A 230686-nucleotide genomic window follows, 5' to 3' on the forward strand; every position below is an offset into this window, starting at 1 on the left:
GGGCAGGAATATTAAAGATAGCTGCCGTCTCAAATAAGGACATACCGTTTTCAATCATAAAGTTTAGTACGTCTAGTTTAAATTGTTGTGTGTAATTTGTACATCGTTTTAGAAAAGCTTCCAGACCATTCTGTTTATATTGGTTTACCCAATTCAAAATGATTGTGTCACTTATACCGAGCGATCTACCCATTTCTCGATAACTTTCATTTCCGTTCAAATAACGTAGAACGATTTGTATTTTTTCATCAGCTGTAAATTTAGCCATAGAAAAACTGCACCCCCAATTGTTAGGCTGTGTCTAACAATTGGGGTGCAGTTCAAAAACTGCTCTCTTTTTATTTGTTATTGAACTTTCTTTTTCCAAACACCTAGCGTAACAGCCGAGACAATTGTTCCAATTAATATAGAGAAAATATATAGTAACGGTTTATTTACTAACGCTATTACAAATAATCCACCATGCGGTGCCGGTAATGTAATTTGGAATAACATAGATAACGCACCTGCAATACTTGAACCAACAACACAACTTACGATTACTCGAACCGGATCTGCAGCTGCAAACGGAATCGCACCTTCTGTAATGAACGACGCTCCCATAATATAATTTGTTAAACCAGATTTACGTTCCGCTTCTGTAAACTTTGATTTAAAGAATGTAGTTGCGAATGCAATCGCAAGTGGTGGTACCATCCCACCAGCCATAACTGCTGAGTGCACTCCAAAATTCTGCGCTTCTATTGCAGCAATACCAAACGTAAATGCCGCTTTATTAATTGGCCCCCCCATATCAATTGCCATCATACCACCTAAAATAAGACCTAGTAATATAGCATTCGTACCGTTTAAACCATTTAACCACCCTGTCAACATTTCATTTAATGCTACTACAGGCGGAATTACTACTTTTTGCATTACAACTCCTGTAATCAATAATCCAAAGACTGGATATAACAATACAGGTTTAATTCCTTCTAATTGTACTGGTAGTCCTGAAAATAATCTTTTCAACCCTAAAACAACATATCCAGCTAAGAAACCAGCAATTAATCCACCTAAAAATCCAGCATTCGCATTCGCCGCTAAAAATCCACCTACAACACCAGGCATAAAACCAGGACGATCAGCAATAGAACTTGCAATAAATCCAGCTAAAATTGGTACAAGGAATAAAAACGCACCTGTTTTTCCTCCACCAATTGACATGAACAATTCAGCTAAAGGACCTTCCGCCTTTATACCACCAAACGAAAACGCTAGCGCTATTAAAATCCCGCCACCAACAACGAATGGAAGCATATTACTTACACCGCTCATTAAATGCTTATAAATTCCTAATCCTTTTTCTCCCTCAATACTTTCTGATTTCCCGTCCTCTTTTACACCTTTAAAGATTGGTGCATCTTGTTTGACAGCTCGCTTAAGCAGATTTTCCGTTTTTCGAATCCCATCAGCAACTGGCACTTGAATGACATGTTTACCAGCAAAACGATTCATTTCTACTTGTTTATCCGCCGCAACAATAATAGCTGTTGCACGTTCAATATCCTCTTTCGTTAAACCGTTTTTAATACCTGTTGATCCGTTTGTTTCAACTTTAATCGCTATTCCTAACTCTGTCGCTTTTGCTTTTAAGCTATCCGCTGCCATATATGTGTGAGCGATTCCAGTTGGACAAGCTGTAACAGCAAGTACGTACGGTTCATTTCCTTCTGGTTTTGCGACTTCAATCTCTTCTTCTTTTTCATTCTCTTTTTCATCAAATAGTTGAAGAAGCTCACTTTCATCCTTTGCTTCTAATAGTTGCTTGCGAAATCCTTCATCCATTAATAATGTCGATAAACGAGACAACGTTTCTAAATGAGTATTATTCGCTCCTTCACTTGCAGCAATCATAAAGAATAAGTGTGCTGGCTGTCCGTCAAGCGACTCATAGTTGATACCGCTTACACTTCTACCAAAACAAATCGATGGTTGTTTAACAGCCTTTGTCTTCGCATGAGGTATTGCAATACCTTCCCCTATTCCAGTCGTACTTTGGGCCTCCCGCTTTAAAATAGCTTCTTTAAATTCCGTTTTACTATTTAAACGATTTGCCCCGTTTAATTTCTCAACTAATTCATCTATGACAGCTTCTTTATTTGAAGCTGTCAAATCCATAATGACTGTATCCCTTTTTAATAGTTCTGTAATTTTCATATGTTGCTTCCCCCTATCGCTTAGCTACAATTACTTGCGACAATAATTCTTCTACTTTTTCCTTCTTACATAAATCAGCTGAAAATGCTGTTGCACTCCCTGTTGCAACGCCGTATTGAAATGCCTTTTCAATATCTTTTGTCTGTTCATATTTGCCTACAAACCCTGCAACAAGAGAATCCCCGGCCCCAACTGAATTAATTACAACACCTTTTGGAACAGTCGCTTCATATATACCTTCTGCCGTAAATAATAAAGCTCCCTCTCCAGCCATCGATACGATAACGTGTTTTACACCTTGTTCAATTAATTTTCTTCCATAAGGTAAAACGTCCTCTACTGTTGAAAGCTCCACTCCAAACAACTCACCAAGTTCATGGTGGTTTGGCTTAATTAAAAATGGCTTATTTTTAATTACATGTTGCAGTGCACTTCCACTTGCATCTACTACTACACGAATACCTTTTTCAGCTCCAAACGCAGCAATTGATTCGTAAAAGGTACTTGGAATAGAAACTGGTACACTCCCAGCAAGTACAACACAATCTCCAGGTTGCATACTCTCAATTTTTTTCATTAACTGTTCGAACTGCTCTTTTGTTACAATAGGACCTTGGCCATTTAATTCTGTTTCTTCTTCCCCTTTTATTTTCACATTAATGCGAGTATCTTCATCTACTTGGACGAAGTTTGTTGTTACACCTTCCGTCTGTAATACCTCTTTAATAAATTGACCAGTAAATCCACCAGTAAATCCAAGTGCTATATTTTTAACACCTAAACGCTGAAGAACACGAGAAACATTAATTCCTTTTCCTCCAGGAAACTTCATATCTTTTTCCGCTCGATTTATTGTTCCTAAATCAAAGGAAGAAACTTGCACTACATAATCAATAGATGGGTTTAAAGTAACTGTATAGATCATTGTTTATCAGCCTCAATTACATTGGTTTGTTGTTTATATTTTTCTAAATCAATTTCTAAATGGTTTGTAATAATATTTGCATCTTCAACATTTGCAATTTTCGCAAACGCAACTTCTGAAAACTTACTTTCATCAATTAAGAAATATCCTTCGTTTGCTAATGTTAATGCCATTTGTTTTAAGAGCGCTTCTTCTGGATCTGGCGTTGTAAAGCCAAGCTGTTCATGTACACCATTTGCACCTAAAAAACATTTATCAAAACGATACTTCTGCATACTTTCCTGTGCCATAGCACCGATTAAAGCTTTCGTCCTACTCTTCATCATTCCGCCTAGTAAATACGCACGAATATTATTTTCAACTAAAGCTTCAATATGCATAAGTCCATTCGTAACGACAGTAACATCTTTATTTATTAAAAATGGAATCATTTCAAATGTTGTACTTCCTGCATCTAAATAAATACAATCACCTTGTTCAATAACGCTAGCCGCATACTTAGCAATTTGTTGTTTTATTTGAATGTTTTTGGATGATTTTTCGACCATCGTTGGTTCTTGCCCTTTTCCTGTTAAAACAGCGGCACCACCATGAACTCTTTTTAATAACCTTTGCTTTTCCAATTGTGCTAAATCACGGCGAATTGTCGACTCAGAGCTTTCTGTTCTTTCAACTAATTGCTGTAATTTTACAACTTTCTGTTCTTTTACAAGTTGCAATATCATTTGATGACGTTCAGGAGTTAACATTTTATTCACCTCTTCTTTGATTACAGTATAATGAAAACGGTCACAAAAATCAACCATAAACAATCAAAAATAATCAAAAACATCCACAAACATTTATAAACAGCAAAAAAAGAAACCTATTCGATCAAACAATCAAATAGATTTCTTTTCTAGATTCACTTATAAAGAAGCTTTATATATACTTAAAACATCATCTTTATTTAATTTTTTAAAGTTACCAAATTCACCATACGCCATCGCTTTATCCGCCATTAAATCAATTTCATTTTCTCCAATAGCGTAATCAGATAATGTTACTGGCGCCTCAATTGAAGTCCAAAATTGACGTAACGCCTGAATTCCTTCTAACGCAATTTCTCGATCAGTCTTTCCATCTGTTTCTACATTGAATACTCGAATAGCAAACTGTTTAAAACGACTTACATTTCCCTCTACAACATGCTTCATCCAGTTCGGGAATAAAATCGCAAGGCCACCCCCGTGTGGTATATCATGAACAGCAGAAACTGCATGCTCAATATTATGAGTCGCCCAATCTCCTTTTACTCCCATTGCTAAAATGCCGTTTAACGCCATAGTACCACAATATAAAATAGTTTCTCTATGCTCATAATTTTCTAAATCACTTAAAAGCTTAGGAGCTGTCTCAATTACTGTTTTTAAAACAGCTTCACAATAACGATCTTGTAGTTCTGTATTCGTTCCATGATGGAAATATTGTTCTAATACGTGCGACATAATATCTACCATACCGTAAATTGTTTGATCTTTCGGTACAGAAGTAGTATGAACTGGATCTAAAATCGAAAACTGCGGGAAAGTAACCGGGCTACCCCATCCATACTTTTCATTCGTTTCCCAGTTTGTAATTACCGAGCCTGCATTCATTTCAGATCCTGTTGCTGCAAGAGTAAGTACAGTACCAAATGGTAATGCCTCATTAGCAAATGTTTTTTTCGTTACAATATCCCATACATCTCCATCGTACTTACTACCAGCTGCAATTGCCTTCGTACAGTCGATTACACTTCCTCCACCAACTGCTAAAATAAATTCAACACCATTCTCTTTACAAATTTGAATCCCTTTCTTTACAGTTGATACACGTGGATTCGGTTCAACACCTGTTAATTCAAATACTTCTGCATTAATATCCTTTAAAATAGAAATTACATTATCATAAATACCGTTTCTTTTAATGCTGCCTCCCCCGTATACGAGAAGAACTTTTTTACCGAACTGTGGAATTTCAGTTTTTAACTGTTCTAATTGACCTTTACCGAAAATAAGTTTCGTTGGATTACGAAATACAAAATTTTGCATATTTCTTTACCATCCCTTCTATATAAAAAGCAACTATACTTTTGTATACCATATTTTTTTCATTTCACAAAAATATTTGCCTAATAAAAAAATCCCAGCCTACAGGCTGAGATTTTTTTATTGGTAATAAGGTGAGATCATTAAGTAAACAATAACACCAGATAAACTTACATATAACCAAATCGGCATCGTCCAACGTACAATTTTACGGTGACGTGTTAATTGATTTGTAAAACCAAATACAAGCGCAAACAATGCAAGTGGTACGATAATTGCTGCTAGGATAATATGTGTAATTAAAATGATGAAATACACATATTTAATGAATCCTTCTCCGCCAAAATGTGTTGCCGGTGCTAAGTAATGATACGATAAATACGACACACAAAATAGTAAAGTTGTCGTAAATGCTGCAAGGATAAAACCACGATGCATTTTCACATTCTTTTTAATAATAGAGAATAACGCTGCTAATAAAAATACGAACGTAAAGCTATTAAAAATCGCGTTTAACATTGGTAAAATCGTTACATCAAAATGTACTTCTCCTTCATAGCCAACAGGTCCAAAGAACAAAAATAAAATAATCGCATTTACAATTACAGAAAGCGTTATCACAATAGGAGCATAGCTTTTCTGATTTGTTGATTGATCCACCAAAATGGTCACTCCCTCTTCCTTCAAGTATGTATACATAACCTCACTATTTTAACATATTATTCACAGTGTAAATGTGACAATAGTTTGACACAGCAAGACCAGACAAAGAAAAAAATCCTTCTTAATAAAACTTCTTAAGAAGGATTTTATCGCTTTATTATTCAAATAGCAATGCGATTAGTTTTTGTTAAAAAATGTATCGCTATATGCTTGAAAAATTTCAGACACTTGATATCCCATTAATGAAATTGCTGTTAATGAAAAGAAACCAATCATAAGAAATCGAAACCACATATAAATCTCCTCCTTGTATTTAGCTTAAAAAACATTCGCTATATTACAAGTTGAGTGGCACTCTTCATCGTCACTTTCCTTTTTCCTTACAATTGCTGTAATAAATCGAATCATAAAGAAAACTACAAAAGGAAATTGTTCGTAATTCACATTGGCATAGTTTAGCAACGGCTCGCGCTGCACATCGAACGGAGATGAGAAGGAATAGAACATACCTTGCTCTTCCATATATACAATTACAATTTTCATGCAAAATACGATTCCTAGAAACGAAACAATATCTTGCCATTCTGTCGTATATAACAGGTTATACAGCTCTAATACGTACTCTTCCATCATCATCCCCCCTTCCTTTTTTACCATTTTGCTCGCCTTCGTATAAAAAGTCAAGAAAAAAGTTTATATTCACTATGACAATAGTAATTACTTGTTTCTATGATTATATATGATTCTTTTATAGCAATGATTGGGTGTAACTCTCTTCGAAAATAAGAAAATTAGAATCGAACAGATTCCTCATTCTTACTTTTAGGATGCAAAACTGTGATATTTTTATTTCTATTAAAAATAAAATAAGAAAGTATGATAAGAACAGTAACAAACATTGTTAAAAATGCTTGTGAACGTAAAGTATCAATTGCGAACATCGCAACTAAAACTGCTATAATAGCAGCAATTGTAACATACGTTACATACGGAAAAAGCCACATTTTCACTTTCAAATTTTGTTGTTCTACTTTCCCCATTTTTTTACGCATCTTTAAATGCGAAACTGCAATAACGAGATAAACTAGTAACGCAATCCCGCCAGATGCATTCACTAAAAACAAAAAGACTTTATCTGGAGAAATGTAACTAAACACAACTCCAATATAAGCGAAGAAAGTTCCAAATAAAACCGCTCGAACGGGAACACCACTACTGTTCAATTTTAAAAATGACTTTGGAGCATCTCCTCTTTCTGCCATTGAAAAAAGCATTCTTGAATTTGTATATAAGCCTGAATTTAAGCAAGAAAGTACAGCTGTTAAAACGATAAAATTCATAATTTGTGCTGCCGCTGGTATTCCTATATGTTCAAGTACAGCTACAAATGGACTTTTTAATATGTTTGCTGAATTCCATGGCAGTAGCGTAACAACTACCGCTATAGACCCAATAAAAAATACAAGAATACGCCAAATCACACTGTTTGTTGCTGTTTTTACTGCTTTTACAGGTTCTGCAGATTCACCTGCGGCTACTGCTACAATCTCTGATCCCATAAATGAAAATATAACAACAGTAATTCCAAGCAGGACCGAACTTATACCGTTTGGCATAAATCCACCTTGTCCAATTAAATTCGAAGTGCCGGGTGCTTCTGTTCCTGGAACAAATCCTAAAATAACAGCAAGACCTAGACAAAGGAACAAAACAATACTTATTACTTTAATAAAAGAAAACCAATATTCAAACTCTCCAAATGATTTCACCGAAAAAACGTTCGTCAGCGTTAATAAAATTGTTAATATTAAACTTAATAACCAAAGCGGTATTTGTGGAATCCAATATTGGATAATACCAGCACCTGCTGTGGCTTCTATTGCAATAACAATTACCCAAAAAAACCAGTATAACCAGCCTATTGTATAACCCGCCCAAGGACCAATCGCTTCTCTTGCATACGTTGCAAATGAACCACTTGTCGGATTAACAGCTGCCATTTCTCCTAGCATTCTCATGACGAAAATGACTAGAAGTCCTGCTAATGCATATGAAACGATAGAACCTGGTCCTGCCGAATGTACAACTGCACCACTTCCAACAAACAAACCAGCCCCTATTACGCCGCCAATTGAAATCATTGTAATGTGGCGTATTTTGAGATCTTTCTTTAGATTTTTATCCAAATCTTGTACATCCCCTTCCAAACTAAATTTTGAAACTTATGTAAGAGTACTGTGCGAAAGATTTTGTTCTATACGTTAAAATATATCAAAATATTCTGAATTTAACAATTACAATTCAACCTTCTTCAAAAATTATTACATTAGGTTTAAACTTTCCCATACACAATTGTTGAGAAAATTATAGTCCCCTTACAAAAGAAAGAATTTTCAGATATTATTAAATAAACAAGATTATACATCTAGACAACTTTTTGTATAGGAGTGTTGATATGTTAAACAAGTTCAAATTTTTTTGTTGTATTTTAGTAATGTTCTTACTTCTACCGCTATCCCCTTTCCAAGCACAAGCAGCAAACAATTTAGGTTCAAAATTACTCGTTGGATATTGGCATAACTTTGATAACGGTACTGGCATTATTAAATTAAAAGACGTTTCACCAAAATGGGATGTAATCAATGTATCTTTTGGTGAAACTGGTGGTGATCGTTCCACTGTTGAATTTTCTCCTGTGTATGGTACAGATGCAGACTTCAAATCAGATATTTCTTATTTAAAAAGTAAAGGAAAGAAAGTAGTTCTTTCAATAGGTGGACAAAATGGAGTCGTTTTACTTCCTGACAATGCCGCTAAGGATCGTTTTATTAATTCCATACAGTCTCTAATCGATAAATACGGTTTTGATGGAATAGATATTGACCTTGAATCAGGTATTTACTTAAACGGAAATGATACTAATTTCAAAAATCCAACTACTCCCCAAATCGTAAATCTTATATCAGCTATTCGAACAATCTCAGATCATTATGGTCCAGATTTTCTATTAAGCATGGCTCCTGAAACAGCTTATGTTCAAGGCGGTTATAGCGCATATGGAAGCATATGGGGTGCATATTTACCAATTATTTACGGAATGAAAGATAAACTAACATACATTCATGTTCAACACTACAACGCTGGTAGCGGGATTGGAATGGACGGTAATAACTACAATCAAGGTACTGCAGACTACGAGGTCGCTATGGCAGATATGCTCTTACATGGTTTTCCTGTAGGTGGTAATGCAAATAACATTTTCCCAGCTCTTCGTTCAGATCAAGTCATGATTGGGCTTCCAGCAGCACCAGCGGCAGCTCCAAGTGGTGGATACATTTCGCCAACTGAAATGAAAAAAGCTTTAAATTATATCATTAAAGGAGTTCCGTTCGGAGGAAAGTATAAACTTTCTAACCAGAGTGGCTATCCTGCATTCCGCGGCCTAATGTCTTGGTCTATTAATTGGGATGCAAAAAACAACTTCGAATTCTCAAATAACTATAGAACATATTTTGATGGTCTTTCCTTGCAAAAATAACAAAGTAAAACTATAATTAGCCCCCATCAATCGGACATTTATGGGCAATCAATGCAGGATAAAAACAACAATAGGACCCTTTATAGGTCCTATTGTTGTTTTTTATTTATGAAAATTACTTTGTCACATCTAAAGTTTTAAGAAACTGTTTTCCATCGCCCAACATCGCACGTTCCTCCGAATCATATTGTTAAATATTCTAGTCACTCTTTTGCTTCAACACAAAAACTGAAAGTTCAGGTACACTACAAAATCTAACAGGCATCCTAGTAGTCCCAATACCACGATTTACATATAAATATAACTGCTTACTCTTCCCCTCCACTTCATACATACCTTCAACATAACTCTCAGCTAGTTTGGTAGTAATTAACGGACCTACAAAAGGGATTTGGACTTGTCCTCCGTGACTATGTCCTGACAGTTGAAGATCAACTGGGTAACGATTTATTTTGGTTACAACATCCGGCTCATGTACTAATAACATGTTGAAATCATTTTGTTTCAAGTTTTTTAAAGTTGAATCTATTTTCGGCTTCCCTAATAGAAAATCATCCAAACCTGATATTGTAATATATTTGCCGTTTTCCACTTTAATTTTCTGCACTTCATTTACTAATACAGAAAAACCAGCTTCCTCCATATATTTTTTGTAAAATAAACTACCGCCCCCGCCCCTATCATGATTCCCAAACACAGCATATTTCCCTAAGGGAGCATAAATTTTCTGCAAAATAGCCTTCGCTCCCTCTCTTTCTGCACTATAAGAACCAAATTTATCTATTAAATCTCCGGTAAAAACTACTATATCTGGATGTAATTCATTCATCTTCTCCACCAAATGTTCAAGTTGCTTCAATGTAAACTCTGGCCCTAAATGTACATCTGAAAACTGTAATATTTTTTTATTATTAAATTCTTTAGGAATTGCAGAAGCTTCTATTTCATTCCATGTAACTGTTACTAGTTTTCGTTCTATTTCTGTCGCATAATAATACAAACTTACTAGTATCATTAATATACTTATAAAACTAATAATAAATATCTTTACGATTGATTTTTTTCGTTCTTTTTTTACATGATTCGTATTCATGTTTTCACCTCTAGAAACACTTTAAATCCTTATTGTTACATTAATGTGACAACATGAACAATGTTATTAATATGTAATTTCCTCCCTATTCACTTTGACAATTTTATACAGAAGTCATACCATATTTTTATAATACATATATTTTCGAATCTTTTTCTATTCATTCCATCATTTTATTACGGAGGGGTTATTCATGTCTGTATTTACACCAGAAGAAATTACGGAACTTGCTGCGAATTCCGGAAGGAAAAAAGCTCATTTATCATTACTCCCTATGCTAATTCTCGGTTTTTTTGGCGGTGCTTTTATCGCATTAGGGTATTTACTCGATATTCATGTTATTGGAACAATGCCAAAATATTGGGGATCATTTACTAGTTTTCTAGGCGCTGCTGTATTCCCTATCGGTCTTATTCTCGTTATTCTTGCAGGCGGTGAACTAGTAACTGGTAACATGATGACAGTTTCTATGGCTTGGCTTCAAAAGAAAATTACTTTATTTCATTTCATACGAAATTTAGTTATTGTTACGTTTAGCAATTTCATAGGGGCTGTATTTGTAGCCTACTTTTTCGGCCATATCGTTGGCTTAACTGAAGGAGCTTTTTTAGCGAAAACTATTTCTATCGCTCAAGCGAAACTACAAGATACACCATTGCAAGCATTTATTTCTGCAATCGGATGTAATTGGCTCGTTTGTTTAGCTGTTTGGCTCAGTATGGGAAGTAAAGAATTTATCGGAAAGATTATCGGTATTTGGTTCCCAGTTATGACTTTTGTTGCAATTGGATTTCAACACGTTGTAGCAAATATGTTTGTCATCCCAGCCGCAATTTTTGCCGGTCATTTCACTTGGGCTGAATATTTTCCAAACTTTATTTTTGTTTTCTTTGGAAATTTAGTAGGAGGTATGTTATTTGTAGCACTACCTTACTTCATATCTTATAATAAGAAACTATCTTCTTATCAAGAGAAGACTGAAATGAAGAACAAATCTCTGTCGGCTTAAATAGAATGTCTATAAAGAACCCTAAAAATATTACAAATTTCATTTTTTTTGCGAATATATGTACGTACACTTGTTCTCGAATGTTTTATACGTTATAATAACAACTTAAATAGCATTATTTACATATGAGGTGAAAAACATGAACAAAACAGAATTAATTAAAAACGTAGCACAAAATGCTGAGATTTCTCAAAAAGAAGCTACTGTAGTTGTACAAACTGTAGTAGAATCAATCACTAACACTTTAGCTGCTGGTGAAAAAGTACAACTTATCGGATTCGGTACATTCGAAGTTCGCGAAAGAGCTGCTCGTACAGGCCGTAACCCACAAACTGGTGAAGAAATGCAAATCGCAGCTTCTAAAGTACCTGCTTTCAAAGCTGGTAAAGAACTAAAAGAAGCTGTAAAATAATGAAAAATATCCTTCTCATTTATGAGAAGGATATTTTTTCATAACATAATTAATAAAAATCTGACCATTATGCTGTTTCTTTTGTTCTTTTATGCAAATAAAATCTTTACTTTCAAAAAAAGGTTTTGCGGTAATGCTCGCCTCTGTATATATCTCCCTATGTCCCAAGTTCACTGCTTCTTTTTCTAACTTCTGTAGTATGTATGAAGCGACTCTTTTCCCTTGATAATCTTTATGCGTAAATAAACGATCTACGTAACGATCATCGTTATAATCCCCAAACCCCACAATCATACCTTTATGATCCGCTACATAGCTAATATTCTTTTCTAAAGACTGTAACCAATTTTCTCTATCTAGTCGCTCCGGTGCCCACGCCTGTAGCTGTAACTCATTATAATCTTTTGCATTAACCGTATGAACTGTTTCATAGAACAATTGTAATACTTGATCTAAATCTTTTTTCTGGAATGTTCTAATTATAATATCTTTTAACATATATAAGTCTCCTTACCAAACTACCTCTTAACTTTTCTACTACATACGATTCTATATTTCTGCTTTATTATATCGTTTTAATTTCTATACGAACAAAAAAACAATACTTATTCAAGTATTGTTTTTTAATTCTATTCAATTACTTAATGTAGCTTTTTAAGGTTTTAATTTAACTCTTTGTAATCGTAATGCATTTAATACAACGGATACAGAACTAAATGCCATCGCTGCTCCAGCAACCCAAGGGGCTAAGAAACCTAATGCCGCAATTGGAATTCCTAACGCGTTATAAGCTAATGCCCAGAATAAATTTTGTTTAATATTTCTTATCGTCATTTTACTCATAAATATCGCATCAGCAATACTATTTAAGTCACCGCGGATTAACGTTATATCCGCTGCTTCCATCGCTACATCCGTTCCCGTTCCAATTGCCATACCAATGTTCGCTGTAGCAAGAGCAGGAGCATCATTTATCCCGTCTCCAACCATCGCTACTTTCTTACCATTTGCTTGCAGTTTTTTCACTTCTTCTGCTTTTCCTTCTGGCAATACTTCTGCAATTACGTGATCAATACCAACTTGCTTTGCAATTGCCTGAGCAGTTTGTGTATTATCTCCTGTAATCATCACAACGTCTAGACCCATTTTTTTCAGTCTTGCGATAGCTGCTTTTGAAGTATCTTTCACAGTATCTGCAACGGCAACTATACCAGCATATTCTTTATCGATTGCAATAAGCATTGCTGTTTTTCCTTCTCGTTCTAGCGCTTCCATTGATTTAGAAACTTCTTCAATATCAATATTGAATTTCTTCATTAATCGACGTGTACCAATTAATAAGTGTTTTCCTTCTACAACTGATTCGATACCAAATCCCGGAATCGCTTCAAACGTTTCTGAACTTTGGATATCAATTTTCTTTTCTTTAATTCCTTCTACAATCGCTTCTGCAAGCGGATGTTCAGAATTTCTTTCTGCTGCCCCTACTAATCTAAGCAGTTCATTTTCATTGAATCCATCTGCTACAATTACATCTGTTAATACCGGCTTCCCATTTGTCACTGTACCCGTTTTATCTAGAATAACCGTATCTAATCGGTGCGTTGCTTCTAAATGCTCTCCACCTTTAAATAAAATACCATACTCAGCCGATCTTCCTGATCCTGCCATAATAGATGTAGGCGTTGCAAGACCTAATGCACATGGACAAGCAATAACAAGTACTGCTATCATTTTCTCAAGTGCTCCGCCAAAATCACCAGGTGTAACAAATATCATCCATACTGCAAATGTGATAATCGCAATCACAACTACAACCGGTACGAAAATACCTGAAATTTGATCTGCTACCCTTTGAATAGGAGCTTTTGAACCTTGTGCCTCTTCTACTACTTTAATAATTTGAGCTAATGCAGTATCTCTTCCTACCTTAGTTGCTTTCACTTTTAAAAATCCATTTTTATTTATTGTCGAACCTATTACTACATCCCCAATTGACTTATCAACAGGAATACTTTCACCCGTTAACATCGATTCATCAATTGCTGACTTTCCTTCTACAATCTCACCATCTACTGGTATTTTTTCACCAGGCTTTACATAGACGATATCACCAGCTACTACTTCTTCAATCAAAATTTTTATTTCTGTTCCATCTCGCACAACTGTAGCTGTCTTCGCTTGTAAACCCATCAATTTTTTAATTGCTTCTGATGAGCGCCCTTTTGCTTTCGCTTCAAATAATTTACCTAAAATAATTAATGTAATAAGTACCGCACTCGTTTCAAAATATAAATCTGTCATATGTTCCGAAGAACCAATAGATTGAATACTTAAATATACACTATAGAAGTACGCGGCCGACGTTCCAAGCGCCACGAGAACGTCCATATTAGCACTTTTATTGCGTAACGCTTTATAAGCCCCAACATAAAACTGTCCACCAATGATAAATTGAACAGGAGTTGCAAGTGCTAGTTGCACCCAAGGGTTCATTAACATATCCGGTAAATAAATAAATGACGTAAATGAGAAATGACTAACCATTGCCCACAATAATGGGAAAGATAAAATAAACGAAATAATAAACTTCTTCTTTTGTCTTTCAATTTCTTGTAATCGATGATCAGTTGATGCATCTTGATCATCTGGTTTCACTTCTAATTTATATCCTAGCTTCGTAATCGCGCTCTTCATTTCATTTACATTAACTTCATCAGGGTTAAAGTCTACTGTGGCTGATTCTAAAGCAAAATTTACTGTCGCCTTGTTCACACCATCTAACTTATTTAAACGCTTTTCAACTCTATTTGCACATGCTGCACATGTCATTCCTGAAACAGTAAATTCAGCTTTATCACTTACAATTCCATATCCTAATGATTCAACTTTTTCTTTAAATTGTTGCGGATTTGTTTTAGTTGGATCGTACATTATTTTTGTTTTTTCAAGCGCAAAATTTACATTTGCCTCATGAACACCTTCTACTTTTTTTAGACCTTTTTCAATTCTATTTGCACATGCCGCACATGTCATTCCTGATATTTGAAGATTGGCCTCTTTTTTTTCATTCATGTCTCTCACCTCTATATACCCTTATGAGGTATAATGATTAGCAAAATAAATCGTACTTCATTTAAAGTACGATTTATTTTCATATCTAAAAATAATTATTGAACATCGTATCCTTGATCTTCGATTACAGCAACGATATCTTTTAATGTGACAGCAGACGAGTCGATAGTAACTTCAACAGTTCCTTCTGCTAATTGAACCTTCACTTGTTCAACACCGTTTAGCTCTTTCACACTGCTTTCGATAGCATTTACACAATGTCCACAAGACATACCTTCAACCTGTAATGTTAACTGTTCCATTTAAAATCCTCCTCTTGTTTATTCATTGTTTGTTAATCACAATTACATCTTACCATACCCCCCTAAGGTAATCAATGGTTTTGTATCATGATTTTTCAATTATTTTCTAAAAGTTTATTTTACACACACTTTTTCACTACAATACACCCAAATCCAATATGAGGGTAAACAAAAAAACAAGCCAGTTAAATACTAGCTTGTTTTTACGCTTTTGAAAAACGTTCAAATACTGTCATTAATTCTTCAATTGCTTCGTCACCATTTCCATTTTTAATAGCTCCTGAAACACAATGACTCGTATGATTTTTGAGAACGCCCATTCCTACTTTTTTCATCGCTGCATTAATCGCTGAAATTTGCACTAAAATATCTACGCAATAACGATCATTTTCAATCATGTTTTGAATACCGCGGACCTGTCCTTCAATTCTCTTTAATCTATTTATAATCTGTTCTTTTTCTTTTTCTGATCTATGTGTTACTGCTTCATGCTCTTTATGATCCATATTATCACCTTCTTAAAGTTTCTCTTCATCCAATAAAACAATTGTTTTTTATGAGTATACCAATTATAGCATTAAATATCTACGCATGATACCCCATAAGAGTATATTTACACTTTATGATTATTCTTAACAACGCATTAGCTTCTTAATCTCAATTTTCAGTATACCCTTTCCTTTTTGTCAAAAAATCATTATATCTCTCATCAAAATTCAATAAAGTGAAACAAGAATAAGCGGGGATTACCCGCCCCCGCTTATTCTTCGTCTATAATGTTTTAATTTAAATTTTCAGATATTTAACCCGAGAATTTTTTCTTTCCATATATAATTATTGCTGATCACATACTTTTGTATCATTCACTACTGAAGTTCCTTCAACGGTTACCGTATGAAAACAGTCATTTACTCGAACTGTCACAACATTATCTTGCCGATCAATGATATGATATTCATTAAAATTTTTATTTAGAGCACTGCGAATTTGTTCTCCTTCATAAATTGGAATGCCATGTGATAGAACCCAAATAAGTCCAGCGATAGCAAGAATTGTTTTCATACGATCTACCTCCTTGGGAATATAGTGAACTTTTCATCCATGGTTTTTCAGCTCTACGAATCCTGATTGTAATAAACCAAGCCTTTTGGAAATAAGTTCATTTCGTCTATTTTATGTTTATGCTAATTGTGACCGAATTGTGACAACTTTTTGTCTCTTTAGACGAAAAGTTGAAACAAAACTTTCGAAAAGGACAATTCTACACATTAAAAAAGGTTATGGAATGTTTCATCCATAACCTTTTTTCCTATACGTAACTAATAAACCTCAATCCTTTACTTAAAGACGTCGGCACAACAGATGCATGATTCTCCCCTTCAGCTTCATAAAACTTAAATTTAAGTTTATCGTGGTTTACTTGGAGAAGGCGCTCTGATAATTCATTTGCACCTACAACCATATGCTCTCGTTCAAGTGATCCAACTGTAAGGAACACTCCTGTTTCAAACTTAGCATTGTTTAATTCAATTATAAGGTTCTCTTCTTTTTCAAGAACGGATTTATTATTCCACCATATAGATGGACTACTAATAAAATAATTTTGAAAAGCATTCAAGTTTGTAAATAGTATATGCAAAGCGAATAGGCCACCTAAAGAATGCCCAAATAAAGTTTGCTTACCTTTATCAATCTCAAAATTCTTTTCAATTTGTGGTTTCAGTTCTTCTTCAATAAAAGTAAAGAAATTATGTGCTCCTCCTGTTTTAGGCCACGGTTTACCGTCTGGTTTTAAAGGGGCATCTTTTGAAATTACGCTAGGCGTAAAATCATAGCACCTTTCTTCCCCTGAAAATGCGCCTTCAATTGGATAACCCACTCCTACTATAATAGCTGGTGAAACACCGGTTTTTTCCGCTCTTACTGATTGTATTTTAACTGCTTCATGAAATGTTTGAAAAAAGGCATTGCCATCTAATACGTAAATGACAGGATATCCTGAATCCGGTGCTGGTTGCTTCGGCTTTGAAATATGAATTTGATATTCCTTACCTTCTAATTTTGAATACATTTTCCACTGCTCTGTATTAGATGTTATAATCTGCTGTTTTTCAACTGTAGTATTCACCCTATCCCCCCCTTTTTAACTTGTTACATATATTTCGATTTTTTCTTCTTGAGATACAACGCTATCATAACCGAAACAAACAGGAGCCCCGTTATACGGATCAATCATGACACGCGCATCAATATGAAATACTTCTTTTAACACTTCATTTGTAATGATTTCTTCTGGGCTACCAGTTGTAACAATTTCGCCTTCCTTCATTGCAATAATTTCATCTGAAAACCTTGATGCATGGTTAATATCATGTAATACCATAACAACCGTACAATTATGTTCTTTATTTAACTTCTCCACAATTTGTAATACATCTAATTGATGAGACATATCAAGGTATGTAGTTGGCTCATCTAATAGCAACACTTCTGTCTCTTGTGCTAATGCCATCGCTAGCCATACCTTTTGTCTTTGACCACCTGATAAATTTGCAATTTGTCTCGTTCGAAATTCAGAAGTTTTCGTTATATCTAATGCCCAATCAATCATTTCTTTATCTTTTGTCGTTAACTTATTTACGTTATTTCGATGTGGATAGCGTCCATAAGAAATTAATTCTTCCACTTTAAGCTCACCTGGTGCAATTGGAGTTTGCGGGAGTAAAGCTAACTGCTTCGCAATTTCTTTCGTTGGAATTGTATGTAAATCCTGTCCTTGCAAATATATTTTACCGCTTTTTTGTTTTAAAATTCTTCCCATTGTTTTTAACAATGTCGATTTACCGCAACCGTTTGGACCTATAATTGTCGTTACTTTTCCTTCTTGTATTTCCACATTTAAATCGCGAAACACTGTAAGCTTTTCATAACTTGTTTCTAAATTTTTTGCACTTAAAATACTCACTTTTATTCCTCCTCTTACGCTTTCGCCTTATAAAGTAAATATAAGAAATACGGTACACCGACAATAGAAATAACGATTCCCACTGGTAGCTCTACAGGTGTAAAAACTGTTTTCGCAATAAAGTCTGAAGCAATTACAAGAAACATTCCGATTACGCCGCACGTAGGAATTATATACTTATGTTGAATACCGACAAGCCTTTTCGCTATATGCGGTGCCATTAAGCCAATAAAACCGATACTCCCTGAAACAGCAACACATGCGCTCACAAGCCCGATACTACTTAATAGTAAAATCGATTTCTCTCTTTCTACTGAAACACCTAAACTTGTAATACTCGTTTCTTCCAATTGAAATAAATCTAATAAATAAGCTTTCTTTTGTATAAGCGGAATTAAGATAATAAGCCATGGTAACATAGCCACAATATACTTCCAGTTTGCACTATATATGCTTCCAGACACCCACACTGCGGCCATTTCAAAATCAGTTGACTTCATTTTGAGTGATAAGTACATAGAAAAGGCTCCAAATCCTGATCCAATTGCAATCCCTGTTAATAAAAGTCGCTGCGAATCTAATTTACCGTTTTTCCAAGAAAACAGATAAATGATGATAGCTGCACCTAATCCGCCTACTAAACCAAACATTGGCATCATCATAATAGAAACCCAGTCTGTGCTTTTTAATTGCCCTTGAAAGAAAAACATAAAAATGACAATCGCTGTTCCTGCTCCGGCATTTACGCCTAAAATACCTGGGTCCGCCAACCCATTTCTCGTAATCCCTTGAATAACGGCACCCGCAACACCAAGGCCTAATCCTACTAATCCAGCAATTACGATGCGCGGAAGGCGAAACTCAAAAATAACTAAATCATGTTCTGGTACTGGATCAATTCTAAACAGTGTTTTAAATACATCTGTAATCGTAATGTCGAACGTACCATTTGTTAAACTAATATAAATAGCACATAGTATTAAAAATATAATAATCCCCATCGTCATTCCGAAACGTTGACTTGAACTTTTAAGCATGTCTCTCTCCTCCTCTAGTACGGATTAAATAAAGGAAGAAAGGAATTCCAATTAAAGAGGTAACGACTCCAATAGGTGTTTCAAATGGATAGTTTACAAATCTACTCAAAACGTCACATAACGCTAAGAAAACGCCACCAATAACACCTGCACATGGCAAAATCCACTTATAATCTACCCCAATTATAAAGCGCGTAATGTGCGGAATAATTAAACCTACAAAACCAACTTTCCCCACTAAAGCAACTGCTGTTCCTGTTAAGAAAATTACCGATAAAATTGCCATCGCTTTAACTAGTTTTGTACGTTGCCCTAAATTAATAGAAACCTCTTCGCCTAATGAAAGAATGGTAATAGATTTTGATATTAACAATGCTAAAATTATTCCAATTATCCCAAACGGTATCGTGATTTTAATGATATTGGGATCTACTTGATCTAACTTTGCATTAAACCAAAAACTAACATTTTGAGAAATTTGGAAATACGAAGCCATTGCAGCCGATACACTACTTAAAAATGTTCCAATAACTGTTCCTATAATCGCTAACCTAACTGGTGATAAGCCATTTTGAAGGAGCGAACCAAAACCAAACACGATACCGGCTCCTAGTGCAGAACCAATCATTGAACATACAACCATACCAATTGATGACATTCCCGGAAGAAAAATCATGCTAAGTGTAATAACAAAGGCAGCGCCATCCGTCACACCCATAATAGAAGGGGATGCAAGATAGTTTCTTGTCATCCCCTGCATAAGTGCTCCTGATATGGCTAGAAATGCTCCGACTAAAAGAGCTGCAACTACCCTTGGTAAACGTGAAGTAATAATAATATTATGATTTACATCGCTTGAATCAAAATGAAATAATGCGTTCCACACTGTTTCAGCGTCAATACTTTTTGCCCCATACAAAATCGAAAGTATAATTGTAAATAAGATGAGTATGGGTGCTATACATAATATAGTTACTGGTACTGCATTTGTTTTCTGCATATCATTCAACGCACCTTACTTATTGTATTATTTAGATAAATTTTTCACGACTTCTTTTAAGAATGCTGTTTTACTCCAAGCTGTACCACCTTGTGCCATTGGATCTACAACATTTACAAATACTTTCTTTTCCTTCGCAGCATTCATACTTTGCCAAATTGGATTACTTTCAATTTCTTCTAACACTTTCGGGTTTTTATTTTCACTTGCCTCATATTGTAAGAAAATATAATCTGGGTTAAGTTCAGCAAGTTTTTCAAATGAAATTTTCTCTTGTGCTTTTACAGTTTTCAATTGTTCTGGAGCAGTTAGTCCAAGATCTTTATAAATTACAGGATTGAAGTATACTCCTTCTGGATATAGGAATAATTCGTTTGCTCTTAGTCTTATGACAAGTACTTTTTTATCTTTTAACTTATCTCCTAGTTTTGCTTTTGCTTTTTCAGCGTCCGAATTGTAATCCTTAATAATTTTTTCGGCTTTATCTTTTTTACCAGTTAATTCTCCCATTAACTTTAAGTTATCTTCCCAATTTGTTGAAACGTGTGATACCGGGAATGTAGGAGCTACTTTCGTAAACTTTTCAGCTGTTTCTGCTGGGAATTTCGTACTCGATGTAATAACATCTGGTTTTAATTGTAGTAATGTTTCGAAATTGGGTTGCATTTTCTCACCAACAGATTTAGCACCTTCTAACTCTTTTTCAAGATATTTTGGTAATTTACCACCTACAGTAATGGCACCAACTGGTTTAATTCCAAGTACTGCCGCATCTTCCATTGACTCTAAACTAGCTGTCGCAATTTTATCTACTTTTGCTGGCACTGTATACTCTTTACCTAAATATGTGATTTTTCGTTTTTCATCTTTTTTCGTTTCCGTAGCTTTTGTCTGTTGTTTTTGCTCGCCTGAAGTTTTATCCGCACTATTACATGCCGCTAAACCTACACTTAAAACTGTAACCATCCCTAAAGTAAATAATTTCTTGTTCATCTTTATATGTCTCCTCTCGAATTTTCAAACTATATTCTCAATAAAATTTAACTATATGAACCTTGTCCCATATATATATTTCATTAGATTAATAATTTTATCCAGAACTCATTCCCGTTCACTTCCCCTAGACTATAATTCTTTTACGCCTTCATCACTTGATAATCATTTTCACTGATAATGATTATCGTTACTAAGTATATATTTAATATGAAATTATTTCAAGAATGATTTGAAAAATTTTAACAAACTGAATTAAAAAAAGAAGTATCTCCCTAATATTAGGGAGATACTTCTTTTTTTTTAGAAATTTATATGTAATTCAACTGGACAATGGTCTGACCCCATTACTTCACTATTAATTTTCGCTTCTGTTATTTGGTCTTTCATTCTTTCCGAAACAACAAAATAATCTAAACGCCATCCGATATTTTTCGCTCTCGCGCCCATACGATACGACCACCACGAGTATGCACCTTCTTGATTAGGATAAAGGTAACGATATGTATCAATAAATCCTTCTTCTAAAATACATGAAAATTTCTCTCGTTCCTCATCAGAGAATCCAGGATTTTCACGATTACTTTTCGGATTTTTCAAATCGATTTCTTTATGAGCAACATTTAAGTCTCCACAAAAAATAACTGGTTTCTTCTCATCTAATCGTTTGATATAGGACCTGAAATCATCTTCCCATTTCATTCTGTAATCTAATCGTTCTAATCCACGTTTTGAATTTGGTGTATATAACGTTATCATGTAAAAATCTTCGAATTCTAAAGTAATAAGTCGCCCTTCTTGATCATGCTCTTCAATGCCTAAACCATATGTAACTGAAAGCGGTTCTTTTTTCGAAAAAATAGCAGTTCCTGAATATCCTTTTTTCACAGCATAATTCCAGTATGTATAATATCCCTCTAAATTTAAATCAATTTGCCCTTCTTGTAATTTAATCTCTTGTAGACAAAATATGTCAGCACTTGATTCCTCAAGATATTCCAAAAATCCACCTTTTGCGATAACAGCTCGCAAACCATTTACATTCCATGAAATTAACTTCATTTATAGTCCTCCTCTTGATGTTTATTTCCAAATTTCATGCTATCACAAAATAGAAAACAATCATATTTTCACCTTTGTAATCTTGCTCTTACATTTATGAATACATACATACGCACTTTATTCAGGTTATACTAATTTCAGAGGTGATGTTCTATGCACAATGAAGGAGTTACATTAACAAATGAGTATTGGCAAGCAATTATTCATAATGATTCTTCCTATGATAGCAAATTCTTTTATGCTGTGAAATCAACTGGAATCTTTTGCAGACCATCATGCAAATCAAGAATACCGAATAGAAACAATGTACGAATTTTTCATCATGCAGAGCAAGCATTAAGTGAGAACTTTCGCCCGTGCAAACGTTGTAAGCCAAATGGGATCACTTTACCTAATGAAGAGTGGGTAGAACAAATTAAAGACTATATCGAAAAGCATTATGACGAATCCTTAACTCTCGACATGCTTGCGGAAATGTGTCACGGTAGCCCTTTTCATTTACAACGTACTTTCAAAAGAATAATAGGGTTAACTCCTATAGAATATATACAACAATTCAGGGTTCTTAAAGCAACCGAATACCTTTTACACACAAATCAATCTATTAAAGAAATTAGTACTGCTGTCGGGATAGAAAACCCAGAGTATTTCGCAACTTTATTTAAAAAGAAAACCGGATTTACTCCTACTGAATATCGAAAAAAGAACGAAATGAAAGAGGGATACGATAATGAATTCCTACAAAAATAATTATATATATTGGACGCTACTTACACATAAAAATTGGCGATTTCATATTGCTGCAACTGAAAATGGACTATGTTTCATTGGATCACAAGACGAAAACTTTGAAGAATTAAATATATGGGCTAGAAAAAAACTGCCCCAACATATATTGACCCATAGTCCAGGTTACTTGCAAATATATACGCAAGAAGTTATCGAGTATTTAGAAAACAAGCGAGAAACTTTTACATTTCCTATCGATGCTTATGGAACTAATTTTCAATTATCTGTTTGGAATATGGTACGTGAAATTCCTTATGGAAAGACATATTCTTATACAGAAATTGCTGAAAGAATTCAAAAACCTAAAGCTGTGCGCGCCGTTGCTTCTGCTATTGCTGCTAACCCTCTTCTTATTACCATTCCTTGTCACCGCGTTATTGGGAAGAATGGGAAACTAACCGGATTTAGGGGTGGATTAGAAATGAAGAAAAAATTGCTTACATTAGAAAAGTTGCAGGTGGAATTCATATGACAGCAGAATATAATAGCGCATTATCTATAGCAGTTCCAAAAGAATTTTGTTTCCAAGAAAATTTACGTTATCTATCACGCTCTAACAATGAATGTATGTTCCATATTGAAGATAACAAAATTTATAAAGTTATCCCTGTTCAAGATGTAAATCCTTTAGTTGAAATTAGTGTGAATACAGATGGGAATATTCAAATACGTTGTTTAGAAGAACCATATACATCTGAAAAATCGATACGTGAAGCTGTAGTTAACTATGTAAAAGAATGGTTTGATTTAACTACTGATTTAGCCCCATTTTATACATTAGCTAAACATGATTTACTCCTTCAAGGACCAATTGAACAATATTATGGCCTTCGTACTTTAGGCATTCCAGACTTATTTGAGGCACTTTCCTGGGGAATTATCGGTCAACAAATTAACCTAACATATGCTTATACACTAAAAAGGAGATTAGTTGAGCAATTTGGAAGTTATGTAGAATGGGACGGTAGAAAACATTGGATATTCCCATCACCTGAAACAATTGCAAATCTACATGTAGAAAATCTTCAACAATTAAAAATGACGACTAGAAAATGTGAATATTTAATCGGTATTGCGAAGCTTATTACAGAGAGAAAATTATCAAAAGAGGATTTACTGCAAACACAAGATGTAAAGGTTGCTGAGAAACAATTAACTGCTATCCATGGTATAGGACCATGGACTGCCAACTATGTTTTAATGCGTTGTTTAAGATTTCCTTCGGCTTTTCCAATTGATGATGTTGGTCTGCATAATGCAATTAAATTTATAACAGGTTCCGAAAATAAACCGACAAAAAATGAAATAAAAGATTTCGCGGCAAACTGGGCTAATTGGGAGTCTTATGCGACTTTTTATTTGTGGCGAGTACTATATTAAAAGAACCAAGTAGCACATTCGTACTACTTGGTTCTTTTTTAAGCTTGCTCCTCAAAACGTCTTGCAATTTCCACAATAACTTGAACGGCTTTTTCCATAGTATCTACCGAAACATACTCAAATTTACCGTGATAGTTTTCACCACCAGTGAAAATATTCGGCGTCGGTAATCCCATATATGATAATTGTGATCCATCTGTGCCTCCGCGAATCGGATGAATATTTGGTTCAATGTCTAAACTTTTCATTGCTTCATATGCAATATCAACAATTTCTCTTACCGGTTCAATTTTTTCAAGCATGTTATAGTATTGATCATTCATTTCTAAAACGACTGCATCTTCGCCATATTTTTCTTGCATAGTCTTCACAATATTTTTAACGTTATTTTTACGTGCCTCAAAATTTTCACGATCAAAGTCTCGAATAATATAATATGCTTTACTTTGCTCAACATCACCATTTAAAGAAAGTAAATGATAGAATCCTTCATAGCCTTCTGTATATTCTGGCGCATCTTCTACTGGTAAATACCCATTAAACTCCATAGCAAGTTTAGTAGCATTGCGCATTTTATTTTTTGCTGTTCCAGGATGTGTATTCGTTCCGTTAAACGTTAACTTAGCACCTGCAGCATTAAAACTTTCATACTCTAAACCACCTAATGGACCTCCATCCATCGTATAAGCGAATGATGCACCAAACGCTTCTACATCAAAATGCGCTGGCCCACGACCAATTTCTTCATCCGGTGTAAATGCTACTCTTATTTTCCCGTGCTTAATTTGTGGATTATGTATTAAATGGTTCATTGCAACCATAATTTCTGTAAGACCAGCTTTATCATCTGCTCCTAGAAGTGTTGTACCATCAGTTGTAATAATGGTATGTCCTTTATATGATGGTAATTCCGGGAACTGCTCTGGTGTTAACACAACATTTAGCTCTTCATTTAACGTAATTGCATTACCATCAAAATTTTCATGAATTTGTGGTTTGACGTTTTTCCCTGTAAAGTCTGTTGCCGTATCTAAATGGGCTAAAAATCCGATTACAGGAACATCCTTGTCCGTATTAGCTGGAAGTGTTGCCATTACATAGCCATTATCATCCATCGTTACTTCTGTTAAACCAATTTCTTTTAGCTCTTCCACTAATAACTTACCAAACTCAATTTGTCCTGGTGTTGTTGGTACTGTATGACTTTCTTCATTTGATTGCGTATCAATTTTTACATATCTCGTAAATCTTTCAATAAGTTCTTGTTTCAAGTTCATTCACTCCCTTTTATGTTCCTCCCTCCATTATAATCCTTAAAACGAAATATTTTAACTTTTTTGACTGTGAAGATGTATATTTCATTTACATTGTTAACACTTTTACATAACAAAAAGAAAATTAGTGAACATATTTAAAGTACAGCTTAATACAAATAAATTCACCCTATTTACGACTCTCATCGCAAATAGGGTGTTTCTGTTTTTATCTCGCAATTTAAGAATATATACTACTCATTTACAATAAAAGTATATACATCATCATAAATACAGCCATTTACTTTAATCACATACTTCCCAGGTTTATTAAAACTAATTGTGTATTTATTTAACTGAATTGCTTCTTTATCTCCAGAAAGAATATCAATGCTTCTGCCACTTAATACATACAATTCATTTAGATTCATCGTTACATCAATTGTATTGAAATTTTCTACTTTCACTTGCTGTGCTTCCGCAACGCTTACACTTGGTTCTAAAAACAGTAATCCACTTAATCCAATCGTCCCCGCTAAAGCAACTCCCGCAAACTTTTTAATCTGTTTCATTACAATGACCTCCTTATAGATTTTACGTAAAGGCAATGTCCTCCCTTACACCACAAAGCCTATATGTAATGAAATGAAAAGTAAACGGGGACTGTAAGACAAAATTCTACATCTTTTTCTCCTATTGAATATAAATCCAACGTTTGGAATTTTGACACATTTAAAATTGTTTCCCTAAACCAATTTCTCCATAATTTATTCAAAGACTGAATAATTACTTATTTATTTAACATTCTAACAATAGTTGATAAAGATGCTTTCTATTCAAAAAAAGACTTTGCTATAAAAGTAACTTTTACAACAAAATCCATGCAACTAATTTTATTCAGCTTTCCATAATCTCTCTACATTCATTAATTGTTCTTCTTTAAATTCCATCTTATATATATCCGGTTTTGACGTATTCATTAAAAATTCAAAACCATATTGTTTATCAAAATAGTTCATCATTAATGTCATGACAAGCCCATGTGTACCAATTACAATTTTGCATCCTCGAAAATCCATTAAGATTTCTTTTAATACTTTCACTACTCTTCTCTGGCAATCTGCATATGACTCTCCTTCCGTTCGTGCAAAGTCCGGATTAGAGAACATCTTCTGTACAAGTGGATACACCTCTTTGTCTGATATAACCTGATCCTCACTTGAAAACATACACTCTTTAAGATTTTCATATACTACTATTTCTTTTTCATGGAAATTAGCTGACTCCTCTATCGTTAGCATAGCCCGATTATAAGGACTGGAAATAAAAGTATCAATCCTCTCCGCTTTTAATATGTCAGTTACTCTACGGGCATCCATATGTCCCCTCTCAGTTAATCCACGCATTCTTTCATTTCCTTCTAGTTTTGGTGATTCACCATGTCTAACCATATAAATATATGTGCTCATAATTTCTCCTTAAAATTTTTTATAAAGTGAAACTTTAATCAGCCCTCACTAATCGGGCTGCCCGGCAAATAGCAAGATAAGTTAATAAATCACGTTCATTTATCCCATTTCAACACTTAGGGGTAATACTAAAATACTTTATAAACTGTGCTGATTTGTTCGTCTAATCCATTCTCCTACTAAACTCTCAAATAATTCAGGCTGCTCAATTTGCAAATTATGCCCTGCCATATCTAACACTGCTAATGTTGCCCTTGGATATTCTTCAATAATTTCTATAATATTTTGATAACCTACTGATATATCTTGTCTTCCAGTCAGTAAAAGAACGGGATTTTCATATTTTTCATGCTGAAAATCCATAGTAAGAGAGTAATTCTTTTGCAACCTTTCAATAAATTCATAATTAGCAACATCTAACCCAGGCTTAATTTCTTCTTTAAATCGCTTATATGTATATTCATTTGCTATTACAGCTAACTCACAAAACTCCTCTCTTTCTGTGGAAGTGAGCGTATTTAAAAATTCCTCATCTTGTACAATTACCTGTTTATCTGGAAGAATCCTTTTTTCTGGCTCCGCTACAACAACAGGACATACTAATAGTAATCCGCTAACTCTCTCAAACATCTTTGCAAGTATACCTTTGGCTAAATAGCCTCCATATGATTCTCCTACCAATAAAAATTTTTCAGTAGAAATGATTTCCTCAATAAATGTGATAAGCACTTCTACTATACGATCTGAACTATTTATCCAATTTGGAGCATTCGATTTTCCCATTCCAGGTAAATCAATATATATTCGCTTATAACCTTCATATTTCTGAAATACTGATTCCATACATTTCATCATTAACCTATGGTCAGGGGCGCAGCCATGTATGATAATGACCGGTTTACCCTCTCCCACAATTTCATAGTATATTTCTGCATCTTTAATTCGATATATCATAAAAAAGCCTCCCTATTTAGTGGCAATACTATTCCACTCTGTAAGAATACACGTTCTTATTTTATATCTTTTCTCAATATTTTCACAAATATTAATATTCAGATTAAAAATAAAAAGCTCACCAAAAAAAGATACTCATCATTTTATATGCAATTTTGCATCTCCACTTACAAATCACTAAAAAAACTTTACAATTCAAAGGATGACTAAATATACAATTTCTATTTAAAGTCTTGATACAGTCTATACTATCAACCGCAATATTTTTTCAACCTTAAGAATACTTACACTCTTTAACACTTTCCTTATAAACATGATTTTTATAAGGAAATCTGATACAATTCTTAAATAATATTATTATGTATAGATATAACGAACATAGTGCATAATTAAAGAAGGTGATTTCATTGAAATTAAATAAAAATTTACAATTATGTATATTAATCGGAACATTAATATGCTATTCAATCTATTTTATGTTTTTCTATCTGTTCCCTACTCATTTTTCAAATTCAGATGTACGCTTCGCTTCACTTGTCGTTGAAGCCATTACATTTGTATCACTGATTTACTCTATATACTCTAAAAAAGTCAGTTCAAATCCGTTTTGGATATGTATTACAATAGCAATTGGTAGTTTTTTATTAGGGAAAATAGTATATACATATCAAGATAGCTTCTTCGAAATTCCAATACATCGTTTTACGGTTTCAGATGTATTTTACATGTTTTTTCTATTTTTCTGTCTTATCGCTTTCTGCTATAAAATCTTAAAGGAATGCAATAAATGGGAAAAAGCGTTCTTTATTTGTGATATATGCATAGTGCTTACTTCCATATTTACATTAGAATGGTATTTATTTAATCAACCAAATTTAAATATATTCGCTCTTTCACTAGGAGATGTTTTCCTTTCATTTTTATACCCAATTGCAGATTTATTATTTCTACTGCTAGGTGTTAGTCTCTTTTTCCGTCCAACAATTTTTAATTCCAAACGGAAAATTTATATCTTTATTTTTGTATTAATAAGTTCTGCAACTTTTAACTATATTTATTTTTACTTAAATAACCACTTATCAACTGAAACGATAATATTATTACGTCTTTTATATAGAATACCTATATTACTTATTGCAATAGCTGGCTCTATTTCAGAAGATCATAATAGCCATAGAAATTATTTCCTTGTAAACCCTATAATAGGAAAAAAAGCTTTAGTTGTATTTCCCTATCTTGCTGTTGCAATACTAATCGGGTTTACATTAAAAGAACAAACATCATCTTCAACTCTCATTACAGGAAATTGTATTACTTTTATTTTCGTACTCATTCGTCATTCTATCGTACGTATGCAAAACAATTCCTTAACAAAACGTTTGCAGGCATTTAATGCCCAACTAGAAGAAAAAGTTACTTTACGGACTTCTGATTTAGTTCATAAATCAGAGGCTCTTTCTCAAAAACAACAAAAATTCAAATCATTATATGAATATCATCCTGACCCTATTTTCACCATTGATTTAAATGGAATATTCTTAAATGTAAATAAGGCTGGGAGTGTACTACTTGGAGCACCAACAGATGAGTTACTCGGTGAAACTTGTTTTTCGATTATTTTAGATGAAGATAAGCATAAGCTAGCATTGGCGTTAGAGAAAGTGAAACAACAAGAATCGGCATCCTTACAACTTAGTTCTCAATATAAAGATGGCTTTACTTATTTTTTATACGTTACAATCATTCCTATTATAATAGACGGACAAATTTCAGGAAGCTATATTATGGTGAAAGATATTACTGCACTAAAAAAACAGCAAGAAGAAATAAAATATTTAGCATTCCATGACACTGTAACGAAAATTGGTAACCGTGCCTTTTTCCATAAGAAATTAAAGAGAGTTATAAAAAATGCTGAAATAACAGAAAGCGAGTTTGCATTATTATATTTAGATTTAGATCGCTTTAAAGCAATTAACGATACACTTGGACATTCATCAGGAGACTACATATTAGAAGAAGTAGCAAAGCGCTTCCAATCATGTCTTCCATCACATACTCATCTTTCAAGAATCGGTGGCGATGAATTTACAATCATAATTGAAAACTATACTGACGAAGATTACTTATTCCAATTATGTAACCAATTATTTAAATGCATGAAAAAGTCATTTATCATACATGAGCATAAATTAACTTTATCACTGAGTATCGGCATCGCTATTTATCCACATTCCGGAATCGATACCGCTACACTTCTGAAAAACGCTAATGTTGCAATGTATGATGCAAAAGCAAAAGAACTTAACTCTGTATCTATTTATGACGATGTAATCGCTAAAAAAATTGAAAGACGATTGCGATTAGAAAAAGATTTACCAAACGCACTACAAAATGAAGAATTGTTCCTTTTGTATCAACCTCAAGTTGATAGTGAATCTAATAAAATTATCGGTGCAGAAGCTTTAATTAGGTGGAATCATCCTGAATTAGGTATTATTTCTCCATACGAGTTTATTCCGATTGCAGAAGAAACACTACAAATTATTTCAATAGGTAAATGGACATTAGAGCAGGCTTGTAAACAAATGAAACGTTGGCACGCACTCGGATATTCACATTTAAAAATAGGTGTAAATTTATCTGCTAAAGAATTTGAACAAGAGGATTTTGTAAAATCTATTTCTTCTACTTTAACAAATACAGGTTTACCAGCAAGCTCTCTTGATCTTGAATTAACAGAGCGAATTGCAATGATGGATGAGCGAGAAACATTGATAAAACTGCGTACACTAAAAAGTTTAGGGATTCACATTTCTATCGACGATTTTGGTACAGGTTATTCTTCGCTAGCCTACTTACCTTTGTATCCAATTGATACGTTAAAAATCCCGAGAGAATTTATTACAATGTCTGAAACATGTGATGATGGAATGGAAATTATTAAAACGATCATCACATTAGCAAATACATTAGGAATGTCTGTCATTGCTGAAGGTGTAGAAACGAAAGAGCACGTAAATTTCCTTCAAAAAAATAAATGTCAGTTTATTCAAGGTTATTATTACAGTAAACCTATTCATATTCATGCATTTACTGAGCTATTAGAAAACGGCATTCACCCATAGTACATAACTAATTAGAACAAATATAGCAAAAAGGAAAGAAGATACCTTCTTTCCTTTTGTTTTTCTATTTACATTTCTATTACTTCACCACTTCATTTATTATATCTATTATTTGATGAATTCCCTCATCATTTGTTTTCTTATATCCATTCATGTTTTGAATATATTTCTCCTTATTTGTATACAACTTATTTACTGCATGTATAAATGTATTCGTACTTACTCTGTCTTGGAGTATAACTTCCGCATATCCTTGCCGTGAAAAATATTCAGCATTTAAAACTTGATCTCCCCTACTGGAACTGTTAGTTAACGGGATCAGCAACATCGGTTTCTTCAAAAATAACAATTCAGAAATAGCAGTAGAACCCGCTCTAGAAACTACAACACTTGCCATATTTAGTATATGCGGCAACTCGTCGCCTATATATTCAAATTGCATATATCCCTCCATGCCAATAGATGGGTCTACCTTCCCTTTACCACATATATGAATAATATTAAAGTTTAATAGTATTGTATCTAAACATTCCCTTACCATATCATTTATCCACTTAGCACCTTGACTCCCACCCATAATTAATAATACTGGTTTATCTTGCTGAAATTCACAATATCTTCTTCCTCGTAATACGTTACCCTTCTCAATTTCTACCCTTACAATTGGTCCTACATAAACCTTCTTCTCATTACTTACATTTTCTCCTGTCTGAGGAAATGTTGTGCATAGCTTTGTAGCAAAAGGTAATGCTATTTTATTGGCAAGCCCTAATGTGCTATCTGGTTCACGTATAATTATAGGCACACGATTTAACCATGCTCCTATAGCTACAGGAACTGAAACAAATCCTCCTGCTGAAAAGATAACGTCAGGCTTTGTTTTCTTAATTAAATTATAACTTTGTAAACAACCGCGTATAATTTTAAAAGGATCTTTAAAATTATCCCAATCCCAATATCTCCTAAGCTTTCCCGTTGAAACACTATTGTATTTAACATTTTGCACTAATGATTTTTCAATTCCATTTTTGGATCCAATATACTCGACTCTCCAGCCTTTCTCTATAAATTTAGGAATTAATACAATATTAATCATAACGTGTCCGGCTGTACCGCCCCCAGTAAAAAGAATCGTTTTGCTCATAACTTATACCCACCTTTATTATTAAAAATCTAGCTTTCTCTTTACCTTTTAAATGTAAATAAACTTATTATTTTTTATATAAATCTTTAACTCCACCTCTATATCTTGTAAAAGATCGTTAATGAGTTCATAAAAATCATTTCCATACTCACTACACTCGTATTGAGCAAAGATTTGAATCACATATCTAGTTTCCGTCTCTAATGCTGACTTTATTCGATTAACCCTTTTTTCTTCTACATACGCTTGATATTTATGTATTGCCTCATAAATAAGCAATACATGCGCTTCTTCATCTCTCCAGTCCAGCGTATCAACAATTGAAAGAAATAGCGTATTTTGATTATCTATTACTTCATAACCATTCATATATTTCTTACACCCTTTTTTGTTTTTCATTGCATGCAGATGTCACTACACTTCGCATACTCAAGTACATCTTTTAATGATTGATGAAATTCAATTTCTGGGATCCAACCTAAATTTTTTATTTCCTCTGTTGCTAAACTCTCATTTGAGTCGCTCCCACTTTTCTCTGTTTCCTCTATAAAAAAATTTAGCTGTGTTAATTCTTTATATTGTTCTAGTACATCTAATAAAGATCGTTTTACTCCTGATCCGATATTATATTGTTTTCCACTTATTCCATCTCGTAATAACACATGATACGCTTTGACCGCATCACGTACATCTAGAAAATCTCTACTATCTTTCAAACTGTTTACTTCGATAATAGCCTTACTTCTACCTGATTCTATATCTATTATTTTCTTTGCGAGAATCGAACAAATACCATTCGATACCCCTGGACCAATTAAGTTTGAGGGCTTTGCAATGATAATATTTGAATCCATTAATCCTCCCCAAGCCTCTGCAATAATGACTTGCATCGTTTTACTTAAACTATATGGATTTGAAATTTTCATTTCGTTCATACTATCTGCTTGCAAAGCAGATCCTATAACTAATGTTCTACAATGCGAGGCTTCTTGCTTAATTGCTTCTAATAAATATAACGTTCCTATTACATTAATCTCTATATACTCAAGAGCAGCTGTCCAAGATTCTATAACCGAATTCCTTCCCGCTAAATGCAATACGTAGTCTGGCTTTATTTGTTTCATTACCTTCATTACTTCGCTCTTATTAGTTAAATTACACGTAATACCATTTCTAATTTTTTCTCTATGTGCACGATTTTGAAACATAGGAATTACATGAAAGCCCTGCTCTAAAAAATAGTGGCAAGCATGGCGGCCTGTGAAACCATTTGCACCAGTTATTAAAAGGCTCGCATTTTTTTTCATCGCAAAAACCCTCCTTTTAATAGCATTTGTTTCACCTCATGTTTTGCAAGTAAATCTTGTTGAGAACTAAAACTCTTCACATCCACTAGCGGATAGCTAGAATAATATTCTTGAAGTCCTTCGATAGGAATCGTCGGTAGTACCACAAAATAATTTTGATCAAAACTTATACTTGTTTTACTCTCTACCTCAGATAGAAGCATTTCACTTAATTTTTCACCCGGTCTTATCCCTACCTCTTTCACCTTAATATTTTCTTTTTTTGAATCTTCAATTAATATTTCCGCTAAATCTGTTATTTTACATGCCGGCATTTTCATAACAAAGATTTCCCCGCCTCTACCTTGATATACGGCTTTAAATAACAATCCAACAGCATCTTCAACTGTTAAGAAAAATCTAGTCATATTCGCATCGGTAATCCCTACTTCTGAAGATCTTTTAATTTGTTGTTTAAAAAGCGGTACTACACTTCCACTCGTTCCTAAAACATTTCCACCACGAACACAAATGAATTTTGTTTTCTTCGTTTGTATATTCGCATGAACCATTAATTTTTCACCAATTGCTTTTGTCATCCCATACGTATTTGATGGATCAGCTGCTTTATCCGTTGAAACATATATAACTTTTTCAACTTGCATCTGTGTAGAGGCTTCAATTACATTTTGCGTACCATGTATGTTAGTTTTTATAGCTTCATAAGGATAATACTCACATACTGGAACGTGTTTTAAAGCTGCAAGATGGAATACATAATGTACACCTTGGCATGCATAGACTAGTTGATCTTTATCACGAATATCTCCAATAATAAATTTTAGCCTATGATCATTTATAAACTGTTGCTGCATTTCAAACTGAACCGTTTCATTTCTTGAAAAAACTCTAATTTCTTTCGGTGATTTTTCTAATAGTTGTTTTATAAGTTCATGCCCCCACGAACCTGTACCACCAGTAATTAAAATTATTTTATTTAACATTCCTTTTCCTCCTACGAAACATCTCAATTTAAATAATATTTATTGAATTATTTTCAATTGATTCAAATCATAATCGTCGTTTGTTACATTTAATTGACAAAATAAAAAAACAGAAACTATTAAACTTAGTTTCTGTTTTTCATTTCACCTCACAACAGTAAGATTTTCCATACTGTTTGCATGATAAATAAATTCCTTGTAAAAAAACACCGCTCATTTATTTCTTATACTCGTAATAAAATAAATAGAATGATTCATAGCCAATAATCATGTTTAAATTTATGAAAAAGGGAGGTAACGGAATGGACCGAAGCAATTCAAATCATACATATAACGGACCTTCCAAAGCACTGCCTCTCTCCCTATTCGACGTAAAAAATGAATTAAAACAAAAAAGCAAACTTATTCCTTCTGATACCATGTATAAATTAACGAAAGAAGAGCAACTCATCATCAACAAAATAAAAATACAAACAGAACAGCTAAATAAAAATAATGTTACAAGAACACGCGCATACTACCAATTTTACATTCAATATCCAGAAATACATTGGGCACTGCTTGGACATATGGTATCACGTAACGGCGGTTGGAATATGACTGATTTAAAGGGGGATTTATATACGAGAATTTTATCAGAGAAAGATCAATTCATATTTTTTTCTTTTTTAGAAAAAGGGAATTGGCTTATTTTCCAAGATGTATACCCTCAATTTTTACTTTACGAACAAAGTGTAAAGAGATCACAAAAGTTATTTCACCTTCTCCCTCACCTAAATGTTTCTACATTTATGGAAACGATGTGGCACCATTTTTGGAAAACAGGTAACAAAAAAACTTTAGCGATTGCCACTATTATTAATGAACAAAACTACTTAGAAAAAAGAGTGATTCAAAATGTACAATTTAAAAAGACTGTACTAAATAGTATTGGATTTAAACTCTTTGATTTCTTTCAGTTTAATCATATTCTTTTCCCATTCTACGAAAATGATAAGAAACAAAAAGTATTACTATTTGGTGATACAATGAAACATTTCACTTCCTTACATGAACGGATATTAATTGGAAAAAGATTGTACTCATTATTATTTCGAGATACACATGTTTTATCTCAAATAATAAGCTGGGCTCAACACCATCCACATACAGGATCAAGGAAAGATTACTGGCCCCATTTATTTTCAAGTGTAAATGAATCTTTTTCCCGTGAGTTTTATAAGCGCCGAATAAAGAAATGCCAGTTACGAAATGGCGCTTATCGCATATACAGCCCTGCACTCATCTATGCATGGCGAGATATGAAGCATGAAGAAGTTGACAGTGAAGATTGGTTTACCGATTGGCAAGTTGTAAATTACTTAGTTGATAAGGAGGAAAATATAAATGGACAAATTACAGAAGACTACTGCAAAACACTCGAAAAAATTGAACTCGCCATTCTCGCAAAGAAAAATGTCCTCCTCCGAGAAGAAGAATGAGTTTCTAGCATTAGTAGTTACAATCTTTCTCTCTTCTATTATTGGAACTTGCTTAGATGCCTTTTTTGTTCATAAACAAATATATTCCTTTCCGGCTAGGCCCTTCTCATCCACATTTTCGGTTAATATAGCTTTTACATTGTTCGTACTGCCGATTTTAACAGTTATCTTTATACACATTTCAAAAAAATTATCTAACGTTTCTAGAATTTTATTTATTATTTCAATCGGTATTTGTGCTAGCCTTTTTGAACAGATTGCTGAAAGTTTAGGTTTATTTGTACATAACGCGAATTGGAACCATACATATTCTTTATTTGGTTATATGATTTTTCATTCTTTTATTTGGAACGTATATAATTGGATAAAAAAATAAAGAGACCATTATAGGTCCCTTCTTAAGCATACTCTTCCGTTATTGCTAATGGTGCCAATGTTTGAAGGCTTTTAGAGCGTAAACGATAGGCAACGACTTTCTTCTTATATTGCTTAATGACATCAACATGTTCTTCATAGCTATATAGCGAAAATCTAATCTCTTTATTCCCTTTCTTCGTATCAATGACTATGGGTGTCCCTTCTCCGTGCGGCGGGAAATAATGTTTATCTAAAAACAAAGCCTCATTAAATTCATGAATAACTTGTAGTTTCATTTCTCCCTCTATATTTTTTCCATCTATCGATATAGAAGTATTTTCCGCCTCAAGCTTTTGATGCAATTCAAATTTACTAATAATTGATTCCACAACAGAAGTGGGCATGCTAGAAACTAATACTTTAATAGCTCCAAAAACAAATAATGTAACTATAAACCATGTTGTCATTGTTATCATCTCCATTACATTTAAAAAATAAATTTCGTTCCATACGGTATTAGTATACTAATGAGTATTCCAGTTACAATCATCGTTACCGAACCGATTGTCGCCTCTTTCTCGCCTTCCTTCACGAGACGGCTCACACCGATAATATGTGATGCACAGCCCATTCCAACTCCTTTTCCAATCGTACTTGTTATACTGAAAAACTTAAGTACTGTTGGTCCGATCATAGCGCCTGTTATTCCTGCAACAACTACAAAACTAGAAGTCATAGATGGAATACCACCAATTTGATCCGCTAATGATAGGGCAATAGGCATCGTTGCTAACTGTGGTAAAGTAGTTAATATAAGTTCCTTATCTATATTTAAAATTCCGCCAATCACTACATTCATACTCGTTACAGCCACTATACCTATCACTACTCCAATAAGTATCGATAAAAAATTTTTCATAAGTATCTTTCGCTCTTTAAATAGAGGTATGGCTAATGCTACAATTGCAGGGCTCAATAAGCTTGAAAGAATGTCTCCTCCATTTTCCCTATACTCATGATGAGAAATACCAAAAATGAAAAATAAACAAATCATAATTGCCGTAACTGTTAACACCGGTAACGTAAATGCAAACGTAAATTTTTTATATAGCTTTGTCGCCAAGAAATAAATTGCTACAGTAATAATAATTAAGACCATTTGAATCGTGCACCTTGTCGATTTTATTTTTTTGTTGTTATTAATAATTGACTTATATACCCTGAAACAATCAAAGTTACTACAGTACTTGCAACTACTAAAAGGAATATAATACTCTCCTTACTGAAAAGAAAAGACCCGTATTCCATGAGCCCTGTTGTCGAAGGGATTAAAAATAACGGTAAAAATACGATTAACTTTTCCGCACCTAACTCAAACCATTTTAACGGTAAAACGCGAGTGGAAAGGAGCAGGAACAGTATTAACATCCCTATTAAACTTCCTGGCATTGATAGATGGAATACTCCTTGAATCCACGTACCCACTAGGCTAAATACATATAGCACGCCTACTTGAAGTAAAAGCGTCACGTACTTCATTTCTTTCCCTCATTTCACTATCACACATCCATATTATGAAATCTCATTTAGCGTGTCGGCAAACCGTTTAATTCCAAGTTGAATTTGTTCTATATTCGCTCTACCAAACGTAAATCGTATATATTCATTTTTCGAACCTAAAACACTGCCCGGAACAAATGCGACACCATTCTGTATAGATTCACCTAATAAGTGATATTCATCAAACTTTCCTTTCACTTTACACCATACATGTATTCCACCCTCTGGCACGAAACATTCAACTCGGTCTCCCAATGTTCCTTCAAGCTCTGCAATTAATACATCTCTTCTTTGCTTCAATTGTCCACGAAGTATCGTAATATGTTTATGGAAATCCTTTGATTCTAAAAATTGATTTGCTACCCACTGCGTAAATACACTATGGCCAAAATCAACTTGTTGCTTTGCATCTGCTAAACGCTCAATTACACGTGTAGGACCAATTATCCATCCAATACGTAATCCTGATGCAACAATTTTTGATAATGAACTTATATAAAGAACATTTCCATTTTGGTCCATTGATTTTAATGTCGGGTTCACTTCTCCATTAAAAGAGATTAAACTATACGGATCATCTTCTACAATTGGTATACCGAACTCAGAAGACAGTTCTAAAATTTTTTTACGTCTCGCTAATGAAAGCACAGTCCCCGTCGGATTCTGATAATCTGGATTCAAAAACACCATACGAATGCGATGCTTTTTGTGCAAATCGATTAAGTCATCTGGATTCATTCCATGCTCATCAACAGGTAAATGAAATATGTTTAAACCGGCCGATTTAAACATTGGAAGCGAAAAACAATACGAAGGATCTTCAATCGCTATCGCATCGCCAGGTTTTAATAAACATTGAACGATAAGATTAAGCGCCTGTTGTGCTCCTGACGTAATAAGAATAGAGCTTGAATCTGCTTCAATTTGTTTATATTGCTGAACATGTGCTGCAATTGTTTTTCTCAACATCTCATTTCCAAGTGGATGATCATAACCGAGGTTTTCCATAAATGTTTTCTCCGACAAAATTGTTCGAAATCTATCACTTGGAATTAATTCTGGTGACAGTTCACCGCTTGCTAAATTAATTAAATCATCTTTTTGTGTTTCCGTTCGAATTTGTTGAACGAGTGGTACGTTAGGTAAGAACGATCCATCCTCCACGTACCTACCCCAGTTCGGTATTCGTTTATGTGAGACACCCCATATGTCTGTATTGACCCGTGTTCCGCTTCCCTTTTGCCGTTCTACTACTCCAAGTGATTTTAATTCTTCATACGCAGCTACTATTGTACTCCGGTTCACCTGTAATTCCTTTGCTAACATACGCTCAGAAGGTAACTTACTATCAGAAGGAAATTCACCTGAAGAAATGCCTCTTTCAATATAATCCGCAATTTGTTTATATACAGGTGTCTTATCTGCACGATTTGGTTTCCATTCCATCTAGTTTCCTCCTTTCAAAACGAACTATCCTCATTTTTTACTAACAGTATTCACCGTAAAAATAGTATTAATTAGTCACATTTTCTTATCCGTAAATGGATATATCCAAAATGGTTCTCTTTCTGATTACTCAATAGCTTCTGAAATTCCAACTTCATACTCTCATTTCAGTTCTTTTACAAACTATTAAATCATTACCACGTACCATGTTACCCCGGCCAGTAGAACAAAAAGAAGAAGAATATAGATTGCAGATAAGTTTTTCACATTTCTTTTTGTAGACTTACCGTAATTCTCCTCCACGTTTCTTGCAACTAGTACAGTCCCAAATAGCGATACAATTACAATAATAACGACTAGGGAAATTGCAAAACTCATTGTCTTTTCACCTCTCTAAGACCCATCTATTTTAATTAAAGAACTTACATAAAAACCTTCCTCTTTAAAACGTCGATAACATACTACCTTTCTTCTCTTATCATAATAGATGTTTACAAAAAGCGGACCAACCACTTTCATATTTTTTTGCTCATCCACTTAAAAAATAAAAAGCAACTGATCACTTAGGACCAGTTGCTTTTTTCACACGATAATTTTTCATTTAAAATTAATTCGATTTAAAAGTTTCGCCTTTTCATAATGAAACATCGACTGAGATAACTCAAAAATTGTTCTATTTACAAGATACACTGTATTTTCAATAAGAAGCGCCGGATCACCTTCATTTAATTCTAAAAGCTGTGCATTTTCTTTATTTACTTTTTCACAACTAATAACTTTATCAGCAAAACCAATATTTAATCGTAAATCTTCAATGAAATAACTGTATACAGAGCTTAATGCTATTTCTTCGTTCAAATATGGAATAATATCCTTTTTGAAATAACTTACTTCAATAGAGAATGGTTTAGCATCTACAATTCTTAAGCGCTTCAAAAAATACAACCTAGTTCCAGCTTCGCATTGCATCCGCTTTGCTATCTCTTCGTCCGCATCTATTACTTCCAGCTCTAACACTTTCGTTTCAATATTTTGTGAAACAAGATTTTTCGTTAATCCACGTAAACTTCCTAAATTAATGTAATCTGTTACAGAAGTTTCGCGTAAAAACATGCCACTACCTTGCACTTGAAAAATATAACCTCTATTCACAAGCTGACTAATTACTTTACGTATCGTATTACGGCTTACTTCAAATCGATTCATCAACGCTTCTTCTGTAGGTAGTTTTTTCGTTTCATTAAAAAGCCCATCTCGAATGTTTTGCTCTAACACATCTGCAATTTGTTTATACTTTGCACTCATACACTTTCTCCTAAAATACGCTTTTATCTGTTATAACTCTTCCCCTCTCGTTTCGACCACACGTTTATACCAATGAAACGAAAGTTTCTTCTTACGTTTTAAGTTATCATTATGATCGACAAAAATAAAGCCATATTGCTTTTTATATCCATTTAACCAACTTAAAAGATCAATCACTGACCATGCATAATAACCTTTTAAGTTAATTCCCTCTTCAATTGCACGCTTCATTACTTTTAAATGCGCTTCAATAAATTTAATTCTCGGAACATCTACAATTTCTCCGTCAATGATTGGATCTTCATCACCAAGTCCATTTTCCGTTACATACATCTTTATGTCACCGTAACGCGCTTTCAACATATGCAATCCCTCTAAGAAACCTTCGGGAGATATTTCCCATCCCCATTTTGTATATGTTTTATCATCCATTTTAACTGTTCGATAAAAACCATCAAAAGAAGGGTTACCTGGAGCAAGCGTTGAGTTTTCTCGAGAATGTTCCTCACTCTTTATATCCATATCGTATCTTTCTACTCGTATTGGTTGATAATAATTCAAGCCAATAAAATCATTTTCTTCTGCATTTTGTTTAATGATTTCTAATTCTTCAACCGTCCAATTAGGAGTCCATCCTTTTTCCTTTAATTGTTGTACAACATAAGACGGATACTCGCCTTTTAAAATTGGATCATAATACCAATACGTTTCATATTCATTCGCATGATTTGCTGCTTGTATATTTTCTTTTTGATCATCCACACTATAAGCTGGTAAGAAAACATGTGTAATCCCAATCTCACCATATTGTTTCAGCTGCTTGTACACCGCAACTGTTTTCGCGTGTGCATAAAATACATAATGAGTCGCTTGAAAATACTTTGGAACATCATTTTGTATTCCTGGTGGATGTGCACCTTTTAAATAACCTAATCCACAAAACATTACGGTCTCATTAAAAGTAATCCAATGCTTAACTCTGTCACCAAATGCCTTAAAACAAGTTTCTGCATATTTTACGAAAGCCTCTGCTGTTCTTTTATTCGTCCATCCACCATCTTTTTCTAACGGTAATGGTAAATCCCAATGATATAAAGTGACAAACGGCACAATCCCGTATTTTAAACATTCATCAATTAAGTTGTTATAAAATTCAATCCCTTTTTCATTTACCTTTCCATCTCCAGTCGGCAATATTCTCGCCCAAGAAATAGAAAAACGATACGATTCTAATCCCATCTCAGCCATTAAGCGAACATCTTCCTTATATCGATGATAATGATCAACAGCTACATCACCATTTGTTCCATTGTATGTTTTGCCAGGAATTTTTGAAAACTCGTCCCAATTCGTAACACCTTTTCCATCTTCATTCCATGCACCTTCTACTTGATAAGAAGCTGAAGCAGCTCCGAATAAAAAATCATGTGGAAACTTCATAGTATATACCTCCATTTCATTACAACAAATCAAATTCGATCATACATATAAAATTTATAGGTACAAATTTTATATGTATGATTATATCTTATGTTTTTATTTTTTTCTATTATAAAAGTACAATTTATATTGTTGGTTATTGGAAAAGAAATAAGAAGCGATATATTTTATCGCTTCTCACTCTCATCATCTTTATTCTTTTATTAATGACTTATTCGCTCTTATAACTTCTTGATACAATAATGGTGACCACTTTTCATTTATGTAGTCTTGAATTACCCAGCCTACTCTCGCAGGATTCTTTTGTTTTATATGGTTTGCAATTTCAGGATTTATATAAGAGGCATAGTAATATGGACTATTCCATGCTGTACCACCAGAAGACAAGCTTGTAAAATTTATATATAGATGATTTAAATCCTCGCTATTGTTCATCGTTTCATTCATTGTATCTTTAATAGATTTTACTTTCTCATCATAACTCACTTTATATTTATCTTGTACTGTTACATTTACATTTTGATTTACAGTTGTGGTAAACGTCTCATTATCTGGCCAATAAAAATTATTATATCCTCCAGATTCATTACTACCACTATATCTTTTTAGTAGTACAATTTTCCCACGAGCATCTCCAAGTTTTATATTTCCTTCTGTTTTTAAAAAGATAGGATCAACAAAATAATTTTTTTCAAACGTACTACTAAATGAATCTTCTGCCCCTTTCATATCCTCATACTCTTTTTTTAAAGACATAATAATCGTTTCACTCGGGTTATCTCTTAAAAATTGTTTCGCTTCGTTTATGAATTCATGCAGTGTTACATAAAGATATAATGGCCCATGATGAAGAACTATCGTATTATCATCTGTTAAACGTCCTCTTATATCAAAAATGCGAGCTCCATGGTCCATTTGATAGCGAAAATCATATTCTTGCGTCATTCCCCATACTTGCTTAATCGGATTTTGCAACTTGAACGTCCCACTATCGTGTGTTCCTGGAATTGAAATTCGTGCTAACGGGATATTATCAGGTATAGGTTGCATCCATTTCGACCAATTTTCAAGCTCATTAACAGAGCTAGCTGCAACTACTTGCTTATCATGTAAAGCAAATACAAATGTGATAAATATTGTACTACATATGAATAATTTCAAAATTAACTTCTTATTGCTCATTATTATCCCTCTCTTTTTCTGTTTTTATATCAAACTTATTGAATATAATATAAGCTAGTTCAGAAAAAATAAATAACATTTCATCAATATGAAATATTGCATAGAAGTAAAGTTAAAAAATCATTCACATATACTAAATTAGAAAAATTTAAAGGAACTTCATCTGAAGTTCCTTTTACTTATTTTATGTTCAATACGTATGAACCATCTGTATTCTCATATTTATAGACGTATAAATAATATTTACCTGGCTTTGCATTATAAGTTCCTTTAACTACATTGCCTTCATTTTCACCATATGCTACATAGTTATTTAAATCTGATTCATGATGAAGTACCCATGTCATTCCGATATTTTGTTCATTTAGTAGAGAAATATTAATATTTTCCGGCGAGTCAATTTGGAAAGTAAATACATCTACTCTATCACTATTATGTAGCATTCCTTTCACCGGTGTATGAAAGTTAACTTTATTTGCCTGTCTAGGCTCATTATTTGGTTCATTTTCTGTTACTTGTAATTCATTCCCACCGTTTGGTTTTCTTTGTTCATAGCCTAAGTTTACTAGTATAGACTTCAAATCTGGTAAAACACCCATTTTATCTGCATATGGATCTTTAGATTTTGTTCCTGTGCTCTGGTTGCTTAATATTGCTCTTAGTTCACTAGGTCTATATGGTTGTCCTAAATTTTCTTTAGCAATGCTTTGTACTAAAGTCGCTGCCCCAGCAATAATTGGCGAGGCACTAGATGTTCCGCTAAAGCTTGAAGTATATAGATTTACAGCACTTCTACTTTGTTCAGCTGTAGTTGTATCTACATTTTCTCCCCATCCGTACACATCAATACGGCTTCCATAATTCGAAAACCACATACGTTCATGAGGGAAAGATGAAGAGCCAGCGCCTACCATAATTGCACCCGAATCTTTAAAATCTTTACTATTACGATTTAAGACTTGCTTACCTTTTCTATCTTTGAACTGGTCTAAATCATTCCACCCATTTGCTCCAGCCTCTATAATTACAATCCCTTTATCTGTACCAGCACGAATTGCATCAAAAATATCTGGTTGTACTTCAACAGGTAAATATTTATCACCATATCCATCAAAGGATGCTTGCGCCTCTAATAATAAAACATCCCCAGCTTCTAACTGATTTACAGCGCTTAATATTGCATCAGCCGTATTATACTGTCCGTTATCTCTTATTTGAGAGATAACCTTTGCTTTCGCTTTTGGCGCAATCCCAATATTCCCGACTTCATTGTCCTCAGAGGATACAATTCCTAGTACAGACGTCCCATGACCGACATGCTGATCTATATTTCTTCCAGACATTAATTCAATATTTTGATGTAATAAATCCTCATGATTTAATAGCCATCCGTATTCCATATCAACAAAAGTAATACCATTTCCATTACCGCCTTGAATTCCCCAGGCGAAAGGCGCATTAATACCGTATGGGGCTGCTTCAAGATAACCTTGTTTTTTAAATCTAGGATTGTTATTAGGATTAAGAGCTACACTTGATGATTGCACTTCAGGTGGCATTATTTTCTCTTGTTTCTTCATATACGCATCTTCTATTAAAGAAGATGCCTTTAACTTATCTACTATTTCTTCTTCATACCCACTATTTTGATTTTGAAGAATATAGTAGTTTAATAGACTTGTAGATACATGATTAGGTGCTTTCACTTCAAGGTTTTGTATTTGTTCCGGGCTTACAGATGTGAATAAACGAGTAAATGTTACATCTGGATATTCTGTCAAAAGATCTTTTATTATTTTATCATTCGTTTGAGATTGTATTTGTTTTTCAATACCATCTTCATATGGCAAATCCAAATCCGCTTTAAATTTTACAATGATTTGCTTATCTGTTTCTTGTTCTATCCCTAATTTACTCTGCTGTTCTATAGAATCAGCATATACACTATTGATAGTGCCTCCTGTTCCTAAAAGTGTTGTAATGATTACAGTTGACGCACACATTTTTTGAAATATTTTCATTACATCAATCCTCCTATTAATAATTATTAATCATTATATTAATCTATAATGATTAATTCTATAACGTATTCCCTTTCTACTAAATAGATTATAGTAATCAGAAATATGAACTTCAATGTATTTTCATATGCAATATTTCATATTCTGACTCTACACTAAACGAATATGAAACTTATAGTGATTATTTATTTTATATGTGCTAATATACTTACATTAATATATTACGCATATACACATTTCAAACTACATTACTTAATCGTTTCACCTTAATTTTTTCTTAGGAGGATTTACAATGAAATTACTAAAAATAAAACATATAATTCCTTTATCTGCGGCCGCAATTACATTCGTATGTAGTCAAAGTACAGCTGAAGCTTCTACCATTCATACAGTAAAAAAGAACGATACACTTTGGGGCATTAGTAAACAATACGGAGTTTCAATACAATCCATTAAACAGGCTAATAATAAAGGAAACGATAAAACCTTTATTGGCGAACAGTTACATATTCCAGGGTCCGTGAAATCAAATGAAATCACTGTTCCTCAAAATGCCAAGCCTGCGAACATTTCTGAACAAATTATTTATCAAGTACAACCGGGAGATTCATTAGAAACGATAGCAAAGCGTTACAATGTCACTGTCCAATCTATAAAACAAATGAACAATACAGTCGGAAACAAGCTTTATACAGGACAACATTTAAAAATCAACTCAAGTATTTCACAAAAAGAAAAAGACTTAATGGCACGCTTAGTTACCGCTGAAGCAGGTGGCGAATCCTATAAAGGAAAAGTAGCAGTAGCCAAAGTTATACTAAATCGTGTAAATGCAAAAGGTTTTCCAAATACAATAACAGGCGTTATTTATGAACCTATTAAATACGGATATGCATTTACTCCTGTTACAGATGGAAGAATTAATCAACCTGCAAGTGCAGAAGCAAAAATGGCTGTAGAAGAGGCTATCTCCACAAATGGAGTAGATTCAGACTGGATTTATTTCTACAATCCAAAAACATCAACGGACAAGTGGATTACGACACGTCAAACAGTAGCAGTAATTGGTAATCATGTTTTTGCTAAATAAGATTTAAAATCATTAACAGACCTCTTCACTTAAAAGGTCTGTTTTTTTCTATGTAAGATGTTATTAATCATATGACATAGTTATTTTTTAAACTGTTTCTTCTTTCAAATAAAAATTTTTGTATTTACTCCACCACTCGTAGAAATTAATAAAGCATCAAGTTCAAAAACTCCCACTTTATTAATAAAAGCTATTTCTTAACTTCATAAAATTGTTATACACTAGAAAAATAAAAAACAAACTATTCGTTAGCAGGTGGAAGAATATGTATGATGTTACGATTATCGGCGCTGGAGTAAGTAGCATTTTTATGGCTTATTCACTAGCTAAAAGTAACAAAAAAGTTTTAATTCTTGATAAAGGTAAAGCGCTAGAAGATCGCCATTGTCCTTTAGACGAAGGAAAAGTGTGTAATTGTACTACATGTGATAAATATTTCGGGTTTGGTGGTTTAGGCAAATCTGAAGGGAAATTTAATTATACAAACGGATTTGGCGGAGAACTTGAGAAAAAAGTCGGTAAAGAGGGTTTTTTACAACTCATGGCTGAAGTAGATGAAATTCTATGTCAGTTTGGTGGAAGTTCGGTTTCAAAATATTCTACTGAAAATTCAAGTCTCACTAAGAGAGCTGAAGCGTGTGGTTTACAAATGCTAACAACAGAAGTAAGACATCTTGGTACTACACTTTCCAGTAACATTTTTCAGCAGCTCTATGAATTTTTACTGACGAAAATAAAGATTCAATTTCATATAGATGTACAACATATTCTGAAACAGGAAGATCATTTTACAATAGATACAAATCAAGGAACAGTTCAAACTAAGCAACTAGTATTTGCAACTGGGCGCTCTGGGGCCGATTGGTTAAAAGAAATGTGCAGTTCCCTAAATATTTCTCAGGAGCAAACACGTGTAGATTTAGGAATTAGAGTAGAAATGAAAGAACATCAATTACGTTCTATATTAAAAGATACTTTTGAAACAAAACTTTCTTATCAAGGTGAGCATTTCACAGCAACTACTTACTGTATGAATCCAAAAGGACGCATCATTCGAAAGTACGAAGAAGGTTTAGTTATGCCTGACGGTCAAAATTTTCGAGAGCAAGGAACTGGCACTTCTAATTTAAATTTCACTTTATTTATTCCTAGCTATTTTCCAACTCTCAAAGAAGCAAATGTATACGCAAGTTCAATTATTAAAGGCATTAACCAAGGACGAGATCGGATTGTTATACAGCGCTTAGAGGACTTACTAAAGAAACAACCTACGGCGGAAAACAGCATGGAACATAGCCGTATACAGCCTACACTACAGGGGGATTATGGAGATTTGAATCAAGAAATTCCTCAATTATATATTGAAGGGCTCAAAGAATTTTTATTACGTTTAGAACAATTTATACAAGAACCTATTGATCAACATACTTTACTATATGGAATTGATGGAAAGTTCTATGCTCCTACGATAAAAATTAATAATCATTTTGAAACTAGTATACATGGGCTATTTTTAATTGGAGATTGTTCAGGCGTTACGCATTCATTATCTCAAGCAGCTGCAAGTGGTCTGTATGTTGGAAAGTACTTATCTGACATTTAATTTCTATCATTAAAATGTCAGTCAAATATTTTCAATTTCAAAACACTTTACTTACATATAGTAAAATTATATTAATAAACCCCCTATCCTTCCCTGCTAATAATTAACCGACAAAAAATCGGGATTTTACAAAATACATATGTAATATAACTGTATATTTAAAACGATTGACATTCAATTCTAATAAATTGAATGTCAACAGTTTTAAAAGTCTCTATCCATTTTCACTTTTATTTGTTCGATATTTTGTAACATCATCATAGTGTTTAATATGGTAGGATGTCTATAAGTCAATTTCACTACAACTATGACTTGTTCTGCCCGTTTCTCAAAAAGAGTTATATTTATGCTACTACGCTTTAAAAATCCCCATTGTATATATATGAATACTTCAAATTATTCCCTTTAGAAAACAAAGTCTAAATGGTTCATTACACTCTAATAGTTATAAAAACATAATATATAACTTTAGTTAAATAAATTATATAAAGAAGGTGTAAAAATGAAGAACAAAATAAATTTACAAATGCAAAATATAAGTTTTGTTATAATAATGGCTTTAGCGGTATGGTTAAAAACATATCTTATTACGCGATTCAGTTTTGATTTAAAAATCGAGTCTTCAACGCAAGAGCTCATTTTGTTTATTAGCCCTCTAGCCGCATCATTAGCATTTGTTGGATTAGCATTATTTGCAACTGGTGAAAAGCGAAATTATATAGCGCTCTGTATTAATTTCTTATTAACAATCGTGCTTGTTGGAAATGTAATGTTCTATGATTTTTATAGTGATTTCGTTACATTACCAGTACTTGGACAAACCTCAAACTTCGGCCAATTAGGCGGCAGTATTATAGAAATATTAAACTACAAAATTATACTCGCATTCGTAGACATTGTTTTCTTCTTTATTTTATTAAAAAAGAAATCATTGGTCTTTAAAACAGAACGTGTAACTCATTCTACGCGCTTGTTATACTTTCTTTTAACGATTGGTGTATTCTTTGCGAATCTACATCTTGCAGAAAAAGAGCGCCCTGAATTATTAACAAGATCATTCGACCGAGTCATGCTTGTCAAAAATTTAGGCTTATATACTCACCAAGTATATGACTTAACACTGCAAGTAAAAGCTGGGTCACAAAAAGCACTTGCTGATAGTAGTAAATTACAAGAAACTGAAAACTACGTAAAAGCAAATCAAAGCGAGCCAAACCCTAATATGTTTGGTGCAGCGAAAGGAAAAAACGTAATTGTCGTCACTCTTGAATCCTTGCAGACCTTCTTAATAGGCGCATCAGTGAACGGGCAAGAAGTTACACCATTCCTAAATGAATTCATAAATGAAAGTTATTACTTTGATAACTTTTTCCATCAAACTGGTCAAGGGAAAACATCTGATTCTGAATTTCTAATCGATACGTCGTTGTATCCATTAAATCGAGGAGCTGTATTCTTTACACACGGTAACAATGATTATACTGCAACTCCAGAAATTTTACGTCAGCAAGGTTATTTCACTTCTGTATTTCATGCGAATAACGCAACATTTTGGAATCGTAATATCATGTACTCTGCTCTTGGTTATGATCGTTACTATAATGAGCTTGATTACAAAATTACACCAGAAACAAATTTAAATTGGGGATTAAAAGATATCGAATACTTTGATCAATCAGTAGATATATTAAAAACTGTTAATCAACCATTCTATGCTCGTTTCCTTACTTTAACAAACCATTATCCATTTACGTATGATGAAGATACAAAATTCATTGAACCATACAACTCTGGTAATGGCGTATTTGATCGTTACATCGTAACAGCACGTTACTTAGACGAATCAATTAAAAAATTTATTGAGCGTTTAAAAGCTGAGGGAATGTATGATGATTCTATTATTGTTTTATATGGTGATCATTATGGCATTTCTGAAAAACATAATCGTGCAATGGCACAGTTTTTAGAAAAAGATCAAATAACAGAATTTGATACTCTGAATTTACAACGTACACCTTTATATATTCATATGCCTGGCCAAACAGAAGGTGAAACGATTTCAAAGCCTACAGGACAAATTGATATAAAACCTACTATTCTAAATTTACTTGGGATTGATACTACGAATGATATCCGTTTTGGCCATGATATGTTTTCAGATGAATATACTGGCTTTGTTGTTTTACGTGATGGTAGCTTCGTTACAGATAAGTATGCATACAAAAACAACACTTTCTACGACCGTATAACAGGTGAAATTGTAGATTTACCAAAAAAAGAAGCTCAAACCCTCATTAAACGTGCACAAAATGAATTACGAATGTCTGACAAAATTATTGAAGGCGATTTATTACGTTTCTCAGAAAGTAATAAAATTAAAACTGGCGAAGTACAAACTAAAATTAAAGAAACAGAAAAATAATCTATATGAAAAAGGAGCAACTTATTACAGTTGCTCCTTTTTACTTTCTTATAACACATCAGATTTTTTATTCTACGCTTGTTTCTAAAACTACATCCGCAAAAGTATTATCATCACCTATATTTAAAATCACTTCACATTGACGCAATCTCAATTCAAAGAGCATGATAGAATCGTGATAGATTTCAGGATTTGATTTCATCTTATGTAATATCTCTTGTTTTTCTTGTATTTCTAAATGCGTGTTTTCTACAGCTTGCTTTAAGGAGTTAAATGGATTCCTAAAGAATATATTAATATCTCGCTCTTGTGTGTTTTCAAACAGCTCAAATTGCAAGAAAAATTTCTTCATAATAGAAGCCGTTACTTCAGTATAATCTTCATTTTCTACATACTGTTTGTATTTGTTATATAGCATAGATTTATTTTTAGGAAGAACTCCAAACAATTTACCGGCACTTTTCAGTAAAAATTGTGCTGGCGTAAATCGACGTAAAATATTTACTTCATCCATTTGTATTCTAGTCGTCATCCTGTCAGTATCTCTGCGCCAGTCATCAAGCACTTTAAAGTCACATTCTAACTGTATTCTATTTTCTCCAAATAGTGAATTAAGCCCTTCACTAAGTTCTTCTAAATACGTTTGACTTTGAAGAAGCTCATTATTAGAAGTTGCAATCCAATTTTGCATAGAAAGAGCCAGATTAGGTAACACAGTTTGTTCTAAATATTTATGCACTCTTTCATTCATTGCTTTATTTAGTTCCGTATCCATGTGCCCGAAATCACTTTCTTCACTAATTAAATTAGAACAGCTCTTTAATATCTTCGGAATATTTTCAGTAAGATCATTTGTAATTTCAGTCTTCATTGAACGATATGATTGTGTAATGAAATGAATTTTTTCCCTCTCAAATGTAGTAAGGTTATTAATGCTACCGTTTAGTTTCACTAGCATATCTTCATTCCAATTAATAGCATCCACCAGATTATTTTCTTTCTCAACACGTTTATCCAAAAGATATGTAATTGTTTTTCGAATGAAAAATAATAACTTTTCAGTACGTTCTGCATCGATATTTTTATGATTAAAGTTAAAATGAATAAACTCAGTTAAATCATTTAATTGTTGACTACTTGTATATAACGAGGAATAAGGGAAAATTCTCGCATACGGGAAATATGTGTTTATTCTCGTTGCCGTATCATGTAATACCCTTTTCACTTCTGCTTCACTGTAAATGTTATCGATTTTATTTAATAAGAAATGAATTTGTAAATTTGGCGTATGTTCTTGAATACTTAATAGAATGTCACGTTCTTTATCAGTAAAAGGTGAATCCGCATTCAATACGAACAGTAATTCATCTACAGAATTTAAATATTCAAATATCTCATCTCTAGTGTCGTTATTCCTATTAAAGCCAGGTGTCACTACAAATGTAAGTTTATTTTCATTTAAAAATCTGCATGGTAATTTAAATTCAACACACGCTCTATCTCTATATGTTTGATGGTGCTGAGACATCATATTATGGTAATCAGAGACATCTTCCGTTGTTGTAATTGCTGAGTCTGTTATAGCGTTTATTTCTATATGAGCATCATTTTTTAAAACTACTACATTTGAAATTGATTTTTCTAATATATTTTCTCCTAATATAGAGTTAATAAATGTAGTTTTTCCGTTCCCTGAAGTTCCCGTTACTAAAATACGATTTGTTCTTAAATCTGCGAGCTCGTCAACTAACCATTTAAATCGGTGACCTATTTCTATATTCTGCTTTTGTGCCCACTGTGTAATAGATTCAAAAAGGTGTAAGCTGTACTCTAAGCCATTTACATGATTAATAGAATGTGACAGTAAGTTTTCCGCATGTTCTATATTTGCTGAATCTATTTTGGAAGGGAAAATCTCATCCCATGCCAATACAGCTGCAGATGGAAATACAGCATAAGATGGATTGACTACCTTTAACCAATTTGCTAACAGATTTGGTATGATATCGTTTAATTGTCTAAGCGTATATTGACCTTGAATTAATGCAAAGTACGTTTCTTCGTAAAGAGCAGAAACTTTGTTCCATATATCGGACGAATGTATTTCAATATGTAAGAAAAATTCATTTATTGTGTTAAGCCACAATAAGTAATTTTTTTCATTTTTATAACTGTTCCAGAGTGATGAAACCATTTGCGTAAATTGTACTTGATCTACATTATTTAATGTAGCTAATGCATCATAAAAATAGTCTGGTGAAATATGTTTAGTAAACCCTTTATCGATATATCCTTTTAACACCTCAAACCAAGGATACGATTCTATGCGAATTAACTCATTCACAGCAAGCTCTACTGCACTATCAAAATCTTGCTGTTCCTCATAAAAGGAACGGGCAATTTTTGTGACATTCGGATAATCAGGATTTAAAGAAACTGCTTCTTTAATAACACCGAAAGCTGAGTCAAAATTATTTTGCTCAATGTAAAGAGAAAGTAATTGTAGTCTAATTTCGGTCATCAATATTTTATTATCAGTAGTAATAGAAGTATAAATATTTTCAGCAAATGATAACTGATTCAGTTCGAAATAAGCATCCGCAATATTTTTTTGTGCCCATGGTGCTAATTCATTACTAACCTTCTCCCATTTAAAAATAGCTGCTTCAAAATCTTGATGACGATAATAAAATTCACCTTGTGCAAAACGAATATAAGACCCATCAGAAATCTCATTTTTTTCTTCGTTTACATAAGCTTGTCCAAGTACGTCAAGAGTTGGTTTTGTTTCATTCTCCATTAGGAATGTTTCATAATACATCTTTTTTATTAATTGTTTTTCTAATCTCATCTTTTCCCCCACTATATCTTGAAAATACATTTTTAAGATATGTCAATACTTTTTGTATGTATGCTTTTTATCTTAACAAAGAATATCTTTTGGAAAATTTCATTTTCCTTTCATTTTTCAAGTTAGATTGAATTTTTATGAGAAAAGTTTCAGTTTTTTTTCAATTACCTTTCAGTTATGAAACAGCATTAAATGTTCCTAATAACCTAATAACACTATAATATTCCACATTATATTATCAAGAAAACCCCATATAAACCATATTATAAAAACAATCTATATTGAATTTATATACATAATTAACTGTGCTGTCAAACGAAAAAAACAACAATAGGAGCCAACAGCTATTCATACCATTTCTTTCTCAAATTGTTTTCCTTTAAAATGTTTCAGTAGTTATGTAATTAAATTCCATTAACCTATATAAATAACTAGTCCAAAAAATATCTATATGCATATCATGTTATAGTAAAGAATTTAGGAGATCCTAAAAGGAGGCATTTTCATGTTTGAAGATAAATCTAAAATAAATTACCCATATGAATTTACTGAAACTACAACAGTTCCTCTAAAGAACCCCATTGATAAAAAATTCAAGAACGGCACAGGTACACATAACTTCCCAATTAAGAAGCACTATAAAGAGCAAGTTCTATACACTGAAAAAATTAATAATAATAAAAATAAGTAATTGTATAGATCCTTATGACAATTAGCTAAATAAGAAGCAACATTCAACCATGCATAGTTATTTAGTTAGTAATGATACAATTCATGCACATTTTAAAAAGTGCTGTATACAGCGCTTTTTTATACATAGATAAATTTAAGTTAACACAACCAAGAAATAAACTGTAAAATTACTCCACCATATTCTCGTTTAACTATTAAATCTACATATGAAAAGGGAGCAACAGTAAATGTTGCTCCCTTTTGAAATATAATTTATTCACTCTACATAACCCTCTTAAACATCTTCTCCAACTCATAAGTAGAATGATGCACAAGAATCGGTCTTCCGTGTGGGCATGTGTATGGGTTTGTTGTTGTACGTAATTCTTCCAGTAAGGCAAATATTTGATCGTTCGTTAAATATTGATTCGCTTTAATGGATGCTTTACAGCTCATCATGATGGCTGCTTCTTCACGTAACTTTTTAATATCCACTTTTTTTAGTTTGACAACTTGCTCCATCATTTCATCGATAATTTCTGTTTCTTGTCCTTTCGGGAACCATGTTGGATGCGAGCGGACGATAAAGGATTGATGGCCGAATTGTTCTAAAAATAGCCCAACTTTTTTTAGTTCTTCTAACTGTTCTTCGACACGTAAAAATTCAGTAAGAGATAGATCAATACGGTACGGTACAAGTAACTCTTGTACTTCTTGCGCTACCCTTCCTACTTTATCACGGAAGTATTCATAATTAATACGTTCCTGCGCGGCATGCTGGTCAATCATATATAAGCCTTTATCATTTTGAGCGAAAATATATGTTCCATGCATTTGTCCAATTGGATAAAGCGGTGGTAAGTCATTCCCGTTCATTTCAATCTCTTTTATTTCCCGAACTTCTTCTTCTAATTCCTCTAGTTCAAAATCCTCTTCATTACTGTCCCACGATTTCTCTTCTTGAATTGGTTCTTCGATTATCGGTTTAGTGGATGGTTGCCAACTTTGTTCTTCTCTTATGAGCGACTGTGGTGGTTGCCATTCTTGTTTCGGCGGTTGCCACAGTTGTGGTGGCTGTTTCACAGCCTGCGGTTCTTCTTGTTTTGCATCCATGCCAGTTGGTAAAACAATGTCCGGCATAGATGGTTCTTTCGGCTTCGCATGCTCAAACTGGAACTGTTCTTGCACACTTTCGTCTTTTTCTTTTTTCTTCGTTGTTACGCCTGCATCTGGAATGAGCTGTATTTTTTTAAATGCAGCTTGCAATGTTTCTTCGATCAGCTTTAGCAATTCTTGTTCTTTACTAAAACGAACCTCTAACTTCGCTGGATGTACGTTAACGTCAACTAGCATTGGATCCATTTCAATCGATAAGAAGCCAATTGGATACCGGCCAACTGGCAGTAATGTATGGTAGCCTTGCTGAATTGCTTTCATTAGTACAAAGTTTCGAACGTAACGACCATTTACGATCGTTGACATATAATTACGAGATGCTCTCGTTACTTCTGGTAATGTTACATAGCCTTTAATTGTAAAGTCTAAAGATTCAGCTTCAATTGGAACAAGCTTCTTCGCAACTTGAATACTGTAAATCGATGCAAGTACTTGTCTTACATCACCGTTACCTGATGTATGAAGCAATTTCTTTTCATTATGAAACAGTTTTAACGATACTTCTGGATGTGACATTGCAATACGATACACGATATCTGTAATATTCCCGAGCTCCGTATGAATGGTTTTCATATATTTAAGACGCGCTGGTGTATTAAAGAATAAGTTTTGTACTGTAATATCTGTTCCTTTTCGGCTCGCAGTCTTCTCTTGCTTTATAATGTCTCCACCTTTAATTATGAGGTGTGTACCAGGCGCATCACCTGTGCTAGTAATTAATTCTAATTCACTAACAGAGGCAATACTCGGCAATGCCTCACCGCGGAAACCGAGTGTTCTTATGCGAAACAGATCGTTTTCATCTTTAATTTTACTCGTCGCATGGCGTTCAAAAGCGACGATACAGTCTTCTTCTGCAATACCATCACCGTTATCAATGATACGAATTTTCGATAACCCAGCTTCTTCTAAGTGGATTTCAATAGATGTACTATTCGCATCGATAGAATTTTCCACAAGTTCTTTTACGACTGAAGCAGGGCGCTCTACTACTTCCCCTGCCGCAATTAAGTTAGAGAGTTGGTCATCGAGTTTGCGAATTTTCCCCATCTACTTACTCATCCTTTCTTTAACTTTTTCTGTAAGCGATACAATTCGTTCATCGCTTCTAAAGGTGTCATATCAAGTAAATCGATTTTTTTAATTTGCGCCAATACTGCTGTTTCTTTTTGATCTAGCAGAGATTTGTCTTGTTTCTTCGAAGACTGTTCTCCTCCAAAGAAAGATAGTTGCGATTCTTCTTCAGTCTCTACTTTCGTTTCCTGTATTTCTGCTATTTCCTCTTTTACAACTACAGGTTCTGGAGCAGCTTCTTGTACTTTCACTTCTACTCGTTTTGGAATAATAATTTCTTCCTGTCCTTCTAGCTGTGCTAACACTTCTTTCGCGCGGGCGATTAAGCTATCTGGAAGCTCTGCAAGTTGCGCAACGTGAATTCCGTAACTTTTATCTGCTGCCCCGTCTTGAATTTTATGAAGGAATACTACTTTTCCATTCTCTTCAATTGCTGAAACGTGTAGATTTTTCAGTTGATCTAAACTCTCTTCTAACACCGTTAATTCGTGATAATGCGTAGAGAATAACGTTTTTGCACCAATTTGGTCATGAATATGTTCAATGATAGCTTGTGCAAGTGCCATACCATCATAGGTAGATGTACCGCGTCCAATTTCATCGAATAAAATTAAACTTCTTTCTGATGCGTTTGCAATTGCATTTTTCGCTTCTAACATTTCGACCATAAATGTACTTTGACCTGATATTAAATCATCCGCTGCACCAATTCTCGTAAAGATTTGATCAAATACAGGTAATACTGCTTCTGTTGCTGGTACGAAACAACCGATTTGCGACATAACAGTTACAAGTGCTAATTGTCTCATATACGTACTTTTACCAGACATGTTCGGTCCTGTAATTAAAAAGACATCCATCTTCTCTGGCATAATACAATCATTCGGTACATACAATTTCCCGTTCAATACTTTTTCAACGACAGGATGACGACCATCTTTAATAAAGATTTCACGCTTCGTTGTTAGTACAGGTTTTACAAACTGTTCTTCTTCACTAACTGTCGCAAAACTTTGCAGTACGTCTAATTCACTAATTACTTTTGCTAAATGTTGTAATTTCGGAATAAATACTTTTACTTCTTCACGAAGCGCTGTAAATAAATCGTATTCTAGTTGTACAATTTTTTCTTCTGCTTCTAAAATTAACGTTTCTTTTTCTTTCAGTTCATCTGTAATGAAACGTTCAGCATTAGCAAGCGTCTGTTTACGTTCATAGCGACCTTCTGGAAGTGCTGCAAGATTCGCTTTCGTTACTTCAATGTAGTAACCGAAAATACGGTTGTATCCGATTTTTAACGATTTAATTCCAGTAATATCACGTTCTCTTTTTTCAAGCTCAGCAATCCACGTTTTCCCGTTTTTACTCACGTAACGATATTGATCAAGCTTGTCATTATAACCATCTTTAATAATATCTCCATCTTTAATTGAAAGCGGTGGGTTTTCTTGAATACTTCTTCCTAGTAATTCTGTTAAGCTTTCACATGGATCTGCACCTTGAATTAATCTCGATGCATAAGCGTTATCTAACAAACTAATTGCTTCTAAAATAGCTGGCACTTGAAGTAATGAACGTCTTAATTGTAATAAGTCTCTTGCATTTACGTTACCAAATGCAACTTTTCCTGCTAAGCGTTCTAAATCATATACTTCTTTTAACTTTTCTTTTAAATCTTCACGTAAGAAGTAATCATTTACAAACGTTTCAACCATTTCTAAACGCTCTTCAATTCTTTCTTTCTGTATAAGTGGACGTTCCATCCACTGTTTTAACATACGACCACCCATAGCTGTTTTCGTCTTGTCCAATAACCATAATAGTGATCCTGTTTTTTCTTTCGTCCGAAGTGTTTCTGTCAGTTCTAAGTTTCGCTTTGAATGTACATCAATTTTCATAAATTGATTCGTATAATAAATTTCTACTGGTTGCAAATGATCTAAAGAACGTTTTTGCGTTCTTATTACATAGTTAAATAAACGTCCAACTGCTTTAATTAATTTTGCTTGTGAAACATTTTTCACAAGATGTTCTAATCCTTCCGGAATTGCCGTTGCATCTTCATACGAAATCGTCATTTTCAATGTTTCAGTTAACTTGTTTAGTTCATCTTTAGAAAATGAAGAATCAACAACAATTTCTTTCGAACCAGTTGCATACACTTCTAATAAAATATCTTCTACTGAACCAGTCAGTAACGTTACTGTATTTTGTCCAGTCGTTAAGTCGTTACAAGCTAATGCATATGATCCATCTTCAAAATGTGTTAATGCGGCTAAGAAGTTGTTTTCTTTCTCATCAATTGTACGCCCTTCCATCATCGTTCCTGGCGTAATTAATTGTACTACTTCACGACGTACTACACCTTTAGCTGTTTTCGGATCTTCTACTTGCTCACAAACAGCTACTTTATATCCTTTTTCAACAAGTTGTTCAATATAGTTTTTAGCCGCATGATATGGTACACCGCACATTGGTATACGTTCACTACTACCACCATCTCGGCTCGTTAATGTAATTTCAAGTTCATGGGCTGCTTTAACAGCATCCTCAAAGAACATTTCATAAAAATCGCCTAAGCGAAAAAATAAAAAGGCATCTTGATAATCTGCCTTAACCTTTAAATATTGCTGTATCATAGGCGTATATTGAGTCATACTTTTCCTCCATAATTCTTACATGATAATCTATTTTCATATATGTCGCATTTCACGGACACTCTTATCTCCTATTTCAGGAGTCTTTCTTCATTATAACATATTTCATAAAGAATCATGTTCATTCAGCGCCACTTATGTAAAGTAAAAAGCTAGGAAGAACTTCTCCCTAGCTTTCTATTACTCTTCTTCTGCATCAACGATAAAGTTCGGATCTAATTCTTCAAATTCATCATCAGCAATTTGGAAATCATCATCTGATTCTACGCAGCCTTCAGGATTTACACTTACACAAATTTTCGTTTCTCCAACTACTTCTGTTACAAATTCACGTTCTACAGTTACAACAATTTTATTACCATTTGGTGATACAAGTGCTTCTAAACAATTTGGCGGCTGAATAACACGAGCAATAATTTCTAAATCGTCACCAGAAAAGTTTTTATCACGATAACCAATACTTACTTCGTCCGTGTAGTTCACACGTTCTGTTACAACTTCAGTCTTTGTATTTCCATCAAATGAATACCAAGTGTTCACATCATAGAAACCTTCAATTTCCACATGTTTTCCATTCTTTCTTGCTTCGTACGAGTGGTTAATTACCCAGCACCCTAAAATACTTGTTGGCTCATTATTCGATTCACATGTATGCGTTGACTTTGTATACTTACGTCCTTTTCCAACCACTGCTTTTGTAATAATCTCTCTAAATTCGGACATTCGTAACCCTCCTCAATCACTATTCACTTAATCATATGCGTGACAATAGCGGAATGTGTCATTCTTTTTTTTGAGAAGACCTTACGTTTAATCCACAAAAAAAGAGATGTCAATATGACATCTCTTTAACAACCACAATTTCCTTTTTTACTTTCTACTGCTGCGCCAGTTTCACCCTTTAGTACATCGCCACCAGTTGAAATTAATATTTCATCTGTTACGTTGTTAGAAATTGTACTAGCAACTAACTGTAATAAGTCATTTACGTATGTTTGTGAAGATTTAAATTGTTGTACGACTGGAATGCTGTCTAACTTATCTTGCAATGCATCAATTTCAGCTTCTACCTTTTTTAAAGCTTCCCATTTCCCGTAATGTTGCAAGTTTACTGCTTGTTTTTGCAGTGCTTTAATTTCATCGATTGCGCGCTTTACATTTTCATTTTTATGAATTTGCGCCTCTGCTTTCTTAAAAAAATCAACTTCTTCTGTTTCAGAAATCATTTTTGCTAATTCTTTCGCTTGTTCAACAATGTCATCTTTCGAATATACTTTCATCTATTATTTCACCTCAATCGGCTCTTCAACTAATTCCCCGTTAAGAGACCAAGTTTTTGCTTCCGTTATTTTTACTTTCACAAGCTGACCAATTAAAGATTTTGAAGCGACGAAGTTTACAAGTTTATTCGTACGAGTATAACCTGCAAGTACTTCCGGATTATTTTTACTTTCCCCATCAACTAACACTTCTACAATTTGACCTTTGTAACGACTATTCTTTTCAATTGCCAACGTATTTACTAGTGTATTTAAGCGTTGAAGACGTTCTTTCTTTACTTCCATCGGTACATTATCTTTCATTTTTGCAGCTGGTGTACCTTCGCGAGGAGAGTAAATGAATGTAAAGGCAGTATCAAACCCTACTTCACGATATAACGACATCGTTTCTTCAAATTGCTCATCTGTTTCATTTGGAAAACCAACGATAATATCTGTTGTTAATACTGCATCTGGAATTGCTTCTTTAATTTTTCTTACAAGTTCTAAATAATGCTCACGCGAATATTTACGTGCCATAATTTTCAGCATATCCGTACTTCCAGATTGAACTGGTAAATGGATATGTTCTACTAGGTTGCCACCTTTGCCAAGCACTTCAATTAAGTGATCATCGAAATCACGTGGATGGCTCGTTGTAAAACGAATACGGGCAATATCAACTTTACGAAGTTCGTCCATTAAATCGCCGAGACCGTATTCTATATCTTCAAAGTCTTTACCATATGCATTTACGTTTTGACCAAGTAAAGTAATTTCTTTATAACCATTTGCAGCTAAATGACGAATCTCTTGGATAATATCTTCTGGACGTCTACTTCGCTCTTTTCCGCGTGTATACGGTACAATACAATACGTACAGAATTTATCACAGCCATACATAATATTTACCCAAGCTTTAATATCACCACGACGTACTTTCGGAAGGTTTTCAATTACGTCACCTTCTTTTGACCATACTTCAACTACCGTCTCTTTCGAGAACATCGCATCTTTTAGAATGTACGGTAATCTATGAATATTATGCGTTCCAAATACCATATCTACATGCTGATTTTTTTGCATAATTTTATTTACAACAGATTCCTCTTGAGACATACAACCACATACACCAATTAAAAGGTCTGGATTTCTTCGTTTGAGTGACTTTAAATGGCCTAGCTCACCAAACACCTTATTTTCAGCATTTTCACGAATTGCACAAGTGTTTAATAAAACTACATCTGCATCCTCAGTTGAAAAAGTTGGTTCATATCCAAGTGCGGTGAAAATGCCTGCCATTACTTCCGTATCATGCTCATTCATTTGACAACCATATGTACGAATATAGAACTTTCTTCCTGTACCAAAATTGCGAAACTCTTCAGGTAAGCCAAAATCCCGTTCAATTTTAACTTCTTCTTTCCCGCGCTTTTTCGCATCCTTTAAGGAAGGTGGTTGATATACACTTTCAAAGTATTTACTATAATCTTTCTCTTCTTTTTTCGTAGAGGAATTTGCTTGTTGACTTGCTAATCGTTGTTGCTCGTTCATCGGTAATCTCCTTTCACCCTTAACTATACATACTCTATAGTCCATTTTAATGCGCCTAGACTCACCTCAAAAATGGTTAGATAGCTTGAGAGATAACTTGTCCTTTGAAACTTGAGTAATCAATCTAATCATTCATAAGAATGAAGTCTTCCCCACGCAAATAGACATTCCCTTTTTATCATTTCTTGTTGTCCTACCAAAAAGCATATTGCTTTATCCCTATAAACATTACCATAGTATGATGTATTTCGCCAATTTTAACAATAAAGAGGCCCTTTATTATCTTACATTTCATAAGCAATGAACTTGCCATTTTCATACAACGATTTATATATTATTTTATCATTCTGAATTTTCTAAGTAAATAAGACTACCCTATATTTTTGTACATAAAAAAAGGTTACCAAATCGGCAACCTCCTCTTCTTACATTACATAAATTCAGCAACAAGCTCATCAAACATTTTCTGATCCATATTTAAATCAGATTTCACTAAAGGCTCTTCACTATAGCCTTTAACAAGTTCTTGATATGATGGTTGCTTAGTATTTTGATAAATTAACCCTGTTACTAAACCGTTATTTTCCATTAAAGTTTGCATAGCCATCATGCGATTAGATGGATCATATCCCTCTACTGTGCTTAGTTTCGTTAAATTCTCTTTAAACCAATCGTAAGTATTCACTTTATTGTAAGTAACACATGGGCTAAATACGTTAATTAATGAAAATCCTTTATGGTTAATACCAGCTTCAATAATTTGTGTTAATTCTTTTAAATCACTCGAAAAGCTTTGCGCCACAAATGTCGCACCAGCTGTTAAGGCCATTTCCATTACATTTAGTGATGGTTCAATTGAACCTTGTGGTGTGCTTTTCGTTTTAAATCCAGCTTCACTACGTGGTGAAGTTTGCCCTTTTGTTAATCCGTAAATTTGGTTATCCATTACGATGTACGTAATGTCGATATTACGACGAATAGAATGGATTGTATGACCCATACCAATCGCAAATCCATCACCGTCACCACCTGAAGCGATAACTGTTAAATCACGATTTGCCATTTTCACACCTTGCGCAATTGGAAGGGCACGACCATGAATACTATGCACACCATATGAATTAATATAACCTGAAATACGGCCTGAACAGCCGATACCAGAAATAACAGCAAGTTCATCTGGATTTAGGCCAACGTTAGCTGCCGCACGTTGAATTGCAGCTTGCACTGAGAAGTCTCCGCAACCTGGGCACCAGTTTGGCTTTACACTGTTACGAAAGTCCTTAAATGTTGCCATTTAATACAACCCCTTTTTTGCATTCGTTGTAAATCTCTTTCGGCAAGAATGGGTTTCCATCATATTTTAAAAGACTAGAAATTTTCTCACCATTACCAAGATTCATTTTCATAATGTTAGCAAGCTGACCTGTTGCATTGTTTTCTACTACTACAACACGCTTCGCCTTTTTCACAAGTGGATCGATTTCAGCTGTTGGGAACGGGTGAATTAAACGCACATGAGCATGGTTTACTTTCATACCCTCTTGTTCTAAACGCGTCATTGCCTCTTCGATCGCACCACGAGTTGAGTTAAATCCAACAAGCAATACGTCTGCTTCTTCATGCTTAACATTTTTATAAACAGGGGTATTAAACTTCAAGTTCTCCATTTTACGGAAACGTTTGTCCATTTGATCTTTACGGTTTATTGCTGATTCCGATGGTTTTCCAGTTTCATCATGTTCTACACCTGTAACATGGTGAACACCATTTTTCATACCAGGTAAAACACGTGGTGAAACGCCGTCTTCTGTTACTTCATAACGCTTGAAGTATGCTTTATTTTCACGTTCTGGTAATTCTACTTCTAAATCAAGCTTACCACGACGAATTTCCACTTTATCTAATTTAAGTGGTTCTACTGTTTGTTTTCCTAAAGAAAGCTGTAAATCTGTTAAGAAAATAACAGGAACTTGATATTCTTCAGATAAGTTAAATGCTTCTACAATGTCATAGAAAGCTTCTTCAACTGTACTTGGCGCCATTACGATTTTTGGAATTTCACCATGCGTACCGTAAATCATCGCCATTAAGTCAGACTGTTCTTGCTTAGTTGGTAATCCTGTACTTGGGCCGCCACGTTGTGTATCAACAATTACTAATGGAGTTTCTGTAATACCTGCTAAACCGATTGCTTCCATCATTAATGAAAGACCTGGACCAGCAGATGCCGTTAATGTACGAACACCAGCATAGTTTGCACCGATTGCCATTGTACAAGCTGCGATTTCATCCTCAGTTTGGATTACTGTTCCGCCGACTTTCGGTAATTTTTTAATTAAGTATTCCATAATTTCTGATGCAGGTGTGATTGGGTATGCTGACATAAAACGAGCACCACCAGCTACCGCACCAAATGCGATTGCATCGTTCCCAATCATAAACATGCGTTTTTTACCATCAGCTTTTTCAAGCTGCATCATGTTTACTTTCTCACCTAGTAATTCTTTCATATATTGAGAGCCACGTTTAATTGCGTCCATATTCTTTTGAACGACTTGCTCTCCTTTACGACCAAAGATTTCTTCAACAACATCTAAATAAGCTGTTTCATCTAATCCTAATACTGCACTTGATGCTCCAACAGCAACCATGTTTTTCATTAATGATGTGCCTAATTCTGAAGCAATATCTGTAAACGGTATCACATATAGATTTACATCTGTATTGTCAGGTATTGTTGGATTAAATTTCGCATCCGCAACTACAATTCCACCTGGACGTAGTTCGTGGAAATTAAAATCAATTGTTTCTTGGTCAAAAGCAATTAAAATATCTAAATCATCTGAGATCGCTCGTACTTCTGTTGTACTTACACGAATTTTATTATTTGTATGGCCGCCTTTTATACGTGATGAGAAGTGGCGGTAACCGTATAGGTAATATCCTAATCGGTTTAATGCAATACAGAAGATTTCTCCTGTACTTTCAATTCCTTCACCTTGTTGGCCTCCAACTTTCCATGAAAGTTGACTAATCATCTCCTACACCCCTTTTGGCTGCATTCATTGTAGTGTATTTTTTTACAGTAATAGTTTAGCATTTTTTATGCAAATAAACTACAACGGACGCAAATTATGCCTCTTCTGATTTCCCTGAATCTTTAGTATAAAGCTATTTTGTTTTTCATTCTAGTATTAGGTCTTAAAAAAAGCAATAAAATCAAATGAATTAATTTTAATTTTTCTGAATTTTAAACCAAAACTTAAAAACTCATATGTTCTACAAAATTATCATATAAAAATCGTTCTACAGTAGATGCAGCATAGTGTTTACAAAGCTCATTCATTACATTTTCATAATCTCGATAAACTGATACATTTACAACTGTTTCTAAAATCCCATCAAAATCTGAACCAAATCCTATATTGTACTCTCCACCTAATGAACAAATATATTCGATATGTCTTACTATATCTGTTATATTTGCTTCATTTTCATTCGTTAGAAACTGCGGTACAAAAGTGACACCGATCATGCCATTTTTCTTTATAAGAGCTTTAAGTTGTTCATCGTTTAAATTACGTGGGTGCTCGCAAAGTTTCATACAATTTGAGTGGGAAGCAATAGGATTTTTTGCAATCTCTATAACATCCCAAAAACTTCTTTCATTCAGATGAGACACATCAGTCCATACATGTAGCGCATTCAGTTCTTGTACAACCTGTTTACCAAAATTCGTTAAACCCGCCCCACGTGTCTCTAGCGCACCATCAGCTAAGAGATTGGCATAATTCCATGTTAGTCCAAAAGAACGTACTCCTAGGCGATACAACAACCGTAATTTCATTGCTTCTTTTCCAATTGCTTCGCATCCTTCTAGTGTTAATATCGCTCCAACCTCGTCCTGTTTTAACATGTTAATATCATCTTTTGTCTGAATAAACTTTACACCTGGTAGGGATAAAATTTCATTATAAAAAATATCTACCATTTGTAATGCTGCTTCAAATCGGTTTTCATATGCCACTGTTTCTGGTACATATATAGCAAAACATTGTATACTTCCTTTTCTTCTCTTTAACTGTTCAAATGTAATATGTAATTGTGAATCATCGTTAAAATTCCTTTTCCCTTGTGCACTCCATAACTGAAGAAGCACGTCACAATGAGCATCAAAAATTTTCATTTTCATTCCTCCATTATAAAAACAACCTGTTTGCATACTGCAAACAGGTTGTTTAAAACTTAACGAGGTTCTACAATTAATTTTATTGCTGTACGCTCTTCGCCATCAATCATAATATCTGTAAACGCTGGGATACAAATCAGGTCCAAACCACTAGGCGCTACAAATCCTCTTGCGATTGCTACTGCCTTTACCGCTTGGTTCAATGCACCTGCACCAATAGCTTGAATTTCTGCTGTTCCGCGTTCGCGAATAACACCTGCAAGTGCACCAGCTACAGAATTAGGGACCGACGTTGCTTTAACTTTTAATATTTCCATTCCGCGTTTCCTCCTCGTTTCTTTAAAAAGTATTAGCAATTATTTCACTTTAACTTATATTCACGAGGAATGGCGCGTATTCCTGCTAAATTTTCGTAATTTTTCTAAAAAATTAAAATATAATAACTTATCTAAAATTTAACGGGAATTTACTCAAAAAATGGTTGATCGTCATTAATTAAAATACGTTCAATTTTCTTTGCTTTTCCTGTATTTGGATCCACATCAATTAACACTGCACTTAATTGCGTTCTACCATTTGTTACTTCAAATCGTACTGGTAAGTTTGTTAAAAACTTCTTCAATACTGCTTCTCTATCCATACCTAATATTCCATCATACGGCCCTGTCATTCCAACATCTGTAATGTATGCCGTTCCGCTTGGTAAAATACGGTTATCTGCTGTAGGGACATGCGTATGCGTACCTACTACTGCTGTAGCACGTCCATCTACATACCAACCTAGCGCTTGTTTTTCACTTGTAGTTTCCGCATGGAAGTCAACAAAGATAATATTCGTACGTTTTTTCGCAATATTAATTAATTCATCCACTTTACGGAATGGACAATCAATCGGAGGAAGGAAAGTACGTCCTTGTAAGTTAATAACTGCAACTTCTGTTCCATTACAGTTCACAAAGATAAGTCCTTTTCCTGGAGTTCCTTCTGGGAAGTTAGCTGGTCTTGCAAGATATTTTGCATCATCGATGAATTCAAATACTTCACGATTATCCCAAGCGTGGTTTCCAAGTGTAACTGCTTGCGCCCCACATTCTAAAAAGTTTCGATATATTTTTTCTGTAATCCCACGGCCACCTGCTGCGTTTTCTCCATTAATGATTGTTACTGTAGGTGTATATTTTTTCTTTAATGCCGGTACGTATTGTTGAATCATACCTCTACCAGGAGATCCTACTACATCCCCAACAAATAATATTCTCATATGTCTTACCCTTTCTATGTACTGCATTTTTTATTGCTATAGCATCAAGTAAATTCCTTATAATATGTTTATTATAAGTTTGTTTCACTTTTATACTATATAACTAACTGTCTTTATTTTATCCAATTCCAACACAAAAAAATAAAGTGGTGTTTCACCACTTTATTTTGCGTATTCCACTGCACGTGTTTCACGAATAACAGTTACTTTAATATGTCCTGGGTAATCCAGTTCATTTTCAATACGTTTTCGGATATCACGAGCTAAACGATGAGCTTCTAAGTCATCGATTGTATCTGGTTTTACCAAAATACGAACTTCACGTCCTGCTTGAATTGCAAATGACTTTTCAACGCCTTCATAAGACTCTGAAATCTCTTCTAACTTTTCAAGACGACGAATATAGTTTTCAAGTGTTTCACTACGAGCTCCCGGTCTTGCAGCTGATAAAGCATCTGCTGCTGCAACTAAAACTGCAATGATAGAAGTTGGTTCTGTGTCACCATGGTGAGATGCGATACTGTTTATAACTACAGGATGCTCTTTATATTTCGTTGCAAGTTCAACACCAATTTCAACGTGGCTTCCTTCTACTTCATGGTCAATCGCTTTTCCGATATCATGTAATAGACCTGCACGTCTTGCTAGTTTTTCATCCTCGCCAAGCTCTGCCGCCATAAGTCCAGTTAAATATGCAACTTCCATAGAGTGTTTTAAGACGTTTTGACCATAACTTGTACGGTATTTTAAACGACCTAAAATTTTAATTAAATCTGGATGTAATCCATGAACACCCACTTCAAACGTTGTTTGCTCTCCGACTTCGCGAATATACTCGTCCACTTCACGTCTTGATTTTTCGACCATCTCTTCAATACGCGCTGGGTGAATACGTCCGTCCTGTACTAGTTTATCAAGAGCGATACGAGCTGTTTCACGACGAATTGGGTCGAATCCAGAAAGGATTACTGCCTCTGGTGTATCATCGATAATTAAGTCAATACCCGTTAACGTTTCTAACGTACGAATATTACGACCTTCACGCCCGATAATACGTCCCTTCATTTCGTCATTTGGAAGATTTACAACCGAAACGGTTGTTTCAGCAACATGATCAGCTGCACATCTTTGCATTGCAAGAGATAAAATCTCTTTTGCTTTCTTATCCGCTTCTTCTTTCGCGCGAACTTCACTTTCTTTTACCATAACAGCGATTTCATGAGAAACTTCACTTTCTACTTTACCAAGAATAATTGCTTTCGCTTGTTCGCGTGTCAGATTGGAAATGCGCTCTAATTCTGTTTGTTGCTTTTGAACTAACTCTCCCACTTTGCTTTCCAACTCTTCAATCTGTTGTTGTCTCGCTACAAGAGATTCCTCTTTCTTCTCTAACTGTTGCTCGCGTTTATCGAGCGTTTCGTCTTTACGATCAAGGTTCTCTTCTTTTTGCATTAAACGATTTTCTTGTTTTTGTAATTCGCTTCTACGGTCACGAATTTCTAATTCAGCTTCTGTACGAAGTGTATGAATTTCATCCTTTGCTTCTAAAAGCGCTTCTTTCTTAAGTGCTTCAGCATCACGATTCGCTTCGTCTAAAATACGTCTCGCTTCATTAGCCGCACCATTAATCTTCGCTTCAGCAATAGACTTTCGAACAAAAAAGCCAACAACTGCACCGACTGTTGCAAGCAAAATGGAGATGAGTATCCAAACTGTACTCGTCATGATTTCACCTCCCCTTGCTATGAATGAAAAAAGACTGTCGGCATGTACATTGAATTACAACATACAGCAAAGACCGTCGTCCCGCTTTTTTAAGGGACTTTCTTCATTTCACAATTAAAATGTCATATTATTATTTCGGTAAGATTTAAACCTTACTCCGAATATTACTTCTCTTCTTGAGAAGAGTATATTGTATATAAGAAAAAATATACATTCTCATTGTATCTATCGTAATTTTCATTGTCAAGCGTTGTCTACTTTTACTTTCTTTGCCTTCAGCCTTGAATGTGACCTAAATTTTAAAAGTAAGGAGCCTACTATACTGGAAAACCTTAGTAATTCCCATTTCTTTTACTTAAAAATATTTATATATCCCTCTTTACACAACGCATTTGAAGTAAAAAAATATTTTTTATCTATAGTATTATGCTCCTTAATAGTAGATAAAAAAATAAAAGACACGAGGCCGTGTCTTTTATTTTTTTAATCAAGAAGAGTTGAATCTTCTGCGCCCTCAGCACCAGAATCTTCACTAATTCCGTGATGCTCACGAATAAAGAAAGCAATTTCTTCTCTTAAATCTGTATTTTCTTTTAAGAACTGCTTCGAATTTTCACGACCTTGTCCTAGGCGTTCTTCATTATAAGAATACCAAGCACCGCTCTTTTGAACGATATCAAGCTCAGAAGCCATATCCAAGATTTCACCTTCTCTTGAAATACCTTCTCCGTACATAATATCAACTTCAGCAACACGGAATGGTGGTGCTACTTTATTTTTCACTACTTTTACTTTTGTTTTATTACCAACGATGTCGTTACCTTGCTTTAATTGCTCCGCACGACGCACTTCAAGACGAACAGTTGAATAGAATTTCAACGCACGACCACCTGGAGTTGTTTCTGGGTTTCCGAACATAACCCCAACTTTTTCACGAATTTGGTTAATAAAGATTGCAATTGTTTTTGATTTGTTGATTGCTCCTGAAAGCTTACGAAGTGCTTGTGACATTAAACGCGCTTGTAAACCTACGTGTGAGTCACCCATGTCGCCTTCAATCTCTGCTTTCGGTACAAGAGCTGCTACAGAGTCAATTACGATAATGTCAACCGCACCACTTCGTACAAGTGCTTCCGCGATTTCTAATCCTTGCTCCCCTGTATCAGGCTGTGATAATAGTAATTCATCTATGTTAACGCCTAATTTTTGTGCATATACAGGATCCATTGCGTGCTCCGCATCGATGAATGCTGCTTGTCCACCTTGACGTTGTACTTCTGCAATTGCATGTAATGAAACTGTCGTTTTACCTGAACTTTCAGGTCCGTAAATTTCGATAATACGGCCACGTGGATATCCGCCTACCCCTAGTGCCACATCAAGTGCTAAAGAACCACTAGAAACCGTAGAAACTCTACGCTCCGCTTGTTCTCCTAATTTCATAATTGAACCTTTACCGAATTGCTTCTCTATTTGTTTTAACGCCATATCTAACGCTGCTTGACGATCACTCATTCAAAATTCCTCCTTAACTGAATTGCTAATCTTATTATACCTATTTTCAATTCAATTTGCCAACAAAAATCGAACATTTATTCGATTTTTTTATTTTCTATCAAATAATATCTAAATTTAACCGTAAAAAAACTAGAAGAAACTTATATCTCTTCTAGCTTTTTATATAAATGATAAAATCCATATTTTGCTGTTCGTTCTCTAATTTGTTGACGACTTCCGCTTAAATTAAGAGGAAAGACTACAGTTGGTTCATCCTTAATCGAAAGCCCAACAAATACTGTTCCTGGTTCTTTCTGTTCTGAAGCATCTGGCCCTGCTACCCCAGTGAAACTAATTCCAATATCCGCTTTTAGTACATCCTTAACATTTTCAGCAAGATAACGAGCACATTCTTTACTAACTGCACCATCAGTATGCAACACTTCTTCAGGCACACGTAAAACATATTGCTTCACATCATTATGATAACAAATGACACCGCCTTTAAACACAGAAGAAACACCAGCGTTTTCAGTTACTTGATTTCCAAAAAGACCACCTGTTAAACTTTCTGCACACGCTAAAGTTAACCCTTTTCTCTTCAATAACTCGATTGCCTTATAATGCAAAAATTCTTGGTCATATCCGTAGAAAAATTCTCCTACTCTTTCTAAAATCAAATCTTCCACATGTTGAATTAGTTTCTCCGCTTCGCTAACATTTTGATGCTTAGCGGTTAAACGTAATGTCACTTCTCCATCATTTGCTAACGGGGCAATTGTTGGGTTTGTTTGTCCATCAATTAAATCTTGAACTTTCACCTCTAATTGGGACTCCCCAATGCCGAAGAAACGAAGCACACGAGAATAAATGTTTTCTCCTGTTGTAAAATTACGTAAAAAAGGCTCTACGTAACTTACATACATTGGTTTCATTTCTTTTGGCGGCCCTGGTAATAAAATATAAACTTTTCCGTTCTTATTTACCCCCATACCCGGCGCCATACCGTGGTCATTTGCAAATACTGTTGCTCCATTTAAAACGAGCGCTTGCTTTTTATTATTCTCCGTAAATTCACGGCCTGTACGCTTAAAGTAATTACTTATTAAGGCTAATGCCTTTTCATCATACACAAGCTCTTCATCTAAACTAGCAGCTATCGTTTCTTTCGTTAAATCATCTTTTGTCGGTCCTAATCCGCCTGTAAAAATAAGTATATCAGCACGTTCTTCCGCAGCTTCAATCGCCTTTTGCAATCGCTTATTATTATCACCAACAACAGTATGATAGTACACGTTAATTCCGATTGAAGCTAACTTTTCAGATAAAAACTGGGCATTTGTATTTGCAATTTGTCCAAGTAATAATTCAGTTCCAACCGCAATAATCTCAGCATTCATCCCAATTCCCCCATAAACTTCTATTTTGAGTTTACAAAAGCAGCTCTATTTTTCCAGAAATAATCCCATCCTGAAATAACAGTAAAGATTAATGCAATCCATATGAAGATATCCGCAACTGGAATATGGATTAAATTTAAAGGTACATCGTGTAATAAATATGCTGCAATCGCAATAATTTGTGTCCATGTCTTAATTTTTCCTAGCTGGTTTGCTGCAACTACTTCCCCTGTTCCAGCAAGTACAAGACGTAAACCAGTTACCGCAAACTCACGACTGATAATTACAATAACAATCCAAGCCGGTACATATTGCATCTCTACCAATGTAATAAGTGCTGCCGAAACAAGTAATTTATCAGCTAACGGGTCAAGAAACTTCCCTAAATTCGTTACAAGATTATATTTTCTTGCGTAATGTCCATCAATCCAATCTGTAGCTGAAGCAATGATAAAGATAAGTGCCCCCACTAAATGTTGAATCGGTAAATCAACATCACCAATTTTGTATGAACCCCAATCAAAGGGTGCTAACATAATTACCATAAAAATTGGAATTAAGAAGATTCTAGATATTGTAATTTTATTTGGTAAATTCACAGCTATTCCTCCATCATATCAAAAACATTTGTTCATCGAAAAAAAGTCATCGAAGCGATGACTGTTATTGTGCAGGTTGCTCTATCCCTTGGTTTTTTATCACCAATCTTTGGTGAAGTTCTTTTTCTGGATCCAATGGATAAGCGACCACTTGGCCATTCAGTTTAACTTCAACATTCGTTGCATTTCCAATATTAAGTCGCACTTCTTTTAATGTTGATACATCACGTTTTTCTATTTGGCCCTCTTGTACTGTAGCGTTTAGAATCACATTCCCAGCATCATCTTTAACATCTACATAACTCGCACCTTTACCCGATAATTCCAGTTCTAATGTTTTATTATTATGAATTTCCAAAGTAGATACCTTTCCAGTTGTTCCAACTACTTTCACTTCTTGCTGTCCAGTTGGTTGTGCTGGTTGCTCCTCTTTCTTTGGTTCTTCTTTCTTTGGTTCCTCTTTTTTTGGCTCTTCCGCTTTCACTTCATCTTTCTTCGTATCTAACGGAGAATCTTTCGCTTTTTGAACTTCAATTTTCTCACTTTGAGCACTCGGAACTTTTTCATCATCTTTTCCAGTTAACGCTTGAAACACAAACCAGATTACCACTCCAACTGCGATTACTAACAGCGCAACTAAGATTTTCGGCATGTGATCTGCAATTGGCCATGATGAAGATTTTTGCATTGTTTCTTGTGTTTTTTGTCCCGTTGATACTTGTGGAACTTCACGCTTTTCAGATTGTGGTATCGTACTCTGATGTTCTACGAGCAGTTCCTCTCCATTTAATCCAACCGCATCTGCGTATTGTTTAATGAATGCACGCGCATAAAAAGCTCCTGGCAATACATCATAATTGCCTTCTTCAATTGCCACTAAATGGCGTTTTTGAATTTTTGTAATCTCATGCAGCTGATCAATAGACAAGCCTTTCGCTTCTCTTGCTTCTTTCAGCTTTTGTCCCAATTCCGTCACTACTAACACCTCAATATTTCTTTAAAAGTCAAACATAGAGAAATTATTTTGCGTACCTTGCTCAATTTCATCTACTAAATTATATTGAATTTCTTCATCATAATCGTTACGCAACTCGATAATATAATCAAAATCATCCAATGTGTATTCTGACTGACTCACAAATACATCAGGATGTTCCACAACTTTCGTTGCAGGCAATCTCATAATTTCACGAACGAGCTGCCAATGTCTTTCGTTAGCACGCTTCGTTGACACAATTCCATCTAGGATGAAAATATTGTCATCGCTATACTCATCTTCAATTAATTGACTACGAACAGTTTGCTTAATAAGAGTAGATGATACAAATAACCACCTTTTATTTGCACAAACACTTGCAGCAACAATGGATTCTGTTTTTCCGACACGAGGCATTCCGCGTATCCCAATTAGTTTATGGCCTTCTTTTTTCATAATTTCTGCCATAAAGTCTACAAGTAAGCCTAATTCATCACGCACAAATCGAAATGTTTTCTTATCATCTGCATCTCGTTGTATGTACCTACCATGTCTAACCGCTAGCTTATCTCTTAGCTTGGGCGGACGATATTTCGTTACCGTTATGTTATCCATCGTATTTAAAATTGATTCAAGTCTAGAGATTTGCTCTTGATTATCACACATAAGAAGTAACCCACGTCGTGCATTATCTACACCATTAATTGTGACAATATTAATGCCGAGCATACCGATTAACGAAGAAACGTCACCAAGCAAGCCAGGTCGGTTTTTATGTATTTCATATTCAAAATACCATTCAATCATCCAAGATCACTCCCCTTGCTTACTTTACACCTACGTACTATATTATATGATTTCACCTTAATAGGGAAGCTAAATGTATAATCTACCCTGTGTAATTATTATACAAAAAAAGTAGAGAGGAGAATCTCCTCTCTACTTTTACTTATGTTGTACGAACTTAACCATTAAATTTGCAATTGTATGTTGCTCCTGTTCATCAGCAACTTTCCAAAGCTCAGCTAATAATTTCTCTTGGTCATTGCGTCCTTCTACCTCATTAGCAAGATAGTCGCCAACACGAAACGCCATATCTGATACCGCACCGCCATCTAAACCTTTGTCTTGCGCTTGCTCTAAACGTTCTCCTAAAAAGCTCTTCCACTGATCAAAATTATCTAATACTGACATAATTAAGCACCTCACTATTGAGTAATAAAATCATCCTTAATTTGTGCAACTATTCATTTTTTATGTAAGAATTTTTTAGCAGTGCCAACCGCCATTCACTCCGATAATTTGTCCAGTTATGTAAGACGCTCCTGGTGATACGAGGAATGAAACTGTTTTCGCTACTTCTTCTGGTAATCCTATTCTACCTAATGGTATATCTTCAGCAATTCCCATTTTATCTTCTTCAGAAAAAACACTTAACATTTCCGTTTCAATTGCTCCTGGTGCTACTGCATTCACACGTAATCCACTTAAAGAAACTTCTTTCGCTAAAGCTTTCACATATGAATTTTGTGCCCCTTTTACCATTGAATAAAGCACTTCACAAGAAGCCCCTATTTGTCCCCATATAGATGAAACAATTACAATATTACCTCTTCTTCTCCCGATCATAGGCGGAAGTGCCATAGAAAGTAATTTATATACGTTCTTCACTTGAAGTTCTACCATATAATCCAATTCATCGTTTGTTACATCTGTTACTAGTCCAAAAATACTCTTCCCAGCTGCGTATACAATAACATCAATAGGATGTTCAATTTGTCCCCACAATTGCTCTGCTCCATCACTAGAAGCTAAATTCGCTTGAACAGGGATAACTTCTCCCCATGCCTTCTGCAATTCCAATACCTTTTCTTCACTGTTATTGTAATGAACATAAACTGTATATCCATCTTGAATTAATTGTTTCGAAATAGCAGAGCCAATTCCTCCGCTCCCTCCAGTTACTAACGCATACTTTTTCATAAAGTCCCTCTCTTATCTCTACAAGTTCAATTTTCACATAACTAAATAATACCCTCATCTTACAATTTTTCAATGATAAGATGAGGGTATCTTTTTAATTTTATTTTTTCGGTAACACCTGACAAATACTCATTTTGTCTTCTGATAACAATAATTTCGCTACTTCTTGTAAGTCTTGAACGGTTAGTCCTTCTAATACAGTCAATGCGTCAAATAGGCTAGATTCATTAAACGCGTATCGTGTAAATTGATTTGCAATATATTCTGGTGAATTCAACGAGCGTAAAAAACCACCAATTTTCTTTTTCTTCACTCGTTCTAATGCCGCCGCATCTAATTGATCATAATCTGTTTTTAATAAAATATCTTTTAAACGATTTGCCAATTCATCAGGTTGTTTCGTATCACCGCCAACCATTGCAAAACCGAAGTTATTTTCTTCTGTATAGTCATACGAGAATGAATCATCAATAAGCCCTTCATTATATAAAGTTTCGTAATGAACAGAACTTTTCCCAAATAAATAATCTAAGAGTAACGTAAGCGCAATTTCTTGTTTTAAAAGCGCTTGCCCCTTTTCCTTTAAATTAGTCGCTTTAATACCAACTAAACATTTCGGTGTTTGCACAGGCATTGAAATAATTTTTTTCTTTTCATTTACCTCATTTGGTTCTTCTTCAAATGAACGCACAATTTCTGGCTGGTTTTTATAATCTTTTTTCGCTTGATTTTCACGTACTAAATCCATTGTTTTCTCTGGATCAATTGCACCCACAACAAATAATAACATATTGCTCGGATGATAAAATGTTTCATAACATTCATACAATAAATCTTTCGTAATTTTACTAATAGATTCGATTGTCCCTGCAATATCAATTTTAATTGGGTGTTTTACAAACAAGCTATCAATTAACCCGAAGTACAAACGCCAATCTGGGTTATCTTGATACATTTGAATTTCTTGCCCAATTATCCCCTTCTCTTTTTCAACCGTTTTTTCAGAGAAATAAGGCTCTTGCACGAAGTTTAGCAATGTATTTAAATTTTGTTCTACGTTTGAAGTACATGAAAAAAGGTAAGCTGTTCGTGTAAAGGATGTAAAAGCATTTGCCGATGCTCCTTGTTTACTAAACAATTGGAAAGCATCGTGATCTTCTTTTTCAAATAATTTATGCTCAAGAAAATGTGCAATTCCATCAGGCACACGAATCATTTCTTCTTTCCCTAATGGTACAAATGTATTATCTACAGAACCATATTTCGTCGTAAACGTCGCAAATGTTTTATTAAATCCTTGTTTCGGTAAAACATATACATCTAATCCATTAGGAAGTTTTTCATAATAGAGTGTTTCTTTTAATTGCTCATAAACAATTTTCTCCATTTACTCTCCCTCCGTTCCTTGTAAAAAGTAAATTGTGTCTAGTTCAATATTTTTAGCAACTTTTACAATTTCTTCTTTCGTCACACTTTCTATACCTGTAAGCCATTCTTCAACTGGACGTGTACGATCTGAAATAATACCATGATATAGCATTTCTACAAAGCCACGTGGTGTATCAATTGCCTCTAATATTTGATTTTGGATGACACTTTTTGTTTGATGTATTTCTTCTTCAGAAAACTCTCCGTTTTGCATCGCAAGCATTTGTTCTTTAATAATCTCAACTGCTTTTTCATAATTTTTCGCTTCGATTCCTGACATAACAAATAATAAACCTTTATGACTTTCAAAGCGCGATGCTGCATAGTACGCTAAACTATTTTTTTCACGCACATTTACGAATAACTTCGAATGAGAAAAGCCACCAAACAATCCATTGAACAATTGCAATGCAAAATAATCTTCATCTTTATATGTGACAAATGTACGATAACCGATGTGTAATTTACTTTGTTTTAATTCTTGTTTTTCAACAACTTCTTTTTCTTCATTATTTCGTCTATGAAGGAGTACATTTCTTTCTCTCACTGGACGAGTTGAAATAGAAAAATACTTACTTACAAGATCAACGGCGTTTTCTGAAATATCACCAATAATATATAGATCCATTTCATCTTCCGCTAACACCTTTTGATAATATTGATACAAACTTTCATTTGTAATAGACATAACACTCTCTTTTTTTCCATTTGCACTTAAACGATACGGTTCTACTTTGCACATTTCTTCAATTAAACGCTCGTTTGCATAACGCATTTTATCATCATAAGTAGCTTCAATTCTCTGTAACAGTGCTCTTTTTTCACTTTCTACGATAGAAGATAGGAAACCGTTCCCCTCCGTTGCTGGATGTAACACAATATCTGACAACATAGAAAGCGCTTTTTCAAATAACGGTGGTGCATCATGTAAATAAACTTCATTTGCAATGTCTACATAAATGGAGATAATATGGTCTTCCCCTTTTTTACTTACATCTACCGCTAAAGAAGATCCGTATAATTCTTCTAAATATTGACGAAGACGAATTACAGAAGGTAATTTTTCTGTCGCACTTTGCAATACGTATGGCAATAGGGCACGCTCTGTCACCGTCTCCTCATTTAAAGGCGCTTTAAAACGAAATACAAAGGTATTCGTTTTATATTTATCAGTCGGAATAATATGTACGCGCAAACCACCTAACTCATGTAGTTGTTGTTCCATTAGTTTCATTTATAGCCCTCCTTTACGTATATAGGAATATTCCTCTTCAATATACAGTTTTTAGAAATAAAAAATCAACTTTTCTCCCTTATTATGCTTACATATGATTCTTTCTAAAAACTTTAATATGTAAGGAACATAGTAAAATTCCGTATTAAATATATTCTATGTAAAAAAGCCCACACTAATGTGCGAGCTTTTTTATACTTATAAAATACTTATCGTTTTCCTTTTTCATAAGGAGTTCCTAAAGCTTTCGGAGCTTCAGAACGACCTACAAAACCAACAAGCGCTAATATTGTGAATATATATGGTAATATCGTTAATAAAACACTTGGAATTTGATCTAATACAGGGATTGTTCCGCCCGTTACACTTAGAGATTGCGCAAAACCAAAGAATAGAGCTGCACCTAGTGCGCCTAGTGGATTCCACTTTCCAAAAATCATAGCAGCTAAAGCTAAGAAACCTTGTCCTGTAATAGTTGCCCCTGAGAAGTTATTAGAAATTGACATTGCAAAAATCGCTCCACCAATTCCAGCAAACACTCCTGAAATACAGACTCCAATATAGCGCATTTTATATACGTTAATCCCCATCGTATCCGCTGCCATTGGGTGTTCACCAACAGCACGTAGACGAAGACCGAACGGTGTTTTATAAATAACATACCAAACAACGAATGCTAAAATAATGGCAATATATGACGTTATTGGTACGTTCGAGAAAAATATTTTCCCTAAAACCGGAATATCCGAAAGGCCTGGAATATCAATCTTTTCAATACGATACTGAATAAAGTCAGTCTGCCCTTTATCAAAAATCTTCTTAATTGCAAATACTGTTAAACCAAGAGATAAGAAGTTAATGGCTACACCACTTACAACTTGATCTGCTCGGAATGTAATAGAAGCTACCGCATGAAGTAATGCAAATAATCCACTACCAATTGCCGCAAATAGTAACGCAATCCACGGAGTCATCGTTCCCCAAGTATCACCCATTAATAAGTTTGTAACGACTCCAATAAATGCACCAAATAGCATTAGTCCTTCTAATCCGATGTTTACAACACCCGATCGTTCACTAAATACACCACCTAGTGCTGTGAAAATGATAGGTGCCGATGTATATAACGTACCCGTCACAAGAATGGCTAATATATCTAAAAAGCTCATTTATTTCCCCTCCTTGCTCATGCGTGTAAGCGCCCATCTTAACACATAACTACATGCAACAAAGAAGATGATACATGCAATAATTACATTAATAAGCTCTGACGGTACATCTGCCTCAAAGTTCATTTGAGGGGAAGCACTTTTCAAACCACCAAATAATAAAGCTGAAAGGATTATACCAAACGGATTATTCCCTCCAAGTAATGCTACGGCAATCCCATCAAATCCTACTCCTGTAAACGAAGACATCGCTGTCATACTCTGGAATGTCCCTAATCCTTCCATCGCTCCACCAATCCCCGCAAATGCACCAGCAATTGTCATGGAGAATACTACATTACGAGAAACTTTCATACCTGCATATTGAGAAGCATGCTGATTAAATCCTACTGACTTTAATTCGTAACCTAAAGTTGTTCGATCTAATAAGAACCACATTAAAATAGCGATTAAAATTGCTACAATAATTCCCCAGTGTAGACGTGAACCATCAGTAATAGAAGCAAGCCAGTCTGAAGATAGTGACGCACTCTCTTTAATATCATACGTTTTGTCATTACCCGCATGTAAGAAACGCTTAATGATGTCATACGTTACATACAAAGCGATATAGTTCATCATAATAGTTACAATAACTTCATTCACTTGAAACTTCCCTTTTAAATATCCCGGAATGAAGCCCCAAATTCCGCCCACCAATGCTGCAAATAAAATAGATAATGGAATATGAAGGAAAGCTGGTAGTGAGACTGCATAACCGAACCAAACCGCTGCAAGCCAACCAACTAACAATTGACCCTCTACCCCGATATTAAATAAACCTGTACGAAATGCAAACGCCACCGATAAGCCAGCAAGAATAAGCGGTATCATTGTACGAAGCGTTTCACCAATCGCACTTGCGCTGCCGAACATTCCTGTCCAAAGTGCACTATAACCAACAATTGGATCATAGCCACTAACTAGCATTACAATCGCTCCTACAAGTAAGCCGAAAATAACGGATAGTACTGGGACTAAAATATTTATCGTTCGTTCTGTTAAAAGCTTTTTAGCCATTTGTACCCACCTGCTCCTTCTTTGTTCCTCCAGCCATTAACAATCCAAGCTGTTGTTCATTCGTTTCTTTCGCATCAACTATTGCTACAATTTCCCCTTCATAAATAACAGCAATTCGATCGCTAACATTTAAGATTTCATCTAATTCTAATGATAAAAGTAATACACCTTTTCCTTTATCCCTTTGCTCTATTAATCTCTTATGAATAAATTCAATTGCTCCTACATCTAAACCACGTGTTGGCTGTGCCGCAATTAATAAATCTGGATTTCGGTCTACTTCACGTGCAATAATTGCTTTTTGTTGATTCCCCCCAGATAGAGCGCGTGCTAACGTTTGCTCACTAGGTGTACGCACATCAAACTGTTCAATAAGAGCCTTTGCTTTTTCTGTAATTTTGCTGAAATTTAAAATCCCTTTCTTTGAAAATGGATTTTTATAATACGTTTGCAGAACTATATTATCTCTAACAGAAAAATCAAGAACGAGTCCGTGTTTATGACGATCTTCTGGAATATGACCAATTCCTTCTTCTGTTATTCTTCTAACAGGCCAATTTGTTATTTCTTTTCCTTTAATTGCAATAGAACCTGACTCAACTTTTCGTAAACCAGTAATTGCTTCTATTAATTCACTTTGTCCGTTTCCATCAATCCCTGCAATCCCAACAATTTCCCCCGCACGAACAGTTAAGTCAAGGCCTTTTACAGCAGGTAGTTGACGTGCATCGTGAACAACAAGGTTTGCAATTGAAAGTACCTCTTCTTTTGGCTTCGCGTCTATTTTTTCTGTTTTAAAATTCACTTGACGTCCGACCATTAATTCTGCAAGTTTATTTTCATCCGTATTTGCAACGTCAACCGTTCCAATCCCTTTTCCTTTACGAATAATCGTACAACGATCGCAAACTTCCATAATTTCTTTCAACTTATGTGTAATAAGAACAATAGATTTTCCTTCTTGCACAAGCTTTTTCATAATTTGAATTAGCTCATGAATTTCTTGCGGTGTTAACACAGCTGTTGGTTCATCAAATATTAAAATTTCTGCACCGCGGTAAAGAGTTTTCAAAATCTCAACACGCTGCTGCATACCAACTGAAATATCCTGTATTTTCGCATATGGATCTACAGATAAACCGTATTGTTCAGACAGTTTTTGAATTTCTTTAGCAGCTTCCTCAACAGCAATTTTCCCTTTTTTCTTCGGTTCATTTCCGAGAATAATATTCTCTGTAACTGTAAAATTATGAACAAGCATAAAGTGTTGATGGACCATTCCAATACCAAGGTCATTTGCTATATTCGGATTTGTGATTTTTACAGGTTTACCTTTAATTTTAATTTCACCCTGCTCTGGTTGGTACAAACCAAATAGTACATTCATCAATGTGGATTTCCCTGCACCATTTTCTCCAAGTAAAGCATGTATCTCACCCTGCTTTACTTGCAGCGTAATATCATCATTCGCTACAATGCCTGGGAATACTTTCGTAATGTTATTCATCTCAATTACGTATTCCATTGTGTTCCTCCTTTTAACAGGGAACATTCCCTATTACACTATTAACTTATTAAGCAATTCGGAAGTTTTATACATACAAAGGTTAGTTCTATGAACTAACCTTTGCTATTTCTCTATTTATTTTTTTAGAGAAGCTTCATATTCTTTATACTCTTTATCTGTAGCTGGCACTTTAATTTCACCGGCTGTAATTTTCTTTTCAAGCTCTTCTACTTTTGTTAAAATTTCAGGGTTAACTTTTTTCACGTTATCAGTTGTTTTTGAAATACCAATACCGTCATCTTTTAAGCCAAACTCTTCAATTTTCCCGCCTTTTAAATTCCCATCTTTTGCTTCTTTAGCTACTTTTTCTACTGCTACATCAACACGTTTAATCATTGAAGTTAATGTTACATTTTCAGGCATACCTTCTTGATGTTGGTCACGGTCAACACCGATTACCCAAACATTTTCACCTTTTTTCTTACGGTTTTTCGCTTCTGTGAACACACCGTTACCTGTACCACCAGCAGCATGATAAATTACGTCTACGCCTTGACCATACATTGCTGAAGCAAGAACTGTACCTTTTTCAGGCTTATCGAATGCTTCTGCATATTCAGATACGATTTCAATGTTTGGATTTACTGCCTTTGCACCAGCTTTAAATCCATTTTCAAATTTACTAATTAAATCACTTTTCATTCCACCAACAAATCCTACTTTATTCGATTTTGTTGACATAGCTGCTACCGCACCTACAAGGAATGATCCTTCATGATCTTTAAACGTAATGCTCGTTACGTTCGGTGCATCTACAACAGTATCTACGATTGCAAATTGTTGTTTTGAAGATTCTTTTGCTACTTCTTTAATTGCACCTTCTAATTTATAACCAATTCCGAATGTTAAATCATATTTATCTTTTGAGAATTTTTTTAAATTCGGAATATAATCAGCTTCTTTTTCAGACTGAAGGTAACGATAATTTGTCTTTTCTTTTAAACCATTATCTTTACCAAACTTTTGTAACCCTTCCCAAGAAGATTGGTTAAATGACTTATCATCAACGCCCCCAACATCCGTTACGAGACCAACCTTGAAGTCTTTATTGTCTTTCGTGTCTTTCTTGTCACTGCTCGCCTTATCCGAGTTACCACATGCACCTAAAACTGTACTTGCTGCTAAAGTTAATGATAATAAAAGGCCTGCTTTTTTCTTCATACTAGAAACCCCTCCAAAAATGATATATATTTATTTATTCTTACGCTGCTGTTCCTTACTTCTTGCTGTCACCTCCCTAAAAAGGAATTTACCTACATACGCTTTCTTAATACGTGGAAGCTAAATTTATCAGCTCTAAAGTAATTGATAGAATATAAGATTGGCTCATCATTTTGATCATAGTGCATTTGTTTTAATACAAGCAGTGCTGTTTCAGGCTCACATTCTAAAATTGGTGAGATTTTAGGGTGATAGCCAATTGGCTCAATGTGAGCAACCGCATATGTTATGCGCTTATGCGTGTTATTATGTATCACCGTTAATAATGATTCCTCATTGTAACCCGATAAGTCTGGCAATATTTCTTTTGCAAGTTTATCGATACAATACACAACAGGTTCCCCATCTGCTGTACGCACGCGTTCAATCATCACTGCATTAAAACCATCTTCACTATTAAACTTCTCTTTTTCCTCTTCTGTTAAAGTTGTAGTAGATGATGATAAAAAGATTGTTCCTGGTGTTTTCCCCACACTAGAAATCATATCTGTAATACTAGAAAGTTGTTCTATTCCAGAAGAAAATAATGGCTTTGCATTTACAAATGTCCCTACACCATGTCTACGAATGACAACATTTTCTTCTTCTAAAATACGCAACGCTTCCCTTAAAGTCGCTCTACTTACGCCAAGTTCTTTCGCTAAATCAAACTCTGATGGTAACTTTTGTCGTTCTTTATAAGCGCCATCTTTAATTTTTTCTTTGATGTGATCAATCACCCGTAGATATAGGTGACGACTATCAGATTTTACTGACATAAGACTCCCCCGCATTTCAATTATTCGACCTCTGATGTAAGACTTCTTTTCTCTTTTTTCAACTTACAACATAGTACAAATGACTAAACACCAAAATAAGTGCAATTGTCGAATAAATAATAATAATTTTTTAAAATAAAATTTTCACTCTTTATTGCATAAAAAAAACTTTGCACCATAAACATTCCTCATTTCGAGAAAAAGTTCGGCACAAAGATCCTTTACATCCTTTGTTACACACTTTTCCCCTCATAGTCTAGCAATTCATGGTTGCCAGGTAGAAACTTATGGACCTTATCTCCAAGATTATATGAGGCAGTGATTCTTTTCGAAGTAATCTTACCACTTGCTCTCATACGTGTCAACAAAATCTAACATTTTTCTGCATTAAATATCGAACATTTACATAAAACATACTCAAAGTATTCGTATTCTAAAGGGCACCCCTAAATGTAAGCCCTTTCTTTATCGCTGAGTATAGTATATAACAAAAACACTATATAAAAAAGCCTAATTGTAAAAACAATTAGGCTTTTTTTAAGAACTTTTTTCTTGTACATCACTAATGAGTACTTCTCTCGGTTTACTCCCTTCATACGGACCTACTACACCATTCATTTCCATTGCATCAATTAGGCGAGCAGCTCGCGTATAACCTACTCTAAACCTACGTTGTAACATAGAAACAGATGCTGTTTGCATTTCCACTACAAGTTGAACCGCTTCATCATATAATTCATCTTCTACTTCCTGCTTCGTATCAGGAACATCTTGCGGAATCATATCTTCTTGATATTGTGCTTTTTGCTGTCCAATAACATATTCTACAACTCTCTCAACTTCATCATCTGATAAAAATGCGCCTTGTACACGTACAGGTTTCGATGCACCAATTGGTATAAACAGCATGTCTCCACGACCTAGTAGCTTCTCTGCACCACCACCGTCAAGAATTGTACGAGAATCTGTTTGAGAAGATACAGCGAATGCAATACGTGACGGAATATTCGCTTTAATAACTCCCGTAATTACATCAACTGATGGGCGTTGCGTTGCAATAATTAAATGAATACCGGCAGCACGAGCCATTTGCGCTAGACGCATAATCGCATCCTCTACATCCGACGAAGCAACCATCATTAAATCTGCTAACTCGTCCACAATTACGACAATATAAGGTAATTCCGGTTGTTTCGCTTCTGACTGATTATTATGCTCTTTTATATAATCATTATATCCTTCAATATTTCGCGTGCCACTATGAGCAAATAACTCATAACGGCGCTCCATTTCACTCACAACTTTTTTCAATGCTTGCGATGCCTTTTTCGGATCCGTTACAACTGGTGTTAACAAATGAGGCACACCGTTATATACATTTAACTCTACCATTTTCGGATCAATCATCATTAATTTTACTTCATGTGGTTTTGCACGCATTAAAATACTAACAATAATACCGTTAATACATACACTTTTCCCGCTACCTGTCGCACCTGCCACTAGCAAATGGGGCATTTTATTTAAGCGGGCTAATACAGCTTCACCTGTAATATCTCGTCCAAGACCTATTAACAACTTCTCTTCCGGATGATTGTTAGCTTTAGAATCAAGAACTTCTCTAAGCGTTACCATGGAGACTTCTGAGTTCGGAACTTCAATTCCTACAGCTGATTTCCCGGGAATAGGCGCTTCAATACGAATGTCCTTTGCAGCTAAAGCAAGGGCTAAATCATCACTTAAACCGACGATTTTGCTTACCTTTACTCCCATATCAGGATACACTTCATATTTTGTAACTGCAGGACCTCTATGTACTTTTGTTACTTTCGCTTTCACTCCGAAACTTTGGAAAGTACGTTCTAATTTACGAGCATTCTCATAAATTTCCGCATTTTCATTTGTAACTTGCTTATTCTTTGGAAATTTCAATATATCAAGCGCAGGAAGCTTGTAATCTTTATTTTCTACATTTGAAAATTGCATAGGAGGTGCTTGCGCTTCACTCTCTAACGATTCAACAATTTTTTCTCCACGCTTTTTCTTTGGTTCTTCAATTGGCGGAGTCTCTTCAATAAACGGTGAAGTGATCAACTCTTCTTGCTCTACTTCGATTCGTTTATCCTCTTCTTCATTTACAGGATAATTCTCAGTGAAATTCGAAATAATCGGAGGATCAATTGAGATTTCTTCCATCGGCTCAATAATTTCTTCTTGTTCTGCAGCACGTTTGCTTCTTGTGCTTCTTGTTGTTTTTTTCTTTTCTGTTTGTTCAGCCGTTCTTTTGGCTCTCCAATCTTTATAATCCCCTTGCATCACTTGAAACTGACTTCTAAGAATTCTACCAACTGGAGCTAACACTTCTCCAATATGCTTATTTGTTATACAAAGTATACCGAGAATAACTAGAATAATACCAATGATATAAGCTCCTACTTCGTCAAATAAGAAGTAACATGTTGCGAACATAAGCGCACCAAACATACCACCACCTAAATGAACGCTATCTGGCCCCTTTTTCATTTCAAGAAAGAAGTTATCTTTCGTACTCACAATAACAGAAGTATTTTGCACTGCTCCATCTTTTGTAAGAAGGTTAAATAATGTAATATGACTAAACATTAATATCGCCAATACAATTAAATAAAATCCAATTAATCGTTTATTTAAAAGGTTCGGCCATCCGCGTTTTATAACAAAGGAAACCGATAAAGCTATTACACCTAACACACCAATTATGTACCACTCACCAAAGAAGAAGCGAAAAAATAACACAAACGATTTCCCTACAACGCCTAGCTGTAAAATCGTAATGATTGAAAGTGCAAAAAGAGTTAAACCGACGATTTCATAATACAAAGTTGGCTTTATCGTACGTCTTGCCTTTGCCTTCGTCCCTCTTTGCTTTTGTTTTGCCATCTCTTCACCTCGTGTTCTACATATAAGTAAAGCTCCCTTCAAAACGCTCTATTTATATGTCTGTTTTCTCTATTTTTCTGGTCTTTATATCTTCTATTTTTACACTTCTTGTAAAATGCTAAATAAACAGAAGAAAGCAGCCTACTCATGGCTGCTCAACCGTCTTGTTTTTTATATTATACCATAGCTTCTAAACAAAATCCTTCTTTTTGCTAAAAGGTTATTTTCTGACCGGGCTCAAACTCTAAATAGTGAAGTGGGTCCGTACTTAGCACACGTACAATAGAATAACATCCATGTTCCTCTTCAGAAACCATTAATTCCACACCATTTATATTTACAACTTTTTGACTTTCACATTGTGAATAATCGACCGGATACACAAGTTGCTCTGGCATAATTGTATATAAAATCATTGTAGCATTGTCCCTTCTGTACTATCTTCCGCACGAACATCTATTAATTCGTTTAATTTTCGAATCGCATTTCCAATACCGCCGACATCATCTATAAGACCGTACTTTACTGCATCCCCACCAATTACATTCGTCCCAATATCTCGCGTTAAATTTCCTTTCGCAAACATAAGCTCTTTAAAACGATCTTCTGTTACTTTCGAGTGCTTCGTCACAAAACGAATGACTCTTTCTTGCATCTTATCCAAATACTCAAATGTTTGTGGCACACCTATGACAAGACCTGTTAAACGAATTGGATGAATTGTCATCGTCGCAGTTTCCGCAATAAACGAATAGTCAGTAGAAACAGCAATCGGTACACCGATGGAATGTCCCCCACCTAAAACTAGAGATACTGTTGGTTTTGAAAGTGAAGCTACCATTTCAGAAATTGCTAGCCCAGCTTCAACGTCACCTCCAACTGTATTTAATATTAAAAGCAAACCTTCAATTTTCGGATTTTGTTCAATCGCAACAATTTGCGGAATGATATGCTCATATTTTGTTGTTTTATTTTGCGGTGGTAATTGAACATGACCTTCCACTTGTCCGATAATCGTTAAACAATGAATACGTGATTCATTCATCTGTGGTACATTTGTCTGTCCAAGCTGTTGAATTTTTTCAACTATTGAAGCCTCTTTTCCAGCTTCTTTTGGCTCAGTTTCTTTTTCTTCATTTGTATATCGATCACGTTCTGTCATTTCGCATCCCCTTTCACTCGTATATAACTATTATTTCTTAAGTTATAAATTTCATTCGATAGGGTTAAAAAGAAAAAAGATCACCCATAAGGGTGATCTTTTTATACTTCCATAATAATCGGTAAAATCATAGGTTTTCTCTTTGTCTCTTCGTACAAGAACTGTCCTAATAATTCACGAATATTTTGTTTTAACATTGACCATTCAATTGAATATTCTTTAATTGACTGCTCAACAATCATACGTACAATCTCTGTAGATCGTTCAATTAACGCTTCTGATTCACGAACATATACGAAACCACGTGAAATGATTTCTGGGCCAGAGATAATTTTCTTTTCATCTTTACCAAGCGTTACAACAACTACTAGTATTCCATCTTGAGATAACATCTTTCTATCTCGAAGAACGATATTACCAACGTCACCTACACCTAATCCATCAATTAAAACATTACCAGCTTGTACTTTACCGACTAAGTTTGCTTCATCGTCACCAAAAGCAATTACATCGCCTTTTTCTACGATAAAGATATTTTCTCTTGTAATACCTACATCTTCAGCTAAATATGCATGTGCTTTTTGCATACGGAACTCACCATGTACGGGTACAAAGTACTTTGGTTTCATTAAATTTAACATTAATTTTAATTCTTCTTGGCTACCGTGACCTGACACGTGAACTTTTCGTTCGCCGTAATAAACAACTTCAGCTCCAGCTCTAAATAACAAATCAATAATTTTTGATACAGATATTTCATTACCCGGAATTGGCGAAGCAGCAATGATAACAGTATCACCTTTACGAATTGAAATTTGTTTATGCGCTTGTTTTGCCATTCTAGATAGAGCAGCCATCGGTTCACCTTGACTACCTGTCGTTAAAATAGCTACCTTTTTCTCTGGGAAGTTGTCTACTTCTTGTAATGAAATAACCATACCTTCTGGAATATCTAAATAACCAAGACGTCTTGCAATGTCTACTACTTTCACCATACTACGTCCTACTACTGCTACTTTTCGCCCTGTTTCAGCAGCTGCATCAAATACTTGTTGAATACGATGTACATTCGATGCAAATGAAGCAACGATAATGCGACCTTCTGCGCCGTAGAACACTTTAGAGATTTCTACACCAACTTCTTTTTCTGAACCTGTATAGCCTGGGCGCTCTGCGTTTGTACTATCAGATAATAAGCAAAGTACGCCTTCATTTCCGATTTGTGCCATTTTACCAAGGTCTGCTCCACTATTTCCAATTGGAGTTTGATCGAATTTAAAGTCTCCCGTATATACGACTGCACCTTTTGATGTATGGAAACAAACGCCAACAGAATCCGGAATACTATGTGTCGTTCCGAAGAATGACACCGTTGTAGTGTTAAATTCTACTGTTGAATTTGAATCGATTGTTTTTAGGTCTACACGGCCTAACATGCCCGCTTCACCAAGTTTTTCTTGTATAAGTCCTACTGTTAATTTCGTTGCATAGACTGGAATAGATAATTTACGAAGTACATACACAATTCCACCAATATGATCTTCATGACCGTGAGTAATAAATAAACCTTTTACTCGCTCTTGATTTTCCACTAAATATGTAATATCAGGAATAACGATATCAATTCCAAACATTTCATCTCCCGGGAACATTAACCCTGCATCTACGATAAAGATTTCAGAATCAATTTCAACACAGTACATGTTTTTCCCGATTTCACCTACTCCACCAAGAGCAAATACTTTAACAGACTCATTCTCTTTTCTCTTCATGTTGTTGCCTGGTTTAAAAATCTTGCAAACACTGATTTCACTAAAATTGCAGAGACACCAGGGGAAACTCTACAACCACCATATTTTCACCGTCCAAGACGAATGTCCTTACCGTTATGCGATATCATGTCCTTGTTTATTTTTTAAACCAGGTTTCACCTCTCTTTCATTATATAAATCAAATATCTTATTCGATATGATATGAAAATTTAATTAAATTATAATTTTTCCCAATTTTGCTAAGCATACCCGTACTAAGCTACTTAGCCATATTATACCTGATACAAGAAATAGAACACAAGTTAAATCGTGCGAAAGAAAGAGGAAAAGAACGGAATGACAACAAAAGTATCGAACGTATTTCCTTTATATTTACTCCGATTTTATACTCCATATTATTTTGAAGAACTAGCCATACATACGCTAAATTCATTTCATAATAGGGAGTTTCAAGATTTATTTTTCTAGAATCCAACAAAAACACTTACAAAATGGAGTTTTTTTATGAATTACGTCACATTTGAGGGGATTTCTCTAAAAACAGACACCGTAGTTTATTACGTTTATGCCATAATATCTATCACTTTTTGACTCAGTTAAAGGGGTACGATTATTTTCTTATACACATAATGAAGAAGCGATTAATATTCTTATAAGAACACGTATAAGTAAGAAAAAGAGGAAAAGATTTGCATATAATAAAAAATGACCTAGTTCTACACTAGGTCATTTTTTATTAACGAGGGATAGATTGCATTACAGATTGTAACGTTACTCTTTCTTCTTCTGTTAATGGAAGAAGTGGCAAACGTACAGAACCTACATCTAATCCAACCATTTGTAACGCTGTTTTTACTGGAGTTGGACTTGGCGCCATAAATAATGAATCAGTTACTCTTACAAGTAATTGATGTAATTTTTGCGCCTTCTTAAATTCTCCTGCTTGAAATGCTGTAATCATTTCTTGCATTTCGTTTCCGATAACATGAGAGGCTACCGAAACGATACCTTTCGCTCCAACTGCCATAGCTGGTAACGTTAAACCGTCATCACCGCTGTATACCGCAAAGTCGTCCGCTGTTTTTTCAATGATTTCTGTCATTGTTAACACATCGCCGCCGGCATCTTTAATAGCAACAATGTTTTCTATTTCTGATAAACGAACAACTGTATCAACGGAGATTTGTACAATAGATCGTCCTGGAACGTTATATAGCATAACCGGAAGCGGCGTGCTTTCAGCAATTGCTTTAAAATGCTGATACATTCCTTCTTGACTCGGTTTGTTATAATACGGTGCTACTAGCATTACTGCATCCACACCAACTTCTGTTGCCTTTTTAGTTAAGTCAATAGAAGCATGCGTATTATTGCTACCTGTTCCAGCGATTACGGGCACTCTTTTATCGACAACAGATACGACATGGCGATATAACGCTACTTTCTCTTCTGAAGTTAATGTAGGAGATTCTCCTGTCGTTCCTCCTACCACGATTGCTGTTGTACCGTTATCAATTAAATAATTTACCAATTTCGTTGTCTTTGCAAAATCGATATTCCCGTTTATATCAAACGGTGTTACCATCGCGGTTGCAATTGTCCCAAAATCTATCATGGTCTCACTCCTTATTGTTCCAGTTGCTTTTCTTTTGAAAGCTCAAACGCACTATGTAATGCATTTACAGCCTCCACTAAATCAGTTTCTTTTACAAGAACCCAAATTGTTGTATGACTATCTGCCGATTGCAGGATTTGAATACCTTTTTCCGCTAAAGCTGTAACGATTTTCGCAGTAACCCCTGGGTATCCTGCCATTCCAGCCCCAACGATAGATACTTTCGCACAATGTTCTGTCACAATTGGCTCATATCCGAGGTTCTGTAATAATTTAACTGCATGACTTGATACATTATCACTCACCGTATATGCTACGCCAGTAGGTGAAATATTAATTAAATCAACACTTATTCCTTCGTTCGCCATCTCTTTAAACACATGTTGTTGCAAATCATATGCCGTTTCTTTTGCAAGCACTTTAATTTGCGTTACGTTTGATACGTGGGCAATGCCTGTAACAGGACGTTCTTCTACATCACGACCTCTTGTAGCACCGTCATATGCTGAAATAAGCGTACCTTCACTATCAGAATACGTAGAACGTACACGAAGTGGCACTTTTGCATGCATCGCAATTTCAACTGCACGTGGATGAACGACTTTCGCACCTTGATAAGCCATGTTACAAATTTCGTTATACGTTACAGTTTGAAGATGACGTGCATCTTTTACAATACGAGGATCCGCAGTCATAACACCTTCTACATCAGTGAATATATCGATGTATTCAGCATGAAGTGCAACACCTAATGCTGAAGCTGAAGTATCACTACCTCCGCGTCCAAGTGTTGTCGTATCACCTTTTTTCGTTTGTCCCTGGAATCCTGTAACGACGATTACATCTACATTTTCTAACTCTTCATGTATACGATCGCAATTCATTTCAATAATCTTTGCATTCGTAAAGTCATCATTCGTTACAAAACCAGCTTGTGCACCATTTAATGCTGCTGCTTTTATACCGTTCTCATTCAACATATTAGAGAAAACAATTGCAGAGATTAACTCTCCACACGATAATAATAAATCTTGCTCACGCTTAGAAATAGTAGATTCCTCTTGATTTACAAGACTTAATAACGTATCCGTTGCATATGGTTCACCTTTACGGCCCATAGCAGATACGACAGTAACTACTTTATAACCAGCAGCTAATGATTTTTTTATATGATGAAGCGCATGCTTACGTCCATTGTCATCACGTACTGATGTGCCACCAAATTTTTGAACAATTATTTTCATATTTTGCACCTTCTCTTAGCCGTTTACACTAATTGTAATTTTACTAAGCGCTCTGCAATTTGAACAGAATTCCATGCAGCGCCTTTTAATAAGTTATCAGATACGACCCAAAGATGGAATCCTTTATCGTTATTTAAATCTTTACGGATTCTTCCAACGAATACTTCGTTTTTACCTACTGCAGTAGCTGGCATTGGATATAACTGCTCTTCTGGATTATCTTGTAGAACAATACCTTCCGCATTTGCAAGTAAGCTCTTTAATTCTGCTACTGTTACGCCTTCTTTTTCTACTTCGATGTAAACAGACTCAGAGTGTCCTGATACAACTGGTAAACGTACACATGTTGCCGCTACTTCTAATTCAGGCATATGCATAATTTTTTTCGTTTCGTTAATCATTTTCATTTCTTCAAACGTAAATCCATTATCTTGGAATTTATCAATCTGTGGAATCGCATTAAAAGCAATTGGGAAATGCTTCTTATCACCTGATACAGGAAGAACATTTGCCTTAACTTCTTCGCCATTTAAGATTGCTTGTGATTGTTCATGCAGTTCTTCAATAGCTGCCGCACCAGCACCTGATACAGCTTGATATGTGGAAACGATTACTCGTTTTAAACCATATTGCTGACGAACTGGCTCAAGAGCTACTACCATTTGAATTGTAGAACAGTTTGGATTTGCAATAATACCATTATGTTCTTTTAAGTCGTTTTCATTTACTTCAGGTACAACAAGTGGCACGTTTTCTGTCATACGGAATGCACTTGTATTATCAACAACAATCGCACCGCGTTTTGCTGCTTCTGGCGCTAATTGTTTCGATACAGATCCACCAGCACTAAATAGTGCAATATCTACTCCTTCAAAGCTTTCAGGAGTTGCCTCTTGAACTGTAAATTCTTCGCCTTTAAATACAAGTTTCTTACCTGCAGATCGTTTAGATGAAAGTAACGTTAATTTCCCGATTGGAAATTCTCGTTTCTCTAAAGTATTTAACATTTGTTCACCAACTGCGCCGGTTGCTCCAACTACAGCGACATGAAAAGTTTTTTGCTTTTCCATCACTATGCCCCTTTCTAGATACCAATCCTTCTATAACTTAGAATCAGAAGGAGTATACAATACCCCTTCTAATCTTAATAACGTTAATTTTATCATATTCTACAGTAAGAATGATGGTTTCATCAAAAATTGTCCGTTTTTTTTCGTTTTTTAATTCATATATCTGAATTTTTCTACGACCACCGGTTGCAATTGCTTCCCTTGCAGCGCTTCTAATACTGTATCTTCCAGTAACTCCATACGAGCTACCATTGAGTTCGGTTTTTTCTCTGGCGCATCTTGACCGAATGGGACGAAGTAGATGTTTTTTGTTGCCATTAGGCGCATGAGATTTACCCCATTTAATCCTAAAGCATCATTCGTCGAAACCGCCAATACGACAGGCTTGCCATTTCTTAGCGTCGCTTTTGCTGCCATTAGTACTGGAGAATCTGTCATTGCATTTGCAAATTTACTCATAGAATTTCCTGTTAAAGGAGCGATTACCATGCAGTCTAATGGAATTTTAGGTCCAAGTGGCTCTGCTCCAACAATTGAATTAATTGCTTTAAAACCTGTTATTTCTTCAATCTTCTTAATCCACTCTGCTCCTTCTCCAAATCTAGTATTTGTTGATTGAACAGTGTATGAAACAACAGGACGTACTTCTGCTCCTTCAGCAATTAATTTTTCTAAGTGCGGCATAACTTCCTCATACGTACAATGTGAACCTGTAAATCCGAAACCAATTCGTTTCCCCTTCAAACTCATTTCTTTTCCTCCTCCTTTGCGATTGCATCTGCTGCTAATAACTGAGAAAGAACATTTGCTAAGATTTGCCCAGCCGTTTTTGGGGCAACAATACCTGGTAATCCAGGTGCTAGCAATGCTTTGACTCCTCTTTTTTCTGCATATCTAAAGTCGGTACCGCCTGGTTTAGAAGCTAAATCAATCACTAACGTATGAGCTGGCATTTTTGCAATAACATTCGCTGTTACAACGAGGTGTGGAATCGTATTAATTACAATATCGATATTTCCTACTTCTTTCTCTATGTCTTGCATATGAAAAGGAGAAAACATCATTTCTGTAATACGTGCAATATGTTCAGATCGTCTTGCTCCAACTTTGACATGGGCTCCTAATGATTGAAATGCTCTCGCAACACTCATTCCTGTTCTACCAAATCCTAGAACCATTACATTGGACCCATGAATTGTATAGTCGGTATGTTGAATTACCATCATTAATGTACCTTCTACCGTTGGAATAGAATTGTATATTGCTACATCATCACGATCAAATAATTTAACAAGTTTTCGGTTCGTAGTAGATACGAGATTTTCCAAGTAAGGTGTACCAATACCTGAATATATAGTAAAGTGTTCTGGTGTATTTTCAATTTGTTCTTTCGTTATTGAAACTTTTTCATTTGAAAAAATAGTATCTACTTCTCCTTTGGCATTTGTACCGGCAACCGGCAAAATAATTGCGTCTACAGAAGTGAAATCTAAATTTTGTATACTTTCTTTTGCTGCCCCTGTGAAACCATGATCTAACTGATCAAAACCTATCAAAGAAAGTTTCGCATCCAATTCAACTAGCTTACGAATTACTTCTAGCTGCCTTGCATCTCCTCCTATGACAGCAATATGCATCTCAGTCAACATTCCCTAATTCACCTTCTTTTTCTGTCATTTATAAGAAAAGTGCCTACTTTTTCTTTTTCCTCCACATCATATGTAATGTACGAGTTTATGGTGATTGAAAATCCAAATGCACATATGATTTATCAGGTTTCTATGTAGATACAAAAAAAGATGACCAAAATGGCCATCCTTCACTCCGAATTTGAACGATCTATACTATCACAAAGAAGCATATCGTGTCCGACTTTCTTTATTTGACTCCATGCCACCCTTACTTCTTGTGGTTCCTTTTTAAAACCTCCCCACTTCCCTACAGGTATTATAAGTGTTTGTATTTGCCCGTCTTTCTCATTAATCTCTAAATCCATATAACCTAAGACTCCCATTTTTTCCGCTTTTTCTATATCTACAACCTCTTTACCACTTAATTCACTTAATCGCATACACACTCCACTCCCCTACTGAATTTTTCATTTGCATTGTCTATAATTAGTACCTATTCTATATGTATAAAAAAAATAACCTTCTCTCATTTAAAAAGAGAGAAGGTTATTTTTTATACATCGTAAAAATTGATTATAGTTTTATTCCTTTTGGAAGTTTTCCGTCTGGACTAATAAGTGCCGCAGAGAACTCGTCAGTAAACATATTGCGAATTAATCCGTCCACATTTTCTTTTGTTACAGTGTTTACACTTTCAATAATCTCATCAAGTGAACGATGTTTACGAAGAAGCAATTCATTTTTACCGTTACGGCTCATACGGCTATTTGTACTTTCTAAACTTAACATTAAGTTTCCTTTTAATTGCTCTTTACTATTCATAAGCTCTTTTTCTGTAATACCTGTATTTTTCAATGTCTCTAATGTTTCTTGCATTGTTTCATACAATGTATCTAATTGTTGGCTACCTGTTCCACCGTAAAGTGTTAACATGCCTGTATCTTCATAAGAAGAGTGGTAAGAAAATACTGAGTAAGCTAATCCACGTTGCTCACGTACTTCTTGGAATAAACGGCTACTCATGCTACCGCCTAAAACATTATTTAATACAATTAAGTTATAAATATCTTCGTGTCCCATTTGTAAGCCTTTATATCCTAGACATAAATGAGCTTGTTCCGTTTCTTTTTTACGGGCTACCTTATTGAAATGGAAAATTGGGCTATGTACTTGTTCACGGTTTGTTGTTCCTTCATAACTACCGAAATATTGCTCCACTGTTTGTAAAAATGCTTCATCAATATTTCCTGCGATTGATACAACTACATTTTCAGGTGTGTAATGATCTTTTATATATTGACGTAACGTATCACCTGTAAACGTATTAAGCGTTTCTTCTGTTCCTAAAATAGGATATCCAAGTGGATGCGTTTCATATGTTGCTTTCGTTAACATATCATGCACAATATCATCTGGAGCATCTTCGTACATTTTAATTTCTTCACATACGACATTCTTCTCTTTTTTCAGTTCTTCCTCATCAAATGTTGAATTAAAGAACATGTCTGCTAAAACATCTAAAGCATATTTAGCATGCTCATCTAATACTTTTGCATAGTAACATGTATATTCTTTTGAAGTAAATGCATTCACTTGACCACCAATGCTATCAAATGATTCTGCAATCTCTCGTGCACTACGTGTTTCTGTCCCTTTAAAGAACATATGCTCTAAAAAGTGAGAAATCCCGTTATTTTTTTCATTTTCATTTCTTGATCCCGCATGGATCCAAATACCAATCGCAACCGATCTTACAGTTGGTATATTCTCCATAACTATTCTTACACCATTTTTACAAGTATATTTTTTAATCAAAAACTTTCCTCCTACTGCCAGTTTCTCTAAATAAGTGCTATTATTTAATGATAACAAGTTTAAGGATGAATGTCATGCAAATGTATTTAATCCACACGTTTTTCATCCAGTAATTCTGTTATATTCCCCACTTTATATCCTTGTTCCTTCAATTTTTTAATCATTGTATCTAATGCTTCTGCCGTTGACGAAGTAGGATGCATTAATACGATAGCACCTGGGTGTATTTTTCTCATTACTCTCTGCAATAGTACATCTGGCTCAGGTCGCTTCCAGTCGATTGTATCGACAGTCCACATAATCGTTCCCATTTGGAAATCATCAGCGATTTTCACGACTTCATCCCGAAAACTTCCACTCGGCGGGGCAAACCATCTTACTTTTTGATTCGTTACTACTTCTATCATTCGATTTGTTTTTTGTAACTGCTCTCGTATTTCATCAGACGATAGCGTTTTCATATTAGGGTGCGTATAAGAATGATTTCCGACTTCTTGATTTGCATCGACAATCATTTTTGCAAATCGTAAATTTTCTTTCACCCAACGTCCTTCTAAAAAGAAAGTGGCCTTCACATCATGCTTTTTCAATATCTCTAATATGCGAGGCAAATACTCATTTCCCCATGCCACATTTATTGTTAATCCTACCATTTTTTTATTTGGATGGCCTCTATAAATTGGAGCGGGTGATAAATCTTCTAAATGAACACTCGGTGAGACTTCTTTGAATTCAAGATATTTTTGATCAAATTCCTTTAGCTTCTTCATGTTATTATACGATGCTTCAATATCCACTTGTCTTCCATTATATCCAGGTGTTGCCTTCCATATTTTATCAATCATCGCATTTTGAGGTGCAATCTCATACTTTTTTGCATGCTTTTGAATTTCTTCATGCAAGTTATCTTGTGCAAAAACAGAATAAGAGCCTAAACTGACATATAAAGAAAATATACATATGTATGCCAATATACGAACTTTCATATAAACCCTCCCAAATTAACTATATAAAAACATTTTCTTCTTATCTTTGTTAATTTGAGCGTTATAATGAAAACTATACCTATGCTGACATAAAAATATATATAAATCATATTTTTACATAACAAAAAAAGCCAGTTAAACTGGCTTTTACTTATTGCTGCTCTTGTTTGTTTTCTTCTTTAGCAGCTTCTTTTTCTTGCTCTTCTTTTAGCAATACTTTTCTAGATAGATTTACGCGACCTTGCTTGTCAATCTCGATAACTTTAACTGTAATTACATCACCGATTTTTACAACGTCTTCTACTTTACCTACACGCTCAAGTGCAAGTTCAGAAATATGAACTAATCCATCTTTACCGCTGAATAATTCAACGAAAGCACCGAATTTCTCAACACGTTTCACTTTTCCTTCGTAGATTTCACCTACTTGTACTTCGCGAACGATATCTTCGATAATTTTCTTAGCTTTGTCGTTCATTTCTTGGTTTATTGAAGAAATGAATACTGTGCCATCTTGCTCGATGTCAATTTTAACGCCAGTTTCTTCAATAATTTTATTGATTTGTTTACCGCTCGGTCCGATAACGTCACGGATTTTATCTGGATTAATTGTCATTGTAATAATCTTTGGAGCGTACGCTGATAATTCAGTGCGTGGCTCTGGAATAACAGATAACATATGATTTAGAATGTGCACACGACCAACTTTCGCTTGTTGTAATGCCTCTTCTAAAATTTCACGAGATAGACCATCGATTTTAATGTCCATTTGTAGTGCAGTTACACCTTGTGCTGTACCTGCTACTTTAAAGTCCATATCACCTAAATGATCTTCCATACCTTGAATATCAGATAAAATTGTGTAATGCTCACCAGTTTTAACTAGACCCATTGCAATACCTGCAACTGGAGCTTTAAGTGGAACACCAGCATCCATCATTGCTAAAGTACTACCACAAATACTTGCTTGTGAAGTAGAACCATTTGATTCTAAAACTTCAGATACAAGACGTACTGTGTATGGGAAATCTTTTTCAGATGGAATTACAGGCTCAAGTGCGCGTTCTCCTAGTGCACCGTGACCGATTTCACGACGACCTGGTCCACGCATTGGTCTTGTTTCACCAACACTAAATGATGGGAAATTGTAATGGTGCATAAAGCGTTTTGATTCTTCTACACCAAGACCATCTAAAATTTGCACATCGCCTAATGCACCTAATGTACAAATACTTAATGCTTGTGTTTGTCCACGAGTGAACAAACCAGAACCGTGTGTACGAGATAAAATACCAACCTCTGATGCTAATGGACGGATTTCGTCACCTTTACGGCCATCTGGACGGATTTTTTCAACTGTAATAAGACGACGTACTTCTTCTTTTACAATTTTATATAAAATCTCATTTACTTGTCCTAATGTATCAGCGTCAGCTTCCTGCGCTTCGTAATGCTCAATAACACGCTTTTTCACTTCGTTAATGGCATCTTCACGTGCATGTTTCTCATGTACTTGAATTGCTGAATGCATATCTTCTTCAGCCATTTCACGTACAGCTTGGTTAAGATCAGCGTCAACTTCATAAAGTTTCACTTCTGATTTCTCTTTACCTACAGCTTGTACAATCTCTTCTTGGAATGCAATTAGACGTTTAATTTCGTCATGACCAAACATAATTGCTTCTAACATTGTTTCTTCAGGTACTTGATCTGCTCCTGCTTCAACCATGTTAATCGCATCTTTCGTACCAGCTACAACTAAGTGAATATCACTTTGTTCTTGCTGTTCTACTGTTGGGTTAATAACGAATTCGCCATTAATACGGCCAACTGTCGCACCAGCGATTGGACCTTCAAATGGAATATCTGAAATCGATAACGCTAATGAAGAACCAAGCATAGCTGCCATTTCAGAAGAACAATCTTGATCAACACTCATTACAATGCTGACAACTTGTACTTCGTTACGGAAGCCATCTGCGAATAGCGGACGAATTGGACGGTCGATTAAACGACTTGCCAAAATTGCTTTTTCACTTGGACGACCTTCACGCTTAATAAAACCGCCAGGAATTTTTCCGACTGCATATAAACGCTCTTCATAGTTTACTGTAAGTGGGAAGAAATCTACATTTTTTGCTTCTTTTGATGCAGTTGCTGTAGATAGAACCGCTGTATCGCCATATCTTACTAATACTGCTCCGTTCGCTTGTTTTGCAAGCTGACCAGTTTCAACTGTTAGCTGGCGACCAGCTAAATCTATCGAGAAGACTTGCTTTTCTTGACTCATTTAAGTACCCCTCTCAATTTAAAGTATTCAATTCTTCTATGTAAATGGATAGTATATCACAATATTCTACCTCTAGTATTGCCTAAAATTAAGTAAGCTATAAAGCGTAGAAGATATATTTTTACCTAACAAAAAAGCGGGAATATTCCCGCTTCTTTGACTATCGACGTAAGCCAAGCTTTGTGATTAATTCACGGTAACGTGTGATATCGCTATTACGAAGGTAAGTTAGTAAGTTACGACGTTTACCAACCATCTTTAATAGACCACGACGTGAATGATGATCTTTCTTGTGAGTACGTAAGTGCTCGTTTAGAGTGTTAATTTGCTCCGTTAGGACAGCAATTTGAACCTCTGGAGAACCAGTATCAGTCTCATGAGTTCTAAATTGTGCAATGATTTCATTTTTACGTTCTTGTGTTAAAGCCATCCTATTTCACCTCCTATTAATTAAACCCCCAATTACCTAGCAAGCGTCGGTGAGTCGCAATGCCAAGCAATGGTTGTCATAAAGTACATAACATAGAATACTACTTTTCATTTGAAAAAGCAAGTATATTCTTTTCGCTCATAAAATATTCTTGTGCTGTTTTCTTATCTTTTGCGATTTGTTCAACTAACTCATCAATACCGTTGAATTTCTTTTCTGCTCTTATACGCATATGCCACTCTACTGTAACATTTTGATCGTATATATCTTTGTTAAATTCAAATAAGTGCACTTCAATTGATAATTGACGCTCATCTTCTTTAAAAGTCGGTTTATATCCAATATTACATACACCATCGTACCATTCATCGTGAACTTTTAATCTCACTGCATAAACACCTACAGGTGGCAATAAATACTCATCACTTAAACCTACATTAGCTGTCGGGAAACCAATTTGACGCCCACGTTTGTCGCCGTGTATAACTGTTCCCGCTACAGTATAGGCTCTACCTAAAATAGATGGAATTTGCTCCATTTCGCCATTTCGAATTAACTTTCGTAATGCTGTAGAACTTACTTTCTCTTCTTGAAATTCAACTTTTTCAATCACAGTCTGTGTAAACTCCCCTCTTGCATGAAATGGTAAAGTCTCCATCTTTCCTTTTCCTAAACGTCCATATGAATAATCAAACCCTGCTACTACATGCTTTACATTTAAACCAATAATATAATCATCTACAAATTGTTGCGGTAATAACCCTGCAAATGATTCATCAAATTTAATCACATATAATATATCGATTCCTAAGCTTTCGACTATTTTTTCTTTATCACGCATTGGTGTAATATACTCCACATGCGCATCCTTTTTCCCTAAAACAACAGATGGATGAGGATGAAATGTCATAACTGCACTTTTATATCCTCGTTCGTCCGCTATTTTTTTCGCAGTTCGAATTACACATTGATGTCCTAAATGAATGCCATCAAAAAATCCTAATGCCATTACAGTAGGTGGTAATTCTAATTTATTTTGTTCATGTGGATGAGTTAAATGAATAAGTTTCACGCTTGAATTCACCTTTTTCTGTAATAATCCTTCCAATAATTCATTATAGCTTTAGTTCTTGATTATTCACAAGTACTTTCATCGGCTTTAACATGCCAGGATGTTTCGGATGATGTTCATAAATTGCTAAGCAACGATCATTTTTATCAAACACTGTAATAAATGGTGCTGTTATTTCTAATTCATTCTTTAAGAACATACCATTCTTTATTTTCTCTGCTTGCTTTTCATCTACAACCATTTTTGGAAACTTACTTAATGCTTCATCAATTGAAATGAAGATAGACTCTACTGTTCCATTTTGCACGTTTTCTTCAATTTCTTCAAATGATATGCAATCTTCTAATAAAAATTCACCAGATGCCGTTCTTACAAGGTGAGACATATGTGATGGGAAACCAAGTTTCTCCCCGATCATTACAGCTAACGTTCTTACATATGTTCCTTTACTACACGTTACACGGAAACGGAATGAAATATTTTCTCCTTCAAAAACTTCACGATCATCAAGTAATACGAATTCATGAATTGTAATTGTACGAACTGGACGTTCCACCTCTTGTCCTGCTCTTGCATATTCATATAATTTTTTCCCGTTTACTTTTACAGCCGAGAACATTGGTGGCATTTGTTCAATCGTGCCTGTTAATTCCGCAAGGACTTTCTCTACTTCCATACGAGTAATAGTACGATCTACATTTTTCGTTTCAACAACCTCACCAGAAGCGTCTTCAGTTGTCGTTGAAAACCCTAATGTTACTTCACCTTCATATGTTTTCGTTTCACTTGTTAAAAATTGTGCAATTTTCGTTGCTCTTCCAACGCAAATTGGTAATACTCCTGTTACATCTGGATCTAATGTTCCCGTATGACCAATTCTCTTTTCTCGCAATATCTTTCTTAATTTAAATACACAATCATGTGATGTCATGCCTTTTGGCTTATGTAATAATACTACACCTTCCATATATGTTCACCTCATCATAATTCTTTCGTATTAAATATCCAAAACTTATTTTGCATTGAAAAAATGGATAGACAAATGTCTATCCATTATTCTTCACGTTTACCGTCTTTATTAATTTCATGTAAAAGTGTATCAATTCGATGACCATATCCGATAGACTCATCAAACTCAAAGGTAATTTCCGGTGTTTTACGAAGACGAATACGTTGGCCAATTTCTGAACGAATAAAGCCTTTTGCCTTCGCTAAACCTTTTAAAGTATTTTCTTTCTGTTCTTCGTCACCTAAAACAGAAATATATACTTTAGCAATTTGTAAATCACCACTCACTTGTACATCTGTTACTGTAACAAATCCAATACGTGGGTCTTTAATTTTACGACTGATAATATCGCCTAATTCTTTTTTCATTTGCTCGCCCACACGGTTCGCACGTAATTTCATAACTCTTCACCTCATTCAATACCATTCCAAATGTGTTATTGTACGTTCAATTTCAGGAAATGAATCGATGTACTCAAGTACACGATTCATTTCTTTTTCACAGATAACACGATTTGAGGATACGGAAACAATTGCAATTTCTGTACGTTGCCATACATCTTGGTGCCCAACTTCAGAAACAGCTACATTATAGCGCTGTTTCACACGAGTTAACACACGTTGTAAAATTGCACGTTTCTCTTTTAAAGAATGCACATCGTAAATCATACACTCGAATGAGAGTGAAGCGATAATCATCGCTTCACTTCTTCCATAATGTACGCTTCAATGATGTCCCCTTCTTTAAGATCATTATATCTCTCAATTGTAATACCACACTCATAGTTTTGTGCAACTTCTTTTACGTCGTCTTTGAAACGTTTTAACGTATCAAGTTGTCCTTCGAAAATTACTACGCCGTCACGGATAATACGTACGCCACTATCACGCGTAATTTTACCGTCTGTTACATAACAACCTGCGATTGTTCCAACTTTTGTTACTTTAAACGTTTGACGAACTTCTGCTTGACCGATTACTTTTTCTTCGAATTCTGGATCAAGCATACCTTGCATCGCTGCTTCAATCTCTTCGATTACTTTATAAATAATACGGTGTAAACGAATATCAACGTTCTCTAATTCAGCTGTACGCTTCGCGTTCACATCTGGACGTACGTTAAATCCAATTACAATTGCATTAGATGCAGAAGCTAAAATGATATCAGATTCTGTAATCGCACCTACACCAGTGTGAATGATTTTAACTTTTACGCCTTCAACATCAATTTTACGAAGTGATGCTGCCATCGCTTCAACAGAACCTTGTACGTCTGCTTTTACGATTAAGTTAATTTCTTTTACATCGCCCTCTTGGATTTGTTGGAATAAATCTTCAAGGCTTAATTTAGATTTCTCACCACGTTGTGCAACTAACGCTTCTTGTGCACGTGATTCACCAATTTGACGAGCTTTCTTCTCATCAGCGAATGCCATGAAACGATCTCCAGCCTGTGGTACTTCGTTTAAACCAGTAATTTCAACAGGAGTTGATGGACCAGCAACTTTTACACGACGACCAATATCACTTACCATTGCACGAACACGTCCGAATGAAGTTCCAACAACGATTGGATCTCCAACTCGAAGCGTACCGTTTTGAACAAGTAATGTCGCGATAGTTCCTTTACCTTTATCAAGCTGTGCTTCGATTACTGTACCAGTTGCATAGCGGTTTGGATTTGCTTTGTATTCTTCTACTTCACTTACAAGAAGGATCATTTCTAGTAAGTTGTCAATGCCTTCGCCTTGAATTGCAGAAATTGGTACGAAAATAGTATCTCCGCCCCAAGCTTCTGGAACTAATTCATATTCTGTTAGTTCTTGCATTACGCGATCAGGGTTTGCAGCTGGTTTATCCATTTTATTCACAGCAACAATAATTGGTACTCCTGCTGCCTTCGCATGGTTAATTGCTTCAACCGTTTGTGGCATAACACCGTCATCCGCTGCAACAACAAGGATTGTAATATCCGTTACTTGTGCACCACGAGCACGCATCGTTGTAAATGCTGCGTGACCAGGTGTATCTAAGAATGTAATCTTCTTATCGTTTACTTCAACTTGATATGCACCGATATGCTGAGTAATTCCACCCGCTTCGCCTGCAGTTACTTTTGAGTTACGAATAGAATCCAGTAATGTTGTTTTACCGTGGTCAACGTGTCCCATGATTGTAACTACAGCTGGACGTTCTTTTAAGTTCTCTTCATCATCTTGCTCATCAATGAATGTTTCAAACTCAGTCTCGCTCACAATTACTTCTTCTTCTACTTCAATACCGTAGTCGTTAGCAATTAACTCAATTGTATCTTTATCCAAGTCTTGGTTAATTGTTGCCATAATTCCAAGCATGAAGAGCTTCTTAATAATTTCAGATGGCTCTTTGCTTAATTTTTTAGCAAGATCTCCTACTGTAAGGCTTCCAGAGAAAGTAATTTTATCTGGTGTTTCTACAATTTGAGTTTGTTGTCTACCAGCAAAGTTCTCTTGACGTTTGTCTTCGTTTCCTTTGCCTTTTTTCTTTTTCTTATTGCTGTTCTTTTTACTGCGAACAACTTTTTCTTCTACTTCAAACTCATCTGCAACAGAAGGTTTTTCAGTTTGATATTCATTATCTAATTTATTTACTACTTCATCGTCTAACATTGTCATATGATTCGAAACCTCGATATTCATTTCTTTTAGTTTTGTCATAAGATCTTTACTTGAGATATTATGTTTTTTTGCATATTCATGCACTCGAATTTTACTCATACCTTCACCCCCGGTAATTTGTATCGAGCATGCTACGCAGCTTTTTCGCAAAGCCTTCATCTAACACAGCTACAACGACTCGCTCATCTCTCCCAATCGCATGCCCTAATTGTTGTCGATTTTCGACCTTTCTCATTGGTACGTTGTAGTACGTAGTTTTATCTGTGATGCGTTTTGTAGTATTTACTGACGCATCTTCAGATAGCAATACAAGTTTTGCTTTGCCACTTCGTACTTCTTTTAAAACGAGTTCTTCACCCGAAATAATTTTCCGAGCCCGGTTTGCTAGTCCTAAAAACGATTTCCAATCGGACACTTATTTCGACTCCTTCTCAACAAGCTCAAGAAGCTCTTCATATAAAGAACCGTCGATTTTCGCTTTTAGATGATGTTCCAAAACATTTTTCTTTTGAGCTTGAAGAATGCTCTCCTTGTCCTTCGACAAGTAAGCACCTCGTCCTGATTTTTTCCCAGTTAAATCAATGGACACTTCTCCCTCTTTGGAACGAACAATGCGAACGAGCTCTCGTTTTGATTTCATTTCTTGCGTTGCAACACATTTTCGTAACGGAACTTTTCGATTGCTCATACTCATCACCTCTATTCGATTTCGTCTTCCACTGAATCGAATCCAAATGCGATTACGCTATCTTCTTCTGTTACAATACCAAGTTGTTTCGCATCAGACTCACTCTTAATGTCAATTTTCCAGCCTGTTAATTTAGCTGCAAGACGTGCATTTTGTCCACGCTTACCGATAGCTAATGATAGCTGGTGGTCTGGAACAACTACTGTTGTCGCTTTTTCTTCTTCATCTACAAGTACTTTAACAACTTGTGATGGGCTTAATGCATTTGCAACATATTCAACTGGATCATTTGACCAGCGAACGATGTCAATTTTTTCACCTTTTAATTCGTCTACAATGCGTTGTACACGTTGCCCTTTTGGTCCTACACAAGAACCAACTGGATCAACATCAGTGTTCTCTGCATATACAGAGATCTTAGAGCGATCGCCAGCTTCACGTGCTACAGAACGAATTTCTACAGTTCCATCATAGATTTCAGGAACTTCCATTTCGAATAAACGTTTTAAAAGACCAGGATGTGTACGTGATACGTAAATTTGTGGTCCTTTTGTCGTTTTTTCTACTTTCGTAATGAATACGCGAATACGATCATGTGGCTTGTATTGCTCATTAGGCATTTGCTCACTTACAGGTAATAAAGCTTCTACTTTTCCTAAGCTTACATAGATGAAACGAGCATCTTGACGTTGTACAATACCTACCATAATATCTTCTTCACGATCACTAAACTCAGAGTAAATAACACCGCGCTCTGCTTCACGCACTCGTTGTGTTACAACTTGTTTTGCAGTTTGTGCTGCAATACGACCAAAGTCTTTTGGTGTTACTTCAATTTCTAGTACGTCACCATCTTGGTAGTTTGGATTAATTTGTCTTGCTTCCTCTACAGAAATTTCAAGACGTGGATCAAACACATTGTCTACTACGTCTTTACGTGCTAAAACTTGAATTGTTCCCACTTCTGGGTTAAAGCTCACACGAACGTTTTGTGCTTGATTAAAATTGCGCTTATAAGCAGAGATTAAAGCTGCTTCAATCGCATCAATAATAATGTCTTTGCTAATGCCTTTTTCAGATTCTAATACGAGCAAAGCATCTAATAACTCAGTGCTCATGAAGATCCCCCTTCTAACTAAAACGTAACAGCAAGTCGCGCATTTGCGACTTTATCCATCGAAATTTGGATTTCTTTTTTACGTGTTTTAATTGTTAATAATAATGTTATTGTTGTACCATCGTAAGAAAGCAGTTTTCCTTCAAACATCTTTTCACCATCAATCGGCTCATATGTTTTAATTGCCACTTGTTTTCCTACCGCTTGCTGGAAGTCTTTTTCTTTCTTTAATGGGCGTTCCGCTCCAGGAGATGATACATCCAAAAAGTAAAGATGAGGAATTGGATCCTCTTTATCTAAAGCTTCGCTTAAACGTTCACTTACCGCACCGCATTCTTCAATGTCGACTCCCTTTTCAGAATCGATGAATACGCGTAAGAACCAGTCTTGTCCTTCTTTCACATACTCTACATCTACAAGTTCAAGATTTAACTCTTCAACGATCGGCTGCGCAAATGCTTCTACAACTTCTGTGACTTTCTTATCCATAAACAGCCTCCTTCCTGCCGTCATGTACCATTTAAAAGAAGAAGACCCCGCCAATTTAAAAACGGTCTATCTTATTCTTTCTCGTTAGCTAACAAAAGCCCCTGCTGTTCAGCAGGGATTATCTGTCTTAGTATTACCAAATTTAAGAAGTAAAACTTGTAACAAAATATGTATATACGACAGAAATCTTTTACCTATCTACGTAGATAAAACATAGATAGTAACACGAAAGAGTGGGTTTCCCCACTCTTTTCTTTACACAATATACATGACATGGTTATCTCGGTTAATAGTATATCATAGGAAATGTTGATTTGCAAAGACTTTTCCTACCTACTAGAACAGTGATAACTGGTTTTGATCTGGTAAGTCTCCTAAACAACCTTGGCTATCTAAATACTCAATAATTGTTTTCGAAACCTTACTTCGCTGTTGCAAGTCTTCTTTTGATAAGAAGTCTCCATTTTTACGTGCTTCTACAATACTTAAAGCTGCGTTTGTGCCAAGACCAGGTACTGCATTAAATGGAGGGATTAATGTATCTCCATCAATAATAAATTCTGTTGCATGTGAGCGGTATAAATCCACCTTTTGGAATGAGTATCCACGCTCACACATTTCAAGTGTCATTTCTAGTACCGTTAATAAACTCTTCTCTTTCGGCGCAGCATCGAGTCCCTTTTGAGCAATTTCATCAATTCTTGCACGTATAGATGCTGAACCTTTCGCCATTGCCTCTACATCAAAATCATCTGCACGAACTGTAAAATATGCGGCATAGAATAACAGTGCAAAATGTACTTTAAAGTATGCGATACGTACAGCCATAAGTACGTAAGCAGCCGCATGGGCTTTAGGGAACATGTATTTAATCTTCTTACATGAATCAATATACCAACCTGGTACATTATTATTTTTCATGTCTTCTTCCCATTCTTCCGGTACACCTTTACCTTTACGAACCGACTCCATGATTTTGAAGGCTAATGATGGATCTAGACCTTGATAGATTAAATATACCATGATGTCATCACGACAACCGATAACTTCGCTCAGCGTACATGTACCGTTATAAATTAACTCGTTTGCATTACCAAGCCATACGTCGGTACCATGTGATAGTCCAGAAATTTGGACTAACTCTGAGAATGTCGTCGGTTTTGTCTCTTCTAACATCTGTCTTACGAATTTTGTACCAAACTCTGGTATACCAAGTGTACCTGTTTTACAGTTAATTTGTTCTTCCGTTACCCCTAACGATTCTGGACCAGAGAAAATTTTCATTACTTCTGGATCATCCGTTGGGATTGTTTTCGGATCAATACCACTTAAATCTTGTAACATACGAATAACGGTCGGATCATCGTGTCCTAGTATATCAAGTTTCAATAAATTATCATGAATCGAGTGGAAATCAAAATGCGTTGTTCTCCATTCAGCACCAATTGAATCAGCTGGATACTGTATTGGTGAGAAATCAAAGATATCCATGTAATCTGGCACAACGATAATACCGCCTGGATGCTGTCCTGTTGTACGTTTTACACCGGTACACCCTGCTACTAAGCGATCAATCTCTGCATTTCGAATCGTTAAGTTATGATCATTTGCATAACCTTTTACATATCCGTAAGCAGTTTTTTCCGCAACTGTACCAATCGTTCCTGCACGATATACATAGTCTTCACCGAACAGTACTTTCGTATAGTTATGGGCACGTGGTTGGTATTCCCCGGAGAAGTTCAAATCGATATCGGGTACCTTATCTCCTTTAAATCCAAGGAATGTTTCGAACGGAATGTCATGTCCATCTTTTACATATGGAATATTACAAGCAGGACATTCTTTATCTGGTAAGTCAAAACCAGAGCCTACAGAACCATCATTAAAGAATTCTGATTGCTTACACTTCGGACATACATAGTGTGGTGGTAATGGGTTTACTTCTGTAATTTCCATCATCGTTGCAACAAATGATGATCCTACCGATCCACGCGAACCTACTAGATATCCGTCTACTAACGATTTTTTCACAAGCTTATGTGAAATTAAATAAATTACGGCGAATCCATGCCCAATAATACTTTTTAATTCTTTTTCTAAACGTGCTTCTACAATTTCCGGTAGCTCTTCACCATAAATGCTACGCGCCATTTTATAACTCATATCACGCGTTTCATCATCAGCACCTTCAATTTTCGGTGTGTATAAATCGTCTTTTACTGGATGCACATCACCAATTAATGACGCAATCTTTTGTGTATTTGTTACAACAACTTCTTTCGCTTTATCTTCACCTAAGAATGAAAAACATTCTAACATTTCATCAGTTGTACGGAAATGTACTGGCGGTAATGAATGTCGATTTAACGGATTGGCTCCGCCCTGCGAACTGACTAAAATTTTACGATACATTGCATCCTCAGGGTCTAAATAATGCACGTTTCCTGTAGCAACAACTGGTTTATCTAACGTCTCACCTAGTTTTACTAAGTTAGAAATAATTGTTTTTAATTGACCTTCGTCTCGAACAAGTTCACGTTCTACTAAATGACGCAACACCTCTGGAGGCATTACTTCAATGTAATCATAGAACTGGGCAATTTCTTCTACCTCTTCAGGTGCCTTTTGCATCATTGCCTCGAAAACTTCACCTTTATCACAAGCCGTTCCTACTAAAATTCCTTCACGGTATTTTTTTAATAGTGACCTCGGCACACGTGGTACACGGTAAAAGTAATTAAGGTGAGAATATGAAACAAGTTTATATAAATTTTTCAATCCAACATCTGATGTGGCAAGTAACGTCATATGACTTGGACGGCCACGCTTATACGCATCCCCTTGTCCCATGCTATCATTTAATTGATCGTGATATTCAAATCCCTTTTCAATTACGTCTTTCAACATTTTCACAAGTAAATATCCCGTCGCTTCTGTATCATAAATCGCACGGTGATGTTGTGTTAATTCAATATCAAGTTTTTTACACATCGTATTTAATCGATGATTTTTCATTTCTGGGAATAAGAATCGTGCAAGTTCTAACGTATCAATAACGGGGTTATTCGTTTTTTCTAGTCCAGCCTTTTTAAAACCTACGTTAATAAAGCCCATATCAAAGCTCGCGTTATGGGCAACAAGTGTATGGTCGCCCATCCATTCCTCAAACTTTTTAAACACTTCGTCCACTTCAGGTGCATCAGTTAACATATCATCTGTAATACCTGTTAATTCAATGATCGTCGCCGATAATGGTTGATGCGGATTTGCAAAAGATTCAAAGCGGTCAATAATTTCGCCACCCTTTACTTTTACAGCAGCCAACTCAATAACTGTATCGTATACAGCTGATAAACCTGTCGTCTCAACGTCGAAAACAACATACGTTTCCTCTGCAAGTAAACGATGCGCTTCGTTATATGCTATCGGTACACCATCATTAACTAAATTTGCTTCTACACCATATATAACTTTAACTCCAGCCTTCTTCCCCGCAGAATACGCCTCTGGGAAAGACTGAGCCACGGCATGGTCTGTAACCGCAATAGCCTCATGTCCCCATTTACCAGCTTGAGCAACAAGCTTAGAAACTGGAGTGACAGCGTCCATTTGACTCATCGGAGTATGGAGATGCAGCTCTACTCGTTTTTCGCCTTCTGGTGCTTTATCTTTACGAGACGGTCCTGTGATTTCATTAATATCATTTGCAATCATTACTAAATCTCGAACGAATGTATCGTTTTGAACAGAACCACGCGCTTTCACCCACATTCCTTTTTTCAAGGATTGCAGCATTGGAATATCTTCTTTGTCACGCGAGAACATTTTGATCATAATAGAATCCGTATAATCCGTTATTTTTAAAGTTAATAACGTACGTCCACTACGAAGCTCTTTTGTTTCTACATGGAAGACATATCCTTGAACCGTTTTTCTTCTTTCTTCATCTTGAATTTCTCGCATCGGTGTAATCTCTTCATCTGGCTTAATAAGATACCCGAGTGTAATCGGTCCTTCATACACAACGCTGCTTTCTTCAGCTTGCTTCTTCGCCATTTCTTCCATAGCTTGTATAACACGCTCGCGGTCTTCTTGCTGCGTTTGTTCACGAAACTTTTGCATTTCTTCTGTATTTTGCTGTATATGTGTGTCTAACTGAAAACGCGGGAATCCAAAAACTTCGTATTGATCCCCTACTGGTTTCGCAACGTTTTTCTTTAAAGCAGTAGACTCCAACTCGTTATTCACATTTATTAGCAACTTCACTCCATTCACCTGTGGAAGCTGCTTCTTTAAGTATGCGAACATAGGTGAAAATGTAATTCGTTCCGTACAAAGCGGCCAATACGCCCTCACTTCTTCTTCTGTAAATTGTTTATTCTCTGTTTCTAATGCAAATGTTGTTCTTGCAATATGAGAAAATGATTGCTTAAGCTTTGTTTCTAGCAATTCATATAATTCTGTAGGCAAAATACGTGGCACTTGTAAATCAAAATGCCAACTTTTATTCGCTTTATCAATAACGAGCCTTTCAATACCACCGCCTTGTAAATATTGATTTATAAGGTCGTCTGGTATTTGCAACTGCTGGAGCAAAATTTGAAATCGCTCTTGTTGTTCATTTGTTAAAGACATAAGCACTCTCCTTCCATTTGCTATTATAAATTGAAACGTACCACAAAGAAAGATTTCTCACCTCTTCTTTTACAAAATACGTTTACAAAGAAAGAGAAGGTACCCCATTACGAGGTACCTCTTCTTATTTTAAAATATTTGCAATATATGTTTGAAGTTCTTCTACTTTTACTTCTTCAGACTCACCTGTAGCACGTACTTTCACTTCTACAATACCTTCGTCTGCTTTTTTACCAACTGTAACACGAACTGGAAGACCGAATAAATCTGCATCTGCAAATTTAACACCTGCACGTTCTGCACGATCGTCTAATAACACTTCATAGCCTTGTTCTTGTAATGAGTTGTAGATATTTTCACCCATTTCACGTTGTGCATCCGATTTCATATTTACTGGAATTACATGCACATGGAACGGTGCTACAGCTTTTGGCCAAACTAAGCCGTTCTCATCGTTAAACTGCTCTGCAATTGCTGCCACTGTACGAGATACCCCGATACCGTAACAACCCATAATAAGTGGTTGTGTTTTTCCGTTTTCATCCAGGAATGTTGCGTTCATTGCTTCACTATAACGAGTTCCTAATTTGAATACATGACCAACTTCAATTCCGCGTGCAAAAAGAATTGTTCCGTTTCCATCTGGAGATTGGTCTCCTTCTTGGATGAAGCGTAAATCTGTATATTGACTTACTTTAAAGTCACGTTCTGGATTTACATTTACATAATGGAATCCTTCTTCATTCGCTCCTGAACATCCGTTAACAATTGATGCTACAGCATGATCAGCAATAATTTCGATATCACCTGTTACATTAATCGGTCCTAATGAACCAACTTCACAATTTAATAATGCTTTTACTTCTTCATGAGAAGCAAGCTCAACAACTGAAGCGCCGTATACATTTTTCACTTTCACATCGTTTACTTCGTGATCACCACGAACAAGTACCACTACTAATTTCTCATCTACTTTAAACACCATAGACTTAATGCACTTGTCAGCTTCGATGTTTAAGAATGCAGATACTTCTTCAATTGCTTTTTGGTCTGGTGTTGCTACTTTTTCAAGTGCTTTTTCTGCTTCGTCACTCTTCGTATACGTAGCTACAACAGGAGCCATTTCGATGTTTGCTGCATAATCAGATGTGTCAGAGTATGCAATTGTATCTTCACCAACATCAGATAATACCATAAATTCATGTGTATCTTTTCCGCCCATTGCTCCAGAATCAGCAATAACTGCACGGAAATTCAAGCCACAGCGAGCAAAAATGTTAGAGTATGCTTTATATAAACGATCGTATACTTCATCTAAGCTCTCTTGTGTAGCATGGAAAGAGTATGCATCTTTCATTAGAAACTCTCTTCCACGTAATAAGCCGAAACGAGGTCTTTGCTCATCACGGAATTTTGTTTGAATTTGGTATAATGTTAACGGTAATTTTTTATATGATTTCACTTCATCACGCACAAGATCCGTAATTACTTCCTCATGTGTCGCTCCTAATGCGAATTCACGAGCATTACGATCTTTCATACGCATTAATTCAGATCCGTAAGAATACCAACGACCTGATTCTTGCCATAATTCCGCAGCTTGCATAGCTGGCATTAATAATTCTACAGCTCCTGCGCGCTCCATTTCTTCTCGAACGATACGTTCTACTTTGTGTAATACTTTTAATCCAAATGGTAGAAAGCTATAAATACCAGAAGCATTTTGACGCATAAAACCTGCACGAAGTAATAGCTGATGACTCTTAATTTCAGCATCAGCTGGAACTTCACGTAATGTAGGACTGAATACCATACTTTGTTTCATTTATTTGCACCTCTTCATTTTACTCTTACACGCAGTAAAACCCCTCACCTCGAGTTAGGTGAGGGATTTTATTCTACGAGCTCTATTTCATTATAAGTTTCACTTTATTTTACAAGAAAAACTTACGAATGTCATTCCAAGTTACAACTAACATAAGTAACATTAATAATGCAAAACCAATAAAGTGAACCATTCCTTCTTTTTGGCGATCAATTGGTTTCCCTCGTAACGCTTCAATTAAGAAGAAGAATAAACGGCCACCATCTAAAGCAGGAACTGGTAATAAATTAAATAAACCAAGATTAATGCTTAGAACTGCAGCTAAACTTAGTACACGCGTAAACCCATAATCTACAACTTGATCTGTTAGATTATAAATTCCTACTGGACCTGATAACTCATTAATAGAAAATTGACCAGTTACTAATTTAACAAGAGATTCAAAAATTAGTTTCGTCCATTGGTACGTTTGTTCAAATCCTGATTTAATAGAACCCATTACTGTTTTCTCTACAGGAGAATACACACCGATTCTACCAACTTCGTCTTTTCCTTCTTTATCGAGTGTTGGCGTTACTTTCACATTAAACTGTTCATTATCACGCTTTACTTGTAACGTAATTTCTTTATTTGGGTTTTCACGTACAATAGTAACAACATCTTTCCATGTACTTGTGTTTTTCCCATCAATAGCTTGAATTGTATCATTCTCTTTCAATCCAGCTTGCTGTGCTGCACTGTTATCCATCACTTTTCCAACCATTGGTTTGTCAACAGGAACCCCTTGTACAAATCCAAGAATCACAAAAATAACAAATGCTAAAATGAAGTTCATTGCAGGACCCGCAAAGATTGTTAAAGCGCGTTGCCCTAGTTTTTTCGAGCCAAATTGTCTATTATACGGAGCAATTTGAATTTCTTCCCCCGCAGTAATAATACGAGCCTTTTCATTCACTCGGAATGTTTGAAGCTCTTCCTCGTACTCTTCATAGCCCGAAATTGTTAAATTATGCTCCAAATCAGCTTGTTCGACTTCAATAACACGAACATTTGAATACTTTTCATATCCATCAAAAACTAATTTTACAACTTCGTCTTTTTCATTTAATACAAGGCCAACCTTTTTCCCAGGCTTTAACTCAACTGTGTCCGCATCCTCGCCGGCCATTCTTACATAGCCACCAAGGGGCAGTAATCGAATCGTATACACCGTTTCATTCTTTTCAAATGAGAATATTTTCGGACCAAAACCAATCGCAAACTCGCGGCATAAAATACCTGCTCTTTTTGCGAAATATAGATGCCCTAGCTCATGGAAAAATACGAGTGCACCGAAAATTAATATAAAGGCAATCGCTGTATTCAATTCCATAACCACCTTTGCTAAATTTGTTCCATCACAAACCGTCTTGTGGCCGCATCAATTTCCAAAATTTCCTCTAAGCTCGGTCGTGCAATGACATTGTGATGGTTCATTGCTTTTTCAATGAGATCTTCCACTGTTAAGAAACCAATTCTCTTTTGTAAAAAGGCTTCAACCGCTACTTCATTCGCTGCGTTCATTACAGCTGGCATACTTCCACCTGCTTTTCCAGCTTCATACGCAAAACGTAAACAACGGAATCGTTCTTGGTCCATTTTCTCAAAATGCAACGTCCCTATTTCCCATAAGTTTAACTGTTTTGTGTCTGAAAGAGGCAATCTATCAGGATATGTAAGTGCGTATTGAATTGGTACTCGCATATCAGGTGAACCAAGCTGCGCCATTACACTACGATCTTCAAATTCAACCATAGAATGGATAATACTTTCTTTATGTAAAACAACATCGATTTGCTCATAAGGGATACCAAAAAGCCAATGTGCTTCAATTACTTCTAGTCCCTTATTCATCATTGTAGCAGAATCAATTGTAATTTTCGAACCCATTGACCAGTTTGGATGTCGAAGCGCATCTTCTACGGTCACATGATGCAATTCATCCCTCGTTTTATCACGGAAACTTCCACCAGAAGCCGTTATAATAAGACGAGAAATTCTTTTTTCATTTTCACCATTCAAGCACTGAAAAATAGCCGAATGTTCACTATCTACTGGAAGTAACGAAACATTATGTTTTCGTGCTGCTTCCATTACAAGATGTCCTGCAGTTACTAACGTTTCTTTATTTGCAATTCCAATTGTTTTTTTCGCCTCAATTGCACGAAGTGTTGGTAACAACCCTACGCTACCTACAACAGCATTTACTACAATCTCCGCATCTGGATGTAATGCTACTTCTAAAAGTCCTTCACTACCATATACAATTTTTGTATTACCAGAAACAGATTGTAATTTTAAAACATCTTCCTCTCTTTGCACAGAGACGATTTGCGGAGAAAATTCTTGAATTACCTTTACTGCGTAGTCAATATTTTTCCCTACAGAAAAAGCAACGAGACGGAATTGGTCTGGGTGCGAGCGTAATACATCTAAAGTTTGTGTACCAATTGATCCGCTTGCACCTAATAAACTAATGTTTTTCATGACTCCAACCCCTCGTTCATTTATTAATTGTATTGTAATAAGAAGTAGAGAATTGGTAAAACGAATAACCAACTATCTGTTCGGTCTAATATACCACCATGCCCAGGTAAAATTGTACCTGAATCCTTTACGCCATAATGACGTTTAAAAGCAGATTGTACTAAATCACCAATTTGTCCAAAAATAGAAATGATAATTGTCAGCACAATTAAAATTACTACATTCGATTCGACTGGGAAGAACACGTTGTAAACAAGTGCCACAATAATTCCACAAACGATACCGCCTAATGAACCTTCAATCGTTTTATTCGGACTAATTTCTGGCCACAATTTTCTCTTGCCCAATGCTTTTCCTACGAAATATGCGCCTGAATCAGTAGCCCATATAACAAATAATGCGCAAAATACATATTTAATTCCTAATATTCTCGTTTCATTTAAATATAAGAATCCCATTGCCACATATGTCGTTGCCATCAGTAAAAATGAAGCATTATCAAAAGTAAATGTATTCTTAGAAAGGACTGTATATGATAAAAGTAATAAAACAATCACAAATGTGATTTCCAATTTACCTAATCCAATCCATGTAAACAGTTCTGATGCACTACTTGGAATTAAAAGAATCCACAATAATACTGCAGCTAAAACTGTCGGTACTGAAATAAGCGTAAGCTTATTCATACGAATTAATTCATATAAACCTATAGAAGCAAGTGCATACACTAAAACCGTAAAAGGCACGCCACCGTATATTACGATGGGAATGAATAGCGCGGCAGCAACCACTCCAGTAATAATTCTCTGTTTCACTACCAAACCCTCTCTTTCTACACGCCTCCGAATCTGCGCCCTCTATGTTGAAAGTCAGTAATCGCATTTAGCAAATGTTCTTCTTTGAAGTCTGGCCAATACACGTCTGTAAACCAAAACTCCGAATATGCAATTTGCCATAACATGAAATTACTAATACGTAGCTCTCCGCTTGTTCGGATTAACAACTCTGGATCAGGTAAAGAACTCGTCATTAAGTAGGAGGAAAGCATTTCTTCACTTACCTCTTCAGAACGAATTTTTCCTTCCTCATTATCTTTCATCATATGTTGCACAGCAGAAACGATTTCATCTCGACTTCCATAGTTTAACGCGAAATTAAGAATTAATCCCGTATTCTCTTTCGTATCTTCCATGGCTTTCTCCATCGCTCTGCGTGTATGCGTAGGAAGACGATCTTTTTGCCCTATTACTCGGACTTGTACGTTTTCTTCAATCAATTCTGGTAAAAATGTACCTAGAAATTCTTCTGGAAGCTTCATTAAATAATCAACTTCCTTTTTCGGTCTTTTCCAGTTCTCAGTTGAAAAAGCATAGAGAGTTAACACTTTCACATTAAGTTTACTTGCAAATTTTGTAATTTTCTTTACAACTTGCATACCTTCATGATGTCCCGCAATACGAGGCATTGCTCTCCTCTTTGCCCATCTTCCATTCCCATCCATAATGATGGCAATATGTTCTGGGATATATCCTTTTTTCACTTCTTCAACGAGATGATCAAACGATGTGTCCTTTTTACCTTTAAAAAAAGGAAAGTTTTTAAACATCATTCATACCCTCCAGCAAGCAGACGTATGCCTAAAAGTGTAAAAAGACCCCCTTAAGAAGAGGGTCATATTTGCGAAGTTATCGCTATTACACTTCCATGATTTCTTTTTCTTTGTTTTTTGCGATTTCGTCAACTTTTGCAATATATTTATCTGTTTCTTTTTGGATATCTTCAGTATATCCTCTTAAATCATCTTCTGTAATCTCGCCAGCTTTTTCAAGCTTCTTAAGATCATCATTTCCGTCACGACGTACGTTACGAACAGCAACTTTTGCTTCTTCAGCATATTTTTTCACAACTTTTACAAGATCACGACGACGCTCTTCTGTTAGTGCAGGGAATGCAATACGAATTACAGTTCCATCATTAGAAGGGTTTAAGCCTAAATCTGCTTTTAAAATTGCTTTTTCAATATCACCGATAGAAGTTTTATCATAAGGTTGAATTACTAGTAAACGCGCTTCTGGAACTGTAATGTTCGCTAATTGCACAACTGGTGTTGGTGCACCATAGTAATCAACTTGTACCTTATCTAATACAGACGCGTTTGCACGACCAGCACGAACTGTTGCTAATTCACGAGAATAAGCAGCAACTGCTTTTTCCATTTTTTCATTTGAAGACTTCAATACTTGTTGTCCCATATTTATTTCCCCCTTACCACTGTTCCGATATTTTCGCCTAAAACGGCACGTTTAATATTACCTTTTTCCATAACTGAGAATACAATTAGTGGAATATCATTATCCATACATAGAGAAGAAGCTGTAGAATCCATTACACCTAAACCTTCTTTTAATACATCTAAGTAAGTAAGCGTTTCGTATTTTGTAGCTGTTGGATCAATAGATGGATCCGCATTATATACACCATCTACATTGTTTTTCGCCATTAAAATTACATCTGCTTCAATTTCTGCCGCACGTAATGCTGCTGTTGTATCTGTAGAGAAGTATGGATTACCTGTACCTGCTGCAAAAATAACAACACGTTTTTTCTCTAAGTGACGAACTGCTTTACGACGAATGTAAGGTTCTGCAACTTGACGCATCTCAATTGAAGTTTGTACACGAGTTTGAATTCCGATATTCTCCAAGCTATCTTGAAGAGCTAATGAATTCATAACTGTCGCTAACATGCCCATGTAATCTGCCCCTGCACGATCCATGCCCATTTCACTTCCAATTTTTCCACGCCAAATGTTACCGCCACCAACAACAACAGCAACCTCTACATCAAGTTCTGCAATTTCTTTTACTTGTTCCGCAACTGACTTAATAACAGTTGGGTTAATTCCAAATCCTTGCTCTCCAGCTAAAGCTTCTCCACTTAGCTTTAAAACGACACGATTATATTTCGGTTTACTCATAATGAACCTCCAATTGCTTACATCTTTATTTTAAAAAAGGGAACACAATGTGTTCCCTAATCTGTATTAGTTACTACCTTTTACTTGGTTCATTACTTCTTCAGCAAAGTTGTCTTCGCGTTTTTCGATACCTTCACCAACAGCGTAGCGAACGAATCCTTTTAATGTTCCGCCTTTAGACTCAACGAACTGACGAACTTTCATATCAGGGTTTTTAACGAATGCTTGGTCAAGTAAGCAAATCTCTTCGAAGAATTTGCCTAGACGGCCTTCAACCATTTTCGCAACGATTTTCTCAGGCTTGCCTTCGTTTAATGCTTGTTGTGTTAATACTTGACGCTCATGCTCAACTTCTTCAGCTGTTACAGCATCGCGGTCGATGTATTTAGGGTTAACTGCAGCGATGTGCATTGCAACATCTTTAGCAGCAGCTTCATCAGTAGAACCTTCAAGAACTGTTAATACACCAATGCGTCCACCCATGTGTAGGTAAGCGCCGAATGCATCTGCATCAGTTTTTGATACGATTTCGAAACGACGAAGTGTAAGTTTTTCACCAATTTTAGCGATTGCTTCGTTGATGTGCTCTTCAACTTTTTTACCGTTTTCCATTGTTTGAGCCATAGCTTCTTCAACGTTAGCTGGTTTGTTAGTTAATAAGTGAGCAGCTAATTCTTTAATTAGTGTTTGGAAACCTTCGTTTTTCGCAACGAAATCAGTTTCAGAGTTTAATTCTAAGATTAAAGCGTCGTTACCGTTTGTTTCGATGAAAGTTAAACCTTCAGCAGCAATGCGGTCTGCTTTTTTAGCAGCTTTCGCAATACCTTTTTCACGTAAGAAGTCAATTGCCTTCTCCATGTCGCCATTAGTTTCTGTTAAAGCTTTTTTGCAGTCCATCATACCTGCGCCAGTTTTTTCACGTAATTCTTTTACCATTTGAGCAGTGATTGCCATACTTTTCATCCTCCTAAAATATGTATTTATACCTTTTATAAAGGTGTTTATACCTTAAAAAAGGTGATAAAAGGCCGAACCCCTTATCACCTTTCCAACTTTGTTACGCAGTAACAGTTTCTTCACCTTGTTTTGCTTCAAGGATCGCGTCTGCCATTTTAGATGTAAGAAGTTTTACAGCACGAATTGCATCATCGTTTGCTGGGATAACGTGATCGATTTCGTCTGGATCACAGTTTGTATCAACGATACCGATGATTGGAATGTGTAATTTGCGTGCTTCAGCAACTGCAATACGCTCTTTACGAGGGTCTACTACGAATAATGCACTTGGAAGACCTTTCATATCTTTAATACCGCCTAAGAATTTCTCAAGACGCTCTAACTCTTTTTTAAGTTGAACAACTTCTTTCTTAGGAAGTACTTCGAAAGTACCATCTTCTTGCATTCTTTCGATGTCTTTAAGACGCTTGATACGCTTTTGGATTGTTTGGAAGTTTGTTAAAGTTCCACCTAACCAACGTTGGTTAACGAAGTACATACCAGCACGAGTTGCTTCTTCTTTAATAGCTTCTTGTGCTTGTTTTTTAGTACCTACGAATAAGATGTCTCCGCCTTCAGCAGCGATGTCGCGCATCGTTCTGTAAGCTTCCTCAACTTTTTTCACAGTTTTTTGTAAGTCGATGATGTAGATACCGTTACGCTCTGTGAAAATGTAACGCTTCATTTTTGGGTTCCAACGACGAGTTTGATGTCCGAAATGAACACCAGCTTCAAGCAATTGCTTCATAGAAATTACTGACATAATATAGTTCCTCCTAAATGGTTTTTGATATCCTCCGTTTACTTCATCTCTAAGCGAAACTACAAACGTAGCACCAACACTTAAATCAGTAAACGTGTGTACTTTGTACTGACACCACTGCTTACTATATCATACTGAAATATTACAATCAAGTCGAAAATGCGAACAATGTAAAACTTTCTTTGTTCATACTCGAATTCTAGTATTACCAACCTTCTTTTCTTTTAAGCAAAAAAGTAAATACAATTAATAGTTTTCCCAGAAAACACGCTTATGACACTTTTCACAAGCATCTTCTATCCATTGCAAAAAAAAACTCTCCTCAATTGAGGAGAGTTTTTTATAAATTAGTTTGTTTTTAATTTAGCAAGTTCTTGTAGAAACTTGTCGTTTAGCACTTTAATGTATGTTCCTTTCATACCTAAAGAGCGAGACTCAATAACACCAGCACTTTCTAATTTACGTAGTGCATTTACGATTACAGAGCGAGTAATTCCTACGCGATCAGCAATTTTACTTGCAACAAGTAAACCTTCTGTTCCATTTAATTCTTCGAAGATATGCTCAATTGCTTCTAACTCACTGTAAGATAATGAGCTGATTGCCATTTGAACAACAGCTTTACTACGCGCTTCCTCTTCGATTTCTTCTGCTTTTTCACGTAAGATTTCCATACCTACAACAGTTGAGCTGTACTCAGCAAGGATTAAATCATCATCTAAGAACTCTTGACCAAGACGAGCTAATACTAATGTACCTAGACGCTCACCGCCACCAACGATTGGTACGATTGTAGTTAAACCTTGACCGAATAATTCTCTGTTTTCTACTGGGAATGCTGTGTAAGCACTGTTCACATCTAAGTTTGAAGATGTTTCTGTAATGTTGAATAAGCTTTGTGTATATTCTTCTGGGAATTGACGTTCTGCAAGCATTTGCTTCATGCGTTCGTTTTCGATTTGTTGGTGAATTGCATAACCTAGTAATTTACCACGACGGCTAACTACGAATACGTTTGCTTCGATTACTTCACACATTGTGTCAGACATTTCTCTAAAGTTTACAGGCTTCCCTGCTGCGCTCTGTAATAACGCATTTAATTTTCTCGTTTTTGCTAATAATTCCATTTCAAAAGTTCCTCCTACATGTTACTCACATATTTTTTCATCACTTGGAAACTAGGGCGAGTCACCTGATGACACTATTACAAAATAAACTGGCTCACATCTTTATTTTTAGCAATTGTTGCTAATTTCTCCTCAACGTATTGAGGTGTTATCGTTATTTTCTCTAACGTAATTTCAGATGCTTCAAACGATAAATCTTCAAGGAGCTTCTCCATAATCGTATGAAGTCTTCTTGCTCCAATATTATCTGTATCCTGATTAACTTGATAAGCAATCTCAGCAATCTTACGAATAGCTTCGTCTGAAAATTCAATTTCTATACCTTCAGTCGCTAATAATGCCATATATTGTTTAATTAACGCATTGTCAGGCTCGATTAATATTTTAACAAAATCGTCTGTCGATAATTTTGTTAATTCTACTCGAATCGGAAATCTCCCTTGCAATTCCGGAATTAAATCCGACGGTTTAGACATATGGAACGCTCCAGCTGCAACGAATAAAATATAATCCGTTTTTACTGATCCGTATTTTGTCGCAACATTCGATCCTTCTACAATTGGCAGAATGTCACGTTGCACACCTTCACGTGATACATCTACGCTATTCGACTGCTTACCAGCAATTTTGTCAATTTCATCGATAAAAATAATCCCGAGCTGTTCAGCACGATAAACAGCCTCTTGTGTAACTTCATCCATATCAATTAAGCGCTGTGCCTCTTCATTTGTCAAGAGTTTTCTTGCTTCTTTTACAGAAAGTTTACGTTTTTTCGTTTTTTTCGGCATAAAACTTCCTAGCGCATCTTGGAAATTCATTCCCATTTGTTCCATGCCAGTTCCTTGTAACATATCAAACATAGAAGACTGTTGTTCAGTCACTTCAATCGATACAATTTCTTCTTCAAGAAGCCCTGCAGCAAGCTTTCTCTCCACATCTTGACGTTTCTTTTCGATTTCAACATCTTCTTGTGTATCAGACGTTTGATTCGAATTTTGAGCGCCTCCAAAAAGCATCTCTAATGGATTTTTGAATCCAGATTGCTTCTCCGGACTCGGCACTAAAATTTCAACAAGACGTTGATTCGCTTGCTCTTCTGCTTTATCTTGAACTTTCACTACCATTTCTTCTTTTACGATACGAACCGATGTTTCCACCAAGTCACGTACCATCGACTCTACATCTCTACCCACATATCCAACTTCTGTGAATTTTGTAGCCTCAACCTTAATAAAAGGTGCTCCAACGAGTTTCGCCATTCGTCGTGCTACCTCTGTTTTCCCAACACCTGTCGGTCCAATCATTAAAATATTTTTAGGTGCAATTTCGTCACGTAAATTTTCAGCTAATTTACTGCGGCGATATCGATTTCTCAACGCTACAGCAACCGCTTTCTTTGCGTCTTTTTGACCGATGATGTATTGATCTAATTTTTCCACAATTTGGCGCGGAGTAAAATGTAAATGCATATAAAATGCCTCCCTTACGATTCTACAATTCTTCAACAATTATGTTGTGATTCGTATAAACACAAATATCGCCAGCAATCTCTAAACTCGCTTTCGCAATTTGCTTCGCTGTTAAGTGTTCACTTGCATATTGCTTTAAAGCACGACCTGCAGAAAGTGCATAATTCCCACCAGATCCAATTGCTAAAATACCATCATCCGGTTCAATCACTTCTCCTGTACCTGAAACAAGGAGCATAGTTGTTTTATCCATGACAATGAGCATCGCTTCTAGCTGACGTAACATTTTATCGCCACGCCATTGTTTTGCCATTTCAACAGCAGCACGCTGCAAGTTGCCATTATACTCTTCTAATTTCCCTTCAAACATTTCAAAAAGAGTAAATGCGTCAGCAACTGATCCTGCGAAACCAGCTAAAACTTTACCTTGGAAAAGTTTACGAACTTTACGAGCTGTATGTTTCATTACAACAGCATTTCCCATTGTCACTTGGCCATCTCCAGCCATTGCACATTCTCCATTATGATGAACTGCAAATATCGTTGTAGCGTGGAAATTTCCCATAGAAAAAACTCCTTTATTTGTTTTTATAGCTTTTAAAGCAATTTATGCCCGCGGGTGATGCTTCATGTAAACAGAACGCAATCTTTCTTTAGAGACATGCGTATAAATTTGTGTCGTCGACAAATTTTCATGGCCTAATAGCTCCTGTACAGTACGTAAATCCGCCCCTTCATCTAGCATATGTGTAGCAAATGTATGCCTTAACATATGGGGACTTATCCGCATTGTCAGCGAAGCCTTTTTAATGAGTTCATTTAAAACATAACGAACCCCACGACTTGTTAGCGGTGTACCTTTCGCATTTAAAAATACCATATGAGAATCTTCGTCAGTCTTATTAACTAACTGTTTTCTCCCATTCTCTATATAAGTAATTAAAGAATCTTGCGCATAGCTTCCGAACGGAATATACCTTTGTTTTTTTCCTTTTCCCATTACTAAAATTGTTCCCACCGCAAAGTCAATATCGGTAAGTTGTAAATTGACACATTCACTCACACGGATCCCAGTCGCATACATCAACTCTAATAAAGCTTGATTCCTTTGACCTAATGGCGTTTCCGTGTCAGAAACTTCAAATAATTCCTCTAACTCTTCAGCATATAAAAACTTTGGGATTGACAATTCTTTTTTGGGGAGTGACGCAAGTGCAAACGGATTATCCTTTCGATAACCTTCACGCATCAAAAAACGATATAAACTTCGTAAGCTTGATACTTTTCTTGCGACAGATTTACGGGCTAACTTTTCATCGTGCAACGTCGTTAAGTACAAACGAACATCCGCGTATGTAACGTCTAAAAAAGAGGATATGCCTTCTCGTTCCATAAATTGCACAAAATGTTCTAAATCATTTTGATAACTTGCAATTGTATATTTTGAATAATTTCTTTCAATTTGTAAATATCCAACGAATAATTGTAACAATTTCTTCACATTCACACAACTCACCTCAATAAAGGCTACTAAATCGTATCACAACTTAGTAGCCTTTGCAAGAAATTTAACTAAATATTTACAAAATTTCGAATCGTTTCTAAAGCGCGTGCTGCGTACGCTTCATTTCGTTCTGCTTTCTTTTTAATCTTCTTCTCTAACGGTGCAAATAGACCGAAGTTCGCATTCATCGGCTGGAAGTTTTTAGCGTTCGTTGCCGTAATGTAATTTGCCATGCTACCCATCGCAGTTACTGGCGGTAATACAACTGGCTCTTCACCTTGCACAAGACGCGCAGCATTAATTCCTGCTAATAATCCTGATGCTGCTGATTCAACATATCCCTCTACTCCAGTCATTTGACCAGCGAAGAATAAATCATCACGTTGTTTATATTGATATGTTGGACGAAGCAAATTAGGTGAATTAATAAACGTATTACGATGCATTACACCATAACGTACAATCTCTGCATTTTCCAATCCCGGAATTAACTGTAGTACTTCTTTTTGCGGTCCCCACTTTAAATGAGTTTGGAAACCTACGATATTGTATAAAGTTCCCGCTGCATCATCTTGACGTAACTGAACAACAGCATATGGCGTTTTCCCTGTTTTGGGATCTTCCAATCCAACAGGTTTCATAGGTCCAAATACTAACGTCTGTCTCCCTCTACTTGCCATAACTTCTACTGGCATACAACCTTCAAAGAAAATTTCTTTTTCAAACTCTTTTAAAGGCACTGTCTCAGCAGCAATTAGAGCCTCATAAAAACGATCAAACTCTTCTTCTGTCATTGGGCAATTTAAATATGCAGCTTCACCTTTGTCATAACGCGATTTTAAATACACTTTATTCATGTCAATGCTGTCTTTTTCTACGATTGGGGCTGCAGCATCATAGAAGTAGAAATAATCTTCTCCTGTTAATTCTTTCAATTTTGCAGAAAGATCAGGAGATGTTAATGGACCTGTAGCAATAATTGTCGGTCCCTCTGGAATATCTGTAATTTCTTCATTCATTACAGTTACATTTGGATGGTTCTTTACGTATTCTGTTACTTTAGCTGCGAACTCATGACGATCTACAGCTAAAGCACCTCCAGCTGGTACAGAGCACTCATCCGCCGCACGAATAATTACAGAATCCATTAAGCGCATTTCCTCTTTAATAACTCCAACTGCATTTGTTAAAGTGTTTGCACGAAGTGAGTTACTACATACTAATTCAGCGAATTTATCTGTGTGATGAGCTGGCGTTTGCCTTACCGGTCTCATTTCATATAATCTAACTTGGACACCACGTTTTGCAATTTGGTAAGCTGCTTCACTTCCTGCAAGACCTGCGCCAATGACGTTTACTACTTGTGTTGTCATTTATATCACCTTTCCTTTTCTTCCCGAAAAAAATGTGAGCAGTTACGCTCACATTTGTTGTTCTTCTTCATAATCGCACGAAATACATTGTACTTGCACGCCTTTTTTCAACTTTTTCTCTACAAGCATGCCTTCGCACTTCGGACACTTACGACCAATTGGCTTATCCCAAGATACAAAGTCGCATTCCGGATACGTACCGCACCCATAGAAAAGACGTTTCTTTTTATTACTACGGCGTTCAATAATTTGACCCTTATCACACTTTGGACAAGTAACACCGATTTCTTTCACAATCGGCTTTGTATTACGACAATCTGGGAAATTCGAGCAAGCCATAAATTTCCCGTATTTACCCATTTTAAAGACCATTGGGTGATTACATAATTCACAATCTTCCCCAGCTGGTTCATCTTTAATTTCCACTTCACGCATTTCTTTTTCCGCTTTTTCTAAACGCGGTTCAAAACCTACGTAGAAATCATCAACAATTTTTACCCAATTCGCATTTCCTTCTTCTACTTCATCAAGGCTTTGCTCCATATTGGCAGTAAATTCAATGTTAATAATTTCTGGGAAAAACTCTAAAATAAGTTCAATTACTATTTCACCAAGTTCAGTCGGAACGAAGCGTTTATTATCCAAACCTACATACCCACGCTTTTGAATTGTTTCAAGTGTAGGTACATATGTTGACGGTCTTCCAATTCCAAGTTCTTCAAGTGTTCTTACTAGGCGAGCCTCTGTATAGCGCGGAGGAGGTTGTGTAAAATGTTGCTTTGGTTCTAAATCCTTTGAAAATACAGTTTCCCCTACTTCTAAAGGTGGCAACATCTTATCCTTTTCTTCAGCACCATCATCTTTTGACTCTACATACACTTTCATAAATCCTGGGAACTTTACAACCGATCCACTTGCACGGAACTGAACATTGTTATTAATGAGTCTCGCTGTCACAGTATCCATTATAGCAGACGCCATTTGACTTGCAACAAATCGCTCCCAAATCAATTTATATAATCGAAGTTGATCACGACCTAAGAAACTTTTTAGTTCCTCTGGCTTTCTCATTACTGAAGTAGGACGAATTGCCTCATGCGCATCTTGTGCATTTGACTTTTTCGTTTCTTTCTTCTTTTCTGTTCCTATGTATTCCGTACCATACGCTTCAGTGATGTAAGTACGAGCCTCTGTTTGAGCTGTTTCTGAGATACGTGTTGAATCAGTTCTCATATACGTAATAAGACCTACAGTTCCTTGTTTTCCAAGATCTATCCCTTCATACAATTGCTGTGCAAGCATCATTGTTTTCTTTGCTCGCATGTTTAACTTACGTGCTGCTTCTTGTTGCAAGGAAGATGTTGTAAACGGTAATGCAGGATTACGTTTTCGCTCTTTGCGCGTTACATTTTCAACTGAAAACGCATTGTCTTTCATCTGTTCAATTATTTCATTCACTTGCGTTTCATTTGTTAATTGAACTTTTTCACCATCTACACCGTAAAAGCTTGCTTCAAATGTGTCTTTTCCTTTTACAAATTCTGTTTTAATTGTCCAGAATTCTTCAGGTTCAAAGTTTTGAATTTCCCTTTCACGCTCGATGATTAAACGAACTGCTACAGATTGTACACGCCCTGCACTTAATCCTTTTTTTACTTTCTTCCATAATAAAGGACTAATATTGTAACCAACAAGACGATCAAGTATACGTCTTGCTTGTTGTGCATCCACTAAATCCATATTAATTGCACGAGGATGTTTAAATGATTCTTTGATTGCATCTTTCGTAATCTCATTAAACACAACCCGACAATCTGATTCAACGTCCACATTTAACGTATTCGCTAAATGCCAAGCAATCGCTTCCCCTTCACGGTCTGGATCGGCCGCGAGATAGACTTTCTTTGCTTTTTTCGCCGCTGATTTTAAATCTTTTAAGACGGGACCTTTACCACGAATGGTAATATACTTCGGGGTGAAGTTGTTCTTTACTTCTATCCCCATTTGACTTTTTGGCAAATCGCGAACATGTCCCATAGACGCGACAACTTTGTATTTTTTCCCTAAATATTTCTCAATGGTCTTCGCCTTAGAAGGCGACTCCACGATTACGAGGTAATCTGACATGCTAGTGCCTCCTTAAGAGGTGGATTCAAGTCTTCATTAATCTTATTGATTTCTCTTGTTTTTGTCAATCAAGAATGAATATACCATACAGTGCCAATCTACCATTTGTCAATAATTGTTTAATAAAAACATAAAAATATAAGGTTAATTTAAAATCTCTTCCAAGATATCTTCTGCATTTCTTACTAGTTTTGCTCCTTGCTGAATAAGATGATTCGTTCCCGATGCCCCCTCTACAAATATAGGTCCAGGAAGCGCAAACACCTCTCTATTTTGCTCTAACGCAAGGTCTGCAGTAATAAGTGTTCCACTTCTCGATTTCGCTTCTACAACTAAAACACCTTTACTTATACCACTAATAATCCGGTTCCTTTTTGGAAAATACCATTTTTTCGGTGCATAGTGCGGCGGATACTCTGTCAATAACAATATATATTCCTTCCACATTTCATATAAATGTCTATTTTCTTTCGGGTACATAAAAGACAATCCATGCCCTAATATCGCAATAGTCGGGCAATGATGCCTTACTGTAATCTCATGAGACATTGTATCTATCCCTTTTGCAAACCCACTGACAATAAGCCACTCTCTTTCTAATAAAGGGTGTAAAATAAACTTCAAACTCTCATAACCATATAATGATGGTTCTCTCGTTCCAACAACTGCTAATTTATTTACTTTATTCAGGAAATCTTTCTCTCCTTTTCCATATAAAACGAAGGGAGGGTCTTGTATTTCACGTAATAATTGCGGATAATCTTCATCCCATATCGTTATATAAAAAATACGATTTCTCTCTAAATAAGATATATATTGCGGAAGATTTGAATTTTGAAGAAATTTTACTAGTTCTGAAGATTTTTTCGAGGATATTCCAGTGTAGTGTTCCATTTGTTTTTCGTTAAAATTATATATGTTCTTTAATTCTGGATCGACATATAGTAGCCTCTCCATCGCTTTCCAATAATCTGCTAGCAAGTAATGAACATGTAATAATCTCTCTCTTGTCATCTTGATTCTCCTTACCCATAATTTTTATTATGTAAACAGAAAAAAGTGTAAAAAGACACCCTCAAGTAAGAAGGTGTCTTTCAACAGATTAATAGTTTTTACAAGTCTCAAATAAACCTTTTTCTTTTAAAACAGAGATTAGCGTTTCTCCCATAACTGCTGGAGTTTCAGCTACTTTAATGCCACAAGCTTCCATTGTTTTAATCTTTTCAGCAGCAGTTCCTTTACCGCCAGAAATGATTGCACCAGCATGGCCCATACGTTTGCCAGCAGGCGCTGTTTGACCACCAATGAAGCCTACGACAGGTTTTGTCATATTAGCTTTTACCCATTCAGCTGCCTCTTCTTCTGCTGTACCGCCGATTTCACCAATCATAATTACAGCATGTGTTTCTTCATCTTCATTAAATGCTTTTAACGCATCAATAAAGTCTGTACCGTTAACAGGGTCTCCGCCGATACCTACAGCAGTAGATTGGCCAATACCTTCTTGTGTTAACTGATGTACAGCTTCATAAGTTAATGTACCAGAGCGAGATACGATACCAACATGACCTTTTTTATGAATATATCCTGGCATAATACCAATCTTACATTCATCTGGTGTGATTACACCTGGGCAGTTTGGTCCAAGTAAACGTGTATGTTTACCCGCCATATATCTCTTTACGTTTACCATATCTAATACAGGAATCCCTTCAGTAATACATACTACTAAATCAATTTCTGCATCAACAGCTTCCATAATTGCATCTGCCGCAAAAGCGGGTGGAACGTATACAACTGAAGCGTTTGCGCCTGTTGCTTTCACTGCATCTTCTACTGTATCAAATACTGGTACACCTTCAATATCAGTGCCGCCCTTACCTGGTGTTACACCACCGACAATTTTCGTACCGTATTCAATCATTTGTTTTGTATGGAATAAACCTTGAGAACCTGTAATACCTTGAACAATAACTTTTGTATCTTTATTAACTAATACGCTCATTTTTCTCCCCCGCTTTCTATTAGCCCACTAGTGAAACAATTTTTTGTGCACCGTCTGCCATAGATTCTGCTGCAACAATATTTAAGCCAGACTCATTTAAAATTTTCTTACCTAGTTCTACGTTTGTGCCTTCAAGACGTACAACTAAAGGTAACTCAAGACCTACTTGTTTCGTTGCTTCAATAACACCTTCTGCAATAACATCACACTTCATAATGCCACCAAAAATGTTAACGAAGATACCTTTTACATTTTTGTCAGAAAGGATAATTTTGAATGCTTCTGTAACTTTTTCTGCAGTTGCACCGCCACCAACATCTAAGAAGTTAGCTGGGTCACCGTGGTAATGTTTAATGATATCCATTGTAGCCATCGCTAAACCTGCACCATTAACCATACAACCGATATTTCCATCTAAAGGAATGTAGTTTAAGTCGTATTTTGAAGCTTCAATTTCTTTTGAATCCTCTTCATCAAGATCACGAAGCTCTAAAATGTCTTTATGGCGATATAACGCATTAGAATCAAAGTTTAATTTTGCATCTAATGCCATAACTTTACCTTCGCCTGTTGTAACAAGTGGGTTAATCTCAGCGATAGAGCAATCTTTTTCGATAAACGCACGATATAAGCCCATCATAAACTTCACAGCTTGTCCTACAAGCTCTTTTGGAATATTGATGTTAAATGCAATTCGGCGCGCTTGGAAACCTTGCAAGCCTACTGCTGGATCAATATATTCTTTAAAGATTTTTTCAGGTGTTTTTTCTGCTACTTCTTCAATTTCTGTTCCGCCTTCTTCAGACGCCATTAAAACAACTTGAGAAGTTGCACGATCTAAAACTAGACCTACATAATATTCTTTTTTAATATCGCAACCTTCTTCGATAAGTAAGCGTTTTACTTCCTTACCTTCAGGACCTGTTTGATGTGTCACAAGTGTAGTTCCTAAAATGCTTTCTGCATATGTACGAACTTCATCTAAATTTTTCGCAACTTTTACTCCGCCAGCTTTGCCGCGTCCACCAGCGTGAATTTGTGCTTTCACTACACATACATCTGTTCCTAATTCTTTCGCTGCTTCTACAGCTTCTTCTACTGTAAACGCAACCTTCCCGTTCGGAACGCTAACCCCATAGCTTCTAAGGACTGCCTTACCTTGGTACTCATGGATATTCATGGTCCCATCCTCCCCTGTTTTCCTGTTTTACTCGAAAAGTTTTTTAATGTTTAAAAAACATTACATTGCCATTGTATAAGATGATTGGCACGCTGTCTACAATAAAGTGTCAGAAAACTGAAATCGCTTTATTCTTTTTCGAAAATAGTAATGTTTATATGCCAAAATAAAAAAATAAGCTGTATATTTACAGCTTATTTTTGAATCATATCTTTAATTGGTGCGAATGACTTGCGGTGTTCATCTAGTACTCCATGCACTTCAATTGCCTCTAAATGTTGCTTTGTGCCATATCCCATATGTTGCTCAAATCCATATTCAGGATACTTCTCTCCCAGTTCTTTCATCATACGATCTCTCGTTACTTTTGCTATAATGGATGCTGCTGAAATCGAAACACTTTTCGCATCACCTTTAATAATTGATGTTTGCGGAATTGGTGTAGGAAGCTTCATCGCATCAATTAATAAATGTTGAGGTGTACAAGATAAATTTGCAACTGCATCTAACATCGCTTGTTTCGTTGCTTGGTAAATATTAATGTCATCAATAACTTGCGGTGATACAATTCCTACTCCAATTGCAATTGCTTGTACTTTTATTTCATCATAAAAACGCTCACGTTTCGCTTCACTCAACTTTTTCGAGTCATTTAACCCTGGAATATAAAAATCCTCAGGAAGAACGACAGCTGCCGTCACAACAGGCCCAGCCAATGGCCCGCGCCCTACTTCATCAATACCCGCGATATATGTGACCCCTTTTTCACGCAAAGCATTTTCATACTTGGACATTTCAAAAAACTTCTCTTTTTCTTTCTGTTCTAACTCTTTTTGTTTATACCACTTCAAAACGAGCTTTTGAACACCTTTTCGATCATCTTTCATTAACAGTTGAAAGCGATCATCTTCTTCATTCATAATTTCTTTCAATACATTTTCCGCTTCTTTTATCGTCATAGTTTGCATTTATACAAGCTCCTTTTTAAACATATCCAAAAAGAAAAGACGCACAAACGCACGTCTTATACTTCTTCTATTTTTTCCACATCTTCCACTTGCTCTCCAAACTCTTCCGGTGTTTCAAACGTCATTTTTCCAAGTTTGCCACCACGAAGCTCACGAAGCACAAGCTCAGATGTCTTATCATAATCAATCATTCCGCCGCCCATTAAGCAGCCTCTATTTTTTCCAATTGCATCGAATAATTCCACAATATCTTCTGGAATCTCATTTAAATTATAGCGTTCTTTCAAGCGTTCTGGATAATGTTTCTCCATAAAACGTAATGCGTAAACAGCTACATCTTGTAAATTTAAAATTGAATCTTTAATTGCACCCGTTGTCGCTAAACGAAGACCCACTAATTGATCTTCAAATTTAGGCCACAGAATACCTGGTGTATCTAACAATTCCATTTCCTTCCCAACTTTAATCCATTGTTGAGCTGTTGTCACACCTGGACGATCTCCTGTTTTAGCAATATTTTTCTTTGCCAATTTATTAATCAATGTAGATTTACCAACATTTGGTATACCTACAATTAATGCACGAATCGCTCTCGGTCTAATACCTTTTGCAACCATTTTATCAAATTTTTCTTTAACAAGCACTTTACAAGCTGCTGCAATTTCCTTCATACCTTGTCCAGCTTGCGCGTTAATCGAAATTGCCATATGGCCTTTTTCTTTAAAATATGCGATCCATTGTTTTGTTAAACGATCATCCGCCATATCCGCTTTATTTAAAACAACAAGCCTTGGCTTATGTGTAATGATTTCATCAATCATTGGGTTTCGAGATGATAATGGTAATCGAGCATCTACAAGTTCAATTACAACATCAATTAATTTTAATTTCTCCGTTACTTGGCGTCTAGCCTTCGCCATATGCCCTGGAAACCATTGAATTACCATGTTGCCACCTTCTTTTTCATTTATTTCACAATACGTGCGTCTTCTAACGGCCAATATAACATATTAGCTTTACCAATTACTTGATCCATTGAAATCGTACCGATTGAACGGCTATCTTTACTAAAACGACGATTATCACCTAAAACAAATAATTGATCTTTTGGAACGGTTTTCTTGCCTGTCATTTCTTCAAGATTAAAATCATATGTAAGCGGTCCGTCAGCAATTTGCTTTTTCTGCTTGTCTAAATACGGCTCCTCATAAGCCTTTCCGTTAACATACAGTTTATCATTACGATACTCTATTTCATCGCCTGGCAGGCCTATAATGCGCTTAATGTAATCTTTATCTTCTGTTGCTCGAAATACGATAATATCAAAGCGTTTTGGATCTCCAATGTGATAACCAATTTTATTCACAATCATTCGATCACGATCATGTAAAGTAGGTGCCATCGATACCCCGTCTACGAGAATTGGCGCAAAGAAAAACTGTCTAATAACACCAGCTAATACAACAGCAATCAAAATTGCCTTAATCCATTCCCAAAGTGAACTCTTCTCTTTTTTCATGCATTTCCCCTCCACGGTTATGTAAACTGCTCGTATTATACCAAAATTTCATATAGATTGGAAAAAGGGAGCTTGTGCATTTACAAGCTCCCATACATGTCTTATCGAATTTCTTTAATACGTGCTTTTTTACCGCGAAGGTTACGTAAGTAGTATAACTTAGCACGACGTACTTTACCACGGCGAAGTACTTCGATTTTCGCGATTCTTGGCGTGTGAACTGGGAATGTACGCTCAACACCTACACCGTAAGAAATCTTACGAACTGTGAATGTTTCACTGATTCCGCCACCACGACGTTTAATTACAACACCTTCGAAAAGCTGAATTCTTTCACGAGTTCCCTCAACAACTTTTACGTGTACACGTAAAGTGTCACCAGGACGGAATGAAGGAAGGTCAGTTTTTAATTGGCCTTTTGTAATTTCTGCGATTAATTGTTGCATATTAAATTCTCTCCTTTAAACAGATGCTCTTATAAAGTCTTAATAAATTACAGCGGAACATCGTTAATACGGCTACTGATTTCAGTAGCACAAATGTTATAATAGCATATTACTAGGCCTGTTGCAATAGCAAATATATGAAGTTATTACTGCTCTCGCTTTATTTCCTCAAGCCATTTTTTCTCTTGTTTAGATAACTCTCTCTCATCTAACAAATCCGGTCTACGCGTATACGTTCGACGCAAAGATTCCTTATGTCGCCATTCATCAATGTTTTTATGATTCCCTGACATTAATACATCCGGTACCTTCATACCACGAAAATCAGCCGGACGTGTATAATGAGGATGCTCTAATAAACCTGTACTAAACGAATCCTCTACTTGTGAAGCATGATTTCCTAGCACACCTGGCAAGAGACGTACAACACTATCAGTAATAACCATAGAGGCTAATTCTCCGCCCGTTAATACATAGTCACCAATAGAAATCTCATCCGTTACGAGATGCTCACGAATTCGTTCGTCATACCCTTCATAATGCCCGCATACGAAGATCAAATGTTCTTCCCCTGCAAGCTCTTCCGCTTTCTTCTGCGTAAATCTTTCGCCCTGCGGACACATTAAGACAACTCTAGGCTTACGCTCTGTCTCTTTCGTCAAATCTTCTACAGCATCAAAAATAGGCTGAGGAGTAAGCACCATACCAGCTCCTCCGCCGTAAGGATAATCGTCTACACTATTATGCTTACTTGTTGTATAATCACGAAAGTTAACAACACGAAGGTTTACCGCTTCTTTTTCTTGTGCCTTCTTTAATATAGAAGATCCAAATACACCGGTAAACATGTCTGGGAACAACGTTAAAATATCAATTTTCATTATAGCAGCCCTTCCATTACATGAATGGTTACTAATTTATTTTCAATATTAACTTGAAGTACAACGTCATCGATATAAGGAATTAAGAGATCTTGACCCTTCGGGCGTTTAATTACCCAAACATCATTTGCACCAGGAGATAGAATCTCTTTGATTGTCCCTAGCGCTTCTCCTTCTTCCGTTACAACACTGCAACCAATAATTTCATGATAGTAGTATTCACCTTCAGCAAGTTCACCTAACTGCTCTTCTGGTACTTTTATTAAAGAACCTTTAAACTTCTCTACTTCATCTACATTGTTATATCCTTCAAATGTTAATAAATCGAATGTCTTATGTTGGCGATGAGAAGTTACCTTCACCGGAAGGTAGTCTGTGCCTTTCTCATTCGATATGTATAACGTGTTTCCTACTTTATATCGCTCTTCTGGAAAATCAGTACGAGAAATAACACGGATTTCTCCTCTTACGCCATGAGTATTTACAATTTTCCCTACATTAAACCATTTTGTCATAAATAGTATGTCACCCCTGGTTTCTATATAAATTAAGCATCTCCATTTCACAGATGGAACATGCACTCTCTATTTAAATGTTAAAAAAGGGAGAGGAATAACTCCTCGCCCTTTTTTACGTTTATTGAATTTCCAGTGTTACTTTTTCATCATTATGATGTCCCACTGAATACAAGAGCATTCGAATCGCTTTCGCAACTCTCCCTTGCTTTCCAATGACTTTTCCAACATCCTCAGGATGTACAGTTAATCGATACTTTATCTCTCCGTTGCAAAGTTCCTGTGTAACTTTTACATCTTCAGGATAATCGACAAGAGGCTTGACAATCGTCTCGACTAACTTCTTCATAGTCATTGCCTCAATTACTTACCTTGTTTAGATAAGTGGAATTTCTCCATGATACCTTGGTTAGAGAATAAGTTACGAACTGTATCAGATGGTTTAGCACCATTTCCTAACCATTTTAATGCTGCTTCTTCGTTGATCTTAACTTCAGCTGGTTGAGCAACTGGATTGTAAGTTCCGATTTCCTCAATGAAACGTCCGTCACGAGGAGAACGAGAATCTGCAACAACTACACGATAGAAAGGAGTTTTTTTAGCTCCCATACGTTTTAAACGAATTTTAACTGCCATTTATAAAGCACCTCCGAATTTATTTCACACAGATAATTATATTAGCAAAAAGACTATTGCTTTGTAAAGTATTTTTTCTTAACAGAGCCATCTTTTTTTCCTTACATGAATGGAAACTTCAATCCACCTAGTCCTTTTTTCTTACCTTTTTGCATTCCCGTCATCGTCTTCATCATTTTTTTCATGTCATCGAATTGTTTAATTAGACGATTGATTTCTTGTACAGTTGTACCGCTACCTTTGGCAATGCGCTTTTTGCGACTAGCATTGATTCTTTCCGGTTGTTCTCGTTCTAATTTAGTCATAGAACGAATAATTGCCTCAATATGCCCAATTTGTTTTTCATCAACTTGTGCATTTTTCAGCCCTTTAATTTTATTTGCACCAGGAAGCATTCCTAACAATTCATCAAGCGGCCCAAGTTGACGCACTTGTCCAAGTTGTTCTAGGAAATCGTCAAGCGTAAACGAAAGCGTACGCATTTTTTGCTCAAGTTCTTTCGCTTTCTCTTCATCAACTGTAGCTTGCGCTTTTTCAATCAATGTTAAGACATCGCCCATCCCTAAAATACGGGATGCCATACGCTCTGGATGGAACGCTTCAATTGCATCTAGTTTTTCACCCATACCAGCAAATTTAATCGGCGTGTTTGTTACAGCCTTAATAGATAATGCAGCACCACCGCGCGTATCACCATCTAATTTCGTTAATACAACACCTGTTAAACCTAACTGTTCATGGAAACTTTGCGCAACATTTACCGCGTCTTGTCCCGTCATCGCATCGACAACAAGGAAAATTTCATCCGGTTTCGCAACTTCTTTAACTTTCGCTAATTCATCCATTAGTTCTTCATCAATATGCAGGCGACCCGCTGTATCGATTAAAACATAATCGTGATGATCTTCTTTTGCTTTTGCAATCGCTTGTTTCGCAATTTCAACAGGACTTACTTGATCTCCTAAAGAGAATACAGGCATGTCCAATTGCTTCCCTAATGTTTCAAGCTGTTTAATCGCTGCTGGACGGTAAATATCCGCTGCAACAAGCATCGGTTTACGGTTATGCTTTTTACGAAGCAAATTCGCAAGCTTACCTGTCGTCGTTGTTTTACCCGCACCTTGCAGACCAACCATCATAATAACAGTCGGTGGCTTATTAGCAACAGCAATTTTGCTTTGCTCTCCGCCCATAAGTTCTGTAAGTTCTTCCTGTACAACTTTAATTACTTGTTGTCCAGGTGTCAAACTTTTCATTACATCTTGTCCGACAGCACGTTCAGACACACGCTTCACAAAATCTTTTACTACTTTAAAGTTAACATCTGCTTCTAAAAGAGCTAGACGAACTTCTCTCATCATTTCTTTCACATCGGCTTCAGAAACTTTTCCTTTGCCGCGGATTTTTTGCATTGTCTGTTGAAGTCGGTCGGCTAATCCTTCAAATGCCATATTGCCGCCCTCCTAATCTAATTTTTCGATAGCTTCAACAACTTGTTTCATTTCTTCATTTACATGCTCTTCTTCGCTGATTAGCTGTTTTAGCTTTGCAACAAGTCGCTGTCGCTCTTGAAACTTTTGAAGTAATACTAATTTTTCTTCATATTCTTCAAGCATCGCTTCAGTCCGTTTAATGTTATCATACACGGCTTGGCGACTTACATCAAATTCTTCCGCAATTTCACCAAGAGATAAATCATCTAGATAATAAAGCGACATATAACTTCTTTGTTTTTGCGTTAACAACGATTGATAAAAATCAAATAAATAGTTCATTCTCGTTGTTTTTTCGAGCATGTTGGATCATCCTTTGTTAAGTGATTTCCCTTTACATGAATTAGTTTACATGTAGTCCAAAAGAGTGTCAAGTTTTTTTCTTAACATCATATATTTTTTATAGAAAAAGAAGCGGAAATACCGCTCCTTTCGCTTATACTTCTTCTGTTTCTACTAAGTTCGCAAATAAACCATACACATATTGTTCTGGATCAAACTGTTGCAAGTCATCCATTTGCTCTCCTAATCCAACAAACTTCACTGGTACATCCATTTCGTTACGAATCGCTAATACAATACCACCTTTAGCAGTTCCATCTAACTTCGTTAAAACAATACCAGTTACATTCGTTGCTTCACGGAATGTTTTCGCTTGGCTTAAACCGTTTTGTCCTGTTGTTGCATCAATAACAAGTAATACTTCATGAGGAGCACCTGGTACTTCACGCTCAATTACACGCTTCACCTTCTCTAATTCTTTCATTAAATTTACTTTATTTTGCAAGCGTCCTGCTGTGTCACATAGTAATACATCTACCTTACGTGCTTTCGCAGCTTGTACAGCGTCATACATAACCGCCGCTGGATCAGATCCAGATCCTTGTTTAATCACTTCTACACCAACGCGATCGCCCCATACTTCTAATTGTTCAATCGCTCCAGCACGGAATGTGTCTCCTGCCGCTAATAGGACTGACTTACCTTCTGATTTAAACTTATGCGCCAATTTACCAATTGTCGTCGTTTTTCCTACACCATTAACACCAACAAATAAAACAACCGTTAATTGGTCCTCTTGCATATTAATTTCGTTACTAAAATCGCTGTCGCCTTTGTAAATTCCTACTAGTTTTTCTGAAATAACAGCTTGTACTTCTTTTGGATCTTGAATGTTACGACGTTGTACTTCTTCTTTCAATTGGTCAATTAATTCCATTACCGTCGCAACGCCAACGTCTGCACCGATTAAGATCTCTTCTAACTCTTCGAAAAAATCTTCGTCCACTTTACGGTAACGATAAACTAAATCATTCACTTTATCCGCAAATGAATTTCTCGTTTTTTCTAATCCTTGTTTAAATTTCTCTGTAACTGTATCCGTTTGTTTTGAAATTTTTTCTTTTAGTTTTTTAAAAAAACTCATACTTTCCCATCCTTCCTATTCACTTGCAATAAGTTCTTCTCCGGCGTCTAAACGAACCGAAACAAGTTTAGATACCCCTGATTCTTGCATTGTTACACCGTACAACACATCAGACTCTTCCATTGTACCTTTTCTATGTGTAATTACAATAAACTGCGTCTCATTACTGAATTTCTTTAAATACTGTGCAAAACGAGCTACATTCGCCTCATCAAGGGCTGCCTCTACCTCATCTAGTACACAGAATGGTACTGGGCGTACTTTTAAAATACCAAATAAAAGCGCAATTGCTGTTAAAGCACGCTCTCCACCTGAAAGTAAACCTAAGTTCTGCAGTTTCTTCCCTGGCGGTTGTGCTACAATATCAATACCCGTATTTAGTAAATCCTCTGGATTAGTCATTACTAAATCCGCTCTACCGCCTCCAAATAATTCAGAGAATACCGATTGAAACTCCATTCTAATGCCTTCAAACGTAGTAGAAAAGCGTTTTTTCATTTCTTCATCCATTTCGGTAATAAGCTGGTGCAATGTCGCTTTCGCTTCTTCTAGGTCGTCTCTCTGCTCTAGTAAGAATGTATGACGCTCCGCTACACGTTCATATTCATCAATTGCCCCTAGGTTCACTGTACCTAACTCTTCTATAGATAATTTGATTAATTTTACTTTCTTACGCGCATCTTCTGCAGGCATTGTCATTGTATATTTTAGTTTTGCCGCTTCAAATGAAATCGTATATGTTTCACGTAAATGTTGTAATCTATTTTCCAACTCTACATCAAGTCGATTTATTCTCACTTCTTGATCTTTCAACATTTCAAGAATATATTTATGTTTACCTGTCGTTTCTTTCAAATTGCGCTCTAAATGTTCTACCCTCTCTTGCAACGATACACGTTGTTCACGACGAGAGCGAATTAATTCTGAAGTTTGATTACGATCATATGCTTTCTTCTCAATCATATTCGTAATTTGCTCTTCACCACTTGAATTAGATGTCATTTCTTGTTTTAAGAACGCTAAATCCTCTTTCGTTTTTACAAGTGTCGCATCCGTTTCTTCTTTTTCCTTCGTCAATCGTTCAACTTTTTCTTTTTGATTAAATAAGCGTTGTTGCTTTTCAGCTACCAGCACTTTTAACTCCGTCATTTCTTTTTGAACTTTTTCTTTCGAAGAATGTTGCTCACTTTTTTGTTTTGTTAAAGCTACAATTTTACTATCTAACTTAGTGATATCAGCTTGAAGATTCGTTAAAATCCCTTCTAACTCCTCTTTACGCCCTTGCATTTTTACTCGATCTTGTAAAAACCCTTCAATCTCTAAATCATAAATAGACAATCGATCATTAATACGATGTTCTTCTAATTCTAGACGATTAATCTCTTCTCTTAATTTCTGCTCATCTACACGATCTACTTCTACAGTTTGCCTTAGTTCGCGTATTTTCACTTCTTTTTCTTGAATCTCTTGTTTTACTGCTTTAACAAAGTTTTCTAACTTCATTGTTTTTTCTTCCATATCAGTTAACTTGCGAGTCCACTCTTCCAGTTCACGTTGGCGTCCTAATAAAGAAGATTTCGCTTGCTTTACCGCCCCACCAGTCATAGAACCGCCAGGATTCACTACATCACCTTCGATTGTTACAATGCGATAACGGTATTGCAGTTGTTTCGCCAACTCATTTGCTCCGCGTAAATCTTTCGCAACAATAACCGTACCTAATAAATTTGAAACTACATTTTCATATTTATTGTTGTACTGCACAAGTTCTGCCGCCACACCTACAAACGATGGGTGTTGATTTGCAATGCGTAATTGCTCAAATGATAAAGACCTGCTTTTAATAACAGCTTGCGGTAAAAACGTTGCACGTCCATGTTTATTTTGCTTTAAAAATGCTATCGCATTACGAGCATGCTCCTCTGTTTGTACAACAATATGCTGCATCGCTGCACCTAGAGCAATTTCCATTGCAACTTCGTATTCTTTCGGTACCGTTAACAGTTCCGCAACAGCACCCTCGATACCTTGCAACCTATTTTCTCTAGCTTTCAATACTTCACGTACACCTTGATAGAATCCAGAATAATCTTCTTGCATCTCTTCAAGCATTTCTTTTCGAGAACGTGCCTGTTGCACAAATTGATATGCTTGATACAGTTTTGTTTCATTTTCACTATACTGCGTCTTACATTTCCCAAGCGCCGCCTCTGTCTTCTGTATGTTTGAGAGAATGCCAGCTACTTTTTCTTTCGCTTGTTCGTAACTTTCTACAAGTTTCGTCTTTTTCGCTGTAATTTCCATACGCATTTCTACATATTTCGCATTCTCTTCATCTAGACGCTCGTTTTTAGACGTTTGCTGTTTAGATTGTTCTTCAATCATAGATAATTCATTACGATGACTAGCTTGTTGATTTAAAAGCTCAATATAGTCACCTTTTAAATTCTCAATCTGTTCCTCTAAATTGTCAGCAAAAGTAGCAAGCAGTTGCTCATTATCATGCAATTTTTGCTCCAACTCTTTTACTTCATTCACAAATTGCATTAAAGCTTCTGTACTTGACTCAATCTCACCATCGTAACTTTTAGCTTTCTCTGTTAATTCAACAATTAACTGCTCAAGTTGCGCACAATGCGTCGTAGCATTTTGCTTTCTCTCTTTTAACAACTCACGCTGCCCTTCAAGTTTTTCTAGCTCTTTACTAGAAAGAAGAAGTACTTCTTGCAACGAGTCTACAGACTCATCTACCGCTTGTAATTGTCCTCGTAATTCCTCAAGCTCTTCTTCACTTTTTTGTAAATTCGTTGACATTTTAGCTTCTTCGTTTTTATTATGCCCAAACTGATTTCGAAGCGCTTCCCATTTCTCGTGCAATTCTTCAATTTCATGGACAATAAGCGCAGCTTCTACTTTCTCTAATTCTTCTTTATTCTCAAGATAATCTTTCGCAATAGAAGCTTGTCTTTCTAAAGGTTCTACTTGACTACTTAATTCATGAATTATATCTTGTACACGATTTAAGTTTTCTTGTGTTTCTGCTAATTTCCCTTCAGCTTTCTTTTTGCGAAGTTTGTATTTTAGTACGCCTGCCGCTTCTTCAAACACACCTCGACGCTCTTCTGACTTACTACTTAAAATCTCTTCCACTTTCCCCTGGCTAATAATTGAAAAAGCTTCTCTTCCCATACCAGAGTCCATAAATAAATCGATAATATCTTTCAATCTACATGATTGTTTATTAATATAAAAATCACTATCACCTGAACGAGATACACGACGTGTTACACACACCTCATTGTATTCAATTGGTAAACGTTGATCTTCATTATTTAAAGTTATTGTTACTTCAGCAACATTAACCGCTCTCCTCGTATCACTGCCTGCAAAAATAATATCCTCCATCTTTGCACCACGTAATGATTTTGCAGATTGTTCACCAAGTACCCAGCGAATTGCATCAGTAATATTACTTTTCCCGCTTCCATTAGGTCCTACTACAGAAGTTACACCTGGGACAAAATCAACAGATACACGCTCAGCAAAAGACTTAAACCCTGCTATTTCTAATCTTTTTAAAAACACGAAAGGCCTTCCTCCTATTCTCCGTCGTTATAAATGTTCTCTATACAAAAACAAGTATTATACGGATTTACCTTCTTTTTCATTATAAACAAAAAGAAAGTTTCATTCTATGCACAAGGAATCCCCCTCATTCAAAGGGGGATTCCTTATAGTTGTTCTTTTAATTTTTTCAATGCTTCTGCAGCAGCTTGTTGCTCTGCTTCTTTTTTCGACTTACCACTACCAAGACCTAAAGCTACGTTATTTAACGTAACACGTGACACAAATTCTCGATTGTGAGCTGGTCCTTTTTCTTGCAAAATTTGATACTCAACATTGCCACTGCCATCACGCTGAATCAATTCTTGCAACTGACTCTTATAATCCATCACATGAGAAAAAGCACCCTCATTAATTTTCGGATATACAATTTCTTTTAAGAATTCCCAAACTGTTTCTAGCCCTTGATCAAGATAAAGGGCACCAATAAACGCTTCAAAGACATCCGCTAATAAAGCTGGTCGTTCACGTCCACCTGTCATTTCTTCACCTTTTCCTAATAAAACAAGGCTACCAAATGACAATTCGTTCGCAAAACGAACAAGAGATGGCTCACATACAATAGCTGCACGTAGTTTTGTTAACTCTCCTTCGCTCATTGTCGGATATTTTTGAAACAGATACTGCGATACAGTCAGTTCCAATACTGCATCTCCAAGAAATTCAAGACGCTCATTATCTTCATGCGGTTTTTTTCGATGCTCATTCACATACGATGAATGCGTAAATGCTTGAATCAATAATTTTTCATCTGTAAACGTAATACCTATCTTTTCTTGAAACACTTTAAATGCTTCACGATATTTTGTTTCGTATTTTTTTTCTCTATATTTTCGGTACGGCATAGGTCCCTCCAGATATAAGCCAGAAAGCCCCGCTAAAAAACGGGACTTCACTTAAGCATTATAGATGACTCTCTATGTAAGTCACAGCATCGCCAACAGTAGCAATCTTTTCAGCATCTTCATCAGAAATTTCCATTTCGAATTCATCTTCTAATTGCATTACAAGTTCTACTACATCTAGGGAGTCTGCTCCTAAATCTTCCTTGAAGCTTGCAGCTGGTACTACCTCAGTCTCTTCTACTCCTAAACGATCAACGATGATTTTTGTTACGCGCTCTAAAACATCTGCCATTCCATTCACCTCCCCTCAAATATTATATTAAATATTGACCAAAAAAACTAGGTGAAATCGATTCTTTTATTACATTACCATACCGCCATCAACATTTAACGTTTGACCTGTAACATATTTGCTTTGATCAGAAGCAAAAAACGTTACAGCATTCGCGATATCTTTCGCTTCACCAAATTGAGCAGCTGGAATAACTTTTAACATTTCGGCTTTAATATTCTCATCTAGTACATCCGTCATATCAGTCGCAATAAAGCCCGGCGCAATTGCATTCACTGTAATATTTCGACTTGCTAACTCTTTTGCAGATGTTTTTGTTAATCCAATAACACCCGCTTTAGCAGCAACATAGTTAGCTTGTCCTGGGTTTCCTATAACACCAACAACCGAAGCGATGTTTATAATTCTACCGTGACGTTGACGCATCATATAACGAGATACTGCTTTTGTACATAAGAATACACCTTTTAAGTTTGTATTAATAACTGTATCCCATTCTTCTTCTTTCATACGCATTAATAAATTATCTTTCGTTACACCAGCATTATTTACAAGAATATCAACTTGTCCAAATGTATCTACTGTTTGTTTCACCATATTTGTAACATCATCAGCATTTGCAACATCTGCTCTTACCGCAATTGCATCAGAACCTAATTTTTTAATTTCATCTACTACTTCATTTGCTTTTTGTTCATTACCAGCATAATTTACTACTACATTTGCCCCTTGTTTCGCTAAATCAATCGCAATCGCGCGACCAATTCCACGTGAAGCGCCAGTTACTAATGCTACCTTCCCTTTTAACATCAGTTTTCTCCTCTCAAATTTGAAATGGTATCTTTTAATGTCTCTTCATCGTATATCGCATATGCTTTTACTGATGAATCAATTGACTTCATAAGTCCAGCAAGTACTTTTCCAGGTCCAATTTCAATAAATGTATCTACTCCCTGGTTCACCATATATTCAATAGACGGGTACCATAATACAGGCGAATAAAGCTGTTCGATTAACTTTTCTTGAATGTCTGCACCACGTGTAATAACTTCCGCCGTAACATTTGCAATAACAGGAATATTCGTGTCATGAATTGTAATTTCATTTAAAACACTTTGGAACTTCTCAGCTGCCGGCTTCATAAGTGAAGAATGGAATGGCCCACTTACTTTTAGTGGAATCGCTCTCTTTGCACCATTTTCTTTCGCTCTTTGAGAAGCAACCTCTACGCCTTGCTTCGTTCCAGAAATCACAATTTGCTTCGTACTATTCATATTAGCGATTTGCACTGCATATCCTTCACTTGTTACTTCTTCTGTAACTTGTTTCAGCATATGTGGGTCAGCACCTAATATAGCTGCCATTGCGCCTTCCCCGCCCGGAACAGCTTCTTCCATATATTCGCCACGTTTCCTTACAGCATATACAGCATCTTCAAAAGTTAATGCACCAGCTGCTACAAGAGCACTATATTCACCTAAACTATGACCAGCGACAAAGTCAGGTGTAATGTCATACTCTTTCAAAGCTGTCAAAATAGCAAAACTCGTTGTTAATAATGCAGGCTGCGCATTTGTTGTTAATGTAAGCTTTTCCTGCGGTCCTTCAAAAATCACTTCTGAAAGTGAATCTTCCAACACCTCATCTGCTTTTGCAAACACTTTTGCAACCTCTTTATTATTCTCTGCTAATTGTTTACCCATTCCAACTGCCTGTGAACCTTGGCCCGGAAAAAGAAATGCTATTTTTCCCATTTCAAATCCTCCTCTTATTGGAGTGACTCTTTCTCCATTACGCTTGAAATCGTAGGAATTACTTCTTTCGCTACCATTTCTCTCGTTTGACGAATCGCACTAAATATCGACTGATCATTAGAAGAACCGTGAGCCTTAATGACAGGTGCTTTCAATCCAAATAATGCAGCTCCTCCATACTCCGAATAATCCATTTTATCTTTTAATACCATAAGTTTTGGCTTTAATACCGCCGCTGCTAATTTGCTCGTAAATGAACTCATTAACTGTTCTTTCAACATAGAGAATAGCGCAAGTGCTGTTCCCTCTAATGATTTCAACGCTACATTCCCTGTAAAACCATCACATACAACAACATCTGCTACACCTTGCAATAAATCTCTTGATTCAACGTTCCCCACGAAATTAATTGGCGCATCTTTAAGCATTGCAAATACTTGCTTTGAAAGCTCGTTTCCTTTTCCATCCTCTGTTCCAACGTTTAATAGTCCAACGCGAGGATTTTCAATTCCTCTTACCTTCTCAGCATAAACAGATCCCATTACTGCATATTGATATAAATGAATTGGTTTTGCATCAACATTTGCTCCAACATCTAACATAACAAAACCTTTTCCATCTACAGTTGGCATTGTAGGCGATAAAGCTGGTCTCTCAATTCCTTCCATACGACCGACTACAAATAATCCAGCTGCCATTAAAGCTCCTGTACTACCTGCGGATATACAAGCGTCTGCTTCTCCATCCTTTACTTGTTGTGCCGCAAGCACCATTGAAGCTTGTTTTTTTCGACGAACCGCTCTTACTGGTTCCTCCGTTGATTCTATTTTTTCGTCTGTATGAAGAATAGTAATTCGTTCATCACTCGTTAAGTATTGACGAATTTCCTCTTCTTTCCCTACTAACGTAATATGTAAATCAGAATATTCCTTAATAGCTTTCATTGCCCCTAATACTACAGCCTTTGGAGCGTGATCTCCGCCCATTGCATCTATTGCGATTTTCATAAGTTGTTACCTTCCTCACTATAATTACTAGATCGATACATTTCAAAAGTGCCTGTAAAAACAAGTTCTTCTCCAACGAAGCTACGCACTTTGACAACCGTCCGTCCTTTATCATTCTCTACATCTTCAACGCGCGCTTTTGCAACAACACGCTCTCCTAATTTTACAGGGCGAATGTATCGAATGGTAGACTTTGCAGTTAAAGCTAATTCTTCATCAATAACCGCAACAGCTAGTGAGTTTGCTTGCGCAAACAGATGATGCCCACGAGCGATTTGATTTCTTTTAAATACATGTTCTATCTTTACTTCAAAGATAGAGATTGCATGTCTATCTAATTCAATATCAATAATTTCTCCAACAACCTCTTCTAACGGTAAAGATTTCACATCTTCTTCATGTTGCTTTGTAGCTACATGTTTAATTCTCTCTCTTAATTCAGGAATAGACAATTCCATACGATCAAGTCGTACCGTTTGTATACTCACTTGAAATTTTTCCGCTAAATCTTCATCCGTAATAAAAGGATTTGATTCGATTGTTTGTTGTAATAACTCTTGTCTTTCTTTTTTACTTCTTCTTTTTTTCATACCGCACCATCCATTTTTATGACTAGGTACTAACAGTAGTATATAATCATTAAAAGTAGAATGCAACAAAAACTTTTGTTGACTCCCTTTAATCGAGCTTCTCTCCTTGGAACACACCTGTCCCATCAAGATACGTACGCAAGGCAGCATACTGATCATTGTGCCAAAACGCTTCTGAATCTACTAGTATCGCCGCATCTTGCCTTGCCGTTTCTAACGCTCGATAATCATGTACCATGTCAGCAACCTTAAATTCTGGTAAGCCACTTTGCTTACTCCCAAAGAAATCTCCAGGACCTCGTAATTCTAAATCTTTTTCTGACAATACAAATCCATCATTTGTTTCAGTCATTATGCGCATTCTTTCTTTCCCTGTTTCTGATTTAGGGTCTGCTATTAATAAACAATATGATTGTTCACTACCACGGCCGACACGCCCTCTAAGCTGATGAAGCTGCGATAAACCGAAACGTTCTGCATCATAAATAACCATTACAGTCGCATTCGGTACGTTCACACCTACTTCAACAACTGTTGTCGATACAAGAATTTGTACTTTATTTTCACTAAACTGTCCCATTATCTCTTCTTTTTCCTGAGACGATAATCTCCCATGCATCAATCCAACTTGGCATTTCCCTTGGTAATGATGCGTCAGCATACTATGTAAGTCGATAGCATTTTGCACATCAAGTTTCTCAGATTCTTCAATTAGAGGACAAATAACGTATGCCTGTCTTCCTTTTTTTATCTCCTTTTCAACGAAACCGAGAACGCGATCTAACATATCATGTTTTGCCCAGTATGTTTCAATCACCTTTCTACCTGCTGGCATCTCATCGATTATCGAAACATCCATCTCTCCAAATGCAGTAATTGCAAGCGTACGCGGAATTGGTGTCGCTGTCATAAATAATACATCTGGACTTTCACCTTTCTCCCGTAAAACTCGGCGCTGCGCTACACCAAATCGATGCTGTTCATCTGTAATAACGAGACCCAACCTATGAAATATAACTTCATCTTGAATTAAGGCATGCGTTCCAACAAGAATATCTATTTCTCCTTGTTCTAACTTCGCTAAAATTTCTCGACGTCTCGCCCCTTTAACAGAACTTGTTAACAGTTCCACCTTCATACCAAAATGCGAAAACGTTTCAGCAAGCGACTGATAATGTTGCTCAGCTAAAATTTCTGTAGGAACCATTAAAGCACCTTGATAATGAGCTAATTTCGATGCATAAAGACCAATCGCAGCAACAACTGTTTTCCCAGAACCAACGTCACCTTGCAATAGTCGGTTCATCCGATAAGGAGATGTCATATCTTTCAAAATTTCATCTACAACTCGGCGCTGCGCACCCGTTAATGGAAACGGCAGTGCATCGATAAATTCTTGTAATTCTGCTGACGGAATCTCTTTCTTCGTCCCTTTTGAATTTTCCCTCTCCATTTTCCGGAGCGTTTGCATTTTCAGCTGAAATAAGAAAAATTCTTCATATACAAAACGGCGACGCGCTTGCTTCAAATCTTCCTGTCCTACCGGAAAATGCAATGCCCTGAGCGCTTCATATCTTGGTAATAATTTATATCGCCCTAACAAACCATCCGGTAACACTTCGACTATAGAATCTCCATATTCCTTTAACGCTTGAGCAATAAAACGACGCATCTGTTTTACTGTAAGTTTCCCCTTTACTGAATAAACAGGTTCCACTTCTTGTTGACGTACAACCGGTCCAAAATGAAGTTCTGATACAGCAATTGTTTGACGATGTTGATCCCATTTACCAGTAATCGTTATCGTTTCATCTAACTTTAATTTTTGCTTATAGTAAGGCCTATTAAAACATACCGCCGTAATTAAATAACGACCGACGAGAACACGAACTGTTAAACGCGATTTCTTCTTACCATAATATTGCAGCAAAGGAGCACTATGAACCTTCCCTTCAACCGTTACACGTTCATCATGCTTTACTTCAGCAAGATCTTTCATCGCATAATCTTCATAACGGTACGGAAAATGTTCTAATAGATGAGAAACTGTATAAATACCCATCTCATGTAGTAACTCAGATGTTTCTCCTCCGATCCCCTTTACATCCGTAACAGGAACTTGTACAACATCATTCAAGATTCTCACACCCCGTCACATTATTTTCTTTATTGCATTTTATTTGAGTACCAATTAGCATCTGTAATCGCTCTCTTTCACCTTATATATTCTATCATAGGCATTCTAAGAGAAACTACTCAAATCCCTTATATAAAACAAGTAAAAAAGAGCCTCACTATTAGCAGCAAGGCTCTTTTCTCTCTTCAATATGCTAGCCTTTTGAATAAAAACTAGTAATAAACTTCATATTACTACTTCTTATCCATTAGCAAGTAAGTAATCCATTTATTTTCAAAACGAATCTTATCTTATTCTACAGAGAAGATGAAAGAATACACTGGTTGGTTTCCAGCATGTACTTCTACTTCTGCATCTTCAAATTTCTCTTCTACAAATTCAACTAACTCCGCTACTTCTTCATCAGTTGCATCTTCCCCTTGTAGAATCGTTACGATTTCAGAATCTTCATCAATAAGCGCTTCTAGTAATTGCTTCGCAGCTCCTACTTTTTCAGCATTTGTAGATACAATTTTCCCATCTGCAATACACATGAAATCATCTTTTTGAATTGCTACACCATCAATTTCCGTATCACGTACAGCATACGTAATTTGACCTGTTTTCACATGAGATAAAGCTTCTTGCATGTTTTCTTCATTCTCTTCTAACGTTCCAACTGGGTTAAATGCTAACATTGCTGCCATACCTTGAGGAACTGTTTTCGAACGAACAACAATAACTTCTTGATCTACAACTGATGCCGCTTGTTCTGCTGCCATTACAATATTTCCGTTATTCGGTAAAATAATGATTTTTTCAGCATTTGCTTCTTCAATTGCCTTCACGATATCCTCCGTACTTGGATTCATCGTTTGACCACCTTCGATAACTTTCGTTGCGCCAATGCTCTCAAATAAAGTTTTAATACCAGAACCCATAGCTACAGTTACGATACCATATGGTTGTTTTTCTTTCGATTGAGCTGGTTGCTCAGGAACCATAGTAGGTTCATCTAACAAAGCAGTATGCTGTTCACGCATATTTTCTACTTTAATCTTAATTAAACTACCGTATTTTTGCCCGTAGTTCATAGCGTCTCCAGGATGTTCTGCATGGATATGAACTTTTACAATTTCATCATCAGACACAACTAGTAGAGAATCACCATATACACTAATATCTTCACGGAATTTTTGTTCAGAGAAATTATGCTCTTTCACCTTTTCAGCCTCTAATTTCACCATGAACTCCGTACAATATCCATACTTAATATCTTCTGTACTCAATTGGCTTTGTACACTACGGTGATGTTCTGCGCGTACCATTTCATTCATAGATGGTTGCGTCGGTGCATCAGAAGAAATCGTTTCTCCTTTTAAGTCAGCTAAAAACCCTTCGTATACCACTACAAGACCTTTACCACCGCTATCTACAACGCCAACTTGTTTTAATACAGGTAATAAATCTGGCGTACGATTTAACGATGCGTTTGCTTCTTTCACAACGTCTTCCATAAACAAAACAAAGTCGCGCTGTTTTTTCGCAACTGTTACTGCATATTTACCCGTTTCTCTTGCAACCGTTAAAATCGTTCCTTCAATCGGTTTCATAACCGCTTTATAAGCCGCCTCTACTCCAGCTTCTAGTGCTGCAGCAAAATCAACTGTTGTTAATTCTTCTTTTTGTTCAATGGATTTAGAGAAACCACGGAACAACTGAGATAAAATAACTCCAGAGTTACCACGAGCTCCCATTAATAATCCTTTGGCTAAACTTACGCCGACTTTACCAGCATGCTGTGAAGGATTTGCTTTCACTTCACGCGCACCTGAAGTCATAGATAAGTTCATGTTTGTACCGGTATCGCCATCTGGAACTGGAAATACGTTTAATGCATCAACAAGCTGAACATTATTTGTTAAATTATTCGCTCCTTGCATGATCATTTGTGATAAACGTTTTCCATCAATTTTTTGAATTGACACAGATTTTCCTCCTTAATGCACATTACAAGTTTATTACTTTAACTCCTTGTACGTAGATGTTTACAGAATCTACTGCTAGTCCTACAGTTTGATCTAATGTATATTTCACTTTCGTCTGCACATTATGTGCCACTTCTGAAATTTTCGTACCATAGCTCACAATAATATACATATCAATATGTACTTCATCTTCATCTTTACGAACAATAACACCTCTAGTGAAGTTTTCTTTTCGTAAAATGTCTGTTAATCCATCTTTTAACTGATTTTTTGATGCCATACCTACGATACCGTAGCAATCTACCGCGGCACCTCCAGCAATTGTTGCAATTACATCTGTACTAATATCAATTTGACCGTACTTCGTTTTAATTTCAATTGACATCTCGTTTCCCCCTTCATAAATGGTGAAAGTGAGCTAGACTACTTTAGTTACTATCATATAATCTTTTTAAAGAAAATTCCATCGTTCTTTCTTTTCACTCTCATATTTTATGTTTTAAATTACACTTTTTTATGATGAGCAAAATAGTCCATTGTTATTATACAACATGTACCACTATAATATGTCAAGCAATTTTTATGGATTTCAACTTTTCTTCATTGACATATAGTGTCAAGTAAATTTTCTTGATTTCTTTTTTCTACGGTGTTGCATTCTCTTTTTAGTTGTGTTAAATTATAGTAGTGTTTTTAGCATCGCATAAAAGACTAACATTGAAAAATTACGTATGGTAAGGTATCAAGGGAGGGAAATATAAATGGCTCGTGTTTGTGCTATTACTGGAAGAAAAGCTCGTTCTGGTAACTCTCGTTCTCACGCAATGAACGCTACAAAACGTAAGTGGGGCGCTAACCTTCAAAAAGTTCGCGTACGCATCGACGGAAAAGTTCAACGTGTTTACGTTTCTGCTAGAGCATTAAAATCTGGCAAAATCGAACGTGTTTAATAATAAAAAAAAGAGCCGATAGGCTCTTTTTTTACTATAACAATGGAAAAAGCACCGGTGATAGGTGCTTTTTTTAATCTTTTTTGAAGGTATTTAACATTGCACGAACAATTCCACCAAGAAATTTAGGTAACTTAATTGTATAAAATCTCATGGTTTCCCTCCTAATCCCCATTACTCCACTTGGTCACTATATGATGTAAGGAGCAAAATTGTTTCTTCAATCAGTGCTTCTTATCAACATTAATATGCCAGAAGTAAATGAAAAAGTACCTTTTTCCTCAACGAGTTCGTTACTAATACAAAGTGTTGATCCCCACTCTATTGTTTTATTAGTAAGCGGGTACTTAAAACCAAACAATGTAATCCCTTCCACTATTTCAGTAACTGGTACAAAAGATACATAAGGAAAATTTTTATTTTCTTCAATTATATGTGTACCCACTTTTTTAACTGTTATTTCATTTTTATTGTCCACAATACACATTTCTATCTCTACTTCTAACCCTTTTAAAAGCATCTGTATATTTGCCAAACCGTGATCAAGCCTTCCACCGGTAGCACCAAAAATACGAATTAGTGCCGGCTTCTGTCCTAATGCCCAGTTAATTGCAATTTCTAAATCCGTTTGATCTTTTTCTCGCGGAACAATATGTAATTCGTTCGTTTGCTGTCCCATCCATACTAATTCTTCTTCGGTAACTGAATCGTAATCTCCAAACGCAACAGCCGGTGTAATCCCTTTCTTTAATAGACGGTATACTCCCCTATCAACCGCTGCCCACACTACTTCCTCATCCTCATATCGAGCAAAATCTGCACAATATTCCGAAGGTCCTCCTGCCAAAATATGAATAATCATTTTTTCTTCCCCTTCCATTGTAAAAAGGCAATCTGCCATTCGGTAGATTGCCTTTTTACATATTTTTACGCTATCCTATGAATACCTTACTAGGATAAAGTTCATCACTACCCACGAATTACGCGAATTGCTTCACCGCGGTCTTTTTGATTGTATACTGCTGATCCAGCTACAAGTACATTTGCTCCTGCTTCCACACAAAGTCTTGCTGTTTCAGCATTTACACCACCATCAACTTCAATTTCTACTTCTAGATTGCGCTCTTTCACCATGTCTGCAACTTGTTTAATTTTCGGTAATACAGAATGGATAAACTTCTGTCCACCAAATCCAGGGTTTACTGTCATAAGTAATACCATATCTATATCTTCTAATACATGCTCAATTACTGAAACTGGCGTATGTGGATTTAATACAACGCCCGCTTTAATACCATGAGATTTAATTAACTGAATTGTACGATGTAGATGTGGACACGCCTCTACGTGAACAGTAATAATATCCGCTCCCGCTTGTGCGAAAGTCGGGATATAGTTATCAGGATTTTCAATCATTAAATGTACATCTAATGGTAATGATGTAATTGGACGGATAGCTTCTACAATTAACGGTCCAATCGTAATATTTGGTACGAAATGTCCATCCATTACGTCAACGTGAATGTAATCCGCTCCGCCCTTTTCTACATCTTTAATCTCTTCCCCTAATTTTGAAAAATCTGCTGATAAAATCGATGGTGCAATTTTAATCATAACTAATACCTCGGCTTTCTCTCTCTAATTTCTTCTACGAATTGTTTATAGTTCTTATAGCGATATTCTGTAATCTTCCCTTCTTCAACCGCAGCTTTCACCGCACATTTCGGTTCAGAAAGATGTGTACACCCTCTAAATTTACAGTATTGGCTCGCTTCTTTCAACTCTGGAAAACAATATGTAAGATCTTCTACTTCTATATCAATGAAATCTAGTGAACTAAAACCCGGTGTATCTGCTACTAGTCCACTCCCAATTGCAATTAATTCTACGTGTCTTGTCGTATGCTTCCCGCGTCCTAAATGGGAGGAAATATCATTTGTTTTCAGCTCTAATTCTGGACGTAGCACATTAAGCATTGAAGATTTCCCCACACCAGATTGACCCGCAACGACAGAAACACAATTTTCTAAGTATGGTTTTAATATATCAATACTTTCTGACGTATTAATAGAAGTAAATAAAACATCATAACCCATCTCACGATAATCATTCGCATAAGCTTCAACAGTTGCTTTCATCTTTTCATCTACTAAATCCATCTTGCTAATACAAATAATTGGCTTAATGTTATGATATTCAATCAGCACTAAAAATCGATCTAACAGTCCAGGATTAAAATCTGGTTCTACTGCAGAGAACACAAGGATCGCTTGATCGACATTAGCAATAGGAGGTCTAACAAGTTCATTTTTTCGATCAAACACTTCAAGCACATAACCTTCAGTTGGATTATCTGCCTGAAAAACAACTTGGTCTCCTACAAGTGGTGTAATTTTATTTTTTCTAAATACACCTCGTCCACGACATTGCGTAACCCCTTCTTCATGCTGCACGTAATAAAACCCACTTAAAGCTTTTATAATTTTTCCTTCTGGCATAGAATTCTCCTTTTTTGTATAAGGTGATGCTGAATTTAAAAATGAATGGATTTAAATTTTCTAAATAACGATTTCAAAACCTACCATATATACTTTCGCTAATATACATTAAATTTCCCATTAAATGCAAAAAAATATTTACAGCTGCATCACGTTACTAGCTTTTTGAATCATATATTTTTGCCTGCTATACCGTCCACTTTGTAGACAGCATAACAGGCAATAATAATAAGTAGACTTTCACTATTATTGAGTTGGATATGGTACTTCTTTATCAATAATCGTTACTCCATCTCGTACAATTTTATAGTGTCCCTTTGAACCTTCTTGAATTACAAATTCTAAAGAAATAGTCGCTGATTCAGTAATTGTTCTCGTTTCAACCGGTCTATCCATTTTTTGCTGCATGTCTTCTTTATAAATTTCTATTGTTTGCGGCTTTTTTTCACCTGTTACAGCAGGCTCATATGGGATAGAGATATTGTCCAATTTTACCGTTTTAGTCACTTTAGGCTTTTGACCATCAGAGATAATAATAGTTACTTTATCTCCCTCTTTTAATGGTGTACCTGGTTTTGGAAATTGCGAAATTACAAGTCCTTTTTCGACTGTATCTGAATACTCTCGTTTTATATCTGACGTTAGTTTTCTCTCATTCAAATAACCAGTTACACTATTTTCAGTCCACCCCGAAAAGTCACCTGGTCTAATTTGATAAGGACCTTTACTTACCCAGATTTTCAGTTCTTGCTCCGCTTCTATAACCATTTGATCAGGCGTCGGAATTTGCTCTACAATTTCACCTTTCGGCTTATCATTTTCAATATAATTTACTGTAACTTGTTTATATTTTTCTTCTAACTCAGCTTTTACACTCTCAAAGTTTTGCCCTGTGAAATTCGCCATCTTACTTTTCTTTTTCCCACCTGATTGATAGATAGTAATTTTAGCGTTTTCTTTTACGACTCTTCCTGCTACAGGGTCCGTTTTTATTACATCCCCAACTTCAACATCATCTGTATATACAATATTAGGCTCCGTCACCTCAAAGCCCTTTTCTACTAATGTATTTACAGCTGTCGTGTATTTCATACCAGCCACATCAGGAACTTTCACATCTTTCGGAATAAATAATCCTGGAATAACCGTAAGCGCTAATGTTATTCCTATTGCTAAAAATAAAAATGTTGAAATTAAAACTTTAAGCCACTTGTTACTCCGTTTTTTCTTCTTATCTAACTCAGCTGCTTCTGCTCTTATCGGTTCTTCCACCTTACTCCCTTTTAAAACAATCGTTTCATCACTTACATTTTCAAATAATTGTTCTTGTTGAATAATCGGAATCGCTTTCGTCGCTTCCATATCTTCTGGTATGTAAAACGGTTGCTCATTTATCCTCTCTGGATATAGCGCAGTTTCAATATCTCGCTTCATCGCATTGGCAGATTGATATCGATGGAACGGATCTTTTGCAGTTGCTTTTAATATAATATTTTCAACACTTTGCGGAATATTTTCATTCCATCTTTTTGGTGATGGGATTTCACTTTGTAAATGTTTTAAAGCTATAGCAACAGCAGATTCGCCAGAAAACGGTTGTCTTCCTGTTAACAATTCAAACATAACTATCCCAAGAGAATAGATATCTGATTGTTTATTTGCTATTCCGCCACGTGCCTGTTCTGGTGATAAATAATGGACTGAACCGAGCACTGAATTTGTATGTGTAATTGTTGTTGCACTTGTAGCTGTCGCAATTCCAAAATCTGTTACTTTTATTATTCCATCAGCTCGAATTAAAATATTGTGCGGCTTTATATCACGATGCACAATTTCAAAATGATGGGCGTGTGCCATAGCGGATGTTAACTGCTCCATAATATCAAGAGCTTCTCCTATAGGTAACATCCCTCGCTCAATTATGTATTGCTTCAATGTTTGTCCTGGTACATATTCCATGACAAGATAGTATATACCATCTTCTTCTCCGACATCATACATATTCACAATATTTGGATGCGACAACGTTGTAACAGACTGCGCTTCTCGATGGAAACGTTTAATAAACTCTTCGTTATTTGAGTAGTCGAGTCTTAATATTTTTACCGCTACATCTCGGCCAAGTATATCATCATGAGCTAAATATACATTGGCCATTCCGCCACCACCAATCATTTTCAGCAGCTTATAACGGTCATTTAAGCGTTTTCCAATCAGCACGTTGCACTTCACCTACTTTCGTTTGTCGAACCCGCATAATCAATAAGAACAAGTGTGATATTATCTTCTCCACCGCGATCATTTGCCAATTGAATGAGACACTGCCCTTTACCTTCAAGCTGTTCATTTAACTGTAAAATTTGTCGCATATCATCAATAGAAACTTTGTTTGATAACCCATCAGAGCAAAGAAGTAATTGATCATCTTCCTCAATCACCAACGTTTTAACATCTAACCCAACTTTTTCTTCTGTTCCTAATGCTCTTAATAACACATTCTTTTTCGGATGATACTCTGCGTCTTCCTTTGAAATTTCACCATGTTTCACAAGCTCATTTACAAGCGAATGATCTTCCGTTACTAGCGTCATTTCTCCTTCTGATACCATATAGCAACGACTATCTCCTATATGCCCTATTGTCACAAAGCTTGGTGTACAAACAGCTATTATAAGCGTTGTTCCCATACCATTACATTCTGCATTTTGCTGAGCATATTCATATATACGCTCATTAATAATCCCAACACTAGTATGTAACCATTGTTCTACTTTTTTCGGCTCATTCATATTATGTGTTTGCTTCCAATAATCATGGAATAATTGAATGGCCATCGAGCTAGCTACATCACCAGCTCGATGACCTCCCATTCCATCTGCTACTACCGCTAATACATTTCCATCTAAATTGTGAAAAACTCCTGCACTATCTTCATTATGTTGACGAACTTTTCCTTTATCCGATAGAAATACGGCTTTCATCTCGTCACCTCGTCTCTTCTTTGCGCTCCTTCGCACGCAACTGACCGCAGGCTGCATCAATATCATGACCTTGTTCACGGCGAATCGTTACATTCACTCCACGATCTTTTAACGTTTTTTCGAACAAGAAAATTTGTTCACGTGGCGTACGTACATAATCACGTTCAGGTACGTAGTTTACCGGAATCAAGTTCACATGACATTTTACACCTTTTAAGAGCGCAGCAAGCTCTTCAGCATGCTCTACTTGGTCATTTTCTCCTCCAAATAATCCATATTCAAAAGTAATACGACGCCCTGTTCTATTTACATAGTATTTAATAGCTTCCATTAAATCTGGTAATTTATAAGCACGGTTAATCGGCATTAATTTTGAACGTAATTCTGAGTTTGGAGCATGCAATGAAATCGCAAAATTAATTTGTAGATCTTCTTCAGCAAACTTATAAATTTTCGGGATAATTCCACTCGTCGAAACAGTCATATGTCTCGCACCAATATGAAGTCCTTTTTCATGGTTAATGATGCGTAAGAATCCCATTAAATTATCATAGTTATCAAATGGTTCTCCAATCCCCATAACAACAAGAGAACTTACACGTTCTTCTGTTTCATCAAGCGCACGCTGAACTTCTACTACTTGCGCTACGATTTCTCCAGCTTCTAGGTTTCGCTTTAATCCACCAAGTGTCGAAGCACAGAACGTACACCCAATACGACAACCAACTTGCGTTGTTACACAAATGGAATTTCCATATTCGTGTCGCATTAATACCGTTTCAATAGAATATCCGTCATATAATTGGAATAAGAATTTAATTGTTCCATCCGAAGACGTTTGTTTTACTAACGTTTTTAAAGTAGTAATATCAAAGGAATTCGACAATTTATCACGCAATCCTTTAGAAAGGTTTGACATATCCTCATAATTTTTTACACGTTTTTTATATAACCAATCAAAAATTTGTCCAGCACGGAACTTCGGTTCTCCTTGTTCCTTTAACCAATCTTGCATTTCATGAAGTTGTAAAGAGTAAATTGATGGTTTCTTCGTTTCTAAATTTTTCTTTTGTTTTCTTACAGTCGTTTCCATGATGCTACACCTTCTTCCTTAAACAAGCAATATAAAAGCCATCCGTCGCAAAATAATGCGGTAAAATTTGCACTTGACCTTCATCAATATACGGAGTTAATTTTTCTGGCATACGCTCTTTAAGCGTAGTATCCCATTCAAATTCAGGATGTTCTTGTAAAAATTTCTCTATTACTTGTTCATTTTCTATTTTCTCAATTGTGCACGTACTATAAACAAGACGACCGCCTTGTTTTAATAATGGTGCTATTTTTTCTAGTATTGCAATTTGAATCGTCGATAATCTTTCACTATCGCCTTTATCTTTTCCTAACTTAATATCAGGTTTACGTCTAATTACACCAAATCCAGAACACGGTGCATCTACCAATATTTTATCAAACGTTTCATTTGCAAAGTGCTCTTGCACTTTTCTAGCATCTAGCGCTTTAGTTTCGACATTTTCTAGACCAAGTCGCTCTGCTTGCTGTTTAATTAAACGTACTTTGTGTGCATGTAAATCAAGGGACATGACCTTACCAGTTCCCTTTAATCGTTCCGCGATATGCGTTGTTTTTCCGCCTGGAGCAGCACAACTATCAAGAACTGCATCTCCCGTATTCGGTTCTAAAGCGCGTGCTACAAGCATAGAACTTTCATCTTGAATAGAAAGAAATCCTTTTTTAAACGCTTCTGTATGCGCTACATTTCCTCTTTCAATCTGAATAGCATCATCTGATAAGTCACCACGTTTTGCTTCTATACCTTCACTTGCTAACAACTCAATCGCTTCTTCTACAGTTACCTTATCAACATTCACACGCGCTGTTGGTACAGGGGGTAACATGTTTACTTCGCACATTTTTTCTGCAGTTTCTAAACCGTATTCTGAAGTCCACTCTTGGACAAGCCAAACTGGATGACTTGTTGTAATTGCAAGACGTTCTACTGGATCCTTGATTTCATCTACAGAAGGTACACCTTCTCTCTGAATCGAACGTAATACACCGTTCACCATACCAGCAATTCCTTTATGCCCGCGACGCTTTGCAATCTCAACCGCTTCATGAATAGCCGCTCTTTCTGGCACTCGGTCTAAATAAATCATTTGATATAAAGATAAGCGAAGCAATACTCTTACCCACGCCTCAACCTTCTTTTTTAAAAAAGGCTGTAAATAATAATCTAATGTGTCACGACGTTGAATCGTTCCATATACAATTTCAGTTAATAAACCAATATCTTTTCTATCAATTGCACTTTTTTCAATTAGATTATTTAAAAGTAAGTTGCTATATGCACCACTTTTTTCCACTTGAATTAAACCATCAAGAGCTAATTCACGAACATTTTGTCTCATGCATTTTCTCCTAACTTCGTTCCAATTTCAGGTTTTGTTCCACGTAAAAATTGTGAACAACTCATACGCTTTTTACCAGAAGGTTGCAATTCAGTAATTTTAACACCTGTTTCATTACTCGTTGCTACAACAAAACCATCTTCTTCGATTGCAACAATCGTACCTGCTTCAGCCGGTTCAGTTATAGGCACTTTTTCCCCCCACCATACTTTAACAACTTGTCCTGCTAAAGTTGTATAAGCAACTGGCCATGGATTCAATCCGCGAATGTGATTGTATACTTCTTCACCTGTTTTTGTCCAATCAATTTTCTCTTGCTCACGTTTTATATTGTACGCAAACGTTACTTCTTCTTCGTTTTGTTTAATCGGTTCTAACTTACCTTGAATTAATAAAGGCACTGTTTTAGATAGAAGGTGTGCTCCTGCTTCACTTAATTTATCAAATAATGAGCCTGTCGTTTCACGCTCTTCAATTTCAACTTCCACTTGCGTTAAGATATCACCAGCATCCAATTTTTCTACCATATACATAATTGTAATACCTGTTTTTTCTTTACCTTCCATAATTGCATAATGAATTGGTGCACCACCACGAAGTTCAGGAAGTAAAGAAGCGTGAACATTAATACACCCATACTTTGGTGCTTCTAAAATTTCATTTGGTACAATCTGCCCAAATGCAGCTGTTACAATTAAATCTGACTCTAATGCCAATACTTTTTCATATTCATCTTTTTCACGAATTTTTAACGGCTGTAACACAGGGATACCATGTTTTTCCGCTTCAACTTTAACAGGTGTAGGTGTTAATACTTTTTTTCTACCTACTGGACGATCAGGTTGCGTCACAACACCTACTACCTCATAGCCATCCTCAATAAGACGACGAAGCACCGGCACTGAAAAGTCCGGTGTTCCCATAAACACTACTTTTATCATTTAAAAACCGCTCCTTTTAACACCTATTCTAGTTCGTTTTCTTCATAATATCTTGTCACTTTCGATGTAAATAAAACACCGTGTAAATGATCAATTTCATGTTGAATTGCACGCGCTAAAAATCCTTCCGCTTCTAATAAGAATACTTTCCCACGGCGATTTTGCGCTCTTACTTTAATATAATCGGCACGTTCTACTTCACCATAAAGTCCCGGGAAGCTTAAACAGCCTTCGGGACCTACTTGTTCACCACGTTTTTCTAATATTGATGGATTGATTAACTCGATTTTCCCAGTATCATCATCGACATCAACAACCGCTACTTGCAAGCTTACACCTACTTGAGGCGCAGCTAAACCGACTCCGTCCGCAATTAACATTGTTTCATGCATATCTTTCAACAATTTCACTAACTTTTTATCAAAGTTAATTACTCTTTCGCATGGTGTTTCTAACACTTCATTTGGATGCTTTATTATTTCTAAAACTGCCATATTTCCCTCCGCTACATTAACATTGTTGGATTAAAATCAATTGAGATTTGTAGCTCTTTTTGCATTTCTGCTTGATAATGTTCATTTACCATTTTGAGCACGTTCTTTAAGTTTGGTTCCCGTTTGTATTTTATCATGCATTGATAACGATATCTATCTTTTATCCTTGGAATCGCTGAAGCAACTGGTCCTAGCACCATTGTTTGCTGTGAGCAATGCGTTCGTAAATACGAGGCAATTTTTTCCGTCACTTGTACCGCTTTTAATAATTCTGGATGAGATACAGTTACGAGTACAACATAGTAATATGGGGGATATTGTCTTGTTCGTCTCATTTGCATTTCTTGGTCAAAAAACACATCATATTGTTGGTTCTTCGCTAACTCTATACTGTAATGTTCTGGCGTATACGTTTGAATCACAACTTCCCCTGGCAATTCATGTCTACCCGCTCGTCCACTTACTTGCGTCAATAACTGATATGTCTTTTCACTCGCCCGAAAATCAGGTAAGTGAAGCATCGTATCTGCAGTTAAAACCCCAACGAGCGTTACTTTCGGAAAATCTAATCCTTTAGCAATCATTTGTGTTCCAAGTAATATATCTGCTTTTTCTTCCCCAAACGCCTTTAATAATTTTTCATGCATTCCTTTTCGACTTGTCGTATCTACATCCATTCGAATGACTCGCGCCTCTGGAAATAGTTTTGTAATTTCTTCTTCTACCTTTTGTGTACCTGTACCAAAGAAACGAATGTATGTACTTTGACAAGCTGGACACTCAGTTGGCATATTCTCTTCGTAACTACAATAATGACATTTTAAACGATGATTCATTTTATGATATGTCAATGAAATATCACAATGCGGACATTGGACAACATACCCACAATCACGGCACATAACAAATGTAGAATGACCTCTTCTATTTAAAAAGAGTACCATTTGTTCTTTCTTTTCTAATCGATCTGCTATTTTTTCATGCAGCGCCTTAGAAAACATTGATCGATTCCCGTCACGAAGTTCTTCTCGCATGTCAACAATCTCTACCGTTGGTAAAGCTTGTTCATTCATACGTTTTTCCATTGTTAATAGTTCATAAACACCTTTTTTCGCCCTTGCAAACGATTCAAGTGTTGGTGTCGCACTACCAAGAACGATAGGACATTTATGATATTGTCCTCTCCAGACAGCTACATCTCTTGCATGATACCTCGGATTATCTTCTTGTTTGTAACTTGATTCATGCTCTTCATCAATAATAATAATCCCTAAATTCTCAAAAGGCGCAAAAACAGCTGAACGCGCACCAACTACAACTTTCACTTCTTTTCTTAAAATCTTACGCCACTCGTCATACTTTTCTCCAACAGACAACGCACTATGAAGAACTGCAACTTGCGAGCCAAACCTACCTTTAAAACGATCCACCATTTGGGGCGTTAGTGCAATTTCAGGAACAAGAACGATAGCTTCTTTTCCTTTCTTGAGCACTGCTGCTATAGATTGTAAATATACTTCTGTCTTTCCACTTCCTGTAACACCATATAGCAAAAATGGATTATAAGTTTCATTTGTAATTGATGATAAAATCGGTGTAATAACTTGTTTTTGTTCCTCCGTAAGTGGAAATGGTTTTGTTTGTTCAAAATCATCATCGTCATACGGATTTCGGTATACTTCCACATACTTTTCTGAAATGAATCCCTTTTTAACAAGTGCTTTTATTGGAGCATCTGTTATTTGCAACTCTTCTGTAATTACTTTCAACGGTGTACTTTTATAATTTTCCACAAAATAATAAAGTACATCTTGTTGTTTTTTACTTTTCAGTTCAAATGCCGCTAATTCCAATTTATCTTCTGGCAACTCCGGCTGAACCACTCTTTGCTTCTTCTTTTGTACTTTATCTTTCACTTGATAAACGACTTCAACCGTACCATTTTTAATTTCTTGCTGAATAGTTCGGTATAAATGTGGCTGTTGCTCGATTACTTCAAAATCAATTGCTTCTTTATCCTGAAATAAATATAGTATTTCTGGTGCTATTTCTTCCTGTTTACAAAGTTGTAGACGTTTTTTATACGTTGCTTTTATCGCAGTTGGAAGCATCACTTGAAAAGCTGAAATCATGTAGCATAACGTTTCACTTGTAAGCCAATATCCAAGCTTTAATAATTCATCATTTAAAACCGGTGTTACATCTAATATTTCATGGATTGTCTTTAACTTCTTACTTTCTACATCCACCGAATCTTTAATCCCAATAATAAAACCTTGCAATTTTCTTGGCCCAAACGGAACTACCACACGCATTCCTGTCTGTATAATATCTTCCCATTTTTTAGGAATAATGTAATCAAATGGTCGATCTGTCTGACGGGCAGGTACATCAACAATTACACTTGCAAATTTCATAAACGATCATCTTCTAACATCATTTCAATTTGCTTCAATATTTCACGAGCTACCTCTTTTTTCATTAAAAGTGGCAACTCAATAACTTTTCCATCTTTTCTATACATTGTTACAATATTCGTATCCGTGCCAAATCCAGCTCCTTGCGCTTTTACGTCATTCGCGACAATCATATCTGCATTTTTCTCACGTAGTTTTTTCGTTGCATATTCCTCTACATTTGTCGTTTCAGCAGCAAAACCGATAAGTAACTGTTTATCCTTTTTCTGACCTAATGTTTTTAAAATATCCACCGTTCTTTCAAGTTCAATGACAGCATCACCATTTTGCTTTTTCATTTTATTCTCATGCACATATTTCGGACGATAATCTGCAACTGCTGCTGTTTTAATGACAACGTCTACGTTTTGATAATGTTGAAGAACTGCTTCTAACATATCTTGTGCAGATTCCACTTGCACTGTCGTTACATGTAACGGTGGATTTAATGCTGTCGGTCCTGAAACGAGTATAACATCAGCGCCTAAATTCGCTGCCACTTCCGCAATCGCATACCCCATTTTCCCAGAAGAAAAATTCGTCATAAAACGAACTGGATCAACCTTTTCACGTGTTGGGCCAGCAGTTATTAATATTCTTTTTCCCTGCAATGGTTTGTGTTCTGAGAAAGCTTCCTCTAACCGTGCAATAATTGCTTCAGGTTCTTCTAGTCGTCCCTTCGCTACATATCCACATGCTAAAAAGCCTTCCCCAGGCTCAATAAATGTATATCCTAGCGTTTTCAATGTCATCATATTTTTTTGAACTATTTTATTTTCATACATATGCACATTCATAGCAGGCGCAATCCATACCGGAGCTGTAGTAGCTAACAAAGTAGTTGTAATCATATCATCTGCAATACCACCAGCTAACTTTCCAATACAATTGGCAGTAGCAGGTGCGACAAGTACAACATCCGCCCAATCTGCTAAATCAATATGAGCAATAACAGCTGAGTCTTTCTCATCGAATGTATCCGTATATACATCATGGCGAGAAAGCGCTTGGAATGTAAGAGGCGTAACAAACTTCATTGCCGACTCACTCATCATTACTTTGACAATCGCGCCAGATTGTGTCAATTTACTCGTTAACGCAGCTGCTTTAAAAACCGCAATGCCTCCTGTTACACATAAAAGTATCTTTTTCCCTTTTAGCATATGACTCGTCCTCTTTCTTTTTCAAACTTATAATACTGAAATAGAATTCTCAGCTCGTCAGTACCGATATTTCATTCCTTTCGTAAAAAAATAACAACCTACTTGTAAATAGGTTGTTACCGTTACATAGAAAATTATAAAGTCTATGTTTTATTTTGTCGAAGGCAAAGGCTTATTCAGCTACTTTATCTTCACTTGGTACGTAGCTTAATGCTTCTGCATCGATTTCTTCTAATGCTTTACCTACACATTTATGAGAAACAGGTTTTTCTACAACACAGTTATTAGCAAGTTGCATTTCACGTGCGCGTTTTGCAGCCACTGTTACTAAAGTGTACTTAGAATCGATTTTTTGTAGTAATGAGTCAATTGATGGATTTAACATAATTATAGACCCTCCGTCATTTCTTTATAATATTTTGCTACCCTTTCGCGGCGGCAATGTTCGCCAACCACAATTGCTTTAATTCTATCACAAGCTAATTCAACTTGATCGTTTTCTACTACATAGTCGTAAGCGTCCATCATCTCGATTTCTTCTTTCGCTACAGTTAAACGATTTTCAATAACATCTTCAGTCTCTGTACCACGTCCGACAATACGGCTCTTTAGTTCAGATAAACTTGGAGGTGCTAAGAAAATAAATACACCTTCTGGGAAAGCTTTCTTAACTTGAATTGCTCCTTGCACTTCAATTTCTAAGAATACATCTTTTCCTTCTTGTAATGTTTTTTCAACATAGTCAATCGGTGTTCCGTAATAATTACCTACGAACTCAGCCCACTCAAGTAATTTTTCATTACGAATCATTTCCTCGAATTCTTCTCTTTCTTTAAAGAAATAATCCACACCATCTACTTCACCTTCACGCGGCTTACGTGTCGTTACTGAAATAGAGTACTGAAAACGTGTATCCTCATGGCTAAACAGCTCTTTACGAACCGTCCCTTTTCCAACCCCAGAAGGCCCTGAAAGAACGATGAGCAATCCTCTTCTACTTCTCATAAATATGTAAAACCTACCCTTCCTCACTTAAATCTTCTTTATTATTCAAACGATGTGCAATCGTCTCTGGTTGAATTGGACTTAATACAACATGCCCATCATCCATAACAATAACCGCCCTTGTTTTTCTCCCATACGTAGCATCAAGCAAAGCATTATGTTCGCGTGCTTCTTGTACTGTTCGTTTAATAGGAGCTGACTCCGGACTTACAATAGCAATAATTCGATGAGCAGATACAATATTTCCGTATCCAATATTTAAAAACCGCATGGCCATAGTTTGCGCCTCCTAGTAAGTCTATCCGATTTCTCCACCACGTATAACTTTATATATTTTTTGAAAGCTACTCAATATTTTGTACTTGTTCACGAATTTTTTCAAGGTTATTTTTCATTTCTACAACATATTTTGAAATTGTTAAGTCATTTGCCTTAGAACCAATCGTATTAATTTCTCTATGCATCTCTTGCACGATGAAATCCATTTTCCTTCCAACAGGCTCTTCAATCTGCAATGTTTCACGAAATTGCTCTAAATGACTTTGCAAACGAACTAACTCTTCATGAATATCACAACGCTCTGCAAAGATTGCGACTTCTGTTAGCAATCTTTGTTCATCTAGATCTTGATTATGTAATTCTTTTAAGCGATTTTCTAATCGTTCACGATATTTTTGTGTAACAATTGGTGCATGTGGAATAATCGCATTTACACAATTGCTAATCTCTTGTAAACGATACGCTATATCTTTATGTAATCGTTCTCCTTCGCCATCTCTCATCGTTTTCAACATATGAGCAGCTTGACGAACAGCCTCATATAAACTGTTCTCAAAATGTTCATTTACATTTTCTATTTCTTCAATTGCTGTTACTTCTGGCATTGCCATTAATTGCTGAAGTGTAATAGAATCTTGTAATTGAAATTTCCCTTTTATATCTTCCATCATCGATTGGTACTGCTCAAGAAGTGACCAATTCACACTTAATTTTCTTTCAACAAGTCCTTCACCTGCTATACTAATAGACACTTCGATGCGTCCACGTCGAACTTGCTGTGCAATTATTTTACGAATTTTGTCCTCAAATACCATCATTTGCTTAGGAAGTCGAATACTCATCTCTAAAAAACGGTGGTTCACCGATTTCATTTCTACTGTAATTTGAAAAGTATCACTTTCTACTTTCGATCTTCCAAACCCTGTCATACTAGAAATCATTTTTATCACATCCAAGCCATAAAATAACTCAATGAAAAAGGTAATAGAGACAAGGCTCTACTACCTTCTGTAAATTATATCACATTTTCATAACATTGACTATTTCAAGTTTAATCCCTTCTTATATAACATTGGCTTTTTCTTCTTAGCCTTTTTCCCTGTTAATAAAGAACCTACTAGTAAGAAAGTCGGAATTGATGACAAACCTCCAATTAATAACCAATCTCTTGCTTGTATCGGCATTGTGCTAAAGATCGGTTGTAACGGTGGATAATATATAACCACTAGCATAAGTAGTAACGAAATAATAACCGCCCCTACTAAATACACGTTCCCAAATGGATTACGGTGAAAGACAGAATGCTCACTACGACAATCAAATACATGAATAAGCTGTGCAAGTACCAACGTCGCAAACGCTACAGTTTGTGCATATTTCAGTTCATTTGGATGTTGGTTATACGCAATAATAAACGCCACTAACGTCACTGCTCCAATTAAAAACCCTCGACTTATTATTTTCCACGCAAGCCCTCTAGCGAATACCCCTTCTTTCGGGTGACGCGGTGTTCTCTTCATCACATCTCCTTCAGCCTTATCCAAACCTAATGCCATCGCTGGTAAACCATCAGTAACTAAGTTCACCCATAAAATTTGAATAGGAACCATCGGCAGTGGTAATGCAAGTAACATCGCAAATAACATAACTAAAATTTCTCCAACATTTGACGCCAATAAGTAGCGAATGAACTTACGTATGTTCTCGTATATATTTCTTCCTTCTTTAATCGCTGACTTAATTGTAGCAAAATTATCATCTAGTAAAACAAGTGAAGAGGCTTCTTTTGCAACATCTGTCCCTGTAATCCCCATCGCTATCCCAATATCCGCTGTTTTTATAGCTGGAGCATCGTTCACTCCATCACCTGTCATCGCTACTATATGTCCTTGATTTTGCAATGCTTTAACAATTTTCAATTTATGCTCAGGTGATACACGAGCGAATACGTACGTATCTTCTACAACATTTTCTAATTCCTCCACATCCATATTCGCGAGTTCTACTCCTTCAACAACGCGTCCATCTGGTGGTAAAACTCCTAATTGTTCAGCAATCGCCATTGCTGTCACTTTATGATCACCTGTAATCATTACTGTTCGAATACCAGCTTCTTTACACTCTTTTACCGCCTGCGCGACTTCTGGCCTTGGCGGGTCAATCATACCTTGTATCCCAACCAACATAAAATCTTTTTCAACGTCTCTTTCATGTTCAATAGAATCCGTGACTTTTAAAGGTTTAAACGCAACTGCAATTGTTCGAAGCGCTTGACTACCTAAGCTATGAATAGCCGCCTGTACTTCTTTTCTATATAGCTCACTTAACGGCTGCTGCTTATCCCCCCATAAGATTGTTTGACTCATTTGCAAAAGAACATCCGGTGCTCCTTTCGTAACAATAAACTTTTTCCCCTCTCGATCTCGTACAATAACACTCATCATTTTTCGAGTTGAATCAAATGGAAATTCACGAATAATTTCAAATTTCCCTTTCAATGCCTCACGTGTTATCCCAGCTTTCATTGCTGCAGCTACAAGCGCTCCCTCTGTTGGATCCCCATCTAATACGTACGCCTTTTTCTTTTGAATAATATTTGCATTGTTACATAGTGAACCAAATGTAAGTAGCTGATAAAGTGATTTTGTCTTAGCTGGATTCACTTCTTTTTCACCTTTCATAAAAGAGCCATTAGGTTCATATCCTTGCCCTGTCACTTTCCACAATTCTCCGCCTGACCACATATGTGTTACCATCATTTTGTTTTGTGTCATTGTTCCCGTTTTATCAGAGCATATAACAGAAGCGCAGCCTAACGTTTCTACGGCCGGTAACTTCCTTACAATTGCTCTCTTTTTTATCATACGCTGTACACCAAGTGATAAAGCTACTGTAACAATTGCTGGCAATCCTTCTGGAATAGCCGCAACAGCTAGCGATACGCCAGCTAAAAACATATGATATACTTCATTCCCTTGATACACACCAGCCAATACAACGAGCGCTGTCAAAATAAGAGCTACAATAATTAATATTTTTCCGAGCTGTTCTAACCTTCTTTGCAGTGGCGTTTCCATTTGCTCTGCATTTTGCAACATATTTGCAATTTGCCCCATCGCTGTATTCATACCAGTTGCTACAACGACTCCTGTACCAGATCCTCGCGTAATCATTGTCCCCATAAAAGCCATATTTTTTTGATCCCCAATTGCAACATCTTGCCCTTGCAGTGCTTCTACCTTCTTTTGTACAGGTACGGACTCCCCTGTCAAAGCAGACTCTTCAATATATAAACTTGATGCCTCAACAAGACGCACATCAGCCCCAATACGATCACCACTGGAAAACTTAATAATATCACCTAAAACAAGTGCTTTAGATGGTGCTTTTACCCACTTTCCATTCCGCATTACAGTAACTTGCGGGGCAGCTAGTTCCTTTAAAGCTTCCAATGATTTTTCAGCTTTTCTTTCTTGAAAAAAGCCGAGAATACCATTGATAATAACAATGGCAACAATAGCAATAGAATCAATGTATTCACCTAAAAACGCAGAAACAATTGTTGCTCCAAACAAAACGAGTACCATGAAATCTTTAAACTGTGCTAAAAATACCATTAGTGCAGAAGGCCTTTTTGCTTCTTCTAATTCATTAGTACCAAATTTCTTTACTCGCCCTTCTGCTTCTTTCTCTGTAAGTCCAACCTTTACATTCGTATTCGTTCTCTCTTCCACTTCATGTGCTCGCATTCCATACCAGTTCATCCTGCTATCGACCTCCTGATTCCAGACATACTCTATTGAAAGCTTATTCAGCCTCGTCCAAAAAAATGCTATAATTAACATTTAGTTAGAAAGGAGTGTTCATTTATGGCATTCGATGGATTATTTACAAGAGCGATTACACATGAAATTGAAAATTCTCTTTACACAGGAAGAATTTCCAAAATATATCAACCTTCAAAATACGAGATTTTATTACATATTCGAGCGAATGGAAAGAACCAAAAACTAATTCTTTCATCTCATCCTACATATGCGCGTATGCACTTAACGAATCAAAACTACGATTCGCCAGCAATACCGCCGATGTTCTGTATGCTTCTTCGCAAACATTTAGAAGGTGGGTTTATTGAAAAAATTGAACAAATCGACTTAGAACGCATTATTCAAATTACAGTTCGCAGTCGTAATGAAATCGGAGACGAATCATTAAAAACATTAGTAATTGAAATAATGGGACGACATAGTAACATTATCTTATTAGATACGAAAACAAACGTGATTTTAGATAGCTTAAAACACGTTTCATTAGCCGTAAACCGTCACCGAACTGTATATGCTGGTGCTGAGTACGTCGCGCCACCAGCCCAACATAAAATCAATCCTCTGCAAATTGAAACCGCAGATGATTTTATTAGACCGCTAGACTTTCTATCTGGAAATATGGATAAACAACTCGTTGGTGCTTTCATGGGAATATCCCCATTATTTGCAAAAGAAGTAGTAAAGAAAGCCGGTATGGTAAACGAGAAAGCATTATCAGAAGCATTTTTCTCTATACAAACACCATTACTATCTCATGCATATACACCTACAATGATTACTGCAAATGGAAAAGAATTCTTTTATCTTTTCCCTCTTACACACTTGCAAGGAGAAGAAAAAACATTCTCATCAGTGAGCGAATTGTTAGATCGTTTCTTCTTTGGCAAAGCAGAACGTGATCGTGTAAAACAACAAGCTCATGATTTAGAACGCTTTATGCAAAACGAAAAAAATAAAAACGAGAAAAAACTCATTAAACTCGAAAAAACACTGCAAGATGCTGGAAAAGCAGATAAATATCAACTATTTGGAGAGCTACTTACAGCCAATATGTACGCTTTAAAAAAGGGCGATAAAGATATTGAGGTCGTTAATTATTACGATGAGGATGGTGGAACTGTAAAAATCACATTAGATCCTTTAAAAACACCATCTGAAAATGCACAACGCTATTTCCAAAAGTATCAAAAAGCAAAAAATTCGGTTGCTGTTGTAGAAGAACAAATCGAAAAAACAAATGAAGAAATTCTTTATTTTGATAGCTTACTTCAACAAATGGAAGCTGCTTCTTCAAAAGATATTGAAGAAATTCGTGAGGAATTAGCTGAAGAAGGTTATGTGCGCAATCGCAAAACGAAAAACGCAAAGAAAAAGCCTACTAAACCAGTATTAGATAAATATGTAGCAAGTGATGGCACAGAGATTTTCGTTGGTAAAAACAATAAACAAAATGATTATTTAACAACGAAGTTTGCCCGCCGTGATGAAATTTGGTTACATACGAAAGACATACCTGGCTCTCACGTTGTCATTCGTTCTTTAGAGCCTGCTGAAGAAACTTTACTAGAAGCTGCCAAAATTGCTGCCTATTACAGTAAAGCGAAAGAGTCTAGCTCTGTACCTGTTGATTTCACCAAAATACGCCATGTCAAAAAACCGAGTGGTGCAAAACTTGGTTTTGTTACGTACGACAATCAGCAAACCGTATATGTAACACCAGATGCTGATATTGTAATGAAATTAAAAGCGTAAATACAAAAATGCGTTGCTTATAAGCAACGCATTTTTTATATTCGTTCACACTAGTTCATATACCCATTTACTAATTCATAACATCTTGCTTTTGTCATCTTATATTTCTCTTCTGAAGCTTCTATACGCCTCATCGTTCCGTTATTTGTATCAGTACCAATTGCTTTAACTTTACTTTCTTTTTCTTTAACCCACGCAATTTGTTTCGTTTTTAACGACTGAAACGCATCAGGTGACATCGTACTTTTTAATGTACTGTAAATTTCATTTAGTTTATTATCCCACAGTTCATAATTTCCTTCTATTTCATTTACTATATCATTGGTTGACATAGCATTCGTATGTTTTTCTTGTTTATCTATAGCAGCTAATTCACTTAAAACATTTGCTCTATCTATCTTTGAAGAAGATTCTTTTTGCGATTGTTTCTCTTCTTTTGAGCCTGTATACGCACTCGAATCCTTTCTCTGTACTTGTTCTGTTTCTTGAATATTTCTTTCTTTCGTTACCTTTTCATACCTATTTTTATCTACATTGTATGAAATAAGAGATGTTTTCGCATTTACAGTAATTAATCCGTTACTATCTTTGAATATGTATTTCTTATCGCCACTATTTTCTTCACTTACAAATGACACATTCTTATCGTCTGGCATTTTTAAAATTCTATTTGCTTCTTCTTTTGTAAGTTTTAAATCTTCAGGAAAAACGAATGACCATTTATCCATTAACCATTCCCCTTCTTTATACACCAAATGAAATTCCCAATCTTGGGCCGCATGACCTATTTCATCTTCTAAACTTAATGTATGTACCGTTAAATTTTCTTTATCTTGTGAAGAAGAAAATCTTATTTCAGTTTGAAAATAATTTGGGAATGGTAACATATCAGTCTCTCTCGATCTATTAAAGTTAGCAAGCAATTCAGGAAGCTGATTCTCTACAAACTTTTCTGAAACCAATCCTTTAACTCCTTTTTTAGCTGTCTCTAAATCCCCAGGATTATTTCGGCTCCATCCATTTTCTTTTTCCATCTCACTAAACGCATTTGCTATTCCATCTACACTCTTTCTTACAATCTTTTCCGCTTCTTTTTCTGTCACTTCTGGCGCTTCATCAAGCTGTTCAATCGTTTCATTTACTTGAACTTTGTGTTCACTTGTTTCACACCCCGTTATAACAAGCATACTAGCGGCCAAACAAAATGACATTACTTTACTTAATTTCTTCATACACTCACATTCCTTAACCCAGTTTTTTTCGTTACATCCCTTTACCTATAAAAAACGTAACAATCCCTTATTATACCAATTAAATTAATCCATTTATACAAAAAATATAATATTTAAATTAAAAAGATTTTCGTTTGCGAGTTTATATTATTGTTCATTCACATAAAAACTTACTGTAAAAATTTTATATATATTTATTTTACATTCGTCTAGTTTTTTTGACACACAGCTACCCTCTTCTCTTTTATTCTAAATAAATATACTGGCACAATTCTTGCTTTATTAATGTAAAAAGGAGGAATTAAAATGAATGTAAGAATAACTAACATCCAAAAACAACTACATAATTACGGAATCGACGGGTTACTTATTACAAAAAAAGAAAACCGTCAATACGCAACAAACTTTACAGGTAGCGCAGGCGTTGTCTTAATCGCTGCGCATAAAGCTATTTTCATTACTGATTTCCGTTACGTAGATCAAGCAAAAACGGAAATAAAAGCAGCAGAAATTATTATGCATAAAGGAAATTTAGAAGAAGAAGTTGCAAATCAAGTATCAAAATTAAAAATTCAAAAACTTGGCATAGAAGACAATAATATGACTTTGCAACAATTTAAGAAACTACAAAAATATATACATATAGAAATGGTTCCAGTGTGTGAGATTATTGAAGATATTCGACTTATTAAAGACACATCTGAAATAGAAACAATGAAAATCGCAGCTACGATCGCTGACGAAGCATTTCACCATATTGTTACATTTCTAAAGCCTGGAATAAGCGAGACTGACGTTCGAGATGAGTTAGAATTTTCCATGCGAAAAAAAGGGGCCACATCTTCTTCATTCCAAATTATTGTAGCTTCTGGTGTTCGTTCTTCTCTTCCACATGGAGTTGCATCAAATAAAATAATTGAACGAGGCGACATCGTTACATTAGACTTTGGTGCACTTTACGACGGATATTGTTCCGATATAACACGTACCGTAGCAATAGGGGAACCATCGGAAGAATTCAAAAAAATATACAATGTTGTACGAGAAGCGTTAAAACGTGGGACTGAAGCGATTAAGCCTGGAGAAACTGCGAAAAGTATCGATGATGTAACAAGAAACTACATTACAGATTGTGGATATGGTCAATATTTTGGTCATTCTACTGGTCATGGTCTTGGCTTAGAAATACATGAACCTCTTCGCTTATCCCAAGAAAGTAAAGCTACATTAAAAGAAGGTATGGTTGTTACAGTTGAACCGGGCATTTACATACCGAACTGGGGCGGTTGTAGAATTGAAGATGATATCGTCATTACAAAAGACGGATATGAAGTTATTACAAAATCAAATAGAGAACTAATTGTAATCCCTTGTTAAAATCATGGCCTTTTTAAAAGGAGTTTTTCTCTGCACATAGAATTCTTTCTCTGGAGTAATTGTTTTAAAAGGGGGAATTTCAATTGAACTTTGTAATCGACAAGATAGATGGTTTACAGCCTGAATTTTCCAAACTTGTTTCCATGATGAATTACGCTCGCTATACAACAATACAAGCGGTGGAAGGCTTAACAATTGGAGAACTTGATTATTTATATGATGAGGAAGCAAATTCAATTGGCATGCTTTTGTATCATATGGCCGCTATTGAATTTTACTACCAGATTCATACTTTTGAAGACCGTGAACCAACGGAGGCTGAATTAGAACGCTGGTTACCTGGAATTGAATTAGGCGATCTTGGGCGTGAGAAAATAAAAGGAAACGCTATAGAATTTTACATCAATACATTACAAGAAGTACGTTCCAAAACGATTGCAATATTTCAATCATTACCTGATGAATGGTTATTTAAAACGACAGACTTTTGGTATGACAAACCAGCAAATAACTATTTTAAGTGGTTTCACGTTTTTGAAGATGAAATCAATCATCGTGGACAAATTCGTTTAATTAAAAAGATGCAAAAAACTCATGCAGTAAAATGAGGAAATGCCACCGAATAAGGTGGCATTTTCTTTTATTCATTAACGAATAGCTTTTCGTTTACTATTTTAGTGACTACCACTACCAACATTAAAATGCATATTAAATATAGCATTTTCGCAATAAACAACCACCCTTGAAACATTACAATTCCATCTATTATCTCATTTCCTTTCCATAACAAAAACGGAATTGTGCTGATTATAATGACAAATTCGATGCTGAAAACCATTTTCTTTTTTCGACTATATGCTTTCCATTCATTCCAGCGATACATAGGAGCAAAAATCAATACTCCTATACATAATATAACTGGTACCCATTCACTGTTAAGAAATTGTCCTGAAATAATTGATAATAGTAAACAAACTAGCACACCATAATATCCTATTTTTTCTCTCATTCGTACTCCCCCATTCTACTTCTCCTTTAATATGTAACTTGCTATACTTATAACAATTCTTAGAAAAATAACAACTATAATTACAAGATAAAGACCGTTTGCAGAAGACATCCATTCTTGAAAAATAGACATTTTCTCCATTTGTTTCTGACCCTCTATTAAAATAACCCCTGCGAACAATGAGCAAACAACGATGATACCTATCATAATTCCGATACTTTTTACTGTATTGTTTCATACCATCCCAGTTATATAAAAGTATAAATACAAACCCGAAAACAGGTATAATACTTATCCATTCATTGTTTGTAAATAGCTTTAAAATGATTAATAGACTACAAGATATGATAAATCCCAAAAATCCAATTTTTTTGTGCATAAGCCCTCCTTGAATTCCATTTTTAGGATTAATTGTATTGTAACATCCATTTTTTATCCTTACCATTGCAGTACATGAAATTTTACCTTTTTTTCTGTTTCTTATACTCACATACTTTCCCTACTTTCATACAATAAACTACACGATTGCCTAAGGATGTGAATGTTATGGGAGTTGAATTAACGCTATTACACGCTCTCTATGTTATTTGTTTACTCACTATTATTACCTTTTTTATTCTCCGGAAAGATACTACAATTATTTGTATCGTTTTTATCTTTTTATTAGCATTAACTGCTACAAGTTCTATCCCTCTTGCCGTTAGCGGCATTTTTCAAAGTTTTATTTACGCCATTACTGAGCTATTACCAACTATATTAATCATTTCTATTATTGTATCCATGAGCAATTTACTCGTTCATACCGGTATAAATGATACAATGATTTCACCATTTACAAAGATGATCCGTACCCCTACCCTCGCCTACTGGATTATTGGCCTTTTGATGATGACAATTTCTTTCTTCTTTTGGCCTTCTCCCGCTGTCGCCTTAATGGGAGCTATTTTATTACCGGTTGCTGTACGCGTCGGTCTCCCCCCAATTGGAGTAGCAATTGCTATGAACTTATTCGGTCATGGGATTGCTTTATCCGGCGACTTCGTTATACAAGGCGCACCAAAATTAACCGCAGACGCTGCTGGTCTCCCTGTTTCCAGCGTCGTATCTGCAAGTGTTCCACTCGTTATCGTTATGGGCGTTGTGACAACTTCCGTCGCTTTTTTCTTCTTACGAAAAGAGTTTCATACAGGCTTAGCTATACAAGAATCTATTCTATCAACTGAGTCTTCTAAAACGCTCACTTCATTATCTCCTCGCACAAAGAAATGGCTCGCTATTTGTATCCCTATCGTATATATCATTGATATCCTTTGCATGATTCAATTTAAACTACAAGGAAGCGACGCAACTGCACTTATCGGCGGAACAACTGTTATTATGATTATCATCATTTCTCTCATCGCCTACAAAGGTAATGGACTGAATAAAACAACCGATTATTTCATAGAAGGGCTCCAATTTGGCTTTAAAATTTTCGGACCAGTTATTCCTATCGCTGCACTCTTTTATTTAGGAGATAGTGGCTTTGTGAAAATTATCGGAGACTATTTACCGAAAGGTTCACACGGAATCATTAACGACTTAGGCATCGCTTTATCTCAAACTGTTCCTTTAAATCAATATGTATCGGCAGGGACATTAACCATCGTGGGTGTCATTACCGGCTTAGATGGATCAGGTTTTTCAGGTATATCACTTGCTGGTTCCATTGCCAATCTTTTTGGAACAGCACTTGGCCATGGAACAGCTACATTAACAGCACTCGGGCAAATTGCAGCTATATGGACCGGGGGCGGGACGTTAATTCCTTGGGCACTTATTCCTGCTGCTGCAATTTGCAAGGTAGATCCATTTGAACTGGCACGCCGAAACTTTTTACCGGTTGTTATCGGTTTAATTGTCACCACGATCGTTGCGATGTTTATCCTATAACGTAAGCAAGTGTTCTCTTGCTTACGTTTTTTGCTTGTAAAATTCATCATGAATTATCAGTTTTCAAGAGGGATTCGTTATTACTCAGCGAAATTATATTAGGAGAGTAATTTTTTCAAAACGTTTACGAGAAACAGATTACTGCAATTAGAAAAGGGGACATACCTATGAATGAATTGATTTTCGTCTTATTAATTTGTCCATTATTTATCTTTATCGTATCTGTTATTGGAACACGCAAAACGAAAACGTATTACGTAATGCCGATTGTAACGTTTGCTAGTTTTTTAATAATAGGTGTTATCGCCTTTACTCCAAAATTTTTCTTTTGGGTCGGCATGTATAGCATTTTCTCATTTATTGTTTCTTATGTGACTCTATTGTTTGTAAAAAGATATAAGCTTGCAGAAAGCACTAAGTAGTTAAGGAGATTGTAATATGATTTTCTTTGATATTGATGGAACTTTACTTGATTATGAGGCTGCTGAAAGAAATGGTATTATAGATTTTTTTCAAATATATATTTACTTCTAGTGAACTTGGTATATCGAAACCAGATCCTGAAATTTTTCACAGAACCGTATTACAATCGAACCTTGAAATGAAAGATTGCTATTATATTGGCGATCGATTAGAGACTGATGCGATTAGTAGTACAGCAGCTGGGATGCAAGGGATATGGTTGAATCGGGATAACTCACAACTCAAGTACGATATTCCTACTATCTGTTCGTTACATGAAATTATAACAATGATATAAAAAAACGACCGCGTTCCCCCGCGGTCGTCTTTTTTCGTGTTACGCTGTGATCCAAGCTTCGTTAGCTGGATTTTTACGCCACTCTTGTAATTTTTTCGTTTCAGCTTGTCCAATCATACCTTTTTCTGCTGCAACTTCAGTTAATGCACTGTAATCACTTAAAGAATATGATGCTACGTTAGCTGCTTCTAGTTTTTCTTTTCCTGCTTCTAACTCATATGTGAAGATTGATACGATTCCTAATACTTCACATCCAGCTTCGCGAAGTGCTTCTACACATGTAATTGCACTACCGCCAGTTGAAATTAAGTCTTCTACTACTACGACTTTTTGACCTTTTTCAGCTTTTCCTTCGATTTGGTTCCCTTTACCGTGACCTTTTGCTTTACTACGTACGTAGCACATTGGTAAATCCATACGATCGCTTACCCATGCAGCGTGCGCAATACCAGCAGTTGCTGTTCCTGCAATAATTTCTACAGTTGGGAAGTGCTCTTTAATTAACTCTTCTAATCCAGCTGCAATCGCTTGACGTACTTTTGGATAAGATAAAGTTAAACGGTTATCACAATAAATTGGTGATTTCATACCTGAAGACCAAGTGAATGGATCATTCGGTTGTAAAAATACTGCTCCAATTTCTAATAAATGCGATGCGATTTCTTTTTTCATACTGTTACACCTTCCCACTGTTGTTTTACTGTTTTATACGCTTCAAGCGGATTTTCTGCTTTTGTAATACTACGTCCAACTACGATGTAGCTTGAGCCAAGTTCCCTCGCACGTTTCGGTGTTGCTACGCGCACTTGGTCATTTACATCATCGCTTGCAAGACGAATCCCCGGTGTTACTGTTACAAATTCATTTCCGCATACTTCACGTAATTTTGGAACTTCAAGTGTTGAACAAACAACGCCATCAAGTCCACTTTCTTTCGTTAATTTTGCATAATGAGCAACCGCTTCTTCTAACGTTTTCTCAATACCGATCTCTTTTTTCATCATAGCTTCCGAAGTGCTTGTTAGTTGTGTAACTGCAATACAAATCGGTCTCTCTTTTCCTTCTTGCTTACCTTCCTCTAATCCCTCAATCGCAGCTTTCATCATGCTGCTTCCCCCAGCAGCATGAACATTTACCATATCAACATCTAGACTAGCTAGGCTACGCATAGCGCTTTTTACTGTATTCGGAATATCATGAAGTTTTAAATCTAAGAAGATCTTATGTCCCTTTTCTTTTAAGTACGTAATAATCGCAGGGCCTTCTTTGTAAAATAACTCCATACCTACTTTGACAAATAACTCTTCCCCTTCAAAGTGGTGTAAGAATTGTTCTACTTCTTGTTTCCCTGGAAAATCTAGTGCAACGATTAACGACTGTGACATGTTTGCTTCCAGCTCCTTCCTTGACATTCCGAAATGTGATCAAATCCTAATTCATCTAATAATGCTGGTAACTCTTCAATAATTGTCGGACATACGAACGGATCGATAAAGTTCGCTGTACCTACTGCAACTGCGCTTGCGCCAGCATAGAAGAATTCAATTACATCTTCAGCTGTTTCAATACCACCCATTCCGATAATTGGAATGTTAACCGCTTGGCTTACTTCATGTACCATGCGAATTGCTACTGGCTTAATCGCAGGACCTGATAATCCGCCTGTACGGTTTGCTAAAATTGGTTTAGCTGTTTTTAAATCTAGACGCATACCAAGCAATGTATTAATCATCGTTAAACCATCTGCACCTGCATTTTCAATCGCTTTTGCAATTTCTACTATGTTTGCCACGTTCGGTGACAATTTCACGTATACAGGTACTTCAGAAACCTCTTTTACTCGCTTCGTTAAATCAGCAGCAATTTCAGGATTTGTACCAAAGGCGATACCACCTGTTTTTACGTTCGGACAAGAAATGTTTAATTCTAGTGCATGGACATTAGGCGCTTTCGAAATTTCCTTCGCAACCGCTACGTAATCCTCAGCTTGTGAGCCTGCAACGTTTGCAATAATTGGAAGGTCAAATTGTTCTAACCATGGTAATTCCGAATTCATTACTTTGTCTAATCCCGGGTTTTGAAGTCCGATTGCATTTAGCATGCCCCCTGGTGTTTCAGCAACACGAGGCGTTGGATTTCCATAACGTGGTTGTTCTGTCGTCGCTTTAATCATGATTGATCCTAGTACACTTAAATCGTAAAACTGTGCATATTCACGACCAAACCCAAAGCATCCAGATGCCGGTATAATTGGATTTTTTAATGATAATCCTGGTAATTCAACTTGCAATCTGTTCATAGTACAACCTCCCCGATTGGAAATACTGGTCCGTCGCTACACACCTTCTTGTAAGAATGTCCACTTGGATCTTCTTGTAAGTGGCATACACATGCGAAACAAGCTCCAATACCACAGCCCATACGTTCTTCTAATGAAATATAGGCTTTTTTCTCTTTGTAACGTCCTTCTAATGCACGAAGCATCGCTAGCGGACCACATGAATAAAGAATATCAAAGTCAATTCCGTAATTATCAATTACATCTGTGACAAATCCTTTTGTACCGTGTGTACCGTCTACTGTCGCAACGTACGTATCACCAAGTTCTGCAAATTTTTCTTCATAGAAAACTACATCTTTCGTTTGAAAGCCTAAGATGTGAATAACACGTACACCTTTTGCAACGAGGCGCTGTGATAATTCATAAAGTGGTGGTACACCAATTCCCCCACCTACTAGTAAAGCTGTTTGACCAGCTTCTGCTTCTTCTACAGGAAAACCGTGTCCTAATGGTCCTAGTACATCTACCATTTCACCTTGTTTTCTAGTTGCTAATGTTTTTGTCCCTTGTCCTTCGGCACGATATAGCATTGTAAATTCGTTCTTCTCTTGATCTACATTACAAATACTAATTGGGCGGCGCAGAAGGGGCGCAATGCCCTCTGCTACCTTAATGTGTACAAACTGCCCTGGTTCGTTCATTTGCTGTACTAACGTTCCTTGAAGCACTAATTCGTAAATATTTTTTGCGATTTCTTTTTGGTTAACGACGATCATATTTTGCTTTTGCATCATGCATGTACCACCTCGTGACGCTTTGTTTGCGTAATTTCTTTCATTGAATGAGCTGAGAATGTCATAGATTCTAATACTCGTAAGATTGCTCTTGTTGTATCAAGTGATGTTAAGCAAGCCACACCATTTTCTACTGATTCACGGCGAATGCGGAAACCATCACGCGCTGGTTGTTTACCTTTTGTTAATGTGTTAATTACAAACTGTGCTTTTCCTTGACGGATAATATCTAGTAAGTTGTAGTCTTCAGAATCAATTTTGTTTACAACTTGTACTGGGATATTTTGCTCTTCTAATGATTGTGCTGTTCCAGCTGTTGCTAATAAGTTATAGCCGATTTCGTGGAAACGTTTTGCAATTTCCATCGCCTCTTCTTTATCTTTATCCGCTACAGTAATGATTACTGAGCCGTGCGTTGGGATGTTAATTCCAGAAGCAACTAATCCTTTATATAATGCTTTTTCAAGCGTTAAGTCTTTACCCATTACTTCCCCTGTTGATTTCATTTCAGGTCCTAATGTTGTATCAACTGAGCGTAGTTTCGCGAATGAGAATACCGGAGCTTTTACATATACTTCTTTCTCTTCTGGGTGATAGCCAGTTCCGTATCCTTGCTCTACTAGGTCTTGCCCTAAAATAACTTTCGTTGCAACATTCGCCATCGGTACGCCTGTAATTTTACTTAAGAACGGTACTGTACGGCTTGCACGTGGATTTACTTCAATTACGTACACTTGATCTTTGAATACTACAAACTGGATATTTAGTAATCCAACAATGTTTAATCCTTTTCCAAGTGCAATTGTATGTTCAATGATTTGTTCTTTTAGTTTTTCAGATAAACTTTGTGGTGGATATACTCCAATTGAGTCACCAGAGTGAACTCCAGCGCGTTCAATATGTTCCATAATACCTGGAATGAATACATTCTCACCATCGGAAATTGCATCTACTTCAATTTCTTTACCAACCATGTAACGGTCGATTAATACTGGGTGATCTGCATGAACTTTAACTGCATTTTTCATGTAGTGCAGTAGTTCTTCTTGACGATATACGATTTCCATCGCACGTCCACCTAGTACGTAAGATGGTCTTACTAATACTGGGTAACCAATTTCTTCTGCGATTGCTACCGCTTGTTCTACAGTCGTTGCTGTTTTACCAACTGGTTGCGGGATGCCAAGTTTTGTTAAAGCAGCTTCGAATTTATCACGATCTTCTGCACGGTCTAAGTCTTCAAGTGATGTTCCTAAAATTTTCACACCGTGTTCTTCTAGTTTCGCTGCTAAGTTAATTGCCGTTTGTCCACCGAACTGAACGATAACACCTTCTGGTTTTTCTAAATCGATAATATGCATTACATCTTCAATCGTTAATGGTTCAAAGTATAATTTGTCAGAAATACTGAAGTCTGTTGAAACTGTTTCTGGGTTGTTGTTAATGATAATTGCTTCATATCCAGCTTCTTTAATTGCCCATACTGAGTGAACTGTTGCGTAATCAAACTCAACACCTTGACCAATACGGATCGGACCAGATCCTAGAACTACTACACTCTTACGATCTGTTACAATCGATTCATTTTCGTCCGCATATGTGCTGTAGTAATATGGCGTTGCAGATTCAAACTCTGCCGCACAAGTATCTACCATTTTGAATACTGGCATCATATTATTTTCTTTACGCATATCGTAAATTTCGCGCTCCGTTTTGTTCCAAGCTGCTGCAATGTAGTGATCGCTGAAGCCCATTTCTTTTGCAGTTTGTAGTACTTCCATATTTCCTACATTCGCTTTTACTTCACGTTCCATATTTACGATGTTTTCAACTTTTTGTAAGAAGAAGAAGTCCATTTCACACCATTCATTGATTTCTTCTTTCGTTACACCTTGGCGAATTGCTTCTGCTACAATAAACAGTCGTTCATCATCCGCTTTAATGATACGTTTTTTCATCGTTTCTTTATCAAGTTCTTTTAAGTGGTCTAATTCTAAGTGATAAATGCCAAGCTCTAAAGAACGAACTGCTTTTAGTAATGATTCTTCTAAGTTACGTCCGATTGACATAACTTCACCAGTTGCTTTCATTTGTGTTCCAAGCGTTCTGTTCGCTGATTCAAACTTATCAAACGGCCAACGTGGAATTTTTGAAACAACATAGTCTAACGCTGGCTCGAAGCAAGCGTAAGTTTTTTGTGTTACTGGGTTTACGATTTCATCTAACGTTAAGCCGACTGCAATTTTTGCTGCTAATTTCGCAATTGGATATCCAGTTGCTTTAGATGCTAGTGCAGATGAACGACTTACACGTGGATTTACTTCGATTACATAGTATTGGAAGCTATATGGATCTAGTGCAAGCTGAACGTTACATCCACCTTCAATTCCTAGTGCACGAATAATTCGTAATGACGTGTTACGTAACATTTGGTATTCACGGTCGCTTAGCGTTTGGCTCGGTGCTACAACGATTGAATCACCTGTATGAACACCAACTGGATCGATATTTTCCATGTTACACACTACAATCGCGTTATCATTTGAATCACGCATTACTTCGTATTCAATTTCTTTACAGCCAGCAATACTTTTCTCTAATAAACATTGTGTTACTGGGCTATGTTTTAAACCACTTGTTACGATTTCAATTAGCTCTTCTTCGTTATGACAAATTCCGCCGCCCGTTCCTCCTAATGTGAACGCTGGTCGAACGATTACTGGGTAACCAATTTCGTTTACAAATCCATATGCTTCATCAAGGTTATGAATAATTTCACTTGGTGGTGTTGGTTCATTTAAATCTTGCATTAATGTACGGAATAAATCACGATCTTCCGCTTGCTCGATTGCTGATAATTTTGTTCCTAAAATTTCAACTCCGCACTCGTCAAGTACGCCTGATTTTGCAAGTTCAACAGCCATGTTTAAACCTGTTTGACCACCTAATGTTGGTAGGATTGCATCAGGACGTTCTTTACGAATAATACGGCTTACGAATTCTAATGTTAATGGCTCGATGTATACTTTATCTGCTGTTGCAGTATCCGTCATAATTGTTGCTGGGTTAGAGTTAACAAGGATTACTTTGTAACCTTCCTCTTTAAGAGATTGACAAGCTTGTGTACCAGAGTAGTCAAACTCCGCTGCTTGCCCAATTACAATTGGTCCTGATCCGATTACTAAAATTGTGTTAATGTCTAGGCGTTTTGGCATAACTCTTCCCCTTCTTTCTTGAAGTTTTCAATCATTGTTAAGAAATCTTCGAATAAATCATTTGCATCTTCTGGTCCCGCTGAAGCTTCTGGATGGTATTGTACTGTAAATGCCGGGAACTTCTTATGACGAAGACCTTCTACCGTTCCATCGTTTAAAGCAACATGTGTAATTTCAAGATCTGTATTTTCAACTGATTCTTCTTCTACTGCGTATCCGTGGTTTTGAGATGTAATTGCTACTTTTCCAGTTGCAAGATTTTTTACTGGATGGTTTAAACCACGGTGACCAAATTTCAACTTACTTGTATTTGCACCTGATGCTAGAGCGAACAATTGATGTCCTAGGCAAATTCCGAATAAAGGAACTTTACCGATAATGTCTTTTAACATTTCAATTGCTTCTGGTACATCTTTCGGATCTCCAGGTCCATTACTTAACATAATTCCATCTGGGCTAAGGCGTAAAATTTCTTCCGCTGTTGTGTTGTAAGGAACTACAATTACATCACAGTCACGCTTATTTAATTCTCGTAAAATACCATGTTTCATACCGAAGTCTACTAGTACAACTCGGTGACCACGACCTGGGCTTGGGTATGGATCTTTCGTTGATACGCGTTTTACATGATCTGTAAATACTGTCGCTTTTAATTGGCTTACAATGTACTCTACATCTGCATCCATGTTACAAAGGCGTCCACGTAATGTACCGTATTGACGAATTTTTCTCGTTAATTTTCTCGTATCAATCCCTGCTAATCCTGGGATATTTCTTTCTTTCAAGTAATCATTTAACGAAATTTCATTACGGAAGTTTGATGGGTGATCACAAATTTCGTTTACGATTAAACCATTTACAGATGGGTGAATGGATTCAAAATCGTCACGGTTAATGCCGTAGTTTCCGATTAATGGGTACGTGAATGTTACGATTTGACCGCAATATGATGGATCAGATAATGTTTCTTGATATCCAGTCATTCCTGTTGTAAATACAACCTCACCTGACTTTTCGATTTCGCCTCCGAAACCTGTTCCAATTAATACTGTTCCATCTTCTAAGATAAGTTGTCTTTTCATACTAATGCACTCTCCTTTTGCCATGCGATCTTACCACCAACGATTGTCATTACCGGCCATCCTTGGCATTTCCAACCTGCGAATGGTGTATTTTTTCCTTTTGATAAGAATGTTGTTGGGTCAATCTCTTCTTCTTGTTCTAAATCAATGATTGTAATATCAGCTGCTCTACCTTCTTTTAGGCGACCTGCTTCTAAGCCGAATGTATCAGCTGGCTTTTCTGTTAAGAATTGAATTAACTGTTCTAGCGTAATAACTCCCTTTTTCACAAGGTTTGTGTATAGAAGCGGGAATGCTGTTTCAAAACCAGTAATTCCAAACGGTGCTCTTTCAATTCCTTGTGCTTTCTCTTCCGCTGTATGCGGTGCATGGTCAGTTGCGATCATATCGATCGTTCCATCTAATAAACCTTCAATTAATGCTGCATGGTCTTCTTTTCCACGAAGCGGTGGGTTCATTTTAAAGTTAGGATCAGCTGATGGGATATCATCTTCACATAACACTAGGTGATGCGGTGTTACTTCTGCTGTTACTTTAATTCCAGCGCGTTTCGCATCACGGATTACACGTACAGAACCTTTCGTACTTACATGACATACGTGATAGTGGCAATCTGCTGCTTCAGCAAGCAGTATATCCCTTGCAATATGTACAGATTCACATACTGATGGGATACCGTTTAATCCGTGTTTCTCAGAAAACTTCCCTTCATGTACACAACCTTTATTAATAAGCGTATTCTCTTCACAGTGCGCAACTACTGCCATATCTAATTTTGCTGCACGTTTCATAGCCGCTAACATCATGCTCGCATCTTGTACGCCTACGCCGTCATCTGTGAAAGCAAATGCTCCAAGTTCTTTTAATGTTTCGAAATCTGTCATTTCAGAACCAGCTTGACGTACTGTAATTGCTCCGTATGGTAGTACGTTAACATGAGCTTTTTCTTCAATACGTTTTTGCAAGTCTTCCATATGTTCTCTGCAATCTGGTACCGGGCGTGTATTTGGCATTGCGCAAATTGTAGTGAATCCACCTTTTGCCGCTGCTAGTGTACCTGTTTCAATTGTTTCTTTATGTTCACCACCTGGTTCACGAAGATGTACGTGTACATCTACTAATCCAGGTGCGATTAACTTTCCGTTCACATCGATTACTTCAGCATTATCTGCCGTAATATTTTCTGCTACCTTAGCGATTTTACCGTCTTGTACGAGAAGATCCGTTGCTACGATTTTTCCTTCTTCATTCATATAACGACCATTTTTAAACAAATAATTCATGTTTCATTCCTCCTAATACATTTGGTAAGGCGCGTTTTAGTACAGCCATTCTTACGTAAACTCCATTTTCCATTTGTTTAAATATACGTGAACGCTCACACTCAACAAGTTCACTTGCAATTTCAACATCACGGTTTACAGGAGCTGGATGCATAATAATGCTTCCTTCTTTCATACGCTTTTCTCTTTCTACTGTTAATCCGTGTTTCTCATGATATTCTTTCATAATGTCTGTTTCATAATGATCATGACGCTCATGTTGTACACGGAGTAACATCATTACATCAACTTCTGGAACAAGTTCATCTAATGGTTTGTATGTTCCAAATGTGTTGTCTTCATCTTTCCACTCTTCTGGACTTGCAAAGTAAATTGTTGCACCAAGCTTCGTTAATGCTTCTGCATTAGAACGTGCTACTCGGCTATGACGAACATCTCCTACTATTGCAATCTTCAAACCTTCAAATCTTCCAAACTCTTGTTTAATTGTAAGAAGGTCCAGTAGGCACTGTGTTGGGTGGTTTCCGCATCCATCTCCAGCATTTAAGATTGGAATATTCACCTGATCTTTTAATTCATCGAAGTAGCGATCTTGCTCGTGGCGGATGACCACTGCTTTTGTTCCGATTGATTCTAGTGTTCTTATCGTATCGTATAGAGTTTCTCCTTTTTGTACGCTAGATGCATCAGCTGAAAAGTTTAAAACATCAAGTCCTAATCTCTTCTCAGCAACTTCAAAGCTAAATCTCGTTCTCGTACTATTCTCAAAGAACAAGTTCGCAACAAAAGTTTGCTCTGTCGTTTTGCTCTCTTTTCCATTCGCAAAATCTTCTGCATCTTTTAGGATTTCTGAAATTTCTACTTCCGATAATTCACTCATCGTTAACAAATGGCTCATCTTCATCCCTCATCTTTCTGATTTTTATGTTACCACTTTTGAATTTTTATAACAACCTTTGCATAAAAATACCCTAATCGTGTGAGACTAGGGTGCAAGAAAGAAGCCACCCTTTCCGGTCTCACAGGACTGAATTAAAAGGTTATTATTATGAAGCAATCTGCTTAGATTGTTTTATTTGTTTCGTTTCCGGTAGTAGTAGATTTAACAGTACACCTACAATTGCTGCTAGTGCCATTCCTTCTACTTGGAATGATTCTCCTACGTGAAGTACCGCTCCACCAATACCGATTACTAATATTACTGATGCAATCATTAAGTTTCGTTTGTCACTTAAATCTGTTTTATCATCTACCATCATGCGTAATCCGCTTGATGCGATTACACCGAATAGTAAGATTGATACACCACCCATAACTGGTGTTGGGATCGAATGAATCAGTGCAGAAATCTTACCGATAAATCCGAACATGATTGCGAATACTGCTGAACCGATGAATAAGTATACACTGTATGCTCTCGTAATTGCTAGCACACCGATGTTTTCACCATACGTTGTATTCGGTGGCCCACCGATTAGTGACGCGATTAATGTTGCTACTCCGTCACCGAAGATTGAACGGTGTAAACCTGGTTTTTCAATTAAATCTCTTTTAATAACATTTCCAAGAACAATTTGATGTCCGATATGTTCTGATATTGTTACTAGTGCAACTGGTACCATCAAGAGTACAATCTTCCATGAAAACTCTGGTGTGTATGTTACAAATGGTACTGTGAAATCTGGTACAACAAACCATTTTGCCTCAGCTACCGGCTTTAAGTCTACTAGCCCTTGGAAGTAAGCGAAGATATATCCGCCGATAATGCCAAGTAACACTGGTATGATACTGAAAAATCCTCTTCCAAATATCGAGCATATGATTGTAATTGCTAATGTTACTAACGCTACTGAAAAGTGTGTAAAGCTATATTTGCCATCCGCACCGTTCATCGCCATGTTAACTGCTGTATGTGCTAAAGCTAGACCGATTACCATTACTACTGGACCAACTACGATTGGTGGTAGTAATTTCATAATCCACTCTGATCCTGATTTCTTAATTCCGAGTGAGATTAAGATGTACACAAGTCCTGCTAGCAAACCACCAAGCATTGCCGCTCCCGGTCCACCTGCCGTTTTCGCTGTTATAATCGGTGCGATAAAGGCGAATGATGATCCTAGATAAGCAGGTACTTGACCTTTCGTTATAAGAAGGAATGCTAACGTTCCTAATCCACTTGATATTAATGCTACTGATGGATTCAATCCTGTTAAAAACGGAACAAGCACTGTTGATCCAAACATCGCGAACAAATGTTGTATACTTAAAAATAACCATTTTCCCGGTTTCGGTACTTCATTAACGTCTAACACTGGCTTTTGTTCCATTGTTACATCCTCCTTCAGTTTAAATCTTTGCAATAAAAAAACTCTTTGTGCCTGTGCACAAAGAGTCCTACACTTTCGTATGCCAAATTTGACATATGAAAGCCAAGACCCTTTGGCAGCCTCACAGGACTACATTTAAAAGGGCTTTACTTATCGTATATGCTTACTCGATCTTGTTGATCTGTCTCTTGCAAATCAACTTCGATACGCTCTTCACTTGATGTTGGAATATTCTTCCCTACATAATCAGCGCGAATTGGTAATTCGCGATGACCTCTATCAACAAGAACCGCCAATTGGATTTGAGATGGTCTACCTAAATCCATAAGAGCATCCATTGCTGCTCGAACTGTTCTTCCTGTATATAATACGTCATCCACAAGGATAACTTTTTTCTTCGTAATATCTACAGGGATATCAGAACCTTTTACAAGTGGTTCTTTATTTTTCGATTGTAGTGTTAAATCATCACGATATAACGTAATGTCTAACTCTCCAACTTCCATTTCTTTTCCTTCAATTTGACCAATTCGTTCTGCCAAACGTTGTGCAATAAAAATTCCACGAGTTTTAATTCCGACAAGAACACAATTATCGACACCTTTATTTCGTTCCACGATTTCATGACTAATTCGTGTTAAAGCGCGGCGAATCATTTGGTCATCTAAAACGACAGCTTTCTCTTGCATGCTCTACACCTCCAAGCTTTTTTCTTGCGTGAGAGTAATGGTATAAAAAAAGTCCTCTCAGCGTGTGCGAGAGGACTTTTGAAAAAAGGGTACAACATACCCTAAGTATTTCAAACCGTTACCTTCTCAACCTCACGGGGCTGTGTTAAAGGATCATTATTTAACTGTTGTCAGTATCTCAGTTTTCTTATGATTTGTCAATACTATTTTCGTAAAATATTTAATGCGTCTTCAAACACTTCTGGAATCGGTGCCTCAAACTGAATATATTCACCCGTACGAGGATGATCAAAGCCTAAAATACCCGCATGAAGTGCTTGTCCATTCATATCTAACGTTTTCTTCGGACCATACTTCGGATCTCCTGCAAGTGGATAGCCAATATATTTCATATGAACACGAATTTGGTGCGTACGTCCCGTTTCTAAGCGACATTCTACAAGTGTAAAGTCTTTAAAGCGTTCTAACACTTGGAAGTGCGTAACAGCGTTCTTACCATTTTCATCAACTGTCATACTTTGACGCTCTTTCTTATCACGAGCAATCGGAGCATCAATCGTTCCCTTATCATGCGGAATCACACCGTGTACAATCGCTTTGTAACGTCTCGTTACTGTTTTTGCTACAAGCTGATTCACAAGCGATTCATGTGCCATATCATTTTTAGCAACCATTAATAGTCCAGATGTATCTTTATCAATACGATGCACGATACCTGGACGCATTACACCGTTAATGCCTGATAAGTCTGTACAATGATGCATAAGGCCATTTACAAGTGTACCACTTGTATGCCCTGGTGCTGGATGTACAACCATACCACGTGGCTTATTTACAACAAGCACATCTGCATCTTCATAATAAATTTCTAAATTTAAATCCTCTGGTTGAATATCTAACTCTTCTGGTTCAGGAATTGTTACTGTAATTTCATCTTCTTCTTTTACTTTATAATTCCCTTTTACCGCTTTCCCGTTTACTGTCACAACGTTATCTTTAATCCATTGCTGCACTTGCGTACGTGACCATTCGTTATTTATCCCTGCAACGAATTTATCAATTCGCTCGTTTTTTTGCTCTGCTACAACTGTTACTTGTACTACTTCACTCATTCAATTACTCCTTCGCTTTCTTGCCTTCTAATAATGTTTGAATAATAATTAATACAACACCAATACATAATGCTGAATCAGCTATATTGAATACTGGATAGTTGTACGAGAAAATATACACGTGAATGAAATCCACTACTTCTTGTCTAAATACACGATCAATAAAGTTACCAATTGCCCCGCCCAAAATTAGGCCTAACGAAATACCTAGAAGCCTGTCTGTTTTCGCATACTTTTTCATATAAAATACAATAAACACTACAAAAACAACTGTAATAATGTAGAAGAACCACATTTTATTTTCTAAAATACCCCAAGCAGCGCCTCTATTTCGATGTGATGTTATGTATAATACATTGTCGATAATCGGAATACTCGTACCCAATTCCATGTTCTTTACAATTAACCACTTCGATATTTGATCGATAGCAATGACGAATAACGCTATTACATAATATATCATTTTCATTTCCCCCACAAAGACAGTGTACCTCAAAATTTTAGCATAGCTGCTACCTTTTCACAATGAACCTTTATAGAAGAATAAAATAAATTAAAAAAAGGTAATATAATATCGTTGTGCGTATTCATACATTTACCTTTTCATAAAAGAATTCATGAATCGTACGGGCAGTCGGCATTGTCTTCATTTGCTTTGTCGAAATTAATCTCCCCGTCTCTTCACAAATACCATACATGTCTATTTCCATTTTAAATAATGCGCGTTCTACATCCTTTAAATCCTCTTTTATATCATGTAATAGCAATTTTTTCTTTATCTCTTCCTTAATTTCATATCCAAGCTCTTGGCTGAACTCGACATCATATTTGTGCATTACTTCTTTAGCTAGTCTCTCTTGCAACTCTTTTCTCATCAATTGCAATTCTTCTTTTATTTCCATGTAAATTTCATTCACGTGTACATTCCTCCTAGCTGTAATGTACAGTTAGTGTGTCCGAAATTTATTTGCTTACCTCACACACATTTTTCCTTCACAGGAAAGAGTCTGAAAGTGATTTTGATATGCCATAAACAAAAAAACTGACTGCATCAATAGCAGTCAGCTTTTTTTATTATTTTACATAGTTTTCTTTAACAACTGTTGCACAACGCTCACATAATGTTTCATGTTCAGCATCTTTACCAATTGTTTCTGAAACTACCCAACAACGTTCACATGTTTCACCAGTTGCTTGAGCAACAACAACCGCTGTATGTTCATACTTCGGTGCATCTGCTGGCGCTTCATCCATCATACCACCAAGTTTATACTCAGAAACGATGAATAATTGCTTTAAGTCTTCGCTAATAGACTCTAACATAGCTTTCATTTCTGCAGTTGGATATAGCGTAATGCTTGCATTTAATGACTTACCGATTACTTTTTCATTACGAGCTACTTCTAGTGCTTTTAACACGTCATCACGTAATGTCATAAATGCATCCCATTTTGTTTTTAACGCTTCCGCGTCATCTAATTGTACAGCTTCTGGCATATCAGTTAATTGTACACTTTCTTCTGTTACGCCTGGAATGTATGGCCATACTTCATCAGCTGTATGCGGTAAGATTGGTGTTACAAGTTTCGTTAACGCAACAAGAACATCATATAATACAGTTTGAATCGCACGACGATCTTCGTGGTTTGCACCTTCAATATATAAAATGTCTTTTGCAAAGTCTAAATAGAATGAACTTAAATCAATTGTACAGAAGTTATGAATTGCATGATACACAGCAGCGAAGTCGTATGTCTCATATGCTTCTTTAACTTTTGTAATTAAGTCATTTAATTTCACTAACATGTAACGATCTACTTCACGAAGTTCAGCTACAGCTACTGCATTTTCACTTGGCTTAAAGTCGTCTAAGTTTCCTAATAAGAAACGGAATGTGTTACGGATTTTACGATACACTTCTGCTACTTGTTTTAAAATATCATCTGAAATACGTACGTCAGATTGATAGTCAACAGAAGATACCCATAAGCGTAAAATGTCTCCGCCTAATTGATCCATAATTTTCTTCGGTACGACAATGTTTCCAATCGACTTACTCATCTTACGTCCTTCACCATCTAGTACGAAACCGTGACTTAGTACGCCTTTATATGGAGCTTTACCTGTTACAGCAACTGCTGTTGATAATGAAGAGTTAAACCAACCACGATACTGGTCAGATCCTTCTAAATATAAATCAGCTGGACGCTGTAAATCTTCGCGCTCTTCTAATACCGCTTGGTGAGAAGAACCTGAATCGAACCATACATCCATGATGTCTGTTTCTTTACGGAATTCGCCATTTGGGCTACCTGGATGTGTAAATCCTTCTGGTAATAGATCTTTCGCTTCACGCTCGAACCATACGTTAGAACCGTGTTCACGGAATAAATCTGCTACATGGTTAATTGTTTCATCCGTAATAATTGGATCACCATTCTCAGCATAGAATACCGGAATTGGCACACCCCATGCACGCTGACGAGAAATACACCAGTCACCACGGTCACGAACCATATTATGAAGACGAGTTTCTCCCCATGCTGGTACCCATTTTGTTTCTGCTACAGCTTCTATTAATTCTTTACGGAATGCTTCAATAGATGCAAACCACTGTGCTGTCGCACGGAAAATAATTGGCTTTTTCGTTCTCCAATCATGTGGGTATGAATGTGTAATGAATGTTAGTTTCAGTAACGCGCCTACTTCTTCTAATTTTTCTGTAATTGGTTTATTAGCTTTATCATAGAATAAGCCTTCAAATCCAGGTGCCTCATTTGTTAATACACCTTTATCATCGACTGGGCAAAGTACTTCTAATCCATACTTTTTACCAACAACGAAGTCATCTTCCCCGTGTCCTGGTGCTGTATGAACACAACCTGTACCTGCATCTGTTGTTACGTGGTCTCCTAGCATAACTAATGAATCACGATCGTAGAATGGATGTTTTGCAACTGTGTACTCAAGTTCGCTACCTTTTACTGTTTTCACAACTTCAGCATTTTCCCACTCTAACGTTTTTGCAACTGTCTCAAACAGCTCAGAAGCAATGATATACTTCTCATCGTTTACTTTTACAATGCTATATTCAAGCTCTGGGTGAACAGAAATACCTAAGTTTGCAGGTAATGTCCAAGGTGTCGTTGTCCAAATGATGTACTTTTCATCACCTTCTAATACGTTCTTTCCATCTTTTACAGGGAATGCTACGTAAATAGATGCTGATTTTTTATCTTGATATTCAATTTCAGCTTCCGCTAAAGCAGATTCACTCGTTGGAGACCAGTAAACTGGTTTTTGACCTTTATAGATATAACCTTTTTTCGCCATGTCACCAAACACTTTGATTTGTTGTGCTTCATAAGCTGGCTCTAAAGTAATATATGGATTATCCCAATCTGCACGTACACCTAGACGCTTAAATTGTTCACGTTGACGTTCTACTTGTTCATATGCATACTCTGCACATAACTTACGGAACTCAGCAACTGTCATTTCTTTACGTTTTACACCTTTATTTGTTAAAGCTTGTTCAATTGGTAAACCGTGCGTATCCCATCCTGGAACATATGGCGCACTAAAACCAGTCATTGATTTATAACGAACAATAAAGTCTTTTAATACTTTATTTAATGCATGTCCCATATGAATGTCACCATTCGCATATGGAGGTCCATCATGCAATACAAATAAAGGACGTCCTTTTGTATGTTCTTGTACTTTTTCGTAAATATTCATTTCAGCCCATTTTTCTTGCATTGCAGGCTCACGTTTTGGTAAATTCCCACGCATTGGGAACTCTGTTTTTGGCATCAGTAATGTATTTTTGTACTCCATGCTCAATTCCTCCTTACATGTATAAAAGAAACACTTAAAAAACGGAATAAAAAAGAGACCTTCTCATCCCAAAAAGGGACGAGAAAGTCTCCCGCGGTACCACCCTAGTAGATCATATACATATGTATAGAATCCTCTTTATATTCTTAACGCGAATACACGCCTACGCTTACTCTATTTGTTCAGCGCGGAACTCCAGGGTGATATTCCCACTATCTCCTTATCCTGAGCTTACACCATCCTCAGTTCGCTATATAAGGTTTGAAAAGGTACTTATCCCTATCTTCGTTTTTCTTAATAAATATGTTGTTTAAAATTATATGTAATAATGAGAAAAACGTCAAGCTTACACTGTTTCTTCTTTTTTCAACAGTTCATCTACTTCGTCTTCTAATTCAATTAGTTTATCCCAATCATCGTTGTTTAACATCTCAAGCTGTGTTTCTAATAACATACGGAAACGAGTTCGGAATACTTTCGCTTGTTTCTTTAGCTCTTCAATATCAAAAGCAACTTTTCTTGATTTTACTAATGCTTCGTTAATAATACGATCAGCATTCTTTTCAGCTTCACGCACAATTAATTTCGCTTCTTTTTGCGCATTACGTTTTACTTCTTCCGCTGCTTCTTGTGCAACGACGATAGATTTGTTTAACGTATCTTCAATATTAGAGAAATGATCTAACTTCCCTTCTAACTGCGCAACTTTTTCTTCTAAAGCTTTTTTCTCACGAATGACCAATTCATAATCTTTGATAATTTGATCAAGAAACTCATTTACTTGATCTTCATCATAGCCACGGAATCCGCGACCAAATTCTTTGTTATGAATATCTAATGGTGTTAACGGCACAACGCCACCTCCAAGTAGTTATCTAAATTTCCTCTTTCAATTATATCTTTTCTTCGACAAAATAGGAGGATTTCCTTCTAAAAAACCAATCATTTTAGTATACCATACAAAATTCTCCATTTGTCGCGTTTTGTTCTACCTTCTACAGAAAATAATTTACTTCGGCCATACCCTCTAACAGAAAAAACATCTCCTGGATAGCATTCATAAGAAGTTTGCTCCACTGTTTTCCAATTGACTTTTACTAAACCATTTTTTATGAAAGGTTGTACTTTCTGTCTAGATAAATGTAACATTTCAGCTAACATAACATCTAAACGAAGTGAAGAAACCGTTCCAGATTTCTCTCCCCACGTTTCATCTATCTGTAGAATTTGTTCTCCTTGCACTGACGCTAAAGAGACTTTTACTTTCCCTATTGATTGTAAGTTCATCTCAATATACGATACAATTTCTTTCGCAACTACAATTTGGGCACGATTTTCTTGCAGCAAAATATCACCACATTTTTCTCTTGTTAAACCAAGAGACATAAATGTACCTAATATTTGCCTATGTTCTAGCGTATAAAACTTGGAAGGATAGTCAATTTCTAATACTTCTACTTGAAATTCTTCTTCATTTAATTCTAGATAGTCTGGATAAATAAGTGCTCTTTTACGCTCTGCATTAGGCGTTGCACCACCAAATTGTACAGCAACATCACCTTGTCCTATTACCATAGAAACAATTTGTTGTTGCCTAGGATCAAGAAAATCAGTTAACTTCACTTGATGGTACTCCGCCGCTCGCTTCCACTCTAGCACTTTATCCACAAAGACCTCCTCATCAGGCCTAAAATGTTCGTAGATGCTCATGTATTTACCTTCTTACTATAAGAAATAGCTTAATAAACTGAACAAACCAGTTTTAGCAAGTTTCAACGCAAAGATCGCAACGATTGGAGAAATATCAATCATTCCAAGCGGCGGAATAAAGCGGCGGAATGGTTCTAAATACGGTTCACAAATACGTGCCAGGAACTCTCCAAAAGATGATTCCTTTGCACCAGGAAACCATGATAGGAGAATGTAAATAATAAGTGCCCACGAGTAAATCTCGATAGCATAACTTAACACTATAAAAACTGTTGTCATGGCGTATTACCACCTCTTTATATTTGTTTCTTCTTCTTCACCGAATAACTCTGAAATCGCACCAACAATATCTACATTTTCAGGTGTACACATAAATGTTTTCGGCCCTATTTTTTGAATGTCCCCGCCTATAGCGTATACAGTACCACTTAAAAAGTCAACGATACGTACCGCTTGATCAGTAGACATTCTCTGCAAATTAATTACAACAGCTCGTCTACCTTTTAAGTGGTCCGCAATCCCTTGTGCTTCCGAATATGTGCGTGGTTCTAATAAAACAACTTTTGAAGATTGTTTTGCTGTTTCAATACTCACAACATTTTGCTTCGGTTGCGCTTTCGGAAACGTAACGTCTTGTTGTTCTGGTGGATCTTGCTGCTTTTTCATGTCTGTTTGCTCCTTTTCATAACCATATTGAGCTGCTTCTTTTTCTTCCGGTGTATCAAAAAAGAAGTATTTTACTTTTGACCAACTCATAATAAGATTCTCCTTCCTTTTACGCTTTTCCTACTAAAATCGTTCCCAAACGAATATATGTAGCCCCTTCTTCAATTGCAATTGTGTAATCGTTGGACATTCCCATTGATAATTCTTTACATGGCGCATGTAATAACTCTAGCTCCTGCACCTCTGTTTGCAGCATACGTAATTCCTTAAAACAGCGTCTGATTTCTTCCTCTTCTTCTGTAAATGGAGCCATCGTCATTAGTCCAACCACTTCAATTTTATCGAATTCTTGCAAACTTTGAATAAAAGAAACAACCTCTTCTATTGCCAATCCTTGCTTCGATTCTTCAGATGAGGTTTTCACTTGAATAAAGCATTTCACTTTCTTATCAGCACGTTTCTGAATTTCTTTCGCCAGCGAAAGACGATCTAACGAATGTAAATAATCAATTTCATTAATGATTTCTTTTACTTTTCTCGTTTGTAATGAGCCAATAAAGTGCCAATTAACTTTTGAACCGAAATGCTCGTATTTCTGTAAGAAACCTTCATTTCTATTTTCACCTAAATCGATAATTCCAGCTTCAATTACTTCGTTTGTTTTTTCAATCCCTACAGTTTTTGTAACTGCAACAAGTTTAATATCTTGCAACGAACGTCCAGCTCGAGCGCAAGATTCTTTAATAGCTTCATTTACAATTACTAAATTTTCTTGTACTGTCACTTGCTTCCTTCCTCCTTAAAACCTATGAAACTCAACATTCTTCCTGTCTTACCTTGATCACGACGATGAGAGAAAAATAGTTGCTCTTCACAGCTTGTACAAAGAGATGACATTACAATATGCTCTTCTTTTATGCCTGCTTGTACACATAATATACGATTAATTTCTTTTAAATTAATTGCGTACTGCCCGTCAGAAATTTTTTGATGAGGAACAGCACCGCTAACTACTTCCTGTGCTGCTGTTAATACACGATCATCCACAACATAACAACAAGATCCGATCGACGGCCCAATTGCAACATGAATTTCATCACTTGAAATACCTTCTGCATTCCACTTTTGAATCATTTCCTTTGCAATCTCTTGTACAGTGCCTTTCCATCCAGCATGCGCAAGTCCTATCATACCATGTGATGGTGCATAAAAATAGAGCGGAACACAATCCGCGTAACAAGACGTTAACAGAACATCTTCATTACTCGTATAAATGCCATCTGTTTTTGAAATGCCGTCCTCATATGAATAGACACCACTTCCCTTTTCCTGTTGCCCTACTTTTTCAACATGATGAGCATGAACTTGTTCAGAGCAAATCCAGTTTTCTAATGGTTTTTGTAACTTATTTGCTAAAATGCGTCTGTTTTCATGAACGTTCTCCACGATATCATTCACATGTAATCCTAAATTCATCGCATGAAAGGAGCCCGTACTTATCCCACCATCTTTTGTCGTAAATCCAGCAGTAATGTTTCCAAGTTCTTTCCACGCTTGTAAATACAGTATACCGTCCACATATTTAAATGGTTCTCTCATAATAAAGCGGCTCCTTTTAATTAAAATAACAGAAAAAAGCATGGTACTTCCTGTCTATTTTACCATACTTTTATTTTTTCATAATCCTAACAGAAAAAAAAGAGGAATTTGTAATATTCTTTATGAAATTGTCGGTGTTTGTATTGATTCTGTTACAGAATTAACAGGATTTACTCTTACAAGTATGACATCTTCCCCAATTTTCACAATTTCCTTCCAAGGAATTACAATCTCAACATCTTTTCCAAAAATACCTAGCATACGTGTCTGTTTGGAAATAATAACAGAACAAATTTTCCCTGTGTTCATATCAATTTCAATATCTCCAATATTCCCAATCCTTTTTCCATCTGAAATATTTATAACATCCTTCATCTGTAACGCTGAAATTCGTATCACCATTTTTATCCTCTCCCTTATATGACAAATTGGAAACTGTTTCTCATATTTACAGGAAGCCACCTATACGAAACACCATGCTAGTTTCATTATATGAACACTAATCCCCTACTATGAGCACAAACCATATTACATATAAAAAGGTCTCACCATAATTGGTGAGACCTTATCCTTGAATCGTTTTATTCATTTGTTTAATGGCTGACTTCTCTAAACGTGATACTTGCGCTTGGGAAATCCCAATTTCTTCTGCAACTTCCATCTGTGTCTTTCCTTGGAAGAAACGTTTTCTAATAATCATTTTCTCTCTATCATTTAAACGCTTCATTCCTTCTTTCAATGCTAATTCTTCAACCCACTGCTCGTCCTTTTGTTTTTCATCACTTAACTGATCCATAACAAAGATAGGATCTCCTCCATCATTATAAATCGGTTCAAATAATGAAACTGGATCTTGAATCGCATCTAAAGCAAATACTATCTCTTCATGAGTTACTTCTAGCACTTTTGCAATATCCATTGCTGTTGGTTCTTTTGAATTTTCTGCAATCAATTTTTCTCTTACTTGCAAAGCTTTATACGCAATATCTCGCAATGAGCGCGATACGCGAATCGGATTATTATCACGCAAATATCTGCGTATTTCCCCAATAATCATCGGCACAGCATACGTTGAAAATTTTACATTTTGGCCTAAATCAAAATTATCAATTGATTTCATAAGTCCGATGCAACCAACTTGAAATAAATCGTCAACATATTCTCCTCTGTTATTAAATCTTTGGATGACGCTCAGTACAAGACGTAAGTTTCCATTCACTAATTTTTCTCTTGCGCTTATCTCTCCACTTTGCATTTCACGAAATAATTTACGCATCTCTTCATTTTTTAATACTGGAAGTTTAGCTGTATCAACACCGCAAATTTCTACTTTGTTTCTCGTCAAAGTGTTCCCTCCTATCGGGAGTTGCTGTACAGTGTAAAGTATTTCCTTTGAAGGGGATTTTATGCATGTGGTTTTTTCACGATTTATTATTTAAATTATCTTTCCTAATACAACTAAATAGAATAAGACCAGCCTACATAACGGCTGGTCTTATTCTTTACACCATTTTATTAAATTCTTTTCGTAATCTTTTTATAATTCTTTTTTCTAAACGCGAAATGTATGACTGTGAAATCCCAAGCATATCAGCCACATCTTTTTGCGTCTTTTCCTCTCCTCCAGCAAGCCCAAACCGAAGTTCCATAATTTGTTTTTCACGATCATTTAATTGGTGTAATGCTTTCATTAAAAGGTGACGATCTACAGTAGCTTCTAAATCTTTTGTAATAATATCATCATCTGTACCTAACACGTCAGACAATAACAGTTCATTCCCATCCCAATCAATGTTTAGTGGTTCATCAAAAGAAACTTCCGAACGATTTTTGTTATTTCGACGTAAATGCATTAAAATTTCATTTTCTATACAACGCGATGCATATGTTGCTAATTTTATTTTCTTTTCTGGATTAAATGTATTTACCGCTTTAATAAGGCCGATTGTTCCTATACTAATCAAATCTTCAATATTTATCCCTGTATTTTCAAACTTTCTTGCTATATATACAACGAGCCTTAAGTTACGTTCAATAAGTAATGACCTTGCTGCCTGATCTCCTTTTGGCAATTTATTCAAAAGAACTTCCTCTTCTTCTTTTGTTAACGGTGGTGGCAACGCTTCACTTCCACCAATATAATAAATTTCATCGGTCTTAATTCCTAATTTCAGCAATACTTTATACCAAAGGTATACTAAATAAAATTTTAATTTCATCATATTATCCCGCCTCTCATTTATTAAGCGATCACCATTTTTTGCGAAATCAACATTTTTGGATGCACAATACATTGATACTCCCCATTAGTAGACAGCTGTTGTGTATTTAATCCAATTAATACTTTGTTTACAACAATAGAACTACCTTCATGGTCAACTTGCACACTGTCAGGCTTAATTGCCCACAAAAATTGACTCTCTACTCCTACTGCACGGAAAGGAATTAAGCGTAATTTGGTCGCCCAACCAGAATCATTTTCTGGTATTTGAGGAATTTCTGTTTTGGAATAAATTTGTTCTGTTAACCAAGATGGTAAGCAATGTTCTAATGATGAAACATGCATAATCATAACAGGTGTTTTTGTTAATGGGTCATAAAGTTGGTTCCCACTGTCAATAAGACCTGCGAGTTCTAGTTCTTCTTCGGCTAATTGAATTTTTACTTTCACAATTTGATCATAGTGTATTTTCGTGACCTCTACGCTTTCAATACGCTTTTTAGAAAAATAATAAATTACTGGAAAACCAAAAATAACAAATAACCAACTAATTGGATCACCGTAAGAAATTGACTGAGATTGAACCAATCCATTTACCATTTCATTCGTTTGCAAAAAGAAATGAGTTCCAATTAATCCTCCGCCAACCATAAAGGTTACAAAGTAAAAAGTAAAAACAGTTTGTGTATAATTTCTAAATGTCGTAAACCCAAATGCTGTATACACAATAAGTAACGAGTACAGTAGTTTCATAATTGGATGTGTCATCATAGAAGCAAAAGGAGTAAAGGCAAAAATAACAATAGTTGAACCTATAAATGCCCCTAACACAAGCCTCCATCTTTTGATTTTCTTTTTTAACACGGTAGCTGTTAATAAAAGCAAAAGAAAATCAATGCAGGCGTTTAACAACCAAACAACGTCGGCGTAAACAACCAAACAATTCACCTCTTTTTTCAAGTTGAGACTAGTATAATGCATATCCAATAGGAAAGTGTGTCAATTTGCGGAGGTGTTTTTTTGTTATTTTGTGATTTCTAGACATAATCTGTCGGTAAAAAATAAAAGTACAAATTCATAGAATGATATACTCTTATTTTCACAAACAAAATATATTGAAATATACGAAATAAAAAAAGACCTGCTTAGCAGGTCTTTTCCATAAAAAATAAAAAGGAGCATGAAAGCTCCTTTTTTTATCGTCTACGACGGTTACGTAAAAATGCTGGAATATCGATATCATCTGAATCTGAATGACGCTCATGTACAACTGGCTCTTCACGCTTCATTTCACGTTTTACTTCACGCTGTTTTGAAGGTTGAGCTACTGGTTGTTGCTGTTGTTGCGTGTGGTTCGCATTCGGACGAATAATTGGTTTTGGTGGTTGAGTTGCAATGCTATCATCAAAACCAGTTGCAATTACAGTTACAACGATATCATCTTTTAATCCTTCGTTAATAACAGAACCGAAGATCATATTTACTTCTGGATCTGAAGCTGAAGCTACGATGTCTGCCGCTTCTTGTACTTCATATAAGCTTAAGTTAGCGCCACCCGTAATGTTCATGATAACACCTTGAGCTCCATCAATAGATGTTTCTAGTAATGGGCTAGAAATCGCTTTTTTCGCAGCTTCTGCAGCACGATTTTCCCCATTACCAGAACCAATACCCATTAAAGCAGAACCTCTATTAGACATAATTGTCTTTACGTCTGCAAAGTCTAAGTTAATTAAACCTGGCGTTGCAATTAAATCCGAAATACCTTGAACACCTTGACGTAATACGTTATCAGCTTCACGGAATGCTTCTAACATTGGCGTATTTTTATCAACAATCTCTAATAAGCGATCGTTTGGAATTACAATAAGAGTATCTACATTTTCTTTAAATGCTGCAATACCAGATGCTGCTTGCGTCGCACGCTTACGTCCTTCAAAAGTAAATGGACGTGTTACAACACCTACTGTTAAAGCACCTAATTCTTTTGCAACTTGAGCAACAACTGGAGCTGCACCAGTTCCAGTTCCACCGCCCATACCGGCAGTTACGAAGACCATATCCGCACCACGAAGTGCTTCTTGGATCTGTTCTTTACTTTCTTCTGCAGCTTTTTTCCCTACTTCAGGGTTTGCGCCTGCACCAAGTCCACGCGTTAATTTTCCACCAATTTGCATTTTTGTTTCAGCTTTTGATAGATTTAATGCTTGTGCATCAGTGTTCACAGCGATAAAGTCTACACCTTGTACACCGTGTTCAATCATACGGTTTACAGCATTGTTTCCGCCACCGCCGACACCGATAACTTTTATATTCGCTAATTGATCTTGAGTAGTATCAAACTCTAACATGTCGAAATCCCCCTAGAACCTCATTTTTCGTGTCCAATTTTAATCCCATAAATAACGGAATACACGTTTTACTTTTGACATCATGCGGTCATCATTTTGATTATTATTGTTTTGATTACGAGTTTTTTGTTTCGTGGGTTGCTGTTGTACCGGCGTTGGTGCTGGTGCTGGTACTGGTTCAAAATGCTCTTGCTTTTCCTGCACATTTTTCCCACGTAATTTAGCTTTTTGATAAGAATGTTTAATTAATCCAACTCCACTTGTATATTGGGGCTCACGCACACCAATATAATCAGGAGTTGCTACACGAACATTTTCATGTAAAATATCATATGCAAGATCAAGAACACCTGGCATAGAAGCAATTCCGCCAGTTAGTACATAACCAGAAGCCACTTGCTTTACTCCTAACTTACGCACTTCATCTTGAACAAACATTAAAATTTCCTCTACACGAGCCTCTATTATATCCGATAATTCCAACTGAGAATATTGTTCTGTTTGATCACTTCCCATAATAGGAACCGTAAACATCTCTTCTTCAGATGCTGTATCATAAAAAGCATGTCCATATTTCAACTTAATTTGATCTGCATTTTCTGTTGAAGTTTTCAACCCAATCGCAATATCTTTCGTTATATGGTCTCCACCTAATGGTAATACGCTTGTCGCTTGTAACTCTCCATCTTTAAAAATAGATAAAGTTGTAGATCCTCCCCCCATATCAACAAGGGCTACTCCTCTATTTTTTTCATCTGAAGATATTGCAACTGTTGCAGCCGCTAAAGGTTGAAGACAAATATCAACAATTTCAAGACCTGCTTTTTCTACACAACGAAGTAGGTTATGTAGTAAAGTTCTCGAGCCTGTAATAAGTGTACCTTCCATTTCTAATCTTACACCGATCATCCCGCGTGGATCGTTAATCTCGTCAAGACCGTCTACGATGAACTGTCGAGGTACCACATCAATAAACTCACGTTCTGGAGCAATTGACACAACTTGTGCTGCATCTAGAACGCGTAAGACATCTTCATTCCCGATTTCACGATCTTCATTTGAAACAGCGACTACTCCGTGACAAGGAAGTAGCTGTACCTGGTTTGCATTGACACCTACTACAACTTGCTCAATGTGGATCCCCACCATGCGCTCAGCTTGTTCAATTGCTTTTTTAATTGATCGAACAGTCTCGTCTATATCAACTATCGATCCCTTCTTTAAACCATTTGATTTTACATTTCCAACACCAATAATGTTTAAGCTGTCATTAACCATTTCACCAATGATGACTTTAACATTGGATGTACCGATGTCAAGACTAACATATATTTCATTGCTGTTCATTCTTTGGCACCTCCTTCTTTATTTATACCATACAACTCAATATATGGAACAACAATCGCAACTTTACTATTTATAAGAAAAATATTCAACGTCTTTATACGTTTCCCTTTTTTAACCCTATATTTTTCTTATTTTTATTTAGCATTCAATTAAGAATATCGCAGTAAACTATGAATAACTGCTTATCTTGAAATAATTCTATTTCGAGTGTAAAGTTTACCGCCAAGTATAAGTCTACACTAAGATGTACTCATAGAAAAGTGAAACTTGTACCAATACTAGTATGAATCTAAGAATTTTTACATATTTTTCATCAAATGAACCATTCTTCTAAATTCGTATACACATAATAGAACATTCGTTTCGTTTTTTCTGCTATAAGTAACGAAAACTACCATTCTATTCTTTTTTTTCTTCCGCACCTAATTCTTTCGTATATGCACCTACTTCTAAGTCAATTAATACCTTCTTACCTGGCTCAATTGTTTTTAAAATAAGCGGATAGGCTTCCATACGTTTTGCGAAATTTTGAATTGTAGTGCTCACTTCATAACCTTCATTCATATATAAAGTAAGATGATCTTCATTCGCATTCGTTGGTGAATAGCGAATCTCCGAAATAGATTTTAAAATAGCTGGTGTTAATTTTTCTAGTTCAGCGATTAACTCCTTCATTTTCTCTTCTTTAAAAGGTTCGAAAATCGGTGCTGCAACAGGAAGTTTTCCATTAGGTAGTACATCAAGCGTTTTTCCATTCTCTAATAACGGTTGTAATTTTCCCTCTTTATTTATATAACCAATCGTTAAATATTCTTCGATATGAATATCAATATTGTTTGGAAAACGTTTTTTTACATTTACTGCTTTAATTTCTTTTCGCTTCGTTAAGTTTTCTTCAGCTTTATGTGCTGTCACTCGGAAATAACTTGTATCATATGTCACGCCTGAATCCTTCATTACTTGTTCATCCGTCATATAGTGATTTCCAAACACACTAATCTTTTTTATATTACTAAGCGGAGACCGAAAATAAATTAAAAAGAGCACTAATAAAAATAAAATTGATATGTATAAAATCAATCGATGATTAACATTTTTTTGGTTTTTTTTCTTTTGATTTTTCAATTTTGGTACACGATCTTGTAGTTTAATCACTTTACTATTATTCATGTACGATCCCCCTATGTAACATAAAGAACGGCATGTTCCTCATGCCGTTCTTATCTTCTTATTATAACATAAATGATAATGAGCGGAACGAATAACCGTTATCTTCCAATGATTTCTACTTCTGTGTGCATATCTACATCAAATTTATCCTTAATTGTATGTTTTATTAATTCAATTAAAGACAATACATCTTGCGCTGAAGCTCCCCCAGTATTAACAATAAAATTGCCATGCATTTCAGAAATTTGAGCTCCACCAATCCTATAGCCACGAAGCCCTGCTTTTTCTACTAAATCTCCTGCAAAATGTGGGATTGGATTCCGAAATACACTTCCTGCACACGGGTGATTCCATGGTTGCGTTTCACGGCGGTAATCTTTATTATTTTGCATGCTACGTACAATTTCTTCACGTTTCCCCGCCTGTAATTGAAACACCGCCTCTAAAACAATACCAGGACGTTTCGTTTGCAATACAGATGCCCGATAAGAAAACTCCAGTTCTTTATTCGTTAACCAGTCAATTGCACCGTCTTCAAACAGAATGAGAGCCTTCGATAATACACTCGATATATCCGATTTATGTGCACCTGCATTCATATATACTGCACCACCGACACTTCCTGGAATACCGCTTGCAAACTCCAATCCAGCTAACCCTTGACGACTAAGTAAAGTTGACAATTTAATAAGAGGATATCCACTACCAACTCTTACCTTATGTTTTTCGACCTCTAAGTGATCTAATCCTTCTCCTAAACGAATAACAACACCTTCTATGCCTTGATCAGATACAAGAAGGTTTGAACCGCGACCAATTACAGTCCACTTCGTTTTGTATTGCTTTACTAACTGTAATGTTTTTTCAATACCTGCTACATGCTTTGGCACAATTAAAATATCCGCTGGGCCACCTATTTTCATAGTTGTATAACGTGCTAACGGCTCGTTAACCAAAACACGACCAACGTCTGCTTCTATAAGCTCATTTACTAATTGTTCCATAGACAATCTCCCCCATATTAAGTCTCCTTATGACAATAATATGCAGGGCGTTCACCTAACGTTATCCCTCTATTTACGGGCAGTACAGCTCCTAAATCAAAATTAGGTGATAACAAAGAAATTAGGCGAAATGAGGATACCAGTAAACATCCGATTAGTGAAAGGTAATAATCAAAGAGAGAGAATCACTCCCCACTGGTTAAAGCCTCACTTTATTTTTTTACAAGTTTATTCATTACTTCATACAGCTTATTTGCTGCATCTGGAATACCTAGTTGCTTAGCAGCTAGCTTCATATTTTGTAATGTTTGTGTATCTAATAAAATCTCATCAATATCACGAATAAGCGTTTCAGCTGTTAAATCTTTTTCAAGTAACATTTTTGCCGCTCCTTTATCAACAACTGAACGTGCATTCTTTTCCTGATGATTATTTGTTACATACGGACTCGGTATTAACACACTTGGTTTTCCTAACGCTGTTAATTCTGCAAGTGTTGTTGCCCCAGCCCTTGAAACAACAAGGTCTACACCAGTTAGTACCTCTGGCATATTATGAATGAACGGCTTAATAATAACATTGCTTGGGTTCCCTTTTTGCTTCACGGCTTCCATCACTTTGTCATAATGTACTTCACCTGTTACATATAGTATTTCGTAGCTTTTGTTCCCAAACTGTTCAATTGCTTCAACGAAGGCATCGTTAATCGGTCTAGCCCCACGACTTCCACCAAATATAAGTACAGACTTTTTAGGAAGAGAAAGCCCAACTGAACGTTTCCCCTTCATTCCATTTTGTTCCATTACCTCTGATGCTCGTGGATTACCTGTCATTACCACTTTTGACTCCGGAAAATGCTCTATAGCTGCTTCAAAACAAACAGCAACTTTATCAACATAACGGCTTAAAAACTTGTTCGTTACACCTGGTACACTATTTTGTTCATGTACAATAGTTGGAATACCTAATTTGGCTGCAGCGTATACAACTGGTCCACATACATATCCACCCGTTCCAATTACGATATCCGGATTAAAACGACGAATATATCGTTTACTATCCTGTACACCTTTTAGAAAACGCATTACTGTTTTCACATTATCTAATGATATTTTTCGTTTAAATCCACTTATAACAATAGATTGAAATGGTATACCTGCTTTTGGAACGATTGTACTCTCTAGTCCATTTTCCGTACCAATATATAAAAATCTTGCTTCTGGATTTAACTTTTTTATTTCTCTAATTAAAGCAAGAGCTGGATAAATATGACCACCAGTACCCCCACCACTCACTAATACACGCACTACTAACTCCTCCGCTTCTCTTTTCTTATTTCCATTATATTTATTTCTATATACATATTGCATTTTTACACACATACGAAAAACCCTGTCTTATAAACAGGGTTTAGTAGCGAGAATGGCGACTTATATTTAATAATACACCTACTGCCATTAACATTAATGTCAAACTTGATCCACCATAACTTAAAAACGGCAAGGTAATACCCGTAACAGGCATTAGTCCTGTTACAACACCAACATTAATCATTACTTGAATCGCAATCATCGCCACAATACCTACTGCTAAAAACGTACCATATAAATCTGGCGCTCCTAATGCGATACGAATCCCGCGCCACAATAATAGACTAAATAATAATAACACAAATGAACCACCAATAAAACCTAATTCCTCGGATAAGATCGCAAATATAAAGTCAGTTTGTGGTTCAGGTAAATAAAGAAATTTTTGTCTACTTTGTCCAAGTCCAAGCCCAAATAATCCACCAGGTCCAATTGCAAGTAATGATTGGATAATTTGAAATCCACTCCCGAGCGGATCTGACCACGGATCTAAATATGATGTAATGCGTTTCATTCGATACGGTGCTGATGCAATTAACCCTACAAATCCTGCTACACCAATCAAACCAAACATTGCAAAGTGAAAAACTCTCGCTCCCGAAATGAATATCATAATGATACATGTCCCAACCATTACCGTTCCTGTCCCAAGGTCTGGCTGTAACATAATCATCCCAAAAGCAAGAAACACAAAACTAAGAGCCGGTAATAAACCACGTTTAAAAGATGTAATCAATTTTTGCCGTTCTGCTAAAAACTTTGCCAAGAAAATAATCATCGCAAACTTCATAAATTCTGACGGCTGAATCGAAAATGCCCCGATTCCAATCCAACTTCGTGCTCCTCCTCGAACAAGACCTACTCCAGGAATAAGAACGAGAATAAGAAGAATGAAGCAAACTAGCAAAATCACTTTTGAATACGTACGCCACACCCAATAATCAATTTTCATAATAAAAAACATAGCTACTACACCAAGACCCGCAAACAGTAATTGTCTTTTTGCAAAAAAGAATGAGTCCCCCATTTTATAAGAGGCCCAAACTGCACTCGCACTATAAACCATAATCATTCCGATTGTCAACAATGAAAGTGTTACGATGATGAGAATAAAATCAGGCGTTTTCTTCATTACCCACAAACACCACCTCTTTAGGCAGAACCTTTTGCCCTATGTAACAAAACATCAGTAGGTGTTAGCCTACTGATGTTTTGATTTACTTTATATAAGTTTATGCACAGCTTGTATAAAAATGTCTCCTCTTTCTTCAAATGTTTTAAATTGATCCCAGCTTGCACACGCTGGAGAAAGAAGAACGACATCACCATCTTTAGAATGAGCATAAGCTTTCACCACTGCTTCATCTAAAGTATCGACACTTTCAATTATATCTAATCCCGCTTTTTCTGCCGCTCTTACTAGTTTAGGAGCTGTTTGTCCAAATGTTACAATCGCTTTTACATTTTTGAAATACGGAATTAAATCATCGAATTCATTTCCGCGATCAAGCCCACCTGCTAGTAACACAATCGGTTGTGTAAACGCAGATAGTGCTTTCTCAGTCGCTAACATATTCGTTGCTTTTGAATCATTATAAAACTTACGGTTGTTAATCGTTGTTACATATTCTAAACGATGTTTTACACCCGTAAAACGTTTTAACACGACCGTAATTGCTTCATTAGAAGTACCTAATAATTTCGCAATACTCATCGCAGCTAAAATATTTTCTAGATTATGTTGACCAGGTAAAACGATATCGCTTACTTCAATAACTTTTTCACCTTTGAAATAAAGAGCGTTATCTTTTATACACGCACCATCTTCAATTTCTTTCGTTGTCGAAAACAGGATTTTTTGACCTTTAGAATACGCAGACAAAGCCATCACATCTGCATCATCCGCATTTATTACACTATAATCATTTTCTGTTTGGTTTTTAAAAATATTTGCTTTTGCTAAACCATATTCTTTCTTCGTCCCATGATAGTCTAAGTGGGCCTCAAATAAATTTAAAAACGCAGCAATTTTAGGTTGGAACAATTCTACTCCCATCAATTGAAACGATGAAAGTTCTGTAACTACAACTTCATTTTCTTTTGCATCCTGTGCTACTTCACACGCTACAGTTCCAATGTTCCCTGCAATTACAGGATGCTTTTGTCCTTCTTTTAGCATTTCAAATGTCAGCATTGTCGTCGTCGTTTTACCGTTAGACCCCGTAATCCCAACAAATGGTGCTTCTGAAATACGATATGCTAATTCAACTTCCGTAACAATCGGAATTTGCTTTTCTTTCGCAGCAACTAATATTGGATTAGAATACGGGATTCCTGGATTTTTTACTACAAGAGAAATATTTCTCTCTAATAATTCTAAAGGATGACCACCGCATACAACGTCCATTCCTTTTGCTTGTAATTCTGCAGCAAGTACATTCTCTGCTAAAGGCTTTCCGTCGTTTACAATAACATTTGCCCCTAACTTTTGTAACAATGTAGCTGCTGCATAACCACTTTTTGCAATGCCCAATACAAGAATATTCTTATTTTGAAATTCAGTTACAGTTTTCAATTACATCCACACCCCGATATAAATTCCTAACACAGCTAATAAAAATCCTGCAGACCAAAACGTCACAACAACACGCCACTCTGACCAACCACATAATTCATAGTGATGGTGTAATGGACTCATTTTAAAGACACGTTTTCCTGTTGTTTTAAATGAAATGACCTGAATGATAACCGATAAAGTTTCCATTACGAATACTCCGCCAATAATTACAAGTAGCAATTCTTGTTTTAATAAAATCGCTACAGCTGCAATGGCTCCACCTAAAGCTAATGAACCTGTATCTCCCATAAACACTTTTGCTGGATTCGCATTGAATACTAAAAATCCAAGTACAGCTCCTACAACTGCCATACAGAATATCGCTACTCCAAATTGCTCTTGTGCCACAGCAATAATACTAAATGCTCCAAATGCAATAGCAGCTGTTCCTGATAATAAACCATCTAAACCGTCAGTTAAGTTAACTGCATTTGATCCACCAATAAGCATAAATAGTACAAGTACGAAATACGCCCAACCTAATTCAAACTTAACATCCGTTCCCGGAATCATGATGTATGTGTGGAACGCTTGCCCTTTTCCAATTAAAAAGAATGCAATAGCAATAACAAGCTGACCTACTAATTTTTGCTTTGATGTTAAACCAAGATTTCTCTTCTTAACTACCTTTATGTAGTCATCTAAAAATCCAATCAATCCGTAACCAAACGTCACTAATAGTAATAACGAAACCTCTGCACCTAAATAATTAAACTTAATCGCCATAATAAGTGAAGTTACCATCATAGATACGTATATGACGATACCACCCATTGTCGGTGTCCCTGATTTTTTTTGATGTGACTTTGGTCCCTCATCACGAATACTCTGTCCGAACTTTAATTTTCTTAAAAATGGAATAAACAATGGCGAAAGGGCAACAGAAATTAAGAATGCTACCCCAGCCGTTACTAATAAACCTTGCTCAAGCACATGTAGTCCTCCTCTCACGTTGTTACTCTTCGTTGTTTAAACGCCCTGTAATTGCTTCTTTAGCAACTTCACGATCATCGAAATGATGAACTTCTTTACCAATAATTTGATACGTTTCATGCCCCTTACCAGCAATAATAATGATATCATCTGCTTTCGCTTTAGCGATTGCATGGTGTATTGCTTCTTTTCTATCAATGATCATTTCATAATTTTTCCCGCTTGCACCATGTACCATATCATCTAAAATAGCCGCTGGATCTTCACTTCTTGGATTATCTGATGTATAAATTGCATGAGTTGCATATTTTGTTGCAACACTTGCCATTATCGGTCTCTTCGTTCGGTCCCTATCGCCACCACAACCAACGATACAATACACATCACCTTTTGCAAATTGTTTTGCAGTTTTTAATACATTTTCTAAACTATCTGGCGTATGTGCGTAATCAACAATAACTGTATAATTTTGCCCTCCATCAACAACTTCAAAACGTCCTGGAACCCCAGCTAAATCCTTTATAACAGCAATGATTGTTTCTAATTTCACACCCGAAACAAGTCCTGCTGCTGTTGCTGCAAGTACGTTATATACATTAAATTTACCTATTAATTTCATCGTAACATTTACACTTTCATATGGTGTGACAAGCGTAAATGTAGTCCCGCCACTCGTCATAACGATATTTTTTGCCATAATATCACTTGTTGTATCAATACCATATGTTACAACTGTTGCTGCAGTACTTCTCATATACTCTTCTGTTACATTATCATCGCTATTGAGCACAGCGTACTTTTCACGATTATGATTATAACTATTGCCAAGCTGTGCAAATAGTAACCCTTTTGCATGTTTATATTCTTCCATCGTTTTATGATAGTCTAAATGATCTTGTGTTAAATTCGTAAACACCGCTACATCGTAATCACATCCGTGTACACGACCAAGATCTAACGCATGTGACGAAACTTCCATTACCGTGCTGTCCACACCTTGTTCAACCATTTTTGAAAACGTCTGTTGAAGTGTTAGTGCATCTGGTGTTGTATTTTTCACCTCAAATGTTTCATCACCGATTTTCATATTAATCGTTCCAATTAGCCCTGTTTTATGACCATGTGCTCGCATAATCTCATCCATAATATGCGATGTTGTTGTCTTTCCATTTGTACCTGTAATTCCGATTAAATGTAACTTGTGTGTCGGTTGACCATAAAAATAATCAGCTAAAACCGCTAACGAACGAAAAGTATTTTTCACAAGTACAACTGGAACGTCAACATCAATTGGTCTTTCCGCAACAATAGCAGCCGCTCCTTGTGCCGCTGCTTGCTTAGCAAAATCATGGCTATCAACCGTATATCCTTTCATACATACAAATAAGCTTCCCTCTTTCACTTTACGTGAATCAGCTTCTATAGATGTGATTTCTGGATTTTCTTTTGGAACAACTGGAAAATCATGCAAACATGATACAAGTGTATGCAACTTCATTTCACTAAACCCTCTCTACATTGTTTATTTATCTTTTTTCAGTAAGCAACACATTACCTCCTATATAAGGAGGTAAGTGCTACTGACCTATTTATGAATGAGACACTTACTGTCTCAAATTAAGTAACTGTTCTATAAAGAACTCACTTCCACCAATTGTACCATAAAACGTACTATGTTACCTTTAATTCCCGAAGTAAATTCTAATTTTTGAGCCTTCTTTTACTTTAGCTCCCGCTTCTGGTGATTGTTTAATTACTTTCTCTCCATCTCCACTTATATCAAGCTTCAAATCGACGAGTTGTGTTTGTAAGTCTTTCTTTTTCATTCCAATTAAATTCGGAACTTCCACAGTTGGTGTATCGCCCCATTTATATTCTTTCTCAACTTGTTCTTTTCTCGGTTTCACTCCCATAACAGGAAGCGCATCTCGAAGGATATTCCCGACAATCGGAGCTGCTACCACTCCACCAAACTGTGTAACCCCTTTTGGATTATCAACAGCAACATACACAACAATCTCTGGATCATCCGCTGGAGCAAATCCGATAAAAGATACTATATAATTATTCTCTAAATATTTACCATCTTTCACCTTTTGAGCAGTACCCGTTTTTCCACCTACACGATATCCATCAATATAAGCACCTTTACCAGAACCTTTCGCTACAACATTCTCTAATGCATAACGAACTTTTTCTGAAGTTTCCTTGGAAATAACTTTTCTTTTCTCAACAGGTGTCTTTTTACTAACAACTTGATTATTTTTCGGATCAATAAACTCCTTAGCTATATACGGCTGATACAATGTTCCACCATTTACAGCCGCCGCTACAGCTGCTACTTGTTGAATCGGTGTAACAGAAACCCCTTGGCCGAATGAAGTTGTTGCTTGCTCTACTGGACCAACTTTATCTAAATTAAATAAAATCCCACTGCCTTCACCTTGCAAGTCAATTCCAGTCTTCTGCCCAAAACCAAAATTACGAATGTATTTAAATAATCGGTCTTTACCAAGGCGATCACCAAGTTCAATAAATCCCGGGTTACATGAGTTTTGAACGACTTCTAAAAACGTTTGACTGCCATGACCTCCTGCTTTCCAGCATTTCAATCTAGCTCCACCTACTTCAGCTGCTCCATCATCATAAAACGTATCCTTCTCTAAGTCTACTAAATTTTCATTCAATGCTGCAGCTAATGTAATGATCTTAAATGTTGAACCAGGCTCATACGTACTCCATACAGGTAGATTTCTGTTATACACTTCTGGAGAGACACTTTGAAAATCCGCTGGGTCAAAACTCGGTCGACTAGACATACCTAAAATTTCACCATTTTTAGGATTCATTGCAATCGCAATCATACCGTCAGGATTATAAGTTGACTCAGCAATATTCATTTCTCTTTCCATAATCCTTGTAATACGCGCATCGATTGTTAATCCTAAATTTAAACCAGCTTCTGGCTTTTTGAAATCATCACCAACATTAGGCATCCTTTGTCCTTTCGCATCTGCAAAAAAACGCACATGACCTTTGTCCCCATTTAGCTCTTTATCATAATATTTTTCTAGTCCCATAAGACCTTGGTTATCGCTACCTGCAAAACCTAATACATGTGATAAAAAGTTTCCAAATGGATAGTACCGGATAGAATCCTCTGCGATATACACGCCCTTCAAACTTAATCCTCGTACTTCTTTCGCTTTGTCATGTGATATTTTCCTTCCGCCTTTATCTAACCTTACAATCGATTCTTTTTTTGTAATCCTTTTATAAATCTCATCTTTTTCCACACCTAATACTGCAGCTAACTTCTCTGCAGTCTCTGCTGGTTTTTCAATTTGCCTCGGTACAACAAAGACAGTTGGAGCACTTTTATTCGTGGCAAGTTCCACACCATTTCGGTCTAAAATTTTCCCACGTTCGGGTTCAAAAGTAATATTACGACTCCATGAATCTTTCGCACGATCCGTTAACATATTCCCAAGAAAAAATTGCACATATCCAAGACGAATATCGATAATAGTGAAAATAAGTATACCTGATATAAGTATAAAAATAAGTCGTTTTCTAACTGTTACATTTGATACACGCATATCGGAACAAGCCTCCCTTACGCCTAGCTTGTTCCAATATATGCTTGTACTTATTTAATTAGAACTTATTCTCTTTTACCATTACGGCTTTTCTGCTTCTTGCTGTGGTTCGAGTGGCGGTACGAGTGTGACACCTAATTCTGTACCAGGTTGTAATAATGTTCCTTCCGCCACACTTTGTTCTGTTACGTATCCTGTACCAGAAGGTTTCAAGTTAAGCTGTAATGTCTTCGCTAAATTCATAACATCACGCAGTGCCCATCCTTGTATATTTGGCATTGTAGGCTTATCTCCTACCAAGAAGACTCGGTCGCCTTTTAATGTTTGTTCAGTCGCTTTTGGTACTTGTTGCTGTACTTTCCCTTCACCTAGTACGATTGGACGAAGTTTTGCTTTATCAATCGCTTTCCCCGCTTCAGCCATCGTTTTACCAGTTACATCTGGAACAGTAGTTTGTTGTTCTTTCAGATGTTTTTTCGGATCTTTCACTTCATTTGGCTTAATCTTTAAATACTCTAAACTATTTTTTGTTACATATTTAAAAATATCAGCTAAAGGTTGTGCGCCGTTCTCATCATCTTTTAATTTCGGCTGTTTAACAGCTACATACACGACAAGTTGTGGATCGTCCATTGGTGCCATACCTAAGAATGAGAATATATAATTCTGTCTTCCTGTCATATAGCCGCCTTTTCCATCCGGAATTTGCGCTGTACCTGTTTTACCACCAACTGAATATCCATCAATTTTATAAGCTGTCCCTGTACCTTTCGGAGATGTAACAACACGTTCTAATAACTGTCTTACTTGCGCTGCTGTTTCCTTTGTAACAGGTTTTCCTACTTCTTCTGGCTTATGTTCTAATTTTACTTTGTCTGTTATCGGATCTACAATTTTATCAATTGCATAAGGTTTCATCATTTTCCCATCATTTGCAATGGCCGTTGCAGCTTGTACAAGCTGAATTGGTGTTACAGTGGAACCTTGTCCAAAAGCTGTTGTCACTTGTTGTATTTGCTGATCAAATAAAATTGTATTCGATCCTTCACCTGATAAATCAATGTTCGTTTTTTCATCTAATCCAAAACTATGAATATATTTTCGGAAACGTTCTGGACCAAGTTTTTGATCTCCTAAAATTGCAAACGCTACGTTTGAAGAACGCTCTACCCCTTCATCAAACGTGATAGAGCCCCAACCAGCACCGCCATTATGATCTTTTATTTTCCTATTTCCGACTTGATATGTCCCGGATTGATAATAATCTTGTCCTTTGTACACACCTTCATTAATAGCTGCCGCTAACGTAAAAATTTTCATTGTTGATCCAGGTTCAAATGCATTGGCAATCGCGTCATTGAAGAAATATTTAATTTGGCGATCATTAGGGTCATAACTAGGTTTAGTAGACATCGCTAATATTTTCCCAGTTTTCGGATCTGCAACAATCCCTATTAAACTTTCTGGCTCATATTGCTTACTTGCTGCTTTCATCGCGTCTTCTAAATAACTTTGGACACGTTGATCAATTGTTAAATAAGCATTATCTCCATTTTTAGGTGCCTTTACATTAACTTTTCCCCCATCAAGGGACACACCTTTACGATCACCTGTATATGCTACTTCTCCATTCGAAGCACTTAAGTATTTATCCAAGCTTTTCTCTATGCCAAATTGACCTACCGAGGTTCCATTCTCATTTGGTTTTGCATGACCTATAACGTAAGATGCAAAATCACCGTTTGGATACACCCTTGCATTTTCTGTAATAAAAGATATTCCCGGCAACTTCAACGCTTCTATTTGTTCCTTCTTTTCTTTCGTCAAATCCTTGCCTAACGTTCCAAATTCGACTTGACTTCTACCTTCCTTGTTTAAAGAAGCTAAAATATCCTCTTCGCCTTTTCCAAGTACTCCTGCAATTTTCTTTGCAGTATCTTCTTTATTCTCAACTGAGTTAGCACCTTTTAGTGCAGCTACCATTTTGTAAGAGTTTGCGTCTTGCGCTAACACATGACCGTTTTGATCATAAATGGTTCCTCGGTTCGCTTCAAGAACTCCTTTTTTACTATGCTTTTGTTTAGCAAGTGCATCTAAATCCTGATTATGAACGGTTCCTGTTGATTGTATGTAAAAAAATCGGGCTAATAACAGCAAAAAGAGCAGGAGGAAAAATATCATAAAATAACCTGCTCCCTTATTGGTATGAAATTTAGTCATATTCTTCTTCATCGTTCCTTCACACCTATTGCCTTATTTGAGGCCTTTCACATTATTCGCATTAATTTCTAGCCCATGTTTTTTTGCAACTTCAGCGATTCGTTCATAGCGACTTAACTTCTCTACTTCAGCTTGTAATTCTTGATTTTCTTTTTGCTGCTGTACAATTTTTTCTTCTATCGTCGCTGCTTCTACATTAACTTGATAAAGGCCTGCTTTATTTCCAATAAACGCGACACAGGCATACAATAAAAAGCCAATAAACGCTACATACAACAGTTTTTCGATTCTTGTAATTTTCGCTTTAACCTTGGGCTTAGCCATCTGCTGTGGGGGCGTTTGAATTTGCACCTCTTCTTGCGCTTGTTGTTTGTACTTTACAGCTAAATTAGTCATACCTCTCTCTCCCTTTTATCGTTTTTCAGCGATTCTCAACTTCGCAGAACGCGCACGATTATTTTCTTCTAGCTCTATATCAGAAGGTAAAATCGGTTTTCTTGTAATAAGCTTTAATTTCGGCTTAAATTCATCAGGAATAATCGGTAATCCTGGCGGCAATTGTGGCGTTGTACTATTTCGCTTAAACGTTGTTTTACAAATACGATCTTCTAATGAATGGAATGTTATAACACTAACCCTTCCACCTGGCTTAACCATCTCAATAGCAGATTCCAATGCTTCTTCAAATACTTTTAATTCATCGTTTACAGCTATACGAATTGCCTGAAACACTCGCTTAGCAGGATGCCCACCCGTTCTACGAGCAGGAGCCGGAATACCTTCTTTAATTAGCTCTACTAATTCTCCTGTCGTTTCAATAGCTTTATTCTCACGATAAGCTTCAATTTTTCTTGCAATTTGTTTTGAAAATTTCTCTTCACCGTATTGGAAGAAAATCCTTACAAGTTGTTCATATGACCAGCTATTTACAACATCGTACGCTGTTAATGGGGCATCTTGATCCATCCGCATATCTAGCGGTGCATCATGATGATAACTAAAGCCTCGTTCTGGTGTATCTAATTGTGGGGATGAAACACCTAAATCAAATAAAATACCGTCTACTTCTGTTATACCTATTTCCTGCAGTTTTTCAGCTAAATAACGGAAGTTACTCTTTACTGTTATAAACTGTTCACCGTATGAAGAGAACTTTTCTTTCGCGTTTTGAATCGCTATCTCATCTTGATCAAACGCTATTAATTTTCCACCTTCAGTTAATTGGGATAATAAATAAGAACTATGTCCTCCTCCCCCCAGTGTACAATCTACATATGTACCATCTGGCTTTATATCTAAGCCGTCTACTGTTTCCTTTAAAAGCACTGTTACGTGTTTAAACATTGTTGCACCTACTCTTTTTCCAATTAATTATGTTGAATGTATCCCTTCCTCTAAACACATATTTCACGCTTAGAGAATGAAATAATACGAAAGAACGACTCATTTAACTTACCAACAAAGGCAACATACTATACAAATCGCTATTTTCTTTTATTATATACTAAATTTTATCATCTTTTGCGGGAATTTAAATAAAAAACTGTCGAAAAAGCGAATAATACGTTTACATTTTGTGCTATTTTGTCATATATTTAAGTATCCAACACAATTGCCATATTTAACACTTTTTTTGATTGATAATTCAGAAAAAAATCACTTCACAGTAAATTCAACGGAATAAAAATAAAATCCTGCTCCAAAGAGCAAGATTTTATAGTTTTATAACATGATGTTTTCCGTCCCAAGAAAAAGGGTTTTCCATTACACGATCAACGAAATCCAAACCAAACTGATTTAAATAATAACATACATTCCACACACGTTCTTGCGGTGCACCTAATGGACGAAGTGCGAATTGTATACGGCGGAATTTATTTAGCTGAACCTCATACTTTTTCTCAACATTTCTTTTCAACATTCTTTCCAGCAGTTCAATTTGTTCATTAATTTTCAATTCGTTTTTCCCTGCAAACGCACCTAACCCTGGCTCTATTTTCTTTACAAATTGCTGTAAAGATGTATGAATATCGGCAATTTCTTTTTTCGCCTTTTCAAAATGATCATCAATCGGTTCCTCTATTTGATTAGACAACCAGTTTTCACGCAATTTATCGACATCATTTAAAAACGGATCACTTTCTCTCAATTGCAAATCAAATAAATCCGTCGCTATATCTCTCTCCACATAAGTAATTGTAAGACGAGGAACGACAGGTGGCATTTGAAAACCGACAGTATGGAATACTTGTTGTAATTCACTCCAATAAGCTAATTCTCCTGGACCTCCAATAAATGCGAGCGTAGGAAATACATACTCTTGCATAAGAGGACGTGTTACAACATTATTACTAAAACGTGCCGGATTTCTCTCCATCTCTTCAATCAACTCTTCGTATGAAAAGGAATGCGCCCCATCCTTTCCAACAAACTTACCTTGTTGATCTTCAAGCAATACTCGTTCATCATCTATTTCCATGAATATATGCACTGCATGAGACTTCGTTTCAATAATCGGTTTGTATCCTAGTTCTTTAATTACTTCTTGCTGATTACGAAGCCCCTCTTGTACCTCTTTATACTTACTTATAATTCGCTTGAAAAATGGAATTTCTAACTTTCTTAATTCAGGATGATGTGAATCAACAAGGATTAAACCAGAATTAGCAAAGATTTTCGTAATAAGATGAGCAAAGAAATCTACATACGTATTCGATTTTTTCAAAGCATCATCAACAAATTTTAATACATCCTTTGTAAAATTTGTTTCTGGGTATGTTTTAAAAATCTCTTCAATCCAATTTCTACAATCTTCAACAGAAAGTTCAGACTCAGAAGCACTCGCCTTTTTCGGATTACGGTCATAAAAAATAGTTTTTTTCATCTTTTTATTTTTCGCTACAAAAGTATGGTTAATCTCATCCATATCATGGTCTTCACCCGCAATCCAGAAGACAGGGACAACTTTAACTCCTAAACTTTCTTCCTTTTCCTTTGCAAGCTGTAAAATTGAAATAACTTTATGAATTGTATAAAGCGGTCCAGTTAATAACCCTGCTTGTTGTCCAGCTATAACAACATATGTATTTTCATCTCCAAGCGCTTTTACATTTTGAAGTGTAGATTCTCCCGCTTGTAATTTTGTATTATATTCTAATAAATGCGCTACTAAATCTTGGCGGAAAAACTCCCTTTCACGCAAATCATGTAAACGTTGTTTAAAAGCATCTTCTGTTAACATATAATCAAAACATGACTGTATCTCTTTTTTACCGTTCATATAGTCCGCTACAACACCTTGTTGCGGAACAGAGATTTCTTTTATCTCCATATAATTCTTCCTTTCGTATCCAGTTCTCTCACCAATCCACATTGTAGTCAATGTTTCACGTAAAAGCAAAGAATAACACTTATACTCTTGTTTCTAACCCTTTTATTGCATCGAACAAAAATTGAAGTGTCGGAACTGGTAGTTGCTGTTTCTTAGCTTCTTCTAATACATATCCAACAATCGCATTAATTTCCGTCTGTCTATTCGCTCTTACATCCGCTAACATAGAGGATGTATTACGAGACGTTCCTTCACACACATTTCGTACCATTTGCCATACCATTTCTTTTTCTCCTCTAATAAGAAATGCGACCTCCTGAAACACTTGCTCCATCATTTGATAAAAAAAACGATTCGTGATTAATTCACCATTCTTAACTCCCAATAGTGCTGTCAATGGATTGATACATACATTTACTACTAATTTTTTGTGCATAATCTCTTCCCAATCCGTTTCTATTTGAACTGGAAAATAAGTAACAGGAAAATAACGGAATATTTTCTTGAAATGTATAGATTGACCACAAACCACTCCAAATTTTGTTACCCCTATCCCAGTATGATGAACGATATGCCCTCCCTCTTTTTTCGCACCATGTTCTACAATACCAACAGCTATATTTTCACTCCCTATTTTCAGCATCTTTTGAAGATGCGACATTCCGTTTTGCAAAAAGATTAATGATGATGCCCCTTCCACAAACGGTAGTACGTCATCTATATGATATTGCTTCACAGAAATAAATATATAATCTAAATTTTGTGCTACCATACTTTCTATCGGTAAAACAGGTGGATATACTGTTTCACATCTTCCATCTCTAATACAAGTTACACCTGTTTCATTCAACTCTTCAGCCTGCTTAGCCGTTCTTGTAAACAACGTAACATCTTGGTTACTTTTTTGTAAATAAAATGTATACAATAGACCAATAGCACCTGGTCCGACAATTCCAATTTTCATTTTCACACAAGGGATTCACATTAAGCGCCCTTGCCTCCCCTCCTTTTTATATCTTTTTAAAGTACATGAGCACGCCCTATAATTTCGTTGTCCTCTGTCAAACAAATACACTCTCTTTTTTCGCTATGTATAATACTGCCTATTAATACACTTATACTCTTAGTTTAGCAAATCCTCAAAAAAATAATAAAAGAAATATACTATCTTCTTCATAAAAATAAAAAAATGAGTTATAATATTATTGTAAATATTTTTACTTTTCTGCATTCAACAAGATAACAAAAGGATGTGATGTAATGGGATTCCCAAAAGTTGAGCGCTTGCTCATCAATTATAAAACGTTAGATGAATTCAAAAAATTTAAAGGGTGCGGAGCCCAAGAACTATCTATGCTGGAAGAATTGCAAGCAAACATTATTGAAAATGACAGTGAATCTCCATTTTATGGCATTTATTATGGTGGATCACTAATCGCACGTATGAGTCTATATATGAAAAGAAACGGCGGAGAACCATTCGAAATTACAGGTCCTTACCTAGAACTTTATAAACTTGAAGTATTACCAACTTTTCAAAAACAAGGATTCGGGCAAATGCTTGTAAATCATGCGAAACAAATGCAATTTCCTATTAAAACAATAGCACGTATTCATTCAGCTGGTTTTTGGGATAAATTAAATTTCAACCCCGTATCAGTAACTGATGGTGATTTTTATATTTGGCATCCAGAAACAAATTTGAATGCGGTTACAAACGAAGAATCGGCTTAAAAAATAAAAAAACAGCTGTATAACAGCTGTTTTTTATTTCTTAAGCTTCTCTAACTTCTCATTCGAGCGAGCATTGTTTCTTTCCGCTACCATTACACTTCTTTTTTGATCGATATAATCAAGTAATGTTCTATACTCTTCTTCATATACTGATAATCGCTCCAGAAGGCGCTCTCTTTCTGTTTGTAATGATTCAACTTGTTGTTGCAACACCGTTAAAGAGTTTTCATCTTTATAATTTTGCAAGAAATCAATAACATCATTCAACGTAATTGACGTAGGTTCTAACACCTTTGTCTCTTTCACTTCATAATGTTCTACTTTACGAAGTTGCTTTGCTTCCTCAATACGTTCTTTATATTGCTTTCTTACGTAAGAATTCCATCTAAACCCACATGCTGCTGGTGTACGAGATAAATTTTTTCCCACTTCCTTAAAGGCAGAAAGTTGTGTTCCACCTTCTCGAATATGCCGGAGTACTACTTCTGCCAGAAGCAAATCTTCATCATCAGTCCAAGCATCTTGTCTTGTTGTCGCCATCTCTCTAGTCCTCCCTATGCATTTTTTATTAAGCATATGCAGTTACTAGAAAAGATAGAATACAACAACTAAAGATTAAGACAAAAAAAATAAACGCAGAAGATATCTTCTGCGTTTATTTTCCCGCAATTACTTGCTGATTACTTCTTTACCTTTGTAAGTACCGCATGCTTTACATACACGGTGAGCTAATTTCGCTTCACCACAGCTTGGGCACTCTACCATACCAGGTACTGATAATTTGAAATGCGTACGACGCTTTCTTTTTACTGTTTTAGAAGTTCTTCTAAAAGGTACAGCCATTCTTCCCACCTCCTTAAAAGAAATAGTTATTTTCATATGAAGGCCTGAACCAGTCTTCCGATTATTTGTCAAAAAACTTTGCAAGTCCTGCCAATCTTGGATCAACAGTCTTTTCTTTGTCTTCTTCCGAAATCACTTGCCAGTCTTGACCTTGCGTCGGTGCTCCACCAGAAACATCATCACTGAAAATTTGCATTGGAATCTCCAAAAGTATATTTTCCTTGATTACGGGCAGTAAGTCAAGTACTTCTCCTTCTAAAGAATGAATTTCAGCTTCAGTTTCAAATTCTTCTTGTGAAGTTTGGAACACCTCAGTTGTTTTAATGTCAAATGGTAATGTCACATCTACTAAAGAGCGAGAACATGGTAAAACCATGCTTCCAGTTATATGTAGATGAAACGTAAACTTACCGGAGCCAAAATCAACTCTTCCCGTTACATGAACAGGATTAATTTCACGAATATCTTTCTCGACCTCTTTTAGCTCACTTACATCTACCATCTCATCCAATGTCAATCCTTTATTTCTCAATTTATTCAATTGATGGATGGACCATTTCATATCATATCACCTCAAGGCAACAAACAAAATTATAGCTAGCCATTTTATATTTGTCAATGTTTTTTCTTTACACTATAATGAAGTCATCATAGTAAATAATATATAGAGTATCACGTTTTTCAAAAAGATGCTACATCGAAAGGAGAGATTACCATAAAAGCTGGTGGTATTGTTGTTGAATATAACCCTTTTCATAACGGTCATCTTTATCATGTGCAACAGACAAAAAAGTTAACACAATCCGATATAATAATTGCCGTTATGAGTGGTCCTTTTTTACAGCGTGGTGAGCCCGCACTCATTTCCAAATGGTATCGCACTAAAATGGCCTTAGCAAACGGCGTAGACCTTGTTGTAGAGCTTCCATACGTCTTTGCAACACAAAAGGCTGAAACCTTCGCAAATGGTGCTATTTCCATTTTAAATGCCCTACGTGTTTCCGAAATTTGTTTCGGTAGTGAGGATGGACAAATCGAAAATTTTTATAATACCATCTCCATACAAAAAAACGAAGAAGAGACTTTTAACTGCCTTGTAAAACAATTCATGGACGCTGGTAATAGTTATGCAAAAGCAACATCGGATGCTTTCTCACACATTTTAACATCTGAAAAAAACATAGATATGTCACAACCAAATAATATTTTAGGCTTCCAATATATGAAAGCAATTCTGTCACAAAATAGCTCTATACAAGCTCAAACTATAAAAAGATTTGCCTCTCATTATCATGATGAAACATTTAATGACCAACATATTGCAAGCGCGACAAGCATCCGAAAACAACTCTTTAGCGAAGAAGGATCATTTACAACAATTGAACCTTTTCTCCCACAGGCAACCACTTCGCTTTTAGCAAATTACAAACAAAACTACGGGATATTACATAATTGGGAACAATACTTTTCATTTTTTAAATATAGACTCATGACGATGTCTCCAGGGGACTTACGACATATATATGAAATAGAAGAAGGTTTAGAGCATCGTATTTTATCAAAAATACAAAACAGTTCCTCCTTCTATTCATTCATGGAAGCATTAAAAACAAAACGTTATACATGGACTAGATTACAAAGAGCTTGTACACACATTTTAACAAACACAACAAAAGAGGATATACGTAGCGCAAATATAGAACAACACGCACCATATATTCGCCTGCTAGGCATGTCACAAAAAGGACAAACTTACCTTTCAAAAAATAAGAAAAAAATCGAACTTCCAATCCTTACTCATACAAAAACATTCGACCATGCCGCTTTAGATATAGAGAAAAAAGCAAACTCTGTATATTTCTCCATCATGCACGAACCGTTACGCACACAACTATTAAAACAGGATATAACACACCATCCTATTCGCTATGATGAAACAACTACAAAATTCCTATAAAAAACCTCTCTATTTCAGAGAGGTTTTTTCCTTATCCATCTTTTCTAAATATGTTAACGCATCATCCAGCGTATCCACTGGTACAATTTTCATTTTTGTTTTAATATCCTTTGCAGTCTCAAGTGCATCTTTATAGTTCGATTTCTCCGCACCTTTTTCATTTGGCGCAAAGAACACTTCAGCCCCAGCATCGCTAGCAGCCACCACTTTTTGATTTATACCACCAATCGGGCCCACTTCTCCTTTTTCATTAATTGTACCTGTTCCAGCTATTTCATGTCCTTTCGTTAAGTCTTCTTCCACAAGTTGATTATATATTTCTAATGTGAACATTAAACCTGCGGATGGTCCACCAATTTCATTAGAATTAATTTTCACTTTCGGATCGACCACTAGTTCTCTTTCCGTAACGATAGAAACACCTATACCGACACGTCCATTCCCATTAGGAATCGTCTTTACATTTAAATTCTCTTTCAATTGTTTTCCATTTCTCATGTACTCAATACTTACAGCATCATTTTCTTTTTTCCCTGTCATATATTCAATAAATTGCTCCGTCTTTTCAAATGTTTTTCCGTCAACAGCTATAATAACATCACCAAGCTTAAGCTTTCCTTCTGACGGCATTCCTTTTGCCACACCAGCAACTAATACACCTTTATTTTCAAAAGATACTGAGCGATTTGCACGTTTATATGCATTATAAATCGCTGCATTTTGTGAATCTTTCATCGCATAATTTTGGCGAAATTGATATTCTTCATCACTCTCACCTTTTTGCAATATTTCTTCCGCTTTCGAAATATGTGTATATTTATTAAACTGTGCCGCTATTAAATTCACCACATTTGCTGGTCCCATTGAAACCGTAACAAGCATAAAATCACCAGATTCTTTCGTTCCACCCTCAACTTGAACATAAGGCTCTAATTTGGCAGCCATTCCTGGTTTTGTTATATAATACGGTAAACGTACGTAAACAAGTAACATCGCCAATATAACCCCTATTAAGATTGCATATATAAACCGAAAACGCTTAAACATTATGTTTCTCCTTCCACTGCTCAATTAATAAATAAATATTTGAAATATGTTTTTCTGCTTCTACTTCTCCAACTCGAATAATGTCTTCAATGTTTGTAAAAGCACGTGAACTAAATTGCTCTACAGCTGGTCGCATCATTAAATCCGATGCAATTTGCCGATTCATTACAAGCTCATGCTGCATAATTTCAATACTTTGCATGATTACGTCATAAATGGACGTAACATCGCCATTTACCTTAATTGGAGATACATCAACAGCGATAACAATATCGGCCCCTAACTCTTTCACAACCGATACTGGGATGCGATCAATGACTCCACCATCCACTAATAATCTTCCATCTATTTTTTCTGGTACAAACACTCCAGGAACAGATATGCTAGCCCTCACCGCATCTGCAACTGGCCCACTTGTAAAAACCACTTTTTCCCCCTTCAATATGTCAGTAGCCACAACAGCCGTCGGGATATCTAACTCTTCTAAATTTTTATTATATGTAAACATTTTAATCATATCTTTGACACGTTTTCCAGCAATAAATCCCATTTTCGGTACCGTGAAATCTAAATAATACTTCCGCTTAAAAACAGATGCTAATTTATACAATCTTTCAACGTTACTACTTGCCGCATAAAACGTACCTATTAGCGCCCCCATACTACTTCCTGCAATCATGTGAATAGGGATACCCGCTTCCCTTAAAACCTTTATTACACCAATATGAGCAAACCCTTTCGCTCCTCCAGACCCAAGTGCTAAACCAATCTTTGGTTCTTTCATTTTTCTCACCCTTTAATTTTTTTCATTCCTTTTTCATACTTATGGTCTAAATTCACTACGTATCCACGTATACTGAAATGAACGTTTTTTGGGACAAAGGGGGATTTACTTACATGTATGAAAAATGGAAAACCGCTTTCCTTACCATATCAACGCTATTTTTAACCTTTTCTCTTGTACTCCACCCCCAAGCCGCTTTGCAAGCTTCTATTCGCGGGTTAAATATATGGTGGGAAGTTGTATTCCCTTCACTACTACCGTTTTTCATCATTGCGGAACTTCTAATTAGTATCGGTGTTGTAAAATTTATTGGCGTTATATTAGAACCACTCATGCGCCCACTTTTTCGCGTTCCAGGGATAGGCGGATTTGTTTGGGCGATGGGAATGGCTTCTGGTTTCCCTGCAGGCGCCAAATTAAGCGCTAGACTACGAAAAAGCAATCTTTTAACTCAGATTGAAGCAGAGCGCCTCGTTTCTTTCACAAATTCTTCTAATCCACTTTTTATTTTCGGTGCTGTGTCTATCGGTTTTTTTAATAATCCGAAATTAGGAATTATATTAGCCGCTGCCCATTATTTCAGTAACTTTGCTGTCGGATTAATTATGCGTTTTTACGGCGATAATACCGCTTACAAAATTAATACACACACTACAAAAAAACGTCGCTTTCAAAACCCTTTTTTAATCCTTCACGAGACACGCTTACAAGAAAAAAGACCAATTGGTAAATTACTTGGGGATGCCATTGTTTCTTCTATTCAAACATTACTTATGATTGGCGGATTTATTATTTTATTCTCTGTGTTAAATAAAATGATTACTGTATTTCACATTACAGCAGCTCTTTCTTTTATTATGCAACATATTTTATCATTCTTCCAACTAAGTACAGATTTTAGTATACCTATATTATCAGGTATTTTCGAAATGACACTCGGAAGCCAAATGATTAGTCAAATAAATGAAACACCGCTCTTACAACAAGCTATGGTAACAAGCTTCATTTTAGCATTTAGTGGTCTTTCTATTCAGGCACAAGTTGCTAGCATATTAGCTGAAACAGATATCCGATTTAAACCCTATTTTTTCGCACGAATTATTCAAAGTATTCTTGCCCCTATTTTTACATTTGTATTTTGGACACCATTTTATGAGAAAGTGAGTTCTTTCTCGCCTATGCCAAAAGATATTCCTGTATTTTTATCCGAACATCCTTCTATACTACATGAAATTTGGACATCTTTTATACATTATGGACCAATTTTCACATTATTTTGTCTATACTTATATGTTATTTTATTATTTTTGCGCACATATAAAGAAAAACCCCGTTCACTTTAACGGGGTTTGAAACTTTTCTTTTAAAGCACGTTCTACAATAGGAGGTACAAGATCTACTACACTTCCTCCATACCTCGCAACTTCTTTTACAATACTCGAGCTTAAAAATGAATATTGATTGTTTGTCATAATAAAAAATGTTTCAATATTTTCATCTAATTTTCGATTCATAGAAGTAATTTGCATCTCATATTCAAAATCAGAAACTGCTCGTAAACCACGTAATATTGCATTTGCATTACGCATTTTTGCATACTCTACTAATAGCCCACTATGCGAATCTACTTTTACATTCGGGATATCCTTTGTCGCTTCTCGAATTAATTCTAATCGCTCTTCAACTGAAAAGAATGGTTTTTTTGATGAATTGTTTAAAACGACTACGTACACCTCATCAAATACTTTTGCTCCCCTTTTAATAATATCCAGATGCCCAAGGGTAATTGGATCAAAACTTCCTGAAGAAATAGCTATACTTGTCATTCTGTCCCCTCACCTTCATACTTATAAATCGATATTGCAGTAATCCCATAATTCTCAGCTCGTACTTTTACAAGCCTTCCTATTGAATTAGGTAAAA

213 protein-coding genes, 2 pseudogenes, 1 riboswitch and 1 other annotated feature (1 of these 217 cut by a window edge) are annotated in these 230686 nt (G+C 36.0%); of the genes and pseudogenes, 23 read left to right on the plus strand and 192 right to left on the minus strand.

All coding sequences use genetic code 11. The features are described 5' to 3' along the window. The 8 genes from BLT20_RS19040 to gabP form a co-directional block, all read right to left on the minus strand. A partial coding sequence (locus BLT20_RS19040; protein ID WP_139195750.1) for a helix-turn-helix domain-containing protein occupies positions 1-268 on the minus strand: 268 nt, incomplete at its 3' end. A 77-nt stretch (positions 269-345) separates the two neighbouring features. Beyond that, positions 346-2202: a PTS fructose transporter subunit IIABC gene (locus BLT20_RS19045; RefSeq protein WP_000704606.1), complete on the minus strand. Its 1857-nt coding sequence runs from the start codon at positions 2200-2202 to the stop codon at positions 346-348. 13 nt (positions 2203-2215) lie between these two features. After that, entirely contained in the window at positions 2216-3127 is a 912-nt protein-coding gene (gene pfkB, locus BLT20_RS19050; RefSeq protein WP_000640859.1) for a 1-phosphofructokinase, read from the minus strand. Then, positions 3124-3876 (minus strand): DeoR/GlpR family DNA-binding transcription regulator, encoded by a 753-nt coding sequence (locus BLT20_RS19055; RefSeq protein WP_000957279.1) that lies wholly within the window; start codon positions 3874-3876, stop codon positions 3124-3126. Before BLT20_RS19055 ends, pfkB begins: the two co-directional genes overlap by 4 nt. 159 nt (positions 3877-4035) lie before the next feature. Continuing rightward, a complete protein-coding gene (locus tag BLT20_RS19060) occupies positions 4036-5199 on the minus strand; it encodes an iron-containing alcohol dehydrogenase (RefSeq protein WP_001179093.1) in 1164 nt (387 codons plus the stop codon). A 117-nt stretch (positions 5200-5316) separates the two neighbouring features. Continuing rightward, entirely contained in the window at positions 5317-5859 is a 543-nt protein-coding gene (locus BLT20_RS19065) for a DUF420 domain-containing protein (RefSeq protein WP_000228315.1), read from the minus strand. A gap of 318 nt (positions 5860-6177) precedes the next feature. Further along, positions 6178-6516, minus strand: coding sequence for a hypothetical protein (locus tag BLT20_RS19075; RefSeq protein ID WP_002026213.1), 339 nt, complete (start codon positions 6514-6516; stop codon positions 6178-6180). 134 nt (positions 6517-6650) lie between these two features. Then, positions 6651-8045: a GABA permease gene (gabP, locus tag BLT20_RS19080; protein WP_000360111.1), complete on the minus strand. Its 1395-nt coding sequence runs from the start codon at positions 8043-8045 to the stop codon at positions 6651-6653. 269 nt (positions 8046-8314) lie between these two features. Here gabP and BLT20_RS19090 point away from each other — a divergent pair, with 269 nt between their 5' ends. Then, positions 8315-9397, plus strand: coding sequence for a chitinase (locus tag BLT20_RS19090; RefSeq protein ID WP_000932435.1), 1083 nt, complete (start codon positions 8315-8317; stop codon positions 9395-9397). Positions 9398-9596: 199 nt separating this feature from the next. Here the strand turns inward: BLT20_RS19090 and BLT20_RS19095 are convergent, their stop codons facing one another. Then, a complete protein-coding gene (locus BLT20_RS19095) occupies positions 9597-10490 on the minus strand; it encodes a metallophosphoesterase (RefSeq protein WP_001095336.1) in 894 nt (297 codons plus the stop codon). Positions 10491-10683: 193 nt separating this feature from the next. On the opposite strand from BLT20_RS19095, the gene BLT20_RS19100 reads away from it, so the two are divergent. Together BLT20_RS19100 and BLT20_RS19105 are read left to right on the plus strand one after the other, a co-directional pair. Then, complete coding sequence (locus tag BLT20_RS19100; RefSeq protein WP_000110545.1) at positions 10684-11499, plus strand: formate/nitrite transporter family protein; 816 nt, start codon at positions 10684-10686, stop codon at positions 11497-11499. A gap of 139 nt (positions 11500-11638) precedes the next feature. Further along, a complete protein-coding gene (locus BLT20_RS19105; protein WP_001043904.1) occupies positions 11639-11911 on the plus strand; it encodes an HU family DNA-binding protein in 273 nt (90 codons plus the stop codon). 15 nt (positions 11912-11926) lie between these two features. Here the strand turns inward: BLT20_RS19105 and BLT20_RS19110 are convergent, their stop codons facing one another. From BLT20_RS19110 to BLT20_RS19165, 11 genes are all read right to left on the minus strand, one after another. Next, positions 11927-12409: a GNAT family N-acetyltransferase gene (locus tag BLT20_RS19110; RefSeq protein ID WP_000910167.1), complete on the minus strand. Its 483-nt coding sequence runs from the start codon at positions 12407-12409 to the stop codon at positions 11927-11929. A 156-nt stretch (positions 12410-12565) separates the two neighbouring features. Then, the gene (locus BLT20_RS19115; RefSeq protein ID WP_001003179.1) at positions 12566-14986 is read right to left on the minus strand and encodes a heavy metal translocating P-type ATPase; all 2421 of its coding nucleotides are present in this window, start codon (positions 14984-14986) and stop codon (positions 12566-12568) included. A 95-nt stretch (positions 14987-15081) separates the two neighbouring features. After that, positions 15082-15288: a copper chaperone CopZ gene (gene copZ / locus BLT20_RS19120; RefSeq protein ID WP_000436973.1), complete on the minus strand. Its 207-nt coding sequence runs from the start codon at positions 15286-15288 to the stop codon at positions 15082-15084. A gap of 203 nt (positions 15289-15491) precedes the next feature. Beyond that, on the minus strand, positions 15492-15794 hold the full coding sequence (locus tag BLT20_RS19125) for a metal-sensing transcriptional repressor (protein WP_000349637.1): 303 nt from the start codon (positions 15792-15794) through the stop codon (positions 15492-15494). A gap of 328 nt (positions 15795-16122) precedes the next feature. Then, positions 16123-16350: a hypothetical protein gene (locus BLT20_RS19130; protein WP_000849103.1), complete on the minus strand. Its 228-nt coding sequence runs from the start codon at positions 16348-16350 to the stop codon at positions 16123-16125. A gap of 247 nt (positions 16351-16597) precedes the next feature. Continuing rightward, the gene (locus BLT20_RS19135) at positions 16598-17416 is read right to left on the minus strand and encodes an alpha/beta hydrolase (RefSeq protein ID WP_001098699.1); all 819 of its coding nucleotides are present in this window, start codon (positions 17414-17416) and stop codon (positions 16598-16600) included. Positions 17417-17431: 15 nt separating this feature from the next. Next, positions 17432-18253 (minus strand): ABC transporter ATP-binding protein, encoded by an 822-nt coding sequence (locus tag BLT20_RS19140; RefSeq protein ID WP_000025755.1) that lies wholly within the window; start codon positions 18251-18253, stop codon positions 17432-17434. Between the two features lie 14 nt (positions 18254-18267). Beyond that, positions 18268-19290 carry a FecCD family ABC transporter permease gene (locus BLT20_RS19145; RefSeq protein ID WP_000920450.1) on the minus strand — a complete coding sequence of 341 codons (1023 nt, stop codon included), beginning with the start codon at positions 19288-19290 and terminating at the stop codon, positions 18268-18270. Continuing rightward, a complete protein-coding gene (locus tag BLT20_RS19150) occupies positions 19283-20290 on the minus strand; it encodes a FecCD family ABC transporter permease (protein ID WP_001173042.1) in 1008 nt (335 codons plus the stop codon). The genes BLT20_RS19145 and BLT20_RS19150 overlap by 8 nt, the downstream gene beginning before the upstream one ends. A gap of 27 nt (positions 20291-20317) precedes the next feature. Then, the gene (locus BLT20_RS19155; protein WP_001035507.1) at positions 20318-21283 is read right to left on the minus strand and encodes an iron-hydroxamate ABC transporter substrate-binding protein; all 966 of its coding nucleotides are present in this window, start codon (positions 21281-21283) and stop codon (positions 20318-20320) included. 303 nt (positions 21284-21586) lie between these two features. Continuing rightward, entirely contained in the window at positions 21587-22345 is a 759-nt protein-coding gene (locus BLT20_RS19165; RefSeq protein WP_000767620.1) for an exodeoxyribonuclease III, read from the minus strand. Between the two features lie 153 nt (positions 22346-22498). Between BLT20_RS19165 and BLT20_RS19170 the strand changes: the two genes are divergently transcribed. From BLT20_RS19170 to BLT20_RS19180, 3 genes are read left to right on the plus strand one after another with little or no spacing between them, the layout of a single operon-like run. Then, positions 22499-23095, plus strand: coding sequence for a bifunctional transcriptional activator/DNA repair enzyme AdaA (locus BLT20_RS19170; protein ID WP_000551322.1), 597 nt, complete (start codon positions 22499-22501; stop codon positions 23093-23095). Continuing rightward, the gene (locus BLT20_RS19175; protein ID WP_001089841.1) at positions 23076-23606 is read left to right on the plus strand and encodes a methylated-DNA--[protein]-cysteine S-methyltransferase; all 531 of its coding nucleotides are present in this window, start codon (positions 23076-23078) and stop codon (positions 23604-23606) included. The genes BLT20_RS19170 and BLT20_RS19175 overlap by 20 nt, the downstream gene beginning before the upstream one ends. Next, a complete protein-coding gene (locus BLT20_RS19180; protein WP_000123504.1) occupies positions 23603-24514 on the plus strand; it encodes a DNA glycosylase in 912 nt (303 codons plus the stop codon). Before BLT20_RS19175 ends, BLT20_RS19180 begins: the two co-directional genes overlap by 4 nt. A 38-nt stretch (positions 24515-24552) precedes the next feature. On the opposite strand, the gene pepT is transcribed toward BLT20_RS19180, so the two are convergent. The 4 genes from pepT to BLT20_RS19200 form a co-directional block, all read right to left on the minus strand. Beyond that, entirely contained in the window at positions 24553-25785 is a 1233-nt protein-coding gene (gene pepT, locus BLT20_RS19185) for a peptidase T (protein ID WP_002164459.1), read from the minus strand. A gap of 236 nt (positions 25786-26021) precedes the next feature. Further along, positions 26022-26339 (minus strand): hypothetical protein, encoded by a 318-nt coding sequence (locus BLT20_RS19190; RefSeq protein WP_000809495.1) that lies wholly within the window; start codon positions 26337-26339, stop codon positions 26022-26024. Positions 26340-26660: 321 nt separating this feature from the next. After that, positions 26661-27236: a histidine phosphatase family protein gene (locus BLT20_RS19195; RefSeq protein WP_000109179.1), complete on the minus strand. Its 576-nt coding sequence runs from the start codon at positions 27234-27236 to the stop codon at positions 26661-26663. Between the two features lie 138 nt (positions 27237-27374). Next, positions 27375-28190, minus strand: a complete 816-nt coding sequence (locus BLT20_RS19200; RefSeq protein ID WP_000640334.1) for an alpha/beta fold hydrolase — start codon at positions 28188-28190, stop codon at positions 27375-27377. Positions 28191-28597: 407 nt separating this feature from the next. On the opposite strand from BLT20_RS19200, the gene BLT20_RS19205 reads away from it, so the two are divergent. Then, positions 28598-31318, plus strand: a complete 2721-nt coding sequence (locus BLT20_RS19205; RefSeq protein WP_000773561.1) for a sensor domain-containing protein — start codon at positions 28598-28600, stop codon at positions 31316-31318. Positions 31319-31397: 79 nt separating this feature from the next. Here BLT20_RS19205 and BLT20_RS19210 read toward each other — a convergent pair whose 3' ends face one another. From BLT20_RS19210 to BLT20_RS19225, 4 genes are read right to left on the minus strand one after another with little or no spacing between them, the layout of a single operon-like run. After that, positions 31398-32462 carry an undecaprenyldiphospho-muramoylpentapeptide beta-N-acetylglucosaminyltransferase gene (locus BLT20_RS19210; RefSeq protein WP_000047551.1) on the minus strand — a complete coding sequence of 355 codons (1065 nt, stop codon included), beginning with the start codon at positions 32460-32462 and terminating at the stop codon, positions 31398-31400. Positions 32463-32510: 48 nt separating this feature from the next. Beyond that, the gene (locus BLT20_RS19215; protein ID WP_002164458.1) at positions 32511-32861 is read right to left on the minus strand and encodes a DUF6572 domain-containing protein; all 351 of its coding nucleotides are present in this window, start codon (positions 32859-32861) and stop codon (positions 32511-32513) included. Further along, entirely contained in the window at positions 32858-33769 is a 912-nt protein-coding gene (locus tag BLT20_RS19220) for an SDR family oxidoreductase (protein ID WP_000739080.1), read from the minus strand. The genes BLT20_RS19215 and BLT20_RS19220 overlap by 4 nt, the downstream gene beginning before the upstream one ends. Beyond that, positions 33766-34752: a UDP-N-acetylglucosamine 4,6-dehydratase family protein gene (locus BLT20_RS19225; protein ID WP_000932614.1), complete on the minus strand. Its 987-nt coding sequence runs from the start codon at positions 34750-34752 to the stop codon at positions 33766-33768. The genes BLT20_RS19220 and BLT20_RS19225 overlap by 4 nt, the downstream gene beginning before the upstream one ends. A 302-nt stretch (positions 34753-35054) precedes the next feature. Between BLT20_RS19225 and BLT20_RS19230 the strand changes: the two genes are divergently transcribed. Together BLT20_RS19230 and BLT20_RS19235 are read left to right on the plus strand one after the other, a co-directional pair. Beyond that, positions 35055-36233 carry a DUF2515 domain-containing protein gene (locus BLT20_RS19230; protein ID WP_000376159.1) on the plus strand — a complete coding sequence of 393 codons (1179 nt, stop codon included), beginning with the start codon at positions 35055-35057 and terminating at the stop codon, positions 36231-36233. Further along, positions 36208-36609, plus strand: coding sequence for a CBO0543 family protein (locus tag BLT20_RS19235; RefSeq protein ID WP_033666325.1), 402 nt, complete (start codon positions 36208-36210; stop codon positions 36607-36609). Before BLT20_RS19230 ends, BLT20_RS19235 begins: the two co-directional genes overlap by 26 nt. Positions 36610-36631: 22 nt before the next feature. Here BLT20_RS19235 and BLT20_RS19240 read toward each other — a convergent pair whose 3' ends face one another. The 9 genes from BLT20_RS19240 to BLT20_RS19280 all read right to left on the minus strand — a co-directional run bounded on the left by BLT20_RS19240 (position 36632) and on the right by BLT20_RS19280 (position 45544). Continuing rightward, on the minus strand, positions 36632-37057 hold the full coding sequence (locus tag BLT20_RS19240) for a YfmQ family protein (RefSeq protein ID WP_000214634.1): 426 nt from the start codon (positions 37055-37057) through the stop codon (positions 36632-36634). A gap of 20 nt (positions 37058-37077) precedes the next feature. Next, positions 37078-37749, minus strand: a complete 672-nt coding sequence (locus tag BLT20_RS19245) for an LrgB family protein (RefSeq protein ID WP_000242940.1) — start codon at positions 37747-37749, stop codon at positions 37078-37080. 23 nt (positions 37750-37772) lie between these two features. Beyond that, positions 37773-38129 (minus strand): CidA/LrgA family holin-like protein, encoded by a 357-nt coding sequence (locus tag BLT20_RS19250; RefSeq protein ID WP_000878488.1) that lies wholly within the window; start codon positions 38127-38129, stop codon positions 37773-37775. Positions 38130-38162: 33 nt separating this feature from the next. Then, entirely contained in the window at positions 38163-39596 is a 1434-nt protein-coding gene (locus BLT20_RS19255; protein ID WP_000454965.1) for a MocR-like pyridoxine biosynthesis transcription factor PdxR, read from the minus strand. A gap of 186 nt (positions 39597-39782) precedes the next feature. Continuing rightward, a complete protein-coding gene (locus BLT20_RS19260; protein ID WP_073339754.1) occupies positions 39783-39974 on the minus strand; it encodes a hypothetical protein in 192 nt (63 codons plus the stop codon). 219 nt (positions 39975-40193) lie between these two features. Further along, positions 40194-40901 (minus strand): GntR family transcriptional regulator, encoded by a 708-nt coding sequence (locus BLT20_RS19265; protein WP_001274913.1) that lies wholly within the window; start codon positions 40899-40901, stop codon positions 40194-40196. A gap of 30 nt (positions 40902-40931) precedes the next feature. Beyond that, positions 40932-42341, minus strand: a complete 1410-nt coding sequence (locus tag BLT20_RS19270) for a glycoside hydrolase family 1 protein (protein WP_000671629.1) — start codon at positions 42339-42341, stop codon at positions 40932-40934. 192 nt (positions 42342-42533) lie between these two features. Further along, entirely contained in the window at positions 42534-43523 is a 990-nt protein-coding gene (gene plcA, locus BLT20_RS19275; RefSeq protein WP_000066288.1) for a phosphatidylinositol diacylglycerol-lyase, read from the minus strand. 179 nt (positions 43524-43702) lie between these two features. Then, positions 43703-45544 carry a S8 family peptidase gene (locus BLT20_RS19280; RefSeq protein ID WP_000689196.1) on the minus strand — a complete coding sequence of 614 codons (1842 nt, stop codon included), beginning with the start codon at positions 45542-45544 and terminating at the stop codon, positions 43703-43705. Positions 45545-45836: 292 nt separating this feature from the next. Here BLT20_RS19280 and BLT20_RS19285 point away from each other — a divergent pair, with 292 nt between their 5' ends. The 3 genes from BLT20_RS19285 to BLT20_RS19300 all read left to right on the plus strand — a co-directional run bounded on the left by BLT20_RS19285 (position 45837) and on the right by BLT20_RS19300 (position 50659). Further along, positions 45837-46634 (plus strand): cell wall hydrolase, encoded by a 798-nt coding sequence (locus BLT20_RS19285; RefSeq protein ID WP_000771005.1) that lies wholly within the window; start codon positions 45837-45839, stop codon positions 46632-46634. Between the two features lie 265 nt (positions 46635-46899). Further along, the gene (locus BLT20_RS19290) at positions 46900-48237 is read left to right on the plus strand and encodes an NAD(P)/FAD-dependent oxidoreductase (protein WP_000272405.1); all 1338 of its coding nucleotides are present in this window, start codon (positions 46900-46902) and stop codon (positions 48235-48237) included. Positions 48238-48739: 502 nt separating this feature from the next. Next, the gene (locus BLT20_RS19300) at positions 48740-50659 is read left to right on the plus strand and encodes an LTA synthase family protein (protein WP_000791031.1); all 1920 of its coding nucleotides are present in this window, start codon (positions 48740-48742) and stop codon (positions 50657-50659) included. A gap of 67 nt (positions 50660-50726) precedes the next feature. On the opposite strand, the gene BLT20_RS19305 is transcribed toward BLT20_RS19300, so the two are convergent. Then, on the minus strand, positions 50727-53510 hold the full coding sequence (locus BLT20_RS19305; protein WP_001235307.1) for a dynamin family protein: 2784 nt from the start codon (positions 53508-53510) through the stop codon (positions 50727-50729). Between the two features lie 505 nt (positions 53511-54015). On the opposite strand from BLT20_RS19305, the gene BLT20_RS19310 reads away from it, so the two are divergent. Continuing rightward, positions 54016-54201 carry a hypothetical protein gene (locus BLT20_RS19310; protein WP_000461138.1) on the plus strand — a complete coding sequence of 62 codons (186 nt, stop codon included), beginning with the start codon at positions 54016-54018 and terminating at the stop codon, positions 54199-54201. Positions 54202-54464: 263 nt separating this feature from the next. Here BLT20_RS19310 and mutL read toward each other — a convergent pair whose 3' ends face one another. From mutL to BLT20_RS19755, 88 genes are all read right to left on the minus strand, one after another. After that, on the minus strand, positions 54465-56408 hold the full coding sequence (mutL, locus tag BLT20_RS19315) for a DNA mismatch repair endonuclease MutL (protein WP_000516465.1): 1944 nt from the start codon (positions 56406-56408) through the stop codon (positions 54465-54467). Positions 56409-56416: 8 nt separating this feature from the next. Continuing rightward, positions 56417-59089 (minus strand): DNA mismatch repair protein MutS, encoded by a 2673-nt coding sequence (gene mutS / locus BLT20_RS19320; RefSeq protein WP_073339756.1) that lies wholly within the window; start codon positions 59087-59089, stop codon positions 56417-56419. Positions 59090-59269: 180 nt separating this feature from the next. After that, positions 59270-59812 carry an outer spore coat protein CotE gene (gene cotE / locus BLT20_RS19325; protein ID WP_001288799.1) on the minus strand — a complete coding sequence of 181 codons (543 nt, stop codon included), beginning with the start codon at positions 59810-59812 and terminating at the stop codon, positions 59270-59272. 125 nt (positions 59813-59937) lie between these two features. Continuing rightward, positions 59938-60369, minus strand: coding sequence for a YlbF/YmcA family competence regulator (locus BLT20_RS19330; protein WP_000870461.1), 432 nt, complete (start codon positions 60367-60369; stop codon positions 59938-59940). A 3-nt stretch (positions 60370-60372) separates the two neighbouring features. After that, entirely contained in the window at positions 60373-61902 is a 1530-nt protein-coding gene (miaB, locus tag BLT20_RS19335; RefSeq protein WP_001005386.1) for a tRNA (N6-isopentenyl adenosine(37)-C2)-methylthiotransferase MiaB, read from the minus strand. A 430-nt stretch (positions 61903-62332) separates the two neighbouring features. After that, complete coding sequence (locus tag BLT20_RS19340; protein ID WP_000190155.1) at positions 62333-63199, minus strand: 2-oxoacid:ferredoxin oxidoreductase subunit beta; 867 nt, start codon at positions 63197-63199, stop codon at positions 62333-62335. Further along, entirely contained in the window at positions 63186-64943 is a 1758-nt protein-coding gene (locus tag BLT20_RS19345; RefSeq protein WP_000625418.1) for a 2-oxoacid:acceptor oxidoreductase subunit alpha, read from the minus strand. Before BLT20_RS19345 ends, BLT20_RS19340 begins: the two co-directional genes overlap by 14 nt. 224 nt (positions 64944-65167) lie before the next feature. Continuing rightward, the gene (locus tag BLT20_RS19350; protein ID WP_000688045.1) at positions 65168-66091 is read right to left on the minus strand and encodes a dipeptidase; all 924 of its coding nucleotides are present in this window, start codon (positions 66089-66091) and stop codon (positions 65168-65170) included. Positions 66092-66150: 59 nt separating this feature from the next. Then, on the minus strand, positions 66151-66411 hold the full coding sequence (spoVS, locus tag BLT20_RS19355) for a stage V sporulation protein SpoVS (RefSeq protein WP_000404341.1): 261 nt from the start codon (positions 66409-66411) through the stop codon (positions 66151-66153). Between the two features lie 149 nt (positions 66412-66560). After that, entirely contained in the window at positions 66561-67355 is a 795-nt protein-coding gene (locus BLT20_RS19360) for a TIGR00282 family metallophosphoesterase (RefSeq protein WP_001221095.1), read from the minus strand. A gap of 162 nt (positions 67356-67517) precedes the next feature. Further along, entirely contained in the window at positions 67518-69080 is a 1563-nt protein-coding gene (gene rny / locus BLT20_RS19365; protein ID WP_000204911.1) for a ribonuclease Y, read from the minus strand. 483 nt (positions 69081-69563) lie between these two features. After that, positions 69564-70595 carry a recombinase RecA gene (gene recA, locus BLT20_RS19370; RefSeq protein WP_001283860.1) on the minus strand — a complete coding sequence of 344 codons (1032 nt, stop codon included), beginning with the start codon at positions 70593-70595 and terminating at the stop codon, positions 69564-69566. A gap of 143 nt (positions 70596-70738) precedes the next feature. Beyond that, positions 70739-71977, minus strand: coding sequence for a competence/damage-inducible protein CinA (gene cinA, locus BLT20_RS19375; RefSeq protein WP_000990690.1), 1239 nt, complete (start codon positions 71975-71977; stop codon positions 70739-70741). Between the two features lie 20 nt (positions 71978-71997). Continuing rightward, complete coding sequence (gene pgsA / locus BLT20_RS19380; protein ID WP_001052967.1) at positions 71998-72576, minus strand: CDP-diacylglycerol--glycerol-3-phosphate 3-phosphatidyltransferase; 579 nt, start codon at positions 72574-72576, stop codon at positions 71998-72000. A gap of 64 nt (positions 72577-72640) precedes the next feature. Next, positions 72641-73552: a helix-turn-helix domain-containing protein gene (locus BLT20_RS19385; protein ID WP_000137461.1), complete on the minus strand. Its 912-nt coding sequence runs from the start codon at positions 73550-73552 to the stop codon at positions 72641-72643. A 21-nt stretch (positions 73553-73573) separates the two neighbouring features. Continuing rightward, complete coding sequence (locus BLT20_RS19390; RefSeq protein WP_000574107.1) at positions 73574-74359, minus strand: DUF3388 domain-containing protein; 786 nt, start codon at positions 74357-74359, stop codon at positions 73574-73576. A 138-nt stretch (positions 74360-74497) separates the two neighbouring features. Further along, positions 74498-74746, minus strand: coding sequence for a DUF3243 domain-containing protein (locus tag BLT20_RS19395; protein ID WP_000114450.1), 249 nt, complete (start codon positions 74744-74746; stop codon positions 74498-74500). 75 nt (positions 74747-74821) lie between these two features. After that, positions 74822-75535, minus strand: coding sequence for an elongation factor P 5-aminopentanone reductase (ymfI, locus tag BLT20_RS19400; protein ID WP_000759603.1), 714 nt, complete (start codon positions 75533-75535; stop codon positions 74822-74824). Positions 75536-75635: 100 nt separating this feature from the next. Then, positions 75636-76922, minus strand: coding sequence for an EF-P 5-aminopentanol modification-associated protein YfmH (gene yfmH / locus BLT20_RS19405; RefSeq protein ID WP_000411976.1), 1287 nt, complete (start codon positions 76920-76922; stop codon positions 75636-75638). Then, complete coding sequence (gene yfmF, locus BLT20_RS19410) at positions 76923-78197, minus strand: EF-P 5-aminopentanol modification-associated protein YfmF (protein ID WP_000772418.1); 1275 nt, start codon at positions 78195-78197, stop codon at positions 76923-76925. A gap of 209 nt (positions 78198-78406) precedes the next feature. Further along, complete coding sequence (locus BLT20_RS19415; protein WP_000008856.1) at positions 78407-79366, minus strand: ABC transporter permease; 960 nt, start codon at positions 79364-79366, stop codon at positions 78407-78409. Further along, positions 79367-80425 (minus strand): ABC transporter permease, encoded by a 1059-nt coding sequence (locus tag BLT20_RS19420; protein ID WP_001085254.1) that lies wholly within the window; start codon positions 80423-80425, stop codon positions 79367-79369. It lies immediately after the preceding gene. Next, a complete protein-coding gene (locus BLT20_RS19425) occupies positions 80418-81950 on the minus strand; it encodes an ABC transporter ATP-binding protein (RefSeq protein WP_000456914.1) in 1533 nt (510 codons plus the stop codon). The genes BLT20_RS19420 and BLT20_RS19425 overlap by 8 nt, the downstream gene beginning before the upstream one ends. Before the next feature lie 117 nt (positions 81951-82067). Continuing rightward, complete coding sequence (locus BLT20_RS19430) at positions 82068-83153, minus strand: BMP family lipoprotein (protein WP_000725771.1); 1086 nt, start codon at positions 83151-83153, stop codon at positions 82068-82070. A 92-nt stretch (positions 83154-83245) separates the two neighbouring features. Then, entirely contained in the window at positions 83246-83971 is a 726-nt protein-coding gene (locus BLT20_RS19435) for a GntR family transcriptional regulator (RefSeq protein ID WP_000114182.1), read from the minus strand. 232 nt (positions 83972-84203) lie between these two features. Continuing rightward, positions 84204-84305: riboswitch (purine riboswitch) on the minus strand. A gap of 203 nt (positions 84306-84508) precedes the next feature. Next, entirely contained in the window at positions 84509-86890 is a 2382-nt protein-coding gene (locus tag BLT20_RS19445) for a DNA translocase FtsK (protein WP_001118780.1), read from the minus strand. Between the two features lie 212 nt (positions 86891-87102). Further along, the gene (locus tag BLT20_RS19450) at positions 87103-87306 is read right to left on the minus strand and encodes a YlzJ-like family protein (RefSeq protein WP_000605036.1); all 204 of its coding nucleotides are present in this window, start codon (positions 87304-87306) and stop codon (positions 87103-87105) included. Beyond that, a complete protein-coding gene (gene tepA / locus BLT20_RS19455) occupies positions 87303-88052 on the minus strand; it encodes a translocation-enhancing protein TepA (RefSeq protein WP_000139824.1) in 750 nt (249 codons plus the stop codon). Before tepA ends, BLT20_RS19450 begins: the two co-directional genes overlap by 4 nt. 101 nt (positions 88053-88153) lie before the next feature. Continuing rightward, positions 88154-89824, minus strand: coding sequence for a ribonuclease J (locus BLT20_RS19460; RefSeq protein ID WP_000823094.1), 1671 nt, complete (start codon positions 89822-89824; stop codon positions 88154-88156). Positions 89825-90560: 736 nt separating this feature from the next. Further along, entirely contained in the window at positions 90561-91439 is an 879-nt protein-coding gene (dapA, locus tag BLT20_RS19465; RefSeq protein WP_000564763.1) for a 4-hydroxy-tetrahydrodipicolinate synthase, read from the minus strand. A gap of 11 nt (positions 91440-91450) precedes the next feature. Next, entirely contained in the window at positions 91451-92683 is a 1233-nt protein-coding gene (dapG, locus tag BLT20_RS19470) for an aspartate kinase (RefSeq protein WP_000692451.1), read from the minus strand. Positions 92684-92706: 23 nt separating this feature from the next. Continuing rightward, the gene (asd, locus tag BLT20_RS19475; RefSeq protein WP_000414846.1) at positions 92707-93753 is read right to left on the minus strand and encodes an aspartate-semialdehyde dehydrogenase; all 1047 of its coding nucleotides are present in this window, start codon (positions 93751-93753) and stop codon (positions 92707-92709) included. 150 nt (positions 93754-93903) lie between these two features. Beyond that, positions 93904-94503, minus strand: coding sequence for a dipicolinate synthase subunit B (dpaB, locus tag BLT20_RS19480; RefSeq protein WP_000053596.1), 600 nt, complete (start codon positions 94501-94503; stop codon positions 93904-93906). Then, positions 94500-95402, minus strand: a complete 903-nt coding sequence (dpaA, locus tag BLT20_RS19485) for a dipicolinic acid synthetase subunit A (RefSeq protein ID WP_000954735.1) — start codon at positions 95400-95402, stop codon at positions 94500-94502. The genes dpaB and dpaA overlap by 4 nt, the downstream gene beginning before the upstream one ends. A gap of 170 nt (positions 95403-95572) precedes the next feature. After that, positions 95573-95824: a YlmC/YmxH family sporulation protein gene (locus tag BLT20_RS19490; RefSeq protein ID WP_001239759.1), complete on the minus strand. Its 252-nt coding sequence runs from the start codon at positions 95822-95824 to the stop codon at positions 95573-95575. A 133-nt stretch (positions 95825-95957) separates the two neighbouring features. Next, entirely contained in the window at positions 95958-97199 is a 1242-nt protein-coding gene (locus BLT20_RS19495; protein WP_000592996.1) for a M16 family metallopeptidase, read from the minus strand. 86 nt (positions 97200-97285) lie between these two features. Further along, complete coding sequence (locus BLT20_RS19500) at positions 97286-98185, minus strand: polysaccharide deacetylase family protein (RefSeq protein ID WP_000868217.1); 900 nt, start codon at positions 98183-98185, stop codon at positions 97286-97288. A gap of 151 nt (positions 98186-98336) precedes the next feature. Next, the gene (pnp, locus tag BLT20_RS19505; protein WP_000076737.1) at positions 98337-100475 is read right to left on the minus strand and encodes a polyribonucleotide nucleotidyltransferase; all 2139 of its coding nucleotides are present in this window, start codon (positions 100473-100475) and stop codon (positions 98337-98339) included. A gap of 160 nt (positions 100476-100635) precedes the next feature. Further along, the gene (rpsO, locus tag BLT20_RS19510) at positions 100636-100905 is read right to left on the minus strand and encodes a 30S ribosomal protein S15 (protein WP_001229392.1); all 270 of its coding nucleotides are present in this window, start codon (positions 100903-100905) and stop codon (positions 100636-100638) included. A 100-nt stretch (positions 100906-101005) separates the two neighbouring features. Next, on the minus strand, positions 101006-101977 hold the full coding sequence (gene ribF / locus BLT20_RS19515) for a bifunctional riboflavin kinase/FAD synthetase (protein ID WP_000766706.1): 972 nt from the start codon (positions 101975-101977) through the stop codon (positions 101006-101008). A gap of 43 nt (positions 101978-102020) precedes the next feature. After that, positions 102021-102944, minus strand: coding sequence for a tRNA pseudouridine(55) synthase TruB (truB, locus tag BLT20_RS19520; RefSeq protein WP_000399352.1), 924 nt, complete (start codon positions 102942-102944; stop codon positions 102021-102023). 86 nt (positions 102945-103030) lie between these two features. Beyond that, positions 103031-103387 carry a 30S ribosome-binding factor RbfA gene (rbfA, locus tag BLT20_RS19525; RefSeq protein ID WP_000776437.1) on the minus strand — a complete coding sequence of 119 codons (357 nt, stop codon included), beginning with the start codon at positions 103385-103387 and terminating at the stop codon, positions 103031-103033. A 15-nt stretch (positions 103388-103402) separates the two neighbouring features. Then, positions 103403-103684, minus strand: a complete 282-nt coding sequence (locus BLT20_RS19530) for a DUF503 domain-containing protein (protein ID WP_000582363.1) — start codon at positions 103682-103684, stop codon at positions 103403-103405. Next, positions 103681-105741 carry a translation initiation factor IF-2 gene (gene infB, locus BLT20_RS19535; RefSeq protein WP_000036343.1) on the minus strand — a complete coding sequence of 687 codons (2061 nt, stop codon included), beginning with the start codon at positions 105739-105741 and terminating at the stop codon, positions 103681-103683. Before infB ends, BLT20_RS19530 begins: the two co-directional genes overlap by 4 nt. Positions 105742-105745: 4 nt before the next feature. Beyond that, on the minus strand, positions 105746-106057 hold the full coding sequence (locus BLT20_RS19540; protein WP_001286523.1) for a YlxQ family RNA-binding protein: 312 nt from the start codon (positions 106055-106057) through the stop codon (positions 105746-105748). Beyond that, the gene (gene rnpM, locus BLT20_RS19545) at positions 106058-106330 is read right to left on the minus strand and encodes an RNase P modulator RnpM (protein ID WP_000071127.1); all 273 of its coding nucleotides are present in this window, start codon (positions 106328-106330) and stop codon (positions 106058-106060) included. Positions 106331-106341: 11 nt separating this feature from the next. Beyond that, positions 106342-107448: a transcription termination factor NusA gene (gene nusA, locus BLT20_RS19550; RefSeq protein ID WP_000102604.1), complete on the minus strand. Its 1107-nt coding sequence runs from the start codon at positions 107446-107448 to the stop codon at positions 106342-106344. Between the two features lie 17 nt (positions 107449-107465). Beyond that, the gene (gene rimP, locus BLT20_RS19555) at positions 107466-107936 is read right to left on the minus strand and encodes a ribosome maturation factor RimP (protein ID WP_000359096.1); all 471 of its coding nucleotides are present in this window, start codon (positions 107934-107936) and stop codon (positions 107466-107468) included. A 336-nt stretch (positions 107937-108272) separates the two neighbouring features. Next, a complete protein-coding gene (locus tag BLT20_RS19560) occupies positions 108273-112574 on the minus strand; it encodes a PolC-type DNA polymerase III (protein ID WP_000060005.1) in 4302 nt (1433 codons plus the stop codon). Positions 112575-112698: 124 nt separating this feature from the next. Then, entirely contained in the window at positions 112699-114399 is a 1701-nt protein-coding gene (locus BLT20_RS19565; protein WP_000814302.1) for a proline--tRNA ligase, read from the minus strand. A 109-nt stretch (positions 114400-114508) separates the two neighbouring features. Beyond that, positions 114509-115765 (minus strand): RIP metalloprotease RseP, encoded by a 1257-nt coding sequence (gene rseP / locus BLT20_RS19570; protein WP_001090251.1) that lies wholly within the window; start codon positions 115763-115765, stop codon positions 114509-114511. Positions 115766-115782: 17 nt separating this feature from the next. Beyond that, on the minus strand, positions 115783-116925 hold the full coding sequence (gene dxr / locus BLT20_RS19575; RefSeq protein ID WP_000790373.1) for a 1-deoxy-D-xylulose-5-phosphate reductoisomerase: 1143 nt from the start codon (positions 116923-116925) through the stop codon (positions 115783-115785). Between the two features lie 23 nt (positions 116926-116948). Further along, positions 116949-117740 (minus strand): phosphatidate cytidylyltransferase, encoded by a 792-nt coding sequence (gene cdsA, locus BLT20_RS19580; RefSeq protein WP_000813592.1) that lies wholly within the window; start codon positions 117738-117740, stop codon positions 116949-116951. Positions 117741-117757: 17 nt separating this feature from the next. After that, positions 117758-118534: an isoprenyl transferase gene (gene uppS, locus BLT20_RS19585; protein ID WP_000971296.1), complete on the minus strand. Its 777-nt coding sequence runs from the start codon at positions 118532-118534 to the stop codon at positions 117758-117760. An 85-nt stretch (positions 118535-118619) separates the two neighbouring features. Then, on the minus strand, positions 118620-119177 hold the full coding sequence (frr, locus tag BLT20_RS19590) for a ribosome recycling factor (protein ID WP_000531501.1): 558 nt from the start codon (positions 119175-119177) through the stop codon (positions 118620-118622). A 2-nt stretch (positions 119178-119179) separates the two neighbouring features. Further along, positions 119180-119902, minus strand: coding sequence for a UMP kinase (gene pyrH, locus BLT20_RS19595; protein WP_000042668.1), 723 nt, complete (start codon positions 119900-119902; stop codon positions 119180-119182). A gap of 66 nt (positions 119903-119968) precedes the next feature. Then, complete coding sequence (tsf, locus tag BLT20_RS19600; protein WP_001018578.1) at positions 119969-120856, minus strand: translation elongation factor Ts; 888 nt, start codon at positions 120854-120856, stop codon at positions 119969-119971. A gap of 103 nt (positions 120857-120959) precedes the next feature. After that, positions 120960-121661, minus strand: coding sequence for a 30S ribosomal protein S2 (gene rpsB / locus BLT20_RS19605; protein ID WP_000111485.1), 702 nt, complete (start codon positions 121659-121661; stop codon positions 120960-120962). A 347-nt stretch (positions 121662-122008) separates the two neighbouring features. Beyond that, complete coding sequence (codY, locus tag BLT20_RS19610; RefSeq protein WP_000421290.1) at positions 122009-122788, minus strand: GTP-sensing pleiotropic transcriptional regulator CodY; 780 nt, start codon at positions 122786-122788, stop codon at positions 122009-122011. Positions 122789-122865: 77 nt separating this feature from the next. After that, the gene (gene hslU / locus BLT20_RS19615; protein WP_000550078.1) at positions 122866-124257 is read right to left on the minus strand and encodes an ATP-dependent protease ATPase subunit HslU; all 1392 of its coding nucleotides are present in this window, start codon (positions 124255-124257) and stop codon (positions 122866-122868) included. 22 nt (positions 124258-124279) lie between these two features. Next, on the minus strand, positions 124280-124822 hold the full coding sequence (hslV, locus tag BLT20_RS19620; protein ID WP_000526272.1) for an ATP-dependent protease proteolytic subunit HslV: 543 nt from the start codon (positions 124820-124822) through the stop codon (positions 124280-124282). Positions 124823-124864: 42 nt separating this feature from the next. Further along, entirely contained in the window at positions 124865-125764 is a 900-nt protein-coding gene (gene xerC / locus BLT20_RS19625; protein ID WP_001101243.1) for a tyrosine recombinase XerC, read from the minus strand. 65 nt (positions 125765-125829) lie between these two features. Further along, positions 125830-127134, minus strand: coding sequence for an FADH(2)-oxidizing methylenetetrahydrofolate--tRNA-(uracil(54)-C(5))-methyltransferase TrmFO (gene trmFO, locus BLT20_RS19630; protein ID WP_000213002.1), 1305 nt, complete (start codon positions 127132-127134; stop codon positions 125830-125832). A gap of 48 nt (positions 127135-127182) precedes the next feature. Then, positions 127183-129261 carry a type I DNA topoisomerase gene (gene topA, locus BLT20_RS19635; protein ID WP_001286963.1) on the minus strand — a complete coding sequence of 693 codons (2079 nt, stop codon included), beginning with the start codon at positions 129259-129261 and terminating at the stop codon, positions 127183-127185. A 144-nt stretch (positions 129262-129405) separates the two neighbouring features. After that, complete coding sequence (gene dprA / locus BLT20_RS19640; RefSeq protein ID WP_000196438.1) at positions 129406-130275, minus strand: DNA-processing protein DprA; 870 nt, start codon at positions 130273-130275, stop codon at positions 129406-129408. Between the two features lie 88 nt (positions 130276-130363). Continuing rightward, complete coding sequence (gene sucD, locus BLT20_RS19645; protein WP_000115178.1) at positions 130364-131266, minus strand: succinate--CoA ligase subunit alpha; 903 nt, start codon at positions 131264-131266, stop codon at positions 130364-130366. Positions 131267-131285: 19 nt separating this feature from the next. Beyond that, positions 131286-132446, minus strand: a complete 1161-nt coding sequence (gene sucC, locus BLT20_RS19650; RefSeq protein ID WP_001020791.1) for an ADP-forming succinate--CoA ligase subunit beta — start codon at positions 132444-132446, stop codon at positions 131286-131288. Positions 132447-132640: 194 nt separating this feature from the next. Then, on the minus strand, positions 132641-133414 hold the full coding sequence (locus BLT20_RS19655; protein WP_001194265.1) for a ribonuclease HII: 774 nt from the start codon (positions 133412-133414) through the stop codon (positions 132641-132643). Positions 133415-133470: 56 nt separating this feature from the next. Next, entirely contained in the window at positions 133471-134361 is an 891-nt protein-coding gene (gene ylqF, locus BLT20_RS19660; protein ID WP_000236704.1) for a ribosome biogenesis GTPase YlqF, read from the minus strand. 20 nt (positions 134362-134381) lie between these two features. Then, the gene (gene lepB, locus BLT20_RS19665) at positions 134382-134933 is read right to left on the minus strand and encodes a signal peptidase I (protein WP_000711853.1); all 552 of its coding nucleotides are present in this window, start codon (positions 134931-134933) and stop codon (positions 134382-134384) included. Positions 134934-135034: 101 nt separating this feature from the next. Continuing rightward, entirely contained in the window at positions 135035-135379 is a 345-nt protein-coding gene (gene rplS, locus BLT20_RS19670; protein WP_001186516.1) for a 50S ribosomal protein L19, read from the minus strand. Positions 135380-135525: 146 nt separating this feature from the next. Further along, positions 135526-136260: a tRNA (guanosine(37)-N1)-methyltransferase TrmD gene (trmD, locus tag BLT20_RS19675; RefSeq protein ID WP_000686903.1), complete on the minus strand. Its 735-nt coding sequence runs from the start codon at positions 136258-136260 to the stop codon at positions 135526-135528. Further along, on the minus strand, positions 136260-136775 hold the full coding sequence (rimM, locus tag BLT20_RS19680; protein ID WP_000170278.1) for a ribosome maturation factor RimM: 516 nt from the start codon (positions 136773-136775) through the stop codon (positions 136260-136262). The genes trmD and rimM overlap by 1 nt, the downstream gene beginning before the upstream one ends. Positions 136776-136896: 121 nt before the next feature. Then, the gene (locus tag BLT20_RS19685) at positions 136897-137124 is read right to left on the minus strand and encodes a KH domain-containing protein (protein WP_000737401.1); all 228 of its coding nucleotides are present in this window, start codon (positions 137122-137124) and stop codon (positions 136897-136899) included. Positions 137125-137138: 14 nt separating this feature from the next. Then, positions 137139-137411 carry a 30S ribosomal protein S16 gene (gene rpsP / locus BLT20_RS19690; RefSeq protein WP_000268750.1) on the minus strand — a complete coding sequence of 91 codons (273 nt, stop codon included), beginning with the start codon at positions 137409-137411 and terminating at the stop codon, positions 137139-137141. A 101-nt stretch (positions 137412-137512) separates the two neighbouring features. Then, positions 137513-138862: a signal recognition particle protein gene (ffh, locus tag BLT20_RS19695; protein ID WP_073339767.1), complete on the minus strand. Its 1350-nt coding sequence runs from the start codon at positions 138860-138862 to the stop codon at positions 137513-137515. A 12-nt stretch (positions 138863-138874) separates the two neighbouring features. Continuing rightward, positions 138875-139207 (minus strand): putative DNA-binding protein, encoded by a 333-nt coding sequence (locus BLT20_RS19700; protein WP_000891062.1) that lies wholly within the window; start codon positions 139205-139207, stop codon positions 138875-138877. A 133-nt stretch (positions 139208-139340) separates the two neighbouring features. Beyond that, positions 139341-140330, minus strand: coding sequence for a signal recognition particle-docking protein FtsY (ftsY, locus tag BLT20_RS19705; RefSeq protein WP_000007655.1), 990 nt, complete (start codon positions 140328-140330; stop codon positions 139341-139343). Positions 140331-140345: 15 nt separating this feature from the next. Beyond that, complete coding sequence (gene smc, locus BLT20_RS19710; protein WP_000478973.1) at positions 140346-143915, minus strand: chromosome segregation protein SMC; 3570 nt, start codon at positions 143913-143915, stop codon at positions 140346-140348. A 146-nt stretch (positions 143916-144061) separates the two neighbouring features. Continuing rightward, positions 144062-144799, minus strand: a complete 738-nt coding sequence (gene rncS, locus BLT20_RS19715; protein WP_001146875.1) for a ribonuclease III — start codon at positions 144797-144799, stop codon at positions 144062-144064. A gap of 58 nt (positions 144800-144857) precedes the next feature. Continuing rightward, positions 144858-145091, minus strand: a complete 234-nt coding sequence (gene acpP, locus BLT20_RS19720; protein WP_000786062.1) for an acyl carrier protein — start codon at positions 145089-145091, stop codon at positions 144858-144860. A 69-nt stretch (positions 145092-145160) separates the two neighbouring features. After that, complete coding sequence (gene fabG, locus BLT20_RS19725; protein ID WP_000911773.1) at positions 145161-145901, minus strand: 3-oxoacyl-[acyl-carrier-protein] reductase; 741 nt, start codon at positions 145899-145901, stop codon at positions 145161-145163. After that, positions 145901-146845, minus strand: coding sequence for an ACP S-malonyltransferase (fabD, locus tag BLT20_RS19730; protein ID WP_000515899.1), 945 nt, complete (start codon positions 146843-146845; stop codon positions 145901-145903). Before fabD ends, fabG begins: the two co-directional genes overlap by 1 nt. A 14-nt stretch (positions 146846-146859) precedes the next feature. Continuing rightward, a complete protein-coding gene (gene plsX, locus BLT20_RS19735) occupies positions 146860-147852 on the minus strand; it encodes a phosphate acyltransferase PlsX (protein ID WP_000684100.1) in 993 nt (330 codons plus the stop codon). After that, on the minus strand, positions 147849-148442 hold the full coding sequence (fapR, locus tag BLT20_RS19740; RefSeq protein ID WP_000747348.1) for a transcription factor FapR: 594 nt from the start codon (positions 148440-148442) through the stop codon (positions 147849-147851). The genes plsX and fapR overlap by 4 nt, the downstream gene beginning before the upstream one ends. An 88-nt stretch (positions 148443-148530) precedes the next feature. After that, positions 148531-150579 carry an ATP-dependent DNA helicase RecG gene (gene recG, locus BLT20_RS19745; protein ID WP_001000816.1) on the minus strand — a complete coding sequence of 683 codons (2049 nt, stop codon included), beginning with the start codon at positions 150577-150579 and terminating at the stop codon, positions 148531-148533. 290 nt (positions 150580-150869) lie between these two features. Further along, complete coding sequence (locus tag BLT20_RS19750; RefSeq protein ID WP_000027129.1) at positions 150870-152546, minus strand: DAK2 domain-containing protein; 1677 nt, start codon at positions 152544-152546, stop codon at positions 150870-150872. Between the two features lie 22 nt (positions 152547-152568). After that, a complete protein-coding gene (locus BLT20_RS19755) occupies positions 152569-152931 on the minus strand; it encodes an Asp23/Gls24 family envelope stress response protein (RefSeq protein WP_000021109.1) in 363 nt (120 codons plus the stop codon). A 376-nt stretch (positions 152932-153307) separates the two neighbouring features. Here BLT20_RS19755 and rpmB point away from each other — a divergent pair, with 376 nt between their 5' ends. Beyond that, positions 153308-153496, plus strand: coding sequence for a 50S ribosomal protein L28 (rpmB, locus tag BLT20_RS19760; RefSeq protein ID WP_000124776.1), 189 nt, complete (start codon positions 153308-153310; stop codon positions 153494-153496). 73 nt (positions 153497-153569) lie between these two features. Here rpmB and spoVM read toward each other — a convergent pair whose 3' ends face one another. The 17 genes from spoVM to BLT20_RS19845 form a co-directional block, all read right to left on the minus strand. Next, entirely contained in the window at positions 153570-153650 is an 81-nt protein-coding gene (gene spoVM, locus BLT20_RS19765) for a stage V sporulation protein SpoVM (RefSeq protein WP_001213599.1), read from the minus strand. 66 nt (positions 153651-153716) lie between these two features. Further along, entirely contained in the window at positions 153717-154397 is a 681-nt protein-coding gene (locus BLT20_RS19770) for a thiamine diphosphokinase (protein ID WP_002026234.1), read from the minus strand. A gap of 68 nt (positions 154398-154465) precedes the next feature. Beyond that, a complete protein-coding gene (rpe, locus tag BLT20_RS19775; protein ID WP_000589974.1) occupies positions 154466-155110 on the minus strand; it encodes a ribulose-phosphate 3-epimerase in 645 nt (214 codons plus the stop codon). A gap of 2 nt (positions 155111-155112) precedes the next feature. Continuing rightward, entirely contained in the window at positions 155113-155994 is an 882-nt protein-coding gene (gene rsgA / locus BLT20_RS19780; protein ID WP_001113932.1) for a ribosome small subunit-dependent GTPase A, read from the minus strand. A 246-nt stretch (positions 155995-156240) separates the two neighbouring features. Then, positions 156241-158214 (minus strand): Stk1 family PASTA domain-containing Ser/Thr kinase, encoded by a 1974-nt coding sequence (gene pknB, locus BLT20_RS19785; protein ID WP_000904747.1) that lies wholly within the window; start codon positions 158212-158214, stop codon positions 156241-156243. Between the two features lie 8 nt (positions 158215-158222). Next, complete coding sequence (locus tag BLT20_RS19790; protein WP_000648703.1) at positions 158223-158975, minus strand: Stp1/IreP family PP2C-type Ser/Thr phosphatase; 753 nt, start codon at positions 158973-158975, stop codon at positions 158223-158225. A 4-nt stretch (positions 158976-158979) separates the two neighbouring features. Then, positions 158980-160068 (minus strand): dual-specificity RNA methyltransferase RlmN, encoded by a 1089-nt coding sequence (gene rlmN / locus BLT20_RS19795; RefSeq protein ID WP_000450540.1) that lies wholly within the window; start codon positions 160066-160068, stop codon positions 158980-158982. 4 nt (positions 160069-160072) lie between these two features. Then, on the minus strand, positions 160073-161407 hold the full coding sequence (rsmB, locus tag BLT20_RS19800; protein WP_001249666.1) for a 16S rRNA (cytosine(967)-C(5))-methyltransferase RsmB: 1335 nt from the start codon (positions 161405-161407) through the stop codon (positions 160073-160075). After that, the gene (fmt, locus tag BLT20_RS19805) at positions 161404-162348 is read right to left on the minus strand and encodes a methionyl-tRNA formyltransferase (protein WP_000598810.1); all 945 of its coding nucleotides are present in this window, start codon (positions 162346-162348) and stop codon (positions 161404-161406) included. Before fmt ends, rsmB begins: the two co-directional genes overlap by 4 nt. Positions 162349-162371: 23 nt before the next feature. Continuing rightward, entirely contained in the window at positions 162372-162842 is a 471-nt protein-coding gene (gene def / locus BLT20_RS19810) for a peptide deformylase (RefSeq protein ID WP_000279455.1), read from the minus strand. 11 nt (positions 162843-162853) lie between these two features. After that, the gene (priA, locus tag BLT20_RS19815; RefSeq protein WP_000666701.1) at positions 162854-165259 is read right to left on the minus strand and encodes a primosomal protein N'; all 2406 of its coding nucleotides are present in this window, start codon (positions 165257-165259) and stop codon (positions 162854-162856) included. Continuing rightward, on the minus strand, positions 165256-166461 hold the full coding sequence (coaBC, locus tag BLT20_RS19820; RefSeq protein ID WP_000911750.1) for a bifunctional phosphopantothenoylcysteine decarboxylase/phosphopantothenate--cysteine ligase CoaBC: 1206 nt from the start codon (positions 166459-166461) through the stop codon (positions 165256-165258). The genes priA and coaBC overlap by 4 nt, the downstream gene beginning before the upstream one ends. Before the next feature lie 172 nt (positions 166462-166633). After that, complete coding sequence (gene rpoZ, locus BLT20_RS19825; protein ID WP_000933960.1) at positions 166634-166846, minus strand: DNA-directed RNA polymerase subunit omega; 213 nt, start codon at positions 166844-166846, stop codon at positions 166634-166636. Positions 166847-166848: 2 nt separating this feature from the next. Then, entirely contained in the window at positions 166849-167466 is a 618-nt protein-coding gene (gene gmk / locus BLT20_RS19830) for a guanylate kinase (RefSeq protein ID WP_001257741.1), read from the minus strand. A gap of 13 nt (positions 167467-167479) precedes the next feature. Beyond that, complete coding sequence (gene remA, locus BLT20_RS19835; RefSeq protein ID WP_001251456.1) at positions 167480-167743, minus strand: extracellular matrix/biofilm regulator RemA; 264 nt, start codon at positions 167741-167743, stop codon at positions 167480-167482. Between the two features lie 67 nt (positions 167744-167810). Next, positions 167811-168686 carry a YicC/YloC family endoribonuclease gene (locus BLT20_RS19840; RefSeq protein ID WP_000625869.1) on the minus strand — a complete coding sequence of 292 codons (876 nt, stop codon included), beginning with the start codon at positions 168684-168686 and terminating at the stop codon, positions 167811-167813. 99 nt (positions 168687-168785) lie between these two features. Then, positions 168786-171509, minus strand: coding sequence for a calcium-translocating P-type ATPase, SERCA-type (locus tag BLT20_RS19845; protein WP_001104778.1), 2724 nt, complete (start codon positions 171507-171509; stop codon positions 168786-168788). A gap of 105 nt (positions 171510-171614) precedes the next feature. Here BLT20_RS19845 and BLT20_RS19850 point away from each other — a divergent pair, with 105 nt between their 5' ends. Beyond that, positions 171615-173324 carry an Rqc2 family fibronectin-binding protein gene (locus BLT20_RS19850; RefSeq protein ID WP_000863284.1) on the plus strand — a complete coding sequence of 570 codons (1710 nt, stop codon included), beginning with the start codon at positions 171615-171617 and terminating at the stop codon, positions 173322-173324. Positions 173325-173374: 50 nt separating this feature from the next. Here the strand turns inward: BLT20_RS19850 and BLT20_RS19855 are convergent, their stop codons facing one another. Further along, positions 173375-174556: a lysozyme inhibitor LprI family protein gene (locus BLT20_RS19855; RefSeq protein WP_000736518.1), complete on the minus strand. Its 1182-nt coding sequence runs from the start codon at positions 174554-174556 to the stop codon at positions 173375-173377. A gap of 306 nt (positions 174557-174862) precedes the next feature. Between BLT20_RS19855 and BLT20_RS19860 the strand changes: the two genes are divergently transcribed. Both BLT20_RS19860 and BLT20_RS19865 read left to right on the plus strand, forming a co-directional pair. Further along, positions 174863-175933 (plus strand): M24 family metallopeptidase, encoded by a 1071-nt coding sequence (locus BLT20_RS19860; RefSeq protein WP_001102863.1) that lies wholly within the window; start codon positions 174863-174865, stop codon positions 175931-175933. Positions 175934-176016: 83 nt separating this feature from the next. Beyond that, on the plus strand, positions 176017-176541 hold the full coding sequence (locus BLT20_RS19865; protein ID WP_001012035.1) for a DinB family protein: 525 nt from the start codon (positions 176017-176019) through the stop codon (positions 176539-176541). A gap of 32 nt (positions 176542-176573) precedes the next feature. Here BLT20_RS19865 and BLT20_RS19870 read toward each other — a convergent pair whose 3' ends face one another. Both BLT20_RS19870 and BLT20_RS19875 read right to left on the minus strand, forming a co-directional pair. Next, positions 176574-176942: a YoqO family protein gene (locus BLT20_RS19870; RefSeq protein WP_001208250.1), complete on the minus strand. Its 369-nt coding sequence runs from the start codon at positions 176940-176942 to the stop codon at positions 176574-176576. A 15-nt stretch (positions 176943-176957) separates the two neighbouring features. Next, positions 176958-177321 (minus strand): annotated as a pseudogene (locus BLT20_RS19875) (YoqO family protein). Between the two features lie 167 nt (positions 177322-177488). On the opposite strand from BLT20_RS19875, the gene BLT20_RS19880 reads away from it, so the two are divergent. The 3 genes and pseudogenes from BLT20_RS19880 to BLT20_RS19890 all read left to right on the plus strand — a co-directional run. Then, positions 177489-178874, plus strand: a complete 1386-nt coding sequence (locus BLT20_RS19880) for a membrane protein (protein ID WP_000537905.1) — start codon at positions 177489-177491, stop codon at positions 178872-178874. A 167-nt stretch (positions 178875-179041) separates the two neighbouring features. Further along, the gene (locus BLT20_RS19885) at positions 179042-179296 is read left to right on the plus strand and encodes a YbeF family protein (RefSeq protein WP_001003919.1); all 255 of its coding nucleotides are present in this window, start codon (positions 179042-179044) and stop codon (positions 179294-179296) included. Positions 179297-179382: 86 nt separating this feature from the next. Further along, positions 179383-179634 (plus strand): annotated as a pseudogene (locus BLT20_RS19890) (HAD family hydrolase); the annotation flags it as partial. A 39-nt stretch (positions 179635-179673) separates the two neighbouring features. Here BLT20_RS19890 and pyrE read toward each other — a convergent pair. The 39 genes from pyrE to panE form a co-directional block, all read right to left on the minus strand. Continuing rightward, positions 179674-180306 carry an orotate phosphoribosyltransferase gene (pyrE, locus tag BLT20_RS19895; RefSeq protein WP_000711440.1) on the minus strand — a complete coding sequence of 211 codons (633 nt, stop codon included), beginning with the start codon at positions 180304-180306 and terminating at the stop codon, positions 179674-179676. Then, positions 180303-181019: an orotidine-5'-phosphate decarboxylase gene (gene pyrF / locus BLT20_RS19900; protein WP_000083510.1), complete on the minus strand. Its 717-nt coding sequence runs from the start codon at positions 181017-181019 to the stop codon at positions 180303-180305. Before pyrF ends, pyrE begins: the two co-directional genes overlap by 4 nt. Next, entirely contained in the window at positions 181004-181933 is a 930-nt protein-coding gene (gene pyrD / locus BLT20_RS19905) for a dihydroorotate oxidase B catalytic subunit (RefSeq protein WP_001081049.1), read from the minus strand. Before pyrD ends, pyrF begins: the two co-directional genes overlap by 16 nt. Then, positions 181930-182709: a dihydroorotate oxidase B electron transfer subunit gene (gene pyrK, locus BLT20_RS19910; RefSeq protein WP_000983359.1), complete on the minus strand. Its 780-nt coding sequence runs from the start codon at positions 182707-182709 to the stop codon at positions 181930-181932. The genes pyrD and pyrK overlap by 4 nt, the downstream gene beginning before the upstream one ends. Beyond that, on the minus strand, positions 182706-185924 hold the full coding sequence (carB, locus tag BLT20_RS19915) for a carbamoyl-phosphate synthase large subunit (RefSeq protein WP_001126101.1): 3219 nt from the start codon (positions 185922-185924) through the stop codon (positions 182706-182708). The genes pyrK and carB overlap by 4 nt, the downstream gene beginning before the upstream one ends. Then, positions 185909-187006 (minus strand): carbamoyl phosphate synthase small subunit, encoded by a 1098-nt coding sequence (locus BLT20_RS19920; protein ID WP_000828680.1) that lies wholly within the window; start codon positions 187004-187006, stop codon positions 185909-185911. The genes carB and BLT20_RS19920 overlap by 16 nt, the downstream gene beginning before the upstream one ends. Then, complete coding sequence (gene pyrC, locus BLT20_RS19925) at positions 187003-188289, minus strand: dihydroorotase (protein WP_001108367.1); 1287 nt, start codon at positions 188287-188289, stop codon at positions 187003-187005. Before pyrC ends, BLT20_RS19920 begins: the two co-directional genes overlap by 4 nt. Then, positions 188273-189187, minus strand: a complete 915-nt coding sequence (pyrB, locus tag BLT20_RS19930; RefSeq protein WP_000018849.1) for an aspartate carbamoyltransferase — start codon at positions 189185-189187, stop codon at positions 188273-188275. The genes pyrC and pyrB overlap by 17 nt, the downstream gene beginning before the upstream one ends. A gap of 148 nt (positions 189188-189335) precedes the next feature. After that, positions 189336-190619: a uracil permease gene (gene uraA, locus BLT20_RS19935; RefSeq protein ID WP_000435928.1), complete on the minus strand. Its 1284-nt coding sequence runs from the start codon at positions 190617-190619 to the stop codon at positions 189336-189338. 146 nt (positions 190620-190765) lie between these two features. Continuing rightward, on the minus strand, positions 190766-191308 hold the full coding sequence (pyrR, locus tag BLT20_RS19940) for a bifunctional pyrimidine operon transcriptional regulator/uracil phosphoribosyltransferase (protein WP_001156491.1): 543 nt from the start codon (positions 191306-191308) through the stop codon (positions 190766-190768). A gap of 203 nt (positions 191309-191511) precedes the next feature. Further along, entirely contained in the window at positions 191512-192420 is a 909-nt protein-coding gene (locus tag BLT20_RS19945) for an RluA family pseudouridine synthase (RefSeq protein ID WP_000005853.1), read from the minus strand. A 4-nt stretch (positions 192421-192424) separates the two neighbouring features. After that, complete coding sequence (lspA, locus tag BLT20_RS19950; RefSeq protein WP_000642185.1) at positions 192425-192883, minus strand: lipoprotein signal peptidase LspA; 459 nt, start codon at positions 192881-192883, stop codon at positions 192425-192427. Positions 192884-193007: 124 nt separating this feature from the next. Then, positions 193008-193337 (minus strand): TraR/DksA C4-type zinc finger protein, encoded by a 330-nt coding sequence (locus tag BLT20_RS19955; RefSeq protein WP_001002956.1) that lies wholly within the window; start codon positions 193335-193337, stop codon positions 193008-193010. Positions 193338-193494: 157 nt separating this feature from the next. Further along, entirely contained in the window at positions 193495-196260 is a 2766-nt protein-coding gene (gene ileS2 / locus BLT20_RS19960) for an isoleucine--tRNA ligase (RefSeq protein WP_000455951.1), read from the minus strand. 71 nt (positions 196261-196331) lie between these two features. Beyond that, positions 196332-196555: a binding site (T-box leader), on the minus strand. Positions 196556-196606: 51 nt separating this feature from the next. Then, positions 196607-197113 carry a septum site-determining protein DivIVA gene (gene divIVA, locus BLT20_RS19965; RefSeq protein WP_001131611.1) on the minus strand — a complete coding sequence of 169 codons (507 nt, stop codon included), beginning with the start codon at positions 197111-197113 and terminating at the stop codon, positions 196607-196609. A gap of 89 nt (positions 197114-197202) precedes the next feature. Next, positions 197203-197970 carry a YlmH family RNA-binding protein gene (locus BLT20_RS19970; protein WP_002164454.1) on the minus strand — a complete coding sequence of 256 codons (768 nt, stop codon included), beginning with the start codon at positions 197968-197970 and terminating at the stop codon, positions 197203-197205. Between the two features lie 15 nt (positions 197971-197985). Then, the gene (locus BLT20_RS19975; protein ID WP_000214233.1) at positions 197986-198249 is read right to left on the minus strand and encodes a YggT family protein; all 264 of its coding nucleotides are present in this window, start codon (positions 198247-198249) and stop codon (positions 197986-197988) included. A 6-nt stretch (positions 198250-198255) separates the two neighbouring features. Next, positions 198256-198726, minus strand: a complete 471-nt coding sequence (locus BLT20_RS19980) for a cell division protein SepF (RefSeq protein ID WP_000119129.1) — start codon at positions 198724-198726, stop codon at positions 198256-198258. Positions 198727-198745: 19 nt separating this feature from the next. Further along, positions 198746-199420 carry a YggS family pyridoxal phosphate-dependent enzyme gene (locus tag BLT20_RS19985; protein ID WP_000218005.1) on the minus strand — a complete coding sequence of 225 codons (675 nt, stop codon included), beginning with the start codon at positions 199418-199420 and terminating at the stop codon, positions 198746-198748. Further along, entirely contained in the window at positions 199417-200235 is an 819-nt protein-coding gene (gene pgeF, locus BLT20_RS19990; RefSeq protein ID WP_001209008.1) for a peptidoglycan editing factor PgeF, read from the minus strand. The genes BLT20_RS19985 and pgeF overlap by 4 nt, the downstream gene beginning before the upstream one ends. Before the next feature lie 120 nt (positions 200236-200355). Beyond that, positions 200356-200637 carry a YlmC/YmxH family sporulation protein gene (locus BLT20_RS19995; protein ID WP_000236744.1) on the minus strand — a complete coding sequence of 94 codons (282 nt, stop codon included), beginning with the start codon at positions 200635-200637 and terminating at the stop codon, positions 200356-200358. 163 nt (positions 200638-200800) lie between these two features. Further along, positions 200801-201580, minus strand: coding sequence for an RNA polymerase sporulation sigma factor SigG (gene sigG, locus BLT20_RS20000; RefSeq protein ID WP_000197755.1), 780 nt, complete (start codon positions 201578-201580; stop codon positions 200801-200803). Between the two features lie 157 nt (positions 201581-201737). Then, positions 201738-202457: an RNA polymerase sporulation sigma factor SigE gene (sigE, locus tag BLT20_RS20005; RefSeq protein ID WP_000976948.1), complete on the minus strand. Its 720-nt coding sequence runs from the start codon at positions 202455-202457 to the stop codon at positions 201738-201740. Between the two features lie 20 nt (positions 202458-202477). After that, positions 202478-203395, minus strand: a complete 918-nt coding sequence (gene spoIIGA, locus BLT20_RS20010; protein WP_000261982.1) for a sigma-E processing peptidase SpoIIGA — start codon at positions 203393-203395, stop codon at positions 202478-202480. Positions 203396-203652: 257 nt separating this feature from the next. Next, positions 203653-204807, minus strand: a complete 1155-nt coding sequence (gene ftsZ / locus BLT20_RS20015) for a cell division protein FtsZ (protein ID WP_000888984.1) — start codon at positions 204805-204807, stop codon at positions 203653-203655. Between the two features lie 39 nt (positions 204808-204846). Further along, entirely contained in the window at positions 204847-206154 is a 1308-nt protein-coding gene (gene ftsA, locus BLT20_RS20020; protein ID WP_001087558.1) for a cell division protein FtsA, read from the minus strand. Between the two features lie 399 nt (positions 206155-206553). Further along, positions 206554-207324 (minus strand): cell division protein DivIB, encoded by a 771-nt coding sequence (gene divIB, locus BLT20_RS20025; RefSeq protein ID WP_073339772.1) that lies wholly within the window; start codon positions 207322-207324, stop codon positions 206554-206556. A 98-nt stretch (positions 207325-207422) separates the two neighbouring features. Then, positions 207423-208328, minus strand: coding sequence for a UDP-N-acetylmuramate dehydrogenase (gene murB / locus BLT20_RS20030; RefSeq protein ID WP_000437020.1), 906 nt, complete (start codon positions 208326-208328; stop codon positions 207423-207425). A 212-nt stretch (positions 208329-208540) separates the two neighbouring features. Beyond that, a complete protein-coding gene (gene murG, locus BLT20_RS20035; RefSeq protein ID WP_011110342.1) occupies positions 208541-209635 on the minus strand; it encodes an undecaprenyldiphospho-muramoylpentapeptide beta-N-acetylglucosaminyltransferase in 1095 nt (364 codons plus the stop codon). A gap of 103 nt (positions 209636-209738) precedes the next feature. Continuing rightward, positions 209739-210830 carry a stage V sporulation protein E gene (gene spoVE / locus BLT20_RS20040; protein WP_000753520.1) on the minus strand — a complete coding sequence of 364 codons (1092 nt, stop codon included), beginning with the start codon at positions 210828-210830 and terminating at the stop codon, positions 209739-209741. A gap of 90 nt (positions 210831-210920) precedes the next feature. Then, on the minus strand, positions 210921-212273 hold the full coding sequence (gene murD, locus BLT20_RS20045) for a UDP-N-acetylmuramoyl-L-alanine--D-glutamate ligase (protein WP_000860115.1): 1353 nt from the start codon (positions 212271-212273) through the stop codon (positions 210921-210923). Then, positions 212274-213248, minus strand: coding sequence for a phospho-N-acetylmuramoyl-pentapeptide-transferase (mraY, locus tag BLT20_RS20050; RefSeq protein ID WP_000893060.1), 975 nt, complete (start codon positions 213246-213248; stop codon positions 212274-212276). Between the two features lie 22 nt (positions 213249-213270). Further along, positions 213271-214746, minus strand: a complete 1476-nt coding sequence (gene murE, locus BLT20_RS20055) for a UDP-N-acetylmuramoyl-L-alanyl-D-glutamate--2,6-diaminopimelate ligase (RefSeq protein ID WP_000766313.1) — start codon at positions 214744-214746, stop codon at positions 213271-213273. A 184-nt stretch (positions 214747-214930) separates the two neighbouring features. After that, entirely contained in the window at positions 214931-216847 is a 1917-nt protein-coding gene (locus tag BLT20_RS20060) for a stage V sporulation protein D (protein WP_001266234.1), read from the minus strand. 81 nt (positions 216848-216928) lie between these two features. After that, entirely contained in the window at positions 216929-219028 is a 2100-nt protein-coding gene (locus BLT20_RS20065; protein ID WP_002164453.1) for a penicillin-binding protein, read from the minus strand. A gap of 72 nt (positions 219029-219100) precedes the next feature. After that, a complete protein-coding gene (gene ftsL / locus BLT20_RS20070; RefSeq protein WP_000182804.1) occupies positions 219101-219463 on the minus strand; it encodes a cell division protein FtsL in 363 nt (120 codons plus the stop codon). Between the two features lie 15 nt (positions 219464-219478). Further along, entirely contained in the window at positions 219479-220411 is a 933-nt protein-coding gene (rsmH, locus tag BLT20_RS20075; protein ID WP_000472508.1) for a 16S rRNA (cytosine(1402)-N(4))-methyltransferase RsmH, read from the minus strand. A 370-nt stretch (positions 220412-220781) separates the two neighbouring features. After that, a complete protein-coding gene (gene bshC, locus BLT20_RS20080) occupies positions 220782-222398 on the minus strand; it encodes a bacillithiol biosynthesis cysteine-adding enzyme BshC (RefSeq protein ID WP_000403038.1) in 1617 nt (538 codons plus the stop codon). A 79-nt stretch (positions 222399-222477) separates the two neighbouring features. Beyond that, positions 222478-223362, minus strand: a complete 885-nt coding sequence (gene panE / locus BLT20_RS20085; protein ID WP_002164452.1) for a 2-dehydropantoate 2-reductase — start codon at positions 223360-223362, stop codon at positions 222478-222480. A 296-nt stretch (positions 223363-223658) separates the two neighbouring features. Between panE and BLT20_RS20090 the strand changes: the two genes are divergently transcribed. Next, complete coding sequence (locus BLT20_RS20090; RefSeq protein WP_000506694.1) at positions 223659-224132, plus strand: N-acetyltransferase; 474 nt, start codon at positions 223659-223661, stop codon at positions 224130-224132. Positions 224133-224165: 33 nt separating this feature from the next. On the opposite strand, the gene BLT20_RS20095 is transcribed toward BLT20_RS20090, so the two are convergent. The 3 genes from BLT20_RS20095 to BLT20_RS20105 form a co-directional block, all read right to left on the minus strand. Further along, the gene (locus BLT20_RS20095) at positions 224166-224672 is read right to left on the minus strand and encodes an RsfA family transcriptional regulator (protein WP_000246467.1); all 507 of its coding nucleotides are present in this window, start codon (positions 224670-224672) and stop codon (positions 224166-224168) included. Between the two features lie 129 nt (positions 224673-224801). After that, a complete protein-coding gene (rpmF, locus tag BLT20_RS20100) occupies positions 224802-224975 on the minus strand; it encodes a 50S ribosomal protein L32 (RefSeq protein WP_001984764.1) in 174 nt (57 codons plus the stop codon). A gap of 61 nt (positions 224976-225036) precedes the next feature. Continuing rightward, the gene (locus BLT20_RS20105) at positions 225037-225537 is read right to left on the minus strand and encodes a YceD family protein (RefSeq protein ID WP_000872149.1); all 501 of its coding nucleotides are present in this window, start codon (positions 225535-225537) and stop codon (positions 225037-225039) included. 213 nt (positions 225538-225750) lie between these two features. On the opposite strand from BLT20_RS20105, the gene BLT20_RS20110 reads away from it, so the two are divergent. Then, entirely contained in the window at positions 225751-226932 is a 1182-nt protein-coding gene (locus BLT20_RS20110) for a nucleotidyltransferase (protein ID WP_002182932.1), read from the plus strand. Positions 226933-226941: 9 nt separating this feature from the next. Here BLT20_RS20110 and BLT20_RS20115 read toward each other — a convergent pair whose 3' ends face one another. Further along, a complete protein-coding gene (locus BLT20_RS20115; protein ID WP_000476281.1) occupies positions 226942-227979 on the minus strand; it encodes a SepM family pheromone-processing serine protease in 1038 nt (345 codons plus the stop codon). Continuing rightward, the gene (locus tag BLT20_RS20120; RefSeq protein ID WP_000662588.1) at positions 227972-228763 is read right to left on the minus strand and encodes a patatin-like phospholipase family protein; all 792 of its coding nucleotides are present in this window, start codon (positions 228761-228763) and stop codon (positions 227972-227974) included. Before BLT20_RS20120 ends, BLT20_RS20115 begins: the two co-directional genes overlap by 8 nt. Positions 228764-228876: 113 nt before the next feature. On the opposite strand from BLT20_RS20120, the gene ylbJ reads away from it, so the two are divergent. Further along, the gene (ylbJ, locus tag BLT20_RS20125; RefSeq protein WP_000273082.1) at positions 228877-230106 is read left to right on the plus strand and encodes a sporulation integral membrane protein YlbJ; all 1230 of its coding nucleotides are present in this window, start codon (positions 228877-228879) and stop codon (positions 230104-230106) included. On the opposite strand, the gene coaD is transcribed toward ylbJ, so the two are convergent. After that, entirely contained in the window at positions 230098-230589 is a 492-nt protein-coding gene (gene coaD, locus BLT20_RS20130) for a pantetheine-phosphate adenylyltransferase (protein WP_000200601.1), read from the minus strand. The genes ylbJ and coaD overlap by 9 nt on opposite strands. Beyond that, positions 230586-230686 carry the 3' portion of a 16S rRNA (guanine(966)-N(2))-methyltransferase RsmD gene (rsmD, locus tag BLT20_RS20135; RefSeq protein WP_001266978.1) on the minus strand. It continues 466 nt past the right edge of the window, so 101 of the gene's 567 nt are visible here — the last part of the coding sequence; its start codon lies beyond the right edge, outside the window — the gene reads right to left on this strand; the stop codon is at positions 230586-230588. Before rsmD ends, coaD begins: the two co-directional genes overlap by 4 nt.

The sequence above is a fragment of the Bacillus sp. cl96 genome (genome assembly GCF_900100505.1).
GTDB classification, from domain to species: Bacteria; Bacillota; Bacilli; order Bacillales; family Bacillaceae_G; genus Bacillus_A; species Bacillus_A cereus.

Bases quoted from the DNA above. Each gene is read 5' to 3' on its own strand.
- BLT20_RS19045 (WP_000704606.1), bottom strand. From the start codon at position 2,202: ATGAAAATTACAGAACTATTAAAAAGGGATACAGTCATTATGGATTTG.
- pfkB (WP_000640859.1), bottom strand. From the start codon at position 3,127: ATGATCTATACAGTTACTTTAAACCCATCTATTGATTATGTAGTGCAA.
- BLT20_RS19055 (WP_000957279.1), bottom strand. From the start codon at position 3,876: ATGTTAACTCCTGAACGTCATCAAATGATATTGCAACTTGTAAAAGAA.
- BLT20_RS19060 (WP_001179093.1), bottom strand. From the start codon at position 5,199: ATGCAAAATTTTGTATTTCGTAATCCAACGAAACTTATTTTCGGTAAA.
- BLT20_RS19075 (WP_002026213.1), bottom strand. From the start codon at position 6,516: ATGGTAAAAAAGGAAGGGGGGATGATGATGGAAGAGTACGTATTAGAG.
- BLT20_RS19090 (WP_000932435.1), top strand. From the start codon at position 8,315: ATGTTAAACAAGTTCAAATTTTTTTGTTGTATTTTAGTAATGTTCTTA.
- BLT20_RS19095 (WP_001095336.1), bottom strand. From the start codon at position 10,490: ATGAATACGAATCATGTAAAAAAAGAACGAAAAAAATCAATCGTAAAG.
- BLT20_RS19100 (WP_000110545.1), top strand. From the start codon at position 10,684: ATGTCTGTATTTACACCAGAAGAAATTACGGAACTTGCTGCGAATTCC.
- BLT20_RS19105 (WP_001043904.1), top strand. From the start codon at position 11,639: ATGAACAAAACAGAATTAATTAAAAACGTAGCACAAAATGCTGAGATT.
- BLT20_RS19110 (WP_000910167.1), bottom strand. From the start codon at position 12,409: ATGTTAAAAGATATTATAATTAGAACATTCCAGAAAAAAGATTTAGAT.
- BLT20_RS19115 (WP_001003179.1), bottom strand. From the start codon at position 14,986: ATGAATGAAAAAAAAGAGGCCAATCTTCAAATATCAGGAATGACATGT.
- copZ (WP_000436973.1), bottom strand. From the start codon at position 15,288: ATGGAACAGTTAACATTACAGGTTGAAGGTATGTCTTGTGGACATTGT.
- BLT20_RS19125 (WP_000349637.1), bottom strand. From the start codon at position 15,794: ATGGATCATAAAGAGCATGAAGCAGTAACACATAGATCAGAAAAAGAA.
- BLT20_RS19130 (WP_000849103.1), bottom strand. From the start codon at position 16,350: ATGAAAACAATTCTTGCTATCGCTGGACTTATTTGGGTTCTATCACAT.
- BLT20_RS19145 (WP_000920450.1), bottom strand. From the start codon at position 19,290: ATGCTTAAAAGTTCAAGTCAACGTTTCGGAATGACGATGGGGATTATT.
- BLT20_RS19150 (WP_001173042.1), bottom strand. From the start codon at position 20,290: ATGCAGAAAACAAATGCAGTACCAGTAACTATATTATGTATAGCACCC.
- BLT20_RS19155 (WP_001035507.1), bottom strand. From the start codon at position 21,283: ATGAACAAGAAATTATTTACTTTAGGGATGGTTACAGTTTTAAGTGTA.
- BLT20_RS19165 (WP_000767620.1), bottom strand. From the start codon at position 22,345: ATGAAGTTAATTTCATGGAATGTAAATGGTTTGCGAGCTGTTATCGCA.
- BLT20_RS19170 (WP_000551322.1), top strand. From the start codon at position 22,499: ATGCACAATGAAGGAGTTACATTAACAAATGAGTATTGGCAAGCAATT.
- BLT20_RS19175 (WP_001089841.1), top strand. From the start codon at position 23,076: ATGAATTCCTACAAAAATAATTATATATATTGGACGCTACTTACACAT.
- BLT20_RS19180 (WP_000123504.1), top strand. From the start codon at position 23,603: ATGACAGCAGAATATAATAGCGCATTATCTATAGCAGTTCCAAAAGAA.
- BLT20_RS19190 (WP_000809495.1), bottom strand. From the start codon at position 26,339: ATGAAACAGATTAAAAAGTTTGCGGGAGTTGCTTTAGCGGGGACGATT.
- BLT20_RS19195 (WP_000109179.1), bottom strand. From the start codon at position 27,236: ATGAGCACATATATTTATATGGTTAGACATGGTGAATCACCAAAACTA.
- BLT20_RS19200 (WP_000640334.1), bottom strand. From the start codon at position 28,190: ATGATATATCGAATTAAAGATGCAGAAATATACTATGAAATTGTGGGA.
- BLT20_RS19210 (WP_000047551.1), bottom strand. From the start codon at position 32,462: ATGAGCAAAACGATTCTTTTTACTGGGGGCGGTACAGCCGGACACGTT.
- BLT20_RS19215 (WP_002164458.1), bottom strand. From the start codon at position 32,861: ATGAAAAACAAAAAAGGGTGTAAGAAATATATGAATGGTTATGAAGTA.
- BLT20_RS19220 (WP_000739080.1), bottom strand. From the start codon at position 33,769: ATGAAAAAAAATGCGAGCCTTTTAATAACTGGTGCAAATGGTTTCACA.
- BLT20_RS19225 (WP_000932614.1), bottom strand. From the start codon at position 34,752: ATGTTAAATAAAATAATTTTAATTACTGGTGGTACAGGTTCGTGGGGG.
- BLT20_RS19230 (WP_000376159.1), top strand. From the start codon at position 35,055: ATGGACCGAAGCAATTCAAATCATACATATAACGGACCTTCCAAAGCA.
- BLT20_RS19235 (WP_033666325.1), top strand. From the start codon at position 36,208: ATGTCCTCCTCCGAGAAGAAGAATGAGTTTCTAGCATTAGTAGTTACA.
- BLT20_RS19240 (WP_000214634.1), bottom strand. From the start codon at position 37,057: ATGACAACATGGTTTATAGTTACATTATTTGTTTTTGGAGCTATTAAA.
- BLT20_RS19245 (WP_000242940.1), bottom strand. From the start codon at position 37,749: ATGGTCTTAATTATTATTACTGTAGCAATTTATTTCTTGGCGACAAAG.
- BLT20_RS19250 (WP_000878488.1), bottom strand. From the start codon at position 38,129: ATGAAGTACGTGACGCTTTTACTTCAAGTAGGCGTGCTATATGTATTT.
- BLT20_RS19255 (WP_000454965.1), bottom strand. From the start codon at position 39,596: ATGGAATGGAAACCAAATCGTGCAGATAAGACACCTGTATATAAACAA.
- BLT20_RS19260 (WP_073339754.1), bottom strand. From the start codon at position 39,974: ATGAGTTTTGCAATTTCCCTAGTCGTTATTATTGTAATTGTATCGCTA.
- BLT20_RS19265 (WP_001274913.1), bottom strand. From the start codon at position 40,901: ATGAGTGCAAAGTATAAACAAATTGCAGATGTGTTAGAGCAAAACATT.
- BLT20_RS19270 (WP_000671629.1), bottom strand. From the start codon at position 42,341: ATGAAGTTTCCACATGATTTTTTATTCGGAGCTGCTTCAGCTTCTTAT.
- plcA (WP_000066288.1), bottom strand. From the start codon at position 43,523: ATGAGCAATAAGAAGTTAATTTTGAAATTATTCATATGTAGTACAATA.
- BLT20_RS19280 (WP_000689196.1), bottom strand. From the start codon at position 45,544: ATGAAAATATTTCAAAAAATGTGTGCGTCAACTGTAATCATTACAACA.
- BLT20_RS19285 (WP_000771005.1), top strand. From the start codon at position 45,837: ATGAAATTACTAAAAATAAAACATATAATTCCTTTATCTGCGGCCGCA.
- BLT20_RS19290 (WP_000272405.1), top strand. From the start codon at position 46,900: ATGTATGATGTTACGATTATCGGCGCTGGAGTAAGTAGCATTTTTATG.
- BLT20_RS19300 (WP_000791031.1), top strand. From the start codon at position 48,740: ATGAAGAACAAAATAAATTTACAAATGCAAAATATAAGTTTTGTTATA.
- BLT20_RS19305 (WP_001235307.1), bottom strand. From the start codon at position 53,510: ATGAGATTAGAAAAACAATTAATAAAAAAGATGTATTATGAAACATTC.
- BLT20_RS19310 (WP_000461138.1), top strand. From the start codon at position 54,016: ATGTTTGAAGATAAATCTAAAATAAATTACCCATATGAATTTACTGAA.
- mutL (WP_000516465.1), bottom strand. From the start codon at position 56,408: ATGGGGAAAATTCGCAAACTCGATGACCAACTCTCTAACTTAATTGCG.
- mutS (WP_073339756.1), bottom strand. From the start codon at position 59,089: ATGACTCAATATACGCCTATGATACAGCAATATTTAAAGGTTAAGGCA.
- cotE (WP_001288799.1), bottom strand. From the start codon at position 59,812: ATGTCCGAATTTAGAGAGATTATTACAAAAGCAGTGGTTGGAAAAGGA.
- BLT20_RS19330 (WP_000870461.1), bottom strand. From the start codon at position 60,369: ATGAAAGTATATTCGAAAGATGACATTGTTGAACAAGCGAAAGAATTA.
- miaB (WP_001005386.1), bottom strand. From the start codon at position 61,902: ATGAACGAGCAACAACGATTAGCAAGTCAACAAGCAAATTCCTCTACG.
- BLT20_RS19340 (WP_000190155.1), bottom strand. From the start codon at position 63,199: ATGGCAACATTTAAGGACTTTCGTAACAGTGTAAAGCCAAACTGGTGC.
- BLT20_RS19345 (WP_000625418.1), bottom strand. From the start codon at position 64,943: ATGATTAGTCAACTTTCATGGAAAGTTGGAGGCCAACAAGGTGAAGGA.
- BLT20_RS19350 (WP_000688045.1), bottom strand. From the start codon at position 66,091: ATGAAAATTTTTGATGCTCATTGTGACGTGCTTCTTCAGTTATGGAGT.
- spoVS (WP_000404341.1), bottom strand. From the start codon at position 66,411: ATGGAAATATTAAAAGTTAAAGCAACGTCGGTCCCTAATTCTGTAGCT.
- BLT20_RS19360 (WP_001221095.1), bottom strand. From the start codon at position 67,355: ATGAGAATATTATTTGTTGGGGATGTAGTAGGATCTCCTGGTAGAGGT.
- rny (WP_000204911.1), bottom strand. From the start codon at position 69,080: ATGACGAGTACAGTTTGGATACTCATCTCCATTTTGCTTGCAACAGTC.
- recA (WP_001283860.1), bottom strand. From the start codon at position 70,595: ATGAGTGATCGTCAAGCAGCGTTAGATATGGCGTTAAAACAAATAGAG.
- cinA (WP_000990690.1), bottom strand. From the start codon at position 71,977: ATGAATGCTGAGATTATTGCGGTTGGAACTGAATTATTACTTGGACAA.
- BLT20_RS19390 (WP_000574107.1), bottom strand. From the start codon at position 74,359: ATGATTGAATGGTATTTTGAATATGAAATACATAAAAACCGACCTGGC.
- BLT20_RS19395 (WP_000114450.1), bottom strand. From the start codon at position 74,746: ATGTCAGTATTAGATAATTTTGATCAGTGGAAGAGCTTTTTAGGAGAA.
- ymfI (WP_000759603.1), bottom strand. From the start codon at position 75,535: ATGAAAAAGTATGCGTTAGTAACTGGAGGGAGCGGAGGAATTGGCTCT.
- yfmH (WP_000411976.1), bottom strand. From the start codon at position 76,922: ATGGAGAAAATTGTTTATGAGCAATTAAAAGAAACACTCTATTATGAA.
- yfmF (WP_000772418.1), bottom strand. From the start codon at position 78,197: ATGAAACTAATGGAACAACAACTACATGAGTTAGGTGGTTTGCGCGTA.
- BLT20_RS19415 (WP_000008856.1), bottom strand. From the start codon at position 79,366: ATGAGCTTTTTAGATATATTAGCCATTCTTGTGACGGGTACGTTATAT.
- BLT20_RS19420 (WP_001085254.1), bottom strand. From the start codon at position 80,425: ATGGCTAAAAAGCTTTTAACAGAACGAACGATAAATATTTTAGTCCCA.
- BLT20_RS19425 (WP_000456914.1), bottom strand. From the start codon at position 81,950: ATGGAATACGTAATTGAGATGAATAACATTACGAAAGTATTCCCAGGC.
- BLT20_RS19430 (WP_000725771.1), bottom strand. From the start codon at position 83,153: ATGAAGAAAAAAGCAGGCCTTTTATTATCATTAACTTTAGCAGCAAGT.
- BLT20_RS19435 (WP_000114182.1), bottom strand. From the start codon at position 83,971: ATGTCAGTAAAATCTGATAGTCGTCACCTATATCTACGGGTGATTGAT.
- BLT20_RS19445 (WP_001118780.1), bottom strand. From the start codon at position 86,890: ATGGCAAAACAAAAGCAAAGAGGGACGAAGGCAAAGGCAAGACGTACG.
- BLT20_RS19450 (WP_000605036.1), bottom strand. From the start codon at position 87,306: ATGATTTTATATACAATTATGCCAGAGCAACTTGTGTATCCGGTCGAT.
- tepA (WP_000139824.1), bottom strand. From the start codon at position 88,052: ATGACAGAACGTGATCGATATACAAATGAAGAAAAAGAAACTGAGCCA.
- BLT20_RS19460 (WP_000823094.1), bottom strand. From the start codon at position 89,824: ATGAAGAGAAAAGAGAATGAGTCTGTTAAAGTATTTGCTCTTGGTGGA.
- dapA (WP_000564763.1), bottom strand. From the start codon at position 91,439: ATGATAGATTTTGGGACAATTGCAACCGCGATGGTAACACCGTTTGAT.
- dapG (WP_000692451.1), bottom strand. From the start codon at position 92,683: ATGAAAATAATTGTTCAAAAATTTGGTGGCACATCAGTACGTGATGAC.
- asd (WP_000414846.1), bottom strand. From the start codon at position 93,753: ATGGAAAAGCAAAAAACTTTTCATGTCGCTGTAGTTGGAGCAACCGGC.
- dpaB (WP_000053596.1), bottom strand. From the start codon at position 94,503: ATGAGTTTGAAGGGGAAACGAATTGGTTTCGGATTTACAGGTTCACAT.
- dpaA (WP_000954735.1), bottom strand. From the start codon at position 95,402: ATGTTGACTGAGATGCATATTGCTGTCATAGGAGGAGATGCAAGGCAG.
- BLT20_RS19490 (WP_001239759.1), bottom strand. From the start codon at position 95,824: ATGCGATTAAGTGAATTAAGTGGTAAAGAGGTTGTAGATATAGAAAAA.
- BLT20_RS19500 (WP_000868217.1), bottom strand. From the start codon at position 98,185: ATGAAAGTTCGTATATTGGCATACATATGTATATTTTCTTTATATGTC.
- pnp (WP_000076737.1), bottom strand. From the start codon at position 100,475: ATGAGTCAAGAAAAGCAAGTCTTCTCGATAGATTTAGCTGGTCGCCAG.
- rpsO (WP_001229392.1), bottom strand. From the start codon at position 100,905: ATGGCTTTAACACAAGAACGTAAAAATGAAATCATTGCACAATTTAGA.
- truB (WP_000399352.1), bottom strand. From the start codon at position 102,944: ATGGAAGGTGTAGTATTATTACATAAGCCAAAAGGCATGACATCACAT.
- rbfA (WP_000776437.1), bottom strand. From the start codon at position 103,387: ATGAAATTACGTGCGAACCGTGTGGGCGAGCAAATGAAAAAAGAATTA.
- BLT20_RS19530 (WP_000582363.1), bottom strand. From the start codon at position 103,684: ATGATTATCGCTTCACTCTCATTCGAGTGTATGATTTACGATGTGCAT.
- infB (WP_000036343.1), bottom strand. From the start codon at position 105,741: ATGAGTAAAATTCGAGTGCATGAATATGCAAAAAAACATAATATCTCA.
- rnpM (WP_000071127.1), bottom strand. From the start codon at position 106,330: ATGAGCAATCGAAAAGTTCCGTTACGAAAATGTGTTGCAACGCAAGAA.
- nusA (WP_000102604.1), bottom strand. From the start codon at position 107,448: ATGAGCACTGAGTTATTAGATGCTTTGCTCGTATTAGAATCTGAAAAA.
- rimP (WP_000359096.1), bottom strand. From the start codon at position 107,936: ATGGATAAGAAAGTCACAGAAGTTGTAGAAGCATTTGCGCAGCCGATC.
- BLT20_RS19560 (WP_000060005.1), bottom strand. From the start codon at position 112,574: ATGTCTTTAACAAATGAACAACAAGAGCGATTTCAAATTTTGCTCCAG.
- BLT20_RS19565 (WP_000814302.1), bottom strand. From the start codon at position 114,399: ATGAAACAAAGTATGGTATTCAGTCCTACATTACGTGAAGTTCCAGCT.
- dxr (WP_000790373.1), bottom strand. From the start codon at position 116,925: ATGAAAAACATTAGTTTATTAGGTGCAAGCGGATCAATTGGTACACAA.
- uppS (WP_000971296.1), bottom strand. From the start codon at position 118,534: ATGATGTTTAAAAACTTTCCTTTTTTTAAAGGTAAAAAGGACACATCG.
- frr (WP_000531501.1), bottom strand. From the start codon at position 119,177: ATGGGACAACAAGTATTGAAGTCTTCAAATGAAAAAATGGAAAAAGCA.
- pyrH (WP_000042668.1), bottom strand. From the start codon at position 119,902: ATGAGTAAACCGAAATATAATCGTGTCGTTTTAAAGCTAAGTGGAGAA.
- tsf (WP_001018578.1), bottom strand. From the start codon at position 120,856: ATGGCAATCACTGCTCAAATGGTAAAAGAATTACGTGAAAAAACTGGC.
- rpsB (WP_000111485.1), bottom strand. From the start codon at position 121,661: ATGTCAGTAATTTCTATGAAGCAATTGCTTGAAGCTGGTGTTCATTTC.
- codY (WP_000421290.1), bottom strand. From the start codon at position 122,788: ATGGAATTATTAGCAAAAACGAGAAAATTAAATGCGTTATTACAGAGC.
- hslU (WP_000550078.1), bottom strand. From the start codon at position 124,257: ATGCATTTACATTTTACTCCGCGCCAAATTGTGGAAAAATTAGATCAA.
- hslV (WP_000526272.1), bottom strand. From the start codon at position 124,822: ATGGGAAATTTCCACGCTACAACGATATTTGCAGTTCATCATAATGGA.
- trmFO (WP_000213002.1), bottom strand. From the start codon at position 127,134: ATGACAACACAAGTAGTAAACGTCATTGGCGCAGGTCTTGCAGGAAGT.
- topA (WP_001286963.1), bottom strand. From the start codon at position 129,261: ATGTCAGATTACCTCGTAATCGTGGAGTCGCCTTCTAAGGCGAAGACC.
- dprA (WP_000196438.1), bottom strand. From the start codon at position 130,275: ATGACAAGAGAGAGATTATTACATGTTCATTACTTGCTAGCAGATTAT.
- sucD (WP_000115178.1), bottom strand. From the start codon at position 131,266: ATGAGCGTATTAGTTAATAAAGATACAAAAGTTATTGTTCAAGGTATT.
- sucC (WP_001020791.1), bottom strand. From the start codon at position 132,446: ATGAATATCCATGAGTACCAAGGTAAGGCAGTCCTTAGAAGCTATGGG.
- BLT20_RS19655 (WP_001194265.1), bottom strand. From the start codon at position 133,414: ATGCAAACTATGACGATAAAAGAAGCGGAAAATGTATTGAAAGAAATT.
- ylqF (WP_000236704.1), bottom strand. From the start codon at position 134,361: ATGGTAATTCAATGGTTTCCAGGGCATATGGCGAAGGCTAGACGCCAA.
- lepB (WP_000711853.1), bottom strand. From the start codon at position 134,933: ATGAAAAAAGAGAAGAGTTCACTTTGGGAATGGATTAAGGCAATTTTG.
- rplS (WP_001186516.1), bottom strand. From the start codon at position 135,379: ATGCAACAATTAATCGCAGAAATTACAAAAGGCCAATTAAAAACTGAC.
- trmD (WP_000686903.1), bottom strand. From the start codon at position 136,260: ATGAAAATTGATATTTTAACGTTGTTCCCAGACATGTTTACCGGTGTA.
- rimM (WP_000170278.1), bottom strand. From the start codon at position 136,775: ATGACAAAATGGTTTAATGTAGGGAAAATTGTAAATACTCATGGCGTA.
- BLT20_RS19685 (WP_000737401.1), bottom strand. From the start codon at position 137,124: ATGAAGAAGTTAGTCGAGACGATTGTCAAGCCTCTTGTCGATTATCCT.
- rpsP (WP_000268750.1), bottom strand. From the start codon at position 137,411: ATGGCAGTTAAAATTCGTTTAAAACGTATGGGAGCTAAAAAAACTCCT.
- ffh (WP_073339767.1), bottom strand. From the start codon at position 138,862: ATGGCATTTGAAGGATTAGCCGACCGACTTCAACAGACAATGCAAAAA.
- BLT20_RS19700 (WP_000891062.1), bottom strand. From the start codon at position 139,207: ATGCTCGAAAAAACAACGAGAATGAACTATTTATTTGATTTTTATCAA.
- ftsY (WP_000007655.1), bottom strand. From the start codon at position 140,330: ATGAGTTTTTTTAAAAAACTAAAAGAAAAAATTTCAAAACAAACGGAT.
- rncS (WP_001146875.1), bottom strand. From the start codon at position 144,799: ATGCCGTACCGAAAATATAGAGAAAAAAAATACGAAACAAAATATCGT.
- acpP (WP_000786062.1), bottom strand. From the start codon at position 145,091: ATGGCAGATGTTTTAGAGCGCGTAACAAAAATCATCGTTGATCGTTTA.
- fabG (WP_000911773.1), bottom strand. From the start codon at position 145,901: ATGTTAAAAGGGAAGGTAGCATTAGTAACTGGCGCTTCACGTGGAATT.
- fabD (WP_000515899.1), bottom strand. From the start codon at position 146,845: ATGGGAAAAATAGCATTTCTTTTTCCGGGCCAAGGTTCACAGGCAGTT.
- plsX (WP_000684100.1), bottom strand. From the start codon at position 147,852: ATGAAAATCGCAATAGATGCAATGGGCGGAGATCACGCTCCAAAGGCT.
- fapR (WP_000747348.1), bottom strand. From the start codon at position 148,442: ATGAAAAAAAGAAGAAGTAAAAAAGAAAGACAAGAGTTATTACAACAA.
- BLT20_RS19755 (WP_000021109.1), bottom strand. From the start codon at position 152,931: ATGTCAATTGAAATTAAAACGAAGTACGGTCAAATTGATATTAGTACA.
- rpmB (WP_000124776.1), top strand. From the start codon at position 153,308: ATGGCTCGTGTTTGTGCTATTACTGGAAGAAAAGCTCGTTCTGGTAAC.
- spoVM (WP_001213599.1), bottom strand. From the start codon at position 153,650: ATGAGATTTTATACAATTAAGTTACCTAAATTTCTTGGTGGAATTGTT.
- BLT20_RS19770 (WP_002026234.1), bottom strand. From the start codon at position 154,397: ATGGCAGATTGCCTTTTTACAATGGAAGGGGAAGAAAAAATGATTATT.
- rpe (WP_000589974.1), bottom strand. From the start codon at position 155,110: ATGATTAAAATTGCACCATCGATTTTATCAGCAGATTTTTCAAAATTA.
- rsgA (WP_001113932.1), bottom strand. From the start codon at position 155,994: ATGCCAGAAGGAAAAATTATAAAAGCTTTAAGTGGGTTTTATTACGTG.
- BLT20_RS19790 (WP_000648703.1), bottom strand. From the start codon at position 158,975: ATGAAAGCCGTATTTCTATCGGATAAAGGAAAAGTTCGTCAACATAAT.
- rlmN (WP_000450540.1), bottom strand. From the start codon at position 160,068: ATGGAAACGACTGTAAGAAAACAAAAGAAAAATTTAGAAACGAAGAAA.
- rsmB (WP_001249666.1), bottom strand. From the start codon at position 161,407: ATGAGACAAAATGTTCGTGAATTAGCTCTTGATGGTTTAATTCAAGTG.
- fmt (WP_000598810.1), bottom strand. From the start codon at position 162,348: ATGATAAAAGTAGTGTTTATGGGAACACCGGACTTTTCAGTGCCGGTG.
- def (WP_000279455.1), bottom strand. From the start codon at position 162,842: ATGGCAGTTTTAGAAATAATAAAGCATCCAAATGAAGTGTTAGAAACA.
- priA (WP_000666701.1), bottom strand. From the start codon at position 165,259: ATGAAATTTGCAAGTGTAATTGTTGATGTACCTGCCCGTCAGACAGAT.
- coaBC (WP_000911750.1), bottom strand. From the start codon at position 166,461: ATGCTAAAAGGGAAAAAGATACTTTTATGTGTAACAGGAGGCATTGCG.
- rpoZ (WP_000933960.1), bottom strand. From the start codon at position 166,846: ATGTTAAATCCATCAATTGACTCATTACTACAAAAAATCGATTCTAAG.
- gmk (WP_001257741.1), bottom strand. From the start codon at position 167,466: ATGAGAAGTAGAAGAGGATTGCTCATCGTTCTTTCAGGGCCTTCTGGG.
- remA (WP_001251456.1), bottom strand. From the start codon at position 167,743: ATGGCCATGCGGTTTTTAAATATTGGATACGGAAATATTGTATCTGCT.
- BLT20_RS19840 (WP_000625869.1), bottom strand. From the start codon at position 168,686: ATGATTTCTAGTATGACAGGGTTTGGAAGATCGAAAGTAGAAAGTGAT.
- BLT20_RS19845 (WP_001104778.1), bottom strand. From the start codon at position 171,509: ATGAACTGGTATGGAATGCGAGCACATGAAGTGGAAGAGAGAACGAAT.
- BLT20_RS19850 (WP_000863284.1), top strand. From the start codon at position 171,615: ATGGCATTCGATGGATTATTTACAAGAGCGATTACACATGAAATTGAA.
- BLT20_RS19855 (WP_000736518.1), bottom strand. From the start codon at position 174,556: ATGAAGAAATTAAGTAAAGTAATGTCATTTTGTTTGGCCGCTAGTATG.
- BLT20_RS19860 (WP_001102863.1), top strand. From the start codon at position 174,863: ATGAATGTAAGAATAACTAACATCCAAAAACAACTACATAATTACGGA.
- BLT20_RS19870 (WP_001208250.1), bottom strand. From the start codon at position 176,942: ATGAGAGAAAAAATAGGATATTATGGTGTGCTAGTTTGTTTACTATTA.
- BLT20_RS19880 (WP_000537905.1), top strand. From the start codon at position 177,489: ATGGGAGTTGAATTAACGCTATTACACGCTCTCTATGTTATTTGTTTA.
- BLT20_RS19885 (WP_001003919.1), top strand. From the start codon at position 179,042: ATGAATGAATTGATTTTCGTCTTATTAATTTGTCCATTATTTATCTTT.
- pyrE (WP_000711440.1), bottom strand. From the start codon at position 180,306: ATGAAAAAAGAAATCGCATCGCATTTATTAGAAATTGGAGCAGTATTT.
- pyrF (WP_000083510.1), bottom strand. From the start codon at position 181,019: ATGTCACAGTCGTTAATCGTTGCACTAGATTTTCCAGGGAAACAAGAA.
- pyrD (WP_001081049.1), bottom strand. From the start codon at position 181,933: ATGAACAGATTGCAAGTTGAATTACCAGGATTATCATTAAAAAATCCA.
- pyrK (WP_000983359.1), bottom strand. From the start codon at position 182,709: ATGATGCAAAAGCAAAATATGATCGTCGTTAACCAAAAAGAAATCGCA.
- carB (WP_001126101.1), bottom strand. From the start codon at position 185,924: ATGCCAAAACGCCTAGACATTAACACAATTTTAGTAATCGGATCAGGA.
- BLT20_RS19920 (WP_000828680.1), bottom strand. From the start codon at position 187,006: ATGAAAAGACAACTTATCTTAGAAGATGGAACAGTATTAATTGGAACA.
- pyrC (WP_001108367.1), bottom strand. From the start codon at position 188,289: ATGAATTATTTGTTTAAAAATGGTCGTTATATGAATGAAGAAGGAAAA.
- pyrB (WP_000018849.1), bottom strand. From the start codon at position 189,187: ATGAGCCATTTGTTAACGATGAGTGAATTATCGGAAGTAGAAATTTCA.
- uraA (WP_000435928.1), bottom strand. From the start codon at position 190,619: ATGGAACAAAAGCCAGTGTTAGACGTTAATGAAGTACCGAAACCGGGA.
- pyrR (WP_001156491.1), bottom strand. From the start codon at position 191,308: ATGCAAGAGAAAGCTGTCGTTTTAGATGACCAAATGATTCGCCGCGCT.
- BLT20_RS19945 (WP_000005853.1), bottom strand. From the start codon at position 192,420: ATGAGTGAAGTAGTACAAGTAACAGTTGTAGCAGAGCAAAAAAACGAG.
- lspA (WP_000642185.1), bottom strand. From the start codon at position 192,883: ATGATATATTATGTAATAGCGTTATTCGTCATTGCTATCGATCAAATA.
- ileS2 (WP_000455951.1), bottom strand. From the start codon at position 196,260: ATGGAGTACAAAAATACATTACTGATGCCAAAAACAGAGTTCCCAATG.
- BLT20_RS19970 (WP_002164454.1), bottom strand. From the start codon at position 197,970: ATGAGCATCTACGAACATTTTAGGCCTGATGAGGAGGTCTTTGTGGAT.
- BLT20_RS19975 (WP_000214233.1), bottom strand. From the start codon at position 198,249: ATGACAACAGTTTTTATAGTGTTAAGTTATGCTATCGAGATTTACTCG.
- BLT20_RS19980 (WP_000119129.1), bottom strand. From the start codon at position 198,726: ATGAGTTGGTCAAAAGTAAAATACTTCTTTTTTGATACACCGGAAGAA.
- pgeF (WP_001209008.1), bottom strand. From the start codon at position 200,235: ATGAGAGAACCATTTAAATATGTGGACGGTATACTGTATTTACAAGCG.
- BLT20_RS19995 (WP_000236744.1), bottom strand. From the start codon at position 200,637: ATGGTGATACGAATTTCAGCGTTACAGATGAAGGATGTTATAAATATT.
- sigE (WP_000976948.1), bottom strand. From the start codon at position 202,457: ATGATGAAATTAAAATTTTATTTAGTATACCTTTGGTATAAAGTATTG.
- ftsZ (WP_000888984.1), bottom strand. From the start codon at position 204,807: ATGTTAGAGTTTGATACTACTCAAGATCAATTAGCGAATATAAAAGTT.
- ftsA (WP_001087558.1), bottom strand. From the start codon at position 206,154: ATGAACAGCAATGAAATATATGTTAGTCTTGACATCGGTACATCCAAT.
- divIB (WP_073339772.1), bottom strand. From the start codon at position 207,324: ATGAATAATAGTAAAGTGATTAAACTACAAGATCGTGTACCAAAATTG.
- murB (WP_000437020.1), bottom strand. From the start codon at position 208,328: ATGGAACAATTAGTAAATGAGCTTATAGAAGCAGACGTTGGTCGTGTT.
- spoVE (WP_000753520.1), bottom strand. From the start codon at position 210,830: ATGAAGAAAACGCCTGATTTTATTCTCATCATCGTAACACTTTCATTG.
- murE (WP_000766313.1), bottom strand. From the start codon at position 214,746: ATGAAGTTGCATACACTTGTATCATGTTTGCATGATTTTCCAGTTGTT.
- BLT20_RS20060 (WP_001266234.1), bottom strand. From the start codon at position 216,847: ATGCGTGTATCAAATGTAACAGTTAGAAAACGACTTATTTTTATACTT.
- BLT20_RS20065 (WP_002164453.1), bottom strand. From the start codon at position 219,028: ATGATATTTTTCCTCCTGCTCTTTTTGCTGTTATTAGCCCGATTTTTT.
- ftsL (WP_000182804.1), bottom strand. From the start codon at position 219,463: ATGACTAATTTAGCTGTAAAGTACAAACAACAAGCGCAAGAAGAGGTG.
- rsmH (WP_000472508.1), bottom strand. From the start codon at position 220,411: ATGTTTAAACACGTAACAGTGCTTTTAAAGGAAACAGTAGACGGCTTA.
- bshC (WP_000403038.1), bottom strand. From the start codon at position 222,398: ATGGAGATAAAAGAAATCTCTGTTCCGCAACAAGGTGTTGTAGCGGAC.
- panE (WP_002164452.1), bottom strand. From the start codon at position 223,362: ATGAAAATTGGAATTGTCGGACCAGGTGCTATTGGTCTATTGTATACA.
- BLT20_RS20090 (WP_000506694.1), top strand. From the start codon at position 223,659: ATGGGATTCCCAAAAGTTGAGCGCTTGCTCATCAATTATAAAACGTTA.
- BLT20_RS20095 (WP_000246467.1), bottom strand. From the start codon at position 224,672: ATGGCGACAACAAGACAAGATGCTTGGACTGATGATGAAGATTTGCTT.
- rpmF (WP_001984764.1), bottom strand. From the start codon at position 224,975: ATGGCTGTACCTTTTAGAAGAACTTCTAAAACAGTAAAAAGAAAGCGT.
- BLT20_RS20105 (WP_000872149.1), bottom strand. From the start codon at position 225,537: ATGAAATGGTCCATCCATCAATTGAATAAATTGAGAAATAAAGGATTG.
- BLT20_RS20115 (WP_000476281.1), bottom strand. From the start codon at position 227,979: ATGTTTAAGCGTTTTCGGTTTATATATGCAATCTTAATAGGGGTTATA.
- BLT20_RS20120 (WP_000662588.1), bottom strand. From the start codon at position 228,763: ATGAAAGAACCAAAGATTGGTTTAGCACTTGGGTCTGGAGGAGCGAAA.
- ylbJ (WP_000273082.1), top strand. From the start codon at position 228,877: ATGTATGAAAAATGGAAAACCGCTTTCCTTACCATATCAACGCTATTT.
- coaD (WP_000200601.1), bottom strand. From the start codon at position 230,589: ATGACAAGTATAGCTATTTCTTCAGGAAGTTTTGATCCAATTACCCTT.